The following is a 230,686-nucleotide window of genomic DNA, read 5'->3' as shown; positions in this document are numbered from 1 at the left end:
TGAGGTTTACAAACCTTTTGAAATTATTCCTGAGGTGTCTGCAAAAATTTCAGAGAAAGTTATCATTTTAGATTCCGATCAGCAACGAGATATTGAGGTTTTAGTGCAAGCAGGTCGTGATAATATTGATGGTTACGTAGAAATTGCACATCCAAATGACTGGAGCGTCTTTCCTGAAAAACAAAAAGTAAACATCGATGTTAAGGGTCAAGCCAAACGCTTAATCTTTACTGTTGTACCACCAAAAAACCAAAGTGAAGGCTTACTCACGCCTATGGTTCATATCGGCGATAAGGTTTACACCAAAGAGTTGATTGAGATGGATTACGATCATATCCCATACCAAACGGTGCTATTACCTAGCGAAAGTAAAATTGTTCGTTTAGATATTGAAAAACGCGGACAACTTATCGGTTACATTGAAGGTGCTGGAGATGTTGTGCCTGAGAGCTTAAAACAAATTGGTTACGAGGTTGCCATTTTAAAACCAGAAGATATTTCCGCAGAAAATTTAAAAAGATTTGATGCAGTAGTCGTGGGAATTAGAGCTTACAACACAGTTGAAGATCTCAAATTCAAACAACAATTATTATTCGATTACGTCGCTCAAGGCGGAAATATGATCGTACAATATAATACCAGTAGAGGTTTAAAATTCGATAATATCGCACCTTACGATTTAAAATTATCGCGTGATCGCGTGACTGATGAAAATGCAGATGTTAGACTTTTGGCGACAACTCATGAAGTTTTAAATTTCCCGAATAAAATAACAGAAAAAGATTTTGAAGGTTGGACACAAGAGCGTGGTTTGTATTTTCCTGATGAGTGGTCGAGTGAGTTTACATCAATCCTATCTATGAATGATGTGGGAGAAACGCCAAAAACCGGAAGTTTACTAGTCGCAAGACATGGAGAAGGTTATTACGTATATACTGGTTTGAGTTTCTTTAGGGAGTTTCCTGCTGGAGTTTCGGGAGCGTATCGCTTGTTTGCCAATATGTTGTCACTTGGAAAAAACGATTTGAACCAACCAGAACAAATTAAAAATTAAGCGCTCCTGCAAAATTTGAAAAAACCTTATAGATCTCTAAAACAAAATAAGTTGCCAAACATGGAAAAATACAAATGGAATAAAATGTACACATTAGTCCTTGCTGCGAATGTTGTGTACATTATTGTATTTTACTTCATCACAAAAGCCTTTTAAATGCAAATATTAGATTGGGTTGTACTTATTAGTACACTATTGATTATTGTTATCTACGGAACGTACCGCTCTCGAGGCAGCAAAAATGTACAGGACTATTTAAAAGGCGGTAATACCTCAAAATGGTGGACTATCGGTCTATCGGTCATGGCAACACAAGCCAGCGCTATTACCTTTTTATCAACACCAGGACAAGCCTTTAACGATGGGATGGGATTTGTTCAACTGTATTTTGGACTACCCATAGCGATGGTCGTGATTTGCATGGTTTTCATTCCATTGTACCATCGCCTTAAAGTATATACCGCTTACGAATTCCTTGAAAATAGATTTGATTTAAAAACAAGAACGCTTACCGCAATTCTCTTTTTAATCCAACGCGGTTTGGCTGCAGGAATAACCATTTTTGCACCAGCCATCATTTTGTCGGCAGTGTTAGGATGGAATTTATTATTTCTGAATATAATCATCGGAACTCTTGTGATAATCTATACTGTTTCTGGAGGCACAAAAGCAGTAAATGTTACTCAAAAGCACCAAATGATTTTAATTTTTACAGGATTGATTATTACGTTTTTTTTGATAATCGATAAACTCCCAGCAGATATTACATTTTCGAAAGCACTTGATATTGCTGGTGCCAGCGGAAAAATGGAAGTCTTGGATTTCTCATTTGATCTCAATAATCGCTATACCATTTGGAGTGGAATTATTGGTGGTACATTTTTGATGCTCTCGTATTTTGGAACAGATCAAAGCCAAGTACAGCGTTATCTTTCAGGTAAATCATTGAAAGAAATGCAAATTGGTATGATTTTTAATGGGCTTTTAAAAGTGCCAATGCAATTTTTTATATTACTAATAGGTGTTATGGTTTTTGTGTTTTATCAGTTTAATGAAACACCTTTAAATTTTAATCCTGCTGCAACAGAAGTTGTTCTAAGTTCTAAATATGCAGATGAGTATCAAGCCATACAGGAAAAACAGAATGATGTTTTCTTAAAAAAGAAAGATGCAATAAACGAATACTCCAATGCAAGCGGTAAAGTAAATCCTCAAATAATAGCACAATATAATACCGAAAGTGATGCCTTGAGAGCAGAAGCCAGAACTTTAATAGAAAAAGCTGGAGACTCCCAAAACATTAAAGTAGAAAGCAACGATAAAGATTATGTCTTTTTAAATTTCATTTTAAACAATTTACCGCGAGGTTTAATCGGGTTATTATTAGCAGTAATTTTGAGTGCAGCCATGTCAAGTACATCCAGCGAGTTAAATGCTCTAGCAAGTACGACCACTATGGATTTGTACAAACGTAATACTTCAGAAAAGTCTGAAACCGAGATGGTAAAAACATCAAAATGGTTTACTCTAGGCTGGGGAGTTATGGCCATTGGAGTCGCCTGTGTTGCCAATCTTGCAGAAAATTTGATTCAGCTAGTAAACATTATTGGTTCTATTTTCTACGGAAACGTGCTCGGTATTTTTCTCCTGGCATTCTTTTTTAAATTCGTAAAAGCAAACGCTGTATTTATTGCTGCGTTAATCACTCAAGTTTTAATTATTGGTTTATTTTTATTAAACCAATATGAAATCATAAATCTGCCTTTTTTATGGCTAAACTTCGTAGGTTGCTTTTTAGTTATAATTATTGCTATGCTTATTGATTTTGGGAAAATCCCAAAAAACTACAAACTCATTTTGGCTGGACTCATATCTGTATTGGTATTTTTCGGCTATTTAATTCTTAACAATACTCCTGCATGAGAACTATAAATTGGGGAATTATCGGTTTAGGTAAAATTGCGAATAAATTTGCTCAAGATTTACTTAAAGCAGAAAACGCAAAGCTTTATGCAGTAGCCTCCAGAAATCTAGAAAAAGCCATTGATTTTGCTAAGAAATATGATGTAAATCATGCTTATGGTGATTACCAAACATTAGCAGAAGACCCTAATATAGATGCAATTTATATTGCGACACCTCACTCATTTCATAATGAGCATACTATTTTATGCCTAAACCATAAAAAAGCTGTGCTCTGTGAAAAACCTTTTGCAATCAATTTAAGTGAAGTTGATGAAATGATCGCAACAGCAAAGGCAAAAAACACTTTGCTAATGGAAGCTATGTGGACTTACTTTTTGCCACATTATCAATTTGCACTTAGACAACTTAAAGACGAAACCTTTGGGAAAATCTTGAAAATCGAGGCAGATTTCGGTTTTAAGCCTGAATTTGATATGAGTTCGAGAGTATTTAAAAAATCACTTGGAGGCGGAAGTTTACTCGACATAGGCATCTACCCTATTTTTGCTGCACTATCAACTTTAGGAGAGCCTAATCATATAGAATCTAAAGCCACTTTTTTTGAAAATGATGTGGATTCTTCTTGTTTGATGATTTTTTCTTACGATAATAATGTAAAAGCCCATTTAAAAAGTACACTTCTGGAAAAAACTTCAACTGAAGCTATTTATTATTGTGAGCGTGGCACTATAAAAATAAATTCTAGATTTCACGAGCCATCCACTGTAACGCTCATTTCCGAAGAAAAAGAAGAAACAGTAGAGTTTGATCATTCAAGCATAGGTTACTATTATGAGATTGTTCATTTTAATCAGCTCATTAGGGACGGTCAAACCGAAAGTGATGTAATGACATTTGATTTTAGCAGAAAATTAATTAGTCTTTTGGATACCGTGAGACTTCAAATTGGTCTCGATTACAAATAAAAAGACCCTTTGATTTCTCAAAAGGTCTAAATATTAAGTTTTAAAATTTCCGAAGAAAATTACATTGCTCCCCATTCTTTAAGAGAGTCCATATTCATTTTAACGTAATCATCATTTTTAGCTTCTTTTGCTCCTTCTAAAGATTTCTTAGCAGCTTCAATAGCTTTTTTCTTATCTCCAGCTTTAGCATAGATCAAAGATTGTTGTCTTAATTGCCAGAAACGTGGGTTTTCAGTCATTTCCATTGCTTTCTCCATCCACATTTTAGCCTTTTCAAGATCTTTACCTTCTTGAGAATAGTAAACAGCAGATGCATAGTAATCTCCTGCAGAAGGACCACTCATAGCACTCTCAATGGCTGCCGATACTTTTTTATCTGTTGGAACTTCAATTTTTACAGCTGTGTATACATCTTCCCACATAAAACCAAGGTGAGCAGATCCACTTGTTAGATCATCAAAACCAATACTCAATGTTTCAATATCCATTGGTAACTTAACCACGTCTGCACTTACTTTTGCTGCAACCTTAGAGTCGTCCCACTCTTCTGGAGTTCCCCAATTTGATGTATCTGAATAAAATGTAATATCCCAAGTTTTTTCGTTTGGAGTTGCATAAATAGCATAAGATCCTGCTTTTAATGTGTTACCTCCAACCATAACATCGTCACTAAATGTGATTTTTGTATTGGCATTAGCTCCTAATCTCCACAATTTTCCGTAAGGTACTAAGTTCCCAAAAACCTCGCGATCTCTCATGTTTGGTCTGCTGTATTCTAAAGTCACATCTGTAAGTCCTACCTTTTGTTCTATTTTAGTAAAAGGGCTTGGTGCTGGTGTGTCAATTTGTGCGTAAGTAGTGAAAGACAATGCAAACACTGCAAATACTAGTAATAATTTTTTCATCTTAATATATTTAATGGTTAATTTTAATTTCATGTAAATTTACGAACATGAATACCTTTGTACGTTAAGAAAATCTTAAATATAAAATCAGCTAGAAATCAACAATCTAAATGAAAAAATTTTATTCTGAAATTATTGGGACATTTGCCATGGTGTTTTGTGGTTGTGGTGCCATGTCCATTGATGAAATTACGGGAGGAAGCATTACCCATGTTGGAGTTGCAATAACGTGGGGATTAATTGTAATGAGCATGATCTATGCCTTTGGAGAAATCTCTGGTGCTCATTTTAATCCCGCAGTTACTTTTGGTTTTGCTTATGCAAAGAAATTTCCGTGGAAAGACGTTCCAAAATATATAATCGCACAAGCTATTGGCGCTTTTTTAGCTTGCTTAATCTTGTGGTTCCTATTTCCGCAGAGTGAAACATTAGGAAGCACCTTACCTGCTGTGGGTTTTGAGCCTTACCGTGCATTTGTTTTGGAGCTGTTTTTGACATTTTTTCTAATGGTCGTAATCATTAATGTATCCACCGGAAGTAAAGAGATTGGAACAATGGCAGCTATTGCAGTAGGCAGTGTAATTTTACTTGAAGCTATGTTTGCAGGTCCAATGACCAAAGCCTCTATGAATCCAATACGATCCTTGGCTCCTGCTCTGGTATCTGGTAATTTACAACACTTATGGCTCTACCTTACAGCACCATTTATAGGTTCATTTTTAGCTGTCGCGAGCTGCTCGCTAGTTAGAAAGTAAAATTACTGCTAGTCATCACAGATTAGCAATACCACCTTTTTTACAACTGCATTGTATAATGTCTTGTTAAATTTGTTTAACAATTAATAGTTTTTGTTAAACATTTTGTACCTTTATTGCACAATTTAACAGTCATGGCAAAAAAGAAAAAAATTACAGAAAACGACATTATTTCATTCTACATGGATTATGTTTTAGAACATAATGAACAACCAAAAACGGTTTATGCTTTTGCTAAAGCCAATAATTTTGAAGAGCAGAAATTCTACGATTATTTTGGTTCTTTTGAAGCGGTTGAAAAACATGTCTTCACTGCTTTTTATCAAAACACAATAACTGTTTTAGAAAAAAGTGAAGATTATTTATCTTTTGACCCTCGCAACAAATTACTCAGTTTCTATTTTACGTTTTTTGAGAATCTAACCGCTAATCGCAGTTATGTAAGATATGCCTTAGAACATCATAAAAATAGTCTTAAAAGCTTGAGTTTACTTAAAGATCTAAAACATCATTTCACATCTTATATAGTTCATTTAGGTATCGACCTTATCGACATCAAACAAGAGCAATTGGATAAAATACAACAACGCGGACTCAAAGAAACCGCATGGTTACAGTTATTACTAACCATGAAGTTTTGGATTGATGATACTTCCGCAGGATTTGAAAAAACAGATATTTTTATTGAGAAATCAGTAAATACCAGTTTTGATGTACTTGATGTCGCACCAGTAAGAAGCTTAATTGACTTTGGAAAATTCATTTTCAAAGAAAAAATACAAATGAACTAAAAGCCCCTAAATGAAAACTATTGATAAAATACCAACATCAAAAATTCAACGTGCTACAAAATTGGTTTCAACAGGAGCAAAAGTTGGTGTTAATTATCTTAAATATTACGGAGATAAATTAACCAAAACCGAAATTGAGGCCAAAGGTAGATTAGATCAAAATAATGCCGAAGATATTTATGATGGACTAAAACAGCTTAAAGGAAGTGCACTAAAAGTAGCACAAATGTTGAGTATGGAAAAAAGCATTCTACCTCAAGCCTATGTTGAGAAGTTTTCTTTGGCACAGTTTTCAGTACCACCATTATCACCTCCATTGGTGATGAAAACATTTAAAAAATACTTCGGAAAATTACCAAACGAAATTTACGATACATTCAACGCAACTTCTGTAAATGCTGCAAGTATAGGACAAGTCCATATTGCAGAAAAAAATGGGAAGAAACTTGCTGTGAAAATCCAATATCCGGGAGTTGCTGAGAGTATCGCATCAGATTTAGCCATGGTAAAACCTATTGCCATGAGCATGTTTAACATCAAAGGAAAAGACTCTGATAAATATTTCAAAGAAGTTGAAGGCAAATTAATTGAAGAAACAAATTACATTTTGGAAGTTGAGCAAAGCAAAGAAATTGCTCATAAATGCGCTCATATTCCAAATCTTTTGTTTCCTCAATACTATGAAGAATTATCTTCAGAGCGTATTATAACAATGGATTATATGGAAGGTGAACACCTTTCGGAATTTGCAGCTTACAACGAAAATCAAGAATATTCTAATCAATTAGGTCAAGCACTTTGGGACTTTTACATGTTTCAAATCCATAAGATTAAAAAGGTTCATGCAGATCCGCATCCTGGCAATTTTTTAGTTTCCGAAGAAGGAAAATTAATTGCGTTAGATTTTGGGTGCATGAAAACTATTCCTGATGAGTTTTACGTGCCTTATTTTGAGTTGGCAGAAAAAGAAAACATCAATAATCGTGACTATTTTATAGAAAAATTATACCAATTAGAAATTTTAAGAAAAGATGACAGTCCTAAAGAAGTTACCTTTTTCACAGATATGTTTCATGAAATGTTAAGTTTATTTACCCAACCTTTTCATGCTGAAACATTTGATTTTTCAAATGGTGATTTCTTTGGAAAAATATCAGAACTCGGTGAACGCTATTCAAAAAGTACAGAGTTACGAAAAATGAATGCCAATCGAGGTTCTAAACATTTTATATACATCAACCGAACCTTTTTTGGATTGTATAATTTGATGTTTGATTTAAAAGCGAAAGACATTAAAATCAACAATTTCAACAACTTATAATGGTATATATTAGCAATGAAGATCTCGACACATTTGATCATTTGTACAGAATTAATTTAATAAACAGTTGTTCTGGTTACAAATCTGCTAATTTATTAGGCACTAAATCAAAAGGTGGTGTTGAGAATGTTGCGGTATTTAGTTCAGTCACACACATGGGCTCCAATCCTGCAATGTTAGGTTTTTTTTGTAGGCCAACTACGGTTACTAGAAATACATATGACAACATAAAAAATACAGGGTTCTATACTATAAATCACATTGATGAATCCATTTTGGAAGATGCACATCATACGTCTGCCAAATATGATTCACACATATCAGAGTTTGATAAAACGCAGCTCATTTCAGAATATAAAAATGATTTTTTTGCACCATTTGTTAAAAGTGCACCTCTTAAAATGGCCATGCAATTTGTTGAGCAATATCATATTAAAGCAAACGATACCATTTTAGTTATTGGTAAAATTGTTGGTATTTACATTGAAGATGAACTGTTAGAAGATGACGGGTTTGTAAACTTAGTAAAAGGAAATGTAGCCACAATAAATGGTCTTGATGGTTACGCTATACCAAAATCGAACACACGGTTTGAGTACCAAAGACCAAAATAGATTTTAATTCAAAAAAGTGAATGAAAATACTCGTAACAGGCGCAACAGGTTATATTGGCAAACGGTTAATACCGTTATTGTCTAACAGTGACCATCATGTCGTTTGTGCTGTACGAGATAAATTAAGAGCAGATAAAAGTTACGCTGAAGATCGAACAATCGATGTCGTTGAAGCTGATTTCTTAAAACCAGAAACACTTCACAACATTCCCAAAGATATTGATATCGCTTTTTATTTAATTCACTCCATGTCAAATTCTTCAAAAGACTTTGAGTCTTTGGAAGAGCGTTGCGCAATAAATTTTAAAGCCCAACTTGAGAAAACAAACGTTAAACAAGTTATCTATCTCAGCGGAATTACCAATGAAAAAAATCTCTCAAAACATTTAAAGTCCCGTAAGAATGTTGAAGATATTTTAAAATCAGATAAGTATGCCACAACCATATTTAAAGCGGGAATTATAGTTGGCTCAGGAAGTTCATCTTTTGAGATTATTCGTGATCTGGTAGAAAAATTACCATTTATGATTGCTCCAAAATGGTTAAATACAAAAACCCAACCCTTAGCTGTTAGAGATATTCTTTCTTTTCTTCACCATAGCGTTGGTAATGAAGAATTATACAATAAGACCTATGACGTTTTTGGTCCAGAAATTTTAACATACAAACAAATGCTCCTGCAATTTGCAGAAGTGCGTGGTTTAAAACGGTACATTTTAACGGTTCCTGTAATGACACCTAAACTGTCGTCATACTGGTTATATTTTGTAACCTCAACCTCCTATAAATTAGCATCTTCACTGGTGGACAGTATGGGAGTACAAATAATAGGAAAGCCAAGTAAGATCAATAAAATTCTCGATGTAAAGCCAATTTCATATAAAGAAGCAGTGGCTTTAGCTTTCGAAAAAATCGAACAGAACAGTATTGTTTCCAGCTGGAAAGATTCCATGGTAAGTAGCGGTCGTTTACGAAATCAACTTCATAAATATATAAATGTTCCAAAATACGGTTGCTTTAAAGATTACAAAGAGAGACCAGTTAAAAATTCAGAAAAAACAATTGATAAAATTTGGAGTATTGGCGGTAAAAAAGGTTGGTACTACGGAACAATACTTTGGAAAATAAGAGGCTATATCGACAAACTTTTTGGAGGTATCGGTTTACGTCGTGGGAGAACGAGTCCTACAGATTTGGATGTTGGAGATGCACTGGATTTTTGGCGAGTCATCTTTGCAGATAAACAGCAGCAAAAACTATTACTTTATGCTGAAATGCGCCTTCCTGGTGAGGCTTGGCTAGAATTTAAAATTGAGGACGGACTTCTAAAACAAACAGCAACCTTTAGACCTCGAGGTCTTTGGGGAAGATTATATTGGTACTCCGTTTTACCATTTCACGGTTTTATTTTTAGAGGTATGATTGATAAATTGGTGGATGTGTAACTTAGCCTTTAGCAAAGTTGTAAATTCTATTAATAATTGACTAATAAATCAATATCCAGCTAATAGACAAAAGCAAATAGCAAACAGCTTGATAACATGAAAAAACAACACCTCCCAACAAAAATTTGCCAAACCTGTGGCTTACCATTCACTTGGCGAAAAAAGTGGGAAAAGAATTGGGAAAACGTAAAATATTGTAGTGAAAAATGCAGGAGAAACAAAACAACATCGCATTAGTATGGTTTAGAAATGACTTGAGAGTTCAGGACAATAGAATTTTGAATGCAGCCATTTCCAACCACAAATTTGTCATAGCGCTCTACTGCTTTGATCCGAGACATTTTGAAATGTCAAAATTCGGATTTAAAAAAACAGAAAAATACAGAGCCAAATTTTTAATTGAAACAGTCGAAGATCTCAAATCAAATCTTAAAAAAAGAAACGTAGAATTATTTATTTCTTCGGAAACCCCAGAATATGCAATACAACATTTAGTGACTAAATATGAGATTAGTTCAGTTTATCTCCAAACGGAATGGACAAAAGAAGAAACAGATGTTCTTAAAGCAGTAAAAAGCAAATTACCAAAAAATATAAAATTTAATAGTGACTACGATCAATTTTTATATCATCCTGAAGATATTAAAATGTCTGTAGATGAGATTCCAAAAGTGTTTACCAACTTTAGAAAAAAAGTTGAGAAATACAGTAAGATTAGATCTTTGGTTGAGCCAATTTCCGCAGAGAAAAATGATAAGATTGTTAATAATACGCACATACCAACTCTTGAAGACTTAGGTTTCAATGATTTTGAGATACATAAAGATTCCGCTTTTCCCTTTAAAGGTGGAGAAACTGCAGCACTAAAGAGATTACATGATTATTTCTTCGAGACCAAAAAGTTAGGTGTCTATAAAAAGACAAGAAACGGATTGATAGGTGCAGATTTCAGTTCAAAGTTCTCACCTTGGTTAGCTAATGGCAGTATTTCTGTGAGAACCATTTATTGGGAAATTAAAGCGTTTGAAAAAGAACATTTTAGTAACGAATCTACCTATTGGCTCATTTTTGAGTTGATTTGGAGAGATTACTTCAAATACATCTCTTTAAAACATGGAAATTCCATTTTTAAAATTGGAGGAATTCTCGATAAAGAATATGATTGGAAGGACAGCGAAAAACAGGTTAACTCGTGGATTAATGGAGAAACCAGATCAGATTTTGTAAATGCTAACATGATTGAAATCAAAAAAACGGGATGGATGAGCAATCGTGGTCGCCAAAATGTAGCTTCCTTTTTTGCAAAGGAACTATTGCTCGATTGGCGAATTGGTGCAGCCTATTTTGAATCTATGCTCATTGATTATGATGTGCATTCCAACTACGGAAATTGGATGTATGTGGCAGGAGTTGGAAATGATCCAAGAGACCGAAAATTCAATGTAGATTCTCAAGCAGAGCGCTATGACGAAAACGGAACATACAGAAGATTATGGTTGCAGGAAACACTGTTTTAAATAAGGACTTAGAAAAACATATTTGAAAAACAAAGAAAAAATAAATTAATGAAATCGCTAAGACTCATATTAGGTGATCAACTAAATATCAAGCACTCATGGTTTAAAGAAACCAATGAAGATGTTACCTATTGCCTTTTTGAGATGCGTCAAGAAACCGACTATGTAACACATCATATACAAAAAGTCATCGGGTTTTTTGCTGCTATGAGGCAATTTGCCAAAGATTTACAAGCAGAAGGTCATAACGTGGTTTATTTTACAATCAATGATGAAAAAAATACGCAAAGCCTCACCAAAAATTTAAAAGCTTTAATTAAAGATAATGGCACTGAGCGCTTTGAGTATATGTTGCCAGACGAATATAGATTAGACCAACAGCTTAAGGAATTCTGTGAGCAGATTGAGATTGAGAGTCGTTCTATTTCCGCAGAACATTTTTACACGAAGCGTAATGATCTAAGCATCTTTTTTAAAGGCAAAAAGCAATACTTAATGGAGAGTTTTTATCGCGATATGCGAAAAAAACACGATATCCTTATGGTTGCAGATCAACCGGAAGGTGGCAAATGGAACTACGATAAAAGCAATAGAAACAAATGGAAAGGCGATGTAGAAATTCCAAACTACAAGTTGTTCAAAAATGATATTTCCGAAGTAAAAAAAGATATTAAAACTGCTGGCATTAAAACGATGGGACGTTTTGAAACCAAAACATTCCCTTATCCCATTTCACGTAGTCAGGCAATTGAGCAACTCAAGTATTTTTGTGAAGCATTGCTCATTCATTTTGGAGATTATCAAGATGCCATGCATACCGAACAGGAATATCTATTTCATTCTAGGCTATCTTTTGCAATGAATTTAAAATTGATCTCGCCCAAGGATGTTGTGACCAGTGTCATGAATTATTACCGAAAGCATGGTGATGATATCAACATTTCCCAGGTTGAAGGATTTGTGCGTCAAATCATAGGTTGGCGAGAGTATATGCGAGGGATGTATTGGGCTTTTATGCCAGAATACAAATCATTAAATGAGCTGAACAACCATAATAAACTAGCTGACTTTTTTTGGACGGGCAACACAAAAATGAATTGCCTAAAGAACGCCATAAATAATTCACTAGATAATGGCTACGCACATCACATCCAAAGACTCATGATTACCGGTAATTATGCGTTGCTCACACAAACAAATCCAGATGAAGTTGATGCTTGGTATTTGGGTATTTATGTGGATGCCATTGAGTGGGTTCAACTCACCAACACAAGAGGAATGAGCCAGTTTGCAGATGGCGGAAAAATCGCAACTAAACCGTATGTCTCCTCAGGTTCTTACATTAATAAAATGAGTAATTACTGCGGAAATTGTCACTACAACAAATCCAAGAAATTTGGAGATGATGCTTGTCCGTTTAATACCCTTTACTGGAATTTTCTGGACGATAAGCGAGAGCATTTGGGCAATAATTTTAGGATGGGAATGATGTATAGTCTACTAGACAAAATGAACCAAAACGAACTCACAAAAATAAAGGAAAAAGCACAACATATTATAGAACATCAAGATGAGTATTAATAAACCCCAAATACATATCGTTTGGCTTAAACGTGATCTTCGGTTAGAAGATAACGAGGCTATTTTTAATGCCTTGGCCACTGGCAAACCCACACTACTACTCTATACTTTTGAAACCATGCTTTTAGAAGATGAGCATTATAGCCAACGTCATTGGAATTTCATCAAAGAATCCATTAGAGATTTGAACGATCAATTGAAAGCCTATAATAGTAAGATTTTAACCGTTGAGGCAGATATAATATTGACTATAAACCAGTTGATGGAAAAGTATGCGATAAAAGACATTTTTTCACACCAGGAAACTGGTATTTTAATTACATATAACCGTGACAAATCCTTTAAGCGTTTTTGTAAAAACAACTTAATTACTTGGCACGAAAATATAAATAATGGTGTACAACGTGGATTAAAGGATAGAGACTTATGGACCGAAAAATGCAATGCTTATTTTGAGATTGAGCCACTGCCTTTTTCTCCTTCTGAAAATCAACTACTCCAAATTAAAGACGTTGAAGAACTTGAGCGATTACTTACAGTACCCTCATTAAAAACTCCAGACGATGCACCATTTCAAAAAGGTGGTAGGTCTATGGGACTAAAATATCTTAACTCCTTTTTAAACGATCGCTATGTCAATTATATGTTTCATATTTCTAAGCCAGATTTGGCAAGAAAAGGATGTAGCAGGATTTCACCTTACTTGGCTTGGGGAAACTTATCCATACGTGAAGTATATCACAAGGCCTATCATTTAAAGAAAACTTCAGAAAACAAAAAACCCTTAGAAGCTTTTATGTCCCGTTTGCGCTGGCAAGCACATTTTGTGCAAAAATTTGAAATGGAACATACCATGGAAGAGGAAAGTATCAATAAAGGCTTTCAAAAATTAAAAAAGGATATTTCCGAAATTTACCAAACAGCCTGGAAAACAGGTCAAACCGGTTATCCACTCGTAGATGCCTGTATGCGTTGTTTGAATGAAACAGGTTACTTAAATTTTAGAATGCGTGCTTTAGTGGTTTCGTTTTTTACACATAATTTATGGCAACCTTGGCAAGCTGCTTCCAAACATTTGTCGCAGATGTTTCTTGACTTTGAGCCAGGAATTCATTATCCGCAATTGCAAATGCAAGCTGGAGAAACAGGTACCAATATGTTGAGAATTTACAACCCTATTAAAAATAGTCTAGAGCACGATCCAGAGGCAATTTTTATAAAAAAATGGGTTCCAGAATTGAGAGAATTAGAAATTCCTTTTGCGCATGAACCCTATTTAATGACAGAATTGGAACAGCAGCTATATAATTTTGAATTAGGCAAGGACTACCCATATCCAATAGTAGATATGGACAAAACGCGAAAAAAAGCCAGCGATATTCTTTGGAATCTTAGAAAGAATAAAAAAGTTAGGGAAGAAAGCAAAAGAATTATAAAAAAGCATACACTTAGAGATTAAAATTTCCGAATTAAAAATCTCATTTTCAAATATTTAAATCTATTATAGATTAAGTCAATACTGATATGTTAATATTTTGTTTAAGCATAACTAAAAAATATTAAACATTTTGTAAATTTGGTTCAATAAGAAAATTCAGCATTGATTTTAGATTCTACACATCCAAACAAAGACCACAAAAAAGTCATTATTGATTTAGCAGGTAAGCCATTTTCATTTTTAGAAGCTCTAAAAATGGGAGGCGTTGGCTCTAAGCGTATGATTATTGAGAATGTAAGTCCAAATATGGAACAGTATTTAAATACTGTTGATGATGTCAATTACGCTAACATAGAAATGCGTAACAAAGGTATTTTAATCTATATCAATAAGGGATTAAAAAACTACACATGGATTATCCCTTACTACCAACTGGTCATTTATAAAACGAATGGTGCAAGTATTCATGCTCAAGGCAAATTTATCCATTTTAAATACAATAAGACATTTAAAGAAAATAAAGGTTTTTTCAATAAGCTTTTAGACATAAAGGCACGCTTTGACGAGCAATATAAATTTCAATTTTAGATTAATGGAACTAGATATTAGACAAACAGATAGAATTATAGAAATGGCTTGGGAAGATAGAACCACCTTTGAAGCCATAGAATTCCAATTTGGTCTAAGAGAACAAGATGTCATTGAGCTTATGCGCAAAGAAATGAAACCGAAAAGTTTTAAAATGTGGCGCAAACGCGTGCAAGGACGTAAAACTAAACATGAAAAATTAAGAACTTTTACCGAAGGGCGATTTAAATGCTCTCGACAAAAACAGATTACGCATAACTCAATTTCAAAACGATAACGTGCTTTGACTAAAGAGATGAGTTCTTTAGGACAGCACATTAAAAAGAAAAGTAATGAATACCGAAATTTTAAAAAACAAAATTAACGACCACGCACTAAATATGTTTTCTGCGGAAGATATTGGAGATGACCACCTATTTACAGGTTTAGAGACACCAATGAAAACAGATGCTTTTAAATTGAGTGACGACGAAAAAAAAGAGCGTATTTCTATTCTTTTTGAAGAGATTATGGACGTTATGGGACTAGATCTCACAGATGATTCATTGAAAGGTACACCTAAGCGTGTCGCTAAAATGTATATTGATGAAATCTTTTCTGGATTGAATCCTGCAAACAAACCAAAAATTGCATTGTTTGAAAATAAGTATCAATACAACCAAATGTTGGTTGAAAAAAATATAACTTTTTACTCTAACTGTGAGCACCATTTTGTACCAATTATCGGTAAAGCTCATGTAGCTTATATCTCTTCTGGCAAAGTAATAGGGCTTTCTAAACTAAATAGAATTGTACAATATTATGCCAAGCGTCCACAAGTTCAAGAACGTTTAACAAATCAAATCGCAGAAGATCTTAAAGCTATTTTAGAAACAGATGATGTTGCTGTTATTATTGACGCCAAACACCTTTGTGTCTCTTCAAGAGGTATTAAGGATGATACGTCTGCAACAGTGACAACCTATTATGGTGGTCAATTTAATACACCAGAGAAAATTTCAGAATTACACAACTATATAAATAATTAAGATATGGAATTAATAAACAGAGCCTTAGAATTTGAGAAGCGAAAAATGAAATCGCTATCTACTAGCGATCGTGTTAAAATTTCTCGAGAAGCTAAATCCCTTATTTTAGATTTAAACAAAATCTATAAGCAAAAAAAGGATGAAAAAATCATGGATATCATGAAACGCATTACAGTTATTAAGCGAAAGGTTGAAAAACGTTTAAACGGAAAGCCTTTAACAGCATAAAAACATAAATCATTATAAATTTTGAGCGTAATAGTGAGTATTATAACTAAACTGTTACGCTCTAATTTTAAAAACCAACCATAAATGAAAACATATATAGTAATTGGTGGCAGCAAAGGTATTGGAAATGCAATTGTGGACACGTTATTAGAGAACCATAAAATCATAAATCTTAGCAGAACAGCGCCAGAGCAATCTCACGAGAACTTGACGCATCACGACTGCGATATTTTAAAAGACGAATTGCCAGATATTGAATCTGCAGATGGTTTAGTTTATTGTCCCGGAAGTATCAATTTAAAACCAATAGGTCGATTTAGTTTAGACGAATTTAGAGAAGACTACGAAATCAATGTCATTGGAGCTGTTAAGGCCATTCAAAAATATTTGGGAATTATCAAAAATGGTGACGATCCATCGATTGTTTTGTTTAGTACAGTAGCTGCAAAATTAGGAATGCCCTTTCACTCAAGTATTGCAGCTGCAAAATCTGGAGTTGAAGGTTTGGTAAAATCATTGGGAGCAGAATTGGCAACCAGCTTACGTATTAATGCCATAGCGCCAACGGTAACCAATACCGATCTGGCTTCTAAATTACTTAGAAATGACAAAATGATTGAAAACATCACAGAGCGTCACCCAATGAAAAAATTCTTAGAGCCAAAGGATGTTGCAGGTATGGCATCATTTTTATTATCTGAAAAAGCGAGCTCAATTTCGGGCCAAGTTTTTGAAATGGACTGCGGAATCGTTAGTTTTAAGATATAAAATATATTATAACTAAAACCAAATACTGTTTATTTTTCACTAATGACTAAGCAATGAATCCGTTTAAAATATTTATGGCAACACTATTTTCAAAATCTAGTTCTTCGGAAAAACCAGACTATACTTCTATTTACGATATAGAAATCAATAGCCTAAATGGAAAACCATTATCACTTTCAGAATATAAAGGAAAATACATACTTTTTGTAAATGTCGCATCAAAATGTGGGTTCACACCTCAGTACAAAGATTTACAGGAACTTTATGACAAGTATGCTGATAAGCTGGTTGTTATTGGAGTACCTTGTAACCAATTTGGTGAGCAAGAACCTGGTAGTTCTAAAGATATAGAATCGTTTTGTGAAGTGAATTACGGTGTCACATTTCCTATTACCGAAAAAATAGATGTTAAAGGCTCTCAACAGCACCCATTATTTGAGTGGCTAACCCAAAAGCGAAAAAATGGAGTAAGCGATTCTAAAGTAAAATGGAATTTTCAAAAATATCTAGTTGGTCCAACAGGACAGTTCATTGATTACTATTACTCAATGACACTACCAACAAATTCTAAAATCACTAAACACATCAAATAGACATTATGTTCAATTTATTCAAAAAGACCAGTGAGGTTGAGAAACTTCAGAAAAAATACGAAAAGCTCATGAAAGAGTGGCATGCATTATCAACTACCAATAGAAGCGAAAGTGATAAAAAATATGCTGAAGCTCAAAAAATACAAGAGCAAATAGAACAGCTTCAAAAAAAATAAAATGAAGTTCTTAAAGCCATTTTTTGCTTTTCTTATCATCAATTTTGGTGCATTGGGTATTGGCAGCCTGCTCATGGCAGATGGTCCAAAAGGAGAATGGTATTTACAACTTAATAAAGCACCTTGGACGCCAGATGGCTGGGTCTTTGGCGCAGCCTGGACGCTCATTATGATTTACTTTTCAATATATATGGCGTTTTTATATGTAAAGAGACCAACCAAAAAAGTCATAACCCTCTTTACTTTACAATTTGTACTAAATGTCCTTTGGAATTTTTTATTCTTCAACCAAAAATTAATTGAGGTTGCACTGGCAAACATTGTACTGCTCACTATTGTTGTAGCAGCAATGTTATTCACATACACTAAAGACTTGAAAGTCAAATCTTTTCTTATCCTACCCTATTTGATTTGGCTTTGCATTGCCACATCACTAAACCTCTATATTTTACTCTATAATTGATATGAAAATTTACACCTTACATAAAAAACAAAACTTACCAATTTCTATTGAAACTGCTTGGGAATTTCTTTCAGATCCTAAAAATTTAAAAACTATTACGCCAGATTATATGGGATTTCATATCTTGTCTGGAGCAGATCGTCCAATGTTTGCAGGTCAAATAATTCAGTATATTGTAACTCCAGTTTTAGGAATAAAAACCAAATGGGTTACAGAAATCACACATAGTGTTGACCATAAATACTTTGTAGATGAGCAACGTTTTGGACCATATGCTCTATGGCACCACAAGCATTTTATAAAAGAAATTGATGGTGGTGTAGAAATGGAAGACATCATAGATTATAAGGTTCCCTTCGGAATTTTAGGACAACTCGTTCATCCAATCATTGTAAAACCAAAATTGGAAGAGATTTTTAATTACCGTACTAAAAAACTTGAAGAATTATTTGGGACTTATAAAAAATAGACATTAAACTTTTAAAATGAAACAACCCTTAAATATATTCTGGTTTAGACGTGATTTACGCTTAGATGATAATATAGGTTTCTTCGAAGCGCTAAGGAGCGAACATCCAGTTTTGCCCATATTCATTTTTGACTCTGAAATATTGGACCAACTCCCAGAAGATGACGCACGAGTCAATTTTATTTATGATACACTCCAAAAAATGCGCTCTAACCTTCAAGACGAACGTGATAGCAGCATCGCTATGTATCATGGCAAACCATTAGACATTTACAAAAAATTGGTCGAGGATTACGACATAAACACTGTGTTTACAAATCATGATTATGAGCCTTACGCCAGAGAACGTGATAAAGAAATCAAAAGCTTTTTAAAAGATCACGATATTGATTTTAAAACCTTTAAAGATCAAGTTATTTTTGAAAAGGACGAAGTCGTCAAAAAAGATGGAGACCCTTATGTAGTTTACACACCCTACATGAAAGTATGGAAAGAAAACTTTAAGGATTATGATTTAAAAATATATTATACCAATGATTATCTAGATAATTTGGTCAAAAATACACGTTTACCAAATTTAGATTTAGCTGAAATTGGCTTCAAAAAATCAAGTCAGCAAATTGAAGAATATACTGTAACTCCCACCCTAATACAAGAGTATGAAGACACTAGAAATTTTCCAGCAAAAGACTCGACATCAAGATTGGGTCCGCATTTGCGTTTTGGAACTGTAAGTGTTCGTAAAATGGTAAAAAAAGCCATTGCAGAAAAAAATGAAATCTTTTGGCAAGAATTGATTTGGAGGGAATTTTTTATGCAAATTCTGTGGCATTATCCTGATACAACCAAAGAATCCTTTAAATCAAAATATGACCGAATTGAATGGCGAAACAACGAAGACGAATTTAAAAAATGGTGCGAAGGTAAAACGGGATATCCATTTGTAGATGCAGGAATGCGACAGCTCAATCAAACAGGATTTATGCACAATCGCGTTCGTATGTTGGTTGGTAGTTTTCTTTGCAAACACCTATTGATTGATTGGCGTTGGGGAGAAGCTTATTTTGCTGAAAAACTCCATGATTATGAAATGTCCAGCAATGTTGGTAATTGGCAATGGGTTGCTGGCTCTGGTGTTGATGCAGCTCCTTATTTCAGGATCTTTAATCCTACAACACAAATTGATAAATTTGATAAAGACAGAACGTACATTAAAAAATTCGTTCCAGAATTTGATACTGATGATTATCCTGAAAAAATGGTAGATCACAAAGAAGCTAGAGAACGTTGTTTAAAAGTTTATAAAGAAGCTGTGAGTTAAAAGATTCGTTATAGTTTTCTAAAAACAAATGGATTATATTTTAGTAATGAGCAACTTATAAATTTTTAAATGCTCATCTTTTAAAAAAATTTTCCTAAATTTACTCCACTAAATAATTTTAGGCAATGAAAAAATTAGTCGTAACATATATTAAAAGACAGACCTCTTCTCGCAAGAGTCGGACTTTAAATGTGCTATGATTTAATAATTATTTAACCAATCAATCATAAAAAGTCCGACGTCAATGTCGGACTTTTTACATATAATGCGTTTCCAAGATCAAAAGTTTATGAATAAAATTATGCTCGCCATAAAACGCTTAATTAAAAGATTAGGATTTTAAAGTGAGCCATTTTCCGAAGAAAAAATAACCAGAATGATAAAGCTCTATAAAAATTACATAAACACCTTTAAAGGTCTCTCTCAAGAAATCTGGTGGCTTGCGCTTATAACTTTAATAAATCGTGCAGGCACTATGGTAATCCCTTTTTTATCATTGTATTTAAAAGAAGATCTTAATTTTAGTATAAGTGATGTGGGCTGGATCATGACTGCGTTTGGACTAGGGTCTGTTGCTGGCTCATGGCTTGGTGGAAAATTAACCGATAAAATTGGCTACTACAAAGTGATGGTTAGAAGTCTATTGAGTACAGGTTTTCTATTTATACTGTTACAGTTCTTAAATACGTTTGCATCCATTTGCATTGGTATTTTTTTGGTGATGCTAGTAGCAGATACCTTTAGACCAGCAATGTTTGTCGCCTTAAACGCCTATAGCAAACCAGAAAATAAAATTAGATCATTGACCTTGATTCGTTTAGCGATTAATTTAGGTTTTTCGGCAGGTCCAGCAATTGGCGGATTGATTATTACAGGTTTGAGCTATTCAGGATTGTTTTGGGTAGATGGCATTACGTGCATTATTGCAACCTTGGTAATGATTAAGGTTTTAAATCCTAAAAAAGCTAAGATCATGGACGTTATAGAAAACAAGAATCCAGATTCTGCCTATAATGATAAAGCATTTTTAGTATTTTTAGTAGCGATGACCTTGTTCGGGATTGTATTTTTACAATATTTCTCAACGGTTACGATTTACTATAAAAACATTCATTATCTCACTGAATTTGAAATTGGTCTCCTTTTGGGAGGCAACGGTTTATTGATTTTTATTTTTGAAATGCCTCTCATTAAATGGCTGGAGCGTTCTAGATATTCAAAGTTATCGCTCATTTTCTTCGGAACAGTATTAACGGGATTGAGCATTCTCATCTTAAATCTAACAGGTTGGACTGGCATTTTAATTATTGGAATGTTACTCATGACGCTTGGCGAAATGATCGCCTTTCCATTCTCAAATTCATTTGCGGTAGATCGGGCAAAAAAAGGGAATCAAGGCGAATATATGGCACTTTATTCTATATCTTTTTCAATAGGTCATATCTTTGGCCATAACGCAGGCTTGCAAATGTCAGCAACGATTGGCTACGATAATACTTGGTATATTGTAACCGCAATTGCCTTTGCAGCTGCCATAATTTTATTTATATTAAATAATTATTTAAAACTGAAAACACCAATAAATACCATAAGTCCCTTAACAAAATGATAAAATTAGATGTATTGATTATTGGAGCTGGACCAATTGGTATTGCTTGTGCTCTAGAGTGTAAAAAGCGCAATTGGGATTATGCTGTAATAGAAAAAGGAGCCCTAACAAATTCACTATTTAACTATCCGCTGAACATGACTTTTTTTTCTACTTCGGAAAAATTAGAAATCGATGATGTTCCCTTTATAAGCAATAATCCCAAACCAACAAGAAATGAAGCTTTAGAATATTACCGAAGAGTAACCACTTCAAACCAATTGAAAATTAATCTTTATGAGACTATAATTTCCGTAGAAAAAACTGAAGATCATTTTAAGGTTACGTCTAACAAAAAAGAATACAAAGCACAAAAAGTCATTATCTCCACAGGATTTTACGATATTCCTAATATGCTTAATGTGAGTGGTGAAGATTTACCGAAAGTGATGCATTACTATAAAGAAGCACATCCTTTTACATTGCAGGATGTTGCAGTGATTGGAGCAAGTAATTCATCGGTGGATGCTGCTCTTGAAATTTATCGCAAAGGCGGAAATGTAACAATGGTCATTAGAGGTGAATCTATTGGAGAACGCGTAAAATACTGGGTAAGACCAGATATTATAAACCGTATTGAAGAAGGCAGTATCAAAGCCTATTTCAATTCTGAAGTGAAGGAAATTTTAGACGATAAAATCATCATCCAAACGCCAAATGGTTCTAAAACCATTTCTAATGATTATGTTGTGGCTCTTACAGGCTATCGACCAAATTTCAAGTTTTTAGCAAAAGTAGGAGTTCAATTTTCCGAAGATGAAAAACACATACCAAATTACAATCCAGACACGATGGAAACCAATATTAAAGGTTTATATCTTGCTGGTGTGATTTGTGGCGGAATGGAAACTCATAAATGGTTTATAGAAAACTCCAGAGTTCACGCAAAAATGATTGCTCGACATATTGAAAGTCTTGAAATTTTTAAATCGTAAACTCAAAATTCAACTATTTCAAAACCGAAAACTCAATCTTAGAATCGTTAAAAACCGTATGCGTTTGATTTTGAAAATCGCTCTCTTTTGCCTTATAAATATTTGGTACGAACGTTTGCGGATTCAAATCAATCAACGGAAACCAAGTACTCTGCACTTGCACTTGTAATTTGTGCCCCTTTTTAAAGGTATGGTGCACATCTTGTAATTTGATGTTCACCTCTGTGGGCTTGTTTGGCACAAAAGGTTCTGGGTTTTCAAAGCTGTTTCTAAAACGTCCTCGCATCACTTCACTCCTCACCATTAAATGATAATTACTCATTTTTAAATGATCTTGCATACCTTCCTCCTGCTCTTCTGCATCTGCGGGATGTACATCAATAATCTTAACTACCCAATCGGCATCTGTACCAGTAGTCGCGACGTTTAATTTAGCCATAATATCACCAGCAAGCGTAAAATCTTCGTCTAAAACATCAGTCTCAAACACCAGCACATCTGGACGTCGCGCTGCAAAACGTTGATCGTCGGTCATATATTTTCTTGGTGTGAATACGGTTTTTATATCTTCGGAATATGGTACAGGGCGTTTCAAATCACTCACAAAAACTTCTTTTGTGTTTCCATTTTTTGACGTATTTAGCTCTTGGTTGGCATTTAGATACATCGTTTCTGTTGTGACGCCTTTTGGTGGCCAAGCCTCAAAACTACTCCATTCCTTTTTACCAGAATCATAAACATATGCTTCTGGCAAACCAGAGTTTTTATCACCAGTTCCTTTTAAGAAATGGTTAAAGAATTTAGTCTCAACATCACGCTGAAAATTGAGCGAAATAGAATCTCCAAAGAAATAATTACCAACGTAATTCTTCACATCTGTTCTTGCCCAACGACCGTGATCCCAAGGTCCAAAAACCATAGTGTTGTAATTTTCTGGATTATTTTTTTCTATCGTTTTATAGGTTTCAAAAGGACCGTAAAGATCTTCCGCATCAAATAAACCACCAACAATCATCGTAGCTACGCTTGGTTTTATATCCTTTAAATTTTGGATCAAACCTTTTGGTTTCCAAACAGAATCGTAGTTTGGGTGCTCAACAATTTCTTTCCAAAAGATATCGTCAATTCTATTGGATTGCGAAACCGATTGATCATCTGGTGTATCATACTGGAAATACTCGTTCAAATTACTTAAAGGTCCAGCATCCAAGAAAAATTGGTACTGATCTTGGGTCTTCATTTCTGGGAACTTGTACCAAGCAGAATCTGTTGGTTGATCTTTTGTCGTTCCAAATAAAGACACTGCTCTAAAATAACTCAGTAAAAAAGCACCATTGTGATGGAAGTCATCAAAAAAGAAGTCTCCAATACAAGCTTGAGGCGACGCTGCCTTTAAAGCGGGATGCGCATCTATTGTTGAGTATGTAGCATAAAAACCAGGATAAGAAATCCCCCAAGTACCAACATTCCCATTATTGTTCTCAACGTTATTCACCAACCATTCAATGGTATCGTATGTATCTGACGATTCGTCAATTTGAGAATCATCGGTTTTATTGGGAATATACGCTCGCATATTATCATAAACACCCTCACTCATCCAGCGTCCGCGAACATCTTGATACACCACAATATTACCTTCTTTCATTAAATGAGCATTTGGACCAATCTTAGTCTTAAACTCATTTTCGCCATAAGGTTGACAGCTATACGGTGTTCGCATCATTAAAATAGGATATTTTTGACTCGTATCCTTTGGCGAATAAATGGTGGTGTGCAACTTAATACCATCACGCATTTCTATGGTGACTTCTTTTTTTGTGTAATTATCTTTAACGTAAGTGTCTTCTACTTCTTCTTCTTCTTCGGAAATTGGCCTGTCTTTATTCGTTTTTGAACACGATGTAAATACTAGGCTTAAAATAATAATCAATCTAAAAAGATGTTTCATGTTTGGTAGTACTAAAAATTGAATGACTAAATTTACAAAAACTTATAGCTATATGATGCAATTGAAATAGATACATTTTATTTGAATGATAGCGTTTTTGTTTTCAGGTTGTAAAACACAGAACGATAATGCATTGGAGCAGCAAATTTCCGAAGAAAAAAAACGGATGTAGTTTGTTATTTATATGGAAGATGACGAAAAATAACGACTATATTTAATTATGGATTAATTACTAATCATATGGAGAACATAGAAGAATTACCATTATATATAAAAGCATTAGAGTTGCAGAAACTCGTGGAGACCATTATGGAAGTTGTTGCAGATTCTGAACTACTCTACGAAACCGATGAAGAAGGTTTGCTTATAGAACAGAGCATTAATTTTTTACTTGAAAACTCACTTATCATCCCTGTGACGCTTAAAAGTGCTTATGACGAGGATGCAGTTTACGATGTAAAAATGGAATGTGCCACTCTTATTAGAAAAGCAGGTATTGAACTTACTGTAGATGCTGATAATCTAGAAGATTTTGGCTTTAAACATGTAGAATATCTTGATATCCTACAAAATGAGATTGATGAATTTAGGGTTCTTTTTGCAGAATGGGTAAAAACTATTGACCCTAGTGATTATACCATTGATAGATGGGGACTTTTCAATCCGCCAGGAATTAATTATGACGATTATGATCCTGATGATGATGACTTCCCTTTTGGGACTAATGATCTTTTTGGTGATGACTAATCCTGAAACTATACGTCCTTAAACTTATTAAGTAACAATTATTTAAGTGGTTTTACTTCATTATGCTTTATAACGTGTGACAGCACAATTTGTGTTTTTGTCTCTCCGTAAACAATAAGTTGATCGATGAACGCCTCCAAGTGTTTTTGATTTTTAAGAACCACTTCCATTACAATATTTTCATTTCCAGTAATACGATAGCAATTGATAACCTCATCGTAAGTTTTTACTTTTTCCAAAAAAGGTTTCAACATCCCCATAAACGCTCTCACTGTAATCAAGGCTTTTAATTGATAACCTACTTCAAAAGGAGAGATGAGTGTATTGTAGCTTTGAATAATTCCTGCATCTTCCATTTTTTTTATGCGTTCTGAAACTGCTGGAGAACTGATACCTACTTGTCTGCCAATTTCCGCATTTGACAGCCTGGCGTTACGTTGAAGACATTTCAGGATATTCCAATTTAAATTATCGATATTCATTTAAAGTAAATTAAAAATATAAGTTAATAATTAAACCAAATATACATATTTACTTTAAAATTTAAAGCTAAAAATGATTAGTTGTCACTAAATTTGTTACTATTGGTTTTAGAAAATGAATTATAATATCCCATCTCACTTATCTGAACTGCCTATATATCAAAAGGCTATGGATATTCTTGTGCTTTCAAGAAACATCTCTACGTACATCAATCAAGATTTATCCTATCTTGGAACTGATGGTGAAGAAGATGCAGATATCTATTTTTCTGGAGATATTATACAGCAGTCAGAATCTTTAGTTCCTGAAATTGAGAAAGCACAGGCAGAGCGATTTTCAGAAAAAAAACATAAGCATCTAGCATCTTTAGAACGTTTGACACATCGTTTGCACTTAAACTGTAACCGTTTACAGGATTGCAATAGTAACGGAAAGGATTATTTGCCTATCCTCCAAAGTGAACTTAAAAAATTCAAGCGTTTACAACGCAGTTGGATGATGACGCTGTAAATATTAATTCCATTTTTTCTTAATAATTGCTTTGTAGCGCAATAGCTCATCCAAGACTTTTTTCCGAAGTAAAAATAATCCAATCATATTGGGAACTAGCATTGCAAATATCATGGCATCGCTAAAATCCATGACTGCGGTTAAGGTAGCTGCTGCTCCAATAACGGTAAACACACAGAACATTAATTTATAAGTGTATTCTGTTTTTTTCCCTCTTCCGAAGAGGAAACTCCACGACTGGTATCCATAATAAGACCATGAAATCATTGATGAAAATGCGAATAAAATTACTGCAACCGTAAGTACATAAGGAAACCAGGAAATTTCACTCTCCAGAGCTGTAGAGGTTAAAATTACGCCTTGCTCGAAATCTATTGCTGCACTAGTATCTACTTGGCCTGTTATTATTAAAACTAGAGCTGTCATGGTACAAACGACAACCGTATCTATAAAAGGCTCCAAAAGAGCTACCAAACCTTCACTCGCTGGAAAATTTGTCTTCACTGCACTATGCGCAATTGAAGAGCTTCCAATACCTGCTTCATTACTAAATGCTGCGCGTTTAAACCCTTGTACGAGTACGCCAATAAATCCACCACCAATACTCTGCGGACTAAAAGCTCCATCCCAAATGGCTGCAAATGCCTCAGGAATTTTCGAAAAATTCATACCAAGAATCGTTAAAACAGCCAAAAGATATACAATGACCATTAAGGGCACCACTTTATCTGTCACCTTCGCAATTTTCTTGATACCTCCAATGATTACGATACCGACAAGGATTGCCATGACGATTCCGAAGATCCAACCTTTTCCGAAGATAAAACTTTGCTCGCCACCTGTCACATATTCAAAGAGTTTAAAAGCTTGATTAACCTGAAACATATTGCCACCTCCAAAGGAGCCTCCAATACACATAATAGCAAACGCAACTGCTAAAACTTTACCCAACTTGCCAAGACCTTTCTCTTTGAGTCCTTTTTTTAGATAGTACATCGGCCCTCCGTAAATCGTTCCGTTGGCATCGATTTCACGATATTTAACTCCTAAAGTACATTCTACAAATTTTGAAGACATGCCCAAAAGACCTGCAAGTACCATCCAAAGCGTAGCGCCTGCTCCACCAATAGATAAAGCGATAGCAACTCCAGCAATATTACCCAGTCCAACAGTTGCTGAAACTGCTGCTGTTAACGCCTGAAAATGACTGACCTCACCTTCGCCATGCCCTTCAACTCTTATTGTGTCTGGATTATCACCATCTATAGTTGATACAGCATTAGAGACCGTTATTTTTCCTTGAGTCTCTAAATCATCATAATTACCTTTTACAACCTTAATGGCTGTTAAAAATTCTCTGACATTTACAAGCTTAAAATAGAAGGTAAAATAACCCGCTCCCAGAATAAGAACGATCACCACCCACGGAATGCCAACATTCTCTGTGATTGGGATTTCAGCTAACACAGCATCAACAAACCATTTGGTTGCATTGCTAAATTGTAAATTGATTTGTTCGTCTAAAGATTGATTTTGAATAAGAGTAAGCATGTTTTAAAGTTTTTGGCAAGTTGCTTAAACACCTCAATACATCATAGGTTACGCAGTGTTGGTTTTTTAATCGCACACTACTTAACCATATACTTAACCATCTATTTTCACACTCACAAAAGACATAAGATCATGTTCTTTTGCATAAGCGATCAATTGTTCTTTACCCTCGTTACCTTTGATATTGAGCATCTTTTTAATTTGGTGGATATGGGTTTGAAAACCATCAACACTAATATGCATCGCTTCAGCAATTTCGGTGTAGGATTTGTCGTGTCCAAGAAGCGCTAGATTTGCCAAAACCTCTTTTTGTCGGTCAGAGAGTTGGATATCGCTCAGTTGTTTGAGCGTTTGTAATTCAATTTTCATGCTTTTAATCGTATCCAAATGGCTTTCATTTGCCAAAGTCAAATTATCAATGGTAGTTCGTAACTTCATTTTTTCTTCGGAAAGTGTCTCAACCATTGACTGCTGGACTTCTTTTTCTGAAAGGAATTTCCAACTATACAATAAAATTGAAAAAAGCAGAATAAATAAAAACTTGAACGAAATTGAAGTGATACTTCCAGCCAACATCCAGAATTTCTGATCAATCACTTGAACAACTTGATCTTGCGGAATAATACGATGACAAACCGCAATAATAATCAATGCAAATAATGTAAATGTTGGTAAATACATAAATTTCATTTGTCTGCTTTTAAATGCTTTATTAAGTTCATAAAGCAAAGACAATGCAACAAATATGGAGATTGGAATATCGATTAACCATATAAAATTATTGCTGATTTCTGTATTATTATAAGATGTTGCAATAAATACAAAAGCGATCATACCTAATACTCCAGAAAACAACCCGATAAATTCACGAGTAGAAAACCGCTGTATCAATCTTACAATTAAACCTCTAGTTTTATTATGCTCGATAGAAGGTAGGGATAATAGAATACAAAGAGAATTAGCTAGTGATATTAAAACTCCTGTATAAATTAAAATTTTATGACTTGTTGAAAATTCTAATAATTCAGTATAAACTAAATTTAAAACAGCTCCCAATCCCCAAACAAAAATGGCAAGCCCAAACCATTTGATGCCATTTATAGCTTGAATGTTTGATCCGCGATTTTGTTCCTTTATAAAAATTCGCTGGATTACTATTGCTGAAATTAAACAGACAATCGCAGTAACGCTATATTCTATAATGGAGAGCATACTATTAGGTTTGAAATATTAAATATAGAAAAATCCCTCGATGAAAAGGGATTTTTCTAATTTGTTATTTTTTTTTAAATTTCAAAAACGAGTTTGGGATAAGCGATTCACACACTTTTCGAAAAAACGAAAAGTGGTTCTCTGCTTACATGTTTCTACGATATTGACCTCCTACTTCAAATAAAGCACTCGTAATTTCTCCTAAAGAACAGACTTTACAAACCTCCATTAAGGACTCAAAAATGTTTTCATTATTGATGGCTTTGTGCTGTAAATCGTTCAATAATTGATCTGTGTCGTTACCTTTATGAAGGTTTTCTAACGTTTTAATCTGGAGTTGTTTTTCTTCTTCAGTAGCACGAATGACTTCCGCAGGTAAAACTGTTGGAGATCCTGTACTGCTTAAAAACGTATTTACTCCTATAATGGGAAATTCGCCATTATGCTTTAACGTTTCATAATACAAACTTTCTTCTTGGATTTTACTACGTTGGTACATGGTTTCCATTGCTCCTAAAACGCCTCCTCTTTCTGTGATTCTATCAAATTCCAATAATACTGCTTCTTCAACTAAGTCGGTTAACTCTTCGATTATGAATGAGCCTTGAATTGGATTTTCATTTTTATTCAGTCCTAATTCCTTATTGATAATCAACTGGATTGCCATTGCTCGACGTACAGATTCTTCCGTAGGTGTGGTTATCGCTTCGTCATAAGCGTTGGTGTGCAATGAGTTACAATTGTCATAAATCGCATACAGCGCTTGAAGCGTGGTGCGGATGTCATTAAAGTCAATTTCCTGTGCGTGCAGACTTCGACCTGAGGTTTGAATATGATATTTCAACATTTGCGCTCTAGAGTTGGCGCCATATTTATTTTTAAGTGCTTTAGACCAGATTTTTCTCGCTACTCGACCAATTACAGCGTATTCTGGATCAATTCCGTTGGAGAAAAAGAACGAAAGGTTTGGACCAAATTTATTGATGTCCATACCACGACTTAAATAATATTCTACGTACGTGAATCCGTTAGATAGTGTGAATGCCAATTGTGAAATTGGATTTGCTCCAGCTTCAGCAATATGATATCCAGAAATAGATACTGAATAGAAATTACGTACATTATTCTCGATGAAATATTCTTGAACGTCTCCCATTAATCGTAACGCAAATTCCGTAGAAAAAATACATGTGTTTTGTGCTTGATCTTCTTTTAAAATATCTGCTTGAACAGTACCACGAACTTGGGCGATTGTTTTTATTTTTATGTCTTCATAAGTTTCCTTCGGAAGGACTTGATCTCCTGTCACTCCAAGTAACATTAAGCCTAAACCGTTATTACCTTCAGGAAGTTCTCCATTATACTTTGGTCGATCAACACCCTTATCTTTATAAATTTTGACGATTTTATCTTCTACTCCTTTTTCAAGATTGTTTTCCTTGATGTACATTTCGCATTGCTGGTCAATGGCAGCATTCATAAAAAAGCCAAGCAACATTGGAGCTGGACCGTTAATGGTCATACTCACAGAAGTCATCACATTTGCCAAATCAAAACCAGAATAGAGTTTTTTGGCATCATCCAAACAGCAAATAGATACACCTGCGTTTCCTATTTTTCCGTAGATATCTGGTCTGTGATCTGGATCATTTCCGTAGAGCGTCACACTATCAAAAGCAGTGGATAAACGCTTAGCTGGCAATCCCATACTCACATAGTGAAAACGACGGTTGGTACGCTCTGGCCCACCTTCTCCTGCAAACATTCTCGCAGGATCCTCGCCTGTTCTCTTAAAAGGATACAATCCTGCTGTGAACGGGAATTCTCCTGGTACATTTTCTTGCAACGTCCAACGTAACAAATCTCCCCAAGCTTGATATTTTGGTAACGCTACTTTAGGGATTTGTGTATGTGAAAGTGACTCTGTATGAGTTTCTATTTTTATCTCTTTATCACGAACTTTAAATGAATAAATAGGGTTTTTATATTTGTTGACTTTCTCGTCCCAACCTGTGATCACTTCCCAATTGTATGGATCTAGGTTTAGTTTGACACGATCAAATTCTGAAATAAGCAGTTTAGAAAAGTCCTTATTGTCATCCTGAACTTGTTTCAGGATCTCATCATTAATTCCTGCTTTATCCAATTCTGGCGTACTCCCAACAACAGATTCAATTGTTTTATAAATGCCATAAAGTCTTTGGGCAACCTCAACTTGTTCATTTGCGGTTTTATCATAAGCACGGTTATTTTCTGCAATTTCAGATAGGTAACGCGTTCTCGCTGGCGGAATCACAAAAATCTTCTCGCTCATCTCATCGGAAATGTGAAATGTCGAGTTCAATTCCGTCTCCGTTTTTTCTACCAACTTATCCATAATGGCTTTGTAGAGCGTGTTCATTCCTGGATCGTTAAATTGCGAGGCAATCGTGCCAAAAACCGGTAACTGATCTTGAGGAATATCCCAAAGATTATTGTTACGCATATACTGCTTTTTCACATCGCGAAGTGCATCTAATGAACCACGTTTGTCAAATTTGTTGATGGCCACTAAATCTGCAAAATCGAGCATATCGATTTTTTCGAGTTGAGTTGCAGCTCCAAATTCTGGAGTCATTACATACAGAGACACGTCGCTGTGTTCTATAATCTCGGTATCACTTTGTCCGATACCTGAGGTTTCTAATATGATGAGATCAAATTCTGCAGCTTTTAAAACCTGTACTGCTTCATTGACATATTTTGATAATGCTAAATTAGATTGTCGTGTCGCCAAACTGCGCATATACACTCGTGGCGAGTTGATGGCATTCATACGAATACGATCTCCTAAAAGTGCGCCTCCTGTTTTTCGTTTTGATGGGTCTACGGAAACGATACCGATTGTTTTTTCAGGAAAATCAATTAAAAAACGACGAACTAATTCATCTACCAAACTCGATTTTCCTGCGCCTCCAGTTCCCGTAATTCCTAGAACTGGTGTTTTAGAATCTTTATTTTTAACGTGAATTTTGTCTAAAGTTGATTTTGCGACTTCCGGGAAATTTTCCGCAGAAGAAATGACGCGAGCTATCGCTTTTGGATTTTTCTTCGGAAGGTTGTCTATTTCACCATTTAGTGAATCTCCAATGGCAAAGTCTGATTTTTCTACCAAATCATTGATCATTCCCTGAAGTCCCATTTCTCTTCCGTCGTCTGGCGAGTAGATTCTGTCAATGCCATAATCCATGAGTTCTTTGATTTCCGAAGGTAAAATTACACCACCACCTCCACCGAAGATTTTGATGTGACCTGCTCCTTTTTCTTCCAATAAATCGTGCATGTATTTGAAATACTCATTATGTCCACCTTGGTAAGATGTCAAACAAATAGCGTTCACATCTTCTTGAATTGCTGTGTTTACAACTTCTTCAACGCTGCGGTCATGCCCTAAGTGGATGACCTCAACACCTGTTGCCTGGATGATGCGACGCATGATATTTATGGAGGCATCGTGGCCATCAAACAGTGATGCTGCGGTTACGATTCTAACTTTATGTTTTGGATTGTATGGTGCGACTTGCTTCATTCGTAAAATTATGAGATTTTGTAAGTACAAATTTACGGAATATTCAAAAAACATAAGTGTTTCCAAGAAAATATCTAAAAGTTAATTGAAGGATTCGATTTGAATAAGAGACGAAAAATTAAATTATTTAATTTAGGTAGATAAAAAAAATTATTATTTAATTATTACCAAAGACAGTATCAATCAAATAAAAAGCTATCATGAAGAAAATACATATATTTGTTAAACACAAAATCCCAAAAACATGATTCGTAAAGTCTTTACATTAATTTTATTGCTTAATCTTACCGCCTGTGCAGAACTTCAAGATGTAGTCAACAACTTACCTCAAGGAGGTGGTGTTTTGAGCAATGCAGATATTGCTTCTGGCCTACGACAAGCCCTGGACCTAGGGATTGACAAACAAGTGAGTAAGCTAACACAAACTGACGGATTCTATAAAAATGAATTAGTAAAGATTTTACTACCGGCAGAACTTCAAAAAGTTGATAAAGGATTAAGAGATATTGGTCTAGGCAACTTAGCAGATGAAGGTTTAAAAGTACTAAACAGAGCTGCCGAAGACGCTGTTGGCGAAGCAACGCCCATCTTTATCAATGCAGTAAAAGACATCACGTTTGCTGATGCAAAAAATATTTTATTAGGTAGCGATGATGCAGCAACCCAGTATCTAACAACCAAAACACAAACAGAACTTTATAATAAATTTCAACCCGTTATCAATAATTCGTTCTCTAAAGTTGGTGCAGATCAAATTTGGGCAAACTTGATAAACAAGTACAATGCTATTCCTTTTACAAGTAATGTAAATCCAAATCTTACAAATTATGTAACTGCGAAAGCGCTTAAAGGTGTTTATACAATGATTTCTGTTGAAGAGAAACAAATTAGAAATCAAGTATCATCTAGAACTACAGATTTATTGAGAAAAGTTTTCGCATTACAAGATTAGATGAATAAAGCACATAAAATAGCGGTAGTTGGCCCTATTCCGCATGACACAATTATCACTCATAAAAACGAAACTATCATAAAATATGGTTGCGTTTCCCATCCTACAGTTGCACTGGCAAAATTATTGGAAGGAAATGGAGAGGTGATCCCAATTGCGCACGTCCACAAAAAAGACCACAATGCCATACTATCCTTATTTAAGGATTATCAAGCGATAAATACAAATGGTATTACTTCGGAAAAAGATCAAGGCACAGTAATAGAGCTCAACTTTATTGATCAAAATAACAGAAGAGAGACCCAAATCTCCAATATGCATCCTATTTCCGTAGAAGATGTAAAACCATTTTTGGATGTTGATTGTTTTGTTTTTGTGCCCATCACAGATTTTGAAATCGAATTAGAAACCTTAAAACATATTAAAGCTAATAGTGAAGCTCAGATAATTTTTGATGCGCATGGGCAAACAACCTATGTTTCTAATGATGGTAGACGTCTACGAAAATATTGGGAAGACAAAGATGATTGGCTCCCGTACATTGATGTTTTAAAAATGAATTTGGAAGAATCCATCTGTTCTTGGATTGATGATGACTATACCGATGAAGATTTTTATGACGATGATAATATTGGTCATTTAGATGAGTTTGCAACTTACATCCTAGAAAAAGGTGTAAACTATCTATATGTGACTTTAGATTCTAGAGGTTGTGCAATCTATAAAATGAAAAATGGCAAAATGTCTAAAACATTCGTGAAATCTGTAGCTGTAGAAAATGTTATCGATACTACTGGATGCGGTGATTCTTTTGCTGGCGGTTTGGCCTTTGGATTTGCTATACATAACGACTCAGTAAAAGCTGCTCATTTTGCAAATACTCTTGGAGCCATGAGAACTCAGGGCAAAGGTTTTGACGTTTTTAAATCGTTGGCAGAAACCGAGGCAATAATTAAAAAGAATTACTAAGTACTTTCTTAATATTTTAAACTTAACAATCCTTAATGATTTCCTAATGTTAAGATAAGATTGAATCCTCAATAAAAATAGATATTTGCACAGTTAGTTTTAAATACATCCAAGCACTTTTTGGATTTAAAAAGTTAGTTTATAAAATCGGTCTTTTTCTTAGATCGATTTTTTTTTGTGATTTATAGTATTGAATTACAATTAATTAAGTACATTTATTTGACAATTATGATTTGATGGCTTACACTAAAAAAATTATTGAAAACCAAAAAATGCTCCTCTACAAGTATAAAGCACTTATAGAGCAAGCTTATAACCTTCGTCAAACAGACTCTGCTCTTAGTGACATATCAGAATATAAAGCTATTAAACTACTTTACAAGATTAATAAACTTAAATACCTTACTCGAGATCTAACGTCACTTCAAAAAAACTAAATCTTTACAATTATTTAACTTATCGACTTAAACTAAAGGCTATTTTTTATCGTATATATTGTTTAAAAACAATTTATTATGAACTATCATTTTTGTAAAGTTGGTAAAATAAGACCAAACATAAGCAAGATATTGCATCTTGAAGATTTAGAAAATCAATATTCAAACTATATAGAGACAGCTTATAATGTTGAACAAACAGATATGAGTCTAAGTGACATTTTATTGTATGAGGCTAATAAGCTAAAACAAATCATCTTAAATTTAAAAGCATTTGATCCTAAAAAAGTTGATGGAGTTTTTCAAAATACTTAAATGCCTTTGTTAATCTTGAACCATACCAAGAAAAATACTCACCATCTACCAAAATAATTTTTGTGTCTTGAAATTTTCCTTCAAGCATATTTATGTGCTCCTTTTTAAAAGGATAAGGCTCACTAGACAACAAAATCACATCTAGGTCATCAGTACAAATAGTATCCATATTCACTTCTGGATAGCGCTCTATATGTTTAAAGTAATTCTCAAAATTATTAATTCGTAACATTTCATTTATAAATGTATTATTTGCTGCGACCATCCACGGGGATTTCCAAATAAAGTAAGCGACTTTTAACTTCGGTTTTTGTTCTATAAAATTGGTAAAGTTCTCAAACTCCTTTTGTATCGTACTATTAATATGTTTTGCTTTATTTTCTTCGGAAAACAACTCACCATACATTTTTATAAGTTCAAAGGAGTCTTCTAAATTATAGATATCACTGATATGAACAGGTGCAATTTTCTCTAATTCTAAAATCATTTCCTGTGTGTTCTCTTCCTTATTGCAAAGTATGATATCTGGCTTTAGCTCCCTTATTTTGTCAAAATGAACTTGTTTTGTTCCGCCAACAATGGTTTTATCTTTCCGAAGAAAAGAAGGATGCACACAAAATTTAGTAACACCAACTATTGAAGTTTCTAGACCTAAATCGACAAGTAGTTCGGTTTGGGAAGGCACTAAGGAAATGATACGTTTAGGTGTGCTATTGAGAACTATTGTTCTTTGAAGCTGGTCTTTGTATATCATGATGAGATGCTAAATCATACCTCGACTGCGCTCAGCACAAGAGTCTAGTATGACGGTTTATTTTAACAAAATTGATTCCATTTCACGTTGAAGTTCTTCTGCTTTTTTGGCAGCAGCTTGTGCAAAGTCATTTGAATTTGAAGCGTAAATAATCCCTCTTGAAGAATTTATTAATAACCCTACCTGGTCATTCATCCCATATTTACAAACGTCCTGAAGGTTTCCTCCTTGAGCACCAACGCCTGGAACTAACAAAAAACTATCTGGTATGATGTTCCTGATATCGGCAAGATATTCTGCTTTTGTAGCACCGACAACGTACATAAGATTTTTAGAATTTTTCCATGTTTTTGAGGTTTCCAAAACGCGTTTATACAATTCTAAACCGTCCACTTTTTTTGTCTGAAAATCAAAAGCACCTTCGTTTGATGTCAAAGCCAACAAGATGGTATGTTTATTTTCAAAAGCCAAAAAAGGCTCCACAGAATCTTTACCCATATAAGGCGCAATGGTTATACTATTAAATTCTAAATCCTCAAAAAATGCTTTAGCATACATGGTGCTCGTGTTACCAATGTCACCTCGTTTGGCATCTGCAATGGTAAAAATTTCTGGATACTTTTCATTAAGATATAAAATTGTTTTACTCAATGCTTTCCAACCTTTTAAACCATAAGCTTCATAAAACGCAGTATTTGGTTTGTATGCAACGCATAAATGGTGTGTGGCATCAATGATGGCTTTATTAAAAGCGAATATTGGATCTTCTTCTTTTAATAAGTGTTTTGGGATTTTATCTAAATCTACATCCAACCCTATACAGAGAAAGGAATTCTTTTTTTTGATTTGCTGTATTAATTGCTGTGTTGTCATTACAATAAATGTATAAATTTTATTATTTGCGGTAAAATTCCAATAAAAAAAAGCCTCAATTAAGAGGCTTAAAATTAAATTGTTTTATTTTTTTTGGCAAATGATTTCCCTTTTTTATAAATAGGGATTTTTAATCCTGCGTAAACATTTACAGCTTTGCTTTCACTTGATAACAAATTTGTGAGAGCAGAGTTAGAACCAATAAATAATGGACCAGCCCTAAAACCAATTCCTGCATTAAATCCGCTATAGTCCATAACACTTCATGGTAGATAAAAACTAAACCACTTACGTTCAAAACGAGGTGTAACAACAACTGCATTGTCAATTTTATTAGTGTTCAACTCATTTGCTTTGCGAAGTGATAGATCTGATCTTAAATTAATAAAAAACTGACTATCTAAATTATAATCGGCAGTGATGTGCAGTGCAGTAGGTAGTTTTACTTTTGTAAAATCTTCCGTAGCTATTCTTGTATAAAGGTTATTAAGTTTGTCTTCAAAATCTTCTTCAGATTCAAAAGTATTTTCATCAATGGAGTTGGTAATATCATATGTGTTTGCCTCTGCTCCTTCGTAATCGATACTTCCAATATCTGTAATGCTAACACCTAATTTTAATTTATAATTTGATCTCGATTCATCATCTAAATCACTTGGCGCTGGCCTCCATTCATATATAAAACCTATGTCTGCACCATAACCGCTGGCATCGCTTTCAAATTCAAAATCTGAATCATCCTCATTTTGACTAATTCCTTGTGAACTACCATATTCTATCAAACCTGTTGTTGTGATCGTTCCAACTTCAGGGGTAAAACCATCTGCATCATAATCTACCGAGAGATTAGTACCTTTCGCATAGGCATTACCTAGTCCTCTTAGATATTTTAAAGTGACACCACCCTTTAAGTAATGTTGCTCATTATTAATTAAAGTTCTGGCATATGCTACACCTATTTCTGCCCAGCCATGGAGCGTTGAGGTGAACTCATCTTCATTTAATGAAAAGTCGTTGGCAGAATCAAAGTCATCTTCAAAAGCATCAAATAGTTCTCCTTTTATTTCATTTATATTAAAAAATGCTCGTGCTCTAGTAATTACACCAATACTATGCTTTGGAGATAAGTTGAACATAAAAGAAGGACCCATAATATCTGCGCTAATTGCAAAATTATTGTTTTCTGCAGCATTAAATTGGTCATCCCCAATATCTGAACCTTCAAAAAGACTACCAAAATCTGTGTAGAAATAATCGTTGTTGACACTTGCATTTACAGAAGCAAGATTAACTTCTGTTCTCAATTTTGATCCTGTAAGATTTGCTGGGTTTAATGTTACACCGTGTAATCCCGAATAGTTATCTGACAAATAACCATAATAGTTTTGTGCTGATGCCATGTTGATCAAAAACAAGAACACCATAAAATTTAAAATTCTCATAATAAGTTAGGTTGGTTAGTAATTTATTTATTGGTTTATATATGCTCGTCACTTGCTTTTAACTTCTCAGTATTTTCAGCTAGCATAAGTTCGTCAAGTATTTTTTGAATGTCACCATTCATTATATTTTGTAAGTCGTAAAGTGTTAATCCAATTCTATGATCGGTTACACGACCTTGTGAATAATTGTAAGTTCTAATCTTCGCGCTTCTATCTCCAGAGCTCACCATAGAGCCTCGTTTTGCAGCGTCTTCTTCATTCTTTTTAGCTAATTCCATTTCGTATAATCTCGAACGTAATACCTTAAAAGCTTTCTCTTTATTTTTATGTTGTGATTTTTGGTCTTGACATTGTGCGACCAATCCTGTTGGCTCATGCGTTAATCTTACTGCGGAATATGTTGTATTCACAGATTGACCACCTGGACCGGAAGAACAGAAAAAATCTACACGAACATCTTTTGGATCTACTTCTATATCAAATTCTTCAGCTTCTGGAAAAACCATGCACGTTGCAGCACTTGTGTGCACTCGACCTTGAGTCTCTGTTTGTGGGACACGTTGAACGCGATGCACTCCAGCTTCAAATTTTAAAGTCCCATAAACATCATCACCTGAAACTTCAAATTGAATTTCCTTAAAACCTCCATTGGTTCCTTCGCTATAATCAACTGTATCTACTTTCCAGCCTTTGCTTTCGCAATATTTGGTGTACATTCTGTACAAATCTCCTGCAAAAATACTTGCCTCGTCTCCTCCAGTTCCCGCTCGCAATTCTACTACTGCGTTTTTGGAATCTTCAGGATCTTTCGGTATCAATAAAAAACGGATATCATCTTCTAACTTCGGAATTCCTTCTTTGGCTTCATCATATTGCATTTTTGCCATCTCAACCATTTCGGGATCACTACCATCTGAAATTATCTCTTCCGCCTCTTTTAAATTTTCTGTTAATTCAATATAAGCCTCACGTTTATCCATAAGTAAGCGCAAATCTTTATATTCTTTATTTAAGGCTACATAACGTTTTTGGTCTGTTATTATATCTGGCTGAATGATTAAATCACTCACCTCATCAAAACGCTGTTTTACTATTTGTAATTTCTCTAACATCTATTTTTTAAAAATTGTGATTCAAAAATACGATAAATTATGGATTTGTTATAGTGATTAAATTGTTAGTCTATGAAAATATTCTTTATACAATGAGCGTTATCCCTCTATGCGAAAGCAAGTTTCATCTATACTCAACTATTATAAACCCATGGCTTCATGGTCATTTATTGTTACACTAACGATAACAGTAATTCGACCAGAACTTATAGTTGTAATTTCTACAAAATTATTTTTGATTTTTGTACTTTGGTTTATGGTAAGCGACCGCAAGGTCAGGCAGCGACTGCAGTTTCACAAAATTAGAGGTGTTTCTAATTTAAGGTTCTTTTTTACAATTTTCCTTTTTGATAGTTTATTTACTACCGCTTTTATATTATTGGTCAAAGGATTTATTTAGATTAAAAATCTATAACCACACCAACTCCCAGTAATTGTTTCCATTGTACTTTTGCTCCTCTTTCTTCAAATTCATCTTCAACATCTGTAGCAACCAATGTTTTTATATTATCGTCATATCTTATATGAGACCCTAATGTAGCCTTTACATATTGATTAACTTTAAAATCAAATATGATTTCCCAATCTACATCTATATTACCAAAATTATCCAGATAATCTGTATAAAGGCTCAATTGATGTTTGACACTAATATTCTCAAATACAATAGCTTCATAGAAATTTGTAAATAAAATCCCCATCTCCACCCTTACACGCTCACCTTCACTTATCATATTTCCTTCCTCATCAAAAATCGCTGGTTCCACTCCAAAACTACCTGCATTTGATAAATCTTCATCTAGAACAAAGGTTGCCTTAAAGGTCAATGGCGAAAAATACAATGAGAATTTATCTAAATTTTTGCCATACTCTGTTCCTCCTCCCAAAAACATATATCCCGGAGCCATTAATCTCGAAATGGGATTATCTCGATTGGGATAATTATACCCATTTGAAAGTTGTGTTTTGAAATTAAAACGTCCCGAAAAGTACCAATTCGTTAAAGTATCTTCTCTATAACCTATAGTAGAAATCAACTCTAATTCGTCTTCCGTTTTTCTAAGTCTTTGCGCTTCTTGTTTGTTAACTCCGTAGCGTAACTGTGCAGAGTTTTTCCATTTATAATAACTATCATCGTAATTTAATTCTGATCGCACATTTAGCAGTGCAGAAATGGAATTACTCCCACCTGCATTCCAATTTACAAATGTAACTTCGCTAATATCTAGACCTGCTTTATTGGTTTGAATCCACTTATAGTCTGCCTTTTCTGCAGAAACAGAGTCCGTTTGAGCGTTTAAAAATTGAACTGAAAGCGCTAGTAGGAGACATGCGATCCTTATCATTTTAATAAATTTAATTTGGAAAATTATCTAATATTCAAAAGTACCGTATGGACTTTTTATGGTTAATTTTTTTTCTTCGGAAGATGTAACGCGACCAATAATCTTGGCATTAACATTAAAAGATTTTGAAATTTTAATAATCTCATCTGCAATGTCTGGAGTGACATATAACTCCATACGATGACCACAATTGAATACTTGATACATTTCTTTCCAATCGGTTTTGGATTGTTCTTGTATTAACTTGAATAACGGTGGAATTTCAAACATATTATCTTTTATAATATGAAGATTCTCTATAAAATGAAGAATTTTAGTTTGTGCTCCACCAGAACAATGGACCATGCCATGTAAGTTTTGCGAAGAAAAACGAAAAAGGATTTCTTTTATGATTGGTGCGTAGGTTCTGGTTGGTGATAACACCAATTTACCTGCGTCTAATGGTGAATTTTCTACTTTGTCTGTTAATTTAATTTGACCAGAGTAGACTAAGTCTTTAGGGACAGAGGCATCAAAACTTTCGGGATATCTGGTTGCCAATTCGTTATAAAAAACGTCATGACGTGCAGATGTGAGACCGTTACTTCCCATACCACCATTATACTCAGTTTCATACGTTGCTTGTCCAAAACTTTCTAAACCAACAATAACGTCACCACTTTTTATATTCGCATTATCTATAACATCACTGCGTTTCATACGAGCGGTTACAGTAGAATCCACAATGATGGTTCGAACTATATCGCCCACATCTGCTGTTTCGCCTCCTGTAGAATGTATGGTAACTCCAAAAGACTTGAGATCTTTAATAAGGTCTTCGGTTCCGTTTATAATTGCTGAAATGACTTCACCAGGAATCAAATTTTTATTGCGACCGATTGTCGAGGATAGCATGATATTATCTGTAGCACCAACACACAATAAATCATCAATATTCATGATTAATGCGTCTTGTGCAATACCCTTCCAAACTGAAATATCTCCAGTTTCTTTCCAATACATATAGGCCAATGCGCTTTTAGTACCTGCTCCATCTGCATGCATAATGAGGCAATAATCGTCGTTATTTGTTAAATAATCTGGAACGATTTTACAAAATGCTTTAGGGAACAGTCCTTTATCAATATGTTTTATAGCATTGTGAACATCTTCTTTTGATGCAGATACACCTCTTTGTGCATAGCGTTTACTAATATCTTGGCTCATTTGTTTATATTGAACCACAAAAATAAGAATTGTTAATTACAATTTGGGTCTATTTTATTTTGAAAACAATGAATTATAAAAACAAAAAAGACAAATAATTTTTAATTAAAATTATTTGTCTTTTTTTATGTTGACGATTGTAAAAAAAACGTCTATTATTTTTATGCGATTATCTCTTAGAATCTATTAAGATTCTACGTGAAAATTAACTTCGGTTTTTACAACGTCTTCTTGAGTTAAATTTTCATTAACTTCATTAGAGTCATCCTGTGAGAATAACAGTGTCGCAAACATAAGCGCAGCAACACTTAATAGTAATTTTTTCATTATGTCAAAAATTGATTAATAGCACTACAAATTTAATCAATTACATTAGTGATGGAGAAGGTTTAACTATATTTTCGATTAGTTGATGTATTAATGCGTTGAAATACGTTTTTGATAAGGAAATGTACGTAATTCTACGTAGATTATGGTTTTACAAAAATCGTTTTATGTGCTGTATCAGTAGTTTAGCGTGCTGTATAAGATAATTTTTGATTGTAAATATCTCAATAATTATTTATTATTAATAGTGTTTGACTGAATTATCGTTGCATCGTTTTTATTTAATTTTTTATTTCTTGAGCGAGACTTTGAAAGGAATCTTTTTCCGAAGTAAAATTGAACACCAATGGTAGCATTATAATATAGGCTATTCATGCTTTGAAGAAGTTGAGACCCCTTTTGTTCATTATAAACATAGTTTACCCCTAAGGCACCTACAATACTAACACATGAATTTACCATGAAGTCAAAACCAAGACCTCCCTGTACTTTATAATTTTTATCTTCAAAATCATTAGATATCAATAATCCTGGTCCAGCATAAAAAATTGGACTGAAATTATTTCTTGGCAGTAAAATCCATTCTAAATTTAGGTCTCCAGACAAAAAACCATTGTCTTTAAAATCATAATTTTTAATATCGAATTTTTTGATGTTACCACTTATAGCAATGCTTGGTGCTATAAATCGTTTGAATTTTAGTTCTATGAAATTTTCAAAATCTGGAGCACCAATATCATTGTTCATTAATGTACTGCCTCCTGATATAGAAATAGCGTTCTTTAATCTAATCGAACTATTCCAAAGAGAATCTGATGCAGACTTTTCTCCAATGTCCATCAATCCCTGTTGAGCAAAAGAAATTATGGAACAAAAAAATAGAAAGCTAAAAACCAATCTATTTTTAAAAATAGTCATTTTCATAATCACAATGTTTGGCTCATAAAATGAATACAAGCATTAATTACATTTGTTACAAGGGATTATCAATTAAGAGGGATAATAACTTAAAATCCTCTTTAGCTTCGTATTAACTGATAAAACTATAGCTAAAGAGAATTTTAAATTAGTAAACAAATAACTACATTCTAAAATTATATGAAAATATTCGTTTAGCTGTTTAAAATTATAGTCAAATGACCATTCTATCGATTAGAACAACTAGTTTGTAAATAAAAGTTCACGATATTTTGTTAGTGGCCATAACTCATCATCTACCAATAATTCTAACTTGTCACAGTGATAACGTATATCTTCAAATAATGGTTTCACCTTATTACAATACGCATCTGCTTTCTTGTCTAAATCTGAGATGCTATTTGCTTTTTTCCGCTCATCTGTCATTTTAGTTACATTAGAGTTGATACCTTCAATATGATTAGAAATATCTTCAATAAGAATAAGCTGTTCTTTAGCGAACTTTTTAAATGAGTCTCCATAAATCTCCTTGAGCCCTTTAACATTTTTAATCAAAATGTTTTGATAGCGAACCGCAGTTGGCACAACGTGATTTCTTGCTATATCACCTAATACTCTACCTTCTATTTGTATTCTTAAAGTATACTCCTCAATTTCAATTTCATAACGTGCTTCGGTTTCTATTTTATTCATTATACCCAAATCTTCAAAAAGAGAAATTGCTTTTTTGGATATTTTGGCTTTTAATGCTTCTGGTGTGGTTTTATTATTACTTAAACCACGCTTTTTTGCTTCCTTTTCCCAAGCTTCTCCGTAGCCATTCCCTTCAAAAAGAATCTTTTTTGACGATTTGATGTATTCTCTCAATACATTAAAAATAGCATCATCTTTTTTCATTGATTTTTTATCGATCAACTTTTCTACTTCTACTCTAAAATCGATAAGTTGTTTTGCAACTATCGCATTAAGAACAGTCATTGGATTGGCGCAATTTGCTGTCGAGCCCACAGCTCTAAATTCAAACTTATTACCTGTAAATGCGAATGGTGATGTACGGTTTCTATCGGTATTATCGAGTAACACATCTGGTATTTTACCAACAACATTCAATTTTAAATCTGTTTTTTCTTGAGGAGATAACTTACCATCTGTAACATTTTCCAATTCTTCTAGAACTTTTGTTAATTGCGCTCCAATAAATACTGAAATAATTGCAGGAGGAGCTTCATTTGCTCCCAAACGATGATCATTACTTGCCGATGCTATTGCTGCTCTCAACAATTCTTCATTTTCGTGAACCGCTTTAATTGTATTTATAAAAAATGTCAAAAACTGAAGGTTACTCATTGGCGTCTTCCCTGGACTTAATAAGTTGATACCAGTATTAGTACTTAAACTCCAATTGTTATGTTTTCCAGATCCATTAACTCCTGCAAATGGCTTTTCGTGAAACAATACTTTAAAATTGTGACGAGCAGCTATCTTATCCATCACATCCATTAATAATGAATTATGATCTACCGCTAGATTGGCTTCTTCAAATATTGGCGCTAATTCAAATTGATTTGGAGCCACTTCATTGTGCCTTGTTTTTACCGGAATACCCAATAACATGCACTCCGTTTCTAAATCGCGCATGTAAGCCATAGCACGATTGGGAATTGTACCAAAGTAATGATCATCTAACTGTTGACCTTTAGCTGGAGAATGTCCCAGTAAGGTTCTACCTGTTTGTACGATGTCTGGTCTGGACATTGCCAAACCACTGTCTATTAAAAAGTATTCCTGCTCCCAACCTAATGAGGCATTTACCTTTTTTACATTTTTATCAAAATATTTACAAACAGCTACTGCTGCAGAATCAACCGATTGCAAAGCACGCAACAATGGAGTCTTATAATCTAAAGCCTCTCCAGTATAAGCTACGAACACCGTTGGAATACATAATGTGGTTCCGTAGATAAAAGCTGGAGATGTTGGGTCCCATGCAGTATACCCTCGTGCCTCAAAAGTATTTCTTATGCCTCCATTTGGAAAACTTGATGCATCTGGCTCTTGTTGGACTAATTGTCCGCCACCAAATTTCTCAATTGCTAAACCATTACCAATAGTTTCAAAAAAGGCGTCATGTTTTTCTGCTGTTGCACCTGTTAATGGTTGAAACCAATGCGTATAATGGGTTGCACCTTTATTGATAGCCCATTCTTTCATACCTGTAGAAATATGATCTGCGACGGTTCTATCAATTTTTGACCCATTGCTTATGGCGTCCATGACGCTTTCATAAGCTTCTTTGGTTAAGTACTGTCTCATTGAAGCTTCGCTGAAAACGTTGGCTCCGAAGATTTCAGATCGCCTTACGTTTTCTTCAATATGAACAGGTTTATTTTTAAATACTCTTTTTAGTGCGTGAAATCTTAATGTTGACATATGAATTATTGTTTTATCAGTTTTATAGGGTAAATTTAATGAATTTTAAATTTTCCGAAGAATTTACCCTTAAAAAAATAGGGTATTAATAATTGTTAATAACATTTTATTTAAAATTGCCCTATTTTTTTTGACATATTCATAAAATGACTAATATTTGCATTTTAAAATATTTTAAAATTCACAACAGCACATGAGTAAATCTAAATTAGAATATATTTGGTTGGATGGCTATTTCCCAACACAAAATATGAGAAGTAAAACTAAAGTGGAAAACGACTTTAGTGGAAAATTAGAGGACTGCCCTATTTGGTCTTTTGATGGATCTTCTACAAAACAAGCTTCAGGAGGATCTTCTGATTGTTTATTAAAGCCTGTTGCAATTTATCCAGATCCAGCAAGGAGAGATGGATATTTAGTAATGACTGAAGTTTTAAATGCAGATGGTACGCCTCACATTTCTAATGGAAGAGCTACTATCGAGGATGAGGATGAAGATTTCTGGTTTGGATTTGAGCAAGAATATTTTATTATGGATAGAGCCACTCAATTACCTTTAGGGTTCCCTATTGGTGGATATCCTGCTCCTCAAGGTCTTTATTATTGCTCAGTTGGTGGAAAGAACACTCACGGACGAGGTTTAGTTGAAGAACATGCAGACCTTTGTATTGATGCTGGTTTAAATTTTGAAGGGATCAACCAAGAGGTTGCTTCTGGACAATGGGAATTTCAATTATTTGCAAAAGGCGCAAGAAAGGCTGGAGATGAAATTTGGATTGCACGCTATTTATTGGACCGTTTAACAGAACAGTACGGGTACTATATTGAATACCATCCTAAGCCACTTGGAAAAGACATGGATTGGAATGGATCTGGTATGCACGCTAATTTCTCTAACAGTGTTTTAAGAACTTGCGGAAGTAAAGAAACCTATGAAAGAATTTGTGAAGCATTTAGACCAGTCGTAAAAGAGCATATTGCTGTTTATGGAGAGTTTAACGATCAACGTTTAACAGGAGATCACGAAACCGCATCTATCAATGACTTTAGTTATGGGGTTTCAGATCGTGGTGCTTCTATTCGTATCCCGATTATCACTGTAGAGAAAGGTTGGAAAGGATGGTTAGAAGATCGTCGTCCAGCATCTAATGGTGATCCATACAAAATTGCAGGTCGTATTATCAAGACTGTAAAATCTGCTAATATTAGTTAAAATATATTTTTTAAATTGTTATTAAAGCACCTTTTCATTGATTTGAGAAGGTGCTTTTTTTCTTCGGAAAATTTATAGACTGCGCATTTCCGCAGAAAAAACGAATATCTCTAGGCTCCTTTAAAGGCCAAGAAAATAAAAGCACCATAGGCTATCACCAATATCAGCCCTTTGTATCTGGATATGTTCATTTTCTTCGGAATTAAAATCAAGGGAATCAATATTGCTGCAAAAGCTAACATCCAAAATATATCTTTATCTAAAATAGAGGCGTCCGTAACAGGGATTGTTTTTATAATAGATGTCAATCCTAAAACAGAAGCAATATTAAAAATGTTTGATCCTATTAAGTTACCAAGCGATAATGCTTTTTCCTTTTTTAAAGCTGCAATCACAGAGGCTGCCAATTCTGGAACGCTCGTCCCAATTGCAATTACAGTAGCTGCGATAACCGCATCACTTACACCCAATGTAGTCGCTAATTCCTTTGCGCCATCAACCAACCAAACCGATCCAAAATAGAGCGCAGCTGCTCCAATAAGAAGCCAAATTATAATTTTGACATTTGATACGACAGCTAAACTCTCATCAACCTCTTCTACAACAACATCTTTTTTTGCAGATCTAATGAGTACTATTAAAAAAACGATGAGACCTATAAATAACACAGCACCTTCTATGCCACTGAGTTGATTATCATTCCATAGAAAATAGTAAAGAGCTAGAGAGAATATCATCATTACTGGCCAATTCAATTTATAAAATGACTTGTCTACTGCAATGGAACTTACCAATGCGGTTATCCCCAAAACCAAACCTATATTAGCGATGTTAGAACCTATTACATTGTTTAAGGCAATTGCTGGAGACCCTGTTAATGCAGCATTTAGACTCACCAATAATTCTGGAGCAGACGTTGCAAAACTTACAACGGTCATACCTATGACCATTTTGGAAATATTCAATTTAAATGATAACGCGACGGAAGAACGCACCAAAAACTCACCTCCCACCACTAATAATAACAGTCCCAAAATGATCCAAACTATACTCATAAATCTTTTTTATTATGCTTTTTTATAAAGTTATTTATTTTATTTCACGAAGATAACATAATACCAAATAAACAATGTAAAAACATCTCAAACTTAAATTTTAGTTAAATAACTAAATAAACAGTTGTATAACTATAAAAATAGTTATATGTTTGGTTAAGGCAAATTAAAAAAACGATTTATGCAAAAACTAACCAATAAAGAAGAAGAAATCATGCACATTCTATGGAAGCTGGAAAAAGCTTTTGTTAAAGACGTTCTTGCAGAGATTGAAACCGATAAACCACATTATAACACCCTATCAACAATTATTAGAAACCTGGAAGACAAAGGTTATGTGAGCTATAATGCTTATGGTAAGACGCACCAATATTTTCCAATTGTTAGTAAAGAGGCTTACAAAAAGCGTTTTATGAATACCGCTATTGAAAACTACTTCAACAACTCTTACAAAAACGTAGTCTCCTTTTTTGCAAAAGAAGAAAAAATAAGCGTTGACGAACTCAAAGAGATTATAAAACTAATAGAAAATAAAGCCTAATTATGGACTATCTCTTAAAAGCATCGGCAGTTCTCTTTATTTTTTACGCATGCTATCAATTATTTTTGCATAAAGAGACTTTTTTTCAAGCCAATCGTTGGTTTTTATTATTGGGATTGATCATAGCTTGTGTCATTCCGTTGGTTACAATTCCTGTTTACATTGAGTACACTGTATCCAATACAAATAGTTACACCATAAGTTATGACACCTTAAATAGTCCACAAATTATTGAAGAACCATTTGATTACATGCAACTAATGATTTGGATTTATTTTAGCGGACTTCTATTTTTCTTCGGAAAATTAATCTTAGAATTTTTATCACTTCGGAAGCTTTTAAGTGCAACCAACACCAAAAACCCAGGTAAGTTTATACTCATAGAGACTACCAAAAACAATGCGCCATTTTCATTTTTTAACCGCATAGTCTATAATCCCGATCAATTCACAAAAGAAGAGCTCACTCATATTATAAACCACGAGAAAGTTCATGCACAACAATGGCATTCAATTGATACAATTGTTTCTCAAATAGCATGCGTTTTATTATGGTTCAACCCTTTTGTTTGGTTATACAAAAAAGGATTACAGCAAAATCTAGAATTTATTGCAGATGAGCGAGCACAGCACATTTCAGTATGTGAGAAAAGCTATCAAACCGTATTATTAAAAACAAGTATCCCAAAACATCAATTGGTAATCACAAATAATTTTTACACATCATTAATCAAAAAACGAATCGTTATGTTACACAAATCAAAATCCAAGAAATTGAATCAAATCAAATTCATTTTAGTGCTTCCTGCCCTTGCGCTATTTATGATGAGTTTTAATACTGAAGAGGTTTATGTTAAAATTCCTTCCGAAGACATCATCACACCTCTCCTATTGCAAACCGAAAATATTGAGCAAATATTCACGAACGACATGAGTGATGATGACTTGGTTAAAATCAAAACAAAGCTCAGCAATAAGAGGGTCACTTTTAATTACTCGGGTATTAAACGCAACAAAAACGGAGAAATTACAGCTATTAAAACCGAATTTGAGTACAATGGAAATTCTGGAACGTACAATGCCGATTCAGATAAAGCCATTGAACCATTCATTTTTAAAAGTAATGAAAGCTCATTTATAGTTGGACATTTTACAGATAGAACTCCAAAAATCTATACGACCGAAAATGGAAAAACTAAAGTACAATCTACAGGAAGCTCAAGTTCTTATATCATAGAAGAAGTTATAGAAACAGACACTCTTTATTTGAACAAAAATGCTAAAAACCAAACTTGGACAAGCAAAGATGGCACTAAAACAACTATAAATGCTTCGGAAAATGGTAAAACATATTCGTATATCACTAAGACTGATGAGCCATTATTTATTGTTGATGGAAAAATAGTTGAGAAGTCAGTTTTTGAAGATGTAGACTCAGATAATATCAAATCTATTAACGTCTTAAAAGGAAAATCTGCTTTAGAAGCCTATGGTAAAAAAGGGAATAATGGAGTTATTGTAATGGAAACAAAGTCTAAAAATCCTTGGGTTATTGGAGAAGTTTTTGAAGTGGAGACTTATGAGATTTCAGACTCAATAACGCATAAAAAATATTCTATAGATAAAAAAGACAATGTCACTTATGATTTTATTTCAAACAAACCCTTAAAAGACCAACCGTTGTATATACTCGACGAAAAAATAATTTCCCAGAAGGAGTTTCAACTTATAAACCCAAATGATATTAAAAGAATGGATATCATAAAAGATGAAAACGCCAAAAAAATATATGGAGAAAAAGGAAAAAATGGAGTTATTATTATAACTACTACATCATGGAAAGCTAATATTGAAGAGCGAGAAGCAGAATATAAAAAATCAAAAAAAGAGGGTTACGAAATCAAGGTAAGTTCGGTTGCATTTATAGATAATAATGGAGAAATGTCTGCTGAGTGGGTAATTTCCAAAACCTCTACAGATGCTTTTTTAGAACAACAAGTGAAAGCTATAAAAAAACATGGCATCGAAGCTAAATTCTCAAAAGTCAAACGTAACAAAGCTGGAGAAATCACAAGTATAAAAATCTCTTTAGATGATAATGATGGTAGAACTTCTTCTGCCAGTTGGAAAGAAAAAGAACAAGCCATTCCTGATATTGTGATGGGGAAATCTAAAGATAATTCTCTTTTTGTGAGAGCTATTGGAAATTAAATTTTCAACTCTTTGATTTAAATATAAAACCCTTCAAATTTTAATTTCTGAAGGGTTTCATATTTTCTGTTTAATCGGTATTATATTTAATTGACCACAAGTTTTTTTGTTGTTTTCTTACCTTCCGAAGAAATAGTTAAAAGATATATTCCGCTTGGGAGGTTTAAATTTATGGAACTTTCAACACTATAATCAACCGATTTCAATAGCTTCCCCTCTATTGAGAACACTTGCAAATCTGCATTAGTATTTAATCCCTTAATCGTGATTTTGTTTGTTGTTGGGTTTGGATACACCCAAACTTGATTTTGATTAAATTGCGCAACGCTCAATTCTTGATCCCAAATATCACCAACATTGGTTCCCCAAATATATTCTACCAAATCTGGCTGGTCAATAAATGGGTTTCTATTAAACTGCCACGTGTAAACGACATTATTTCGGTTCATTTCAAAATCATCTGGAGGATCGTTTCTATGCCAATCCAACAACGTTGCCAAATCTCCCAATTCTCCTGGTCCGTTTTCTGGATAACCATTTACAACTGCGAGACCGTTGTATCTAATTTCCATATATAATACGCTTCTTGCTACGTCACCATAAAAACTTCCAGCCGTTCCAGTTGGCCCATTATAACCTCCTAAAGCTGGATCGCCATAATGTTTGTTATTACGAGTGCTATTTTCTATGGCATCTGCACTGCGTAGTGCGTGAGCATCTGAATTGCCATGACGAAGTGAATCTGCTTTTGTGGTCCAGAAAATATCTCTACCATCTGCAACCTCATCTTCTTCGATATCAAAAAATCCACCTCGAGATCTTGGGTAAGTGTGCTCTCTATTCCATTTTTCAAAATTATTAGATCCTGTTTGCACATCTAATTTGGCACGACCAATTTCAGTATACAACAACCAAACTTCATTACTGTTTAATGGGTTTTGATCTGCCTCGACCAAAATATCCAAAACATCGGCATAGGTTTGTGCTCTCACAATTGTTGGATCTGCAATAATATCCTGCAACGCTTGGCGCAAATCATCATCTGCCAATCCATCAAGTGAATTATAGTAGCCATTTGGTTGAGTGCTGGTAACATTTCCGAAGGTAGGATTAAGAGGTGTACCAAAATTTGCCATTGTAAAATCGTTGTCCACAATTCTAATTCTCAAATTATTGTTTAGTGCAAGATATTCCGCAGGTAAACTTTCAAAACGTATTCTTGCGACCTCATCACCTTCATCTTCCGCATCATCTATTAAAGTAATCGTCGTAGTTGCTGTAGTTTGGTTGATTGGGATTGTTATTGACGTGTTGCCAGTAAAATCTGATGTATCAAAACCGTTATTGTCTAATAAAATATTAAAATTTAGTGCTTCGGAAACAGGCATTTCCGAAGTAAACGTGATATCAAAAGAGTCAAATTCGTCATATTGATCTTGTGCGATTGAGATGGCAATCCCATTGAGCACTACTCCACTGCCATCATTGAGCTGTCTTGGCGTTGGTGTAGTTGATGTGTACGTTACGTTGCCATCCATATCAACAAATCTTTGAATGGAATTTGGGTTATTTCCCGGTCCTTCGTTAATTTGCTGAATATCTGTAAATCTTGGATCCTGACTAAATATAGCGATCATATCCTCGTCATCTGCATCTGACGTATCGTACAGCAAAACATCAACTAGATTTTCTATGGTTGCCACAGTTTCTTCTGGGAAATCAAAATCATCACCTTCATAAATTGCCACAGCATCAGGTCCATTTTGAATCACATTTTCTGCAATTAAAAATTGAGGCACAGGGCTTACACCATTACTCCCAATGAGCAATAAACCATTTATATCTGTAACATACCCATCAAGATCTACTGTAAAATAACTTGAATTGTTTCCAGATGCAGATCCATTAAAGAACACCACGACATAACCATCTAAAGGAAAGTTTGGAGTATCTGATAGGATTTCTAAAAACTCCATGTTTTCTGCTCCCGGAGAATCACAATCCAATTCATTGATTACGATTTGTCCAAAAGAAAATTGGGTGAGATATAGTGCTATACTAAAGAGTACTATTTTTTTCATAAACTTTTTTTACAAATGTAATAATAACAGAATGCTCTAATTAATTATGGTCGAAAAATTGATCAATTTTAACAGTATATGCTTATCGTTTGAAATGGTTTTCTATTCTGAAATTTCAAAAAATGACAAATAGAAAAAAGACAAAACCTTAAAATTTTATTGTTTTTTGAACGCGAAGCCCCTTGGTAAAAAAAATAGCACATAAAAACACCCTAGAATTATTACAATCATAAACAATAATTTTAGTTTTAGTTATAAAATGAAACTCCTACAAAGTCGGTCACATCATTACTGAAATCGAATCTATTAAATAAGTTATAGATTTATATTCAAATTCATAGATTTCATTAAAAACGTTTGGTGAATAGATATTCAAGGTTATATATTGAAAACTCAATCAATAAAATACAATCAATTATTAACCTTTAAAACCAAAAATCATGGCAACACTTGTAAAACTAATAATCGATATCATATTCTCGGTTTATTAAAATTCAGCAAAAAACATGACTGTAGAACTTAGTCTAGAATAAGTTTTACATCATTTTAAAAATTAAGTTCTTACACAAAAAAATACTAATTTTACACTACAGTTAGTTTAACAAAACTTTGGTGTATGAAAAAAAAATTATTTAAGGTACTAGCCAAACTGAATAAATTAATTTTACCAAGTTATTCTAAAAAGCAATTAGACCTTAGCAAAGCCAATAAACTACAGTTGGCTATTATTGGGTGGCGGGTTTATGTGACTTCAAGAGCTCTGGATTAGAATGCTATCCCATCATTATTTCTTAATCTCTTAAACTAAAAATTTCTCAACTTCACATTCTACAGATAACATTGTTGATTTTATGACAATTTTAAGACCTATCATTTTATAAACTATTTTTATGATAGTATATTTAACATCACTTAAAATGTAAAACAATGAAAACTTTATATGAAGCAACCACTACTGCGGTAGGTGGAAGAAAAGGAAATGTTAAATCTGAAGATGGCCCAATAGACTTTAATTTATCTGTACCAAAATCTATGGGTGGAGATGGTGGAGATGGTGCAAATCCTGAACAATTTTTTGGAGCTGCTTACGCTGCTTGTTTTGGAGGAGCTATCCAATCTGTTGCTAAAAACGAAGGTATCGAGATCAACGATGAAGAATTAAGCGTCACAGCAACTATAGGTTTTTGTAAGGATGACGATGGCTTTTTTTTAGAAGCTACTTTAGACTGCTATATTCCTGGTGTAGATTTAGAAACTGGTGAAGATCTAGTTGAGAAAGCACATGAAGCTTGCCCCTTTAGTAAAGCTACACGAGATAATATTACGGTAACCTTAAATTTATTATTGGACGAGTAAAAATTCGTTTTATTATAAATCTTAAATTATAGAAACTCGCCAATTGGCGAGTTTCTTTTTTTGTTTTTCACTATTAATTTGCCACATAAAGAAATTTTAAAAATTTTGAATAAAGACACAAAATGAGCTCTCAAAAAAATATAATTAAATAAGTATTTTTAAAGTTAAAGATTCTATTTTTATAGTTTAAAATATTATTATGAAAAACAAAATACTTCTTGTGCTGCTTTTTATACTGTTATGTAGTCATGACATGTATCTGAAAATGGAAACATACTTTTTAAAGCCTAACCAGGATGCGATTATAAACTTGTATAATGGCACATTTGAAAAAAGTGAAAATGTCATAGACAGAGACCGCATGTTAGATGTTAGTCTCATTGGCAGTGGTGAGCGTATTTCATTAGATGAAGATCATTGGTCAGAAAAAGATAGCATCACCATACTCAATTTTAAAACTGGAAATGAAGGCACCTGGGTTGCAGGAGTTTCTACAAAACCAAGAGAAATAGCAATGGAGGCTGATGCCTTTAACAATTACTTAGAACATGATGGTGTTTTGGACATGCTAGAGTCAAGGCGTGAAAATAACACCATAGACCAAAATACGGTTGAAAGATATTCAAAGCACGTGAAGGCTATATTTCAAGTAGGTGACAAAAAATCTAAAGACTGGAGCACTGTATTAGGCTATCCTATAGAGTTTGTTCCTAAAAGCAATCCCTATGATGCAAAAACTGGAGATTCTATCCAAGTACTATTGTTAAGAGATGGAGCGCCTTTAAGCAACCAATTGATCTATGCTAATTTTAAACCAACTTCACATGGTCATACTCATGATCACCAAGAAGCGCATTCACATGTAGATGAGCAAGCACATACCCATGGTGATGAATCACATTCACACGCTAATAACAATACCCAGGCACACTCACACACACATGAGCAACAGCAAGAATCACATTCACATGAAGATGATGCTGAAGCGCATTCACATTCGCATGGCAATGAAAATTCTTCTCATACACACGGTAATTCTTCCGAAGAAAAAAAGAATAATACTTCTTTAGAAGAAACTGAGGCTCACGTTCATACTTCTGGAACAAAACTAAGAACAGATAATAACGGAATTATAAATGTAAAACTCACCGCAGATGGAATATGGTATTTGCGCACTATTCACCTTATAGAAAATAATGAATCTGGCCTTACGCACGAATCTAATTGGGCAACTCTCACTTTTGAGGTACAACACGGTCATGATAGTGATGGACATACCCATAGTAAAGATACTCATACTCATGAAGAATCAAACATCCCAAATTATGTTTATTGGATCGGTAGTATTTTGGTTATAGGTTTACTGTTTTTTATGTTTAACCGCAAAAAATAAATTTTGAATATTAAATATTTTAGATTCATTTTTATTTGTACTCTCCTGTTGCCCATGACCTTAATGGCACATGGTGTTAGCGATGGTGACCAGGAAATTTTAAATAATGGAGGTTTGTTCTCATACATTTATGTTGGTGCAAAACATATGCTTACTGGTTATGACCATTTGCTTTTTTTAACTGGAGTTATTTTTTATTTAACTGGCTTAAAAGATATTGCAAAATTCATTAGTGTATTTACAATAGGCCATTGCATTACATTGATTTTCGCTACCTATATTGGAATTAAAGTAAATGAACACCTAATAGATGCCATTATTGCACTAAGCGTCCTTTATAAAGGCTTTGAAAATTTAGGAGGTTTTCGAAAATTAAAAATGAAGTCACCTAATTTATTGATGATGGTTTTTGTTTTTGGATTGATTCATGGTTTAGGTCTCTCAACTAGGTTGCAGTCATTTAAATTAGGATCTGATCAATTTTTTGCAAAAATCATTAGCTTTAACATTGGCGTAGAATTAGGACAAATACTGGCTTTAATCCCAATTATTTTCTTGATTAATAAATGGAGAAAACAAAATAGCTTTGAAGCGTTTTATAAATCTGTTAATAGCTATTTAATTTTAGCAGGAGTCATTCTTTTTATCTATCAAATAAACGCCTATTATGGAGGTAATTATTTTATATGAAATTAAATCGTTATTAAACAGATCATAAAAATTATGATAAAAAAACTCACCAATAGGTGAGTTCTTTTTAATATATCTATTCTTTAAACTGTTATACTGGAAAATAAAGTATAAATGAAGCGCCCTTACCTTTTTCACTTTCAACATCAATAAAACCACCATGGAGATCCATAATACGTTTACAAATCGCTAAGCCTATACCTGTACCAGAGTAATCACTAGATGAATTAAGTCTTTTAAAGGGCTTAAATATGTAGTCCTTTTTATCAATATCCAAGCCTATCCCGTTATCTTTAAATTCTATTTTTTTAAATTCCTTTTTAGCTTTTGCCTTAAACCTTTTTGGTACTAATTTTCCGTTTACCAGAGAGGTACTAATTTCTATAACTGGTTCGTTATTATTAAATTTGACCGAATTCTTGATTAAGTTAGAAAACAGTTGGTACATTCTAATCGGCACGCCTTTAATAGTACCTAAGTCGTCCTTATTGATGACAACATTTTGTTCTTCAATCATAATACTCAAATCTGAAAATACCTGATCAAAAATTTCGTCAAGATTTACTTTTTCTGATTTATTAGCATCTCCTTCTACTTTAGAATATTCTAAGATATTATCAATCAAACTCGTCATTCTTTCTGCGGAATGCTCTATTCTAGAGGCATATTTTGATACCGTTTCTCTATCGGTATCTTCCGAAATTATTAATGAATTGAAAGTTCTTATTTTTCGCAGAGGCTCTTTTAGATCATGGCTTGCCATGTAGGCAAATTCCTCTAAATTCATATTTAATTTTAAAAGCTCTTCATTTGCGTTTGTTATGTCCTTGGTACGTTCAAGTACGTTTTTCTCTAGTTCATTAGAAAACTTTTTCTGTTCATCAATATTGGTAAAGGATCCTATAAACCCGTTAAATTCTCCCTCTTCATCAAACATTGGTATTCCTTTGTTAAGATGCCATGAATAAGTCCCATCTTTGGCTAGTGCTCTAAATTCAGAAGTAAAAGTTATTAGTTTTTCGTGGGCTTTCATATACGCTTCTTCGGCTGTTTTTTTGTCGTCCTCATGTAAATATTTTAGCCAACCTCTACCCAGGTTATCTTGTAATGTGCTGCCAGTATAATTAAACCAGTTTTTATTTATAAATACACACTGTCCTTTTTTATCTGTTATCCAAATATTTATAGGTGCATCATTGGCAATTGCCCTAAAACGGTTTTCGCTTTCTTTAACTTTCTCTAAAAGCTCCTTATCACTAGTAATATCTATGGCAGTTGCAAACTCCTTTAAAGGTTTTTTGTTCTCATCAAATAAAATTTGACCTGTCACCCTTATATATCTTATCCCCTTTTTTAATTTCATTCTTACTTCATGATACACCAATCCTGTTTTTAGAGCTTTTTTCATACTCTTTTTACGGATTTTCAAATCATCTGGATGCATTTTATCCAAAAGCATTTGCTTTGTTATTGTTCTCTTAGGTTCAATTTCTAAGAAATCATATAATGAATTATCAGCATAAAATACATCTTCTTCAAAATTAAACTCAAAAACCATTAGGTTTGATGCTCTAATTGCAGTTTCTAAAATTACTTGATTTTGTCTTAAAGAAGTAATCTCTTGCGCCAAATACAAAATTCTATCCTCGTCAAGATATGGCATCTTAAAACGTACAGCTTTTATATCATAAAACTTATTATTGTATTGCACTTCAATTTGTGCAGAACCATTGATCAAGGTGTCTTGACAAAGTTTCTCAATACGTCTTGCTTCTCTTTTTGATGAATTTAAGTCTGGCCAATATTGACCAATCATATTGTTTGTTTCTAAAATTTCAACTCCCTGACCTCCAATATATTCAACTTTAAAATCTTTATCGAGTATACCTACCGCTCCATCGGGTATATTTTCTGCAATTGTTTTATAGATCAACTCGTTACGCTGGCTTAACTCCTTTTCTTCTTTAAGTTCTTCCTCCTTCTCTATTAGCAAATCATTTGCAAGTTTCAACTCTTGATTTGCAATATTTAGTTCCTCATTGGCAGACTGCAATTCTTCATTACTGGTTTCTAACTCTTCATTACTTGATTTTAGCTCTTCATTTGAAGATTGTAATTCTTCGTTAATGGTTTGTAATTCTTCGTTTGTTGCTTCTAGTTCTTCTGTGAAAATTTGAAGGTGTTCCTTCGTAGATGTTAACTCATCTTCTAATTCCTTGATGCGTAGGTTAACAAAATCTGATGTCTCTAATTTTTTCTGAAGTTCTAAATGTCCTTCACTGGGTTCAATTTTTTCAAAAATCACCATGAAATATTGAACCTCGCTTATCCTGTAAACCAAGGGTGTGATTTTTACACGTACGTAATGTAATTGATCATACAGTTCAAATTTAATGACGTGGCTCGTGTGGGTTACGTTTGTTTTTTTTACTTGAGCGAGTACTGCTTTTACAACAGTTACCAGCTCTGGATTAACCATCTTATGTATGCTCACGTTCATGGCACCTTGGCTAATCTCTAAGTACAATCTAAGACTACCATGTACTTCTTTAATCTCCCCATTCTCATTTATAATCACAAAGGGATTATCATATTTATAATATAAGGTTTCCTTGGCGACATCTACAATACTCATATTTCGAATATTGTTCTTTTTTTCTTCTTTTTTCTGTTGTTGATTTCTAGTTCTAAGACGTGAGAATTTGAGCTGATAATTTAATGATGTATCTGCTTTTCTAAATAATTTACCCTTTCCTATTTCAGTAAATAAATCTGCAGCTACACTTACACTTTCAGATTTACCTAAAAACAATATTCCGTTAGATCGAAGAGAATAATGAAAGATTTGAAAGGTCTGCTTTTGTAAGTTATTATTAAAATAAATCAATAAATTTCTGCAAACCACCAAATCTAATTTTACAAAAGGAGGATCTGTTGTGATATCATGCCTTGTGAATAAAAGATGCTGTTTTATTTCTTTCTTGACTTCAAAATGCAGTTCATCTTTTTTCTCAAAGTATTTTGCAGTAATCTCTTTAGGTACATTTGCCAATAGATCTTTGTTATAGATTCCTTTTCTTCCGAAGTTAATAGCACGCTCATCTATATCTGACGCAAATATTTGAATATGGTATTGGTTAACCTTTGCTCCCAGTAACTCGTATAACAAAATCGCTATGGAATAAGGTTCTTCTCCTGTAGCACAACCCACACTCCATATTCTAATAGAATCTCCAGGCTCCTTATCTTTTAGGATTTTGAAGAGCTGTTTTCTTAGGTAATCAAAAGCCTCTAAATCTCTAAAAAACTCTGTGACACCTATCAATACTGAATCAAAAAGATTATCTAACTCTCTTGGGTTTGCTTTTATTAGCTCATAATATTCTACCATGGTACCCAACTGTAGCGATGTGATTCTATGGTTTATTCGCCTCATAATTGTTGTAGGCTTGTACATAGAGAAATCTGTACCAGAGCGCTTTTCCAAAAGCTCAAAAATGGCATCAATAGATCCTTTTTTTGGCAAACTAGAGGCTATGGCTTTTGTATTTGTAATAAACTGCACGATGTCATCGTACATTTGTTCTGCTGGTACGATTAAAATTACATGACCAGTATTGATTGATGCAGATGGCATATCTCTATGCTCTGCAGTCTCTGGTAATTGGGCAATTGTAAAACCTCCCAATTCTCTTATCGCAGTTATTCCCTCTGCTCCATCTTTACCAAAACCAGACAATACAATACCTATAGCTTTTTTACCTTTATCTTTTGATAACGATTTAAAAAAATTATCAATGGATGGTGTAAAGGAGTGTTCTGATGTTAAATCTTCTAAAACAAATTTACTATTGTGAATTCTAATTTGCTTGTTTTGTGGTGTGACGTATACATTACCTTTAACAAGCTCCATATTATTTTCTGCGGAAACCACGGGCCATTTGCAGCGTTTATCTAGAATTGGTGCTAATTGGCTTTTATAATCTGGACTTAAATGCATGACAATAACGATACAAAGATCTGGAGTTATACCATTGAAATTCTTCAAAAACTTACTTAAAGCATCTAATCCTCCTGCAGATGCACCAACACCTACAACATACAACTCTGTGTCATTAATAACCTCTAACTTTTTGCTCATGACTTAATCATTTATTTGTAACACCGACTTCATTTTTTTAATATGAGCAGATACTTCTTCAATTTTATTTGTGTATGACTTCACTAATTGTTTCATCTTCTTGCTTTCAAAATCATTGAGCATAGTTTGCATCAATGTACGCTTTTCTTCCAATGTTCTAATAGATAACCAAAGCGCCTCTTCTAATGCAGAATCTTGACTTCTCAATAAAGCTTCTTGAGTAAATGCATGACCAACGTGGCAACGATAGCGCACTTGTTTTGCGTCTTTTATTTGCCAAAGCGGACCGCCACAGCTAGCACAGCTTATTGGTACTTGTTCACCCAATTCTTCTTGAAGCTCAATTTGACTTTTTATTCGCATAGCGATATCGTTTTCCTTAACGATACTTAATGGGATTTCTTTTTTTATGGGTAATTCTTCATTGTGAATAGATATGATCACATCAGCCATATCTTCAAGATTGACAATATAGTCCACATCTATCGTTTGATTTGCGAAAGATGGCATACTACTAAACTCTGCTGTCTCTGGATTTTCAATAATGGTTAGCCCTCCACATCTTTGAATTGCGCTTAAACCACTTGTTCCATCATTAAGCCTTCCTGTTAAAAGCACTCCAACACATTTGTTTTTAAATGCTACTGCTGCCGATCGAAACAGAACATCTATAGAAGGTCTAAATAAATTTTCTCGAGGTCCTTTAGAGAGAAGAACTCTATCTTGGTGAATAAATAAATGGTAATTTGGTTTTGCTATGATTACCATATTTGATCTAATTTTCATTTTGTGCTCTGCAGTAACAACATCCAGTTCAGTAAATTTACCTAGTGTTTCTGCATAAGAGCTTGAAGAATCAAATGCACTATGAAGTACTATCATATACGCTGCGTCTAGACCTAGAGGTATTTTGGAAACAATTTGTTTGATTGCCCTATAACCTCCAGCAGATGCACCAATTACAAAAAGTCTAAAATTTTCGCCCATGTAATACAATATTTGCTTTGAGATTATAAAATAAGTGATTAAGCGTCAATAAAATTAGCAATTTAAGATTAAATCCTAATCAAATTCATTCTATAGTCTAAACAGAAAATTTTCTTTATTTAATATTGAATTCTGGTATTGCCAATCTAAAGTAAGTATTCTCTTTAGTGAAGTTTTCAAATTATTAAAATTTGATGGCTTGTTTAAATAAATATTCGCTCCTTCTAAGAAGGTTTTTTCAATATCTTTTTCTGATGAGGATGTAGAATATATTACCACGGTCATATCTTTGAGACCTGGATCTTTTTTTATTTCCATTAAACATTCAATACCATCCTTATTAGGCATATTTAAATCTAGAAACAAAATATCTGGAAGTATTTCTTTATCATCCCTTAGGTAAGAAATGAGATCTGTTCCATTTTTGCACATCGATAAATCTATATCTTTTGAAATTTGGTTTATAGCCAACTCGAACAAAGCTCTATCGTCTGGGTCATCATCTGCTAAAACAATTCTCAAATCTTTATAAGGCATATATTATATTTATTTTTTTAAGTTTAATTTAGTTTTCAAATCCATAAAACCAGATGGGCTAAACCCTGTCGTTTTTTTGAATTGTTTTGATAGATGCGAAACACTGCTGTAATTCAATTTATAAGAAATTTCAGTAAGACTCAAATTACCTTCTAACAATAATTCTTTAACGAAATCGATTTTTTTCAGAATTAAGAACTTTTCTATTGAAATATTGGCATGTTCTGAAAACATTTTAGCTAAGTAGCTATAAGTATAGGGTAGCCTGTTCTCGATATATGAAGATACCTTGAAATCATCTTCAAAATTCTCAATACGAACGATTTCTGTAAGAATTTCTTTTACCTGTTGTACAATTACCAATTGTTGATCACTGATGACCTGAATATGATTTGAATTTAATGCTTCAAAAATAGATTTTTTTTGAGAATCGTTTAATCTTTGAAGTATTTCAATTTCCCCAATTGTATGAAGCTTATACTTTATATTTAGATCACTTAACGTTTTTATAAGCAAACTGTTACAAATTTTAGGCACGTCAAATTTTACTTGTATTCTCATAATCTATACTCAACTTAACCAAATCATTTCAAACTAAACGAATACTTTAGTGCCATTAATTGTATTAACCTCTATCTAATGACTCATGAGCAATACATTAACAAAGATAGTTTTTTGTGTGAATTTATATACAACATATATTCAATTAATATTTTATATCAAATTATTCACTTTCACAATCATACTATCTACAACTTTAAAATTATATAATTATAAATCAAAATTGTATAATATAAAGATAACAAATTTAATCTAATTTTGAATTGTAACTATTTACATATCAGCTCCATGTCTAAATTTATGACTTTATCAGTGTTAGCATACCTCATAGGTTGGTGGAGTTGTATCATTCTTTTTGAAAACTTCTATATTGTTAATTTACTTTTTCTCTTGACAGGGCTATTGATTTTACTTATTAGTAAAATGATTTTCAAAATTGTAGTAAGTCGCAATTGACTTCATTTAATTAATTTCATAAAAATTTCTTCTTTAAATTTTATCTTAAATACTTAAGGTTGCACAAATATTCTTTTGATAAAAAAACCTTGAGCTCTTATTTAAATTATAAACTATAATAAACAATTTTCGATTGCATTAAATTATTACGTATATGCTTCAACATATATTTTAATTTATGTCTATTTTTAAATAAAAATTGTTTTATAAATTATCAAATAATTCAAGCAAAGAACTAATTGAGAGTGAAATAGGAATTTCTTTTAAACATCCAAATCTTTATGAGCCCAAACAAATAATTAATGGACTTGATGAAGAGGTTTTACCAATAATTACTTCTCAAAACCAAAACCAAATACAATTTGGTATTTGGGGTATTTTGCCAGAAAACTACAGTGATGATTGGATAAATTATCAAAAGTTAAATAATACTTTAAATGTTACTTTAGATAATTTAAATAATCAAGTAGTTGATTATAGCAAATCAAGAAAATGCGTTATCATAATAAAAGGCTTTTTCTCGAGTTTCATTAAAGATGGCCAAATATATCCTTATTATGTTTATCACGAATCCCAAAAACCTTTTTTGATTGGTGGCATATATAATATATTATCAGATGGATTTATCACCTGCTCCCCTGTATTGACAAAAGCTGGTCCCAGTTTTAAAAAAATTCATAATATTAGCAATACCATGCCAATAATTATTGATAAAAATCAAATAGAAACTTGGCTGGAAACATCGCTTAATATTAAAAATAAAAAGAATATTTCATTAAGTAATGACAAACTATATGCACACTCCATTTCTAGACAATTTTATGAAACAGAATTAATATTTGATTCAATTTTAGAACCTCAAAACTATAATGGTTTAGAAAACAATTTAGTGTTTGATAATTCGTATATTATAACTTAGCGCAATAGACATCTTTCCTTTTCCCCCATTTTAACTTATACATTTTCAACTTTATAGCGTCGCATTATACAACTCTTTAATCAAATTGTATAATACAACCGCCTTCAAAACCATTATATTTATATAAAAAAAATTGAATGAATATAACCAAGCAAAGTACATTTTTTAGAACGCCTTTAAATGCTAAAGTAGGTAAGACAAGATCCATTAAAACTCAAGTGAAAGTATCTAATACTACTCAAGAAAAGAGCGATTTTAAATTCTAAAAAACTCAACTTAAAAATACTCAACAAAAAAACTCAAGATAATCTTATATTAAAAACAGAGATTATATAAAACTTATAATACATATGATCAATATAACTCTAAATACTCATCAATTACTTGATAGTTTTAAAAAGATTTCTCAAGAACTTGATGCAAACATAAACCAAACATCAGATTGTTCCAATCTCTCCTTTTCAAATAAATTTGGAAAAGGATCCATAAAAGCTATTAAATCATCAAACTTCACAACTTATTTTGAATTCGATGTTAATTTTAATGAAGATGTATACCTTAATAAAGTTGTTCATCATGATGCTCTGTATTCTACATATTGCAGTAAGGGTAGCATATTATGCAAAGACGACTATTTTAAAGAGAGAATCTTAAAAGAATACACATCAAGCCTATATTCATTAGAAAAAGAAAATATTATCGAAATAGGCTTCGCTAAAAACACACACTATAGATTTTCTATTATTGAAATAGATCAAAATATGAATAACTCGTTATACACTAAAGTTGTTGATATTTTCTCTAACTCAAAAAATGATAGTAATTTCTTACACTTAAGTTCCTGTAATTTAAAAATCGCTCATTACATAGATCAAATAAATCAATTACAAGAATGTAATTTGGTTAATTTCTTACTGTTGGAAAGCTTAGTAAATAAAATTCTGGCAACAAATATTAAGTATTTGTTAGAGGACATTAATCTAAAAGGAACTAATACAAGTAACTTAAGTAATAATGATTTAAATAAAATTAAAGAAGTAGCAAATTCCATTAGACTTAATCCAGGAGAAAGATATACAATTTCAACCTTATGTCGAGAAACAACGTTATCTCCCTCAAAATTACAAGAAGGATTTAAGCTTTTTAATAAGACAACCGTAAATGAATATATCAGAAATGTACGTTTGCTAAAGGCAGAAAAATTAATAATAAACGAAGATTTGACAATTTCCGAAATAGCTTATACCGTAGGAATAAATAGCAGAAGCTATTTCTCTAAAATTTTTAAAGAAAAATTTAATTTCTCCCCTAAAACATATCAGGAAAGATTTTCAAAATATACTAATATTTCAGATCAACTTAAGGAAGATTTTCAAACGCAATACTAGTTATTTAGTGTCTAAAATAATTGATATCTAATTTTTTTTAGCTTACAATTTCAGTGGCAATTAAAATACAAGCTGTTTTACTGATCTCAAAACCCATTAATTTTTTGAACAATTTTGTTTGTGTTTCTTTTATAAAGAATTATATTTGCACCCACAAAATGGCCTCGTGGCGCAACTGAATAGCGCACTTGATTACGGCTCAAGAGGTTACTGGTTTGAATCCAGTCGAGGTCACTAATAAACATAAAAAAACCGGAAACAAAACGTTGATTAAATTCAATTTTGTTTCTGGTTTTTTATTTCCAACGCACAACTCGCGTTTATGCAATGCTGTAACTTCCAAATTGGCTTTGTTGAAATTTGTTAAAATTCCAAAATTCTAAATCCTTACTTTTGAGGTATGATAGAAAAAGAACTTCTCAAACAAATTGAATATCTGTTTGATGATTTTATTATTAAAAATATTGAAGAAATCGGCATAGTAAAATCATTCAAGCCTAACGATATAATTATTGATATAGGTCAAGACTTAACTCATATACCTCTGCTTTTAAAAGGCAATATAAAAGTATTAAGAGTTGATAATGATGACCATGAACTACTTCTATACGTTCTAGAGAGTGGTGACACCTGCTCAATGTCACTTACCTGTTGCATGTCAAAGTCGATTAGTAAAATAAGAGCAGTTTCAGATAATGATTCCGAAGTAATAATGATTCCAAACGAGAAAATGACAGAGTGGTTTCATACCAATTCAAGTTGGCGCAACTTTATACTTCAAAGCTATCAAATTCGTTTTAATGAAATGTTAGAAACCATAGACACTCTAGCTTTCATGAAGATGGACGAACGTCTTCTCAAATATTTGATCGACACAGTTAAATTGAATGCCTCAAAAATCATAACTACAACCCACCAAGAAATTGCAGAAGATCTCAACACGTCAAGAGTCGTAATTTCGAGACTATTAAAACAGTTGGAAAACGACAATAAAATAAAACTAAGTAGAAATAAAATTGAAGTTATAGACTTTTAAGTAACATTTATCACACAGTACCTTTTTTTCAATCTTAACTTTGCATCAAAATAAAATACATGGACTATATTTTACAACCTTGGCCTTGGTATATTTCAGGACCTTTAATTGCCATTATCATGTTTACTCTTATTTACTTCGGAAAAACATTTGGTATGTCATCCAACCTTCGCACCTTCTGCTCAATTGCAGGAGCTGGAAAAAAAGTAAAATTTTTTGATTTTGACTGGAAATCCCAACGTTGGAATCTTATCGTAGTTGCTGGAGCTATAATAGGAGGATTCATTGCGCACTTTTATTTATCAGTCCCAACAAATATCGACTTGAACCCAGAAACCGTTGATACGCTCAGTTCGCTCGGTTTTGAAAACGCAGGAAAATCATTGCTTCCTCCAGAACTTTACAGCTGGGAAGCATTATTGAGTATTAAAGGACTTTCCGTTTTAATTATAGGCGGTTTTTTAGTTGGCTTTGGTACGCGTTACGCTGGAGGTTGTACCTCTGGCCACGCTATTACAGGCTTAAGTAGTTTACAACTCCCATCACTAATCGCTGTGATTGGGTTTTTTATTGGTGGCTTAATAATGATTCATTTACTATTCCCTTTAATTTTTGGTTAATATGATAAAGTATATAAAATTTTTATTCGTCGGAATTTTTTTCGGAATCGTACTCGTAAAGTCCGAAGCAGTCTCATGGTATCGCATCTACGAAATGTTCAAATTTGAATCTTTCCATATGTATGGTATTATAGGCACAGCAGTAATCACAGGAATCATTTTGCTTCTAATAAGCAAAAAATTTAAAAACATAAATGGAGGCTTAATGACTGTTCCAAGAAAAGATCAAGGTTTTATACGATACATAATTGGCGGTACCATATTTGGCTTAGGTTGGGCATTGTCAGGAGCATGTCCTGGACCAATGTATATATTAGTTGGCACAGGAGCTTTTACTATCTTGATCGTTATTTTAGCTGCCATTTTAGGGACTTACATCTATGGATTATTTAAAGATAAATTACCTCACTAATGAACACAGTTGAAATATTAGGATACATTGGAGCACTGTTTGTCGGTTTGGTTTTAGGCTTAATAGGTGGTGGTGGTTCCATTTTAACAGTTCCAATCTTAGTTTACATTATAGGTTTAAATCCAATTATTGCTACAGGCTACTCCTTATTTGTAGTAGGTGTTACAGCTGTAATTGGAGCTTTTCAGAATTTTAGAAAAGGATTGATTGATTTTAAAACTGCAATAATCTTTGCTACTCCAGCTTTAATTGCAGTCTATCTTACGCGCCTTTACTTAGTCCCAAGAATTCCTAAAGTAATTTTTACTGTCAATGATTTTGAAGTCACTAACACAATATTTATAATGATGCTTTTTGCTATTATTATGCTCTTGGCAAGTTTCTCAATGATTATCACTAAAAAAAACAAAGGAGAAGTTTTAGAAACCCAAGACGTTGTTTACAATTATCCATTAATTGCCATAGAAGGTATTATAGTAGGTATTTTAACAGGTTTAGTTGGTGCTGGCGGAGGCTTTTTAATAATTCCAGCATTAGTACTTTTAGCTAAATTACCAATGAAACAAGCTATAGGGACATCACTTTTAATTGTTGCTGTAAAATCCCTAATTGGTTTTTTGGGAGACTTACAAAATATAGACATCGATTGGCCATTCCTTCTAAAATTTACGTTTGTATCAATTATAGGGATCATTTTAGGCGTTTACTTTTCTAAATTTATAAGTGGCAAAAAATTAAAAAAAGGATTTGGGTACTTCACCTTAATAATGGCATTTTATATAATTTACAAAGAACTCTTAAGTTAAATGTAACAAAAATCACAAATCAAAATTTTAATAATCTGTATCTTTATAGTATTAAAATTATGGTCAACATAAATTAAAAAAATTAAAATCATGTCTATTATAATTGAACAAATATATACAAATTGCCTCGCTCAAGGCGCTTATTACATAGAGTCTAACGGAGAAGTTGCTATTATTGACCCGCTTCGTGAAACTCAAGCATACATCGATAAAGCAAAAAAGAGCAATGCTCAGATAAAATACATTTTTGAAACTCATTTTCATGCAGATTTTGTTTCGGGACACGTTGATTTAGCTAAAAAAACCGGAGCTACAATTGTTTATGGTCCAGGTGCAGAAACAAATTATGAAATTCATTCTGCAAAAGATAATGAAGAGTTCAAAATTGGGAATCTTACAATTAAAGCGTTGCACACTCCAGGTCATACTTTAGAATCTACAACCTATCTTTTAATGGATGAAAATGGTAAAAATCACGCTATCTTTTCTGGTGACACCTTATTTTTAGGTGATGTTGGCAGACCCGATTTGGCAATAAAATCTGATTTAACCAAAGAAGATTTAGCAGCAATGCTCTTTGATTCTCTTCGGAATAAAATAATGACACTTGCCGATGATGTCATCGTATATCCTGCTCATGGTGCAGGTTCTGCCTGCGGAAAAAATCTTAGCAAAGAAACCGTTGGCACAATTGGAGACCAAAAGAAAACAAATTACGCATTAAGAGAAGACATGACAAAAGAAGAGTTTATTACAGAAGTACTTGATGGTATGGCTCCACCTCCACAGTATTTTGAAAAAAATGCAATGCTCAATAAAACAGGTTATGAAAATTTTGAAACGGTTTTAAAAACTGGAAACATAGCTTTGTCCCCTAATGATTTTGAAGATCTGGCTAATCATGAAAACGCATTGGTCCTTGATGTAAGAACTCAAAGTGACTACATTAAAAGCCATATCCCAAACTCCATATTTATAGGTCTAAATGGCTCATTTGCACCATGGGTTGGTGCATTGATAACAGACATCAACCAACCTATTTTGTTAGTTGTTCCCGAAGGAAAAAGTCAAGAAGCGGTGACACGCTTATCTCGTGTGGGTTATGACAACACTTTAGGGTATTTAGAAGGTGGTATTGAGACTTGGATTTCCGAAGGAAAAGAAATCGATACATTAAAATCTATATCTGCAGAGACTTTTGCTGAAAGAGCAAAACAAGGAAGTGTCAACATTTTGGATGTTAGAAAAGATGGAGAGTTTCAAAGTATGCATCTCGAGGACGCCCAACATTTTGCTTTAGATTATATAAACGAGCAAATGAGTGAGGTTTCTAAAGATAAAACCTACCATATTCACTGTGCTGGTGGCTATAGAAGTGTTATTGCAGCATCCATATTAAAAGCTAGAGGGTTTCATAATCTAGTGGATATTGCTGGTGGTTTTGGAGCAATTAAAGATACTGATTTACCGATGACAGATTTTGTTTGTCCGTCCACCTTATAAATCAAATTTTAAACAATCTCAGCACTTAATCCTGCTTCTAAAAGCATAGAACATCTTGGCTCTAGCTCTTTGTACTCACCAGTCTTAACTGTACACTGTCCTTTGTAGTGAACTAAAATTGAGCACTGCTCTGCTTGTTCTGGCGTGTGTTCACATGCATAGATTAAAGTGTTTATGACATGATCAAATGTATTAACATCATCATTATATAGAACGATCTCATTGAGAGGTTGTTCTAACGTATCAACCAGGTGTTCTTCTTGTATTTTTTCTTTTGTACTCATTATTTTGTTCATAGCGCTTTATTTAATGAGGTTGGTTTTTTTAAAGTATAAATTTAATTAATTCTCATCACATAAAAAAGACTTCTGTACATAGAACAGAAGTCTTTTTAGATTATTGTTATACAAATAATATTTAATTACAAGGTCCTATTAAGCTCCAACCTCCACTTACACGTTCGTAAAGGTTTCCAAAATAAGTCACACGAGCACCAATATTATAGCTTACTCCACTTTGCCACTCTGATACGCCATCACATGGCCCAGAACTACTCTGTAGATACATAAATTCTAAAGCTATAACATCATTATTATTAAAATTGCCATCTTCACTTGTAGTGAAACAAGCTTGCATTACAGAGGTTAAATCCCTACCAGAAGGCGTTCCCGGTATTTGAACTGCACCATTTGATCCTGCACCTTCATTACCTTGGCTAGAAGCAGGACAACTTAAACGGTCAAACCAGTCGGAATGACGAAAACCAACAGAATGTCCAATCTCGTGAGTAATCACATGCTCATTGACACCTGTAGAAAACTGCTCAATATTATAAATTTGAACAAACTTATTGGGTAAGCCAGAACTTGAAGGAAAACCAGCTACACCACCTTGACTGTTTGGTGTATTAACCGAGTTATCATATACAACCATATCTGCAGCTTGATAATTTGATCCAAACGTAAGATTAAATTGTAAGGTTGTATTTAAAGCATTGTAATTGTTAACAGCTCGTTGTAAAGCAGTTTGCGCTTTACTTGAAAGAGATTGGCTACTATTAGCCACATAACCTATAATATCTATGGTTTGGTTATTTCCAGTTACCAAATTAAAGGTTCTATACTGGCGATTTAAACCAGAACCATCACCAATTAAAGTATTTAATTCATCCAAGGTAAAGGTAATATCACTACCTATATAGATTCGTTCTTCTACCGTTCCATCTGGTAAATGAAAGTCTCCAATAGACACCAAACCGACGTCAATATCTAAAGTGTGGATGGCATTTAATAATTCAGTATCTGTAACGATTGTTCTCCCTTCCAAATGATTCACATTAATGATCGATACATCATCTAAATTAGAAATATCCTCAGCACCATTGTCTTTTTCACAAGACTGAACAGAAAATAAAAGGCATAGACCACCTAAGGTCAAAAATTTTAAGTTTTTCATTTTTGAGTAAATTAAGTTAATAAATATTAAGCGAGTAGGTAGGGGAAGTTTAAATGGAACTAGTTATTTTTCTTACAACTGTTTTACCTTAAACCGTGATAATTATCATTTCAAAGATAAGTGTTTTCAAAATAAAAAAATTACGGTTTTCCCGTAATTTGAGTAGTATTTTTGTTTTTGATGTTAAAATTTTACGTAATTCATCGAAGTTAGTATTAAAATGTAAATAATTATTACTTCTGAAATTTTAAAGCCACCCAATTATTTCGCTCTAAGGTCTCCACTTTAACTAAACCCAATTTGTTACATTCTTCTTCAATGACCGGAATATCTTCGTTATAAAATCCGCTGAGAAACAGCGTTCCATTTGTGTTTAAGCATTTAGCATAGGTTTGCATATCGCTTAATAGAATATTTCGGTTGATATTTGCTATAATGATATCATAATGTCTTCCTGCCAATAAAGACGCATCTCCTTCTTCTACGGAAATGTGCTCGCAATGATTACGCTCAACATTTTCAAGACTATTGAGATAACACCAATTATCATAATCAATAGCATCTAACGGTTTTGCTCCTTTCATTTCAGCAAGAATTGCCAAGACTCCTGTACCACAACCCATATCTAAAACCGATTTATCTTTAAAATCATTTTTCAAAATATGCTGGATCATCATATGCGTGGTTTCGTGATGGCCTGTGCCAAAACTCATTTTTGGTTCTATGATAATATCGAATTCAGTGTCCGGTTTTTCATGAAATGGGGCACGAACCGAACATTTGTCATCTACAATGATAGGATTAAAATTTTTCTCCCATTCTTCATTCCAGTTGGTTTGTTCAATCTCTTCCGAAGAAAATGAAATCTCAAACTCATTAGATTTTAGGATCTGAATATCCTCAAGAATAGAATCGTAATATTCATCTTTTTGAATATAGGCAGTAACCCCTTCATCTGTTTCTACAAAACTCTCAAAACCTGCATAACCTAATTCGGCGATTAAAATTTCTACTGCTGGTTGTAAAGGTTTTACTTTGAAATAATACCCTAAATAGATGGTGTTTGACATGATGTTTGTTTAGAATACAAAGTTACATGTAAAAAATGAAATTAATGTTTGATAATTTTCAAAACTGACGTTTTTTGATTGTCTGCTCTAACCTCAACCAAGTACATGCCTTTAGAAACATTAAAAGGCAAATCAATGGTTTGTATACTACTATAATTCTTAAAGAAAACTTTTTGACCCAGAATATCAAGTATTGTAATATCTATATTACTGAAGATTTTGCCCAAATCTAAATAAAGGCTATTTACAACTGGATTGGGATATGCTTTAATTTGATTTTCTAAATTATTTTCAAAAACACTTAACGTGTTAGGTTCATTGACATCAAAAACGAACACAGCACCAGAAGAACCTAAATCATTTTCTTCATTTTCATCTTCCCCATCTTGATAAGCACCAGCCAGAGCAAAGTCACCACTTATAGCAACAGCATAACCGAAATACTCACTTGTTTGGTTGAACATATCATAAACAAAGGCGGTTTCTTCCCAAGTTCCTGATTGCTTTTCAAAAATATAGGCGCCACCATCGTCACCTGGACTACCAATATCTCTATAACGAGCGCCTATAATTATGCGGTTTCCATCAATATCGAGATCAAAACCAAATTGATCACCGTTGTCACTATTTGATGCGGTGAGTTTTTGAACTTGATTCCAAATGTCATTTTCGTCCTTTTCAAAAACATATGCAGCTCCAGTAAAATTATTATCCTGATTAGAGCCTACAACAATACTGTTTCCATCTATTGCAAGGGACCAGCCAAAATAAGCACCTTGAGTTCTGTCTGATGCGACTATTTTCTGTATTTCATTCCACACGCCAGAAGTATTTCGTTCAAAAATATAAGCACTACCAGCACTTGGCATTGTATTGACTTCATTTTCATCTTCATCTTCCTGCATGGCTCCAATAACTGCATAATTACCATCAATACTTAAACCGTTATATCCAAAATAATCGAATGTACTTCTTTCGGATGCCACTATTTTTTGGACTTCAATCCATTCTCCTGCATTATTACGTTCAAAAACATAGGCAGCACCTGCATTCTGGACAAAATTCTCTCCTGCTACATCATAGTTTTCCTGATCTACACCCACAATTGCAAAATTACTACTAATAGCTACACATCTTCCAAACTGTCTTGTTGTTTCCCTATGTGAAGCAATCAATTTTTGAACAAAAACCCAATTGTCATTTGTGTCTTTTTCATAAATATAGGCTGCACCTGCTGCGCTAATAAAATTACTATTTGATGCATCATAATCTTGAGCTCTTGCACCAATAATTAGAAAATTCCCATTTATATCTACACTAAAACCAAATATGTCATTTGCCCTTTTATCTGGAGCAGTTAATTTTTGATGCTCTATCCAGTTTCCATTGTTAGCTTTTTTATAGACATAAGCTGATCCCGTATTTAATGAAGTTACATCATCCCATTCTGCTCCTATCAATGCATAGTCTCCGCTCATCGCCACAGCATATCCAAAATGATCTCCCAATTCTCTATCGCCTGGTACAATTTTTTGGATTTGCCCCCAACCTTGGGCATTTAACATAATCGACAATAATAGTAAAACACCTGTAAGTAAAATTCGCTTCATAACTTTATAGTTTATTGATTTTTAGCAAGCTAAAACTAACTGTTATGTAAAATAATAACGTCCTATTTTATGTGATTATGAAAAAATGAGACTAATTGATGTGTCGTTGTTTAAATTGAGAAGGTGTTTCTCCCGTAATTTTTTTAAATGAGGTGTTAAAAGCTGATTTAGAATTAAATCCTGCTTCAAGACCAATAGCAACTAAGGTGTAGTTTGAAAAATCCTTATCTTTTAAATAAGACTTTGCTTCCTCTACCCTCAAAGTATTAATGTAGTCCTTGAAACTTATCTCTAATTCAGTGTTGATAATTTTTGAAAGGTGTCCTTGACTCAACTCTAATGTATCAGCGGTTTTTTCTAAAGTTAATGAGGAGTCTAAAAAACGTTTTTCGTTTTCGAGATATTGTTTTAACCGCTCAATAATAATGTGCTTTGTTTTTGACTCTGAAATTGGAGCTCTTTTTACACTTTTTTTCTGTCTTATTTGTTTTCGTTCTTCAACAATACCGTATTTATAAATACCTATGTGACCCAACCAATAAATAATAATGGTCAAAAGAATCCAAACGGGGTAATAAGAAATATCATCAAAAAGCGTCATATCTGTTACGACCAAATAAACATTTAATAGGGTTAGCACCAAAAAAAGTAACATTGTTATTTTTAACCAATTTAAGTCTAATCGGATATAGTGTCGCTGAAATTCAAAATGCGTTTTCTGATAGATTTTTATCTTAAAGAATAAAATAACCAATATGCAAATACCTAATAATCCTGTGACTAATTCTGCATAATAAGCAGAATAATATCTTAAAACACCAGTTAATTGTTCTAGAAATTCTGACTTTGAATTTATCCTAACTAAAACTTTATAGACTGTACTAATTAAAAAATGAAGGCCGAAAAGCGATAAAAGCCATTTCGATTTTTTACTGTTTTTATTCTCAGGAAATAAAAAACTCAAAACATAAAAATACAACAATGCAGGGACTAATTCTGCCCAAGGAAAGTAGTAGTATTTAAAAAAGGTATCATAATCGATTAAACCAATGTCTACAAAATAATACTGTAGATTATTAAATGAATATGTCACTATTATTGTTGCTAAAAAATAGACGCTTTTGTGATTATATTTTTCAGACAAAAAAACAACAGCACCAAATATGAGACCTTGAATAACGCCTGCTAAAATGATGCTGTTATATATATTATAATTCAAATACTTCTATTTTAGAGAAGTAAAAGATAAGCAATTTTTAAAACGCGTTTACAATCGCATAGAAATCCTCTGCTTTTAAGGATGCTCCACCAATGAGTCCGCCATCAACGTCTGGCTTTCCAAAAATCTCTTTGGCGTTGTTTGGCTTTACACTGCCTCCATAAAGAATGGATACAGAGTTTGCGACATCGTCACCATATTTTGTAGCTAATGTTTTTCTAATAAATGCGTGCATATTCTGTGCTTGCTCAGGACTCGCAGTTTCGCCAGTACCAATTGCCCAAACGGGCTCGTAAGCCAGAATGATATGTTTAAATGCCGAAGCGTCTAAATGAAAAAGCGCATTTTTAATTTGTGATTCTACTATGTTTTCTTCGTTTCCAGCTTTACGATCTTGTAATTCTTCTCCAAAACAGAAAATAATTCTCATGTCGTTTGCTAGAGCTGCATCTACTTTTTTAGCAAGAGAATCATCGGTTTCGTTATAATATGCACGACGTTCACTATGACCTAAAATTACGGTTTTAATGCCAATACTTTTTAACATACTTGCGTTCACTTCTCCTGTATATGCTCCGTTTTCTGCAAAATGCATGTTTTGTGCAACAACCTCAATTTCACCTTCTTCTCTTGTTGCTTGAAACGCAGGCCAAAGGTTGGTGTATGATGGTGCAATCATGACTTCTGCATTTGAAGTTTTTGATTGTTTCTTTAATTCTGAAATTAATGTTTGGGTTTGAGCCAAATCGTTATTCATTTTCCAGTTTCCTGCAACTATATGTTTTCTCATTGTATTGGTATTATATGTTTCCGAAGAAATTAATTTATTTTAAATGTTCTTTTATTTTTGGGTCACTTGCTTTTATTGCCCTAAATAATTTGATATTGCTTTCACTATCAATTACCATGTATCTTGGTACCCAGTCCAATCCTACAAAATCACTAAAAACGCTGTCCCAACCTTTTGGCATAAAGAAATGCTCTCCTGTGATATCATATTTTTTTATTCCGTTCTTCCAGCTTTTCTGGCTTTTATCCATTGATAAAAATACATATTTAATATCTGTAAATTCGTTTTGTAACGCTTTTACATCTGGAAATCCAACAATACAATCTCTACACCAACTTGCCCAGACATCTATTAAAACGGTTTGCCCTTTATAGGTCTCTAAGATAGATTTCAAGCTGACTTTTTCACCGTCAAGATTTACAAAATTCTCTTGTAATGCAATTGTTGAAAATTGTTTTGGTTCCTTTTGCGCTTCACAATTTGTGATGCAAAAAGCTAAAAATGCTAGGTATATTATTTTTTTCATTGTTACTTTATTTTCCTGCTTAGTTTCTAACGATTACTTATATTCTTTCTGCCTTCTCACAAATGTGTTACTCTAATTTCACTTTTGGATCTAACCACCCGTAAATAACATCGACAAAGATATTAATGATAATAAACAAAACTGCAATTACCAATACAGATCCCATAATCACTGGTAAATCTAATGTATTTAAAGCATTCACTATTTCTTTACCAAGACCGTTCCATCCAAAAATATACTCTACAAATACTGCGCCTGCCAGCATGGATGCGAACCAACCTGATATTGCTGTAACTACAGGATTCAAAGCATTTTTTACTGCGTGTTTTTTTATAATCTGAAATTCGCTGAGCCCTTTTGCTCTCGCGGTTCTAATATAATCTTGGTTAAATACTTCTAAGAGTGAATTTCGCATCAACTGAATGACTACTGCTAAGGGACGAATCCCTAAAACAATTGCTGGTAATATGAGGTTTTTCCACTTGATATGTGATTTCTCACCAAAGTCATCAAGTTCGTACAAACTTCCGGTCATTTCTAAATTGGTGTATTTGTGCAATACAAATCCAAAAAACCACGCAAATAATATGGCACTGAAAAAAGACGGTACGCTCATGCCCAAAGTACTAAAAATTTGGATGGTTTTATCTACCCATTGGTCTTTGTAGAGTGCAGATATGATTCCGAAGATAATACCTAAAACTATTGCGATTACGATTGCAGATACTGCTAAAACTGCTGTGTTTGGTAAGGTTTCTCCAATAACCTGTGATACTTTTTTACCTTGTTTGGCAAAGGATTCTCTTAGATATGGGAATTTAATAACGGTAGTTGATTTTCCGAAGGTAAACAGATGTGTTGCTGTATATTTGCCCTCACTCAAGAATGTATAATCTGTTGGGTTTGTAGAATGAAATGAGATTGGAGATAAGTCATTTAGATAATATAAATATTGTGTGCCAATTGGTTTATCAAACCCATATTTGGCCTTGACTGCTGCAATTTGCTCGCTGTCTTCATTTTGACCTAACATCATTTGTGCAGGATCACCTCCCAAAACATTAAAAAGTAGAAAAATAACTGTGACCACACCAAAAAGTGTAAGTAACGCGTAAAAGGTTTTATTTAGGATGTATTTTATCAGGTGCTATTTATTATTAATTTCTCTCTATTAATTCCCTCCAGATGAAGGAAGTAACTGAGCTCGTGACTTAAACTTCTTTGACTGATCACTCAAATTCAAGATCTTCAAGATCGTTCCAATGCACTTTTTGTGTTACTGTACCTTTTCGTAAAACAACAACTCCTGGATTTGCTCTCACTATTGTTTTTAATACTTTTTCGTCACATAGATAAAAATCAAAATCCAAATTATAGGTTTTTCTAACTTCTTTTTTCTTGGCCTCACCAGATGCTGTTAAACCAATTACAGTATAACCTTTCCTTTGTGCTTCGTCTGCCATGGCTTTTAGTTTTTGCATGCCATCAACTTCTGCTTTTTCTAAACTGTAGGATACAATCATAACCAATTTTTCTACTTCTAGAAATTGCTGGGTCAAATCTTCATCATCAGACTCTATTGAGAAATCCTGAATTTTAGGCACATCACCTTCTTCAACGACTTTTGTGTCTACACCAATGATTTTGTCATATTCCTTTGGTCCGCGACCTCTATCGGTCAAAGTTTTTTCTTCTCCATTAATAGTATAAGTCCACGTATAATCTGTGATAGCTTTTTGAGCATCTGCTGGTAATTTCATGTTTTCCTGCAGGTTGTCCCCTACTTTATATGCTCTAAAATCAAAAGTTGGCAAATGCATCAAAACATGGTACCCAAACCATAAACATACTATAAAACTTAATAATGCAGTTAGCGTAAGACCGAATCTACTCAACAACGGTTTTATATGTCTCTGACCAATAAACAGTATAATGATCATGACAAGTAGTGCGACATCTTTCCAGAAGGACTGCCAAGGCGATAATTTTAAGAAATCACCAAAACATCCACAATCTTTAACTTTTTCAAAATATGCTGCGTAAAACGTTAAAAATGTAAAGAATACAATCATAGCCAATAAACTCCACATCGTAAATTTTGGTTTATAGCCTATTAGTAAAAAGACACCTAAAACGACTTCAAACACCACTACAAAAACTGCAATTCCCAAAGCGTAAGGCGTTAAAGAAGGAATATCTAAAACGTCATAACTAAAATATTCTTGAAGTTTGTAAGAGAATCCTAAAGGGTCATTCAATTTTATAAATCCTGAAAAAACAAATAATCCTCCAACCAGGATTCTACAAATGTTAACTAGTGCTTTCATGTGTTTTTCTGTCTTTCCTGCAAAAGCAGGAATCTAATTAGTTATTATTTTTTTTGGACTCCTGCATTATCAGGAATGACAAATTACTTATTATTGAGATGGATTAAGGCAAAAACTGCATAATTAATCATATCCTGATAATTAGCATCAATCCCTTCGCTTACGATTGTTTTTCCTGCGTTGTCTTCAATTTGCTTAACACGTAATAATTTCTGTAAAATCAAATCGGTTAAACTACTCACGCGCATATCTCTCCAGGCTTCACCATAATCATGGTTTTTATCCATCATTAATTTTTTAGTAACCTTAATTTTCTCATCGTATAGAGATGTAGCTTCTTCCAAAGACAAATCTGGTTGCTCAACGACGCCCTTATCTAACTGCACCAAAGCCATGGTACAATAATTTATTATACCAATAAATTCACTAACCTCTCCTTCATCAACTTTGCGTTCACTATTTTGTTGCAGACCTCTAATACGTTGAGCTTTTATAAAAATTTGATCGGTTAAAGATGGTAATCTTAAAATTCTCCATGCGCTTCCGTAGTCTTTCATTTTATTTATAAAAAGACTTCTGCAGGTTGAAATTACTGCATCATATTGTTTTGAAGTATCTTGCATTTAAAACATTTAATTTTCCGTAAATTTCGCTTAAATAGTTCAGAGTTCAAAGTTGAATGTTCCAAATTCAAAATTTTTATGAGTTTATAACACCTTTGAATCTTCATTTCTAAATTATTCTCAGATTTATGACCATCAATTGCAAAGGCACACTTATAGATTTATCAATGCCCAAAATAATGGGTATCCTCAACGTCACACCAGACTCTTTTTATGATGGTGGACATTATCAAAACAAAATGGCAATTGTAAGTCAAGTAAAAACAATGACAGACCAAGGTGCGACTTTTATTGATGTTGGTGGCTATAGTTCTAGGCCTGATGCAGATGATGTTTCGGTAGATGAAGAGTTGCATCGTGTAATCCCGATAATTGAATTGATTTTAAATGAATATCCCGACACGCTCATTTCCATAGATACTTTTAGAAGCGAGGTTGCAAAACAAGCTGTTGCTAATGGCGCTTGCATGGTCAACGATATTTCTGCAGGTCTTTTGGATGATAACATGCTTGAAACCGTTGCTGCACTTCACGTGCCCTACATTATGATGCACATGAGAGGAAATCCTAAAACGATGCAAAACCTAACGGATTACGATAATCTGGTGAAAGATATTTTGTTTTATTTTCCTGAACGTATCACTAAAGCCAGGCAATTAGGAATTGTCGATTTAATTATAGATCCTGGTTTTGGATTCGCAAAAACAATCGAGCAAAATTATGAGCTACTCAACAAATTAGAACTTTTGAAAATGACCGATTTACCAATTCTTGCAGGACTCTCAAGAAAATCCATGATTTACAAAACCTTGAATTTTTCTGCGGAAGATGCACTAAACGGAACCACTGTTCTCAATACCATCGCCTTGCAAAAGGGTGCTAATATTTTGAGGGTTCACGATGTAAAGGAGGCTATGGAATGTATTAGATTAACTCAAAAATTAAAATAATTCAGAAAAAAAAATGAGTTTATTTATTAACCATATTTTGTTAAATTTACACAAACACTAACCATTGGATAAATTCAAATTTTGGGATTTTGGTATTATAGACTTCATCGACGTTTTTCTCGTCGCTATACTTCTCTATTATATCTACAAACTGGTTAAGGGCACAGTAGCTGTCAATATTTTTATTGGTATCATCATTATATATCTTGTTTGGAGAGTCACCGATTTTCTAGACATGTTTATGCTCCATCGTATTTTTGATGGCTTTATAAAAGTTGGGATCATTGCCCTAATTGTTGTTTTTCAACCAGAAATACGAAAATTTCTATTAATGGTTGGCTCCACAAATTTGAGTGGGAGCGGTAAGTTTTTTAAGAAAATGAAATTTCTAAAAACCGAATCGGAAACCGAAACAGATATCAATGCCATAGTTAATGCATGTGAGAAAATGGGACAATCTAGAACTGGTGCACTTATCGTAATAGAACGCAACAACAATCTCGACTTTTTGATCAATACTGGTGACGCAATGAATATAAAAGTCACACAACCCATCATTGAAAGTATCTTTTTTAAAAACAGTCCTTTACACGATGGTGCAGTTATTATAGAAAACAATACGGTTAAAGCAACGCGTGTCATACTTCCTGTTAGCAATGAACAAAACATACCACAGCGTTTTGGACTTCGTCATCGTGCAGCTGTTGGTATAACTGAGAAAACAGATGCCCTTGCTCTCGCTGTTAGTGAAGAAACCGGACAAATATCATATCTAAAAAACGGTGAATTTGTCATCTTTGAAGATATAAATGAACTTACAGCTTTACTTTATACAGATTTGACCTAAGATGAACTGTAAAAACTGTAATACAATTTTAGACCATCAAATTAATTATTGCTCTTTTTGTGGAGCTAAAGTTGTAAGAAAACGGTTGACCTTAAAAAGTATATGGCAAGATGTAAGTCTACAATTCTTAAATATCGATAATACTTTTTTAAAAACATTCATTCATCTTTGTACACAACCCGAAACTGTAATATGTGGATTTATTGATGGCATAAGAAAAAAATACATCAATGTCATACAGTATTTTGCAATAGCATTGACACTTGTTGGGATTCAAGTATTTTTAATGAATACTTTTTTTAGTGAAGATCTGGAACATACATTTGATTTTTTAACTTCTCTAGAAAAAGCTACCAAAACGAATGGTAACGCATTAACCAATAATCCGTTTTCTAGTTTTGAAGAAGTTAACAGGTATCAGAGTTTGATTTATATATTAACCGTGCCTGTGTATACCGTGGCTACCTGGTTAGCATACAAAATAATTAAACCGTCAAAGAATTATAACTTTACAGAGCATTTGGTTTTAAACTTGTACTATAATGCTCAAATTATAATCGTTACCGCTATCCTTAGTATTTTCTTCTTATGTTTTGGATTTAATTACTTATTGATCTCTGGTTTTGTTTCTATACTATTATTTATATATCTGTTTTACGTACTCAAAAGAGTTTTTGACGTATCTTTTTTAGAAGCTTTTGCTCACTTCGTCTTAGTTATGGTTCTTTTTAGTTTTCTATTAGTACTTTTAGGTCTCTTAGTTGTGATAATTGGCTTCCTGTATGCTGTAATGTTTAAAGATCAAATTTCTGTAACTATCTAATGAACTGTAAAAACTGTAATTACGAACTACCAACTAACAGTGACTACTGCAATGCTTGTGGTGGAAAAGTGATAAGAAACCGACTGACTTTTAAAAATCTTTTTGAACATTTTACCGAGACCTTTTTTAACTATGACAATAAATTGTTGCGCACTTTTATTGACATGTTCAAAAAACCAGAGGTCGTTATCGATACCTACGTACAAGGGGTGAGAAAACGTTATGTAAATCCTGTTAGTTTCTTCGGAATCATTTTAACCATAAACGGGTTAAACATATTTTTAATAAGCAAATTTTTCAAAAAATACCTTGACGCTTCGCAAATGATGGGAGATACTGCTTCTGCTGAAAACGAAGCTACCAGAAAAATGTTGGCTTTGTCATCAGATTTTTCTTTAGAATATGGCTCGCTCTTATTTTCGCTACTTATACCACTCGCTGCATTGGTTGGCTTGATCGTTTTTTACAATAAGAGGTATAATTATACCGAGCATGTGATACTTTATCTCTACAGTATGTCTATGTATTCGATACTTTCAGTGATTTTTGGACTTCTTGTTTTATTGATTGTACCAAATAGCTATATGTCTTTCGCTATTGTGATGTACGTTTTTATTTTTGTTTACCACTGCTATATTTTTAAGCGCTTGTTCAGCTTAAGCATGAAGCAACTTATCTTGAAAATATTACTGTTTCTGGTTGTATTCTTCATCTTTTACATTGGTATCTCAATACTTGTAACCATACTACTTTTAATTACTGGAGCTATAAATTTAGAAGATTTTGTTCCGAAGAAAAATTAAACTGCCTCAGCCTTTAAAAATTGTACCTCGTACAAATTACGATAGATTCCGTTTTCAACTTTAAGCAGTTCGTGATGGGTTCCTTTCTCTACGATTTGACCTGCATCCATCACAATAATTTGGTCTGCTTGTTGTACGGTTGCCAAACGATGGGCAATAACGATTGAGGTTCTACCTTCTGTAATTTTATCTGTAGCGTCTTGTATCAACTGTTCAGAATATGAATCTACAGAAGATGTTGCTTCGTCCAATACCAAAATACTAGGATTGGTCACATAGGCTCTCAAAAAAGATATTAATTGACGTTGACCAGAAGATAACATCGATCCACGCTCTTTTACATTATAATGGTAACCGTTGGGAAGACTTGAAATAAACTCATGAATCCCGATATCTTTTGCTGCTTGTATGACATCTTCTTCGGAAATGTTCTCATCCTTAAGTGTAATATTATTTAAAATAGTATCTGCAAATAAAAATACATCTTGCAAAACAACTGCAATTTGCGACCTAAGCGATTTTAAAGTCATTTGTTTAATGTCTGTACCATCAATGCAAATTGTACCTGCGCTAATATCATAGAAGCGATTAAGCAAATTAATAATAGTCGATTTTCCTGCTCCTGTAGATCCTACAATTGCTATGGTTTGACCCGCTTTGACCTCTAATGAGACACCTTTTAAAACTTCTTCGTCCTGTATATATGAAAATCTCACGTTTTTGAATGCAATATCACCTTTAAATTCCGTAGCAATCAAAGTTCCTGAATCATCAATTTGGGATGTTGTATCCAAAACCTTAAACACGCGATCTGCAGCAACCATTCCCATTTGAAGCGTATTAAATTTATTTGCTATCTGGTTTAAGGGCCTAAAGAGCATTGGCACAAACATTATGAAAGCAAAAAGCTCACCTTCACTAGCTGTACCGTTCATAACGACGCTTATACCTCCAACCCAAATAATGGTTCCCAAGGTTATTGAGGATAATAAATCTGCAATTGGAAAAAACACAGAGTTGTACCACACCGTTTTTAACCAACCTTTTTTGTGACGCTCGTTTATTTGTTTGAATTTCTTATACTCTGTATCTTCTCGGGTAAATAATTGTAGAATTTTCATTCCCGTCACCCGTTCCTGAACAAAGGAATTTAAATTTGATACTTCGTTACGCACTTCCTCAAAAGCACGTTTCATATATTTTTGGAATATTTTAGTGGCAAACAAAACAATTGGCATTGTTACAAAAGCAATCAAACTTAGCTTCCAATTCATGTAAAACATGACTCCTCCAACGACCAGCATTTTTAGAACATCACTAAAAATCATAAAAAGTCCATCGCCAAAGATATCAGCTATACGCTCCATGTCTGTGACTGTTCTGGTAATTAGGACACCAACTGAAGAATTATCGTAATACTTCATTTTAAATCCCATGACGTGCTTGTAAAGTTTTACTCTTATATCTTTTACTACAGATTGTCCAAGCCAACTAGCATAATAAATAAATAACAATTGACTAACTACTTCAAGAAACAATAAAACAAGCATTACAATAATGTAAAACAAGAAGCCATCATATTGCTTTAAAGCCACATGTTTATCTATTGCCTGTTGGAGAATATAAGGTCTCAAAGCACCAAAAACAGCAAGGCCTAAAACACAAATTAAAGATATAACAAAAACTTTTTTGTATGGTTTTATATATTGCAACAAACGCTTAAATAAGGTTAAATCAAATACCTTTTTCTTTTGGTTTTCCATTTAATATTTTACTTTTTTTATCTGATTTGGGTAATCCACATTTACAAGATAAAGACCATGGGCAGGTACTGAAAATCCAGCCTCGCTCCTATTCTTAGATTCTATGATATTATGAAGATGTTCTAACTCCATTTTACCTAAGCCAATATTAACAAGCGTTCCCACGATAGCTCTAACCATATTTCGTAAAAAACGATCTGCCTTTATTGTAAATATCAACTCATCATTCTCAACACTCCAATCTGCTTTCATAAGTTTACAATGATACGTTTTTACATCTGTATTTACTTTAGAAAAACATTGAAAATCGTTATACTGCAATAGGATCCCACAGGCTTTGTTCATCAAATTTACGTCCAATCGTTTTTGCAATGTAAAGGCAAAATCATAATTAAATACATTTTTATGAGTGGAGATCCTGTAATTATAGGTTCTACTTACTGCACTAAATCTTGCGTGCACATCATCTTCAACTTCAAAAATAAATGTGATCGCAATATCTTTTGGGAGAAATGAATTTAATTTAAAAACCAGGTTTTCTGGCAATTTCCCATCAAAATCAAAGTGTGCGAACATTTGTGAGGCATGCACACCAGTATCTGTTCTACCCGCTCCAACTATAGAGATGTCCTGTTTTAATAAAGTAGATAAAGCGTTTTCCAAAACTTCTTGTACAGTAATCGCATCTGGTTGATTTTGCCATCCATGGTAAGCTTTTCCGTTGTATGATAATTCGATAAAAAAACGCAATAGAAATGGTATTTTTGTAAAAGCACAAAGATAATTAGTTTTGAACGTTATCGTTGCAGATTAACATAATTAAAAGTTTTTCTTCGGAAAGGTGCTCTTAAAAAAAACCGTTATTAATTTTTAAATTTTTTCCGGTTCTTCGGAAATTGAACATGACCAAAATACTCCTACTTTCAGACACTCACAGTTATATAGATGATGACATATTAAAATACGTTAAAAAAGCCGATGAAGTTTGGCATGCTGGAGATATTGGAACTCTCGAAGTTACAGATGCCATAAAAAACCTAAAACCACTTCGTGCAGTTTATGGTAATATTGATGACGCAAAAGTTAGACTCGAATTTCCAGAGAATAATAGATTTGTTTGCGAGGATGTTTCGGTATTTATGACGCATATTGGAGGTTACCCACCAAAATACAATATGAGAACTCGGGATTTGATTAAGGAGAATCCGCCAAGACTATTCATTTGCGGTCACTCGCACATCTTAAAAGTAATACCAGACAAACGTTATAATCTTATCCACATGAATCCTGGTGCGGTTGGCAAGCATGGATTTCACAAAGTGAGAACGATGCTTCGCTTTACAATTGATGGTCCAAAAATTGAAAACCTTGAAGTTATAGAATTTCCGAAGCGATATTAGTTGTGTTTTATGTTTTTCCGAAGAAAATCCCTTTTATGATTTCTAATGGAAGAATACGATAAAATTGATGCACCAAACCCAATAAATATTGCCCATAATACTGAAATAGACTCAAACTGATAAAGCGATAAGCTAAGAGCTAAACCTGCAAGTAGTGAGATTGCTAAATGTTGAAAACTATATTTTGAAAGATCCCTTTTCATAAATTTTTACGATTATTCATTAAGTAAATGTAGCGTATTTTACGATTGGTTTTCTATATATTTTTATATTCAAAAAAGATTTAGGTATACTATTCTTCCGAAGAAAAAAGAAAAAGAAAAAGAAAAAAAAACTTAAAGCAACTTTTTTATATCCTATTATTTCAATAAAAAAACCCAAGATCTTCACCCTGGGTTTACGCACTAAAAAAATTAAGATAATAGGTTTTTATCGTAATCGATCAACAGATTTTACGAGATCTTCATCCTTTTTTATGGCCTTGTTAGCTAAAACCAACAACACGATAGATAAAATAGGTATGAATATTCCAACACCTTTCTCTGAAATGTTACTTTCTCCAGGTGGCATTAGTAATTGATACACAAAAAATCCTAATAAAATAAAGTTTAATATGATGTTAAGTCGTCCCAAAACGAATTGGAACTTCCTATTGTTATAATTAAAAATAGAGATTAAAGATAATAAAGCAGAACCAAAAAATAAGCCTAAATACAAATATTCGTCTGTTGCATAAACTGGTACGTCTTCACTGTTTGTCCATAAGTGAAATACAAATATCAATCCTGCAGAGACTGCTGCAGATAGTAATAGGTATATGGTTTGTATGCGTTGTATCATTTATAATTATCTATAACCAGGCACAAAATTAATAGTTTCTTTTTAAAAGAAGTATTAAATTATTAAAAATAAAATTGTATTATTGCATTAACGTTCTGTTACAATCAGAGTAACAGATTTTTAAATCTTCAGATTTTTTTCAAATTTTTCCCATTGATCAATTTTCATAATAGTGAAAAGTGAGAACTAAATCCATTTCAAAGAATAAAATTAATTAGTATACATAATAGATGTTCGAAATTTCCGAATTAAAAGCAAAAAAGCTTCCTGAACTTCAGGATATAGCTCAAAAATTAAATGTACCAAAATACCGTACTTTAAAAAAACTAGATCTAGTTTACCAAATACTGGATTTCCAGGCAGCAAATCCAGAAGTGGTCAAAAAAGAAGTTGCAAAAGACGCTCCAAAAGAAGCTCCAAAAGAGCAGACAAAGAAGCCTGCACCTCAAAGAAAGCCAAGAGCTCGTGTTGAAAAGAAAAAAGACGACAACTCTTCACAACAAAAAATTGAGCTGGATGATAAAACAGATAATAATAAGTCTGATAATACTAACAACAGCAAGAATAATACTGATAAAAGCGATAACAAATCGCCTAAGTCAAACTCTAACGACAAAAAAGATTCTAGAGCTAAAACTCCAAGAAACAATAACCAGAGCAACGATAAGCGTTCTAACAATTCTAATGACAATAAACCAAATCCACGTCAAAAGAATAACGATAACAAAAAACAAAATAACCCACGCTCTAAAGAGACTAACGGGAACCAACACAAGAATAATGGTAACAAAGACACACGTAACCGTTATAGAGAACCAGATTTTGAGTTTGATGCAATTATTGAGAGTGAAGGTGTTTTAGACATCATGCAGGATGGATATGGGTTTTTACGCTCATCTGATTATAATTACCTATCCTCTCCAGATGATATATATGTTTCTCAATCACAAATTCGTTTATTTGGTTTAAAAACCGGAGACACTGTACTTGGCCATGTGAGACCTCCTAAAGAGGGCGAAAAATATTTCCCTTTAATTAAAGTGAGCAAAATAAATGGTCAAAAGCCAGAAGTCGTAAGAGATAGAGTTTCTTTTGAACACTTAACACCTTTATTTCCGCAGGAAAAATTCAATATTGCAGAAAAACAAAGTACGATTTCAACGCGAATTATGGATTTGTTTTCTCCTATTGGAAAAGGACAACGTGGTATGATCGTTTCCCAACCAAAGACCGGTAAGACGATGTTATTAAAGGATGTGGCAAATGCGATTGCAGCTAACCACCCTGAAGTATATCAAATGATCTTATTAATTGATGAACGTCCAGAAGAGGTTACAGACATGCAACGTAACGTTCGTGGAGAAGTCATTGCTTCTACGTTTGACAAAGAAGCACATGAGCACGTTAAAATTGCTAATATTGTTTTAGAAAAAGCAAAACGTCTTGTAGAATGTGGACATGATGTAGTCATCTTATTAGATTCTATTACGCGACTGGCGAGAGCATATAATACCGTTCAGCCTGCTTCTGGTAAAATATTAAGTGGTGGTGTTGATGCTAATGCCCTTCACAAGCCAAAACGTTTTTTTGGAGCTGCACGTAATATTGAAAATGGAGGTTCATTGACAATTATAGCTACCGCACTTACAGAGACTGGATCAAAAATGGACGAAGTGATCTTTGAGGAATTCAAAGGAACAGGTAATATGGAACTTCAATTGGATCGTAAAATCTCTAACCGTAGAATTTTTCCTGCTATCGACCTTACCTCTTCAAGCACACGTCGTGATGATATACTGCTTGACGAAACAACAATACAAAGAATGTGGGTAATGCGTAAGTATCTTGCAGATATGAATCCTGTAGAAGCTATGGAGTTTATTAACGATAGATTTAAGCAAACAAGAAATAACGAAGAGTTTTTAGTCTCAATGAATGGATAGATTAATTCTTTCTTGAAATATAAAAAGCTCTCAATATATATTGAGAGCTTTTTTTTGTTTAGTATTTTCTTTTCTTCTGAAAGCAATAAAAAAGCTCTTCATTTATGAAGAGCTTCTTTATAATAATTTTAAGAATCTATTTAGCTTAACGTAGCAACATGCTTAGCTAAACTTGATTTTAAATTAGCAGCCTTATTATCATGAATGATATTATTCTTAGCTAATTTATCAATCATAGAAAAAACTGAAGGCAAAAACTCGCTTGCTTCTTTTGATTTTTCCATATCACGTAGTCTCTTGATAGCACCACGAGTTGTTTTGTGTTGGTATCTGTTACGTAAACGTTTAGATTCGTTACTTCTTATTCTTTTTAAAGCTGACTTATGATTTGCCATTGTTTTGTTTTCTTATTAAAAAATTGTAGCCCGTAGGGGAATCGAACCCCTCTTACATGGATGAAAACCATGCGTCCTAGCCGATAGACGAACGGGCCATTTGATTAAATTCATTAGTAATTTAATAATTTAAACTACTTTTCAAATGAACACACAATTACTCATTGCGGATGCAAAAATACAACTATTTTTAAATGTTGCAAGACCTTGATAAACTTTTTTGAAAAAAAATTAATATGCCTTGGCAAACAACACTCTATTTGAAGATGGATTTCCAGTAAACACGCACTTTCCAGCTTCCTTTTTAACATTCATAGGAATACATCTAATTGTCGCTTTTGTTATTTCCTTTATTTTTTGTTCTGTTTCTGCTGTACCATCCCAATGTGCAGAAATAAATCCGGTTTTGGTTTCTAAAATGGTTTTAAATATTTCAAAATCATCAACTTCGGTAATATGATTATTTCTAAAACTTAGCGCTTTCTCAAATAATTCTTTTTGAATTGTTTTTAAAAGGCCATCTATAGTTTTGGTCAAATCTGCCATATCAACAACTTCTTTACTCAAAGTATCACGTCTTGCTAATTCTACAGTTTGATTTTCAAGATCTCTTTGTCCAATAGCTATCCTTAGGGGCACACCTTGCAATTCATGTTGTGCAAATTTTGCTCCAGGCCTATGTGTTGTTCTAGCATCCAACTTACAACTTATGCCCAATGCTTTTAAATCTTTAATTATTGAATTAGCTTTTTCTGTTATTAGTTCAAGTTGATCGTCAGTTTTGTAAATAGGCACAATCACAACTTGAGAAGGTGCTAAATTTGGCGGTAATACTAATCCTTTATCATCACTATGAGTCATAATCAAAGCTCCCATTAATCTTGTCGATACACCCCAAGAGGTTGCCCAAACATAATCGAGTTTACCTTCGTTATTCGTAAATTTTACATCAAAAGCTTTGGCAAAATTTTGCCCTAAAAAATGAGATGTACCAGCTTGTAATGCTTTACCATCTTGCATTAAGGCCTCAATACAGTAGGTTTCTATAGCTCCAGCAAATCTTTCGCTTTCTGTTTTCACGCCTTTAATTACTGGAATTGCCATAAAATTTTCGGCAAATTCAGCATAAACATCGTTCATTTGCTCTGCTTCAACTAGAGCTTCTGCTTTAGTTGCATGAGCGGTATGACCTTCTTGCCATAAAAATTCCGCAGTACGCAAAAATAACCTTGTTCTCATTTCCCAACGCACTACATTAGCCCATTGGTTAATTAAAATTGGTAAATCTCTATAACTTTGGATCCAACCTTTGTATGTGTTCCAAATTATAGCTTCGCTTGTTGGTCTTACAACAAGTTCTTCTTCTAATTTAGCTTCTGGATCTACACGAAGTTTACCTGGATTATCTGGATCGTTCTGTAATCTATAATGAGTAACAACTGCACATTCCTTTGCAAAGCCTTCAGCATTTTTTTCTTCAGCTTCAAACAAACTTTTAGGGACAAAAAGTGGAAAGTAGGCATTCTGGTGACCAGTTTCTTTGAACATTCTATCTAATTCAGCTTGCATTTTTTCCCAGATTGCATAACCGTAAGGTTTTATGACCATACACCCTCTAACAGCGGAATTCTCTGCTAAATCGGCTTTTACGACTAGTTCATTATACCATTTTGAATAGTCTTCAGCTCTACTTGTAAGATTTTTACTCATTTTCAGTGTTTTGGCACAAAATTTGTGATTATGTTAAATAAAAAAATAGTTCAACAAAACTAACTATTTTTGTAATGTTCAACAATAAAAATCAATAGATATGCAATTAATCAATTACATACAGAAAAAATTTCCATTTTTTGTTGCACTAAGCTTTACGTTCTTGTTAGCTTCTTGTGGTTCATACCAATATGTTGGCTATGATAATGATGGTATTTACAGCGATAATCAAGAAGTTGTCGTTTATGAAGAAGCAAGAACAATTCCTGTAGAAGACCAAAGCGTTTATAAAGATTATTTTACTCAAAAATCTTTACAATACAGTGATATTCCGCAGGACGGAACCGCTATTTTTACAGATATAGACTCTTATGAAGGAGATTATTCCGATGATAACATTAATCAAGATGCTCAAACTGGTAACGCTGGTTGGGGTCAATCTAATGAGAATGTAGTCATAAATGTTTACGATAACGGATGGAATAATCCTTATTGGGGATTTGGTTATGGTTATGGATGGAATAGACCTTGGGGCTTTAACAATTTTGGATGGAATAATCCTTACGGATATAATTGGGGATGGAATAATTTTGGCTGGAATACTGGCTTTGGTTACGGATGGAACAATTGGGGCTGGAACGCAGGTTTTGGTTATGGTTGGAATAATAATTTTTGGTGCCCACCATATTATAGAAATAATTTTTATGGAGGAGGCAACATTGCTTACAATTATGGAAGAAGAGGTTCTAACACATCTAATTTAAATAGAAATGGTAATTATAATAGACGTGGTTCTAATTCAAATGTATCTAGAAGATCTTCAACATCATTTAGAAATAATACCTCTTTTAGATCAAGAAGTTCTAATTCTTCAATAAGACCTAGATCGTCTACACCAAGAAATTCTAATTCTTCGGTAAGACCTAGATCATCTAACCCTAGGAGTACAAATTCTTCGGTAAGACCAAGAAGAAGTAATCCTAGATCTACACCAAGAGCATCTTCACCTAGAAGAAGTAATAGTTCTCCATCTGTAAGAAGTTCTGGAGGAGGTTCAAGTAGATCTTCTGGATCTTCTCGTTCATCTGGTAGAGGTGGTTCTGGAAGAAGAGGTTAATACATAATTATTAAGTTCACAAATTTTAAAATTTCAATATGAAAAAATTAACTATACTAGTCATAGGTGTACTATCTATGTCTAATATTATGGCTCAGGATATATCTGATGCTTTAAGATATTCGCAAGAAGAAATACAAGGTTCTGCTCGTTTTAGAGCCTTGAGTGGAGCTTTTGGAGCTCTGGGTGGAGACATGTCTGCTGTAAGTGTAAATCCAGCAGGCTCTGCTGTATTCACAAGAAGTCATGCTTCCATTTCACTCTCCAGTCTCAACGTAGATAATGAAATATCTTTTTTTAATGGTAGAAGCAATTCTTCAGATTCAAAGATAGATTTACACCAAGCAGGAGCAGCATTTGTTTTCCAAAGTACTGATGAGAGTTCTTCTTGGAAAAAATTCGTACTAAGTGTTGCTTATGATAAAACTGGAAACTTTGATGACCAATGGTTTGCTTCTGGAACTAATACAAACTCAATTGATAGTTATTTCCTAGAGTATGCTCAAGGTAGACGACTCGATCAAATCTCGGCTTTTCCCGATGAAACCTTATCAGATGCTTATGCAGAAATAGGATCATTCTATGGCTTCGGAAATCAACAAGCCTTCTTAGGTTATGAATCTTTCATATTAGAACCAGGTGCTAATACAGACGAGAACACATTATATACTTCTAACATTGCATCAGGCACATTCAATCAACGATATGATTATGTTGCTACTGGTTATAATGGGAAATTTAGTTTTAACGCAGCTACACAATATGGAGATAAATTATATTTAGGTGTGAATTTAAATACACACTTTATTAATTATGAAAGATTTACATATTTAAACGAATCTAATTCCAATGAAGGATCATTAGTAACAAAGGTTGGCTTCGAAAATAATCTTCTGACAACAGGAAACGGATTCTCCTTTCAATTAGGTGCAATTTTAAAGGTCACAAATGAGTTAAGAGCTGGTTTCACTTATAATTCACCAACATGGTACACAATCACCGAGGAAACATCTCAAAGTATCTCAACATTGGCCTCAGATGAAGACGGATCTTTCAATGTTGATATTTTCCCAAACACAATTAATATTTTTCCTAACTATAATTTACAATCTCCAGGAAAAGTTACAGGAAGTTTAGCATACGTGTTTGGAGAGCAAGGATTAATAAGTTTCGATTATTCTAGAAAAGACTACACCAAAACAAAATTCAAACCAACGTCAGATGCTTTTTTCGCTTCGCAAAATGATATTATGAATGAACTATTCAAAACTTCAAACAGCTATAGATTTGGCGGTGAGTACAAAATCAAACAATTTAGCTTAAGAGGCGGTTATAGATTTGAAGAAAGCCCTTATGAAGATGATTCATTCTATGGAGACCTAACTGGTTATTCTTTAGGTATAGGTTATAATTTCGGAAATACGAAACTCGACCTAACTTATGATACTGCAGAAAGAACTGTTAACAATCAATTATACTCCGTAGGTCTAACTCAAGCAGCAACACTTGACACTAATAATTCTAATATAACGTTAACATTAGGATTTAACTTATAATATTTTTTTATACTGAAATGTGCCAGACTAAAACTCTGGCATTTTTTTTATCATAACGTCTTATTTCTTGTTTTTGAAAAAAATCTCAAATTATAATTCAAAAAATAAAGTTGCATTCTTTAAAGCTCACTTAGTTTGTAATATATTCTTAGCTACACCTCAAATACATTCATTTATCAATTTCAAGTTAAAATATTAAAGCTTCCATTTATAATATAATCTAACCTGAAATGACCAAGTCGATTTAAATTCTTCTTATTAATCATTACATTATTGCTCATTAGATCCAAGCATAATAAGATTTTAAGTAAAACAACGATAGAATTTATTTTACATCATATGGTTATAAACTCCAAAACGAATTATCCAAAACATTATAAACAAAAAGGCTACAATTAAATTGTAGCCTTTTAAATATTAATTTTAAGTTTATTTTTACCTCTTGAGGGTAAAATGGGCTTTAAATTCTTTACGTTCACCGGTGCTCGGCTCGTTGTACTCCACCACGAACCAATAGTCGCTGGTCGGCATCTGGTTACCGTTATAGGTACCGTTCCAACCTGCTCCCGTCGGGCTGAGCTGCTTGAGCAACTTTCCGTATCTGTCAAATATATAAATTTTTGCGCTTGGTTGGCTATTTATCGCACTAATGTTCCATGTATCGTTGTAACCGTCACCGTTAGGCGTGAAGAACTTAGGGTAGTCCATCACGATCACCTCGTCACTGGCCTCACCGCAACCGTTCCTGTCCCTTGCGGTCACAATGTGCTCTCCAAGGGATACGTCCACGAACGTACTCTGGTCCTGCCATGGGCCACCGTCCAGGCTGTACTCGTACTCTCCCGGTCCATCCACCGTGACCTCTATCACGTGGCTGTCCGCAAAGGCATCCGTCACCACGACCGCTGTCACCGTCGGCGGTGCGCTCTCGATCACTTCTGTTATATCGCTGCCAACGCACATCGTTTCCGCTGAGCTTGTCGCATCGGTAACGTTTACAGTGTAGGTCCCTCCTTCGCTAGGCATATAACTGCCTTGGGTCGCTCCTGCTATCGGTGCTCCGTTGAACAACCACTCAAAGGTATAGGTTGGCGTGCTCAGACCTGTGTCTAATAATAATGGGTTTAAAACCTCTGTACCGTTAAGGTCAACACATAAAATATAACTCTCCTGCAAGTCAAATACCGGTAACGGGTTCACTTGTAGCGTCAACGATGCGACTTCATAACAGATCGAAGTATCCATTCCCGCTGCATCCGGTGTGTCATTGTCCACCCTTGCCCAGATGACCTGTGGATTGACAATGTTCTCGTAAAGGAACGGTAATGGGCTCACCCCTAGCTCAGCATCCGTCTCACTTGCATAATAGCTCACGGTATAGTTTGCTGGGTCCTGACCGTCCAGGATCTCACCGTTCTGCACGGTAAGGTCGAACTGTGCACTGTTGTTGGTCGGGTCGTTGTCCGCGTCCATCTCATCGTCACAGATCTCGTACAGTATCGCCTCCATATCGCTGTTGGCCTCCGCTGCCTCCTGTACCTCTATGTTGAAGCTTGGTGTGCTTATCGAGCATCCGGTATCGTTGTTGGTGATCGCCACGAAGATCTGCTGTGGGTTGGTGACGTTCGTATATGGGCTCACAAGGGCGTTCATTAGATCGTCCGCATCCTCTTGGCTCACGTGATAGGTCACCGTGAACAGTGATGGGTCCTGACCGTTGAGCACCTCGCCATCCTTCATCGTAAGGTCAAAGTCGTAGAAACCGTCGTTGTTGAGCTCACAGGCGATAAAATCGGTGACAGCTACCACGTCCGGCAATGGGTTGACGATGATCGTAAAGTCGACTACCGTGTAGCACTGCGTGATGTCATTGGTCACCCTTACGTAAATGACCTGTGGTGTAACGGTGTTCGTGTACATCGTTGGGTCCGCTATGGCGCCGATGCCATCCTCGGCGTCCTCTAGGCTCTCATGGTAGGTAGGCGTGACCCCGGTCTCGCCATTAAGTATCAACAGCTCGTCAGTGGTCAGGTCGAACACTTCTTCCATGTCCCCTGGGTTGGTATCGTCACAGAGTACCAGGTCAGGGATGGTCTCGGTAGGTGTTGGGTTTGGCAGCACCCTTATGGTGAGCGTCACCTGGTCCGTACATCCGGTATCCGTATCGGTGACCACCACATAAAGGGTCTGTGGGTTGGCTGGTGCTGTGCCAACTGCTGTATTGGTATAGGCTTCTGCGTCAACTGCGTTTTCCTGTGTATCGGCATCGGCCTGCGTCTCATAGTAGCTTACGCTCCAGCTAGCCTCGCCACCTGTGATCTCGTTGTCCTTTACCGTAAGGTCGAACACAGTGACCTCATCGTCGATCTCATCGTCGCATAACTGTAATGGTGCCGGCTGTACCGCCACAGGTGGCAGCTCTACCCTGATCTCAAACTGTCCCGTATCCACGCAGCCATTGGTGCTGCTCAACAACCTTACGTAGATGGTCTGTGGGTTACTGGTATTGGTATAGTTGCCAACATTGGCTATCGGGCTTGCTCCCGACTGTGCGTTTGCCAGCGTGACGTGGTAGGTCAACGTGACATCGGTCTGTGTACCCAGAATTTCATCGTTCTTGGTGGTCAGGTCGAACTGTGCGATCCCGTCCGCATTGGTATCACAGATCACATAGTCGTCTATGGTGATCGGTACCTCTGGGGATTCCAGCACACGGATCGTCAACGTTTCCGAAGCATTGTAGCAACCGGTCTCCGTATTGGTGAGCCTGATGTAGATGGTCTGCTGGTCGATCACGATGTTCGTGTAAGGGCTTGACAGTGGGTTGTCCCCCATGTTGGCGTCCTCAAGTGTCTCGTGGTAGGTCACCGCGGTGTCCAGCTCTCCCCCTATGATCTCCAGGGTGCGCTCTTCCAGGTCGAAGCTCGCGAAGCCATCGTTGTCGCTGTCGCATTCCTCAAGGTCCGTTGGCGCCGTAGGTGATGGGATCGGGTTGACCCTTAATAATATTGTCGCCGTGGTGCTTACCGAGCATCCCGTGACGTCGTCGGTCGCCACCACGAAGATCGTCTGTGGGTTCTCGATGTTCGTATATGGGCTGGTGACCGGGTCGGTCTGCGTGTCCGCGTCCAGCTGTGTCTCGTAATAGGTGAGGCTGATGCCTGTCTGCCCGTCCAGGATCTCGTCGCTGGCGTCCTCTAGGGTAAACACTTCAATCTCGTCGCCAGGGTTGTTGTCGTCACAGAGCTCCAATGGTGCCGGTTGTACCAGTACCGGTAGTGCATTGACGATCAGTTCCAAGGTGGTGAGCTTATAGCAGCCCGTTGTGCTGTCCTCAACGCGTACCCAAAGGATCTGGTTGAACGCTATGGTATTGGTATAGTTGGCCGGGTTTATTATTGGATTAACTGGTTCCATTGCACTGGCTTCCGAAGTATAGAAACTTACCGTATATAGCGTTGGGTCTGCCAGGTTCTGGAGGATCTCGTCCTCCTTACTGGTCAGGTCAAACTGTGCGATGCCATCAGCGGACAGGTCGTCACAGACCTCAAGTGCGGTCGGTGCCGCGCCCAGTTGCGGTGTCGGGTTGACCACGAGCACGAGCTCAACGATCGTGGCGCAGTCGGTCGCTATTGTTGCGCTCTCCACACGGACGTACACCGTCTGCATGTTCTCCACGATGTTGTTATATGGGCTATCCAATGGATTGACACCGTTGTTGGCATCTGCCATGGTCTCGTGGTAGGTCACCGTTAGGCTAGGGTCGCCTCCGGTCACCTCGTTGGTCTTGCTCTCTAGATCGAAGACACCGAATCCGTCACTGTCCGGATCGCAGTACTCCAAGGGCAGTGGCGTGTTCGCGATAGGAGCCTGCTCAACCACTAGCTCGAGAGTAGTGGTGTCGTAACAGCCTGTGTTGATGTCCTGGACCCTTACATATACTATCTGTCCGTTGGACGTATTTGTGTACGGGATCGGTAACGGATCTACGTTGTCATCTGCATCCTCCTGGGTAAGGTGGTAGCTTACGGAGTAGTCCGAATCGTTGTTCGTGATCTCAGTGTTCTTTATCGTAAGGTCGATGCTCGTGATCCCATCAGGCGTACCGTCGTCGCAAACTTCTAAGGCGGTGGGTGCAACAATTATTGGTTGAGAATATGATGTTACTGATTGTGTTGACGTTGTTGGACAGGTTCCGTTATCTGTTGTATAATCAACACTATAGACAGCATCAAATGGACCTCCTGAAATTGTTCCACTTGCAGCATCTATAATTGCACCGTTTCCTGGATCTGGATTGAAAGTAAAAGTACCTCCTGCTAAACCAGTAACTGTTGCTGTTGCTCCATCACAAGTTGGGGTAAGAATGAAACTGGAATTATCTTCTTCAAAAACAGTTACAGTTTGTGTTACTGAGTCTGGGCAGTTTCCAGATGTTGTGTATGTTACCGAATAAGTAATTCCTGATCCACCGTTTGTAATCTCTCCAGTTGTTGGATCAATTAACGCTCCATCTGATGGAACTGGATTAAAGGTAAAAACACCTCCAATATTTCCAGTGATGTTAACTGTAGCTCCCGAACAATTAGGTGTAAATGTGAACGATGCGTCTTCCGAAGGAAAAACTGTTACCGTTGCGCTTGTTGTTTCTTGGCATGGGCCAGATGTGGTATACTCTACGGTATAAGTTTCACCAGAAACTCCTGATAATAAGCCTGTATTAACGTCTATTGTTGCTCCATCTGTTGGAATTGGATTAAAAGCAAAAGTCCCTCCCGTATCTCCTGTAATAACAGCGGTTGCTCCTTGACAAGTTGACGTTAATGTAAAGCTAGCGTCTTCAAACGGTAAAACTGTTACAGTTTCATTACTTGTTGACGGACAAGCTCCTGTTACGGTATATGTTACTCCATATGTTGCTCCTTGAGTACCATTTGTTATTGTCCCAGTAACTGGATCAATTAAAGCGCCATCTGTTGGGATAGGATCAAATGTAAATATACCTCCATTATCTCCTGTTACTGTAGTTGTTGCTCCATCACAGGTTGGGGTCAAATCAAAGGTCGCATCATTTGATGGCAATACCGTTACTGTTTGCGTTAAACCTGGACTACATGCACTTGCAAATTCATAAAGTATTGTATATGTTGTATTAGAAACTCCTCCTGTCACAGTTCCTGTTGCTGGATCTATTATAGCTCCATCTGTTGGCTGCGGGTCTTCAAATGAAAAAACACCTCCAGCATCTCCCGTAACTGTAGCTATACCTCCATCACAAGTTGGTGTCATTGTGAATGATGTATCGAAAACTTGTCCAACAGTTATTGTTTCAGTATCATCTATAACTACAGTACAAAGGTTTCCTGGCAACGTATATTCTACACCATCAATCCATAATTGACCAGAATCTCTTGTAAATGTTAATGTATTTGTTGATGCACCTGTTGTAAATGTAATTTGTTCTAAAACATCTTCTACACCTGCATTATATGTTAAATTAGCTACACCATCTGAAATTACCATATTACCTGTAACGTTATTTCTTGCCAAACTGATAGTGATATCTGTTCCAACTGGTACGTTATCTTCTAATGTTAAAGTTAACAAAGTTTCTGCAGAAGTAATTCTTGCACAGTTTGTACCATCAGCTACCGTGCCTACAGGATCTATTGGACCAGTTGCATTATCTGGATTAAAACCTCCAATTGCAGTTTGAGCATTACCCACAACATCTGGCGTACCAATAGATGCATCTATTAGATTAAAGATTTGATCAACTGTTGGAGCTGTTACGGTAATTGTCGCATTACCTGTACCATCCAAGACCTCAGTTAAGACTGTACCTCCATTTAATGTATAAGTAATAGTTGCATTTGGTGTTCCCGTTACTTGAAATACAGCATCTTCACCATCACATATTGTAGCTGTAACTGGCGCACTATCTGCTGTTATATCCTCAGCCATATTAATGCAAACTACCTCAGTATATTCACAACCAAAATCGTCTGTCACTCTATAAGTGTAGCAGTGTTCTCCAGCTGTTAATGGTGCTACTGTAATTGTAGAGCCCGTTATATTTGTAATTGAAGGATCTGTATCCCAACCCTCTGAAGTAATAACAGGCGTAAATGACAATTCTGGTGGCTGAATATTTGGATCAAATGTTAATCCCCAAGAAAATATATAACCATTATCGATACTTAAGTTATCAACAATTTCTATACACCAATCACCATTTAAGGGACTTCCCAAAAGCGCATTAAAAGATTCCACTGGTAAATATGTACCAGGTTCCCATGAGTTATTAGGTGGATTTGTTCCCGCAGTTATTGTGTTTGCATTTTGCAATAACGTTGATGCGGACATAGAAAAACAGTAGTCTGCGCCTACTCCAGGCGTATTTGAGGTATCATCATTTGCACCACCAAAATATGTTCCTCCTCCCGCTTGGGTAAATAAATCAGCCTCTTGGCCATTAGGAGAAACAATTCTTATATCTAAATCTCCAGAATAAGAATGTTCCATATTGACACAAATGTCAATTAACTGATTAACATCTGTCAGCACTTGATCTGATTCAAAACAATCTACTGTAATACATGTTGTATATACAGCACCAGAGCCATCTGGTAAAAAAGTAGTTCCACTTACAGGTGGCGTACAATCGTTTGCGAAAAGTGTTGGAGTAACCACACCGTCAATCGTTGTTGTTTCTCCAAAACACAAATCATTATTTGCAGCTCCCGTTCCTGAAAAACTAGGTTCTGTTGCCACTTGAATCACTTGGTTTATTAAATTGGTATTAGAACACCCTAAAGGATCTGAGTCTGTATTGGCATCCCTAATATTTAAATTTACGATGTAAACGCCTGGTGTATCATAAGAAAATGTAGCTGTTTGACCTGCAACAGTATTACCATCTCCTAAATCCCATTCGTAAGTAGCACCTGCACCATCAAACTCAAAGTCTCCACTACCGTTTAAAGTAATTTCCTCATTAGGACATACTCTAATATAACCATCTCCATTTGGAGCAGGTGTTGCGGAGTCCAATTGTGACACAATCGTTTGACAAGGTGTAAAACAAGAAACAGTTGCCGCCCAACCAGTAGTTGTACCAGCAGCGTCTGATGTAAATTGAATCGTTAAACAACCAGAACCGTTATCCTCTGTAGCTGTAACACTTCCTGGGCCTGCAGCTCCATCAAAAGTACCAAATGCTGGAGAAGCCACACTATCACCATTATAAATGGTCATGACATCTGCTCCCAATTGTGTACTAAATACGGTAAAATCTAATGTAACCAATTGGCCTGGTAAATCTGGACATATAGTTAATACCAAATCCTCATTACTGGAATATGCACCTCCAGCTCCTCCAGAATCATAAAATGTTCCTGAGCAGCCTGTAACAGTACCATTTTGCATGATAATATCCTGTGCGAATGTATGAAATGAAATGAATGTAAAAATTATGAGGAATGCCTTTTTCATAGCTTATAGTGTAAATGGATAATTAATCTTTTTTATTTATGCTGAGATTTGATAATAATAAAGTAATTAGTATTATCAACTCGGTACATATGGGTCCCATAAGAATAGTAATTAAACAAATACTTTAATGGGTTGAAATTTTGAGGGTTAAAATTCGTATCTCTTTGTAAGTTAGAAACGTAATAATCCATTAATGGTACCTCAGACAATAATGTACAAGGTTTTTGGTCTCTAACATTTGGGACGTTTTTAATCTCAACTCTATTACGCAGAATATTTTTTACATCCTTTAACCTTTGAGGCTTATCAAGAATATTGTCGTTCGCAGTTTCACCATAAACTTCAGTTATCAAATCCATCTCACTATTTGTTAATGGTGCATCGACATTTGAGTTATAGTTTACAAAATTTTGTTTTCTGGATTGCGAAAACGTTGAAATTGACACTAATAACGTTAGCATCATAATTAAGGGAAACAGTGATTTTGAATTCATTAGTAGTTATTTTTTTTGAGAAGCGGAATTTAAGAAAATTTTAGTAAATAAACTGTTAAATCGGATATCATGTAAAGACATATCGATTATAGGTATAGAACATCTTAAATTAAAAAACTCCTACCCTACATTCATATTTTTTTTATTGCTTATCTTTGCATTTCCTTTTTAGGAAAGAATTGTAATTTTTAAAAAAAAGTAATACTCTTTACTTCGGAATTTAACAAATGAAAATAGAAAAAGACATTCAAAATCATGATGCCATTGGTGATAACCATGTAGGATCATCTTTTGAAACCCCTTTGCGAAATGATGCCTTCAAATTAACATCACCAGAAAAAATAGATATCATTAAAGATGACGTAAGACATATTATGGAAACGTTAGGTCTTGATTTAACCGATGATAGCCTAAAGGGAACTCCTAATAGAGTTGCCAAAATGTTCGTGAATGAAATTTTTGGAGGACTCGATCCTGCTAAAAAACCTAGCGCATCCACCTTTGAGAATAAATATAAATATGGTGAAATGCTCGTAGAGAAAAACATTACCGTTTATTCTACTTGTGAGCACCACTTACTCCCTATTGTTGGTAAAGCACATGTTGCCTATATATCAAATGGTACTGTTGTGGGACTCTCCAAAATGAATCGAATCGTAGATTATTTTGCAAAACGCCCACAAGTACAAGAGCGTTTGACTATTCAAATCGTTAAAGAACTTCAAGATGTTCTCAATACTCAAGATGTTGCTTGCGTTATTGACGCAAAACATTTATGTGTTAATTCAAGAGGCATTAGAGATGTAGATAGCAGCACAGTAACTTCAGAGTTTGGTGGGCAATTTAAAAATAAGGAAACCAAACGTGAGTTTTTAGATTATATCAATTTAGATACTACTTTTTAAGGATTCCAATTTCCGAAGAAGAAATAAAATGTTAGCTTTGACTGCATGAGCACATTTCAGAATAGAAAAAGACCTTTAAAAACCTAGCACTATGCACTTGTACGAGGAGCAAACTATCCAAATTTACAATACCCTTAGCGGAAAAAAAGACACTTTTGAACCTATAGAAAAAGGATATGTAGGCATGTACGTTTGTGGCCCTACAGTATATAGCAATGTACATTTGGGGAATGTGAGAACATTTATGTCATTTGATATGGTGTTTCGTTACTTAAAGCATTTAGGCTATAAAGTGCGGTATGTTAGAAATATTACAGATGCAGGACATTTAGAAAATGACGCAGATGTTGGTGAAGATAAAATTACCAAAAAAGCACGTTTAGAGCAGATTGAACCAATGGAAGTCGTGCAGCGCTACACCGTAGATTTTCACAACACGTTAAACACGTTTAATTTTTTACCGCCAAGTATTGAACCAACTGCTACTGGACATATCATCGAGCAAATTGAACTTATTAAAACCATTATAGATAATGGTTTTGGGTATGTGGTCAATGGATCGGTCTATTTTGATGTTCATAAATTTAATGAAACGAATAACTACGGAATTTTAAGCAAGCGCAAACTCGAAGACCTCATCCACAACACGAGAGCTTTAGATGGGCAGAGTGATAAAAAGAATCCGCAGGATTTTGCACTTTGGAAACGTGCCGAACCGCAACACATCATGCGTTGGCCCTCACCTTGGAGTGATGGTTTCCCAGGTTGGCATTTAGAATGTACTGCAATGAGCACCAAATATTTAGGCGACAATTTTGATATTCATGGTGGCGGAATGGATTTAAAATTCCCGCACCACGAATGTGAAATCGCACAAAGTGAAGCTGCAAAAGGCTTCGCTCCCGTAAATTATTGGATGCACGCCAATATGTTGCAAATGAACGGACAACGTATGTCTAAATCCACTGGTAATATTATCAATCCTGCGGAATTGATTTCCGGTAAAAACGATATCATGTCTAAAGGATTTAGCCCGAGCGTTATTCGATTTTTTAATGCTCAATCCTCTTACCGAAGCGTTTTAGATTTAACCGATGATGGTTTATTGGCGAGTGAAAAAGGGTTTCATAGATTAATGGATGCTGTTCATCTTCTTGACGAACTACATGCTGGTGTAAATTCGACCTATGATATTAAAGCATGGCGTCAAAACTGTTATCATGCGATGAATGACGATTTTAATTCCCCTATTTTAATAGCGCACCTCTTTGAAGCTGCTAAATGGGTCAACCAGATAAAAACTGGCGATGCCTCTTTATCTTCGGAAGATCTAGAACTCCTTAAAAAAACCATGACAGACTTCACATATGATGTTTTAGGGTTAGAAAATTCTGCTAAATCAAATACAGGAACGGAAAAACTTTCTGGTGCTGTGGAGCTTTTAATCCAACTGCGTCAAGAAGCACGTGCCAATAAGGATTTTGCGATGTCAGACAAAATACGTGATGAACTGGCTGCAAAAGGTATTCAATTAAATGATGGTAAGGATGGGACAACGTTTTCTACAAATTAATCATGAAGCGTTTTTTAGTAGCTCCCTTTTTATTCTTGATTAAAGTCTATCAAACCTTGATTTCACCATTAACGCCTGCAAGTTGCAGATTTCAACCTACATGTTCCCAGTACACTAAAGAAGCTTTAGAAAAACATGGATTATGGAAAGGCGGAAGATTGTCCATAATCAGAATTTTTAGTTGTCATCCCTGGGGAAGATCGGGATATGATCCAGTACCTGAGAAGGATGACAACTAAAAATTTGCATGCGCGCCAGCTCGCCTGATCGCTAAAAATGTACACTGTACATTTTCTTTTTCGCTCCAGCGCCTTGAGGAAGATCTGGATACGACCCTGTTCCAGAAAAAGAAGATTAAAACTATCTTAACAACATCTCTAGTTTATTCAATAATAGTATCTTTATCCCTTCAAAATTAAATAGTATGATTGCTCTTGATATGGTTTGGGATCCTTCAAAAGGATTAGATTTAGGATTTTTTACATTACATTATTACAGTGTGATGTGGATTCTTGCCTTTATTATTGGATTGCAAATCATGAAACGCATTTACAAAAACGAGGGTCAAGGAGAAGCGTCTTTAGATTCACTTTTTATTTATGCTGTTATTGGGATTATGCTGGGAGCACGATTGGGTCATGTTATTTTTTACCAACCAGAATTAATCAGAGAAGACTTTTTCAGCATTTTTCTCCCTTTTAAATTTAAAGGCGGATTTGAATTTACAGGTTTTCAAGGTTTGGCCAGTCATGGTGCTGCCATCGCCATGATTATCTCCATGTACATATACAATAAAAAAGTATTACACAAAACGGTACTTTGGATTCTCGATCGCGTAGTAATACCAGTAGCCTCTGGAGCAGTATTTGTGAGATTGGGTAATTTTATAAATTCGGAAATTATTGGTAAGCCAACTGGAAGTGATTTTGGAGTCGTATTTAAAGATTTAGGTGAGAATTTCCCAAGACATCCTGCTCAACTTTACGAAGCGGGAAGTTATATTTTTGTGTTTTTGGCATTATGGTATTTCTACTGGAAAACTAAAAAGAGCGAGCAACAAGGGTTCCTATTTGGATTATTTTTGGTCATGCTTTGGTCTATTAGGTTTTTCGTGGAATTCGTCAAAGAACCTCAAGGCGACGAATATTTCACACTATTTGGTCTAAACACAGGTCAAATGCTAAGTATTCCGTTTGTACTTATCGGTTTATATTTCATGTTTATTTACAAGCCAAAAACGAAATTGAGCTAGAAATGAAACATGCTGCTTTAAGGATTATGATTTGTTTTTTCTTCGGAAGCGTTGCCCTGCAACTCTCGTCATGTAAGGAAGAGCGCAAATCTTCCGAAGTAAAAAAAGTGGAAATCACGTTTAAAAAGGAGGGTGAACTTCAACTTAAAAAAGCGACTACAGATTCTTTATTGGTATCTCTGGATATCGAGATTGCAGATGATGAGTATGCTACCCAAACTGGTTTGATGTACCGCTCAAGTATGAAAAATACGCAAGGCATGCTATTTATTTTTCCAGATACCGATTTTCGCGCATTTTACATGAAGAACACTGAAATCCCTTTGGATATTATTTTTATTGCTGAAGACAAAACCATTGTTAGCATTCAAAAAAATGCGCAACCTATGAACGAAACGTCTCTACCATCTGAAGCTCCCGCAAAATATGTTCTCGAAGTTAATGCTGGTTTGAGTGACAAATGGACTCTACAAAAGGGCGATTTAATTGAATTTAAATCTATAGATTAATTCTCAAATAAAGCATTACTTAAGCGCTTATCTAAATTAAAGCTTAATCCCACTCTGTGAGAACTTACGTTGTTAAGATTTCCGTTATTAAAAGGGATTCCGTAGCCATAAGTAAGATTTGCCCAACCATTTAAACTTATGCCAATTTCTGGAAGAAGTCTAAATTCTGAATTTCCATTCTGAAAATAATTCACTGCAGATAGTCGTATTGAAAATACCGTCACCGAAATTTCATATCCAATTTTTGGCGCTATTGTATGATCTTTACCATCTCTCAAATTGGTTTCAAACCCTAATCTCAATCCTTCAAAACCTATAATTGGAATCTTATCATTTATGGCTGTCACTTCACCAACAGATATGTTAAACTCTAAAAATGTTTCATGCTGAACAATTATTCCTGGTGAGAATAATACATCTTTAAATTTGGTTCTATATTTTTCAGGTTCTGGTTTTTCTCCACTTTGCGCATTCGAAAATGATAATACCAAAACCGAAAGAATTGTAAGTACTATTTTAAGCATGCTAGAAATCTTTACATCTGTAAGATATAAAAATCTTATTGTTATTACTGTTGAACTAAATTTCAAAAACAATAAAATTTCCGAAGAATAAAAGCATAAAAAAACCATTTCCGAAGAAATGGTTTTTATAAAATATGTGAATGGGAATTATTTAATCTCCTCTTCTTTTTTTAAAGGATCAACCCCTTTATTCTTTAACGTATCATACATTAAAGGTGTTGCTATAAATACTGAAGAGTATGTACCAACTACGACACCAACTATCAATGCAAATAATAAACCTCTAAGAGATTCTGCACCAAAAATGAACATTGCCAATAACACCACTAATGTTGTTAATGATGTATTTAAGGTTCTACTCAACGTGCTGTTTATGGCTGCGTTAATGTTTTTTCCACCTTTGAATCCGCCACGTTCTGCAAGTTCCTCTCTAATTCTATCAAATACAACAACGGTATCATTAAGCGAGTAACCAATTACGGTAAGGATTGCTGCGATGAAAGCTTGATCGATTTCCATACTAAATGGCATGAACTTATAAAGTAATGAGAAAATACCCAATACTATAATCACATCATGAAACACTGCTGCTACTGCACCAATTGAGAATTGCCATTTCTTGAAACGGAACAATATATACAAGAACACCACCAATAGCGAGCCTAAGACCGCAAAAAGGGATTCTCTTTTAATATCATCTGCAATTGTTGGACTTACTTTACTGGAAAGCACGATACCTACGTCATCTCTTCCTTCGGAAAAATCTTTGAATGTCTCTCCTGCAGGCAAATAAGATTGCAATCCGTTAAACAACTTAGTTTTTACTTCTTCGTCTGCTTCAACTGAATTTTCATCTACCTTATATTTGGTAGAAATTTTAAGTTGGTTTGGACTACCAATTGTCTTCACCTCAACACTATTGAATACTGAAGTTAAATCTGCAGCAACCTCCTCTGAATTAACTGCTTCCGTAAAACGTACTTGGTATGTTCTACCTCCAACAAAATCAATACCTTGATCTAGTTTATTAGTGAACAAAGAACCTAAACTCACTAATATTAAAATACCAGAAATGATATAAGCAACCTTACGTTTGCTAATAAAGTTAATATTGTTATTCTGGAATAAGTTCTTAGTTATAGATGTAGAGAAATCTAGTTTTTTACCGCTGTTTACATACCAGTCTACTAATAAACGAGTAATAAAAATTGCAGTAAATAAAGAGGTTAGAATACCAATTAATAACGTTGTTGCAAAACCTTTTATAGGTCCTGTTCCAAAAACGAATAATATCAAGGCAGTTAAACCAGTTGTAATATTTGCATCTAAGATTGAAGATAATGCATTTGCAAAACCATCTTTAACCGCTTCTTTTTGCGATTTTCCTTTACCGAGTTCTTCCCTGATCCTCTCAAATATAAGTACGTTCGCATCTACCGACATACCAATGGTTAAAACAATACCAGCTAAACCAGGTAATGTCAATACTGCTCCTAATCCTGATAATACACCGAAAATCAATAAAATGTTTAACAACAAAGCAATATCTGCGAAGACACCTGCTTTACCGTAGTACATAACCATCCAAAGCAATACTAAAGCCAATGCAATTAAAAATGATTTAGAACCACTTTCAATAGCTTCTTGTCCCAATGAAGGTCCAACTTGGTCTGCCTGGATAATTTCAGCTCTTGCAGGTAATTTACCAGCTCTTAAAACGTTAGCTAAATCTTCTGCTTCCTTTACTGTAAAGTTTCCAGAGATTTCAGTATTTCCACCAGAAATTGCTCCACTAGAAGCTGTTGGTGCAGAATATACAATATCATCTAAAACGATTGCAATTTTAGTCCCTTGAGCATTTGCTCTTCCGGTCATTTCTTCCCAAACTTTAGATCCTTTTGCATTCATCTGCATAGACACAGATGGCTTATTTGTTTGCGTATAAGATTGACGAGCATCTGTAACAACACCTCCACTTAATTCTGGTTCGTCATCTCTATTTCCTTTTAATGCATAAACATCAACAGTTTCTAAACCAGTTTCTTCATCTATTACAGGTAAACCAAAAGCAAATTTTGTGTAACGTGCCTCTGCTGGTAAGTTTGCACGTACTTCTGGCATATTTAAGTAAGATGCTAACTTTTCTTTATCCTCTAATTTAATAGCGAAAATACCTTGGCTTCTTACTGGAGCTACTAAATCTCCAATTGGGTTCACAGCAGCTACATCTGTAGAATCTGTTGTTGTATCTCCCAATAAATCATCAACTGTAGAATCGGTATCACCTGTAGCAGTAGAATCTTGAACCTCTGTAGCTTCTTGCGCTTCGTTAACACCAAGTTTGTTTCTTAATGTTTCGTTTGTTAATGCAAAGAAATTACCTAATGATTGTCCATTATCAACATCCCAAAATTGTAATTGTGCGGTTGTTGTAATTAATTCTGTTGCACGCTTAATATCCTTAACACCTGGTAGTTCTACCAATACACGTCCAGAGTTTCCTAAACGCTGAATATTTGGAGACGTGACACCAAACTGGTCAATACGCTTACGCAATACCTCAAAAGCAGACACGATAGACTCATCCACTTTTTCTTCTAATTTACTTCTTACTTCTGAATCTGAATAGTTGATATCTATAATCCCATCCATATCTTTATTAGCAAAAATATCTGGAGATGCTAATTTTTGGTCACCCTTAACTTGTTCCCAAGCTGTAAAAAATGATTCAAGATATGATTCTTGTGCATCTTTCTGGATTTCCTCAGCATCAATAAGCGCTTTGTTAAACGCTGGATCTTTACTGTTGTTTGATAATCCTACCAATATATCCCTTACAGAAATTTGAAGAATTACATTAAGCCCACCTTTAAGGTCAAGACCAAGGTTCATTGCCTTTTCCTTTACTTCTTTACCTGTAAAAGTTGCAATTCCTATATCGTAAGCCTCTACGTTAGCTATAGAGTCTAAATAACGAACTTCAGCCTCATTTACAGCATCTGGTTCATCGAACTTACTTTCTGCATACGTTTCTGCAGCGTTGTCAATTTGGTTGTTTTTGAAGGTAAATGATAATTGGTAAATACTCACCAATCCAAATAACACTGCAAATAACTTTACTAATCCTTTGTTTTGCATTATTTAAATATTTAAGTCAAATTTTAATTCCGTTTCTGTTTTAAAACGACCGCGCAAATATATAATTTACACGTAACCTGACAATTGTTTTTTTTATGTAATATGAAATTTTAAAATGAATAGATAAACAGTGATTTGATACCTATTTCTTCGGAAATGTGCTGAATCTAAACCTGTCATACAACTGACAGCTAACGATTCTTTAAACTGTAGGTCCCGCGCGAACTTCAGGGATTTTATAAGACGTATCATCTATTGCAATAGCAACAGATTTATGTAATTTGTAAGCAACCTTCTCGATACATTCTTTAGTATCAATTTGTATGTTTTCTGTAGCTCCAAATACATGCGGATTAAAGAAACGGTCGTACTCTGCTTTGGTTTCTAATGCCAGTTTACCATCCAGCTCAGAAAGGTCATTACCTTGCTGAATTTCATAAACATCAACATCATAAGTGATTATTTTTTCTTCGGAAGGTGGCTTTGATGATTTGTTTTCGTTAGAAACATAATCCAGATCACAAGCAGTAGATAAGAGTATTTTGATGCTCTCAACATCAGAATTGCTAAAGTATGTTAAACGTAATTGACCATCTTTAAGTGATTGAACTTCAACAGTACTAATACCAGCGATCTCCAACTGTTCCTTAACATTCTCAATTGCATTTTTGGTATCTTGGATCGAGACATTTTCCGAAGAAAACTGAAGTACAATCTCCTGATTAGGCGAAGCTGTTTGCTGTTTGCTCGCAAAGCCACCTAATAAGGTTAGTGTAATTATGAGAATACTAATGTACCATCTCGATTTCATGCGCCAAATATATAAAAAATAAAGAAAGCAGGTTTACAGTTCGTCGTTTATCCCAAGAGCGTTAACGAATTTGTATTGTGGTGGTGTGTTTCCGTAGAAAACTTAAAGTATAATTTTGAATAAATTAAAAAAGGCTACCATTATTATGATAGCCTTTAATGTATTTAAAAATGCGTTGTGATTACAATTCTAATAAATCGTTAGTTTTTTTAACACCTTCTGCACTTTCTTTCATATGTGATTTCTCTGCATCGTTCAATTTTATGTCCACAATAGACTCAATACCGTTACGTCCTAAAACCACTGGCACTCCAATACAAAGGTCATTTAGCCCGTACTCACCTTCTAAAAGTGTAGAACATGGGAAAATTTTCTTTTGGTCACAAGCAATCGCCTGAACCAATCCACTTACCGCAGCTCCAGGAGCATACCAAGCAGAAGTACCTAATAATTTGGTTAATGTTGCACCACCAACTTTGGTATCTTCCAAGACTTGATTCAATCTATCTTCGGAAATAAACTCAGATACTGGCACAGAGTTTCTAGTAGCTAAACGTGTTAATGGCACCATACCAGTATCACTATGTCCACCAATTACCATACCGTCAACATCACTAATAGGTGCTCCTAAAGCTTCTGCCAATCTGTACTTAAAACGTGCAGAATCCAATGCTCCACCCATACCAATAATTTTACCTTTTGGTAAATTGGTTGTTTTGTGCACTAAATAGGTCATTGTATCCATTGGGTTACTAACAACAATAATAATAGTATTTGGAGAGTGATCAATCAAACTGGATGATACTGTTTTTACAATACCTGCATTAATACCGATCAATTCTTCACGAGTCATCCCTGGCTTACGTGGAATCCCAGAAGTAATGACACAAATATCACTATCTGCAGTTTTAGAATAATCATTAGTAACACCTGTAATTTTGGTATCAAAACCGTTTAGTGATGCTGTTTGCATTAAATCCATTGCTTTACCTTCTGCAAAACCTTCTTTGATGTCCAACAAAACGACTTCACTTGCAAAATCCTTGATTGCAATGTATTCTGCGCAACTTGCGCCAACTGCTCCTGCTCCAACTACTGTAACCTTCATATATTTTATTTTTAAATTGTGTTGATTATTAAGAACGTAAAATTACAAATTTTAACAGTGTTAACGAAAAAAGCATAAGAGAAAATCTTATGCTTTTAGAATAATTTATGATTTAAGATCTTGATTTAGAAAGAGAAGTTGATCCCCAAAGTGGCACTATCAAATTCTGCAATTGTATAATCTGCATTTAAGCCAAAAAAACCAACTTTTAAATTAGCACCCAAAGTCCCTCTTATTCCAGAAATGTCATGCTTTACCGAGAACGGGTCATTTATTTCTTCTGAAAACAAGAACCCATCGGTTACCCTATACGTTCCCAAAAGATCTGTTGTTGAACTTCCTGTGATATAACCCAAACCTGCATAAAAATTGATGATCTTTAATTTTGTGCCTACTATTAATTGAAGCAAAACCGTATTCATATCGGTCTCTACACGTTGGTTTTCGCCATCTACAAATTCTGCATCCGTAAAATCGTAGCTTCCATCCAAATGTGTGTATGCTACAAGTCCCGAAACTGCTATTGGCAACACTTTATCTGCAGGTAACCAACTCGTAAATTCTTGTTGTAAACCAATTCCATATAAGCCTAATTTTGCATCCTCTGTTTCTATCTTCGGAATAAATCTACCAATAAGTTGAGTTCCTTTAAAAGGCGAAAAGCTAGCTTGCAAAAATCCAGTCGGTATTAGATTGACACCTTCTGAACCAATTCCAGTTGGCAATACGAGTTCTGTTTCCTGACTTCCAAAAAGCGGATCGTCATAGGTAATAATGACTCTCACATCAGGATCATTATTTCCTAAAGCAGTAGCCACCATTTTTGAGCCACTACCATCCTCAAACCTAATGTTCTCATAATCTGCAGCATTCATTTGAAATGATTTTTTATCATCATTTATAAATCCTACATTACCAATTACAGACAGTTGGAAATTAAATCTCTTTGGTGATTTCGCGTTATTGAACCAGCCATTATTGATACCATAGGCTAAACCTTCCGAAGCTGGAGCCATATAATCCTGAGTAAAACGTTGCGCGTCAGAAACACCTGCTGCCAGTAAATCGTTTACGTTTTCTTGAGCTCTTACAGATACTATAACAAGACATGCTACAATGGTAATAACTATTTTTTTCATAGGTTAAGATATTTTATTTGGATTGTAAATGTATTGAAACTTAATATATAACGCTTTAATTCCTATTTTCTGATATTTTAGATTTCTGACTTTTCTTCTGAAGAAAAAAAGCAACTACATATAATACGTAGTTGCTTTTGCTTTAGTTTCTTTTCGCCAATTATAGCGAACTATTTTTAAATGATATTATGCATCAATATTTGCATAAATTGCATTTTTCTCGATAAACTCTCTACGAGGCGGTACTTCATCACCCATTAACATTGAGAAAATACGATCTGCTTCTACCCCATTATCAATTTGAACTTGTCGTAATGTTCTGAATTCTGGATTCATGGTTGTATCCCATAATTGCTCAGCATTCATTTCACCAAGACCTTTATAACGCTGGATCTTGCTATTTTCTCCAAATTCATTCATGATTCTTGAACGCTCTTCATCACTCCAAGCATATTGCTTTTTAGCACCTTTTTTAACTAAATACAAAGGTGGCGTTGCGATGTAAATGTGACCGTTTTCTATCAATTCTTTCATATATCTAAAGAAGAATGTCAAAATTAGGGTTTCAATGTGACTACCATCAATATCGGCATCACACATAATCACTACTTTATGGTATCGTAATTTTGTTAAATTAAGTTCTTTACTATCTTCTTCTGTACCAATGGTTACACCGAGTGCTGTAAAAATATTTTTGATTTCTTCGTTTTCAAAAACACGATGTGACATGGCTTTCTCCACGTTTAAAATCTTACCACGTAATGGGAGAATGGCTTGAAAAGCTCTATCACGACCTTGTTTTGCTGTTCCTCCTGCTGAATCTCCCTCAACAAGAAACACTTCGCATTTTGTAGGATCTTGCTCAGAACAGTCACTTAATTTACCAGGCAAACCACCAATACTCATAACCGTTTTACGTTGCACCATATCACGGGCTTTTTGTGCAGCGTGACGTGCTTGTGCAGCCAAGATTACTTTTTGGACAATTGTTTTTGCATCTTCTGGATGCTCCTCGAGATAATCGGTCAACATTTCAGATACTGCCTGACTTACAGATGCAGATACTTCTCTGTTACCTAGTTTTGTTTTTGTTTGTCCTTCAAACTGTGGCTCTTGAACCTTTACCGAAATAATGGCTGTCAAACCTTCACGAAAATCATCGCCTTGAATATCAAATTTTAATTTATCCAACATTCCAGAAGAATCTGCATATTTTTTAAGCGTATGCGTCAAACCTCTTCTAAAACCAGATAAGTGCGTTCCACCTTCGTGCGTATTGATGTTATTTACATAGGAATGTAAATTTTCTGCATAGGATGTATTATAGATCATGGCAACCTCAACAGGTACGCCATTTTTCTCTCCTTCAAAAGCAATAACTTCCTTTATTAAAGGTTCACGGTTTCCATCTAAAAACTTGATAAATTCTTTAAGACCTTCTTCAGAGTGAAATGTTTCTCCCTCAAATTCTCCATCCTCTTTTTTATAACGTTTATCAATAAGGTGAATGGTTATTCCTTTATTTAAATAAGCAAGTTCTCGTAAACGAGATGCCAACGTATCATAACTATACTCTAAAGTTTGGGTAAAGATCGTTGGATCTGGCTTGAATGTAACAATGGTTCCTCGTTTGTCTGTCGTACCCACCTTTTTTACCGGATACATTGCTTTACCGCGTTCATATTCTTGTTCCCAAACCTCTCCTTTTCTATACACGGTAGCTTTTAAGTGTTCAGATAAAGCGTTAACACAACTTACACCGACACCGTGTAATCCTCCAGAAACCTTATAAGAGTCTTTATCAAATTTACCACCAGCACCAATCTTAGTCATTACAACTTCTAATGCAGAGACTCCTTCTTTTTTGTGTAAATCTACAGGTATACCACGACCGTCATCTTCCGTAGTAATTGAATTATCCTCATTTATAATTACTGTAATATTATCACAATGACCAGCTAACGCCTCATCTATTGAGTTATCAACAACCTCATAAACCAAATGGTGTAAACCACGTGTACCAACATCACCAATATACATCGATGGACGCATGCGTACGTGCTCCATTCCCTCTAGGGCCTGAATACTATCGGCCGAATAATTATCCTTATTAAACTCTTCTCTTTTCTCGCTCATAAATTTGTCTATTTTGAAATATGTAGTTTTAGTTAGTATAAAATTTCAAGATTATACTTCACAAAAAAAGATGCGCGTAGCATCTCTTCGAGTACAAACAAAGATAAGAAAACTTGGAGCATTTTGAAAGCATTTCATCGATTGACTCCAATAATTATCAACATTTGTTAATTTCTAAAAACGGTCTTAAAAGCTCTAAAAACACCCTTAAAATAGATTTTGTTGTTTTTTAACATCTTCGGAAATGTGCTAAATCAATCAAATTCGTTATACGTAAGATTTTGAAGTCTTCATTTTTTCTAAATTCGGAAAAATACGTCTTAAATTGGAAGATAAATCTGAACATGATCAAATTTCCGAAGAAAACAAAAAGACCAATGTCTCCATTGGTCTTTTTTTCTATTTAATCAAATTTTGAATATCATTTATGCTTTTGCATAAGCCTTATCGTGAACGTTTGAGATTGCTCTTCCTGAGGGTTCGTTCATGTTTTTAAATGCCTCATCCCATTCTAAAGCTGTTGCTGTACTGCAAGCCACACTTGCTTCTTGAGGCACACTCCTTGCTGCTGCATCACTAGGAAAATGCCCCTCAAATATTGAACGGTAGTAAAACTCTTCTTTGTTTTGCGGAGTTTGGATTGGAAAACGGAATTTTGCATTTTCCATTTGCTCATCAGTCACTTCTTTATTAACGACCTCTTTTAAAGTATCAATCCAACTGTAACCTACTCCATCACTAAATTGCTCTTTTTGTCTCCAAGCGACACTTTCTGGTAACATGTCTTCAAATGCCTTACGAATTACCCATTTCTCCATACGCTCTCCATTGATCATTTTATCCTGAGGATTGATTCTCATGGCAACGTCCATAAATTCTTTATCTAAAAATGGCACACGTCCTTCAATTCCCCAAGCAGCTAAACTTTTATTTGCTCTTAAACAATCGTACATATGCAGTTTATCCAGTTTACGAACGGTTTCTTCATGAAATTCACGTGCATTTGGCGCTTTATGAAAGTATAGGTAGCCACCAAAAATCTCGTCTGCTCCTTCTCCAGACAATACCATTTTAATCCCCATAGATTTAATCACTCGAGCCATTAGATACATTGGCGTTGATGATCTTATCGTAGTAATATCATAGGTCTCTATGTTATAGATAACATCTTTTATCGCATCTAAACCTTCTTGAATTGTAAATTTTATTTCGTGGTGAACAGTGCCAATATGGTCTGCAACCTTTTGAGCTGCTGCCAAATCTGGAGACCCTTCCAATCCTACGGAAAATGAATGTAACTGCGGATACCAAGCATCAGACTTATCATCGCTCTCAATACGCTTTTGCGCATATTTTTTGGCAATTGCAGAGGTTACCGAAGAATCCAATCCGCCTGAAAGGAGTACACCGTATGGCACATCACTCATCAATTGTCTATGAACTGCTGCTTCTAAAGCTCTTTTCACCTCGGCGATACTTGTTTCGTTATCTTTTACAGCGTCATAATCTGTCCAATCGCGAACGTACCATTTTACGAATTTTCCATCTTTGCTTGACATATAATGACCTGGAGGAAATAATTCAATTTTTGTACAAACACCTTCTAGCGCTTTTAATTCCGAAGCGACATAAAAAGTACCGTTTTGGTCCCAACCGATATATAATGGAATAATTCCCATGTGGTCGCGAGCAATGAAGTATTCATCTTTTTCGGTATCGTAAATTGCAAATCCAAAGATCCCGTTCATTTCATCAACGAAATCTGCTCCCTTTTCTTGGTACAAGGCTAAAATGACTTCGCAATCACTTTCAGTCTGAAACTTATAATCTGGAAATTGTTTACGTAATGCTCTATGGTTATAAATTTCTCCGTTTGCTGCTAATATGAGTTTCTTATCAGGACTAAAAAGTGGCTGCTTACCAGATGCTGGGTCAACGATAGCCAAACGCTCATGCGCCAATATTGCTTTTTCATCGCTATAAATACCGCTCCAGTCTGGACCTCTATGTCGAATACTTTTAGCCATTTCAAGAATTTGAGGTCTTAAATCATCTGATTTTTGTTTTAGTTCAAACGCACATACAATTCCGCACATAATCTATATATTTTAATTTTTTAATTTTACTTTGATAGGACAAATATGAGTTTAGAATTACATATATAAAACATAAAAACAATTAATGGTTACAAATTAAAACTAAAAAACCTAATTTTATATCATACTGAAATAGTAATCCTTTATAAATTTACAGATTATTTAAATACTGTAAACTTTAACAACAGTTTACGACTTTAGACATTGTAAAATAGACCAGTGAGGTTTATCTTTAAACAATTCATTAAAACTAAAACAAAACATGAAAACAAAATCAATTATTTCAACTATTGCAATGGCTTTTATACTATTTATTTCAATACAAGTAAAAGCACAAGAGTTTGCACCAATGGATAAAAGCCCAATGGATGCAGCGTCTTTTCCAACTAGTTACAAAGATGCAAATAAGCTAATCAAAGTTGTTTATAGCAGACCTCAATTAAATGGTCGCTCCTTAGAAAAATTAGCACCAAATGGTGATGTTTGGAGAACTGGAGCTAATGAAGCTGCAGAATTAACGCTTTACACAACTATGGCTTTAGGAGATAGTAAAATTGCTCCTGGAACGTATACATTATATGTTATTCCTGGAGAAAAAGAATGGACAGCAATCGTAAGTAAAGATTTAAATGTTTGGGGAAGTTATTTTTACAAGCAAGAAAATGATGTTGCCAGACTAGCTGTGCCAGTGACAGAGGGTGAAGAATCTTTAGAAGCATTTAGTATCACGTTTACAGAAGCCAAAGATGGAGTTCACATGCATTTAGGATGGGATAAAACTAGAGTTGCTATTCCTTTTACAAAATAGAGTTTTTTTTAAAACTGACATTATAAATCTGGCTATTAAATTAGTCAGATTTTTTTTTACCTAAGATGAATTACCCTTGTAAAATTGTGAGATTGTGAGGATGTGTGGAATTGTGATCGATGCTGAAATAATTATTAAAATTTTCATCAATAATTCAAAATTAGCTGACAATATAAATATTAAGATTATTGAAATAATACTTATACTATAAACTACCGATGAATTCCTTATATAAGAGAAGATATTATAATTTGAATCATTTCTCCTCAAAGAGTTTATCTGACTATATATTGAAGGTAAACTATGCCAAAAAACAAAGTAAAATGTAAAGGCAGCTAATAAACTAGTTGAATAAAAAAGCAAAAATAAGGTTGCCATTTGAAAATAAATCTCTAACATTTTTTTAAACTCAATTGCTTTTATTGCATTTAAAGAGAACAAATAACTACTCGTCAAAAGTATTAACAAAGCAGCCATTGCTTTAAAAATTTCTTGATCAAATAATTCAAGTTGAAAAAAGTTAAAAATTTTTTTGACTTCATTAAAATCGTTTAAAAATAGTGCAATAAAAATCAGACACCCCAAACTAGTATATAGTGCATAGCTTAAAAAATTATTTTTCAATTTCAAAAAATATAATTGTTGCTCCCCAAAATGAAACGCGCTAAATATTATGAAACTCAGTAAAGCTAAAGCTGGCTTGTATATAAATACCAAAACCAAAATTAAAGAAATGATCAAATAGGCAAACACTCTTTTGGACAATTTTAGCTTTGAAATAATATGACTTTTGGATTGCAAATACAAATCATTTGAGCCATGTATCAAGCCCATCGTCAATATTAGTAAAATACATATTTTATTTAGAAAAAGATTGCTATCAGATAAATTTGAAAAAAATCCTATTATTATAACAAGATAAGTTATGAAATAGATGGAAATGTTCAAGGTTTTCGAATTGCTCATCTTTAGTTATATTTTTGAGAAACCACGTTGCAGATATTTTGACAAGATAGGATCATCCTTTAAATAATATTGCAATTCTAAGTAGCATAGATTCTTCAATTCAGAAGTTGATAAATGTTTCACAACCACCTTTTGGTTAATTTCGATGGCATCGAACTTATTATAGCTATACGATTTATGGATTATAAATAACTGGAATAGATAATCTAATACATCTTTAGCTGTACCAGGATCATTCAACGCAGGAGACATTGCCTTAACAGCAATTTCAACCAAATGTCGAAATCCAACATCAGGTACTTCTAAAGCAACATCTTTTTCAATAGCAAAACAATTTCTTATTTTGGAAACTTCTTTATTAGAAAGTTCTCCGCTGCTTTTGAATAATACATCTTCCCTAGAAACAAATTGACCTTGGATCGCTTCAACACTAATATAGAAATCTAACTTATTTATTAATTTTAATAATTTTGCAATATCTAATCCTTGTAGATTCCCTGCTTTATCTGCAGGATATGAGATGATCGTTTCTATTGAAGTATTTGCACATTGGGAACCTTTATAAAAACTATCTCTTTTCACCATATTTTTTTCAGTATTATCAAAAACCTGTCGAATAATGTGATTAATATGTATACTTTGGGAAACACTATGAATAAAATAAATAAAAAGAAATACCGAGATAATCGAGAAAACAATTGCTAAAATTGGACCCATTTCAGGATACCCTATTCCAGACGAAACTGTAGATATTGATAACACCATTGAAAAAACTATAGTTCCTGAAGTAAAGCCTAAAATAATCTGATGATGTTTTTCAGATAATAAAAGAGGAACAAGACGTGGCGAATAATTGTTGATATTTCTATTAAGAACATTCATTACCATAGTATAACTGAAAATCGTCAATGTAAAAATACCTCCTATAACATAAGCAAAAACGAATTGTGCATCTTCTTTATCTGCAACTTGAAGATGTTCAAAATTTTCAATTGAATATGCTTTAAATACAATCAATAAAATCGCCAACAAAAGAAAGCATAGCGCGAGTATAATTGGTACTAACGCTATGCTCTTTAAAATTTTTTTTATAACAGCGAACATGAATTATTGTGGTTCCATGCCTAATGCCTTTCTAGCTGGAATAAATCCAGAACTCGCAGATTGCCTAATTGCGATATATGTTATCATCAAGCCATATATGACTTTAGATGAAATATCAGCAACTGTAAACAAAAGCTGTCTTAAAACTACACCATCTGCGTTATTCATAAAAGCGGGTACCATATATGCAATAGGATACAATGTCCATGCAAACATCATTAACCAAAATACCTTCATAATAGTCTTGTCAGTACCATGAGTTAAAGTTGATTTTTGCTCAGCTATCGATTTTCCAACAATAAAATTCAAACCAATAAAAAACAACGTACTAATTGCTCCCCAAATGTAAAGATTACCTAAATCAGAAACCTCATAAAGCTGGCCTATGTAACCAGTAATAATCATACCCCAAGCCAGTAACACTAAACTAATAGCCTTTTTAACTATTTGTGCTTTATTATAGTTAAGCACTATAAGCAATTGAGTTAATAAACATGGTATGGTAATCATCCAATTTACATATCTATAACCATTGTTAAAAGTTATATCCTGCAACTTATATACACCATTTTCCAATGCAAAAGCATCAGTCCACATACCTGCTTGACTTACTAAAATTAAACCAGCAGATACCATTACAATACAAGATAGCGCAGTTGCTATTCGATATTTAGGTGCAACTAACTGCGATATTACCAAAAAGAAAACTAACGCAGCTAAATGTGCGCCAACACCCATAGTTAATAAATGGTCAACAGTTTCAAATTGACCAATGGTGTAATCAAAAAGATTTTCAATATTTTTCATAGATTTTTTAGTTAATAAATTAATTTTAAATCGCTATTAAACGATTCTTGAAGGTTTGGCATTTCTTTCAAATTTACCCAACCAAAAATCAAAGATTTAACTCTATCAACTAAAAATATAACACAATGTTTAATAACAGTTTAAAATTCTATGTGTCATCCATAAGATACTGTAATCTAGATATGTTACACATACAAGTAATTTATTAAACCATCTTCCATAAAGCAGTTATTATAGACCAAAAACCTGAGTGTTATCAATAAAAGGTTCTTTTAATTTAAAATTTTATGTGAGTTGAATAATGAACTTAAGGAATATTCAAATACTTATGCGTTTGCAAAGACACTTTCCATTTTGGATTTGCCATAACATAATCTACAATTTGCGGTACCACCTTATCACGCTTGCTCCACTCGGGTTGTAAATATAAAATACAGTCTTTATTTACCTTAGCTGCCTGTTCTTCAGCAAATCTAAAGTCATCTTTATTGTATATGATGCATTTGAGCTCGTGAGCTTTCTCATATACTTCTTCTGTTGGCAACTTCATTTTTTTTGGGGATAAGCAAATCCAATCCCAGATACCGGTTAAGGGATAAGCCCCAGATGTCTCTATGTGTATTTGAAGTCCTTTGGCCTTTAATTGCGCTGTCAAAGGTCCCATATCCCAAGTAAGAGGCTCTCCTCCAGTAACAACTATTGTGTTACTATATTTTGCTGCGTTTTCAACAATTTTATCTGTAGCTGTTGGAGGATGTAGTTCTGCCAACCAGCTTTCTTTTACATCACACCAATGGCAGCCTACATCACAACCGCCTATTCTAACAAAATAGGCAGCAGTTCCTTTATGGAATCCTTCACCTTGTATGGTATAAAATTCTTCCATCAAAGGCAATAACAATCCTTTATCTATAAGCTCTTGTCGTTCTGTTCTTGTCATAGCGTGCAAAGATAGTTCAAAAGTAATAAGTTAAAAGTAATTAGTGATAAGATTTACTTTGCAGCAATAACATCAATTTCAATATGCGCTCCAACCGCTAAACCTGAAGCTGCAAAAGTAGTTCTTGCGGGTTTCTTCGGAAAATAGCCTTTGTAAATTTCATTGAAAGTTCCAAAATCATTGATATCTTTTAAAATCACCGTGCATTTTACAACCTTGTCCAAAGATGAATCGTGATGCTCCAAAACCGCTTTTATATTTTCTATACATTGCTTGGTTTCTGCTTCTATCCCACCTTCAACTAGCGTTCTCGATTTGTGGTTCATGCCTACTTGCCCTGAAAGAAATAAAAATCCGTTGGCCTCAACTACATCGCTAAAAGGTGCTTCTGCTTTTTTTGGTTCGTGGGATTTGTGGAAGACGATTTCCACAGAACGATCCACACACGATACGTTTCCGAAGAAAAAAATACAGATAAAAATGAGTGAGATTTTTTTCATATTGGTACATTTTATACTTGTTTAAAATTACACTATTTTTATGCAAATTTTCAATTATGAGTAGAACCGACGATTTTTTAAAAGAAATCACAGAAGGAAACACAAACAAAGGCGAATACATCACATTGGGCTCTGCAATGCTGGACGGTGAAACGTTAACCAATGCCTTTGTAAACGTGCCTTTAAAAACCATGAACAGACATGGTTTAATTGCTGGTGCTACTGGAACTGGGAAAACAAAAACGCTGCAAGTCTTAGCGGAGAATCTGAGCGAAAAAGGAATTCCCGTTTTATTAATGGACATTAAGGGTGATTTAAGTGGATTGGCAAAACCAAGTCCTGGTCACGCAAAGATTGATGAGCGTCACGAAAAAATTGGATTGCCTTTTGAGCCAAAGTCGTTTCCTGTTGAAGTGATGACATTGTCTGAACAAGACGGTGTGAGACTTCGTGCGACCGTTAGTGAGTTTGGACCTGTTTTGTTATCTCGAATTCTAGATTTAACAGAAACCCAGTCTGGAGTTGTTGCAGTTATTTTCAAATACTGTGATGACAATAAGCTACCACTACTCGATTTAAAGGATTTCAAAAAAATATTACAATACGCTACCCAAGAAGGCAAAGATGAATTTAGCGATGCCTACGGAAGAATCTCAACCGCATCTACAGGAGCAATACTTAGAAAAGTTGTAGAAATCGAGCAGCAAGGTGGCGAACGTTTTTTTGGAGAAACGTCCTTTGAAGTTGACGATTTGCTAAGAGTTGATAATGAAGGAAGAGGCTATATCAATATTATTAGATTAACCGATATACAAGATAAGCCCAAATTATTCTCGACATTTATGTTGAGTCTTTTGGCTGAAATATATTCTACGTTTCCTGAACAAGGCGATAGCGGTAGACCTGAACTTATACTATTTATTGATGAGGCACATTTGATTTTTAATGAAGCGTCTAAAGCCTTGCTAAATCAAATTGAAAGTATCGTGAAATTGATTCGTAGTAAAGGCGTTGGTCTTTATTTTGTAACCCAAAATCCAACCGATGTACCAGAAGCTGTTTTGGGTCAATTAGGCTTAAAAGTACAGCACGCCCTAAGAGCTTTTACCGCAAAAGACAGAAAAGCCATAAAACTAACTGCACAAAATTATCCTGATACTGCATTTTACGATACTGCAGATGTTTTGACGTCTTTAGGTATTGGAGAAGCGTTAGTTTCTGCATTAGACGAGAAAGGGAAACCTACACCATTGGCTGCAACAATGATGCGAGCTCCAATGAGCAGAATGGATGTTTTGACAGATTCTGAATTAGGCGAACTATTGGGCAAATCAAAACTGGCAAAGAAATACAATGAAGAAATAGATCGCGAGAGCGCCTACGAGATGCTCAATAAAAAAATTGAAATTGCTGAAGCAGAAGAAGCTAAGGAAAAAGCAAGAAAAGAAAAAGAGGCTCTAGAAAAAGCAGAAAACAAACAGCGTGAATCAAGATCAAGAAGCAATAGCACAAGACAAAATCCACTTATTAAAGTGTTAACAAGCCCAACCGTAATACGAAGCGTTCTTGGTATATTAACAAAAATGCTCAAATAAAAATTTAAACTATTTTAAACCTTTATGAAAAACCTTTTATTAATTCTCATTGTCACACTAACAGTAGCAAGTTGTTCTTCGGAAAAAAAACAAAATCCATTTTTGATAACTAAACAAAATGTTGGACTTTTGACAGATTCTACTCAAATTAAGGATTTGGATCTAGCCTTTCCAAATGATTCTATAGTAAAACCGTCTGTAAGAGGTGATGAGTTCTCAGGTCAAAACACTGATATTGATATTTTCTCTAATGATGGAAAACAATTATTGAGTCTCACTCCTCAACAAGCATTAGACTCTACATCTGTAATTGAAAGTATTAGAGTTTATAGTGAAAAATATAAAACCGAAAAAAGCATTTCTACGTTAAGTACATTTAAGGATATCAAGGATGCTTACAAAATTTCAAGTATCAATAATCTTATCAACTCTGTTGTGATTTCTGTTAATGACATAAATGCATCGTTTACTATTGACAAGAAAGAATTACCTGCTAATTTGAGATTTGACATGACGCTTAATATTGAAGCAGTTCAAATACCAGATAATGCTAAAATAAAATATTTTATTGTGCATTGGTAAATTACAGATGGGAACAAATTCTAAAAATAACAGTTAAGAAAAGTGGCAATATTCCGTTTTAATCTAAAAGAACAAAATATAATTCCAGTATAACCTATGAATCCCTTTATTTCTAAAATACTGGTTAACATTGCGCAAAAGCGTCTTGAGGCAAACAAGTCTTCAAAACCGATAACAAAATCAGAAATCAATCCACTTGTTAAGAAACTTGAAGTTGAGTTGGCCCATACTATTAAGGAGTATGCTTTTATTGTTATAGGTGTTTTTGCTGCTGGTTTTGGATTAAAAGGATTCTTGCTTCCCAATCAATTTATAGATGGTGGCGCAACAGGTATTTCTCTATTAGTCCAAAACATAACTAAATTACCTCTTGGCATTTTATTGATTTTGGTGAACCTTCCTTTTCTTTTATTGGCCACTAAAACAATCAATAAAACCTTTGCACTAAGAAGCATTATTGCTATCGCTTTTTTAGCTCTAGTTGTTCATTATGTTGATTATCCAGTGGTTACTGAAGACAAATTACTAATTGCCATCTTTGGAGGTTTTTTTCTAGGTCTGGGAATTGGAATGGCAATTAGAGGAGGCAGTGTTATTGATGGCACAGAAATACTTGCCATTTATTTAAGTAGAAAATTAAGCATTAGTATTGGAGATGTACTCTTACTTATTAATGTCATTATCTTTTCTTTTGGTGCCTATATACTATCCGTAGAAATTGCGCTTTATGCAATTTTAACGTATTTATCTGCTGCCAAAACTGTAGATTTTGTGGTTGATGGTGTTGAAGAATATATTGGTGTGACCATTATATCAGATTTTCATGACGATATTAGAAAAGTACTTACCGAGAAACTAGAACGTGCATGCACAATATATCCTGCAAGAGGAGGTTATAAAAATGATAATACACATTATGATAAGTCTGTAATATATATAATCATCACCCGTTTAGAATTAGCAAAATTAAATACTGAAATTGATAAAATAGACAAACAAGCCTTTATCATAATGAATGTCGTTAAAGACCTAAGAGGTGGAACAATAAAAAGAAAGCCCCTAAAATAATTTATAAAATTGAAAAACGTGAGCAAAAAAAAATATCAAGTACAAACAAATCCTTTTGTCGTTCCCACCACTGATGGTAAACTTATAGAAGAACATTTTGGAAATGCTACAGATAAAAATTCAAAAATAAGTATAGCACATATGATTGCACCTGCTGGCTGGAGCGAACCTTTCCAAACACCAGAGTTTGATGAATATACCTACATTATAAAAGGCAAAAAACAATTCATCATCGAAGATGAAACAATCATTTTAGAAGCTGGCCAATCCATAAAAATCGAAAAAAACACAAGAGTTCAATATTCTAACCCATTTACTGTGGCGTGTGAATATTTAGCAATTTGCACACCAGCATTTTCTATGGATCTTGTAAACAGAGAAGAGTAGATGAAACAAATTCTAGTCAAAACAATAGGATCAATCATTAATTTAACAAGCTATATTTCTCCCAGATTTGCAGGGAAACTCGCTTTAAATCTATTCTCAAAACCTCGTAGAATAAAATTAAAAGAAATTGAAAGGGACTTTCTAGATACTGCATTCATAGAAGATATTAATTACGAAGGCATCAATATAATGACCTATAGGTGGTTAGGTAAAAAAGAAACCGTGTTATTAGCGCATGGCTGGGAAAGTAATAGTTTTAGATGGAGAGATCTTATCACAAAACTTAAAGAACTAGATTATAATATTGTCGCATTGGATGCTCCAGCTCACGGTAATTCTAGCGGAAAGATGTTTAACGCCATCTTATATTCAGAATGTATAAACATCGTAGCAAAAAAATTTAAGGCCAATATTGTTATTGGGCATTCGGTTGGCGGAATGTCTACCGCTTTTTTTCAGAAGAAATATCAACTCCCAACAGTGAATAAGCTCGTTTTATTGGGAGCTCCTTCAAATTTTTTGGGCGTATTTGAAAGGTATGTAAATATGATGTCATATAATGATCGTGTAGCAAATGCAATGAATTCACTATTGTTTGAACGCTTTAACAAAAAACCAGAGTTTTTTAATGCAGCTCGGTTTTTAGAAAACTCAGATATTGAAGGGTTATTGATTCATGATAAAAGAGATAAAATTATCCCATATAGCGATGCTGAGGATTTTAAAAACTTTTACAAAACGTCTAAACTTATTACTACGGAAGGTTTTGGTCACGGATTAAGATCTGAAGAAGTAAACAACCACATCGTAGATTTTATTACTACTTAGTTTTGTAATTTTGTCAAATGACAGAAAACTTAAAACGAATCAACAAATTTCTCAGTGAAGTTGGCTACTGTTCCCGCAGAGAGGCAGATAAACTCATTGAGGCAGGACGCGTAACTATAAATGGTGAAATTCCAGAAATGGGAACTAAAATCACTCCAACCGATGAAGTTCATGTTGACGGTAAACTCATTGAAAACACCAAACAAGATTTTGTGTATTTAGCTTTTAACAAGCCTGTAGGCATTGTTTGTACCACAGATACTCGTGTAGAAAAAGATAATATCATTGACTTTATAAATTATCCAAAACGCATTTTCCCAATTGGCAGATTAGATAAACCGAGTGAAGGACTCATACTTTTAACAGATGATGGAGATATTGTAAATAAAATACTTCGTGCCAGCAATAACCACGAAAAAGAATATATCGTTACGGTAGATAAGCAAATTTCCCAAACTTTTATTAAGCATATGTCTGAAGGTATTTATTTAGAAGATCTTGATAGAACAACCAAAAAATGCGAAGTCAAGCGTTTGGATTCTAACACCTTCAGCATAATACTTACTCAAGGTTTAAACCGTCAAATTAGACGCATGTGCGAGTATTTAAATTACGAAGTACAAACCTTAAAACGTGTTCGTATTATGAATATCTCTCTCGATGTTCCGGTTGGAGAATATAGAGAACTAACAAAAGAAGAATTTAGAGAACTTAATGCTTTATTGGCCTCATCGACCAAAATCTATCAAGAACAAAAACGAAAATAAGTGTGTTTAAAACCAAGTAATAATTGCAATTTAAATTATTTAATAACACATAATTTTTCATATTTTAGCTTTCTAACTATATAATAATTAATCATGATTAAAATTTTAGCATTGATATTGACCATTGGCGGAATGATCTCATTAGTTTTGGGGGTTTTAGGAATTTTTGGAAACAACCTAGTAGCCTTAAGCCCTTGGGCATTAGCGATTTTGGGAGGTATTTTCTTTATATCAGGAGTTTCGATGCTTAAATATAGAAAAGACAAACCAGCAGAATAATCTTTTATGTCAAACCAAGTTTCTCCATTTCATATTGCGATTCCTGTCCATAATTTAGACGATTGCAGAGCATTTTATAGAGATGTTCTCAATTGTGAAGAAGGACGAAGCAGCGACCATTGGGTAGATTTCAACTTTTTTGGACATCAACTTGTGATTCATTACAAACCACAATCACAAGAAGATCTTCATACCAATCCTGTTGACGGAAAATCTGTTCCGGTACCGCATTATGGTGTTGTTTTAAATTGGAGCGATTTTCATGACTTTGCAGATCACCTTAGACTAAAAAAAGTAAATTTCATCATCGAACCTTACGTGAGATTTGAAGGTCAAACCGGAGAACAAGTGACCATGTTTTTTCTGGATCCAGCAGGAAATGCTCTAGAATTTAAAGCATTTAAGGATCAAACCCAGTTATTTGCCAAGTGATTTCTTCTTTTCTTCGGAAATGTAAAATGGCAAATAAATGAGAAGAAATAAGGGAATTATAATTAATTGCCCGACAATGATATAATAAGGCCATTCTCCAAAATAATCTAATAATGTGGCAGATTTAGGTTTCTCAATTAAATAAAAATAATTGGCTTTTAAAACGTAATTGATTCCAATCATCAAAAGAACGTATACCTGTAAAGCTAAAAAAGATTTAAAAACACTCCTCAATTTGGGCTTTAGCTTAAACACAAAAATGTTATAGAAAATAACTATAAGCAAACCTAAGTGAACAATCCAATATCTAAAGTAATCCAGACTTGGGAAACCTTCGGAAATATCTGGAGTGATGACACCTTGTAACGTTCCTGCAATAATCCAAAATACTAGAATCTCAAACATCCAGTAGCGTCGGTAATGGGTGTAGATTGGAATTAAAATACCTAAGAGACTACATAAATATAATGGTAAATCTGTTCTAAAATCATAATCGGTAGTGATCATCATATAGATATGAAATGATATGACAACAACTGAAATGAAAATAGCTAAGTAATGAATGGCCTGCTGCTGCCTTTCCGAAGAAATAGTTGTAGCAAACTTGATTAGACATATCGCAAAAACTACTGCAAAACCTATAGGGAGTAGATGTTCCCAACTTAATATAGAAACACGATCTAATGTAGCAATTGATGTAATCATGCTACAATATAAAATTAATTAAGCAACAGATTATTAGCCAGCCTTAATTGTTCACAAAATTACATACGTTGCTCTCTGGCAAGAAGTGTGTTTTTTAACAACATTGCAATCGTCATTGGACCAACTCCTCCTGGAACTGGTGTTATGTAACTTGCCTTTTTGCTCACATTTTCAAAATCAACGTCACCGGTAATAACATATCCCTTTGGAGAGTCTTCATCTGGCACTCTGGTGATCCCAACATCTACAATCACAACGCCATCTTTTACCATTTCGGCTTTTAAAAAGTTTGGAACTCCAAGTGCAGAAATAATAATATCTGCTTGTGAGGTAATTTGAGTGATGTTTTTTGTATGACTATGTGTAAGCGTGACCGTAGAATTTCCAGGAAACCCTTTACGTCCCATAAGAATACTCATTGGTCGTCCAACAATATGACTTCTACCTATTACGACCGTATGCTTTCCTTTGGTTTCAACTCCATAACGATCCATAAGTTCTAAAATACCAAATGGTGTTGCTGGAATAAATGTACTCATGTCTAAAGCCATTTTTCCGAAGTTTTCTGGATGAAATCCATCAACATCCTTGCTTGGATCTACTGCCATTAGTACCTTTTGAGTGTTGATTTGAGGAGGCAGTGGCAATTGAATGATAAAACCATCGATATCATCATTTTGGTTTAGTTCTTCAATTTTATCCAACAATTCTATTTCGCTCGTTGTGTTTGACATACGCACCATTGTAGATTCAAACCCAACACGTTCACATGCACGAACTTTGCTACCAACGTATGTTAAACTAGCACCATCATTTCCAACAATAACCGCAGCTAAATGAGGTACTTTCTCACCTTTAGCTTTCATCTTATCGACTTGCTTTTTGATTTCGTCCTTTATGTCGTTGCTAACTTTTTTTCCGTCTAGAATTGTCATGTTTATGTTCTTCAGTCTACAGTTCTCAATCTGTAGTATTTAATATTTATATAATAATTAGTTAATAAGGTCAAGTGCATAGCGCCAACTGAAAGTTGTCACTATATTACTTCATACCTTTCATAGCCTGCATCATCGCTTTACCTTTTCCACCTTGCATCATTTTCATCATCTTGCTCATCTGGTTAAATTGCTTCAATAGCTGATTTACTTCCTGGACCGAAGTTCCAGATCCTTTACCAATTCTCTTCTTTCTGCTTGCGTTAATAACAGATGGATTTGATCTTTCATCTGGAGTCATTGAATGAATTATTGCCTCAATTCCTTTAAATGCATCATCATCAATATCTACATCTTTCATCATTTTTCCCGCTCCAGGAATCATACCGATAAGATCTTTCATGTTACCCATTTTCTTGATCTGCTGTATTTGCTTCAAGAAATCATCAAACCCAAATTGGTTCTTGGCAATTTTCTTCTGAATCTTACGAGCTTCCTCCTCATCATACTGCTCTTGCGCTCTTTCAACTAAAGATACAACATCACCCATTCCAAGAATACGATCTGCCATACGTGAAGGATAGAAGACATCAATAGCTTCCATCTTTTCACCTGTACCAATAAATTTAATTGGTTTATTGACTACAGATTTAATGGAAATTGCTGCTCCACCTCGTGTATCACCATCTAATTTAGTAAGAATAACACCGTCAAAATTTAAGATATCATTGAAGGCTTTTGCAGTATTCACTGCATCTTGACCTGTCATGGAATCCACAACAAACAATGTCTCTTGAGGTTGTATCGCTTTATGGATATTAGATATTTCGTCCATCATCGCTTGGTCTACTGCCAAACGACCTGCGGTATCAATAATAACAACATTATGTCCGTTTGCTTTTGCATGTGCAATACCTGCCTGAGCAATGGCAACTGGATCATTGTTTCCTTTATCGCTATACACATCGATTTTTAATTGATCTCCAACAACATGCAATTGATCAATTGCAGCTGGACGATATACATCACAGGCTACCAATAAAGGTTTCTTTGTTTTTTTATTTTTTAAGTAATTGGCTAATTTACCAGAAAAGGTTGTTTTACCAGAACCTTGTAAACCAGACATTAAAATCACACTTGGGTTTCCAGAAAGGTTTATTCCTTCTGCATCTCCACCCATTAATTCTGTCAACTCGTCCTTTACAAGTTTTACCATTAATTGGCCTGGTTGTAAACTAGTCAATACATTTTGACCTAAGGCTTTTTCCTTAACCCTATTGGTAAATTCTTTCGCGATTTTAAAGTTAACATCGGCATCTAAAAGCGCTCTTCTTACTTCTTTTAAGGTTTCTGCAACATTAACTTCTGTAATACTACCGTGTCCTTTTAAGACGTGTAGCGCTTTATCTAACTTTTCACTTAAATTATTAAACATAATCTTCTATAAATTTAAAGATGCAAATTTAGCGATTTGTGTTGTATTTATAAAGTTAAAATAAGAATTTAAGGTATAAATAGAGAAAAGGATTGCTATGACCAACAATCCTTTTTAACCAACTAAAAACTAAAAACTAACAGTTAATTATAATTAACAATTATTAATATTTTTAATAAAACAGTTAAATACCTAAAACTCCTACCCTTAAAAAAAATTAAAGTTCAAAATAGTATTCAAGTTTGATTTCAAATTCATTTTCCTAACTTAGCCACAACCAAAAATAAAAATGTCTAAACCGCTTACAGACCATATTTGTGAAGAACGATTGTTCTCCTCAATTTTTAGGAAATACTCCAAAGATCTTCATGATTTTCTATATTATAAATTCGGAAGTCAATTAAACCCGCAAGATAAAATGCAGGAAGCTTTCGTAAAATTGTGGGAGAATTGTGCTAAAGTTTCTCAGAATAAAGCCAAAAGCTTTTTATTTACTACTGCAAACAATCTCATGCTCAATGAGTATGCACACCAAAAGGTGGTATTAAAGCATCGCAAGATTATACCAAAAAACAGCACTAATATTAATCCAGAATTTCTACTTCAAGAAAAAGAATACAAAGCCAAATTAGAAAAAGCAATCGCTGGACTAACCGAAGCACAACGTGTTGCTTTTTTAATGAACAGAGTTGAAGGAAAACGATTTAAGGAAATTGCAGAATTACTTGATATCTCTACAAAAGCAGTAGAAAAACGTATTTACGGTGCATTAAAAAAATTGAGAAAAGATATTGATGAACTTTAATACTGAAATTGAAAATTAAATAAGGGTAGGGATTTTTAAAATCCAACTGTTATATGGTTGAATAGAATATAATGAATAAAGAAGACCTCATACAAAAATGGTTAGACCATAACCTAAATCCTACAGAACTTGAAGCTTTTAAAAAGCTTGAAGACTACCCTAGTTTGATAAAATTAGACCAGGAACTTGCTGGATTTCAATCATATAAAATGGATGAAGACAAGGTTTTTGATCAGGTTTTAAAATCTATTGAATCTAAAAAACGTAGCTCTGGAAAATTAATTTCAGTTTTATCAAAAATCGCTGCTATTCTCATGATTGGTTTTGGGATTTATTTCTACACCACCACACTTGACACAACGACCAGTACTATTGTTTCGCAGCAAAAAACTATGGTATTGCCAGATGCTTCCGAAGTAAAATTAAACGCCATGTCAACACTTTCGTTTAATGAATTTAATTGGAATGACAGTCGTGATATCAATTTAAATGGTGAAGCATTTTTTAAGGTTGCCAAAGGAAAAACATTTAACGTAATAACCCATTTAGGAACTGTTACCGTTCTTGGTACTCAATTTAATGTAAAGCAACGACATGACTATTTTGAAGTAACTTGTTACGAAGGTAAAGTTGCTGTAAATACAAAGACAACGGAAACCACGCTACTACCTGGAGATTCGTTTTTAATTATTGATGGGAAATTTATTTCTACGGAAAAAGAAACGTCACCAAACCCATCTTGGCTAGATCACAAGAGTACTTTTAGGAGTATACCTTATAAACATGTCATTAAAGAATTTGAAAGACAATATAAAGTTGATATCAAATTCAAAAATATTGACGATTCTCAAAATTTTACTGGAAGTTTTACGCATAATGATATTGAAATTGCCCTAAAATCCATTACTTTACCTTTACAATTAAAGTATAGTAAAACGGGTAATATCATTAGACTAGAACGTGAATAGAAAAGGTGTATTCTATCTTTTTATAATTTGTTTATTTTTGAATTTAAATTGTGTTTTTGCGCAATCAAATTTAAAAAACAAACTTCCGCTTTCAGAAATTCTCACACAGTTACAACTTAGGTTCTCTGTCAATTTCACCTATTTAGACCAAACTATTGAAGACAAATCTGCACTTCAGCCTGATGAGAATTTAACTCTAGAAGAAAGTTTAGAGTTCTTAAAATCTGAAACCAACTTGGATTTCATTTTATTAACGAATAATAGTGTTGTAATCTCAAAACGCAGCAACCCATTTAGTAATTTTATAACGCAAAAATTAGAAGAAGTGGTTATCACTAATTTCTTGACAAAAGGAATTTCAAAAAAGAGTGATGGTAAAATAAATATTAAAACTGAAGATTTTGGCATTCTTCCAGGTCTTTTAGAACCAGACGTTTTACAAAGTATCCAAGCGTTACCGGGAGTAATGAGTGTTGATGAACTTGTATCAAATATCAATGTTCGTGGTGGCACGCACGATCAAAACCTGATTCTCTGGGACGGAATAAAAATGTATCAATCGGGACATTTTTTCGGTTTGGTTTCTGCCTTCAATCCTTATCTTACTAAAGAAGTCAATGTTTCAAAAAATGGTACGAGCGTTAAATTTGGGGATGGTGTCTCTAGTGTAATTGACATGCAACTCTCCAATAGTTTAGACCAAGACTTTAAAGCTGGTATTGGTTTTGACCTTATTCATACAGATGGTTTTGCAAAAGTCCCCTTAGATGACAAAGCGGAAATCCAAATATCTGCGAGACGTTCTGTTTCCGATTTGATTTTCACGCCAACCTACGACCAGTATTTGCAACGTGTGTTTCAGGATAGTGATTTTTCTAATGTACAAGAGGAAAATTCCGAAGTGATATCAAATAACGAGCGTTTTTACTTTTATGATATTGCTACCAAATTTCTGTACGATATTACAGACCAAGATCAATTTAGATTCAATTTTTTGACCATAAACAATAGACTAACATATGACCAACGAGCTAATGATGACATTGAAACACCTTTACAAAACGAGTTAGAGCAAAATAATTTTGCCACAGGTTTTGAGTATTTAAAATACTGGAACAGTAAACTCACCACAACCGCTCAGTTTTATTACACTAGCTACGATTTACAAGCCACCAATTATAATATTGCTAATGACCAGCGTATAGATCAAGACAATCAAGTTAACGATTTGGGTATAAAAATTAATGCCACAAACCATATTGACAATAATTTAAAAATCCATGGAGGTTATCAATTTAGTGAAGTCATTATAAGTAATGCTGAAAGCACAGATAACCCAAACACAGAGCAGTTTATTAAAGAGGTTGTACGCACACATTCTATTTATGGTGAAGCCGAATTTACCTCAGCCAACAAAAACACCTATGCTAGAATTGGATTGAGAACTAATTTTATTGAAAAATTTTCCGAGTTTTTTACAGAGCCAAGACTATCGTTAAGCCATAAATTAGATAACGATTTTAGGTTAGAGTTTTTAGCAGAATTGAAAAGTCAAACCACCTCACAGATTATTGACCTTCAAAACGATTTTTTAGGGATTGAAAAGCGACGATGGATTTTATCCAATAACGACAACATCCCAATTATAAAAAGTGTCCAAGCAGCAGCAGGCATTCACTATAACAAGAATAAATTGTTAATTAGTATTGAGGCGTTTATAAAGGATGTTGAGGGCATAACATCACAGAGCCAAGGGTTTCAAAATCAATATCAATTTGTAGAAGCTATCGGTAAATTTCAAGTTAAGGGCATAGATTTTTTAATCAATAAGCAATTTAGTGATTTTAGTACCTGGGTGAGTTATTCGTTTAGTAAAAATGATTATGTCTTTGATGATTTTAATGACGGTAACCCGTTTCCTAATAATATAGATGTTACCCACGCTGTTACATTTGCGGGAACCTATGATGTTGATAATTTAAATCTTGCATTAGGTTTTAATTGGCATTCTGGAAAACCTCAAACTATACCTTTAGAAATACAGGATCTTACAAATACGCAAATAGAATATGGCTCACCAAATCAAAATTCTTTGAGCGATTATTTTAGAACAGATCTTTCAGCAACCTATAAACTAAAATTCAGCAATAAAATAAATGCTTCAATCGGTGCATCCATTTGGAATTTGCTTGACAAAAAAAATATCATCAATACCTATTATATACAAAATAACGAAGGCGAGATTGTCACAGTAAATAATTTTGCGCTTGGCATAACACCAAATGTTAGTTTTAGATTGCAATTTTAAATTCAAGAATACTATTCTTATAGTATCTTTAGTGTAATAAATCTAAAGCATATCATCATGATTCAATTGAATATTATCACCAAAAATGAAGACCAAGCCAATAGAATTACCGATTTACTTCATGAGCATGGGCTTGTAGTCAATGAATACATATTAAAAGAAGTTGTAGGTCGACTTCCTAACCAAGAAGGCAAATTAACAAACGTAGATGAAGTGTTAATTGTTGGCGTGACCAAAGCTCTATTATTCAACACAATCAATAAACTAATTAGAGTTCACTATCCAAAAGACACACCCATTATTTACGCAGTACCCATAGTATATATGGACGAAATTCAAACACAGGATGTCATTAGTGAGACTGCAAAAATTTAAAATTACACGTACATAACTAAAAGGACTAATATTTTCTATTGGAGAATTTCAAAAAAAAATTCTTATTTCTTCGGAATTTAAAAATCAATTAGTTACAGATTTTAAATATCAATTACTATTACAGAGAAACTTTAACTTAAACCTAAGTTAACTTTTAAAGAACATTCTTGAAGAAAGTCTAAAAATAAAATGTATTCATTTAGGCTTGATGAGCTAAGTTACTGTCTATAATAAACAGTTTTAAATGTCTATTTTGATTAATTCTAATTATTCACGTTGACTTAACACCTTAACATTACATTAAAGATATCTTAATCCAAACACCTTTTTAAGATAACAGTCTTTGCAATGTTCGATTCTAAATTTGCGTCAAACAGATTAACCAAATAATCACAAAAAATATGACAACTTTTAGAACACTTTTTTTTAAGATTTTAATGCTTTCCTTTTTAGGGATTTTTGCTACTGCTTGCGAAGCAGAAGATGGTCGTGATGGCACAGACGGTATTGATGGCGTCGATGGTCAAGATGGCGAGGACGGTGAAGACGGAAATGATTTTGTGCCAGAGGCAACAATGTTCTCAAACAAATCTTCATTTGAGCCTTTAGTAGCGATTGCACCACAATTTAATTTTGTTAATGCCTATTCAATTATTAGTACTCCAGATGTTATAGATGGTAATTTTCAATTAGCTGGATCTGCAGATGGTGCAGGATTTTTAAAAGATGGCGATGAGTACATTTATGTTGTTAACTGTGAAGACAGTTATGCAGTTTCAAGAATACGTTTAGATGAGAATTTAATGCCTATTGCTGGTGACTATTTGTTAAATTCTGGTGTTGCAGATTTTGCAAGACAGTGTTCAGGAACAATGTTTGAGGCAGAGATACATGGTGGATCTCAAGACATATTCTTATCTGCTTCAGAAAGTATAAATTACGATGTAAAAGGTATAGACCCAAGAGTTGCAACTCCTACTCCAACAGCAGATTTTGGTCTAGATGCGTTGGGAGAATTTTCATGGGAAAACGCAACACCTTTACCTCAAGGCGCATATGCTGGCAGTACAGTAATAATTGGTGGTGATGATGATTCCAGCGGATCTGAAGGCCAAGTTTCAATGTACTATTCACAAAGTGGTGATGCAGATTTAACAGGAGGAAGCATTTATGTATTACGTTTTAAGCAAGTTTCTAATGGCACTGGCGGGACAGCAGATGTAGTACCAAATACGGTTTATAATGAAAGTTCCTTAGATTTTCAAGCGTCTTATGACGTAGAATTTGTTGAAATCCCTAACGGAAGTTCTTTAACAAAAAATGAAATGGAAACTGCTTGTACAAACGTATTCGCTTCTCAATTTATGAGAGTTGAAGATGTAGATTACCAAAAAGGTAGTGATGCAAATGGTAGAAACGTATATTTTGCAGTTACAGGTCGTGGTCCAGGACAAGGGACTTATAATGATTGGGGAACTGTTTATAAGTTAGAGCTAGATGCTAGTAATCCTTTAGAAGGAACATTAACTCAAATCATAAGCGGTAATACAGACACCAATAATATGGACGGTAATATGTCTCAACTACAAAGTCCAGATAATATTTGTGTGACAGAAAACTTTGTTTACATCCAAGAAGATCCAAATTCTTTTAGCAGAGGTCATGCTGCACAGATTTACCAATCTGATTTGAATGGCAATAATCCACAAAAGGTTCTAGAGTTAATAGTTCGTCAAGATCTAGCTGAAGATTTTAGTACTGGTCTAAGCGGTGAATTTGGTTCATTAGTAGATATATCAGACAAGGTAGGCGTTCCCAATACATTTATCTTAGCATTACAACCTCACTATTGGAGAAGTAGCAGTTTTAGTGGATTAGATGGTCATATCAATTCAACTTATGAAGATGATCAAGCATCACAAATTGTAATACTAAAAGGACTTCCTAGATAAGTAGTTCACAAATATAAATTCAAAAAACGGAATCGAAACCTCAAGTTTTGATTCCGTTTGTTATTATTCAATTTCATTAAAAATATTCTTTTAAAACGCCAATCATATGCATTTACGTTGTCTCTTATTTTCATTTTTAGTTCTCTGCATATTTTCTTGTAAAAATGAGGAAAAAGCTATGGTAAGTATTCCAAAATCCAATTGGGAATTTGCCCACAATTTTTATTTAGAGCATTTAAATACCTCTATCACATATTTAGACAGTTTAAAGACAGAAGGTGTTAAAGGCAACAAATCAAAATATTATTTTGCAAAAACCAGAGAGCATTTTAAAATGGCAGAGCCTTATGCGTCTTACCTAAATCCAGAAGTTGGGCATCGCGTTAATGGACCTGCGCTTCCAGTTTATAAAGACGATAACGGTAAAGTCCTAAAACCGGTAGGACTCCAAAAATTAGAAGAGAGTATTTACGAACAAGAAACATCTCAAGAAGATTTTGACAATGAAATCTATGTCACTAACGGACTTTTAAATAATCTTAAAAAAAACATAGAAAAACGTGAGCTTAATGCACAGCGCTTTTTTATAGCAACACATCAACAATTATTTAGAATTGTAAGTTTGGCAATCTCTGGTTTTGATACACCTGTAAGTCATTTAGGCTTAGAAGAAACTGCTATTTCCTTAGAAAGTTTGAAAATGGTTTATAACAATAGTATTTCACATATTATTGAAGATACATCACCTCAACTTCACAAAGAATTCATAAACAATATTACAAATGCAATAGGTTTTATAAAAGAAAATGAAGATTTCAATACGTTTGACCGCTTTACATTTACCCGAGACTTCATGAATCCAATCACAAGAAATTGGGTCAATATTCGTAAAACCAGTGAGCTTTGGGAACCTGTAAATACCCAACCTTTTAATTATGATGCGCCAACATTTTTTGAGAACAACTCCTTTAATCTCAATTATTTCACACCAAACATCAATAAAAACCCAACAGAAAAACAGATAGCTCTTGGAGAAAAGTTGTTTTTTGATAAAAACCTTTCTGCAAACGGTACGATGGCTTGCGCTACTTGCCATGTCCCGGAGAAAGCCTATGCAAATGGTTTGGTGGTTAATATGGATAACAGTAATCACGAATTAAAACGCAATACACCTACTCTTATAAATGTAGCTTTTCAGCAGAGTTTCTTTTGGGACGGTCGTTCTCAAACGATTCTCGACCAAGTATCTTCGGTATTTACCAACAATAAGGAATTCAATACAAATGTACATGAGTTTTCAGAAGAGCTTTTAAAGGACTCAACGTATATAAATCAATTTAAGGATGCCTTCGGAAAAAACTCAAACAGCAACAAAGACGCTATTAGAGCAATTTCATCTTACATTTCAACATTAAACGCATTCAATTCTAAATTTGACCGCAATATAAGAGGTGAAGAAGACACATTTACTTCCGAAGAAAAATTAGGTTTTAATCTTTTTATGGGTAAAGCCCTTTGTGCAACTTGTCATTTTATGCCACTAACAAGCGGTACAGTACCTCCTTTTTTCAGTGAACATGAAAAAGAGGTCATTGGTGTTCCAGAAACCACGAGCAACAAACAACTTGACGACGATTTAGGATATTACTGGAAATTTGATGAAGCACTACATTATGGAATGTTCAAAACCCCAACGGTGAGAAACGCTGCGTTAACCGCACCTTACATGCACAATGGTGTTTACCAAACCTTAGAGCAAGTTATGGAATTTTACAACCTTGGAGGTGGTGGAGGCATGGGATTTGATCTAAAGCACCAAACACTTCCGTTTGATGAGCTAAACCTAACTATTGGCGAGCAGCAAGCCATTATAGCCTATCTAAAAACATTATCTGATACGCAAATTGAACGAACTTACTAAAACGTAAACCCTATTCTAATTCCGCCCCATTTCGCGGTATCTCCCGTACTAAATTCTTTGGTGATGGTAGATCTCGTATATTCAAAAAAAAGTGTTTTGGTCTGAATAACTACACCATAATTAAACTGAAACGTGAAACGCTCAACATCACTCGAAGCAATCGTATAAGGACTTTGCCTATTTAACAAACCACCTTGTAGCGTCGCATCATAACCCACAACACTAACTACAGGTTGTGCATAGGTATAGATTTGAAAATTTTTATTTTTTTCTTCCGAAGAAAATGAATTATGGAACCGTCCTAAAACCAAATTTGACCCAACCGAAAGATTCGTAAACAAAGTACCAATGTTTAGATTAGATTGTGCCTGTAACGTTAAGAGGTTATCAACTTCTAAAATTTGCTTTTCAATACCAACGTTATAATTTAAAACAAGATCATTTTTAATTTGATGTCTCCAGCCTCTTGGCGTTTTATTACCAGTGGCTTTATGAATTCCCACTTGCATTTCCTCTCCAAAAGCACCTGGACCAATCAACCCTAAATTTAATGAAGAGTGTACTCTCAGTCTTTTTTCAGAATTAATAGCAGTTAAAGAGCTTTTGAGCATTATTGCTGCAGCAAAGGGCCTATCTCCAAATTGAATTTCTGGGAGCTCGTAATCATCTGGTGTAAAACCAATATGCTCAATTGCCAAACCGTATTTATATTTAAAATTTTCTGGTTTTAGCAATATAGGGTTTAAAGGATTTTTCTCAAATAAAGGAGAACCAAACTCTAGGCTATAACCTTGTGTATAATTTTTATCACTGGCAGCAAAATAATCATTATCATAATTAAACCTAAAATAGCTTTCGCTCTCAATAGCTCTAAATGAGATGAGATTATCTATTTTTTGTGCATTTGATAAATTAAATATCAAGAAGAAGAAAATTAAAATTCTGGATGTTTTGCTCATATGGATATTTACGTAAAATTGCTGTTTAGTGTTTTTTAATTTTATGGTTACTTACGATTATTAAACAAGAAAGCCACCTTTCGGTGGCTTTCTAAAAAATTTAGTTAGGACTAACTCCCTATTCTAAAATTAATTTATGGGTAACAGCGTTGTTTTCCGAAGTTATACTTAAAATATAAAGTCCAGAAGCCATACCATTAATATCAATTGTATTTAAACCTGATGTTAAAGTTGTTTCCTTAACAAGTTGACCTGTTATAGAAATTACTTTTAAATTAAGTTCATTTGAAATTGAATTTCCAATCTCAATATTGAACTCACCTTTTGTAGGGTTAGGATATACAGTTAATACAGATGATAAATTAAAATCATTTACAGACAGTGTAACTTGAGACTCGTAAGCTCCAATATCACGTGCTGAACCAAATACTGCTTGACCAATTTGATCTGTAAAAGTATCTGCAGGATCACCAGCGTCAAACGCAGGAGAACCACTTAACAATTGATGTGTTAATGTTGTACCACCATTGTCTTGCAATGGGCCAACAACTGGATCTACACCTTCAATATCATTAGCCTCTGCAGTAAAAACATTTAAATCATCACTACCTATTAAGTTATAGTCATTAGATGTTAATAAACCTGAAACATCTGTTCCTGAACCAGCTGTATTTAATGCTACAATAGTATTTTTTAAAGATACATTGTTTACTGCATCAATACCACCACCAATAGCAGATGTATTTTGTACTACAGTTACAGCATTCAAGTCTAAACTCGCACCGTTATTTGTTAATCCACCACCAGAAACTGTTGCTGAATTACCAGAAATTGTACTTGTCATTACTGTTGTGATAGAACCTGTGTTATTGTAGATCCCTCCACCTTCAGCAGCAGTATTATTATCAATAGTAGAATTTGAAACCATCATAGTTGTTCCATCTTGGTTCCATAACCCACCACCTTCATTTGCAGCAGCATTACCTGTAATTGTACTTGTAGAAATTGTAATTGTTCCAGCTGTACCAGTAACGTGGAATCCACCACCATTACCTGGCGCAGCAGTACCTGCAGTTCCATTAACATCATTATTTGACATTACTGAATTCATAAACGTTAATGTACCGTCAATTAATTCAATTGCTCCACCAGCTCTATTTGCTGAATTAGAATCAAAAGAAGAATCTGTAATTGTAACATCTCCAGCTGTACTTAATAGTCCACCTCCAGATGCAGATGCACCAGTTGAAAGGTTATTTGAAACCACTGTTCCGTTTGTTACATTTAAAGTACCACCATTGTTGAAGATTCCAGCACCACCTTGATTAGCTGCACTACCTAATGCAGTATTGCTATCAATGATAACACCATCTACTAACATTACTCCAGTACCATTCCATAATCCTGCTCCTTCACGACCAGCTGAGTTACCATTAACGGTTCCTCCTGTAATTGTAAAGTCTTGCATACCTGAAATATGTAATCCACCACCATTTCCTGGGGCTGCTACTGCTGGCGCCACACCTGCATTGTTATTATCTAATGCTGTGTTAGTTAATGAAGCTGTTCCAGTTCCTGCTACAACTTCAATTCCTCCACCTGCTCTGTTAGCTCTGTTTCCTGTAATAAATGAATCAGCAGCACTAAAGCTTGCATCTGCATCTACTAAAATTCCACCTCCAGAACCTGAAGCTCCGTCTGCAATATTATTAGAAACTGTTGCTCCATTAATAAGGTTTACCGTACCGTTTGTTAAAGCGTAGATTCCTCCACCACCTTCTGAAGCTGTTGCTCCGCTAGCGGTATTTCCATCTATTGTTGCCCCATCAACAGTCAATATTCCTGATCCATTCCATAATCCACCACCTTCTGATGCAGCGGTATTCATATTTACTGTTCCACCGGTTACTGATACAGCACTGTTTCCACTCACGTGTAATCCACCACCATTTCCTGGTGCTCCTGTTCCTGTAACAACTCCTGCATCGTTAGAATCTAAATTCACATTGGTAAGCGTTACCGCTCCTCCGCCATTGGTTTCAATTCCACCACCTGCGCGGTTTGCTTGATTATCCATAATAGAGATTCCATCTGCAGTTAGTGAACCAACTGAATTTAGAATACCTCCACCTGTAGATTGTGCTCCATCTGCAACGTTATTTGTAATTGCTGTTGAGCCAGACAAGTTTAGTGTTCCGCCTTCGTTGTAGATTCCTCCACCTCCAGCAGCACCTGCTGTCATATCATCACTACCTGAAGCTGTGTTTCCATCAACTGTGTGATCTACTATTGTCATAACTCCAGAGCCATTCCATAATCCACCACCTTCGTTTGCAGCAGTGTTCATATTTGTTGTTCCTCCGGTAATATTAACAGCACTATTTCCACTAATGTGAAGTCCACCACCATTTCCTGGTGCGCCTGCTCCTGTCACAACTCCAGTATCGTTTGAATCTAAATTCACGTCAGTAAGCGTTACCGCTCCTCCTCCGTTTGCTTCAATTCCACCACCTGCGCGGTTAGACGTATTATCCATTATCGTAATTCCATTTGCAGTTAATGTACCTGCTGCATTTAAAATTCCACCACCTGTAGATTGTGCTCCATCTGCGATATTATTTGTAATTGCAGTTGATCCTGATAAATCGAGTGTTCCACCTTCATTAAAGATTCCTCCACCACCTGCAGCTCCCGGAACCATATCGTCATTACCAGACGCAGTGTTACCATTAACAGTGTGATCAATTAAAGTCATAACTCCTGAACCGTTCCATAATCCACCACCTTCGTTAGAAGCGATGTTTGAACTTGTAGTTCCTCCAGTTATTGTTGCATTTCCTGGTCCAGTGATGTGTAAACCACCACCATTTCCTGGTGCTGAACCTGTAATGTTATTGTTTAAAGTAACATTTGTTAAAGTCAACGTGCCAGCAGCCATCGTAGAATTATCTTCAATTCCACCACCTGCTCTATTTGCTGTATTACCAGTAATTGAAGAGTTTGAAACAGTCACAGACCCACCAGCTACATTTTGAATTCCACCACCAGAACCAGATGTTCCATCAGCGTCATTATTAGTAACTAAAGTTCCATTTTGGACTATAAGCGTTCCTCCATTATTGAAGATTCCTCCACCACCATCATCTGCTGCTGGACCACTTGCTGTGTTAGCATTTACAGTCACATTATCAATAGTCATTACTCCCGTTCCATTCCATAATCCTCCACCCTCGCGAGCAGCAATATTATTATCGAATGTTCCACCAGTAATATTTGAATTCGCAGCTCCTGAAATATGAAGTCCACCACCGTTTCCTGGTGCAGAACCTGTTGTATTATTTTCAACTGTAGCGTTTGTAATATTTAAAGTTCCTTCAATAGCCTCAATTCCTCCACCAGCACGATTAGATGTGTTGTTAGAAATTTCCGAAGCATCAATTGTAACAACTCCTGCGGTTGAGAAAATCCCTCCTCCAGAACCAGCGGTTCCTGTTGCAATATTGTTGGTAATTGAGGTACCACCTTGAACATTCAAGGTACCTCCATTATTGAAAATCCCAGCTCCACCATCATCTGCTGCTGGACCTTGTGCCTCGTTACTATCAATCATAGTTCCGTTTACAGTCATTGTACCTAAACCATTCCATAAACCACCACCTTCTCTTGTAGCAATATTACTGTTTACAGTACCACCAAGGATATTAGCATCTGCTGCTCCACTTATATGAAGTCCACCACCATTTCCTGGTGCAGAACCTGTTGTATTAAAGTCTAATGTAGTATTTACTAATGCTAAATTACCTTCGATAAGTTCGATTCCTCCACCTGCACGGTTTGAAGAGTTATAAGCTACCCATGATGTATTTATAGTTACATTTCCATCGATACTTAATATACCTCCACCAGAACCAGAAGCTCCAGAAGCTGTATTGTTAGTTATAGTACCTGAATTTTGTACAATTAGTGTTCCTCCATTATTGTAGATTCCACCACCACCAGTATCTGCATCTGGGCCTTGAGCATCATTTCCATCTACTAGCGTATTATCAACTGTCATTGACCCTAAATTATTCCATAGACCTCCACCTTCAGAAGCTGCTAAATTTAAAGTAACTGTACTATTATTGATTATTGCATTGGTTGTACCAGAAAGGTGAATTGCTCCACCATTTCCTGGGTTTGGAGTAATTGCATTGCCTAAGCCAATATCAACTCCAGCAGCATTTGCTGTTAAAGTAACACCATCTAAAGTTAGTGTTCCATTTGAATTATCTTCAATTGCACCACCTGCTCTACTTGCATAATTTCCAGAAATTGTTAATCCAGAAGCAAGGTTTAAGACTCCACCGGTGTTATTGAAGATTGCTCCTCCACGTCCTCCAACTTCTGAAGCATCTGCGATGTTTCCTGTTAAGGTTGTTGCTGCATCCACGTTTAATGTACCTCCATTATTGAAAAGTCCACCTCCACCTGTAGCATTACCGTTGGCAATGTTACCTGTGATCTCTGTTCCGTTTACTGACATTGAACCAACACTGTTCCATAATCCACCGCCTTCAAAAGCTATGTTATCTGTGACTGAACCATTGTTGTAAATAACATCACCTGCTCCAGAGATATGGAGTCCGCCACCATTTCCTGGTGCTGGTCCATTTACTACGTTTCCAGTTAATGTTACATCATTGAATGTATATGTTTCACCTGCTGCTGAATTGATTTCAATTCCTCCACCTGCTCTATTTGCTGTATTGTTCTCTATTGTTAATCCATCAACATTTAATGTTCCTGGAGTTAATGTGAAGATTCCACCACCAGAACCTAATGTTCCTGATGCTATATTGTTTGTTATTGTTGTTCCTGGCAAAACGATTAATGAACCTCCATTGTTGAAGATTCCTCCTCCACCGTCATCTGCTCCTGCACCTTGCGCATCGTTTCCATCGATGGTTGTTCCGTCTACTGTCATTGTTCCAACACTATTCCAAAGTGCTCCACCTTCACGCGCAGCTAAATTGTCATTCATTGTACCTCCAGTGATTGTTGCTGTTGCATTTCCACTAATGTGTAATGCACCTCCGTTTCCTGGAGCTGCAACAGCTGGTGCTACACCAGCATTATTTTCACTAATATTAAAATTTCCGAAGATATCAATAGAACCATCTATTATTTCAATAGCTCCACCTGCTCTATTTGCTGTATTGAAACTGATAACTGCATCTGAAACCGTTACAGCTCCATCTGTGCTAAATATCGCTCCACCAGAACCAGATGTCCCGTTTGCAACGTTATTTGACATTGCTGTTGCATTACCAACAATAAGTGTTCCTCCATTGTTGAAAATTGCTCCACCACCATCTGTTGCGTCATTTCCTGATGCGATGTTACCGTCCATAATTGTTAGACTAACATCCATGGTTCCTAAATTATTCCATAATCCTCCACCTTCTTGAGCAGCTAGATTATTTGAAATCTGAGAAAACCCAGAAACTGTAGCATTTGTAGTACCAGATAAGTGAACACCTCCACCATTTCCTGGATTTGGAGTAATTGTGTTACCTAAACCAATATCTACACCAGCAGAATTAGCTGTTATATTTATACCGTCTAATATTAATGTGTTTCCTGAATTATCTTCAATTGCACCACCAGCTCTACTTGCATAGTTTCCAGAAATTGTTAATCCGGTTGCTAAATTTAGAGTTCCACCAGTGTTATTAAAGATTGCTCCTCCGCGTCCTCCAACGTCTGAAGCATTTGCGATGTTTCCGGTTAAGGTTGTTGCTGCATCTACATTTAATGTACCTCCATTGTTGAAAAGTCCACCTCCACCTGTAGCATTACCGTTGGCAATGTTACCTGTGATTTCTGTTCCGTTTACTGACATTGAACCAACACTATTCCATAAACCACCACCTTCAAAGGCTGTGTTATCTGTAACTGCTCCACTATTGTAAACAACATTTCCTGCTCCAGAGATATGGAGTCCTCCACCATTTCCTGGTGCTGGTCCATTTACAACGTTTCCAGTTAATGTTAAATTATTGAATGTATACGTTTCACCTGCTGCTGAATTGATTTCAATTCCTCCACCTGCTCTATTTGCTGCATTGTTCTCTATTGTTAATCCATCAACATTTAATGTTCCTGGAGTATTGTTGAAAATACCTCCACCAGAACCTAAAGTTCCTGTAGCTGAATTATTTGATATGGTTGTTCCATTCTGAACTATAAGAGTACCTCCATTATTGAAGATTCCTCCACCACCATCATCTGCACCAGCTCCTTGAGCTTCATTACCATCAATAGTAGTATTAGAAATTGTCATTGTTGAAGATCCGTTCCAAAGTGCTCCACCTTCCAGAGCAGCTATGTTACCTCCAAAATTTGAATCTGAAATCAATGCACTTGCATTTCCTGTTAAGTGGATAGCTCCTCCATTTCCTGGAGCGCCATTTGCAATGTTATTTCCAAAATCACAATTTGAAACTGTTAGTGCTCCTCCTGCTGACATTTCAATAGCACCACCTGCACGATTGGCTTGGTTGCCTTGGAAAAAACCTCCTGTTGGAGAACCATCAATTGTCACATCTGTATTATCAACAACAAAAATAGCTCCACCAGAAGCAGATCCAATAATTGCTGTATTTCCATTAAAGTTTGTATCAGTAATGCTTAAATTTCCTCCTATTGAGAAAATTCCACCACCACCAGTGGTTCCGCCAGTTGCAACGTTGTCGTCAAAACTTACGCTGTTAACTGTCATAAGACCTGAACCATTCCAAAGACCACCACCTTCTGTAGCAGCATTATTTTGTACTAGACCACCATTAAAAGTGGTTTCTGCTGGACCTGAAATATGAAGTCCTCCTCCATTTCCTGGGTTCGCATCTGCTATAAAGTTTCCTGTTAAAACCACATCGTTAAATGTGAATGATTCTCCTGATACAGTATTTAGTTCTATACCTCCTCCAGCTCTGTTTGCTGAATTCCCTGAAAGTGTTGTACCATCTATGTCAAGTGTTCCTGGTGTTAAATTAAAAATACCTCCTCCAGAACCTGAAGTTCCTGAAGCGGTATTGTCTTCGATTAATGTTCCGTTTTGAACAATTAGTGTACCTCCATTATTGAAGATTCCACCACCACCATTGGTACCTGCATCACCTTGAGCATCATTATTATTAATGTCCATTGCGTCAACAGTCATTGTTCCGAAGCCATTCCATAAAGCTCCACCTTCTTGTGCAGCAATATTTCCGCTTGCAGTACCTCCATTAATAGTTACAGAACCATTACTTGAAACGTGAATTCCTCCACCATTTCCTGGGGCTGCTGTTGCTGGAGCAACACCTGCGTTATTATTTAATAACGAAACATTATTTAAAGTTGTTGTTACGGTTGCGCCTCCTGCTGTCTTATCTTCTATTCCTCCACCTGCTCTATTAGCTGTATTAGATGATATTTCAGAATTATTGACTACAAGGATACCTCCTACGTCATTAAAAATTCCTCCACCAGATCCTGCAGGCATTCCCGTAGCGTTAGCCACATTGTTTGTAATAACACAATCATTAATAGTTACAGTGGCACCCGTCATATAAATACCACCACCATCTGGAGCAACTCCATTTGTAATTGTTAAGTCATTTAAAGTTACATTACCAGAAGTAATATTAAAAACTCTACCATTTGAATTAGCATCAATCGTAATTGTTGATATAGGAGTACCCGAAATTGTAATGTCATTAGAAATGACCAATTCACTATTTAAAGTGACTGTTGTAACAGCAGCTAGAAATGTAACTGTGCCTCCTGGGCCAGCGTCTGCGATTTCGTTTCGCAGAGTTCCATCTGTTCCATCATCTGCACCGCTTGTAACGACTTGTGCAAATGAGTGTGTTGAAAAAAGTAATGTCATCGCGAACGCAACAACAAGTGTAATTTTGTTTCTCATTTTGATTAGTGTTTTGATTAAAGGTTAATTAGCCTTTTTGGGGAAAGACACAAACACTTACGAGAAATGACTTATCGAGGTTTTAAAAAATCACCTATTTAACATATTTTTAACAAGTTAGAAAACAATACAACTTATAAGTTATACAAAAATCAACTTATATATAACTTACATACGTTCTGGAACCGCAATACCCAATAACCCAAAGCTAGATTTGATAACCTGGGATACTATATTTGAAAGTTGAATGCGAAAGATTTTTTCACTATCAGAATCTGCGCCCAAAATGGAAACATTTTGGTAAAAAGAATTGAACTCCTTAACCAATTCATAAGTGTAGTTTGCAATTAACGCAGGACTATAATTATTTGCTGCATTTTGAATGACCTCAGGGAATAGCTCCAATTGCTTTAAAAGTTCCTTTTCTTTTTCATGAAGATGCACATCGCTTACGCTTAATATTATATTTGTATCCAAATCGGTTTTTCTAAGTATGGATTGAATACGAGCATAAGTATATTGAATGAAAGGTCCTGTATTACCTTGAAAATCTATAGACTCTTTAGGATCAAATAAAATTCTTTTACGAGGATCTACTTTGAGGATAAAATATTTAAGAGCACCCAAGCCAATGGTTTTGTAGAGATCTTGTTTCTCTTCGGAAGAATAGCCATCCAATTTCCCTAATTCTTCGGAAATTTCGCCAGCAGTCTGCGCCATTTCATCAACCAGATCATCTGCATCTACAACTGTCCCTTCTCTACTTTTCATTTTTCCGGAAGGTAAATCTACCATTCCATAACTTAAATGGTAAAGGTTATCTGCCCATTCAAAACCGAGTTTTTTGATAATTAAGAATAAAACTTGAAAATGATATTCCTGCTCATTACCAACCGTATACACCATACCACCAACATCTGGAAAATCCTTAACACGCTGGATTGCGGTACCAATATCCTGAGTCATATAAACAGCAGTACCATCACTACGCAGTACGATTTTTTCATCCAAACCATCTTCGGTGAGATCACACCATACAGAACCATCTTCTTTTTTGAAAAATACGCCTGTTTTTAAACCTTCCTCAACAAACTCTTTTCCCAATAAATAAGTTTGGCTTTCATAATATAATTTATCAAAATCAACACCTATACTTTTATAGGTAGCATCAAAACCTTCGTACACCCAACCGTTCATCTTTTCCCAAAGGGCCACGGTTTCTAAATCTCCTGCTTCCCAGTTACGAAGCATTTGCTGGGCTTCTAAGAGAATTGGAGCCTCTTTTTTAGCTTCTTCTTCAGTTTTTCCTTCGGAAATTCCATGTTGAATCTCCTTTTTATATTCTTGATCAAACTTTACATAGTAATTCCCAACAAGCTTATCACCTTTTAAACCTGACGATTTTGGAGTTTCTTCATTTCCGAAGCGCTTCCAAGCCAACATACTTTTACAGATATGAATTCCTCTATCGTTAATGATCTGGGTCTTATATACTTTCTTGCCTGATGCTTTTAAAATTTCTGAAACACTATAACCTAAAATCACATTTCTAACATGACCAAGATGTAAAGGTTTATTAGTGTTAGGCGATGAATACTCTACCATTACCGCTTTTCCTTTTGAATTTGGAGAGGCAAATCCGAAATTGGTTTGATCCTTTATTCCATTGAAAAAGTTGATGTAATACGCGTCGCTAATTTCAAGATTTAAAAATCCTTTTACAACATTATACGCTTTGACCTCTTCTACATTATCAACCAAATATTGACCTATTTTTTCGCCAATTTGAACTGGATTTCCCTTAATGATCCTCAACATTGGAAACACAACCACAGTAATATCACCAGCAAATTCTTTACGAGTTGCTTGAAATTCTACCGATTGCAATTCTGCATCAAAAACAGATGTTACAGCCTGCTTTACATTGATTGATAATGTTTCCTGAAGATTCATTTTGGTTTGTATTTTAAGTCTGCAAAGATATACTTTTTATTAAAATTTTAGGATATATTAATTCGTTTATTCCTTATTTTACAGGCTGAAAACGCCATACTTTTTAAGCGAACCCAATTTAAAAATTTAATGAACTACAAATAATGAAACATTTTTATAGCATGCTTTTTTTCGCAATAATCATTTATAGTTGTAGTGAAAATAGTACTACGGATAATTCTGAACTTGTATCTCCAATATTTTACAAAGGCATGGACTTATCTTTTCAATCTGAATTGGAAGACTATAATGTCACATATAATGATCAGAATGGTAATCTTATAGGTTTATTAGATTTTGTGACAGCAAAGGGCGCAAACTTAATCCGTCTAAAATTATGGCATACACCTCAAAATGGAGAAAATGGATTAAATGATGTAAAGGCTTATGCACAACGCATTAAAAGTTACAATGCAAATTTTCTCTTAGACTTTCATTATAGTGACTTTTGGGCAGATCCTGGTACTCAAACACCTCCTGTTGCTTGGCAAAATATGACAAATGAAGAAATAAGAGTAGCAATTTACGAGTACACAAAAGATGTGCTAACACAACTTAAAAACCAAAATACGCTTCCAAAAATTATTCAGATAGGAAATGAAACTGATAGTGGTTTTCTATGGAATTATGGAAAAGTATGGGACGAATTTTCAAATAACTGGAGTAATTATGCCATTTTAGTCAAAGAAGCAATACGAGCTGTGAGAGAAATTGACACAGAAGATGACATTAAGATAATGTTGCACCATTCTAGTGTTGAAAATTCAATATTCTTTTTTGAAGAACTTGAATCTTTCACTATTGATTATGATATAATTGGTTTGAGTTATTACCCACAATTTCAAACCAAAGATTTAAATGTAGTTGCGAACAAATTAAATATATTAGCAACAACTTTTGAAAAAGATATTTTACTAGTAGAAGTAGCCTATCCATTTTCATTAGGATTTGATGATAGTCAAGGTAATTTTATTGGTTCTTTAGATCAAACTATCCCTGAGTTTTCTCCAACTCCACAAGGTCAAAAGGCATATATGGAATGGCTAATTACTACCCTTAAAAGTATACCTAATAATCGTGGAATTGGATTTTGTTACTGGGCTCCAGATTGGGTTGCATTTCCTAATAATAGCAACAGTATTTCTGGTGGAAGTGCTTGGGAAAATCAATGTCTTTTTGACTTTAACCATAATGCTTTACCTGCTTTAGATGTTTACAATCTTAATTAATTGTGATTCAGTTAATTGTACCAATACCTTATGAGTCAATGCATTTCGTCGATAAAAGTGTTGTTTTTCCATGATTTTTACCGTTTATCTATTCATCGATGTTTTTATAAATTCTAGAATTCACTTTAACTAATTTATAGGTATTAAAACCTAAATATTAGGGTTTAACAACCTTTTTGCACATTTTTGAATTGCTATTAATCAAAGTCCCAAACGTTGATGACCCATAATAATCAATCTTTATTGAGATTGACATTATTATTTCAGCACTCTAACTACCCAGTTTCGTGTAAAAATAATTTTGCAATTATTGATACTACTATTAAGCTATGAGACAGTTAATTACATTAACTGTTTTATTTACATCGCTTTTTTGTTTTTCACAAACAAATGAGATCGATAGTCTTACTGTGGAATTAGCTTACCAAAAACAAGATTCAGCAAAAGTTGAAACTTCTCTTAGTTTAATTAAAGCACTTTACGATGCTAAAAGCTACAAAAAGGCGCTTACCTATATTGACAATACAGAACGCTTATCTAAATTACTAAACCATACAAAAGGTATTGCTGATGTCAACTATTACAAAGCATTAATATATGCTCAAAACGATGATTACTATAATGCAATTGATGGTTATAATAGGTCAAGAAACTATTACAGTGAATTAGGTGATACATTAGGAATTGCCAAGGTGAATAACAGTATTGGTCTAATTGAAATTAGACGTGGTAATTATGCTTTAGGCTTACAAAGTTCGTTATCTGCAATACAGACTTTTGAAACAAGAGATCTCAAAAATGAATTAAGCTCTGCATACAATAACCTGGCAGAAGCTTACTGCAACACTAATCAAATAGATAAATCTCTAGAGTTTAATATTAAAGCATTAGCTGTAAGAGAACAATTAAAAGATAGCATTGGAATAAAAACTTCCATGAGAAACATAGCAAACCTATATTCTAACAGAAAAGAGCATAGAAAAGCTATTGAGTACTATGAAAAAGTTTTGGCGCTTCTCAATAACGATACAGATCAAACCTTTCGCGGTGAAATATTACCAAGAATTGGTGAAGAATATTTACGTTTTAAAGATTACAGAACATCCACAGATTATTTGTTTGAAGGCTTAGAATTTAATAGAAAAATCAATAATGAAAATGGTGTTTTAAGAGCGCTTAATACAATTGGCGAATTAAATATTCAACTCAAAAATTTAAAATCTGCAGCAATTAGATTAGATGAAGCACTTAGGATTGCTGAAAAAATCAATAATAAACCAGAACTTCTTAAAAATTATAAATTACATAAAGAGTTAGACTCTATCAATGGTAAGTTCCAAAATGCGTTTTACTGGCAAGGGAAATATTTTGCACTAAAGAGCGAGCTTGACAAGGACAATCAGCCCATGATTCCTGTAATCACAAATCCTATTGAAGTAGAACCAATAGAAGAAAATAAAGACTTGAATACAATAGGATTACAAGAACAAGATGCTACTGAGTTCAAAAAACTAAAAGCCATTTCCTATGTTCTTGGCGCTGCTTTTTTAATCGTATCAACCATACTTCTATTAATTTATCTTAAACGCAAAAACACATTAAAATTTAACAGAGAACTTCAAGATAAGAACACCAAAATACAGCATCAAAACGAAGAATTTGCAATTCAAACTAAACATCTTGAGGACGTAAACAATGTAAAAGATAGATTGTTCTCAATCGTTTCGCATGATTTAAAAGATTCTATTTCTTCTATAAAAGGCTTTATAGATTTACTAAAAGAAGATGGCATTTCCAGAGAGGAATTCTACGATTTAGTGCCAGAACTCAGCGAAAATGCAGATAGTGCTTCACAATTACTTTACAACTTACTCAACTGGTCTAAATCGCAAATGCAAAATCTGGAGCCAAAGGCAGAAATTTTCAATATTCAGGATGTATTTAAGAATAAAATCAATTTGGTGGAGCAAAAAGTAGAGCAAAAACGAATTGTACTCATTGATGAATCCCGAAGAGATTTTATTTATGCAGATAGAAGCATGATTGAAATCGTAATTCAAAATCTAATTACAAACGCTGTTAAGTTCACTAGAGTGGGCGACTCCATAACGGTTTCAAACTCCGACCTCAATGGTAAAAGTTTAATTTGTGTTGAAGATACTGGAGTAGGCATTTCAAGAGAAAATGTAGATAAGCTTTTTGAAAATGGAACCTACTCTACAAGAGGCACAAATAACGAAAAAGGAACTGGATTAGGCCTAACTATCTGTAAAGAGTTGGTAGAGCTTAACAATGGTAGAATTTGGGTAGAAAGCACACCAGGAATCGGTACTAAATTCTATGTTGAGCTACCTAAAATTGAGCCTAGAAATTAAATCTCTACTAAAAATCTTGTTTACGCTCTAGGCAAGAAAACCTCAGCCATCATACATCGCGCGCTTCCACCTCCACAGGTTTCTATCGTTTCCAAACTACTCGAAACTATAGGACAAAATTTCTCAATTTGAGCGATTTGTTTTGGATTAAGACTATCATGCGCAGCTTTACTCATTATCAAATAACGCTTATTATCAGACCCTTTGACCTGTAACATGTTACCAGCAAAATGATGCATTTGTTCTTCGGAAATTTCAATAATTTCCTTACCATCTACCTTAAGATTTTTAATCACGCTTTTGCGCTCTTTCTTGTCATCAATAGAATCTAAACAAATCACCGAAAACTGCTCTGCCAAACACATCATCACATTAGTATGGTATATTGGTAAACGCTTACCTTCAACATTTTGATAGGCAGTAAATACTATTGGTGTATACTCAAAATCTTCACAAAACTCAATAAACAAATCTTCGTCTGCTCTTGGTGACAATGCACAATACGCTTTCGCATTAATGCGATCTAACAACAAGCTTCCAGTACCTTCCAAAAATAGACCTTCATCTTCAGCACTTGTGTAATCTATGATATTTTCTATCAAAAACCCTTCTTTTTCCAAGCGCATAAACACTTCGTCACGTCTTTCTTTTCTGCGGTTTTCAGCAAACATGGGGTAAATACCAACATCGCCATTTTCATGAAAACTCACCCAATTGTTGGGGAAAATAGAATCTGGAGTATCAAAAGACACATCATCATTTTCTACAATTACATTAACACCAAAAGATCTCAACTTATCCACAAAATCATCAAATTCTTTTTGTGCCTTTTTGTTGATCTCTGCGTTTTTGATATTGATATCTTCTTGAAAATAATTATTGACCGCTGTTTGTTCGTTCATTCTGAAATTCACAGGGCGAATCATTAAAATCGTATTTGTTGTTTGTGACATTTATTAAAATTAAGGAACTGCTAAATTAGATAAAATTAGCAAAGAAATTAGACAAGACTTTTATTATTAAATTCATGGAGCAACCAATCTAAAGCAGATTGTCTTTCTTTAAACAACCTAATATTAGAATTATTGTTCTTATTAAGATCCATGATTATTTGAGTTGCCATTTCTGCACTTTGACTGTAAACTACAAATGCGCGAAAAGCAATCTCTTTTAACTTGCCCATTTCTAACTGTGCTTCAAATGTGTATGAGTAAGCGTGCTCATTATTTACCAGCAGTAAAAAAGGAGGCTCAAGATTCGTTCTAAATAAATTTTGGTAGGTTTCAACCATTGATTTATCAAGTATGACACCATCATTAATGATGACTTCTGCAATGCTGGAATTAATCAAATTGATTTTTCCGAAGGGTAAAATAAAAACATTCATTAGGGTAATTAATTTTAGAGGGATAAACCAAATTTAATTTAACTTTATAGTTATATTAAACCATGTCTATAAAGAAATTAACACCTTATGAACAATTTTAAGCAATACTTTAAAAGTCAGTTTTTTATAATAGCCCTACTTTTTCTTTTAATTGTAACATGGAGTTCTTGTTCTTCGGAAAACAAAAAAAATGATCAGGATTTTACAACGGTTTTTGAAAAATCTGATGGTTTAAAGACAGCAACCTACCAAGAAACTATTACATTTTATGAAGCATTGGCAGACACATATCCTCAAATTAATATTCAGGCAATTGGCGAAACAGATTCGGGGAAACCATTGCATATTGTTAGCTTAAATTCTGAAGCAAATTTTAATTTTTCCGAAGTAAAAAAAACCAAGCGCCTCATACTCATCAACAATGGCATTCATCCTGGAGAGCCTGATGGTATCGATGCCACAATGATGCTCTTTAGGGATATTGTTCAAGGTAAAGTAGATATGCCAAAAACTACGGTTTTAGTAGCGATTCCCATTTATAATATTGGAGGAAGCCTCAACCGAAACTCCACAACCAGAACCAATCAAAACGGACCAGAAGAATACGGTTTTAGAGGCAACGCCAGAAATTTTGATCTTAATAGGGATTTTATAAAATGTGACACAAAAAACGCAAGGACCTTTGCAAAAATCTATCACCTATTAGAGCCAGATGTCTTTATAGATAACCACGTGAGCAATGGTGCAGATTATCAATATACATTAACGCATTTGTTTACCCAACACAATAAATTAGGTGGAGAACTTGGCGAATTTCTTCATACCAAAATGATGCCTGAGTTAGAGCACAAACTCTCTGAAAAAAATTGGGAAATAACACCATACGTCAACGTTTTTAACAGCACTCCAGAGAAAGGATTTTCTCAATTTATGGATTCTCCTCGATATTCAACAGGATATACAACTCTTTTTAACTCACTTGGTATGATGGTAGAAACCCACATGCTAAAACCTTACAAACAAAGGGTCGAAGGCACATATGATCTCATGAAAAGTATGATTGAAATTACCGAAAATGAAGGTGAGACCATTTCATCATTACGCAAAAATGCATTAGATATTCTTCGGAAGAAAAAAACATATCCTTTACAATGGGCAATTGATACTACAAGAAGTTCAACATTACAATTTAAAGGGTATGAAGGTGCTAGGATTGATAGTGATTTAACTGGAGCAAAAAGATTACAATATGACACTACCAAACCGTTTACAAAACCAGTAGAGTATAGAAATTACATGACCTCAACTTTGGAGGTAAATATCCCAAGCGCTTATGTAATCCCTCAAGGTTGGTGGACTGTTATAGACTTATTAAAACTGAATAATGTCGAGATGAGACCTTTTGAAAACGACACTGTTATTTCCGTTCAGTCGTACAAAATTAAAGATTACGAAACTCGAAAAAGCCCCTATGAAGGTCACTACTCCCATTATAATGTAGAATTAACTATTTCCGAAGAAAAAGTAAACTTTATGAAAGGTGATTTTATAATTTACACAAACCAAAATGCATTTAGGTATTTACTGGAAACCTTAGAGCCTCAAGCTCCAGATTCTTTCTTTAGCTGGAATTTTTTCGATACTATTTTACAACAAAAAGAAGGGTTTTCTCCTTACGTTTGGGAAGATAAAGCCAAAGAATTATTAGCAGACAATCCACAATTGCAAGATGAGTTTAACGCTAAAAAAACCTCTGACACAGATTTTGCCAATAATTGGTATGCACAATTAGATTGGCTCCATAAAAAAAGCAGCAATTACGAAAAAGCACACCTACAATACCCTATCTATAAACTATTTACAAACTGAATTTTTATTTTTTTTATTTGTAAAAAATCTATAAAATTTATATAAATTTGTTTAAAATTAGATCGCTTATATAGCGTAACATATGAATAAATACATTGTTGTCAATCAACCAGAAAAATGGAATTTTTTGATTGAGAATATTAAAGTTATATCTTCACAGGAATATCTCACGAATCCTAAATTTTCACAATTAAAAAAGGCAAGAATTTTTAATCTTTGTAAAGATTACTCATACCAATCTAAAGGATATTATGTATCGCTGTTGGCAGAGGCCAGAGATCATTTGCCAATACCTACGGTGAAAAATATAGTAGATTTAAGAGCTTTAAAACTGGTACGTATTGTCTCAGATGAGTTTGACGATGTCATACAGCAAAGTTTAAAAAACATCAAATCCAGAGAGTTCACATTGAGCATTTATTTTGGACAGAATGTAGCTCAAAAATATAAGGAGATGAGCAGTTTGTTTTATAAACATTTTCAGGTTCCTTTTTTGAGAGTCACTTTTAATCACAACACAAAATGGGTTGTACAGAGTATTCGAGCAATTTCAGAATCCGAAATTCCAAAAGAACATTTTGATACCGTTCAAACGTTTGCAAACCAGTATTTTGGCAAAAAACGTTACGATACTCCTAAGTTAGCTAATTATGATTTTGATCTTGCTATTCTAGTAAATCCCAATGACCCAGCGCCTCCAAGCAACGCAAAGGCTCTAAAAAAATTCTTGGATGTTGCTGAGAAAATGAATATTTATGCTGAAATTATAGAACCCAAAGATCTTTCTAGATTATCCTCTTTTGACGCCTTATTTATTCGCCAGAGTACCGAAGTCAATAATGAAACTTATGCCTTTGCAAGAAAAGCGCAGCAAGAGGGAATTGCTATAGTTGATTACCCTGATGCTATATTAAAATGCTGCAATAAAGTATATATGGCTGAAGCTTTAAATAACGCCAATATTGCGACGCCAAAAACTATTATTATACATAAAGACAACAAGAATAGTGTTTTAAAAACAATTGGCCTGCCTTGCGTTTTAAAAGCACCAGATTCTACATTTTCCTTTGGTGTCAAAAAAGCAAAAACAGAGGCAGAATATGAGAGTTTAGTCACAGATATGCTAAAGGAATCAGACCTTATTATTGCACAGGAATTCTGTCCTTCAGATTATGATTGGAGAATTGGCATTATTGATGACCAGCCATTTTTTGCCTGCAAATATTACATGGCAAAAGGCCATTGGCAAATCTATAATTGGAAAGCAAAGAAAAAGGATGACCAAGATGGTAATGCAGATTGTTTGCCATTAGAAGAAGTGCCAAAAATTGTTTTGAATATGGCTGTAAAAAGTGCAAAATTAATAGGCAAAGGCCTATTTGGAATAGATATTAAAGTCATAAATGATCAACCAATGGTTATAGAAATTAATGATAATCCAAATATTGATTTTGGTGTCGAGGATAGGTATTATGGAGATAAAATCTACACTACAATCTTGTCTGCCTTAAAAACTAGATTAGAATTATCATGAGTAAACGTTACCACCTTTTTGAAGTTTTTGGGATAGAGCTAGAATATATGTTAGTTAATAATTCTAACTTTAAAGTGAGTCCAACTGTAGATAAATTATTATCATTAAAAAATGGAGAATTAACCTCAGATATCGACAATGGAGACATTGCCTGGAGCAACGAACTAGTAGCTCACGTAGTAGAACTAAAAACCAATGGGCCAACAGAAGATTTAGAGAAACTTTCTGAAAAATTTCATGAAAACATCATTGAAATCAATCATTTGTTAAAGCAAATTGACGCGCAATTATTACCAACAGCATCCCATCCTTTAATGAACCCTTTAACAGATACCCAATTATGGAAACACAGTTACAGTGAGGTTTATGAACTTTACAATAGAATTTTTGACTGTAAGGGGCACGGTTGGAGCAATGTACAAAGCACCCATATAAACCTCCCTTTTTACGATGACGAAGAATTTGAAAAACTCCACGCAGCCATCAGGATTTTACTCCCACTTATCCCAGGATTATGTGCCAGCTCACCAATTTTGGAAGGCAAAACAACCGCTTTTTTAGATTCGAGATTGGAATATTATAAAATCAATCAAAAGGAAATCCCAGAAATGACAGGTACCGTAATTCCAGAACAGGTTTTTAGCAAATCGGAATATCAAAACATCATTTTTGAACCCATAAAAAAAGCCATTAAGCCCTTTGATACCAATAAAATATTAGATCATCACTTTTTAAACTCGCGAGGAGCAATTGCTCGTTTTGATAGAAATGCTATTGAGATTCGCCTCGTAGATGTTCAGGAATGTGCTAAAGCAGATATCGCTATTTGCATTTTTATCATTGAGGTTTTAAAAGCTTTAGTTAATGAGGAATTTTGTGATTTAAAGAGTCAAAAACAATGGAAAAAAGAAGATCTTTTTGAGATTTTGAACGATGGCATCAAATATGGAGAGCTTTCAAAAGTTGAAAATTTAAAGTATTTATCTCTCTTCGGAATTAAGGAAAAGGCAACAATGCAAGATATCTGGACACATGTCTTCAATAATGTAAAAGATTCAATTTCTTCGGAAAATCAAAAAATCATCGCGTTCATTTTAAATAACGGAACACTATCCTCTAGAATTCTAAAGGCGATTGACGAAGATTTTTCCGAAGAAAATATTAAAAAAACATATTCCCAACTTGCTGAATGTCTCCAGAATAATGAATTGTTCAAACCGTGAAACTCGTCATCAGTTGTGAACATGGCGGAAATGAAATTCCGAAGCAATATGAAAATGCATTCAAAAATAATCAAGCGGTTTTAGATACTCACAAGGGTTTTGACTTAGGAGCGTTAGATCTTTTTCATTATTTAAAACCACTTTCAGAATATTCAAAATCGAGCAAAATTAGTAGGTTACTTATTGAACTTAATCGTTCGCTTCATAACAAAGATTTATTTTCGAAATTCACTCAACCGCTATCGCAGAGCGAAAAACAAGTCATAATAAAAAATCAATATTTCCCTTATAGAAATGAAATTGAATCTCAAATATCAAAATTAATTTTTAACGGAACTACTGTTTTACATATCTCAATACATTCCTTCACACCAATTTTAAATGGTATAGAACGGGATTGTGATATTGGAATACTTTATGACTCCAAAAAACAAATTGAGAAAAATTTAGCTAAACAGTTAAAGTCTAAAATCAACTCTATAAATCCTGTTTATAATGTGAGATTTAATTATCCTTATTTAGGTAAAGCAGATGGTTTTACTACGTATTTAAGAACTAAATTTAAAGAGAATTATATTGGAATAGAAATAGAAATCAACCAATCATTTTCAAAAGAAAAAAGGATGGATACTGATGTTAAGAAAACAGTTTTTTCCGCAGTAAAAGAATTGATTACACCAAAATCTTAATATTGGCATAACTATTTTCTAAAGCCTTTTTACTCTCTTCTGGAGACAGCCATTCTACTTTTGTAATGCCCTCATTTTCTTCTGGAAATAGTTTTCCATCAAAACTGGTTTTCATCTCAAACCAATAGGTCACTTTTATTTTATGCTTACCGTTTCGTTTAAAAATATGATATGTCGTGTCCAAAGGTTTTACGATTTCAAGTCCTTTTACACCTGTCTCCTCTTCTACTTCACGCAGTGCAGTTTCTTCAATGGTCTCCTTTTTTTCGGCTTTTCCTTTTGGCAAATCCCATTTATCATTACGATAAATAAATAAAATCTCACCTTTACTATTATAGACCTTTCCTCCTCCAGCTATGACATTTGGTAATAATTTTAAAAACTTTTTGATGAGTTTATCTTCTTTTTTACCAACAAGTCTTACTTCTTTTAATTTTGAAGAATTGAGTTTTTTGATAACCTTACCAATGTTTACTTGCTTGAGTAGGTAATTTTTAAATCCTTCCTCTTTTTCAACTTTGGTTGTCAAAACAATGGGTTTATCGTTTACGAAAATCTGGTGCATGGAATTGATATAGGAAATTAAAAAGTAAAAATATCATTTTTATAGAGATCATCACGAATTTAAAATTAATTTATTTAAATTCTGAAATATTTATTATCAAAAAGTGTAATTTTACAACATGATTTTTGACAAAGAAACCGCCAAACAGACCGCAGAAGTTTTATTACAAATCAACGCTATTAAACTTCAACCAAACGAGCCCTTTACTTGGGCCTCTGGATGGAAATCGCCAATTTATTGTGACAATAGAATTGTGCTCTCATTTCCACCAATTAGAAATTACATTCGTGAAACCATGGCTAAGCATATCGAGTCGCACTACGGAAAAGTAGATGTCATCGCTGGCGTTGCAACTGGTGCTATTGGCATTGGAATGTTAGTTGCTGAATATTTAGGCTTGCCTTTTATATATGTAAGACCTGAAGCAAAATCTCACGGAAGACAAAATCAAATTGAAGGATTTATAGAATCTGGACAAAACGTCGTTGTTGTTGAAGATTTAATAAGTACCGGAAAGAGTAGTCTAAATGCTGTTAAAGCACTTAAGGAAGCTCACGTCAATGTTAAGGGAATGGTAGCCATATTTTCTTACGGATTTGAAGTTGCAAAAAATAACTTCGAAACTGAAAACATAGAACTTCACACATTAAGCAACTACGAAAACCTTTTAGAACAAGCTCTTGAGACAAAATATATTACCAGTAAAGAGCAAGCTGTTTTAGTAAGCTGGAATGCCAATCCAAGTGAATGGAACGCTATTTGATTATAGCACTAAAAAAATTAATACACCTTTATGAAATTACAATCACCAAAAACAACTATAGACAAATCTGCCCAAGAAACCTTTAACTTCCTATCTGATGTTAAAAACTTCGAAAAATTAATGCCAGAAAATATCAGCAAATTTGAAGTTTTAGAAGAAGATAAGTTTTTATTTGCTTTAAAAGGTATGCCCGAAATTATACTTAAAAAGAAAGAAACTGTACCTCCTAATAAAATTGTTTTGGGTGCTGCAGGTGGCAAATTAGATTTTTCCCTTACTGCTCATATCATAGAAGTAGCTCCAACACAAAGTCAAGTAGAATTAGTTTTTGAAGGCGAATTTAACGCTATGATGGCAATGATGATCAAAGGACCTATAAATAAGTTTATTGAAACATTGGTAACCAACATGCCAGCTCAAGTCTAATAGAGAAGGCGTATTTGCTTTAGATCAAACGCCTTGATTTTTTCATCTTCTACAAGTATTTTAAGGTGACCAGTATTTGAAATGCCTTTTATGTAACCCGTAAATAAATGACCTTCAATATCTTCAAATGTTGAAGGTTTATCTTTTCTAAATAATTCGTTCTCGTATATTTTTTTTAGATCAGTAAACTTGTTGGTTTTTAACATTTCAATATAAACCTTAAATTTCGTAATGATTTGTTTAACAATCTCCTCCTTGCTATAAGTTCTACCAGATAATATTTTCATAGACGTTGCGTTTGGTAACTCATCAAAAAATTGTTGATTGATATTAAGTCCAAAACCTATAATACTTGCCTGTAGATTATTGTTTTTAATGACATTTTCAATTAAAATTCCAGAAATTTTCTTCTGCTCTGCCAAAATGTCGTTAGGCCATTTTACTTTTATATTTTTAATTTGATGGTCTTTCAATACCTGTGAAATGGATAATGAAATAGCCATACTGATGCCAAAACTATGTTCTATGTTCAAAAAGGAAACATCAACAAAAACACTAGCCATAAGGTTTTTACCGCTTTGAGAACTCCACTTTGTTCCCATTTGCCCTCGACCATTGGTTTGTTTTTCTGCCAATACCACCGTATAATCAACCAATGCCTCCTTACTACTCAATTGTCTTAAAAACGTATTGGTAGAATCGATGGCATTAAGTTTGATTATGTGCATATGAATATGTTAAAAAAAATTATAAATTTCTTATGATTAATAACTATCTATAAGAAGCAAAAAAATAATAACTTTGCACAAAATTAAATCAATTTAATGGCGAAAAAAAATACGAGTCCAGATCAACTAATAAGTACAGTTATTGCTGGTATTGAAGATGTAAAAGGAAAAAAAATTACAATTTTAGATTTAAGAGAAATTGAAAATACAGTTTGCGATTACTTTATTATTTGTGAAGGTACTTCTAACACGCAAGTAAATGCTATCGTCAATTCTATCCAAAAGAAAGTAAGTAAAGAGCATAAAGATAATCCTTGGCACGTAGAGGGCAGTGATAATGCCGAATGGGTACTAATCGATTATGTGAATGTTGTGGTACACGTTTTCCAAAAACACATTAGAGAATATTATGATATTGAAAGTCTTTGGGGAGACGCAATAACTACCGAAATAGAAACAAGTTACTAAATAAAAAACCGCATTTGTGGTAACATATACATGGCAAAAGAAAATAAAAATTTAAATAAGAAACCAAAGTTCAATTCTTGGTGGATTTATGGATTTGTAATAGCAGCATTTTTGGGCATTCAACTCTTCTCAGGAGGTTTGGGAGGTAGTGAAGGCAAAAAAATCAATCCTTCAGAGTTCTTTGACTATATGGAGCAAGGTGATGTTAGCAAAGTTGACATCATAAATAACCGTGAAGCTCGTGTGTATTTAACAAAAGAAGCGCAAGAAAAAGAGATTCATAAAAAATCGAAGCCTACAAGTATCTTACCGCAGGTTACACCATTGCCAAACTACACGTTTGAGTTTGGAGATTTAAAATTGTTTCAAGAACAAATCAATGAAGTAAAGAAAGAAAATCCTAGCGTTACTGTTCCCGTAGCATTTAAAACAGAGGAGAATTACTTCGGAAATATCTTGTTCTCACTTCTACCTTTCATTTTAATAATAGGTGTCTGGATCTTCATCATGAGACGTATGTCTGGTGGTGCTGGCGGAGGAGCTGGCGGACAGATTTTCAATATAGGAAAATCGAAAGCTAAGTTATTTGACGAAAAAACAGATGTAAAAACATCATTTAAAGATGTAGCAGGTCTGGAAGGAGCAAAAGAAGAAGTGCAGGAAATTGTTGATTTCTTAAAAAACCCTGAAAAATACACATCACTTGGTGGTAAAATTCCGAAGGGAGCATTATTAGTTGGACAGCCAGGAACAGGTAAAACCTTATTGGCAAAAGCGGTTGCTGGAGAAGCAAAAGTACCGTTCTTTTCATTATCTGGTTCAGACTTCGTAGAGATGTTTGTTGGTGTTGGAGCATCTCGTGTAAGAGATTTGTTTAAGCAAGCCAAAGAAAAGTCACCAGCAATTATATTTATTGATGAGATTGACGCTATTGGTAGAGCACGTGGTAAAAGTAACTTTTCTGGTTCTAATGATGAACGAGAAAACACACTCAATCAACTATTAACAGAAATGGATGGTTTTGGTACTAATACAAACGTCATCGTTTTAGCTGCAACCAATAGAGCAGATGTTTTAGATAAAGCCTTAATGCGTGCAGGTCGTTTTGACAGACAAATTTTTGTCGATCTACCAGATGTTAGAGAACGTAAAGAAATATTTGAAGTTCACCTAAGACCAATAAAACAAGCAGAGAAATTAGATATTGATTTTCTTGCAAAGCAAACACCAGGTTTCTCTGGAGCAGATATTGCAAATGTTTGTAATGAAGCTGCTTTAATCGCTGCCAGAAATGGTAAAAAAGCTGTAGATAAGCAAGATTTCTTAGATGCTGTTGATAGAATTGTTGGAGGATTAGAGAAAAAGAATAAAATTGTAACCGTAGATGAGAAAAAAGCAATTGCTTATCATGAAGCTGGTCACGCAACAGTGAGTTGGATGTTAGAACATGCTGCTCCATTAGTAAAAGTAACTATTGTGCCACGTGGACAATCTCTAGGAGCTGCATGGTATTTACCAGAAGAGCGCTTAATTGTTCGTCCAGAACAAATGCTGGATGAAATGTGTGCTGCTTTAGGAGGACGTGCTGCGGAAAAAGTGATTTTCAATAAAATATCAACTGGTGCATTAAGTGATTTAGAAAAAGTGACTAAGCAGGCAAGAGCTATGGTGACTATTTACGGACTTAGCGAAAAAGTTGGAAACTTGACGTATTATGATTCTTCAGGTCAAGAAACTGGATTTACAAAACCATACAGCGAAAGAACTGCTGAACTTATTGATAAAGAAATTTCTGATATTATTGAAAAACAATATCAACGAGCTATCGCTTTGTTAGAAAATAATAAAGACAAATTAACAGAACTTGCTAAAGTATTACTTGAAAAAGAAGTCATCTTTAAAGACAATCTCGAGAAAATATTTGGGGAGCGTCCTTTTCAAAAGCAAATTGAAGAACGTTTATTAGAGTCTAAAAAAAAGGAAGAAGAATAAATATTTCTTAACCCATTATCTTATAAAAAACTTAAATTGACCTCCATTAATTTAAGTTTTTTTATATTTGAGAAATACATTATATCAACGAGGTTAATAGCTATCCCTATACATGAGTCTATTTCGTAAAATCTTCGGTTTAAAGACCACAAACGAAGACAACATAAGAAGCGAAGAGAGAGGCAAATACATGCCTGAAATAAAGCTACCTGTTGATGAACAATTCACGATAAATTTTAAGGCAAATGGTGGTAAATTCCTTTATTGTGAAAACATGCAGGAAGTACAAGACAGCTTAAATTCTATTTTAAGAGAAAATAATTGGAATGATGACAAAGTCCTTCTATTCGATGATCGACTAAACGATTTGTTCAAGGATTTTCATTTTGATAAAACAAAGCGTATTTCAGAAAGTAGTTTTTTCTTCTCTACTTGCGAGTATTTAATTTCAGACGATGGATCACTTCTTATTTCCTCCAACCAAATTGCAGAAAAAAAATTGAAGGAGCTACCAGATAATTTTGTTATCTATGCAACTACGAGTCAATTTGTTCAAAATATAGGTGAAGGTTTGAGAGGGATTAAAGGTAAAAATCGTGACAAAATACCAACTAATATTACTACAATCAAACATTTTAAAACTATAGAAGACAAAGACTTCCTAACTTATGGGAGCAGTTCAAAAAACTTATATTTATTGCTCTTAGAAGATTTATAGATGAAAGAAACCAGTACACGAGCAATTTCAGGATTATTATACATCTCTCTTCTCATTGTGTCCCTTTTTTGGCAAGATGCGGTTGTTGTTCTTTTTTTTATTTTTGGTCTTATTTGTATGGCAGAATTTAAAAAACTTATTCAATTAAAGAGCTTTTGGCCATATGTTATATTTACTGTTCTTTATTTCGGTTTTGCCTATTGGAAGTTATTTGCAGAAGAATCTAAGGGGTTCAATGAAGCCTCACAGATTTTATTGGTGATCACCGTTTTTGTTCAGTTGATTCTCATTAAAGATTTATTTTCAGAAAAAACCATTCCGTTATTCAGTTCAAAACGATTTATAATTACGACATTTTATTTATCAAGTGGATTTATTTTTTTAGTTTGCATTGCAAATTTCAATGAAACCTTTACACCTCTACTCCTGCTTGGTTCGTTTATATTGGTTTGGGTTAATGACACGTTTGCATATTTAGTTGGGAAAAACTTTGGTAAGCAAAAATTGTTTCCAAGTATTTCCCCAAAAAAAACCGTAGAGGGCTTTCTTGGCGGATTATTTTTTGCCTGTATAGTTAGTTATTTTATTTGGTATTTTACGAACACGCTTACGTTTACAAGTTGGTTGGTTTTAGGTATAGTCGTAAGTGTTTTTGGTACTATTGGAGATCTAATTGAATCCAAATTTAAAAGACAGGCTAAGGTAAAAGATAGTGGAGTTATCATGCCAGGACATGGAGGCTTACTAGATCGCTTAGATAGTGTTATCTTTGCTGCACCATTTATATTTTTATTTTTAAGAATTATCACCTATGTTTCATAAAGAAGGCTATAAAATCATATTACTTACACTAGTCATCGTGATTGGTTCAATACTTATAATCGATAGATTTGTTGATCTTTCATGGTTACGATTATTGTTAATGTTGGCAATGCTCATATTATTAGTATTGATTTTGCAGTTCTTTAGAAATCCAAAAAGATTAACTACGCTTGAAAATCACACAGCAGTTTCTCCTGTAGATGGAAAAGTTGTCGTTATAGAAGAAGTTTTTGAGAAAGAGATCTTTAATGATAAACGCATACAGGTTTCTGTATTTATGTCACCTTTAAATGTGCATGTAACGCGTTATCCTATAAGCGGAAATGTGACGTACACAAAATATCATCCAGGAAAGTACTTGGTTGCTTGGCACCCAAAAGCGAGCGAAGAAAATGAACGTACAACTGTAGTTGTTGAAAATAATAACTTCGGAAAAGTGCTGTACAGACAAATCGCTGGCGCATTAGCAAAACGTATAGTAAACTATGCGAAAATTAATGAGGAAGCTATCCAAGGATCAGATTCTGGTTTTATAAAGTTCGGATCTCGTGTAGACTTGTTCTTACCATTAGATGCCGATATTAAAGTAGAACTAAACCAAAAAGTTAGAGGAGGTGAAACTATCATTGCCGAAAAACTATGACTTCCGAAGAGTTAGAAATAGAGTTCAATGAAGCGGTAGAGCGTATCAATGCGCACAATGAACCCTTTCCAGCAGATATGCTCTTACGTTTGTACGCTTATTATAAAAAAGCAAGTAATAACTATGATCGCCCAAGTAGTGGCAAACCCATTATTAATGCATTCAAAACAAATGCGTTGTTTCAAATTCAAGATGTAAGCCAGGACGAAGCAAAGCAAATTTATATTGATCTGGTCAATAATTATTTTCTATACCGAAAATAGAACATCCCAAACTCCAAATCATGAAAAGAACTGCAATTTTAATATGCGCTTTATTATTAATTCAAACTATTAAGTCCCAAACCTTTAATCAATTTTATGCAGATGTTGTTGCAACTACTTCAGAGGCTAATGTTCTAAACGATTTGATTGAATTTGAAAACTTCGGAATAAAAACTGTAGGTTCTACAGCATTACAAAATACGGAAGGTTGGATCACAAATCGCTATGAAGATCTTGGTTATACAGATGTAGTTTTACAGCCCTTTACCTATTCCGCAGGAACAAGTAATAATATTATTGTTACCAAAACTGGCACAATTTATCCAAACACGTTTTTAATCATCGATGCGCATTATGACACTATAAACGGTCCAGGAACGAATGACAATGGCACAGGAACTGTTTTACTCTTAGAACTCGCCAGACTTTTAAAAAATGTAGAAACCGAATATTCTATTAAATTTATTCACTTTTCTGGAGAAGAAGATGGTTTGATTGGGAGTAATTACTATGTAAATAACACAGTTATCCCACAAAATCTGGATATAAAACTTGTTTTCAATATTGATGAAGTTGGTGGTGTAAACGGTATCACTAATGATACTGTCGTTTGTGAACGTGATTTAACAAATCCTTCTTCAAACAATGCTGCATCCAACGAAGCGACAAATAGTTTGGCTATTTTGATAGAGTTATATTCAAATTTAAATACTGAAATATCAAATGCATTTGCATCAGATTATGTGCCTTTTGAAAATAACGGAGAAATCATCACTGGTTTATATGAAAGTAATGTGTCGCCAGTAAATCATACCGCAAATGACAATCTTGCAAATATGGATGTTACCTATGCTTATGAAGTTATTAAGGGTTCACTTGGAGCTGCAATGGAATTTGCTGTTGCTTATGAAACACTGAGTACTGAAGAGCAAACTTATTTTGATGATTTAATTACGATATCACCAAATCCTAGTCATAATTTTATTAATATCAATTTTAATCAACCACTGGAGGATCCTGTCAACTTTAAACTTATAGATTTACTTGGTCAAAATGTTTACGAAGACGCTTTAACACAGACATCTCAAACTATTAATGTGGACAATATTTCATCCTCTAAATATTTTGCAGTTTTTACAATAGCCAGTAAACGTATTGTAAAAACGGTTATCATAGATTAAAATTCGATTTCCCTATACTGTGTATTTTAGAAAAGTTTAAGTTTTGGGTTTCTAAATAAAAAAACTAAATTCGTTAAGCTATGAATGTTTAAAATTGAGGAAATTTCTATTTTATTATATAGCTTTTTAAAATAAGCAACTACAACAATCAAAACCATATAAGATGAAATCCATTTTTCAAATCTTGTCTATTTTAATTTTCGTTATTTTATTAAATTCTTGCGAAAACCGAAATCCGAATCTCAATGACTCTGGGCGCGATGAATTAAAATCACTTGAACTGGATCATAAATTTGATAAGAATTTAATGTCTTATAATGACACCATTTACATTCCTATTTATTCAAACATTTATGTAGATAAGCAAAACCAAAAACGGTTGTTAGCTGCAACGTTAAGTATTAGAAATACAAGTTATGCAGATTCTTTATTCATCACTAAAATTGACTATTTCAATACAGAAGGTACTTTGGTAAAAAACTTTATTAAAAATCCAATTAGTCTGCCTCCAATGGCAACTATAAATTATGTCATTGAAAAAGAAGATGATACAGGTGGTGCAGGTGCAAATTTTATTGTAATGCTGAGCGGTAAAAATGAGTATGCAAAACCTATAATTCAAGCCATTATGATTGGAGAAAATGGTGAAAACAAAGGGTTTGCATTTTCAACAGATGGTTATTCAATAAAAAGTTCAAAACCTACAAATCACAAAGAAGAGCCATTAATAGAAAAATCTAAAGACTAATCTCTTACTAAAGGCAACGTACTGCAGCGCAATAAGCCCTCTTGTTTAGCAATCTCAGCGTAAGGCACTTCCTCTACCGTAAAGCCTTGTTCTCTAAGCCAAGTGTTTAAACGTGTAAAATTTTCTTCGGAAATGATAACGTTCTCAGATATAGAGAATACGTTGCTGTTCATATTGTACATTTCATCTTTTGAGATGATAAAGCAGTTTTCTTTTCCGAAGAAATTGAGCAACCATTCATACTCATCTTCCTCTAAAAATCCTTCTTTGTGCAAAATAGCTTTATTTGCACCAATGGGCTGAAAACAGCAATCAAGATGCAACGCATTATCTTTAGGATTGACCTGTGATTTACGCAAATTAAAGCTCTTCACTGTTTTATGCGGAAATTGTTCTACGATATAATTTACGCCTTGCATATTTGTTCGAGCAACTATATAATCTGCATAATCATCTTCTCGATAGGTACCAATAAAAATATGATCGTTCCAAACTAACACGTCGCCTCCCTCAATATGGACTTCTTCTGGCGGACGGATTACTTTCTCTGGATTCATTTGGTCAATCACGTATTGTATAGCATCTAATTCTTCTTCACGATCTGGAAGAATGTTCGCTTTCACAAAAACATCATCTATGACAAAACCGATATCTCTACTAAAAATCTGGTTACAGTTCTCTATAATCTCTGGCCTATATACTTTAACATCGTATTTTTTAAAAACATCTGCTACCGCTTCCATTTCTCTAACCATATCCTTTTCTACGGGATATGTTCCCGCTTTGATATGTTCTAAAGATTTAGGATCGTAAGCGTCCTCCATTTTAGGTGTAGGACCATTACTCTTAGCTGTACCGAGAATAACTTCTCGCAAACGAGAGGTCTCGTTTTTTACGTGTAGTTTTATCATAGTCACAAATATAAAAAAAGCTCCATAATTAAATATGAAGCTTTTAATATTGTATTCAACAATTTTATCTTTTGCTCATTTCTTTAAAAGGTCTATGAGTCTCGCCTATGTAAATTTGTCTAGGTCTACCAATTGGTTCTTTACGTAAACGCATTTCTCTCCATTGTGAAATCCAACCTGGTAAACGCCCTAAAGCAAACATTACCGTGAACATTTCGGTTGGTATATCCATACCTCTATAGATTATTCCTGAATAGAAATCTACGTTTGGATATAATTTTCTATCAACAAAATATTGATCTTCCAATGCTTCTTTTTCTAAACCTTTTGCGATATCTAAAATTGGATCTTCAACTCCTAAATCGCCTAAAACTTCATCTGCAGCTTTTTTAATAATTTTTGCTCGAGGATCAAAGTTTTTATAGACACGGTGTCCAAAGCCCATCAAACGGAAAGGATCATCCTTATCCTTAGCTTTAGCCATATATTTTTTGGTATCTCCACCATCTTCTTTAATACCTTCTAGCATTTCAAGAACTGCTTGATTTGCTCCACCATGAAGTGGTCCCCAAAGTGCAGAGATTCCTGCAGATAATGATGCAAATAATCCAGCGTGAGACGAACCTACTATTCTAACCGTAGATGTAGAACAGTTTTGTTCATGATCTGCATGTAAGATTAATAGTTTATCTAATGCATTAACTAAAATTGGGTTTTGTTTGTAATCTTCGTTTGGCTGCTTAAACATCATTTGCAATAAATTCTCTACATAGCCTAGAGAAGAATTTCCATAATCAAATGGTAATCCTTTTTTCTTACGCATTGTCCAAGCCACTAAGATTGGAAATTTTCCAAGAATCTTAACGATAGCTTTGTACATGTCTTCTTCAGAATCTACATTGACAGAAGAAGGATTAAAAGCAGTTAAAGCACTAGTCAATGAAGCCAGAACTCCCATTGGATGTGCCGATTTTGGAAAAGCATCTAATATTTTCTTAATGTCATCATCAACTACAGAGTTCTTTTTGATATCTGCATGAAATTTATCGTGCTGCTCCTTATTTGGTAATTCTCCAAAAATCAAAAGGTAAGCGACTTCAAGAAAATCTGCTTTTTCAGCTAGCTCCTCGATAGAATAACCTCTATATCTTAAAATTCCTTTTTCACCATCAAGAAAAGTAATAGCACTTTCACAAGATCCCGTGTTTTTATAACCTGGATCTATAGTTACAACACCATCAGTAACACTTCTCAATGTTTTGATGTCTATTGCAACTTCATTTTCAGTTCCTGTAACTAAAGGAAACTCGTGTTTTTTACCATGTATTTCTAATGTAGCTTTATCTGACATTTATTCTAAGATTTTATTAAAGTTTAATTTTTTCTGCGGAATGTAAATTTACAAAATATCTAAGGATATACGAAGTAGATTTATAATGCTTTTAACAATTTAGGTATTCAAAAAATTGATATTTATATTCTCCGGAAAATTGAAATTTATACATCATATCACAATCATCACATTTTATTATAGTTTTAATGCTATAATAGTATTTTTGTGCTTCTAAAAATTTTACCATGTACAGGCTGCTATTGCTAATCATATTTATAAACCTTACTTGTCACTCCCAAGTTGTTAACGTAGAAACATTGCGAAAAACATCAGATTCTGCAAAATGGACTGGATCTGTAAGTCTCGATGTTTCACTAATAAAAAACAAGAATGATATTTTCAGGATTGCAAATAAAGCACATGTACAATATAACGATAAGACCAATCTCTGGCTTTTTGTCAATGATTTAAACTTTCAGAAGATTGAAAATAACGATTTGGTAAATCGTGGTACACAACATTTGCGTTACAATAGAAAATTGACAGATCTCGTAAAATGGGAGGCGTTCGCACAAGCGCAATATGATGCTGTTTCACAAATTGATTTTAGAGGTTTGCTGGGTACTGGCCCTCGTTTTAAACTGTTTAAAAATGACAACTATCGTTTCTATTTGGGTACTTTAATTATGTATGAATACGAAAAAGCGTCAAATGTTATTAGCGATAGAACACAAAACGATGTACGAGGAAGTGCCTATTTATCATTTAGTTTATATCCTACGGAAACGATAAGTATCATTAGCACCAGCTATTACCAGCCCAAATTGGACGTATTTAATGATTATCGTCTCTCCAGCAATACCTCTCTATTATTTGAGGTTTTCAAGAATCTTGCATTTAAGACGACCTTTAATTATTTCTACGATGCAGTTCCTGTGAGTTCTGAAATTCCGAAGACACAATTTGAATTGACCAATGGCTTGATTTATAGTTTTTGATTAGACAAAAAAAACCTACACGAATTAACGTATAGGTTTTTAATTTTTTTTTCTTCGGAAAAACTTACTTTATTTTAAAAGCATTCATTCCAGGAAAATAAGCTACTGTATCTAATTCTTCTTCGATACGTAATAACTGATTGTATTTTGCCATACGATCACTACGAGACGCAGAACCAGTTTTAATTTGACCAGTATTTAAAGCCACAGCTAAATCTGCAATGGTATTATCCTCTGTCTCACCAGAACGATGTGACATTACAGATGTATAACCTGCATTATGCGCCATATTTACTGCGGAAATCGTCTCTGTTAAAGTACCAATCTGGTTCACCTTAATTAGAATTGAGTTTGCTATTCCGTTTTTAATTCCGCGAGATAAGCGCTCTACATTGGTTACGAATAAATCGTCTCCAACAAGTTGCACTTTATCACCAATCTTTTTGGTTAAATACTCCCAACCTTCCCAGTCATTTTCATCCATACCATCTTCAATAGAAATAATTGGATATTTCTCTGAAAGTTCAGCAAGATAATCTGCCTGTTCTTTACTTGTTCTTACTTTACCGTTACTACCTTCAAACTTTGTGTAATCGTATGCTCCATCTACGTAAAACTCTGCTGCAGCACAATCTAAAGCGATCATGACATCATCACCTAATTTATAACCTGCATTATCTACAGCTTTTTTGATCGTATCCAAAGCATCTTCTGTTCCGCCTTCTAGGTTTGGAGCAAAACCACCTTCATCACCAACAGCAGTGCTTAAACCTCTATCGTGTAACACTTTTTTAAGATTATGGAAGATCTCTGTTCCCATTTGCATCGCATGCGTAAAGTTTTTTGCTTTTACTGGCATGACCATAAATTCTTGAAACGCAATTGGCGCATCACTATGGGAACCACCATTAATGATATTCATCATTGGCACTGGTAATGTGTTTGCGCTAACTCCTCCAACATACCTATACAATGGCATACCCAACTCTGCAGCAGCTGCTTTAGCTGTCGCTAGTGAAACACCTAAAATAGCATTGGCTCCTAATTTTGATTTGTTTTTTGTGCCATCAAGGTCAATCATTAATTGATCTATTCTATTTTGATCAAACACAGACTCACCAAGCAATTCTTGAGCTATAATTGAATTCACATTATCCACAGCTTTAGTTACGCCTTTTCCCATATAGGCATTTCCACCATCTCTTAATTCTACAGCTTCATGTTCTCCTGTTGAAGCTCCAGAAGGCACTGCTGCTCTTCCCATAACTCCATTTTCTGTAACGACATCTACTTCTACTGTAGGATTTCCTCTTGAATCTAAAATTTGTCTTGCATGAATATTAATTATAATGCTCATTATATTGAATTTAAATTAGTTTTATGTTAAGTTCAAATTTACAAAATAGTTAGTCTATTTATAATCTAAGCGAAGTAGAATTACATTTTATCTTAACTATAATGTTTTCGTAAAAGAGAAAAAGCAACGAATTTTAGATTTCGTTGCTTTTTCATCATTATTTTTTTTGCATATTCTGGATAAACTGATCAAATAAATAGTTTGAATCGTTTGGTCCTGGACCTGCTTCTGGGTGATATTGAACCGAAAAACAATTTTTATTTGTCATTTTTATTCCTGCTACAGTTTGGTCATTAAGGTGGATGTGGGTAATTGCAATATCCGGATGGTTTTCGGTTTCTTCTCTATTAATGGCAAATCCATGGTTTTGTGATGTGATTTCCCCTTTTGTGGTTACCAAATTTTTAACTGGATGGTTTATCCCTCTATGACCGTGGTGCATTTTGTATGTTGAAATACCGTTTGCCAGGGCAATAACTTGATGCCCCAAACAAATACCAAACAATGGTAAATCTCTCTTTATGATTTCCTTTGCGATAGACTGAGCTTCAACCAATGGTTCTGGATCGCCAGGACCGTTAGATAAAAAATAACCATTTGGTTTGAAAGATTCTAAATCTTCAAATGTTGAGTTGTAAGGAAATACTTTAATATAAGCATCACGTTTTGCAAGATTGCGAAGTATATTCTTTTTGATACCAATATCCAATGCAGCGATTTTATAGGTTGCGTTCTCATTTCCGAAGTAATAAGGTTCTTTTGTGGACACCTGAGAGGCTAACTCCAAACCTTCCATACTTGGCACTTCGGACAATTGTTTTTTCAAACCCTCTATGTTATCGACATCTGTAGAAATTACTGCATTCATTGCTCCGTAATCTCTTATGTGACTAACTAAAGCTCTTGTATCTACATTTGATATTGCCAATAGATTGTTATCTTTCAAGAACTCCTCTAGCGATTTATCTCCCGCTGGTCGAGAATAATTGAAACTAAAATTTCTACAAATTAGACCAGCAATTTTAATGTTGTCAGATTCTACTTCTTCTGCCAATGTACCATAATTACCAATGTGTGCATTGGTGGTTACCATTAATTGACCATAATAAGATGGATCTGTGAAAATTTCCTGGTATCCTGTTGTACCTGTATTAAAACAAACTTCACCAAAGGCAGTTCCTTCCTTGCCAATTGATTTACCGTGAAAAATTGTTCCGTCTGCGAGTAAGATTAGGGCTTTTTTACGTTTTTGGTATTTCATAGTTTTTGAATGAGATCCCTGTATTTACAGGAACAAGGTTTTACAAAATTGATAAAAAAAAAGGATAATCTAAAATAGATTATCCTTTATATATTAAATGCTTATTAACACTCGATAATCGAGGTTTACATAGCAAACAAACTAGTTTAATTTTACTATCTATATTGATATCAAATTTTGCTAGCTTATTTATTAGCATTTTTATTCTTCTTCGTTAGTTGCTTTAGTCTCTACTGGAGTAGCAGCTGGCTTAGAGCCTCCTCGACGACTTCTTCTAGTTGTCTTCTTCTCTACTTTACCTGCATTATAGATTTCATTATAATCTACTAACTCTATCATTGCCATATCAGCATTATCACCAAGTCTATTACCTAATTTAATGATTCTGGTATAACCACCTGGACGGTCACCTATTTTGGGAGCTACGTCTCTGAACAACTCAGCAACAACGTCTTTTTGTCTTAACTTAGCCATAACGATACGTCTATTGTGAGTTGTATCAGATTTTGACTTTGTAATCATTGGCTCAACAAATTGTTTTAAAGCTTTTGCTTTAGCCACTGTTGTGTTGATGCGTTTGTGCTCGATTAACGAACATGCCATGTTAGCTAACATTGCCTTTCTATGGGCAGTTTGTCTTCCTAAATGGTTAAATTTCTTTCCGTGTCTCATGACTTTTTATTTATCATCTTGCTTCCAAACTCAATGATTGAGGAGCAAAATATGATTATTGTAAATTAAAATTAATCTTTATCTAATTTGTATTTTGCTAAGTCCATTCCGAAGTTAAGACCTTTAACATTTACAAGCTCTTCAAGCTCTGTTAAAGATTTCTTACCAAAGTTACGGAACTTCATTAAATCATTTTTATTGAAAGATACTAAGTCTCCCAAGGTATCTACTTCTGCAGCTTTTAAACAATTTAGAGCACGTACAGAAAGATCCATATCAACTAATTTAGTTTTCAATAGTTGTCTCATGTGAAGTGATTCTTCATCATAAGTTTCGGTTTGTGCGATTTCATCAGCCTCTAAAGTGATACGCTCATCTGAGAATAACATGAAGTGGTGAATTAATATTTTAGCTGCTTCTGTTAAGGCATCTTTTGGTGCAATTGAACCATCTGTAATGATTTCAAAAACCAATTTCTCAAAATCGGTCTTTTGCTCAACACGCCAGTTTTCAATGCTATATTTTACGTTTTTTATTGGAGTATATATTGAATCTGTAAAGATTGTTCCTATTGGTGCTGAAGCTTTTTTATTTTCTTCCGCAGGAACATAACCTCTACCTTTTTCAATAGTAATTTCCATATTGATATTTACTTTAGGATCTAAGTTACAAATGACTAAATCTTTGTTTAATACTTGAAAACCTGAAATAAACTTTTGAAAATCACCTGCTTTAATTTGATTTTGACCAGAGATTGAAATTGAAACAGACTCGTTATCAACTTCATCAATTTGACGCTTGAAGTTTACTTGTTTAAGATTTAAGATTATTTCTGTAACATCTTCAACTACACCCGCTATTGTTGAGAATTCGTGATCTACTCCTTCTACTCTAATCGATGTGATTGCAAAACCTTCTAGTGAAGATAATAAAACTCTTCTTAAAGCATTACCTACTGTTAATCCATAACCTGGTTCTAAAGGTCTAAATTCGAATTTTCCTTCAAATTCAGTTGAATCAATCATGATTACCTTGTCAGGTTTCTGAAAATTTAAAATTGCCATATTTTTCTTCTTTTTAATTGTTATTTAGTTGCGCGATTTATAAGTATGAAGAAGACTAATAAATCCTTTGGCTAAATACCAATGTGATTATTTATTATTTAGAATATAATTCGACGATGTATTGCTCGTTGATATTTTCTGGAATTTGAATTCTTTCTGGAACAGAAACATAAGTTCCTTGTTTTGTATCATTGTTCCAAGTAATCCATTCATATACATTGCTAGAATTAGCTAATGAACTTTGAATAGCTTCTAGTGATTTAGATTTTTCTCTTACAGCTACAACATCACCAGCTTTTAATTGGTAAGATGGAATGTTGACTATTTCACCATTTACAGTAATATGTCTGTGAGATACTAATTGTCTCGCTCCACTTCTTGAAGGAGATAATCCCATTCTAAAGGCAACGTTATCTAAACGAGACTCACAAAGTTGAAGTAGAACTTCACCAGTAATGCCCTGAGCAGCAGTTGCTTTTTTAAACATGTTTCTGAATTGCTTTTCTAATATACCGTAAGTATACTTAGCTTTTTGCTTTTCCATTAATTGGATAGCATATTCAGATTTTTTTCCACGACGCTTGTTTGCACCATGTTGACCTGGAGGATAGTTTCTTTTCTCGAAAGCTTTATCATCTCCAAAAATAGCTTCACCGAATTTTCGGGCTATTTTAGTTTTAGGACCAGTATATCTTGCCATTTTTAAATTTGTTTTTAAGAGTGTTTGTGAATTAAGGTCTTAATCTTATCCTTCGACAAACGTTGATCTCTTGTTGATACTTGTTTGTTATTTTTCAGTTTGCAAATTTACATATAAAAAATGAATATCAACCATTAAAAAACGGTTGATATTCATTCTTAAAAAGATATAAATTATACTCTTCTTCTTTTTGGAGGTCTACATCCATTATGTGGTAATGGAGTAACATCGATAATCTCTGTTACTTCGATACCAGCGTTATGAATAGATCTAATAGCAGATTCTCTACCATTCCCTGGACCTTTAACGTAAACTTTTACTTTCTTTAAACCAGCTTCTTTTGCTACTCCTGCACAATCTTCAGCAGCTAATTGAGCAGCATATGGTGTGTTCTTTTTAGAACCTCTAAATCCCATTTTACCAGCAGATGACCATGAAATAACGTCACCTTTTTTGTTTGTTAAAGAAATAATGATGTTGTTAAAGGATGCAGCTACATGAGCTTCTCCAACAGCATCAACTATTACTTTACGTTTTTTTGTACTTGACTTTGCCATATTTAAAATTTATAGTTGTTAGTTGTTTTAGTTTTTAGAATCCTAAACATTTCTATTTCGAACAGATTCCTCTAACATTTTAACTAATGACTAATGTCTAATTGTTATTTAGTTGCTTTTTTCTTGTTAGCAACAGTTTTTCTTCTACCTTTTCTAGTTCTAGAGTTGTTTTTAGTTCTTTGACCTCTTAATGGAAGTCCAGCTCTATGACGAATACCTCTGTAACAACCAATATCCATTAATCGCTTAATGTTCAATTGTGTTTCTGATCGTAATTCACCTTCAATAGTATAAGTTCCAACAGCGTCACGGATTGCTCCAATTTGCTCATCTGTCCAATCTTGTACTTTGATGTTTTCGTCAACTTTAGCGCTAGCTAAAATTTCTTGTGCTCTACTTCTACCTACTCCGTAGATATAAGTTAAAGAGATAACTCCTCTTTTCTGTTTTGGTATGTCTACACCTGCAATTCTTGCCATAATTACCCTTGTCTTTGTTTGAATCTAGGATTCTTTTTGTTAATGACGTAAAGTCTACCTTTTCTGCGGACTAATTTACAGTCTGCACTTCTTTTTTTAATTGATGCTCTAACTTTCATCTTGTCTTAGTTATTATTTACTATTGTAAGATGGAACCTTACGGTTTCATCGTATTAGTATCTATAAGTTATGCGAGCCTTAGTTAAATCATAAGGACTCATTTCTAATTTTACTTTATCTCCAGGTAATAATTTTATATAATGCATACGCATTTTACCTGAAATGTGTGCAGTCACAATGTGACCATTTTCTAGTTCAACTCGGAACATAGCATTTGACAATGCTTCTATAATTGATCCGTCTTGCTCTATTGCTGATTGTTTTGCCATATTTTATATTATAGTGTTTATCTTTTGAATAAGCAAATACCTTGCCTAAAATTTTTCCGAAGATAATCCTCTAAATTTATTATTACATTTAAGCTACTGCTTTTCTGTTTTTGCCAGTCTTCATCAAGCCATCATAATGTTTATTCAACAGGTATGAATTCACTTGTTGCATCGTGTCTATTGCAACTCCAACCATAATTAGTAGTGATGTACCACCAAAGAATAATGCCCAACCACCTTGAACACCCATAACTTTTACGATAATTGCTGGGAACACAGCTATTAAAGCCAAAAATATAGATCCTGGTAATGTAATTTGAGACATTATTTTATCTAAATATTCTGAAGTTTCAGTTCCTGGTCTTATACCTGGAATAAAACCTCCACTTCTTTTTAAATCATCTGCCATTTTGTTCGTAGGAACAGTAATAGCTGTGTAGAAATATGTAAATACAATAATCAACACTGCAAACAATACGTTATACCATAACCCAAAAGGATCATTAAACTGTGCTTGCATCCACTGACCAACTTCACTAGAAGAACCTAAAGATTTTCCAACTAAACTTGGTACAAACATAATTGCTTGAGCAAATATAATTGGCATTACACCAGATGCGTTAAGCTTTAATGGTAAAAATTGTCTATTACCTCCAAATACATTTTTTTCATAACCACCAGAAGCGGTACGTCTTGCATATTGAACAGCAATTTTGCGAACAGCCATTACTAACATGATACACGCTAAAATGATTACAAACCAAACTACCAGTTCAATCAAAATCATCATAAGACCACCATTTCCTCCACCATCTAAACGAGATGCTGCGTTTTGGATAAACGATTGGGGTAAAGTTGCAATAATACCAACCATAATCAATAGTGATATACCGTTACCAATACCTTTATCTGTTATTTTCTCTCCTAACCACATTGCAAAGATACAACCTGTTACTAATATGATTACTGAAGATATATAGAACTGAGGTCCTGTGCCTAATAAAAATGCTGTAGATGGTATACCAAATGCAGGCTGTAAACTAGCTAAGTAACCTGGTGCTTGAAATAAACAAATAATAATTGTCAACCAACGTGTGATTTGTGTTATTTTCTTTTGTCCGCTAGCTCCTTCTTTTTGTAATTTCTGTAAATAAGGAATAGCAATTCCCATCAATTGAACAACAATAGATGCAGAAATATAAGGCATGATGCCCAATGCAAAAACTGAGGCATTTGCGAAGGCTCCACCAGTAAACATATTAAGGATTCCTAATATACCTCCATCAGTACCATCAGCTAAACCTCCAAGTTGACTTGCATCAATACCTGGTAAAACAACTTGAGCACCAAAACGGTACACTAAAAGCAAACCAAGTGTAAGAATGATTCTGTCTTTTAGCTCAGTTATTTTCCAAACATTTTTTAATGTATCTATAAATTTCATACTAAAGTGTTCTTATAAAGTTACCGCTTCTCCACCTGCAGCTTCAATTGCAGCTTTTGCTGAAGCAGTAAATTTATGAGCTGTTACTGTTAATTTTGATTTTAATTCACCACGACCAAGAATTTTAACTAAATCATTCTTCCCTGCCAAACCTAAATCAACTATAGTTTGAAAATCAACTGCATCTTTTACTTTCTTGTTCTCTACTAACTCTTGTAATTTATCTAAGTTTATACCTTGATATTCTACTCGGTTAATATTTGTAAATCCAAATTTAGGAACTCTTCTTTGAAGTGGCATTTGACCACCTTCGAAACCTAATTTCTTAGAATAACCTGAACGAGATTTTGCTCCTTTGTGACCACGTGTTGCAGTACCACCTTTTCCAGAACCTTGTCCTCTTCCTATTCTCTTACCTTGATTCTTAGTAGAACCTTCTGCTGGTTTTAAATTACTTAAGTTCATCTTATATGATTATTTTGTTTCTTCAACAGAAACTAAATGTGAAACTTTACTTACCATCCCAAGAATACTTGGAGATGAATCATGCACTTTGGTTTGACCAATTTTGTTTAAACCAAGAGACTCTAAAATTCTCTTTTGGTTCTGTGTACGATTTATTGCGCTTTTTACTTTTGTTACTTTAATCTTTGCCATCGTCCTATTGATTAACCGTTAAATACTTTTTCAAGAGATATACCTCTATCCTTTGCAATTGTTCCTGCATCTCTTAATTGCAATAGAGCATCAAAAGTTGCTTTTACAACGTTATGCGGATTAGAAGAACCTTGAGATTTTGATAATACATCATGTACACCAACTGCTTCCAAAACTGTTCTTACAGCTCCACCAGCAATTACACCTGTACCAGGAGCAGCAGGAATAATATTTACTCTCGCTCCACCATATTTACCTTTTTGTTCGTGAGGTAAAGTACCTTTAATGATAGGAATTCTTACTAGGTTTTTCTTAGCATCCTCAACAGCTTTAGCTATTGCAGTTGCCACATCCTTTGATTTTCCTAAGCCATGTCCTACAACTCCAGCTTCATCACCAACCACTACGATCGCTGAAAAACCAAAAGCTCTACCACCTTTTGTTACTTTGGTAACTCTTTGTACACCAACTAAACGATCTTTTAGATCAATTCCACTTGGTTTTACTAATTCTGCGTTTTTATATTTTTGATACATAGTGTCTTAGAATTTAAGTCCGCCTTCTCTTGCGCCTTCAGCTAATGATTTTACTCTTCCGTGATATTGGTATCCTCCTCTATCAAAAGAAATAGTATTGATACCTGCCTTTATTGCTTTCTCAGCTACTGCTTTACCCACAAGGGTTGCTTTATCTGATTTAGTTCCTTTTGATGAAGCGACATCTTTATCTCTAGAAGATGCTGCAGCTAATGTTTTACCCGTTACATCATCTACAACTTGAGCATAGATTTCTTTATTACTTCTATAAACAGCTAAACGTGGTCTTGCTTCTGTACCAGATACAACCTTACGTATTCTGCTTTTTATTCTTAGTCTCTTTTCGTTTTTTGTTAATGCCATAACTAATTTTTTAAGCTGATTTACCTGCTTTTCTTCTTAATTCTTCACCAACAAACTTAATACCTTTTCCTTTGTAAGGTTCTGGTCTTCTAAAACCGCGAATTTTTGCAGCTACTTGTCCAACTAATTGTTTATCGTGAGATGTTAATTTTATTATTGGGTTTTTACTTTTTTCTGAAATGGTCTCTACATTTACCTCTGGTGCTATATCTAAAACGATATTATGAGAGAATCCTAAAGCCAAATCTAATTTTTGACCTTGATTAGACGCTCTATAACCTACACCAACAAGTTCTAATTTTTTAGTCCATCCTTTAGATACACCTTCGATCATGTTATCCATTAAAGATCTGTACAAACCGTGTTTTGCTTTTTGCTCTTTACTATCTGATGATCTCGTTACAAGCACGTTTCCGTCCTCAACTTTGATCTCAACAGTATCATAATTTTGTGTTAATTCCCCTAATTTACCTTTTACAGTAACTACGTTGTCTTTAACATCAACTGAAACTCCTTCTGGAATTGCTACTGGATTATTTCCTATTCTTGACATGTTCTTTCTGCTTTAAATTAGTAAACGTAACACAGTACTTCTCCACCTACATTTTCTCTTTGCGCTTGCTTACCTGTAATTACACCTCTCGATGTAGATACAATTGCAATACCTAAACCATTAAGGATTCTTGGCATTTCATTAGCGCCAGCATACTTACGTAAACCTGGTGTACTGATTCGTTGGATTTTCTTGATTACCGATTCTTTAGTTTCCTTATTGTACTTCAAAGCAATCTTAATTGTTCCCTGTACAGTAGAATCGTCAAACTTATAACTTAAAATATATCCTTGATCGAATAATATCTTAGTCATCTCTTTCTTTAAATTAGATGCAGGAATTTCAACCACTCTGTGATTTGCTTTTACTGCATTTCTGATTCTTGTTAAGTAATCAGCAATTGGATCTGTATTCATTTATATTAATTTGCGGTAGTGGTTTTCAACACAATGTTGAACCTAAAACCAATTTATAATTCTTATTTTTTACCGTTTAGGTAGAGAAAAATTACCAAGATGCTTTTTTAACACCTGGAATTAAACCTTGGTTTGCCATTTGGCGAAACATAACTCTTGAAATACCAAATACTCTCATATATCCTTTTGGTCTTCCCGTCAATTTACAACGGTTGTGTTGACGAACAGGAGAAGCATTTTTTGGTAACTTCTGTAATGCTTCGTAATCTCCAGCTTCTTTTAAAGCTTTACGTTTCTCAGCATATTTTGCCACGGTTTTTGCTCTTTTTACCTCACGGGCTTTCATTGATTCTTTAGCCATATCTTAGTTCTTTTGAAAAGGTAAACCCATTTCAGTTAATAACGATTTTGCTTCTTTGTCTGTTTCAGCAGATGTAACAAATGTAATATCCATACCAGAGATTTTATTGATTTTATCAATATTAACTTCTGGAAAGATAATTTGCTCCACAATACCTAAATTGTAATTACCTCTACCATCAAAGCCTGTAGCCTTGATACCACTGAAATCTCTAACTCGGGGCAATGCTGATGTTACTAAACGATCTAAAAACTCATACATTTGCTCTCCTCTTAATGTAACTCTAACACCAATAGGCATTCCTTTACGTAATTTGAAAGAGGCAACATCTTTCTTGGATAATGTAGCAACAGCTTTTTGACCAGATATCATTGTTAATTCATCAATTGCATGATCAATTAATTTTTTATCTGCAACAGCAGCACCAACACCTTTAGAGATAACAATCTTTTTAAGTTTTGGAACTTGCATTACGTTTTTATATCCGAATTCTTCTGTAAGAGCAGAAACTACTTTGTCCTTGTACTCTTGTTTTAATCTTGGAATATAAGCCATAACTATATTACTTCATTTGATTTTGTTGAAAATCTTACTTTCTTGTCACCTTCCATTTTGTAACCTATTCTTGTTAAGTCTCCTTTAGAAGTTAACAATGATAAGTTAGAAATATGGATTGGTGCTTCTTTTTCTACAATACCACCTTGAGGATTCTGTGCACTTGGTTTAGTATGTTTCTTAACCATATTCACACCTTCTACGATGGCTTTGTTTTTATCTTTTAATACTTTCACAACTTTACCTTCGGTACCTTTATGGTCTCCAGCTATTACCTGTACAGTATCTCCTGATTTAATTTTAAACTTTGTCATTTTATTAGTCATTAAAGCACTTCTGGTGCTAATGATACAATTTTCATGAATTGTCTATCACGAAGTTCTCTAGCTACTGGTCCAAAAACACGTGTTCCTCTCATTTCTCCTGTTGGATTTAAAAGTACACATGCGTTATCATCAAATCTTATATAAGATCCATCTGGACGTCTCACTTCTTTTTTAGTACGAACAACTACTGCTGTTGAAACTGCTCCTTTTTTAATGTTTCCATTAGGAGTAGCATCTTTAACTGAGACAACTATTTTATCTCCAATAGACGCGTATCTTCTTTTTGTACCACCTAGAACACGGATAGTTAATACTTCCTTTGCTCCAGTGTTATCAGCTACTTTTAATCTTGATTCTTGTTGTACCATAATTACTTCGCTCTTTCAATTATTTCTACTAATCTCCAACATTTAGATTTACTTAAAGGTCTTGTTTCCATGATCTTTACTGTATCTCCAATGTTACAGTCGTTTGTTTCGTCGTGAGCAACATATTTCTTTGTTTTCAAAACGAATTTTCCGTACATAGGGTGTTTTACTTTTTTAACTTCAGCAACCACAATTGATTTCTGCATTTTGTTACTAGTAACAACTCCTATACGCTCTTTTCTTAAATTTCTTTTTTCCATCTTTCAGCCAGAATACAATTATTGTATTTCTCTTTTAGTTAATTCTGTTGCAATTCTTGCTACTGATCGTCTAACGGTTCGTAACTGAATTGGATTATCTAATGGAGAGATTGCATGTGCCATTTTAAGCTCTGCATAACTCTTTTTAGTTTCACTAAGTCTCTCTTGTAACTCAGTTACTGATAATTCTTTAATTTCTGATTGTTTCATGATATCAAATAAATTATGCTTCGTAATCTCTAGCGATTAAAAACTTAGTTTTCACTGGTAATTTTTGAGCTGCTAAGCGTAAAGCTTCTTTAGCTACCTCAATTGGTACTCCACCAACTTCGAAGATAATTCTTCCTGGTTTAACTACCGCTACCCAATATTCTACAGCACCTTTACCTTTACCCATACGTACTTCTAATGGTTTCTTAGTAATTGGTTTATCTGGAAATACTTTTATCCATAATTGACCTTCTCTTTTCATATAACGAGTTGCAGCGATACGTGCAGCTTCAATTTGACGAGATGTCAAAAATTCAGAATCTAAAGATTTTATTCCAAACATACCACTAGAAAGCATATGACCTCTTCCGGTATTTCCTTTCATACGTCCTTTTTGGACTTTACGAAATTTTGTTCTTTTCGGTTGTAACATTATTACTTTTCTTTAAAATTACTTTCTACGACGAGATTTATTATCTCGACCGCGTCCTCCTGTTTTACCACCTTGTTTCTTAGACAAGCCAACTAATGGAGAAAGTTCTCTTTTTCCGTATACTTCACCTTTCATGATCCACACTTTAACACCTAATCTACCATAAGTAGTATGTGCCTCAACCAAAGCATAGTCAATATCAGCTCTAAAAGTAGACAATGGAATACGTCCTTCTTTATAGTGTTCACTACGTGCCATTTCCGCACCATTTAAACGACCACTAATCTGAATTTTTATTCCTTCTGCATTCATACGCATAGCAGCAGCAATTGCCATCTTGATCGCACGTCTATATGAGATACGATTTTCAATTTGACGAGCAACACTTGATCCTACTAAAAACGCATCAAGTTCAGGTCTCTTTATTTCAAAGATATTTAACTGAACTTCTTTTCCAGTAATTTTCTTAAGCTCTTCTTTTAACTTGTCTACCTCTTGACCACCTTTACCGATAATAATACCAGGTCTTGCAGTAGTGATAGTAACGGTTACAAGTTTAAGCGTGCGCTCAATAATAACTCTAGATACACTTGCTTTAGATAAACGAGCATGGATGTACTTTCTGATTTTATCATCCTCAGCAAGTTTGTCACCATAATCATTTCCACCATACCAGTTAGATTCCCATCCTCTGATAATTCCTAAACGATTTCCGATTGGATTTGTCTTTTGTCCCATATCTCTACTTAAGCTTGTGTGTTATTTTTAGCTCCAATCACAACTGTAACGTGATTAGATCTTTTTCTTATTCTATGTGCACGACCTTGAGGCGCTGGACGTAATCTCTTTAACATAGATCCTCCATCAACTCTAATCTCTTGAACAAATAAATCTGCTTCTTCTAGATCTGCATCTTCATTTTTAGCTTGCCAGTTCGCAATTGCTGATAACAACAACTTCTCTAAACGACGAGATGCTTCCTTTGAGCTAAATCTTAAGATTTGTAATGCTTTTTCAGCTTCCTTACCTCTTACCAAATCTGCAACTAAACGCATTTTTCTTGGCGAAGTAGGACAGTTATTAAGTTTTGCAAATGCAACTTTTTTTCTGTCTTCTTTAATAGCGTCTGCCATTTGTTTTTTACGACTTCCCATAGCTACTATTTTTTACCTTTATTTTTTGCACCTGCATGACCTCTAAAAGATCTTGTTGGTGAAAATTCTCCTAATTTATGACCTACCATATTTTCAGTTACATAAACTGGTACAAATTGACGACCATTGTGAACAGCTATTGTTTGCCCAACAAAATCTGGCGAAATCATAGAGGCTCTAGACCACGTTTTGATTACCGTCTTTTTGTTTGAAGCCACATTCTCTTCAACTCTTTTACTCAATTTATAATGGATGTAAGGTCCTTTTTTTAATGAACGTGCCATATTATCTCAATTATTTCTTTCTACGTTCTACAATATACTTATTACTCGACTTAGTTTTAGAACGTGTTCTATAACCTTTAGCTGGAATACCATTTCTTGATCTTGGGTGCCCTCCTGAAGATTTACCTTCACCACCACCCATTGGGTGATCGACTGGATTCATAACCACTGGTCTTACTCTAGGCCTTCTACCTAACCATCTTGTACGTCCTGCTTTACCAGAAACTGTCAATTGATGATCTGAGTTAGAAACAACTCCTATTGTTGCCATACATTCTGAAAGAATCAATCTTGTTTCTCCCGAAGGTAATTTAACTGTTGCGAACTTACCGTCTCTTGCCATTAATTGAGCAAAAGCACCAGCACTTCTTGCCATTACTGCTCCTTGTCCAGGACGTAATTCTATACAAGAAATTATTGTACCTAATGGAATCTCACTTAAAGGCATAGAATTACCAATTTCTGGCGCTACTCCTTCTCTTCCAGAAACAACATTTTGCCCAACTTGTAATCCGTTTTGCGCAATGATATAGCTTTTTTCACCATCTTGATAATTCAATAAAGCGATAAAAGCTGTTCTGTTAGGATCGTATTGAATTGACATAACTTCACCAGGAACTCCTGTTTTATTACGTTTAAAATCGATAATACGATACTTTCTTTTATGACCTCCACCAATTTGGCGCATGGTCATTTTTCCTCGATTGTTTCTACCACCAGATCTTTTGTTCGGAGCGAGCAAACTCTTCTCCGGCTTATCAGTAGTGATGGCATCGAATCCATTTACTACTCTAAATCGCTGAGCTGATGTGATTGGTTTTAATTTTCTTACCGACATTCTTGTCTAATTACATGTTAGTGTATAAATCAATTACTTCACCTTCCGCCAGTTGTACAATTGCCTTTTTAACAGCATTTGTTTTACCATGTTGAATACCAGTTTTTGTAAACTTAGTACTTCTATCTGGACGGACATTTATAGTACGAACTTTTTCAACAGAGACACCATAAGCAGCTTCAACTGCTTTTTTGATTTCTACCTTGTTCGCCTTAGTGTTCACTTGAAATGTAAAGCAATTGTTCAACTCACTATTAGTTGTTGCTTTTTCAGTGATGATAGGTTTAATTAAGATACTCATTGTCTTCTTATTTACTTAAATTCGTTTCAATTCCTTCTAAAGAACTCTCTAAAAGAACTATTTTATTTGCATTTAAAATCTTATAAGTACTTAATTCTGAATTCATTACGACTTCAGAGCCCTTAAAATTTCGTGATGACAAATATACATTATTATTTGAAGCACCCAACACAATCAAAGATTTTTTATCTTGTATCTCTAATGCTTTCAACATATTTGTAAAGTTTTTCGTCTTTGGAGCATCAAAACTGAAATCTTCCAAAACTACGATATCTTTATCATTTGCTTTCATACTTAACGCTGATTTACGTGCTAGACGCTTCAGGTTTTTGTTAAGCTTAAAGCTATAATTTCTTGGTCTTGGTCCGAACATACGTCCACCACCTTTAAATACACCAGATTTAATACTACCTGCTCTTGCAGTACCAGTACCTTTTTGTTTTTTAATCTTACGTGTACTTCCAGAAATTTCTGCTCTTTCTTTTGCCTTGTGCGTTCCTTGACGTTGATTAGCAAGATATTGCTTAACATCTAAGTAAACTGCATGGTTATTAGGCCCAATAGCGAACACATCCTTAGAAAGCTCTACCTTTCTACCTGTGTCTTTTCCGTTTAAATCTAAAACTGCTACTTTCATTACTTCTGAATAATTACATAAGAGTTTTTGTGTCCTGGAACACATCCTTTAACCACGATTAAGTTCTTTTCTGGAACTACCTTGTAGACTCTTAAATTTTCAACATTCACTCTTTCGCCACCCATTCGACCAGCCATTTTCATACCTTTAAATACTCTTGCAGGATATGAAGCAGCACCAATAGAACCTGGAGCTCTTAAACGGTTGTGTTGACCATGCGTTGCTTGACCAACTCCACCAAATCCATGACGTTTCACAACACCTTGGAAACCTTTACCTTTTGATGTTCCTGCAATATCAACAAATTCACCTTCTATAAAGTGCTCTACTGTTATGGCATCACCTAATTTGTAATCTCCTCCAAATCCTTGAAATTCCGCGACTTTTGATTTAACAGAAGTACCAGCTTTTTTGGCGTGACCAATTTCAGCTTTTGTAGCACTTTTCTCTGTCTTGTCATCGAAACCAAGTTGAAGGGCATTGTACCCGTCTACCTCTTCGGTTCTGACTTGGGTAACGATACATGGTCCAGCTTCGATTACTGTACATGGAATATTTTTTCCATTTTCATCGAAAATGCTGGTCATACCGATCTTTTTTCCTATTAACCCAGACATAATTAATTATTTTTAGTTAGCAATTCGCGACTTGCCTTTTCAGTTTATGTCGGACAAGTCGCGACTTGTCCCTATTTGTAAAATTCAAGGCCGAAAATACATTCGACCTTGAATTGTATTTTTACCGTTTTTCCCGCGACCGCATCGGTGGGACATTTAAATTTCTTAGATAACTAAGAGTTACTTACACTTTTATCTCAACTTCAACTCCACTTGGCAATTCAAGTTTCATTAAAGCGTCAATCGTCTTAGAAGATGAAGAGTAAATATCCAATAAGCGCTTATAAGAGCTTAATTGAAATTGTTCTCTTGACTTCTTATTTACGTGTGGTGAACGCAATACAGTGAAAATCTTTTTATGCGTTGGTAAAGGAATTGGACCTGTCACAACAGCACCAGTACTTTTCACTGTTTTTACAATCTTTTCAGCAGACTTATCAACTAAATTGTGATCGTAAGACTTTAATTTTATTCTAATTTTCTGACTCATTTTCTATTTAGTTTTAAGCTTCTACGCCTTTAGCTGCTTTAATTACTTCTTCTGAAATATTAGAAGGAGTTTCAGCATAATGTGAAAATTCCATTGTTGATGTTGCACGACCTGATGACAATGTTCTTAATGTAGTTACATAACCAAACATTTCTGATAATGGCACAGTTGCTTTTACAGTTTTTGCTCCAGCTCTATCTCCCATACTTGTCATTTGACCTCTTCTTCTGTTTAAGTCACCTACAATGTCACCCATGTTTTCTTCAGGAGTAATTACCTCAAGTTTCATGATTGGCTCCATAATTACCGCTTTCGCAGCTTTAGCTGAATTCTTAAATCCAAGCTTTGCAGCCAGCTCAAAAGATAATTGATCTGAATCCACATCGTGATAAGATCCATCTAATAAGGTTACCTTCATCGCATCAACTTCGTATCCTGCTAAAGGACCATTGACCATTGCCATTCTGAAACCTTTCTCTATAGAAGGGATAAATTCCTTAGGAACATTTCCACCTTTAATTTCAGAAACAAACTCTAATCCTAGTTTACCTTCTTCTGAAGGCTCTAACCTAAATACAATATCAGCAAACTTACCACGACCACCAGATTGTTTTTTATAAACTTCTCTGTGCTCTGCAGCTCTGGTTATAGATTCTTTGTACTCTACTTGAGGTTGACCTTGGTTAACTTCTACTTTAAACTCACGTCTAAGACGGTCTACAATAATATCTAGGTGAAGCTCACCCATTCCAGAAATAATAGTCTGTCCTGAAGCTTCGTCTGTTCTTGCTGTAAATGTTGGATCTTCTTCTGCTAGTTTAGATAGAGCCATACCCAATTTATCAACATCTGCTTTTGTTTTAGGTTCTACCGCAATACCGATAACTGGATCTGGAAAGTCCATAGATTCCAAAACTATAGGATGCTTTTCATCAGACATAGTATCACCAGTCTTAATGTCTTTAAATCCTACAGCTGCTCCAATATCTCCTGCTTCGATAAAATCGATTGCGTTTTGCTTATTAGAGTGCATTTGATATATACGTGAAATACGTTCTTTTTTACCTGAACGGTTGTTCAAGATATAAGAACCTGCGTCTAAACGACCAGAGTAAGCTCTAAAGAATGCTAAACGACCTACAAAAGGATCTGTTGCAATTTTAAAAGCTAACGCTGAAAAAGGTTCGTTTACACTTGGCTTACGTTTTTCTTCTTTATCTGTATCTGGATTTACACCCACAACACTTTCTCTATCCATTGGAGAAGGTAAATAACGACATACAGCATCTAATAAAAACTGTACCCCTTTATTTTTAAATGCAGAACCACAAATCATTGGTATGATTGCCATATCCATTACAGCAGCTCTAAGTGCAGCATGCACTTCATCTTCTGTAATAGAATCTTCATCCTCCATGAATTTTTCAAGAAGATTTTCATCATAACCAGCAACTTCCTCTATTAAGAGTGCTCTATATTTTTTAGCTTCAGCCTTAAGCTCTTCTGGAATTTCAATAACATCAAAAGTTGCCCCTTGAGTTTCATCATGCCATACAATAGCTCTGTTTTTTACTAAATCGATTATACCTTTAAAATCAATCTCATCACCAATGTTCAATACAATTGGAACTGCGTTTGATTTCAACATATCTTTTACCTGCTGACATACAGCAAGGAAATTAGATCCTTGACGGTCCATTTTATTAACGAAACCAATTCTTGGAACTTTATAATTATCTGCTAGTCTCCAGTTCGTTTCAGATTGTGGCTCAACACCATCAACTGCACTAAACAAGAATACTAAACCATCAAGCACACGTAATGAACGATTTACTTCAACAGTAAAATCAACGTGACCTGGAGTATCAATAATATTAAAATGATAATCTTTTGCATCTTCGGTAGGCTCAGCATTTTCTTTTGGAAAAACCCAAGTACAAGTTGTTGCAGCAGATGTAATTGTAATACCTCTTTCCTGCTCTTGCTCCATCCAGTCCATTGTTGCAGCACCATCATGTACTTCACCAATTTTATGAGAAACTCCCGTATAATAAAGAATACGCTCTGTTGTAGTGGTTTTTCCTGCATCAATATGCGCAGCAATCCCAATATTTCTTGTGTATTTTAAATCTCTTGCCATTTCTTATTAAAATCTAAAGTGAGAGAATGCCTTGTTTGCTTCTGCCATTTTGTGAGTATCAACTCTCTTCTTAACAGCTGCACCTTCTTCTTTAGCTGCAGCTAAAATTTCAGCAGCTAATTTTTGTGGCATTGATTTTTCATTTCTTTTTCTTGAGTAAGATATCAACCATTTCATAGCTGTTGATACTTTACGATCTGGACGAATCTGCATTGGGATCTGAAATGTTGCTCCACCTACTCTACGACTACGTACTTCTACGTGAGGCATAACGTTTGATAATGCATCCTTCCAAACTTCTAATGCTGTTTTTTCTTCGTCAGTCTTTTTTGAATCTACAATATCAATTGCATCGTAGAATACCTTAAAAGCGACAGACTTCTTACCGTCCCACATCATCATATTAACGAAACGAGTTACTAACTGATCGTTAAACCTTGGGTCTGGTAAAAGCGGTCTCTTTTTTGCTGCTCTTTTTCTCATGTCTTCTTCTTAAAGTTTTTAAATTACTTCTTAGGGCGTTTTGCTCCATACTTAGATCTACGTTGTGTTCTACCTGCAACACCTGCTGTGTCTAAGGCACCACGAACGATGTGATATCTAACTCCTGGCAAATCTTTTACCCTTCCACCTCTAACCAATACTATCGAGTGCTCTTGTAGATTATGTCCTTCACCACCGATGTATGCATTAACCTCGTTTCCGTTTGTTAAACGAACCCTTGCTACCTTACGCATTGCTGAGTTTGGTTTTTTAGGTGTCGTTGTATAAACACGAGTACACACACCACGTCTTTGTGGACACGAATCTAAGGCAGCCGATTTACTCTTCTTGGTTATTTTGGTCCTTCCTTTTCGTACTAATTGTGAAATTGTTGGCATATATTTCTATATAATTTATATTAAACCCTCTCTTTAGAGGGCTGCAAAGGTAGAAATAAATATGAATTATTCAAACACTAAGCAATTAATTTTGCAAAGTTTTTCAAATTAATTTTATAAGTAGATATTTTTAATGGCTATTTTGCGTTAGATTTAAATAATTGAATCCTTGATGCCAAAATTAAAACATCTTTTTACTCCCCTATTTTTTCTGTTATTTGTTTCCAAGATGACTTCCCAAAACTTATATTTAAGCTGCAAAGGTTCTTCGGAAATTGAAACAAAAACAATTGATTCTTTAGGATATCAAATTTCGTTTGAAGATTACTCATCGTTAGAAACCGAAGTTAATGATCTCAAAAACCAACTCATTAAAATTGGATATATCGAAACTGAATTACTGGAGTTTTCTAAAAAGACGGATTCTTCATATATGGCAAATTTCAGAATAAAAAATAAATATGAGAGTATCGTCATCTCACATAACAATCTGGTAGAGTTACCGATATTGAAATCTACAGGTTTTTTGAATAAAGAAAATGCATTAGTTGTGCCTATTGAAAAAGCTGAAACCACTCTACAATATATTAATACCCAAATAGCGAATAAGGGTAATCCGTTTAGCTCGATCATTTTGACAAACATCCAGAAAATAGGCAACAACCAACTTTCCGGTTCCTTGAATGTCTCTAAGGCAAAGTCTAGAACAATTGATAAATTGATTTTAAAGGGATATGAAAAGTTTCCGAAGTCATTTATAAAAAGGTATCTAAAAATAAAATCCAATCAAGTTTTTAGTTTAGAAAAAATAAAAGCAAAAACAAAGGCCTTTAACGATTTAACATTTGCAAATCAAATAAGAGATCCCGAAGTACTATTCACTCAAGATTCTACCATATTATATATGTACATCGAAAAAACCAAGAGCAACACGTTTGATGGATTTTTGGGCTTTGGCACTAATGAGGAAACAAATAAGATAGAGTTTGACGGATATTTAAATTTAAACCTCATTAACAATCTTAATTATGGAGAGTCCCTGAGGCTTTTATACAAAAGCGACGAAAGCGATCAGCAGACATTTGATCTAAAATTGAACGCGCCATATATATTTAGCTCTCCGGTTGGGCTCGATTTAAACTTGAACATTTTTAAGAGGGACACATCTTTTGTAACGGTGACACAAGCTGCAAAACTTAATTATCAAATTAACAGTAAAAACGTCATTTCTGCGGGAGTCAATGCAGTAAACTCTACAGATCTATTAGACATACCGTCTTTGCTCATTACAGACTATAGCTCTAATAAATACTTTTTAAATTACACCTTTACCAACAGACAGAATTATGAAGTGCTATTCCCAATAAATTTCTTGTTTGATATAACTGGAGGTTTTGGGAACAGATCTTATGAGGAAATTGATGAACGTCAATCAGATTTTTCACTTAATACTTTTAAGATTTTCAACCTCAATGACAAAAATAGTATCTTCGGAAGGATTAGCGGTCAATATCTAGTTTCCGAAACTTATCTAGAGAACGAGCTACCTCGATTTGGCGGTATCAATTCTATTCGTGGTTTTGAGGAAAATAGTTTGATTGCCAACCTCTACACTGTTTTAAATACCGAATATAGATACAAACTCAACAATAGCATTTACGTACACTCGGTAATTGATGCAGCCTATTTTGAAAATCAAATCACGAATCAAAAAGAGAAATTATTCGGGTACGGTTTTGGTTTTGGTTTGCTCACCAAAGCAGGGTTATTTCGCTTTAATTACACAAGCGGTAAAACTGAAAATCAAAAATTCAAATTATCAGATTCCAAAATTCATTTGAGCTTAACTACGACTTTCTAATTTTTCAAATAGTCAAAATGAATAATTCATTTTTTTAAGGAAATACATGTCATAATTATAGGTTTCTTAACTTTTTATTAAGAACTTTGGTTTAGACTAATTTAATAAACTCAAATATGAAAAAAACTCTAAGTAAATTGCTAACGCTATTACTCTTGTTAGCTGTGCAACTTACAATTGCACAAGAAAAAATTATTACAGGTACCGTTTTAGACCAGTCTTCTGTTCCACTTCCTGGAGTAAATATAATTGTAAAAGGCACATCTACAGGAACTCAAACATCTTTCGATGGTATTTACTCCATAACAGCAAGCGTAGGAGATAAATTAGTGTTCTCTTATATAGGATTTAAAACTCAAGAAATTGAAGTTGGAGAGTCAAACACCATAAATGTAACAATGCTGGAAGATGCAGATGCTCTTGATGAAGTTATAGTTACCGCAGTAGGTATAAAAAGAAAGCCTGATGAAATTACAACTGCTTATGAAAATCTAAAAGCCGAAGAAATTGTTTCGGCAAACAACCCAGATGCTGTACAATCGTTAGCTGGTAAAGTGTCTGGTTTACAGATTAACACAACCAATACTGGTGTTAACCCATCTACTACCATTTTATTAAGAGGTACGCGTTCATTATCTGGATCCAACTCTGCGCTAGTGGTTATTGACAATGTTATATCTTCAGCAACAATCCTGTCAGATTTAGATCCTGAAATTATAGAATCCATTAACGTTATAAAAGGTCCTAATGGTGCTGCTCTTTATGGCTCTCGTGGAGGAAATGGTGTTATTATTGTAACTACAAAAAAAGGTACAAAAAACCAAGGTAAACTCAACATTGCTTTATCTAGCACGCTTACCATTGAAGACATTGCTTTTTTACCTCAATTACAAGACAGATATGGTAAAGGATATTGGGGAGAAATAGATGCTTTTGACCAAGGGTCTTGGGGACCAGAATATGATGGCTCTATTCAACCTACTGGTTTGCCTTATCCAACATTTAATGATTTTACATATAGTACCTACGAATTTAAAAAAGACAATATGAAGGACTTTTTTAATAGTGGTATTACTGTACAAAATACGATTACATTGTCTGGAGGAGATAGCGAAGGGTTTTACTCCTTATCTGCAAACAGAAGAAAAACAGATGGTATCATACCAGACGATTCTTTTGATAAAGACTTTTTTGCATTGAGTGCTGGTAAAACCTTTGGTAAGTTTTCTATCTCGGGAAATGCTAGATACACTAGTGAAAATCAAAATGTTTCAAGTACCATTTTTGACAATAGCGGTAATGTTCGTTTGGGTGGTGTGTATTCACAATTAGCACAACTACCAAGTGATATCAATGTGACCGATTTTAACTCTGGCAGTAACAGTGATCACTGGACAGCCTTCGCAAATAGTCCATATTGGGTTAAGGATAATCAAAGAAGTATCTCTGAGAATACGAGATCAGATTTATCTGCAGACCTATCTTATCAATTCAATGATAATATCAGTACCATTTTAAGAAGCAATGTCGTAAGCCAAAATGGTAAAGGTTTTATTTACGCAAATGATTATGTTTCCGAATATACTGTAACCGGAGATGGAAGAGATATACAATCCTCTTTAAGTGTTCAAAGCAATTCTTCAAGAACCTTATATACAGATTTGATTACTAATTTCAATTATCAACTAACAGAGGATATTGAATTAAAATCTTTGATAGGATTCAATAGTACCGAAAGTAAAGGATTTTCTCAAACAACAGCAGGAGATATATTAACGCTTCCTGGATTATATACGGTGGAAAATATTTCTAGCGGTATTTCTGTTTCAGATTTCAGCTTTAAACAAAGACAACAAGCAGTTTTTGCCAATGTAGATTTGAGTTATAAAGATTATTTATACTTAAACCTTACAGGAAGACAAGAATGGGATTCTAGACTGCAATCTCCTGGAAGAACGATTGGAGACATTGGTTTCTTTTATTATTCCGCAGGAGCATCATTTATACCTACAAAAGCGTTTCCAGAAATCAAATCGGACATTCTACATAGAATGAAACTTTCTGGTGGGTACGTAAAGACTGCAAATATTTCTGCTTTAGGTCCTCATGATTTATTTGATACAGGTTTTAGACCTGCAGCTTTCCCATATTCAGGAGGTATAAATTCATTCATTATTCCATCCTCAACATTTGATAATGCCATTGAACCAGAATTTATTAATACTATAGAAGCTAATTTAAATTTAGAATTATTGTATCGTGGAGGAACTCCAAGAATTACACTAGATGGTAGTTATTCATTTTACACAAATGACAATCAAATATTAAGTGCTTCCGTATCATCTGCTACCAGTGTGTTTAGTGCTGGTGTAAATGTCGGTAAAACTGAAACGAATGCTTACGAAGTTGATTTAGGTTTAACCCCAATCAAAACAGATAATTTAAGATGGAACTTAAATTTTGGTTATGCGTCTCAAAAAACAATTGCTACAAAAATTACCGATGATGCAGATATTCTTGGTCAAGGTTCTCCAGGTATTTATGCCATTCAAGGTCAAGAATTCCCTTTAATTAGAGGTAGTGCTTACGAAAGAGATGACCAAGGTAGAATCGTTTTAAATGCAGATGGTTCTCCAAGAACTGCTTCTGGATTACAAGTTCTTGGTAAGACAACTCCAGATTATATTTTAAATTTTGGAACAGATATTACTTATAAGGGTTTTAGATTAAGTGCTGTTGCAGATTTTAGAACAGGACATGTATTCTACTCTAACATTTACAATAACTTAACAGGTCAAGGTCGTAGTTTTATTACTGCGGAAAATGGAAGAGGGCACTTTATTTTTCCTAACTCCACAGTTATTGGCTCTGGTGAAAAAAACACTACAGTGCTTACAGGACCATCTTATGGAGGACCTTCTCAATATGCACAATACCAATCTTTTGTTCAAAGTGGAGATTTCACGGGTATTGATGAAAACTTCGTGCTTGATGCTACTGCATTTAAACTTAGAGAAGTGGCACTAAGTTATGCTCTACCAAGTAAAGTTTTAGAAAACACATTTATTCAAGGTCTATCAATAGGCATAAGTGGCAGAAACGTGCTTGTACTTCTACCGAAAGAAAATAGAGGTTATAATGATCCAGAGATAGGAACAGGAATTGGTGGATATGCCCAAACACCACCAACCAAATTTTATTCAATGAACGTAAAACTTAATTTTTAAGAAAATGAAAACTATAAATAATATAAAATACACACTGTCATTGGCACTGCTATTTCTTACATTTTCTTGTAACGATGTACTTGTAAATGAAGATCCTAATGGAGTGGCTATAGACCAATTACCTCCAGAGGTAATTTTACCAGGCGCGTTTACCGTACCATCAGAAACCTTTTTATCAACAATGAATGGTCTAGGTAATACAATGATAGCAACATGGTCTGGCAATGCACAACAAGTTCAGGCACCATATTTTGAGGAATTCCAATATCAATTAACTACCGATTTTTACGATAATATTTGGGACAACTTAATGGCTAGAACAGGTAATTTAACTCAAATCATTACTAATGAATATCCTGATAATTATGATTATTTCAAAGGAGTTTCTAAAATATATAGAGCTTTCTATTTTCAATATTTAGTTGATTTATATGGAGATATTCCTTTTACAGATATTCACCAACGCTCAGACTTATTATTTCCCGAATATGATGACCAAGTGGATGTTTACATCTCTTTAATTGAAGATATCAATGATGCCATAGCTCAAATTCAAAATACAGATACAAGTACTGTTGTGCCTTTGGGATCTAGCGATGTCATTATGAATGGCAATATGACAAAATGGATTAAATTTGGAAATACAATAAAACTTAGAATATTGTTACGTATGTCTGATGTGGCACAAACCAATCCAGAACTTCAAACAATTTTTAATACTGAATTTGAGGCACTCAATAATGCTAGCTTTATAAATTTTGGAGAAGATGTTACCATCAACCCTGGATACTCCGATGAACTAGATCGAATGAATCCCTTCGTAGAAACATTTGGATATGATCCTGGTGCATTTGGTATCACAGGTAATCAAACATTTTCTAATTTAAGAGCTGGACCTACCACTTATTTAGTTGAATTTTTAAACGGAACTTCTAATGGCGTTTCTGATGCTAGACTTCAACGATTGTATACAACGAGATCAGGGCAAGACGATATTCAAGGAAATACTCAAGGAGGCTCAGAACAACCTTCTAGAATTGGTCCTGGTTTATTAATTTCTCCTCAACAAGATGGTTATATTATGACTGCCTCAGAATCACTTTTTCTGCAGTCGGAAGCAATTTTTAAAGGATATCTATCCTCAGGAAATGCTAAGTCTTTGTTTGAAAGCGCTATTCTATCCTCATTTGTTAGATTAGGTGTTGATACAGATGATTTCTTACCTCCGCCAGATGATGAAGATTTAGATGAAAGCACTACTCCAGAAATAGCAGCTTCAACATACATTAGCAACTCTAACAATGTAAGTGGTATTGGCTGGGACGGAACTTCAAATAAGCTTGAAGCTATCATTACCCAGAAATGGATTGATTTAGGAGGCACAAATGGTATTGAAACTTGGATAGAATATACAAGAACAGGTTTCCCTAGTAATATGCCACTTCCAGACATTACCAATAGACCAAATAGACCAATTAGATTATTATATCCAACATCAGAATATACAGGTAATTCAGCAAATGTTGGGATTTACAATCAAACTGTAGATACCGCATTTGATAATCCTATATTTTGGGATGTTAACTAAAAAAAAAAGATTATGAAAAAAATTAAATTTATTTTATTGACAATTCTAAGCGTTGGAGTTTTGGTCTCATGCAGTATAGACGATGATCCGCAACAATTAGAAGCAGATTTTGCAAATACACCATATGTGGTTGGTTTTAGTAACAGTGAAGCTTCTCCTGCCTTTCTTACAGATGGAGCAGTCAACTCATTTAGCGAAAATGTAGTACTTTTTAACGGTAATAATTTTTCAAGTAATCCCAGTATTACTGTAACTTTTGAAGTTGATCCAACTTCAACTGCAGTTTTGGGAACCGATTTTGATTTTGAAAACAACTCTCAATCAGTTACCATTGAAGAAAACAGAGAATTTGCACCGCTCGACATCAATTTCTATTCTGAAAATATAGATATCGACAACCCAAAAGTGCTCGTTCTAAATATTGTTTCGGCAGATAATAATGCTACAGTAGGTAGACAATTTCAAACATTGACAATAACCATTAACGGAATTTGTTTTTCAGATATTGGAGGCATGTACAGCGTAACAACAACTTACGGTTATCATGATTTTTTACCAGCTTTTAATCCGCACACTATGGATGTAGAAATTACAGATTTAGGCGATGGACAATATGGTCTAGTAGATATGTCTGGAGGACTTTACACAGTAGGACCTTATGTAACAGCTTACGGAACAGGACCAACAAGTTTTGATGTTGTAATAAATGAAAATTGTGGAGATATCTCTTGGACAGGTCAAACAGATGGCTATGGCGCTGTAGTTCCTCTAGAAGGAGGAGTTAACTCTGTTGATCCAGAAACAGGTGTCGTAACCATCTCATGGTTTTGTCAAGCTTATGGAGAAAATGGAGTCTCAATTTATACACCACTATAATATAAAAAGATATGAAATATATAAATAAAAAAATTAGCTACACATTGGTTATAATATTCCTATTCGGATTTTTAACTGTGTCATGTGAAGATGATGATTCAATCCCAAGAAGAGGGAAACCAAAATTAAATTTAAATACAAACGCTGTCACAGTTACCGAAGGTGAAGACGCAGTATTCGTGTTGGACGTAGAATATCCTGTTTCAGAAAAAATAGATATTAGAATTGATATTTTAGATGATGAAGGCAATCCAGTTGTGACTGCAAACCCTACAGGTGGTGACGCTACCACTGGTAATGGTTTTTATGACAGAGTAGAATTTGATGATATCGAAGTACCCTACCCAACATGGTTTGAATCAGGTTATTTTCAATATGGTTATCAAGGAGGATCAGGTTATATAGCCTCTTTCCCTCCATTTACTGAAACTATAGAATTGAATATCGAAACATTACAGGATTTTGCGCAAGAAGGTTCAAAAACTATTAATCTTAGACTTTCAGCTACATCATTGATGCAAGCAACAATAGAAGAAGATATTAGCATTACGATTACTGATTTTACAGGATCTGATTTAGTAACCAGATTAAATTGGGCTGGTGATTATTTAGAGAGTGGAGCAGACGCCTGTGATATTGATGCTGGTTTAGACCTCGATTTAGAACTTATTTTTAACGGTGAGTATATTCAAACAAGTTATAATGACTGCCCAGAAGAATTAGTTATATTGGGGTCAGATGCAGATGGAACTTACACTATTGATGCCAGTTTTTGGACTGCCAATGGCAATACATCCTCAGAGAATGCAAATGTTCCTGCTTCAATAGAATTCATGAAAGCAGGTGTATTTGTTGAGTCGGTAGATTTATCGTCACTTTTTCCCCTAAATGATGGTGGACTTAATGATGGCAATGGAGATGCAATTACCTCTTTTACCATAGAGAAAATCGGTAATACCTATACTATCTTGGATAGCAATAATACACAAATCGCACAAGGTAGATTTTTAGATTATCGTCATTCATTAGAGCAAAGAAGAGAATTGAAAAAATAAATAATTTATGCAGACTAAAAAAAAGCCACCTAAATTAGGTGGCTTTTTTAGTTTAGCCCTTTATATATCCTAAATTTTAAACTTGATTTTAGTTAAATTTTATTTCTGAAATGTAAAAATTCATATTTATATAGTAGGTTTGTTATAAATACATCGATTATAGACTATTGAAAAAGATTGAAATGATAAAAAAATTACTCTTCTTATTTACACTATTAACCTTTTGTATTAACCAAGCTCAAAACACAGTTGGAACTATTTCCATAACTGAAGATGCTTATGATGCCTACACTTTAATTAGCGTAAATACAAAAGCATTTTTGATAAATAATTGCGGTCAAGTTATCAATGAATGGAATAGCACCTATCTACCAGGAAATGCAGTTTATCTTCTCCCAAACGGAAACCTATTAAGAGCAGGAAGAGTTGATGATGGTTCCAGTAACATCAACTTTGGTGGTGCAGGTGGTATTGTAGAACTATTTGATTGGGATGGCAATCTCGTTTGGTCATATCTTTATAATAATAATGAGATGAGACAACACCACGATATCTTCCCTATGCCAAACGGAAACGTGTTAATTTTAGCAGCAACATCCATGACCTCTTCAGAAGCAGTAGAAGCTGGTAGAGACCCAAATCTATTAACTCAAAATAGATTATATAATGAACAAATTATTGAAGTAGAGCCCGTTGGCACCAATCAAGTGAACGTAGTCTGGGAGTGGAATGCAAATGATCATCTTATTCAGGATTTTGACAATACTAAATCCAATTTTGGAAACGTATCAATGTCACCTGAAAAATTGGACATCAATTTCCTCAATGGAAACAGCGGTAATGCTAACTGGCTTCATTTCAATTCCATTCAATACAATGAAAATTTAGATCAAATTGTAATCAGCTCTCGTAACTTGAGCGAGATTTATATTATTGACCATTCTACTACAACATTGGAAGCATCTGGTGATATTGGTGGTATCTACGGAAAAGGTGGGGATTTTTTATACCGTTGGGGAAATCCTCAATCTTATAAGCAAGGTACAGAACAAGACCGTAAATTATATGGGCAACATTATCCGCATATTATCGAAAGCGGTTTAGTTGACGAAGGAAAAATCATAATTTTTAATAACGGAAATGGGAGAACACCTCAATTTTCCGAAGTACAAATAATTGATCCTCCAAAAGAGTCTCCTGGATTTTACAGCTATACTACAGATACAGCTTATGGTCCCGAAACTGTTGATTACACGTATTCTGATCAATCTGAAACTCCTGCCCCATTTTTCTCAAACATCGTAAGCAGTGCTCAAAGATTACCAAACGGAAATATTTTAATCTGTGAAGGACAAAATGGAGAAGTTTTTGAAATTGACAGTAATGAAAACATTGTATGGGAATATATAAATCCTGTAAATAATATCAATGGCACAGTTAGCTCTCAAGGAAATCCGCCTCCAACAGTTGGCATTATATTTCGAGCTATTAAATACGCTCAAGATTTTCCTGCTTTTACCGGTAGAGATCTAACACCTGGCAATCCAATTGAGTTAAACGCAGATATTTCCGAATGCGAAAGCCTAAATGTTGATGATTTTGAAATTTCAGCATTTAAGATCTATCCAAACCCAACAAGAGATTTTATCACAATTTCTTCGGAAGCAACAATTGACAAAATTGAACTATATTCCATTTTAGGTGAAAAAGTATATCAATCTGGACAGAACACCGTTGTGGATCTCACATCTTTTAATACAGGAATTTATTTCGCTAAAATTTATTCTGGCGATAGAAGCATCACTAAAAAAATCATTAAAAATTAATTCAAATTCATATTACATAAAACCATTCTAATTTTAGAATGGTTTTTTTATACCTTTAACCCATGGAAAAAGAAACAACTATTTTTGGTATTAGAGCAGTCATTGAAGCCATAAAATCGGGTGAGAATATTGATAAGATTTTTTTGCAAAAAGGGTTACATGGTGAGTTGTTTACAGAGCTAGAGCAGTTGTTAAAAAAAGAACGTCTCAATATCTCTTACGTTCCAGTTGAGAAATTAAACCGTCTTTCAAAGAAAAATCATCAAGGTGTCGTTGCGCAAATAGCTCCAATAACATTCCATGAAATTGAAGAGTTAGTAATGAGTGTCATAGAATCTGGAAAAGTTCCTTTATTTCTTTTACTCGACCAATTAAGTGATGTACGTAATTTTGGAGCCATCGTTCGTACCGCAGAGTGTACGGGAGTTTCTGGGATTATTATTCAGAAAAAAGGTGGTGCTCCAGTAAATGGTGATGCTATCAAAACCAGCGCAGGTGCTATTTTCAAAATTCCCATTTGTAAGGTAGACCATATTAAAGATGCGGTTTTTCATATGCAAGCCAGTGGCATAAAAGTGATTGCAGCTACCGAAAAGACAGACAATACTGTTTACGATATTTCCTTTAAGGAACCTTGCGCTATCATTATGGGATCTGAAGGTAAAGGGATCAATCCTTCTGTAATTAAAGTGTCGGACGAGAGAGCTAAACTACCTCTCTTTGGTGAAATCGAATCATTAAACGTATCTGTAGCTTGTGGTGCATTTTTGTACGAAGCGGTGAGACAAAGACGTTAATCTTTATTTTCTTTAAAAATATAAGTAATATTGGGTTTATTTTCTTCGGAAATTTGCCCATCCTCTACTCCATTTTCTAAAACCTCATCTGGCTCTATATTTTCAATAAAGTTTCCGTTTTCGTCAAAATGCTTTAAAAACGGGTCATCATCTTCATTAAAATCTGGTTCCTGCCAAACGTAACGTTCTGGTTTTGCCACAGATTTTCTAAACACGACTGCAAATAACAATCCAGACAAAAGTCCGCCAAGATGTCCTTCCCATGACATCCCATCTTTTACAGGGAAAGCGTACCAAATCATACTTCCGTAGAGAAAAACCACAATCAATGATAAGGCGACCAGTCTATAATGTTTTGCAAAAATTCCCTTAAAAAATATAAAACTCACCAGCACGTAAACCAAGCCACTTGCGCCAATATGATTAGCTGGCCTGCCAATGACCCAAGTGAACAATCCTGAAAGTAAAATTCCGTAGAACAAAACTTTCCAAGAGATTTTTCGATAGAAATAAAAAAGAGCGACCGAGAGTATAAAAAGTGGAATACTGTTATGGTACAAATGCTCTATATCTGCATGAACAAAAGGACTTGTGACAATGCCTAAAAGACCTTCTAGTTTTTGCGGATAAACACCCAAGCGCTTAATTGACGGAAAAAACCGAACCTGCATCCAGAACACCATCCAAATGGAGAGTACAAAAAACAACGGATACGCTATAACGCCTGTTGAGTATTTAAAATGTTGTTGGTCACTCATATTAAAATCTTATTTAGCAAAATGCTCTCCATTTAACAAAACTATGAAATATTGTCACATCGCTTTTTTGTAATTTTGCATCATGAACGAACCTTTAGCAGAACGATTAAGACCTTTAAAACTTGATGACTACTTGAGCCAGACGCATTTGGTTGGTGAAAATGGTGTTTTAACACAGCAATTGCAACAAGGTGTCATAGCATCCATGATTTTTTGGGGACCACCAGGCACAGGTAAAACAACGCTTGCCAATATTGTTGCCAATGAATCTAAACGTCCTTTTTATACGTTGAGCGCGATAAACAGCGGAGTTAAGGATATTAGAGAAGTGATAGATAAGGCTAAGCAAAGTGGCGGATTATTTACCACCAAGAATCCTATTTTGTTTATTGACGAAATTCACAGATTTAGCAAATCCCAACAAGATTCCCTTTTACAAGCAGTAGAAAAAGGTTGGGTTACTTTAATTGGTGCAACAACAGAGAATCCAAGTTTTGAAGTCATACCTGCACTTCTATCCCGTTGTCAGGTTTATATTTTAAACTCATTTTCTAAAGGTGATTTAGAAAATCTTTTAAAACGTGCTCTTAAAGAGGATCGAGTTTTAAAAGACCGAGATATAATTTTAAAAGAAACCGAAGCTTTAATCAAACTATCTGGTGGTGACGCAAGGAAATTGCTCAATATTTTCGAGCTCTTGGTTACCTCTTTTGATAGTAAAGAAACCATAAAAATCACTAATGACATGGTTTCGCAACGTGTACAGAATAATATCATTAGATATGACAAAACTGGTGAACAGCATTACGATATCGTGTCTGCTTTTATAAAATCTATTCGTGGTAGCGACCCAAATGCTGCTGTTTATTATTTAGCAAGAATGATTGAAGGTGGTGAGGACGTCAAATTTATTGCGAGGCGATTATTGATTCTTGCTAGCGAGGATATTGGTAATGCCAACCCAACTGCTTTAGTTATTGCTAACAATGCATTTCAAGCAGTTTCTGTAATTGGATACCCAGAATCTCGCATCATACTTAGCCAATGCACAACGTATTTGGCAACATCTCCCAAAAGTAACGCAGCGTATGAAGCCATTGGTAAAGCGCAACAATTGGTTAAAGACACTGGCAATCTATCCATCCCATTATCTATAAGAAATGCTCCTACAAAACTTATGAAGGAACTCGGTTATGGCGATAATTACAAATATGCACATAACTTCGAAAACAATTTTGCTGCTCATGAGTTTTTGCCAGAAGAAATAAAAGGCACAAAACTTTACAATCCAGGAAACAATTCTCGAGAACAAGCGCAACGAGAATTTCTCAAAAACCGATGGAAAGAAAAATATGGGTATTAAAATTTAAGGTTAATTTGGGTTAAAGATAAATTGTCATTACTAAACTTTGAGAGAAACCAAAACCCATCTTCCTTATACACAATAGCATTTTCATCTTTAACAAGATAAATATCCTCTTTAGACGTATTTAATAAAAACATAACAACCTTAGGAGTCATATCAACCACTTGGTAACCATTTGGTTTTGGTTGTGCATAAAGGATTTCTGTTTTAGGAGTTGACTTAGGCTCCAGTTCTACAACATCCTCTATTATTTGTTTAGTCACTTTTTTTGGTTTCTTTTCAAGAATTGGCTTTTCAGACTTCTTTTCTTCGGAAATTGTCTCCATTTCTTCTTTCTTAGCTTTTAAAGCCTCCACTTCTTTCTTAAGCTCTTCAATTTCTTCTGCTTCAGAAGTTGTGCTAGACTTTGAAGCAGCAATAACAGCTTCACTAGGTTCATATTTATAATCCAAATGTCTATAGGTTTCAAAAGCTTCTCTTATTGCAGTTTGATAGGCTCTTTCATATTCCTTAATTTTGGTCTCCCCTATTTGGGAACTCATAACCACATTACCATTACAATCAACTAAATCTATTTGAAGTCTGGTAATTAAAAACCCTTTAATTTTTTTTATATCAGAAATTAAAGCCAGACATCTATTCGTACTTAAATCCTTAGGTAAATCTTCATTATCAAAAAAAGCGGTATAACCATATTTATTGAATAAAAACTTAGTTAAGGAACTGGTCTCATACTGGTCCTGTGATTTTAAAAATTCAAATTGCTTTGGTACTATAATATATTTATAATCGTTTATAGAGGCTTGTGCAGTAAGTTGTGTTTGAAAAGCAACAAAAAATAAAAAAACATATAGTAATCTATTCATCTGGATCAAATATTAAATTTATACGGAATTGTAAAGATACATTTTGTGATTTACAAATATTTGGTAAATCCTTCAAATTATTTAAAGATACTTTTTTAATTCAGCCAGATGATGCACTTGTTTAATGTGTGCGTCTGGTTTAATATTATGATAATTAAATAAAATAACATCCATGCCTACATCAATGGCTCCTAAAATATCGGCTTCGTAATTATCTCCAATCATCAAACTTTCTTCGGGTTTAGCTCTTGAGAGACTTAAGGCATGATTAAAGATAATAGGATTTGGTTTTTTTACTCCTGCAGACTCGGAATTTGTTATGGTTTTAAAATATCCGGAAATTTTAGAATTATCCATTTTACGCTGCTGTGCTTCCTCAAAACCATTGGTAATAATATGTAATTGGTATTCTTTTTGTAAATAATCCAGAATCTCAATTGTGTTTTCAAAAAGATGATTGAACGTTGTAAGATATTCAATATAATCTACAGATAATTGATTGATAATGTCATCCTCAACCTCATACTTAACTGCATCAAATGTGTCTTTTAACCGCTTGTAACGCAAATTCGCCTTATCGATTTTTTCTTCTCGATAGAGTTTCCAGTAATTTAAGTTTATGGGTTCGTAAACCGACAAGAACGCAGTTGGGTCCACATTTAAACGATGAAGCTTAAAAATTTTTTCAAACGTTAATGCTGAGTTTTTATCAAAATCCCAAAGTGTATGGTCTAAATCGAAAAAAATATGTTTAATACCTTTAATTTTCATCTACAGATTCTAATACTTGGGTAAATAATTTTCTAAAGCCTTTCCACCGTGGCTCGTTTCCGAAGGAATAATTATGAAAAACCGGAGTAAATGTACCATCTACTTTTTTAACCGATCGTATCAATCGCTCCAATTCCTGCTTTTTATCTAATTGAGATTGATGCTTTAGCAATGCATAATCAATGCAGTGAAATGAATTTATAAGCAATGGCGTTTGCGTCTCATAGTCTAGATCGTAAAACAAAAACGGAGTGCACGTACCTGCCCTAAACCCTGAATAATCGAGGTAACCCATCGTAAAATCATTTCTAATTTCCAGCTCAACCAAATTGCGATATGAAACCGGAATATTGATTTTTGAAAATGAATTACGGGTAGCTTCCAACTCATAGTTTGTGATAAACTCCATTTTTTTTCTCTCTTTTTTTAAAATGGAAATGTTTTCCAAAGAAAAATAAGACGCTTTCAATCCTACCTTGCAATAGTCTGACATGGATTTGATCAACGTGACAAACTTCTTTTTATTGACGTTAATATTTTTATCGTACGTAGAATAATCGCCTATTAAAAAGAAGACAATAAACTTAAACCTGTATTGCTTTTGCTTATTGATAATCCATTTAAAGGTATCGTATGGATCTCTTGCAAATCCAAATAAAACAAGAAAACGCTGGTACAAACGACGCAATCTCAAATTAAACAAATCGCTCATTGCACCACCTAGGGATCGCAATAAACCTTTTTGCCTAAAGTAGTATGCCATTGGCACGTCTATAATTGGCTGGATATTGTAGGTTCTCTTCGGAAATTCAAAATTCTCGAATTTTTGCTCTAAAATATGTTTTAGTCTATAAGCCCAAATATCAATAACCGGTTGCTTTAAAAAGTTTTCCTTAAAAGCCAAACTTTCAGTCGCAGTAAACCGACCATAGGTGTCTTTTACATGCGGGAGATATTCTTCATAACGACTTAACAGGTAAAACGATGCAGCAAAAATATCAAAAGGTAATGCACTTTTTTCACCCGTTGGAAAAAAGCATTTTGTACCGTTCCACTCCTGCACGTTGATATCTAAATCAGATAGGCCTTGTTCAAAAAGCAATTCGTGATTTCTAATAAATATCTCGCCACTTAAAGGTTGCTTTGTGTATGACATTTTTAAACTATCGTGCGCAATAAAATCTTCAATAGTTGTTGTAAATGATACGGGTATCCCAAGAATTCTAGTACAAATATGCTTAAAAGCGTATCTAACTCTGGGCGTGATTTTATGTGTATAAACGAGTAGCAATTTATTTTTTATGTTTAGTGTTGGGTAAAAAGCAATTATGTAAATCTAATTATTCGTTAGTTATTTTTAGAATGTCTAGAAAATTAATTTTCGTCTTCTGTCTACAATACACTTTCGTCTGCAAAACTAAAGTATGCCTTTTCTGTGATTATTAAGTGATCTAAAACCTTAATGTCTAAACTTTGGGCAGCTATTTTTAATTTTTGGGTCAGGTTTTTATCTGCTTCGCTAGGTTTTAGAGTTCCAGACGGATGATTATGAACCAAGATCAAACCCACTGCGCCAACCTCTAAAGCTGTTTTAAGCACCAATCTAATATCTACCAAAGTACCGGTAATACCTCCTTTGCTAAGTTGGTTTTTAGTGATGATCCTATTAGAATTATTGAGATAGAGAATCCAAAATTCTTCATGAGGCAACTCACCTAAAAGGGGTTGCATAATTTCAAATACTGAAGCGCTGGAAGTGATTTTATTTTTTTCAACTGCATCTTCACCTCTACGTCGTCGTCCCAACTCCATAACTGCAGCAATGGAAATAGCTTTTGCCTCTCCAATACCTTTAAATTGCATGAGTTGTTTTAAAGAAAGTTTCCCAAGTTCATTAAGATTATGATCTACACTTGCCAAGATGCGCTTACTTAGTGCTACTGCACTTTCATTTCTGCTACCAGAGCCTAAAATGATGGCTACCAGCTCTGCATCGCTCAAAGTAGATTTACCTTTGTCTCTTAGTTTTTCTCTAGGCTGATCATCTTGTGACCAATTTTTTATCGAAAACGATTCCGATTTTTCTGTCATGTCCTAAAGATATATATTGTAACTTTCTGGTGCAATTATTTGAATGAATAATGAATAATTCACACAAAAAGCAAAACCGAATACTGAATACTGAATACTGAATACTGATAAAAATGAACTATCCGCCAAGACATCATCAGGATAATGAAAGAGCCCATATTATTGAAGTCATAAAGACGTATCCTCTTGCGACGCTCGTTTCCGTAGAAAACAATCTCCCATTGATAACGCATTTACCGTTGGTCTTGGAAGATGAAAAATTGATTGGTCATATTGATATTTACAATCCGCAGGCAAAACTTTTAAAAAACAATAATGATATCACTATTTTATTTTCTGGACCAGAATGTTATATCTCGCCAAGTATTTACAGTACAACGCAATTACCAACTTGGAACTACATTAAAGTGCATCTCAAAGGACGAGTCAAAGCGATAGAGAGTAAAGCTGCCCTAAAACAATCCCTAATTAAGATGACCGAGTTTCTCGAAGCTCCAGACCATAATTACGTTTTAGAACCAGAAAACCCCAGACTGGATAGAAATCTAGATTACATTGAAATGTTTGAGATTGAAATCACATCTTGGGAAGGTAAATTTAAATTATCACAAGACAAAAAACCGACCGATATTGAACGTGCTCGAAAGGAGTTGATTCGTGCCAATCAAGAAAGTATAAAGCAATTTCTAGATACCATATTTTAAAACTAATAAGATTACTCTAATTATAAATGCTATGAAAAATTTAAAAAAAGAAGATATTAGCCAAGAGGTATTTGATCTTTACGATGATTATGCCCACAATAAATTGAACCGCAGGCAATTTGTTGAAAAACTAGGCATTTATGCTGTTGGAGGTATCACTGTAGGGTCACTGCTAAGTTTTATGTCTCCAAATTATCTGGACTCTATGTTAGTAAAACCGAATGATCCAACTTTAGATTCAGATTATATTACATACGAATCTCCCAAAGGAGGAGGTACAATTAAAGGTTTATTGTCTAAACCTAAAGATAACACCGAGAAATTACCTGGAGTTATTGTTGTTCATGAAAACAGAGGTCTAAACCCATATATTGAGGCCGTTGGTCGAAGAACCGCTAAAGAAGGATTTATAAGTTTAGCACCAGATGCCCTTTCTCCACTGGGAGGTTACCCTGGAAATGATGACGATGGTAGAGCATTACAAAAAGAGCGTGACCGAGATGAAATGCTTGAAGATTTTATTGCTGCATATCGCTATTTAAAAAACCACGAGAGCTGTAATGGTCATGTTGGTGTGGTTGGGTTTTGCTTTGGTGGCTGGATTTCTAATATGATGGCTGTTCGTTTACCAGATTTAGGTGCTGCAGTGCCTTACTACGGAAGACAGCCAGAAGCTGAAGATGCTAAAAAAATAAATGCTCCTCTTTTACTTCAATATGGAGAATTAGATACTCGTGTCAACGAAGGATGGCCAGCTTTTGAGGAAGTTTTAAAAGCTAATGACATAGAGTACCAATTTTACATTTATCCAGGAGTCAACCATGGCTTTCACAATAATACCACACCTCGTTATGATAAAGAGGCTGCCAACTTATCTTGGGAACGTACTATTGCCTTTTTTAAAAAGCATTTAGTTTAATAATATTACAACTACCTTTTTACAATTGAAAAGTCTCAATTCCTGGCGAGTTGAGACTTTTCTTATTTTATGTGTTTTAATTTGTTATTGAATAGTGTAGGAATCCAAACGTCTAATAATAACTGGTAAATCGCTGGACACAAATGACGAGGTATCATAAATTAATCCAAAACCATCTGCATAGAAAAATTTGTCCAATCCAGGAGCTTGTTCCCCATCTGGTAAAATCACATAACGTTCAGAATTAATACAATCAAAGTTTCCTGCTTCCACATTTATTATGGCTGTATCCTCGGTTAGCTCCTCTACGATGTTACCCCAATCATTTTCGCTAAGCGTTCTTATTGAGTAATCACTGTTCGTGAACTTTACATTACCATCACTACGTATAAGATCACCTTCAAATTCACGCAAATATTCAAAATGTTCTCCGTTGGGATTACATAAACTAATGCCATCTTCATTTCCTGTGGTTAATCTTCTAAACTTGAAATAGGTATTTCCGTCAATAAATTCAGTTCCTAAAATACTAACAGCATCCACTACTCCTGTATCTTCATAAATTTCTGTGTCAATATCATATCTGTAATTTTTATACACCCAAGAATTACCAACGGTTAAGGCATAAAAATTGGAGTTTTGAGTTTCTGCTGAAACAGCATCATCATTTGAACAGGAATATAAAAAGGTAAAAAAGCAAACTGTGATAAGAATACGTCTCATAATAATTAATTGATTTAAAATTGATTAATAAACGTAATTGTGTAGAATACTATGTGTTGGTTTGGTTGATTGAAGGAATAACGCACCAAAAATAGTTTTATTGCCAAGAGATTTAAATACTTGAGATGATTTAACGAAACTTGACTTTCTCAAAAAAATAGTCGAAATTCGTTTATATCATTTGATCTAATTTCAGTATAAATTAATAAAACAATTGGTAAACATTTTTAATACTTAAAACCCCTGAACACCTAATTATGAAAAAACTACTATTACTTTTAGTCTTATGCTCATTTCAAACTTACGCACAGTATTTTGAAGCTAAAATTTTGATGAACGATGGTCAAATAAAAGAAAGTATTGCAAAATTACCCTCTAACAAATTGTTGGATGGAAATATTGAATTTAAATCGAATAGCAAAGGTGAAATACAGAAATTGAGCCACGACGATGTGTCTCAAATATTGTATACTTCAAAAACCGGATCTCAATTTTTATTCGAAAACAACTATGCAGTCCATTTATATAAATCTTTTGGAAAAGAATACAAAACAACCAAAAAGAACAAACACTGGATGCTTCTTATTCATGCCAATCCCTCATTAAAGGAATATTCTCTTGCTCAAAGATATAAGCTAAACAAAAAAGGAGTAATGACATCCATAACAGATGGAAACTCGTTTTGGTCTACTATTTATTTTCTTTTAAAAAGACCCAATGAGGATGATGCATCTATTGTTAGCGGGAAAGGGTTTACAAATGGCATGGTGAGAAAGGCAATGGCAATCTATTTTGATGATAACCCTGAATTTGTAAAAAGAATAGAAGATAAAGAGTTTAAAAAGTCTAACGTAAAAGATGTAGCTGATGCATATGCAAAATATTATGAATAGCTGAAATTTAAAATACCATAATTCCCACTATTCATCAACAATAAAGTTTTATGAGCACTTGATTTTTTCCGTAGATAAAAAAAATTAGTGGCTTCATGAAAAATGCACATTACATTTTATTACTCACATATTAAATAGATTAACATTCTCCTCTACATTTAAAACCAAAGGTTTCAATTTTGTTCCCACTAATACCTAAAAAGGCTCTAAAGTAATTTCTTTTATTGAAAAAGGTATACGTTAAGGCGACGTTAAACTTCAAAAAGAAATTTGATGTGTCTTTATTAAACTGTAACTTTAGTTTAAAACAAACATATTATGACTTATAAAGAAAAAGCAAAAGATATTTACGACCAATTAGGACAAGGAAAACTATTAGATGCGTTCGATCAGTATTACGCCGAAAATGTTGTTATGACAGAACCAACTGGGACTAGAAAAGGTAAAGCCGATTGTAGAAAATATGAAGAAAAATTTTTAGAACATGTTAAAGAATTTCATGGATTGGAAGTACATCATATTGGAGCAAACGAAAATGATTCGACCTCATTTGTAGAGAGCACCATGGATGTTACCTTTAATGCTGGCAATAGAGAAAAATTACGTCAAGTTGCTGTTCAACAATGGAGTGGTGATCAAATCACACATGAACGGTTCTATTACGATAATGAAAATCTTAATAAACCAAAGATTGAGATTTAATCTTTAAAAAAACCGATTTTACAGGCTGATTACTGACTTCTAGTTTCAAAATTATCTTTATACATTTTGTGTAATTATTCTCGTTTCAAGCTTAAGGTTAAACATCTTAACGTTATGTAATAGATTTAAATAATTTAAATTGGAGTTAATCAGATATGTATTGGTTCCTAAATGACCTTATAAAAGGTCATTTTTTTGTCTAGCTTCTCAATGTTAAATTTTCATAGCGTTTGAAAGAAATCTTTAAAGAACTAGTTGAACTTTGTAAATCCAAATGTATATAGATTTTTATTTGAATGGATAACGAGGGAATATTAGAGTTAATATATAACCAAATAAAATTATCACTTATTATAACTTTCAATAGTCCTTATTGGATATTTATCTCTTAATTTTTTTTGTTCATCATAATATGCTTTACTACTCCTATACTCATCAAAAACTGTTTGTTCTTTTTCACGTAGCTCATGAATTGCTTTGAAATAAGCAGATAAAGTTATTATATAATCCTGATAACTTGTTTCATTAGAAATGATAAAATTCACAGCTCTATCTTGACCAAATTGGTTTTTAAATTTTTTAATTAAGAACTCTTTAGGTACAATCATATCATCAATCATTATTACCTTTTCTACATATACATTTAAGGTATCTTTAAATGATGCGTAATATTGTATCGCTGGAACTAATGGTGGATCAAAGGATTTATCTTTAGGTCTAAATTGAATAACATCAGGAGTTATTTTTTTACTAAAACCATTTAGTTTAAAATTTCGGGTCGAATCATCTTCATTATAGACATTATAAGTTATACTATATTGACCGCTTGTATAAAATTGTGCTTCAATTTGTTTAATATAATAAAGCTCTATATTCTTATCAACTGAAACTTTAACTTCTAGAAAATCTATTAATTCCTCTCTGTAAAAAGAATTACGAACTCTATTAATCTCTGAATGAATATTATTAATTTGAATCTCCTCATTCAATTCATTTCTTATAATTATTTTGTTTTGATCATTTTGAAGTACTTTAAATGTCACGGTTGGATAATATCTTTCATGCCTTTCTTGATAAAAGAAAGAATTAGGTAAATCAACAATTGGATTTGCCTCTAAAGCGATTTCATCAATTGCTTTATAGGTTATAACATCAATTTTACTTATACCAAACGAAAGTAAAAAAAGCAGTAAAGTGTGGATTAAAATAAACTTCCATTTTTTCTTTTTTAAGACTCGACCTAAGGTTTTAAATGATTCAAGATATAATACAATAACTAGGAGAAGAGCGACGTATTTTGGAATTGATGAAAAAGGAAAACTCATACAACACATAGAGAAAGCTCCAAATAACAATCCCAATTTACCAAACCAATAAGCAAAATTAAAATTAAGAAAGATTTGTTCATTGAGAATTCGTTTTCGCTTTGGACTTCTGCTAGACATCAAATCTTGAGGTTGGCTAAACAAAAAACTGACAGCAATTGAATTACCGAGGATAATTGATAATCCAGCAAAAAAAAGATTATAAAACCCTCTATCAGCTTCATTAATGATATTTGGATATAAAGCTAACTCAAACGACATCACTCTCATCGTTTCTCTTAAGACATAAGAAAAACTATAAATAACTAAAGCAGATAATAGACCGATGAAAATAGAAAGTATTACTTTTTTCTTAGATAAGTTTCTAAGACTTAAGTGGTCATCATAAAATAATCGATTGAATTTCATTAAAGATTGCTTGTGATAATAAGTATATGTAACTAAGTAAATGTTACAATAACACTCAAATTTACCATTATTTGAGTTTTCCACTAACAATACATAAAAACCAAGTGACTATACTTAAATTATAGTCTTTTAAAAACCTAAGATTCCTGCTTCCGCAGGAAGTCAGTCACCTCATCAAAATCCAAACCACCATAATTACCGCTACTCATCAATAACAAAGCTTTATTCTCAAAATCTTGAGAAAATAAAAAGGATCTAAAATCCTCAGGATTGGTGTAAATTATCAAATCATCACGCTCAAAGGCATTAGCAATTTGGTCGTGCGTGACCTCTTCCAGTTTTTTGATCTCTACTGCGTGAGGCGAATAAAAAACAACTGCCACATCTGCTGCATCCAAAGCACCTTTATATTCTTTCAAAAATTCCGCATTTAAACTACTGTAAGTATGTAATTCCAAACACGCAACCAAAGTTCTATTCTCGTACTGTTCTTTTACTGCTTTTGTAGTGGCTTCAACCTTACTTGGTGAATGTGCAAAATCTTTATAGGCCACACTTTTTTTGGTTTCCGCGATTTTCTCCAAACGTTTGCTGGCACCTTTAAATGTTGAGATTGCTTCGTAAAAATCATCTTCGTCAATTCCCATATGCTGACAAATCCATTTGGCGCCAGCTAGATTATTGAGGTTATGTTTTCCGAAGATTTCAATAGGTAAATCACCTTCTGGTGTTGCGAGTAAAGTTTGTCCGTTTTCAACTCGATATTCCGGAGTTTGATACGCAATTTTTCTTATCGCATTAGCACTAGCTTCCACAACGCGCATGACTTCAGCATCTTCTTCATTGTAATTTATACTACCGCCAACCACGATACTATCGACAAAAATCGAAAATTGCTGCACGTAATTCTCATACGTCGGGAATACATTAATATGGTCCCAAGCAATCCCACTCAAAAGTGCGATATTAGGTTTGTACAAATGGAATTTTGGTCGTCTATCAATGGGAGAACTCAAATATTCATCACCTTCCAGCACTATAAAATCATTTTCTTCGGAAAGTTTAACCATCACATCAAAGCCTTCCAATTGGGCTCCAACCATATAATCTACATCACGATCATGATAATGCATCACGTGCAAAATCATAGAGGTGATTGTCGTTTTACCATGACTTCCGCCAATGACTACACGTGTTTTATGTTTGGATTGTTCATAAAGAAATTCTGGATAGCTATAGATTTTAAGATTGAGTTCTTGTGCCTTTAGTAGCTCAGGATTATCAGCTTTGGCATGCATTCCCAAAACAATGGCATCTAAATTTGATGTAATTTTTTCTGGAAACCAACCAAATGCTTCTGGCAATAAACCTTTGGCATCCAATCTCGATTTTGACGGTTCAAAAATAGTGTCGTCACTTCCAGTGACGTGAGATCCTTTATTGTGAAGTGCCAAAGCGAGGTTGTGCATAGCGCTTCCGCCAATAGCTATAAAATGTACGTTCATAAAACAAATATCTTGTTAGAAAACCCAAAATCCAAATCTGTAGAGAAAGATTTTCTGCTAATTTAAAATTTCCGAAGAAAAAATAAGACAAAAGAATAAAACTATAAGCTCTGTATAGCGGACTTCTCTTCTTTAAAAACCTCAATTTTTGGCAAATCTGCAATCGCTTTATTGATCCATTTTAGAGCGTCTTCTTTTTCTTTTTTAAATTTATAAATTTGAGCCAACCTATAATATGCCCAAGCTTTTGGGACACCATCTTTTGCTGTATAATTTTCGATATAGATGAGCAAGCACTTTTCGCCTTTTTCAAGCTCGATATTATACTCTGCACAAACCTTGCCTATTTGATAATGCATAGCATTACGCTCATGCTTTTCGGCAGATGCCTCCAAATTACCAATGGCTTTAGCTGGTTGTTTTTCCTTTTCATATAAATCGGTAAGTTTATCGTAGCAATTTAAAGAGCCACCAACTTCAATCGCGAGTTTGTAAAATTTCTCGGCTAACTCTGGTTCGTCATCATACTCGTAAATATAACCTTTAGCGAGATAGCCATCTACTTTAGAAAGGGCTTCCAACTCATTCGCATATTTAAAAGATTTACTCTTACTACCTCCAACAATACCAGGTAATTGCATATACAATTCTACCAAAGCCCAACGTGCATCGATGTGTTTTGGGTCTAATTCGGCAGCTTTTAAAAAGGCATCCTTGACATCTCCAATAATACCAAGAGCCTTTAATTTATTGATGCTCAATGCTTTCATACCAAGAGCTCCACCATACTTATAATGAAAATTGGCATTTCTTGGTTTGGCTTCTACCAATTTTTTATATTGAACAATAGCCTCATCCCATTTTTTTTGATGACCATAAGCGTCGCCAAAAAGTTCAATGGCCTCAATGTCGTCTTGATTGGTTTTAACGTATTCTGAAAGTAATAATTCTGCCTTTTTAAACTCTTTTTTATCAATATGCTTTTTGGCATCATTTAAAGATGCTTGGCTAAAAGCCAAAAAGGGAACTAAAAGAAAAAATATAAAATGCTTCATATAACTACTTACGCAAAAAGGATACCAAAAGAGGTTACGCATTAAAATTGGTATTATTTTTGATTTCAATACGCAAAGATAAAGACTTTACTCCTAAAATTATTAACTTCACTCAACCAAACGAAACGATTACTCATTTGTTGTTTTCTTCGGAAGGATAAAGGATTAATTTTCCTAAAAATATGAATTTATGAAACCATTTATAACGCTACTCATGCTTATTTTCTTTGCTAATTTCTCAAATGCCCAAACGCCTAATTTCGATGCACTTTGGGAAAAAGTTGAAAACCAAGAAAGTGACGGATTGCCAAAATCTGCTCTTGAGGTGGTTGAGCAAATTTCAGTAAAAGCAAAAAAAGAAGCCAATGCACCACAGCAAATAAAGGCGTTGATCTACAAAAGCAAGTATGCCTTAACACTGGAGGAAGATGCGCAGCTAAGCATCATCAATAATTTTAAAACTGAAATTTCCAATGCTCAAACTCCAGTAAAAAATGTATTAGAGAATATGCTCGCTACCTTGTATTGGCAGTATTTTCAGCAGCATCGTTATCAGTTTTACAATCGCACCAATACATCACAAAAAGTAGATACCGAGGATTTTAGAACATGGGATCTACAAACGCTTTTTGATGAAATTCACTTACATTATCAAAATTCCTTAAAAAACGGACTCTTACTCCAACAAACCTCTATTGAAGATTATAATGCAATTATAACCGAACAAAAGGGATCTCAAACGTTTAGACCAACTCTTTTTGATTTGTTGAGCCATAATGCACTTTCGTTTTACACCACTCAAGAAAGTAGCATCACAAAACCAGCTTATAAATTTGAAATTGATGATTCGCAATTAATTTCACCAGCAAAAGAGTTTGCTTCGTTGACATTAACCTCTAAAGATTCCACATCTTTAGATTTAAACGCGTTGAAAATTTATCAGGATTTGATAAAATTCCACTTAAAGGACAACACACCATTTGCGTTGGTAGATGTTGATATTGCAAGATTAAAATTAGTGTCACAATATGCCATTTTTGATCATAAGGAAAACTTACTTTTAGAAACATTAAAGGCTTCAAGTGAAAAATGGAAATCCCACGAAGTATCTGCATTATATGATTTTGAAATTGCCAGTATCTACAATCAGCAAGGGAATAAATATGATACTAAATCCAACCCAGACGTACGTTGGAAAATAAAGGAGGCATTAGAACTCTGTAATGCTGTTATACAAAAATACCCAAATAGCGTTGGTGCTCAAAAATGTAAAAGTCTAAAAAGTAAGATTCTCGATGATGCTATAAATTTAACTTCGGAAACCATCATACCCAATAACCAGTTTTCTAAATTTTTAGTCAGTTATAAAAACCTTACAGAATTAGATTTCAGCATCTATAATGTTGGAATAACCGATATCAATAACTTCGAAAACATCTACAGAGAAGAAGAAAAACTAAATTTTATAAACAAGCGTGACGTTACCACTCAATGGACTGCAACGCTAAAAGATGAAAAGGATTACCAAACACATTCTACAGAAATTGTTGTACCAAAACTAGAAAACGGTCATTATATTATTCTTGCAAAAACCAAGAATGATAGCAAGACATTTGCTGTTCAAACGCTTCAGGTGACCGACTTTGCTGTAGTTGACAAATCTGTAAACACTCAAATTATTTATCAAATTATTGATAGAACTAACGGATCTCCACAGTCTAATGTTTCCGTAGAAATGAGATATAAAACCGATTATAACAGTGGTTCAAAACTAAAAAAAGTCATGACAGACTCTCAAGGTTTTATCATTCTAGACAAAAATAATCAACGCTATATGGATCTTAGTCTTGCCTTGAGTAAGGATAACAAAACTGGTTATTTTAATGGTTATTATGCCTATAATTATGGTAGAAATAATGACAATAAAACCAATTTTAAGCCATTTCTATTCACAGATAGAAGTATTTATAGACCAGGACAAACGTTATTTTTCAAAGGTATTGCTACAACAACAACCGATAACAAAACTGAATTGTACACCAATCAAGCAGCAAAAGTCACTCTAAAAAATGTTAATGGCGAAGTCGTAAAAGAACTTAATTTAAAAACCAACGATTACGGTTCTGTTCATGGAGAATTTATCATTCCAAACTCAGGCTTGACCGGTAATTTCACTATTGAAATGTTCTGCGGAACTTACGGTTATGCTAACATGTCTGTTGAGGAATATAAGCGTCCAAAATTTGAAACTACATTTCAACCTGTAACCAAAACGTTTAAGGTCAACGATTCGGTTACAGTAAAGGGTAATGCATTAGCTTTTGCAGGTAGTAATATTACCGATGCAAAAGTGGTGTATCGCGTAACCAGGAAAGTACAATATCCACGTTGGTACTATTGGTACAGACCTTATTTCAATAGCGAACCACAAGAAATTACCAATGGCGAAACGACCACAAATGATAAAGGGGAATTTGAAATCAGTTTTATTGCACAACCCGATGAAAGTGTTGATAAAAGTACACTGCCTATTTTTCAATATGAAATTACCGCAGATGTAACAGATGTAAATGGAGAAACACGAAGTGAAACTACTATCGTCAACGTAGGTTACCATGTACTATTGGCTACAATCATGGTTAGCGATCAATTGGACAAAACAAGTAAAGACCATAAAATTACAATTGACACCAAAAATCTAAACGGAGAATTTATTGCTGCGGAAGGTTCCCTAAAAATCTACAAGCTCAAAGCGCCAAATCGTGTGTTACGTTCAAGACCTTGGCAAGCGCCAGATTATCAACTGATTTCTCAAGAAGAATTTATTGAGAAATTCCCACATGAAGCTTACAAGGATGAAGCCAATCCTGCAAATTGGGATAAAGGCGAACTGGTTTTTGAAACAACTTTTGATACCGGAACTTCAAAAGAAATTGCGCTCAATACCATTAAAAAATGGGAATCTGGACAATATAGTATTGAACTGGAAAGCAAAGATCGCTTTGGGCAACTTGTAAAAGCAGAAGCAAGAACAACGCTATTTAGCGAAGATGATTCCAAAATTACAGATAATGAATTGTTTAGCATCACTACTAACAAAACCACATATAAAGCTGGAGAAAATGTACAGGTTACTATTGCTTCCGCAGCAAAAAATGTAACTGCAACCATTAGCGTTGAGAAAGACTATAAAATTATCAAGACGTTTATTGTGCCCTTAAATGATAAAAAGCAAACACTTGCCATTCCCGTAAATGAAGAAGATCTTGGTGGTTTTTCCATACAATATAGTTTCGCAGCATTTAATAGTTTTAGAGGTGGGAATTTGATCATTTCTGTGCCATATCCTAAAACAAATTTAGAGATTGAGACCGTAACATTTAGAGATAAATTACAACCAGGAACCGATGAAACTTGGAGTTTTAAAATCAAAGGACCAAAAGGTGAAAAGGTTTCTGCGGAAATTTTAACAAGCATGTACGATGCGTCTTTAGACCAATTTAAATCGCATAGCTGGGATTTTAATCCTATCGATCTTCCAACCTATCGTTCTTTTGATGGTGTTTCAGCTAATCAATGTTTTGGCACAAATGCGTTTAGGGTTTATAATGAAAGTAGCAGTTCGAATTACAATCCGCAATATTATGATCAACTGAATTGGTTTGGATTTTATTTTGGAAGTCGTTATGAAAATAAACTTTATCGCTCTAGTTCTGTCATGTCTGTGGAATCAGATTCTATGGTTGTGATGGAAGAAACGGAAGTAAATGAAGCTCCGGTTGCTGGTTATGGAAAGATAAGTAATTCTGTTGATGACTTATTAAAGGGTCAAGCTGCAGGTTTAAATGTTTCAACAGGAAGTGGACAACCAGGTGGTAATTCCGAAATAGTAAAGAGAGAAGAAAAACAAAACTTCGATAATATTAAAATCCGTAAGAATTTAAATGAGACTGCTTTCTTTTTTCCGCAGTTACAAACCGATGCAGAAGGCAATGTGAGTTTCAGTTTTACAACGCCTGAGGCATTGACCAAATGGAAATTACAACTGCTGGCTCACACAAAAACCTTAGAAAGTGCAATCCATACTCTAGAAACCGTAACCCAAAAAGAATTGATGGTCATCCCAAATGCGCCACGTTTTTTAAGAGAAGGTGATCGCATTAATATAAGTGCAAAAATTTCTAATTTAACCGATAAAAAATTGTTTGGTAGTGCAAAAATCATTTTAACAGATGCAGTTTCAGGAGAAGATATTTCCGAAGCATTAATTATGGAGCCCAAGTCCTACCAAACGATGAGCCAGAAATATAATCCAGAACCTCAATTTTCGGTAGACGCAAAAGGGAATACACAAGTTAACTGGACCTTAAATATTCCTTATAATGTAGATGCTGTACAATATAAAATCCTCGCAAAAGCTGGCGATTTTAGTGATGGTGAGCAAAATGCGTTACCTGTTTTAAGCAATCGCACGTTAGTGACCGAGACGTTGCCAATGTGGATTAAAAGTAACGAGACAAAAACGTTTACATTAGATAAGTTGGCAACAACAAAGTCTACCACTTTAAAACACCACAAACTTACTTTAGAAATGACCTCAAATCCTGCATGGTATGCTGTGCAAGCTTTGCCTTATTTGATGGAATATCCTTATGATTGCAACGAGCAAACCTTTAGTCGCTATTACGCAAATGCGTTGGCGAGTCATATTGCGAATAGCAACCCGAGAATTCAGGAAGTGTTTAATCAATGGAGAAATACAGATGCGTTGTTATCTAATTTAGAGAAGAACCAAGAATTGAAATCTATTCTAATTCAAGAAACACCATGGTTGCGAGATGCGCAAAGCGAAACCGAACAGAAAAAACGCATCGCCCTACTCTTCGATCTGAATAAAATGAACAATGAATTATCATCTGCGTTGGGCAAACTCAAAAATAACCAAATGAGCAATGGTGCTTGGCCTTGGTTTAAGGGTGGACGACCAAACCGTTTTATCACACAACATATTATTACTGGTTTTGGACATTTAGATAAACTTAATGTTGTTAAAAACGATGGCGAAGCAGCAATGATTGAAAAAGCAATTGCTTATTTGGATGCTGAATTTGTTCAAGAGTACAAAGACATTCGAAAATATGATAAAGATGTCGATTTAAGTAGGGATCATCTTAGCTACACGCAACTGCACTATTTGTATATGCGCAGCTTTTTCCCTGAAATGAAGAAATCTAAAGAAGTACAAGAGATTACCGATTATTACCAGACACAAATTCAAAAATACTGGTTGAGCAGATCACTTTACGCCAAAGGGTTAATGGCATTGGTTGTAGATAGAATGAACGATAAAACCATGTCTGCTAAGATTTTAAAATCGTTGCGTGAAACAAGTATTACTTCGGAAGAATTAGGCATGTATTGGAAATCAAACACCAGTTCATGGCACTGGTACCAAGCTCCAATTGAAACACATGCGTTGATGATTGAAGCTTTTGCTGAAATTGAAAATGATACAGCAACAATAGATAATTTGAAAATTTGGTTACTCAAAAACAAACAAACCAATAAATGGTCTACCACAAAAGCCACTACCGAAGCTGTGTACGCACTTTTATTACAAGGCAGCGATTGGTTAAGTGTTACCGAAATGGTAGATGTCGTTCTAGGCGGTCAACAAATAGAACCTTCAAAATTAGAAGATGTTAAGGTTGAAGCAGGAACGGGTTACTATAAAACAAGTTGGAGTACTTCGGAAATTAAACCAGAGATGGCAACCGTTAAACTCACAAAAAAAGGTGATGGCATTGCTTGGGGAGCATTATACTGGCAATATTTTGAGGATCTGGATAAAATAACTTCCGCAGAGACACCTTTAAAACTTAGTAAAAAGCTCTTTAAAAAGACCAATACAGAGACTGGAGAACAAATCACAGAGATTACAAACAATCCCGTTACCAATATGAGTAATTTAAAAGTTGGCGATTTAGTTCGTGTTCGTATTGAATTAAGATGTGATCGTGATATGGAATTCATTCATATGAAAGATATGCTAGCTGCAGGACTGGAGCCTATAAATGTACTATCGCAATACAAATATCAAGATGGCTTGGGTTATTATGAAAGCACAAAAGATGCCTCAACTAACTTCTTTTTTGATTTTTTACCAAAAGGTGTTTACGTTTTTGAATATGATTTAAGAATTAATAATGCTGGAGATATGAGCAATGGGATTACGACCATTCAAAGTATGTATGCACCAGAGTTTAGTAGTCATAGTGAAGGTGTTAAGATCTCAGTAAACAAGTAACTAAAATAGAATTTTATATAAACCGATAAAGAAATTTCTTATAAGAAATTTCTTTATCGGTTTTACTTTTCTATTTTTACGCACCTTAAAAAACTAACTAAATGAAAAAAATTGTATCTATTGTGCTACTTTTTGTAGCTACATTCACTTTTGCGCAAGACATCTCTATTACTAAAAGCGAGATTTTTAAAGACAAAAAGAAAAACTCTTATCTTACATTAACCTTAGAAGCAGATGATGGTGGCATTATCACTATAAGACAATACCACGGTGGTTTTGGATTTAAACTTAGAGGCTACTACATCCAATATTTTGATGCCAATCTAAAGCTCCTCAAAGAATTGGATTATGAGGTGAAGAACAAAAGCATTAAAAATGCTTTTTTAAAAGATGGCCAGCTACACCTTATTGAGGTTGAAGAAGAAAAGAAAGAAGATAGAATTGCTATAAATGTGTCTTCTACAGATTTAAACACGCTTGACTTTAAAACAAAAAACCTGCTAACGTTTAATGAAGATAACATTAAAAAATATTTTGGCCTATCACTATTTCCTATTTGGTTTGATAACGGTTGGAGCCAAGCAGATGGTGACCATATGGGAGAAGTCGTAATGTCTGCAAACGAAAAGTTTTTTGCCATAAATTTCGATTTTAAAAACAAAGAGAAAGAAACCCATAAGGTATTTGTATTTAATGATAACTTTGAAATGGTCTATGAGAAACTGATTCAAAAAGATATCAAGGATAAATTATTTATCTATAGTGGATTTGAAGTAGATGGTAAAGATGGAACGATTTATTTTTTAGGAAAAGTCTATGAGAATGGAAAACGTAAATCTAAAAAAGATGGCAAGGTCAACTATCATTTTGAGCTCAACAAATTAAATGAACAAGGCGAACAAACGATAAGCTTTAAAAGTGACGATAATTATATAGAATCATTATCATTGGTTTTAAATGAAGAACGATTGGCGTGTGTTGGTTTCTTCGGAAAAAGAGAAACCTATAAACTAAATGGCGTTTGTATTTACGATCTCAACCCTGAAACTTTAGCGACCAATTTTAGTAAATTCAATGAATTTTCCGCAGAATTTATGACCGATAAATATGGAAACAGAGAAGGTAAAAAAGAACGCAAGAAAAAGAAAGGCATCAACAATATAGATTTTAAAGGTGTCTATCTCATGGCTAACAATGACATTTTAATTAATGCGGAAGAATTTTTCATAACAACCCATACTACAATGGGAGCAAACGGATCTATGACCACTACAACCATTTATCACTATAATGATATTATGGCCATGAGACTTGATGCTAACGGAAATTTAAAATGGGCAAGAAACATTAATAAGGCGCAAACAGGAACTGTGAATAGCTCATTCACAACATTACCAGTTGATGAGTCTACTTACTTTTTTATTAACTGCTCAGATAATGTGAAAAAATTAAGTGCAGATAGAATTGCATTTAAACAAACCTCATCAAAGAGATCAAATCTATATGCTATCTCGATTGATGGTGACGGTAATTTTGATTACAAAAAATTAATAGATGATAAAGATTCTAAGGTATATTATAAAGTGAACGATGGCATTATCAATATGAATAATAATACTGTTTTCTTGCTTGGTGAACGTAAGAGAAATGGCCAAATTTTAAAATTAAAGGTCAATTAAAACAAATAAAAAAGGCTTCAAAATTTGAAGCCTTTTTTCATATAATATGCTATAAACTATTTACTTGGAGGTGTCGTTGGGCGAACCTCAATTTTACTTGGTAACGTTCTTGGGTTCATTTTTAATAAATCAACTACCAACTCCCCTAAATCTTCAATCTGAATTTTCCAAGCACCTTTATCACTTGGTTCATTACCATTAAAATGGGTCGATACAGAACCTGGCATTATCGTACTAACTTTAATACCATGTTCTCGTAAATCCAACATAACCGCTTGCGTAAATCCTGTAACTCCAAACTTACTTGCATTATAAGCAGAACCTCCAGCAAAAAAGTTTGTTCCAGCTAAACTCGATATGGTAATATAATACCCTTTAGATTTTTTGAGTTCATCAACACTGGCTTTTATAGAATTAAACACTCCTGTTAGATTCGTGTCAATTACATCGTTCCATTGGTCTGATGTTAAGTCTTCAATACTTCCAAAATGCCCCAAACCTGCATTGGCAATTACGATGTCTAATTGCCCAAATGTATCTATAGCTTGTTTCACAGCAGCAGCTTGGCTTTCTAGATATCTTACATCTGCCTCTACACCTATTATTTGGCCTTTAGAGTTTGTTTTTTCTGCAAGCTCTTTGGCTGCTTTATTAGCGGAATCTTCGTTACGACTTGTAATTACAACTTTAATACCTTGATTTAGCAATGCTTCTGCAACACCATATCCAATGCCTTTTGTGCCTCCTGTTATTAGAGCTACTTTATCTTTTAATGTATCCATGTTTTGTTTTTTTTTTGGTTTCAAATCAAAGTTACAAAACAAAGAAACCAATAAGAGATTTAAAATGTTAGAGAAATTATAAACTTTAAAATATTCTATACCAATTTAATCTTTAAGTAAAGATATTTTAAGTTTAATAATACATTCTTTTTTCTATTTTTATCAAGAACAAAAAAACTATAACATTATGAAAAAAATTACTTTATTTATTTTTACTTCACTCTTAACTTCACTCTTATCGATCTCATTGTATTCTCAAGAGCCAATTTTTGAGCCAACTATGAATATAACGGTATACTTATCAGTAAATTCTCCTGCTAACGAAACAGTAGAAAACGCTATTGATGGGGTCATAAATACTAAGTATTTAGATTTTGAGGAACAAGACGGAACTGGATTTACTGTAGATTTGGGAGACACGTCTGAAATAGCTCAATCCATTGACATAACTACCGCAAACGATTTTGAATTAAGGGATCCTACTATGGTTGAAATTTCTGGATCTTTAGATGGAACAAGTTTTACGCCAATAACAACAATTAGCATTCCTTGCATTACCGAAAGATTTTTTACCAGAAGCTTTGATTTTACAAATACAATCGCTTATTCATTTTATAGAATTAATTTTATTCAAGAATGCGATGATATAGAAGGAATCATTCAAATAGCCGAAGTTCAATTGTTTGACGCTCCTCAATTAAGTATTGATGACTTTAAAATAAATCAAGGAGTTGATATCATTCCAAACCCAAGTAATGGAATATTTAATATAAATTCTCAACAAAACATATTAATTACCAATGTATCTATTTATGATTTAACTGGTAAAAATGTACTAAACATTAAAAATAATTCAGAAATAAACGCTTCAAATTTATCAAAAGGTATGTATTTGGTGAAAATTTCAACAGCAACTGGAAGTGTTTTAAAAAAATTAATTATCAATTAATTTTCAAAGCCTAAAGAGCAATAGTTTTAACACAAATATCAAATATCAAATATCAAAAAGAAGAGATTTATAATAGTCTCTTCTTTTTTTTTACGTGTTTTTACTCATGTGAATATTCACATTAATTTTTTCAAACCATCTTTAGATTTCAGAGATATCTTATTTCGTTTCTGGCGGAAAGCCCTTTAGCACTTTTTCTACTAAAGCTACAAAATTAGCTTCACGCTTTTCGGGAGAAGCATTTGGTTTATAATTGGATTCTGAAATGGCTTGCCAAAACAATTGGTTATTGCTTTCATCGACAAAATCGAACACAATCTCTCTACCTAACTGACTTTGTCCTAATGGAAGCCCAATGGAAATTCCGCCACCAGCATTACGACCTCCACCACCAACGCCAACTCCAACATTGTTATTTCTTGCTTGCTGAAATTCCGCACTTTTAATATCGACTAAAAAATCTGGAGTTTGGGACAGAGCGTAACCTTTACTCTGCATCGCATCATCAAAAGCTTTGAATAAGCGTTTTGAATCCAATTCGCTCATCCCTGTATTGACATCACTAAAATAATTATAGGTTTTGTATTGGGTAAAGTCTCGTGTTTTCTCGTAATCGTAATTAACCCTAATCGAAGAACAGGAGGTTAATAAGATTACAGCTAAAAGTACATATAGATTTTTCATTGCTTTTTTATTTTAAATGTAGCAAAAATTATTCCATAATAACTGGTTTTTCTTGAGAAGTGCGTTAAGGATGGAGTCATTGTGGAGCTCCTCGCAGAGAGCGACTGACGAGAGCCTGACCCTTTGGAGTTTTTCTACGGAAAAGGGTAACGTCCACCTCGACACGCCAGTGAAACAACACTTTAATCATTCAGCATCTTCCAAAGCTTGTCCTTCAACTCTGTAATCCCTTTTTGTGCTACGGAAGAAATAAACATGTATTTAATTGGAAGCTCCTTATCCAGTTGAGCTTTCATTTCTGTTTGCAGTTCCTCATCGAGCATATCACTTTTTGAGATAGCGATCATGCGCTCTTTATCCAACATTTCTGGGTTGTAACGCTTAAGTTCATCCAGTAAAATATCATATTGTTTTCTAATATCCTTAGCATCTGCAGGAATAAGAAAAAGCAAGATGGAATTACGCTCAATGTGACGCAAAAAGTAGTGACCAAGGCCTTTACCTTCTGCAGCACCTTCAATAATCCCTGGAATATCTGCCATAACAAAGGTCTGGAAATCACGATACTCAACAATACCTAAATTTGGTTTTAGAGTTGTAAACTCGTAATCGGCAATTTTAGGTTTTGCAGAGGTAATTACAGATAGCAATGTCGATTTTCCTGCATTAGGAAAACCAACTAAGCCTACATCTGCAAGAATTTTGAGTTCGAGCGTTACTCGCTTTTCTTCGAGATCTTCACCAGGTTGTGCGTAACGTGGTGTTTGATTTCGGGAATTTTTAAAATGCCAGTTTCCCAATCCGCCACGTCCACCTTGTGCAACGATATGTTCTTCACCTTCTTCGGTAATTTCAAAAAGTGTTTCTTCGGTTTCTGTATCTTTAATTACAGTTCCTAATGGCACATCTAAATAGACATCTTCACCATCTGCTCCTGTACTTCTACTTTTACTTCCGTGACCTCCATGACCTGCTCGTGCGTGACGTTTGAATTTTAAATGCAGGAGCGTCCAAAGGTTAGAATTTCCGCGGATAATAATATGACCTCCACGTCCACCATCTCCTCCATCTGGACCACCTTTTTCTATGTACTTTTCACGATGTAAGTGTGCAGAACCTTGACCTCCCTTACCAGAAGATACTTGCATTTTTACGTAGTCAACAAAATTTCCTTCGGTCATATTTATTTCCCACGAAAGTGGGAATCTTGTTAATTGAAATTCAATATATACTGAATTTCATATGTTAATTAAAAATCATGAGATTCACAAGTTAGTGGGAACTAAAGTTTATCAATTACCTTATTCAAACGCTCAGTAATACCTTCAATACTGCCAACACCATCAACTCCAAAATATTTATCTTGAGCTTGATAGTAATCTTTTAATATTGCTGTTTTTTTATAGTATTCTGTTATTCTATTTCTAATAATAGTTTCATCTGCATCATCTTTTCTTCCACTGGTTTTTCCTCGCTCTAAAAGACGTCCAACTAAAACCTCATCATCGACCTCTAATGCGATCATTGCATTTATTTGAGAATCTTTTTGTTCCATTAACTGGTCTAATGCTTCTGCTTGTGCGTTTGTTCTTGGAAAACCGTCAAATATAAATCCATTGGCACCTGCATTTTTCTCAACTTCTGCATTTAACATGTCAATCGTTACTTGATCTGGCACTAATTCTCCCTTATCCATATAAGATTTTGCTAACATTCCTAAAGCAGTTTCATTTTTTATATTAAAACGAAATACATCTCCTGTTGAAATATGTACGAGATTATATTTTTCCTTTAAGAAATTGGCTTGTGTTCCCTTCCCTGCTCCTGGAGGTCCAAATAGGACTAAATTAGTCATGTGTTGTGTGTTTTTTAATTGATAAATTGCTGGTAAATCCCTTCCTAATCCATCGTAGTCTAATCCATAACCAACAATGAACTTATCAGGAATC

Annotated in this window: 216 protein-coding genes and 2 tRNA genes (2 of these 218 only partly in view); 106 read left to right on the top strand and 112 right to left on the bottom strand. The window is 34.3% G+C overall.

Annotated features, from left to right (window positions below; translation table 11 throughout):
• The 3 genes from GQ40_RS02970 to GQ40_RS02960 all read left to right on the top strand — a co-directional run.
• Positions 1–1,054, top strand: partial view of a PIG-L family deacetylase gene (locus GQ40_RS02970; protein ID WP_047545612.1) — the end only. The gene continues 1,472 nt to the left of window position 1, outside the view; only the last 1,054 of its 2,526 coding nucleotides appear in the window; its start codon lies off the left edge, out of view; the stop codon is at positions 1,052–1,054.
• A 156-nt stretch (positions 1,055–1,210) separates the two neighbouring features.
• Positions 1,211–2,977: a sodium:solute symporter gene (locus GQ40_RS02965; protein ID WP_047545610.1), complete on the top strand. Its 1,767-nt coding sequence runs from the start codon at positions 1,211–1,213 to the stop codon at positions 2,975–2,977.
• Positions 2,974–3,945, top strand: coding sequence for a Gfo/Idh/MocA family protein (locus GQ40_RS02960; protein WP_047545607.1), 972 nt, complete (start codon positions 2,974–2,976; stop codon positions 3,943–3,945). The genes GQ40_RS02965 and GQ40_RS02960 overlap by 4 nt, the downstream gene beginning before the upstream one ends.
• Positions 3,946–4,004: 59 nt before the next feature.
• On the opposite strand, the gene GQ40_RS02955 is transcribed toward GQ40_RS02960, so the two are convergent.
• A complete protein-coding gene (locus GQ40_RS02955) occupies positions 4,005–4,850 on the bottom strand; it encodes a DUF2911 domain-containing protein (protein ID WP_047551342.1) in 846 nt (281 codons plus the stop codon).
• A 110-nt stretch (positions 4,851–4,960) separates the two neighbouring features.
• Between GQ40_RS02955 and GQ40_RS02950 the strand changes: the two genes are divergently transcribed.
• The 21 genes from GQ40_RS02950 (at position 4,961) to GQ40_RS02855 (ending at position 22,529) form a co-directional block, all read left to right on the top strand.
• A complete protein-coding gene (locus tag GQ40_RS02950; RefSeq protein ID WP_047545605.1) occupies positions 4,961–5,605 on the top strand; it encodes an MIP/aquaporin family protein in 645 nt (214 codons plus the stop codon).
• Positions 5,606–5,739: 134 nt separating this feature from the next.
• A complete protein-coding gene (locus GQ40_RS02945) occupies positions 5,740–6,396 on the top strand; it encodes a TetR family transcriptional regulator C-terminal domain-containing protein (RefSeq protein ID WP_047545603.1) in 657 nt (218 codons plus the stop codon).
• A gap of 10 nt (positions 6,397–6,406) precedes the next feature.
• Complete coding sequence (locus tag GQ40_RS02940) at positions 6,407–7,717, top strand: ABC1 kinase family protein (RefSeq protein ID WP_047545602.1); 1,311 nt, start codon at positions 6,407–6,409, stop codon at positions 7,715–7,717.
• Positions 7,717–8,331, top strand: coding sequence for a flavin reductase family protein (locus GQ40_RS02935; RefSeq protein ID WP_047545601.1), 615 nt, complete (start codon positions 7,717–7,719; stop codon positions 8,329–8,331). Before GQ40_RS02940 ends, GQ40_RS02935 begins: the two co-directional genes overlap by 1 nt.
• Positions 8,332–8,351: 20 nt before the next feature.
• On the top strand, positions 8,352–9,776 hold the full coding sequence (locus GQ40_RS02930; protein ID WP_047545600.1) for an SDR family oxidoreductase: 1,425 nt from the start codon (positions 8,352–8,354) through the stop codon (positions 9,774–9,776).
• A gap of 96 nt (positions 9,777–9,872) precedes the next feature.
• Positions 9,873–10,013 carry a DUF2256 domain-containing protein gene (locus GQ40_RS17385; protein WP_081990164.1) on the top strand — a complete coding sequence of 47 codons (141 nt, stop codon included), beginning with the start codon at positions 9,873–9,875 and terminating at the stop codon, positions 10,011–10,013.
• Complete coding sequence (locus GQ40_RS02925) at positions 9,983–11,293, top strand: DASH family cryptochrome (protein WP_047545598.1); 1,311 nt, start codon at positions 9,983–9,985, stop codon at positions 11,291–11,293. Before GQ40_RS17385 ends, GQ40_RS02925 begins: the two co-directional genes overlap by 31 nt.
• Positions 11,294–11,341: 48 nt before the next feature.
• A complete protein-coding gene (locus GQ40_RS02920; RefSeq protein ID WP_047545597.1) occupies positions 11,342–12,874 on the top strand; it encodes a cryptochrome/photolyase family protein in 1,533 nt (510 codons plus the stop codon).
• Complete coding sequence (locus tag GQ40_RS02915; protein WP_047545596.1) at positions 12,864–14,333, top strand: cryptochrome/deoxyribodipyrimidine photo-lyase family protein; 1,470 nt, start codon at positions 12,864–12,866, stop codon at positions 14,331–14,333. The genes GQ40_RS02920 and GQ40_RS02915 overlap by 11 nt, the downstream gene beginning before the upstream one ends.
• 141 nt (positions 14,334–14,474) lie before the next feature.
• Positions 14,475–14,900, top strand: a complete 426-nt coding sequence (locus tag GQ40_RS02910) for a hypothetical protein (RefSeq protein WP_047545595.1) — start codon at positions 14,475–14,477, stop codon at positions 14,898–14,900.
• A 4-nt stretch (positions 14,901–14,904) separates the two neighbouring features.
• Entirely contained in the window at positions 14,905–15,177 is a 273-nt protein-coding gene (locus GQ40_RS02905) for a TIGR03643 family protein (RefSeq protein WP_047545594.1), read from the top strand.
• A gap of 55 nt (positions 15,178–15,232) precedes the next feature.
• Positions 15,233–15,928, top strand: a complete 696-nt coding sequence (gene folE, locus GQ40_RS02900) for a GTP cyclohydrolase I FolE (RefSeq protein WP_047545593.1) — start codon at positions 15,233–15,235, stop codon at positions 15,926–15,928.
• Between the two features lie 3 nt (positions 15,929–15,931).
• Entirely contained in the window at positions 15,932–16,156 is a 225-nt protein-coding gene (locus GQ40_RS02895; protein ID WP_047545591.1) for a hypothetical protein, read from the top strand.
• A gap of 84 nt (positions 16,157–16,240) precedes the next feature.
• Positions 16,241–16,924 carry an SDR family NAD(P)-dependent oxidoreductase gene (locus GQ40_RS02890; protein WP_047545590.1) on the top strand — a complete coding sequence of 228 codons (684 nt, stop codon included), beginning with the start codon at positions 16,241–16,243 and terminating at the stop codon, positions 16,922–16,924.
• 74 nt (positions 16,925–16,998) lie between these two features.
• Entirely contained in the window at positions 16,999–17,517 is a 519-nt protein-coding gene (locus GQ40_RS02885; RefSeq protein WP_052184319.1) for a glutathione peroxidase, read from the top strand.
• A gap of 5 nt (positions 17,518–17,522) precedes the next feature.
• Positions 17,523–17,693 carry a Lacal_2735 family protein gene (locus GQ40_RS17540; RefSeq protein WP_047545588.1) on the top strand — a complete coding sequence of 57 codons (171 nt, stop codon included), beginning with the start codon at positions 17,523–17,525 and terminating at the stop codon, positions 17,691–17,693.
• A gap of 1 nt (position 17,694) precedes the next feature.
• Entirely contained in the window at positions 17,695–18,156 is a 462-nt protein-coding gene (locus GQ40_RS02875) for a TspO/MBR family protein (protein ID WP_047545587.1), read from the top strand.
• Position 18,157: 1 nt separating this feature from the next.
• The gene (locus GQ40_RS02870) at positions 18,158–18,625 is read left to right on the top strand and encodes an SRPBCC family protein (protein ID WP_047545586.1); all 468 of its coding nucleotides are present in this window, start codon (positions 18,158–18,160) and stop codon (positions 18,623–18,625) included.
• Between the two features lie 16 nt (positions 18,626–18,641).
• Positions 18,642–19,946 (top strand): cryptochrome/photolyase family protein, encoded by a 1,305-nt coding sequence (locus GQ40_RS02865; RefSeq protein WP_047545585.1) that lies wholly within the window; start codon positions 18,642–18,644, stop codon positions 19,944–19,946.
• A 376-nt stretch (positions 19,947–20,322) separates the two neighbouring features.
• On the top strand, positions 20,323–21,555 hold the full coding sequence (locus GQ40_RS02860; protein WP_052184126.1) for an MFS transporter: 1,233 nt from the start codon (positions 20,323–20,325) through the stop codon (positions 21,553–21,555).
• On the top strand, positions 21,552–22,529 hold the full coding sequence (locus tag GQ40_RS02855) for a YpdA family putative bacillithiol disulfide reductase (RefSeq protein WP_047545584.1): 978 nt from the start codon (positions 21,552–21,554) through the stop codon (positions 22,527–22,529). Before GQ40_RS02860 ends, GQ40_RS02855 begins: the two co-directional genes overlap by 4 nt.
• Before the next feature lie 13 nt (positions 22,530–22,542).
• Here GQ40_RS02855 and GQ40_RS02850 read toward each other — a convergent pair whose 3' ends face one another.
• Positions 22,543–24,480 carry a CocE/NonD family hydrolase gene (locus GQ40_RS02850; RefSeq protein WP_047545583.1) on the bottom strand — a complete coding sequence of 646 codons (1,938 nt, stop codon included), beginning with the start codon at positions 24,478–24,480 and terminating at the stop codon, positions 22,543–22,545.
• Positions 24,481–24,720: 240 nt separating this feature from the next.
• Here GQ40_RS02850 and GQ40_RS02845 point away from each other — a divergent pair, with 240 nt between their 5' ends.
• The gene (locus GQ40_RS02845; protein WP_047545579.1) at positions 24,721–25,227 is read left to right on the top strand and encodes a hypothetical protein; all 507 of its coding nucleotides are present in this window, start codon (positions 24,721–24,723) and stop codon (positions 25,225–25,227) included.
• Between the two features lie 38 nt (positions 25,228–25,265).
• Here GQ40_RS02845 and GQ40_RS02840 read toward each other — a convergent pair whose 3' ends face one another.
• The gene (locus GQ40_RS02840; protein WP_047545576.1) at positions 25,266–25,709 is read right to left on the bottom strand and encodes an Lrp/AsnC family transcriptional regulator; all 444 of its coding nucleotides are present in this window, start codon (positions 25,707–25,709) and stop codon (positions 25,266–25,268) included.
• 115 nt (positions 25,710–25,824) lie between these two features.
• Between GQ40_RS02840 and GQ40_RS02835 the strand changes: the two genes are divergently transcribed.
• The gene (locus GQ40_RS02835; RefSeq protein WP_047545573.1) at positions 25,825–26,220 is read left to right on the top strand and encodes a hypothetical protein; all 396 of its coding nucleotides are present in this window, start codon (positions 25,825–25,827) and stop codon (positions 26,218–26,220) included.
• A 3-nt stretch (positions 26,221–26,223) separates the two neighbouring features.
• On the opposite strand, the gene GQ40_RS02830 is transcribed toward GQ40_RS02835, so the two are convergent.
• The 3 genes from GQ40_RS02830 to GQ40_RS02820 form a co-directional block, all read right to left on the bottom strand.
• Positions 26,224–27,771, bottom strand: a complete 1,548-nt coding sequence (locus tag GQ40_RS02830) for an alanine/glycine:cation symporter family protein (RefSeq protein WP_047545572.1) — start codon at positions 27,769–27,771, stop codon at positions 26,224–26,226.
• 93 nt (positions 27,772–27,864) lie between these two features.
• Entirely contained in the window at positions 27,865–28,983 is a 1,119-nt protein-coding gene (locus GQ40_RS02825) for a helix-turn-helix transcriptional regulator (RefSeq protein ID WP_047545571.1), read from the bottom strand.
• Positions 28,984–29,128: 145 nt separating this feature from the next.
• Entirely contained in the window at positions 29,129–32,551 is a 3,423-nt protein-coding gene (locus GQ40_RS02820) for a methylmalonyl-CoA mutase family protein (protein WP_047545569.1), read from the bottom strand.
• 244 nt (positions 32,552–32,795) lie between these two features.
• On the opposite strand from GQ40_RS02820, the gene GQ40_RS02815 reads away from it, so the two are divergent.
• The 4 genes from GQ40_RS02815 (at position 32,796) to GQ40_RS02800 (ending at position 35,224) form a co-directional block, all read left to right on the top strand.
• Positions 32,796–33,503 carry a DUF4197 domain-containing protein gene (locus GQ40_RS02815; protein WP_047545567.1) on the top strand — a complete coding sequence of 236 codons (708 nt, stop codon included), beginning with the start codon at positions 32,796–32,798 and terminating at the stop codon, positions 33,501–33,503.
• Positions 33,504–34,472 (top strand): carbohydrate kinase family protein, encoded by a 969-nt coding sequence (locus tag GQ40_RS02810; RefSeq protein WP_047545565.1) that lies wholly within the window; start codon positions 33,504–33,506, stop codon positions 34,470–34,472.
• Positions 34,473–34,708: 236 nt separating this feature from the next.
• On the top strand, positions 34,709–34,909 hold the full coding sequence (locus tag GQ40_RS02805; protein ID WP_047545563.1) for a Lacal_2735 family protein: 201 nt from the start codon (positions 34,709–34,711) through the stop codon (positions 34,907–34,909).
• Between the two features lie 78 nt (positions 34,910–34,987).
• Positions 34,988–35,224: a Lacal_2735 family protein gene (locus GQ40_RS02800; protein ID WP_047545560.1), complete on the top strand. Its 237-nt coding sequence runs from the start codon at positions 34,988–34,990 to the stop codon at positions 35,222–35,224.
• Here GQ40_RS02800 and GQ40_RS02795 read toward each other — a convergent pair.
• From GQ40_RS02795 to GQ40_RS02755, 10 genes are all read right to left on the bottom strand, one after another.
• Complete coding sequence (locus GQ40_RS02795; protein ID WP_047545558.1) at positions 35,190–35,978, bottom strand: ABC transporter substrate-binding protein; 789 nt, start codon at positions 35,976–35,978, stop codon at positions 35,190–35,192. The two genes, GQ40_RS02800 and GQ40_RS02795, sit on opposite strands and share 35 nt — an antisense overlap.
• Before the next feature lie 57 nt (positions 35,979–36,035).
• On the bottom strand, positions 36,036–36,851 hold the full coding sequence (gene pyrF / locus GQ40_RS02790) for an orotidine-5'-phosphate decarboxylase (RefSeq protein ID WP_047545557.1): 816 nt from the start codon (positions 36,849–36,851) through the stop codon (positions 36,036–36,038).
• 74 nt (positions 36,852–36,925) lie between these two features.
• Positions 36,926–37,108, bottom strand: coding sequence for a hypothetical protein (locus GQ40_RS17005; protein ID WP_052184125.1), 183 nt, complete (start codon positions 37,106–37,108; stop codon positions 36,926–36,928).
• Between the two features lie 6 nt (positions 37,109–37,114).
• The gene (locus GQ40_RS02785) at positions 37,115–38,293 is read right to left on the bottom strand and encodes a DUF5723 family protein (RefSeq protein WP_156115505.1); all 1,179 of its coding nucleotides are present in this window, start codon (positions 38,291–38,293) and stop codon (positions 37,115–37,117) included.
• A 35-nt stretch (positions 38,294–38,328) separates the two neighbouring features.
• Positions 38,329–39,405 (bottom strand): peptide chain release factor 1, encoded by a 1,077-nt coding sequence (gene prfA / locus GQ40_RS02780; RefSeq protein WP_047545555.1) that lies wholly within the window; start codon positions 39,403–39,405, stop codon positions 38,329–38,331.
• 401 nt (positions 39,406–39,806) lie between these two features.
• Positions 39,807–40,751 (bottom strand): DUF3078 domain-containing protein, encoded by a 945-nt coding sequence (locus GQ40_RS02770; protein ID WP_047545550.1) that lies wholly within the window; start codon positions 40,749–40,751, stop codon positions 39,807–39,809.
• Between the two features lie 27 nt (positions 40,752–40,778).
• Complete coding sequence (locus GQ40_RS02765) at positions 40,779–41,957, bottom strand: AIR synthase related protein (RefSeq protein ID WP_047545548.1); 1,179 nt, start codon at positions 41,955–41,957, stop codon at positions 40,779–40,781.
• Between the two features lie 186 nt (positions 41,958–42,143).
• Positions 42,144–42,284, bottom strand: coding sequence for a hypothetical protein (locus GQ40_RS17535; protein ID WP_156115504.1), 141 nt, complete (start codon positions 42,282–42,284; stop codon positions 42,144–42,146).
• A 231-nt stretch (positions 42,285–42,515) separates the two neighbouring features.
• Positions 42,516–43,124: a hypothetical protein gene (locus GQ40_RS02760; RefSeq protein WP_156115503.1), complete on the bottom strand. Its 609-nt coding sequence runs from the start codon at positions 43,122–43,124 to the stop codon at positions 42,516–42,518.
• Between the two features lie 321 nt (positions 43,125–43,445).
• A complete protein-coding gene (locus GQ40_RS02755; RefSeq protein ID WP_047545544.1) occupies positions 43,446–45,632 on the bottom strand; it encodes a glutamine synthetase III in 2,187 nt (728 codons plus the stop codon).
• Between the two features lie 193 nt (positions 45,633–45,825).
• Between GQ40_RS02755 and GQ40_RS02750 the strand changes: the two genes are divergently transcribed.
• Positions 45,826–46,845 (top strand): glutamine synthetase beta-grasp domain-containing protein, encoded by a 1,020-nt coding sequence (locus GQ40_RS02750; RefSeq protein ID WP_047545542.1) that lies wholly within the window; start codon positions 45,826–45,828, stop codon positions 46,843–46,845.
• 110 nt (positions 46,846–46,955) lie between these two features.
• Here the strand turns inward: GQ40_RS02750 and GQ40_RS02745 are convergent, their stop codons facing one another.
• Positions 46,956–47,900 carry a calcium/sodium antiporter gene (locus GQ40_RS02745; protein ID WP_047545540.1) on the bottom strand — a complete coding sequence of 315 codons (945 nt, stop codon included), beginning with the start codon at positions 47,898–47,900 and terminating at the stop codon, positions 46,956–46,958.
• A gap of 181 nt (positions 47,901–48,081) precedes the next feature.
• Here GQ40_RS02745 and GQ40_RS02740 point away from each other — a divergent pair, with 181 nt between their 5' ends.
• A complete protein-coding gene (locus tag GQ40_RS02740) occupies positions 48,082–48,441 on the top strand; it encodes a BlaI/MecI/CopY family transcriptional regulator (protein ID WP_047545538.1) in 360 nt (119 codons plus the stop codon).
• 2 nt (positions 48,442–48,443) lie between these two features.
• Complete coding sequence (locus tag GQ40_RS17000) at positions 48,444–50,651, top strand: M56 family metallopeptidase (protein ID WP_052184123.1); 2,208 nt, start codon at positions 48,444–48,446, stop codon at positions 50,649–50,651.
• 86 nt (positions 50,652–50,737) lie between these two features.
• Here GQ40_RS17000 and GQ40_RS02730 read toward each other — a convergent pair whose 3' ends face one another.
• On the bottom strand, positions 50,738–52,732 hold the full coding sequence (locus GQ40_RS02730) for an endonuclease (protein WP_047545536.1): 1,995 nt from the start codon (positions 52,730–52,732) through the stop codon (positions 50,738–50,740).
• A 616-nt stretch (positions 52,733–53,348) separates the two neighbouring features.
• On the opposite strand from GQ40_RS02730, the gene GQ40_RS02725 reads away from it, so the two are divergent.
• The 4 genes from GQ40_RS02725 (at position 53,349) to GQ40_RS02710 (ending at position 56,171) form a co-directional block, all read left to right on the top strand.
• Complete coding sequence (locus GQ40_RS02725; protein WP_047545534.1) at positions 53,349–53,501, top strand: hypothetical protein; 153 nt, start codon at positions 53,349–53,351, stop codon at positions 53,499–53,501.
• 158 nt (positions 53,502–53,659) lie between these two features.
• Entirely contained in the window at positions 53,660–54,088 is a 429-nt protein-coding gene (locus tag GQ40_RS02720) for an organic hydroperoxide resistance protein (protein WP_047545532.1), read from the top strand.
• Between the two features lie 199 nt (positions 54,089–54,287).
• On the top strand, positions 54,288–55,481 hold the full coding sequence (locus tag GQ40_RS02715) for a DUF4198 domain-containing protein (RefSeq protein ID WP_047545530.1): 1,194 nt from the start codon (positions 54,288–54,290) through the stop codon (positions 55,479–55,481).
• 3 nt (positions 55,482–55,484) lie between these two features.
• Positions 55,485–56,171, top strand: a complete 687-nt coding sequence (locus tag GQ40_RS02710; RefSeq protein ID WP_231565535.1) for a HupE/UreJ family protein — start codon at positions 55,485–55,487, stop codon at positions 56,169–56,171.
• Positions 56,172–56,262: 91 nt separating this feature from the next.
• On the opposite strand, the gene GQ40_RS02705 is transcribed toward GQ40_RS02710, so the two are convergent.
• The 4 genes from GQ40_RS02705 to GQ40_RS02690 form a co-directional block, all read right to left on the bottom strand.
• Positions 56,263–60,312 carry a CheR family methyltransferase gene (locus GQ40_RS02705; RefSeq protein ID WP_047545528.1) on the bottom strand — a complete coding sequence of 1,350 codons (4,050 nt, stop codon included), beginning with the start codon at positions 60,310–60,312 and terminating at the stop codon, positions 56,263–56,265.
• Positions 60,313–60,315: 3 nt separating this feature from the next.
• Positions 60,316–61,299, bottom strand: a complete 984-nt coding sequence (locus GQ40_RS02700) for a chemotaxis protein CheB (RefSeq protein ID WP_047545525.1) — start codon at positions 61,297–61,299, stop codon at positions 60,316–60,318.
• Positions 61,300–61,389: 90 nt separating this feature from the next.
• Positions 61,390–61,836 (bottom strand): response regulator, encoded by a 447-nt coding sequence (locus GQ40_RS02695; RefSeq protein WP_047545523.1) that lies wholly within the window; start codon positions 61,834–61,836, stop codon positions 61,390–61,392.
• A gap of 9 nt (positions 61,837–61,845) precedes the next feature.
• Positions 61,846–62,397, bottom strand: coding sequence for a helix-turn-helix domain-containing protein (locus GQ40_RS02690; RefSeq protein WP_047545522.1), 552 nt, complete (start codon positions 62,395–62,397; stop codon positions 61,846–61,848).
• 655 nt (positions 62,398–63,052) lie between these two features.
• On the opposite strand from GQ40_RS02690, the gene GQ40_RS02685 reads away from it, so the two are divergent.
• The 9 genes from GQ40_RS02685 (at position 63,053) to GQ40_RS02650 (ending at position 69,537) form a co-directional block, all read left to right on the top strand.
• Positions 63,053–63,772 (top strand): SOS response-associated peptidase family protein, encoded by a 720-nt coding sequence (locus tag GQ40_RS02685; protein WP_047545520.1) that lies wholly within the window; start codon positions 63,053–63,055, stop codon positions 63,770–63,772.
• Between the two features lie 137 nt (positions 63,773–63,909).
• The gene (locus GQ40_RS17855; protein ID WP_262501129.1) at positions 63,910–64,038 is read left to right on the top strand and encodes a hypothetical protein; all 129 of its coding nucleotides are present in this window, start codon (positions 63,910–63,912) and stop codon (positions 64,036–64,038) included.
• Positions 64,039–64,122: 84 nt separating this feature from the next.
• Entirely contained in the window at positions 64,123–65,160 is a 1,038-nt protein-coding gene (locus tag GQ40_RS02680; protein ID WP_047545518.1) for a helix-turn-helix domain-containing protein, read from the top strand.
• Between the two features lie 160 nt (positions 65,161–65,320).
• A tRNA-Arg gene (locus GQ40_RS02675) sits at positions 65,321–65,394 on the top strand.
• A 166-nt stretch (positions 65,395–65,560) separates the two neighbouring features.
• A complete protein-coding gene (locus tag GQ40_RS02670) occupies positions 65,561–66,196 on the top strand; it encodes a Crp/Fnr family transcriptional regulator (RefSeq protein WP_047545516.1) in 636 nt (211 codons plus the stop codon).
• Positions 66,197–66,255: 59 nt separating this feature from the next.
• Complete coding sequence (locus tag GQ40_RS02665) at positions 66,256–66,816, top strand: YeeE/YedE family protein (protein ID WP_047545514.1); 561 nt, start codon at positions 66,256–66,258, stop codon at positions 66,814–66,816.
• 4 nt (positions 66,817–66,820) lie between these two features.
• Complete coding sequence (locus GQ40_RS02660) at positions 66,821–67,228, top strand: DUF6691 family protein (protein ID WP_047551330.1); 408 nt, start codon at positions 66,821–66,823, stop codon at positions 67,226–67,228.
• On the top strand, positions 67,228–68,034 hold the full coding sequence (locus GQ40_RS02655) for a sulfite exporter TauE/SafE family protein (protein WP_047545512.1): 807 nt from the start codon (positions 67,228–67,230) through the stop codon (positions 68,032–68,034). The genes GQ40_RS02660 and GQ40_RS02655 overlap by 1 nt, the downstream gene beginning before the upstream one ends.
• A gap of 96 nt (positions 68,035–68,130) precedes the next feature.
• The gene (locus GQ40_RS02650) at positions 68,131–69,537 is read left to right on the top strand and encodes an MBL fold metallo-hydrolase (protein ID WP_047551327.1); all 1,407 of its coding nucleotides are present in this window, start codon (positions 68,131–68,133) and stop codon (positions 69,535–69,537) included.
• 8 nt (positions 69,538–69,545) lie between these two features.
• On the opposite strand, the gene GQ40_RS02645 is transcribed toward GQ40_RS02650, so the two are convergent.
• The 10 genes from GQ40_RS02645 to GQ40_RS02600 all read right to left on the bottom strand — a co-directional run bounded on the left by GQ40_RS02645 (position 69,546) and on the right by GQ40_RS02600 (position 79,157).
• On the bottom strand, positions 69,546–69,821 hold the full coding sequence (locus tag GQ40_RS02645) for an ATP-dependent Clp protease adaptor ClpS (protein WP_047551324.1): 276 nt from the start codon (positions 69,819–69,821) through the stop codon (positions 69,546–69,548).
• A 133-nt stretch (positions 69,822–69,954) separates the two neighbouring features.
• Positions 69,955–70,992 (bottom strand): M57 family metalloprotease, encoded by a 1,038-nt coding sequence (locus GQ40_RS02640; protein WP_047545510.1) that lies wholly within the window; start codon positions 70,990–70,992, stop codon positions 69,955–69,957.
• A 233-nt stretch (positions 70,993–71,225) separates the two neighbouring features.
• The gene (prmA, locus tag GQ40_RS02635) at positions 71,226–72,062 is read right to left on the bottom strand and encodes a 50S ribosomal protein L11 methyltransferase (protein ID WP_047545508.1); all 837 of its coding nucleotides are present in this window, start codon (positions 72,060–72,062) and stop codon (positions 71,226–71,228) included.
• Positions 72,063–72,103: 41 nt separating this feature from the next.
• Positions 72,104–73,672: a T9SS type A sorting domain-containing protein gene (locus GQ40_RS02630; RefSeq protein WP_047545506.1), complete on the bottom strand. Its 1,569-nt coding sequence runs from the start codon at positions 73,670–73,672 to the stop codon at positions 72,104–72,106.
• A gap of 91 nt (positions 73,673–73,763) precedes the next feature.
• Positions 73,764–74,891 carry a helix-turn-helix domain-containing protein gene (locus GQ40_RS02625; RefSeq protein WP_047545503.1) on the bottom strand — a complete coding sequence of 376 codons (1,128 nt, stop codon included), beginning with the start codon at positions 74,889–74,891 and terminating at the stop codon, positions 73,764–73,766.
• A 37-nt stretch (positions 74,892–74,928) separates the two neighbouring features.
• Positions 74,929–75,681, bottom strand: coding sequence for a triose-phosphate isomerase (gene tpiA / locus GQ40_RS02620; protein WP_047545501.1), 753 nt, complete (start codon positions 75,679–75,681; stop codon positions 74,929–74,931).
• A gap of 34 nt (positions 75,682–75,715) precedes the next feature.
• Positions 75,716–76,207, bottom strand: a complete 492-nt coding sequence (locus GQ40_RS02615; RefSeq protein ID WP_047545499.1) for a TlpA family protein disulfide reductase — start codon at positions 76,205–76,207, stop codon at positions 75,716–75,718.
• A 67-nt stretch (positions 76,208–76,274) separates the two neighbouring features.
• Complete coding sequence (locus GQ40_RS02610) at positions 76,275–77,351, bottom strand: ABC transporter permease (protein WP_047545497.1); 1,077 nt, start codon at positions 77,349–77,351, stop codon at positions 76,275–76,277.
• Positions 77,352–77,436: 85 nt separating this feature from the next.
• Entirely contained in the window at positions 77,437–78,534 is a 1,098-nt protein-coding gene (locus tag GQ40_RS02605; RefSeq protein WP_047545495.1) for a BT_3928 family protein, read from the bottom strand.
• Positions 78,535–78,617: 83 nt separating this feature from the next.
• On the bottom strand, positions 78,618–79,157 hold the full coding sequence (locus GQ40_RS02600) for a DUF1599 domain-containing protein (protein ID WP_047545493.1): 540 nt from the start codon (positions 79,155–79,157) through the stop codon (positions 78,618–78,620).
• Positions 79,158–79,285: 128 nt separating this feature from the next.
• On the opposite strand from GQ40_RS02600, the gene folP reads away from it, so the two are divergent.
• The 4 genes from folP (at position 79,286) to GQ40_RS02580 (ending at position 82,580) form a co-directional block, all read left to right on the top strand.
• Positions 79,286–80,107: a dihydropteroate synthase gene (folP, locus tag GQ40_RS02595; RefSeq protein ID WP_047545490.1), complete on the top strand. Its 822-nt coding sequence runs from the start codon at positions 79,286–79,288 to the stop codon at positions 80,105–80,107.
• Positions 80,108–80,171: 64 nt separating this feature from the next.
• Complete coding sequence (cdaA, locus tag GQ40_RS02590) at positions 80,172–80,954, top strand: diadenylate cyclase CdaA (protein WP_047545488.1); 783 nt, start codon at positions 80,172–80,174, stop codon at positions 80,952–80,954.
• Position 80,955: 1 nt separating this feature from the next.
• Complete coding sequence (locus tag GQ40_RS02585) at positions 80,956–81,777, top strand: DUF3667 domain-containing protein (RefSeq protein WP_047545486.1); 822 nt, start codon at positions 80,956–80,958, stop codon at positions 81,775–81,777.
• Positions 81,777–82,580, top strand: a complete 804-nt coding sequence (locus tag GQ40_RS02580; RefSeq protein ID WP_047545484.1) for a DUF3667 domain-containing protein — start codon at positions 81,777–81,779, stop codon at positions 82,578–82,580. The genes GQ40_RS02585 and GQ40_RS02580 overlap by 1 nt, the downstream gene beginning before the upstream one ends.
• Here GQ40_RS02580 and GQ40_RS02575 read toward each other — a convergent pair.
• Both GQ40_RS02575 and truA read right to left on the bottom strand, forming a co-directional pair.
• A complete protein-coding gene (locus GQ40_RS02575) occupies positions 82,577–84,343 on the bottom strand; it encodes an ABC transporter ATP-binding protein (RefSeq protein ID WP_047545481.1) in 1,767 nt (588 codons plus the stop codon). The genes GQ40_RS02580 and GQ40_RS02575 overlap by 4 nt on opposite strands.
• Entirely contained in the window at positions 84,344–85,093 is a 750-nt protein-coding gene (gene truA / locus GQ40_RS02570; protein WP_047545479.1) for a tRNA pseudouridine(38-40) synthase TruA, read from the bottom strand. It abuts the gene before it with no gap.
• Positions 85,094–85,245: 152 nt separating this feature from the next.
• Between truA and GQ40_RS02565 the strand changes: the two genes are divergently transcribed.
• Complete coding sequence (locus GQ40_RS02565) at positions 85,246–85,743, top strand: metallophosphoesterase family protein (RefSeq protein WP_047545477.1); 498 nt, start codon at positions 85,246–85,248, stop codon at positions 85,741–85,743.
• Here GQ40_RS02565 and GQ40_RS17530 read toward each other — a convergent pair.
• Entirely contained in the window at positions 85,740–85,946 is a 207-nt protein-coding gene (locus GQ40_RS17530) for a hypothetical protein (RefSeq protein WP_156115502.1), read from the bottom strand. The two genes, GQ40_RS02565 and GQ40_RS17530, sit on opposite strands and share 4 nt — an antisense overlap.
• Before the next feature lie 226 nt (positions 85,947–86,172).
• Positions 86,173–86,583 carry a DUF4293 domain-containing protein gene (locus tag GQ40_RS02560; RefSeq protein WP_047545475.1) on the bottom strand — a complete coding sequence of 137 codons (411 nt, stop codon included), beginning with the start codon at positions 86,581–86,583 and terminating at the stop codon, positions 86,173–86,175.
• A gap of 230 nt (positions 86,584–86,813) precedes the next feature.
• Here GQ40_RS02560 and rho point away from each other — a divergent pair, with 230 nt between their 5' ends.
• Positions 86,814–88,526 carry a transcription termination factor Rho gene (gene rho / locus GQ40_RS02555; RefSeq protein WP_047545474.1) on the top strand — a complete coding sequence of 571 codons (1,713 nt, stop codon included), beginning with the start codon at positions 86,814–86,816 and terminating at the stop codon, positions 88,524–88,526.
• 140 nt (positions 88,527–88,666) lie between these two features.
• Here rho and rpsT read toward each other — a convergent pair whose 3' ends face one another.
• The 3 genes from rpsT to proS form a co-directional block, all read right to left on the bottom strand.
• On the bottom strand, positions 88,667–88,921 hold the full coding sequence (gene rpsT, locus GQ40_RS02550) for a 30S ribosomal protein S20 (protein WP_047545472.1): 255 nt from the start codon (positions 88,919–88,921) through the stop codon (positions 88,667–88,669).
• 26 nt (positions 88,922–88,947) lie between these two features.
• Positions 88,948–89,019 (bottom strand) — tRNA-Glu (locus GQ40_RS02545).
• Positions 89,020–89,152: 133 nt separating this feature from the next.
• Positions 89,153–90,631 carry a proline--tRNA ligase gene (gene proS, locus GQ40_RS02540; RefSeq protein ID WP_047545470.1) on the bottom strand — a complete coding sequence of 493 codons (1,479 nt, stop codon included), beginning with the start codon at positions 90,629–90,631 and terminating at the stop codon, positions 89,153–89,155.
• A 100-nt stretch (positions 90,632–90,731) separates the two neighbouring features.
• Here proS and GQ40_RS16995 point away from each other — a divergent pair, with 100 nt between their 5' ends.
• Both GQ40_RS16995 and GQ40_RS02530 read left to right on the top strand, forming a co-directional pair.
• Positions 90,732–91,748, top strand: a complete 1,017-nt coding sequence (locus GQ40_RS16995; RefSeq protein WP_052184121.1) for a hypothetical protein — start codon at positions 90,732–90,734, stop codon at positions 91,746–91,748.
• A gap of 38 nt (positions 91,749–91,786) precedes the next feature.
• Positions 91,787–93,304: an OmpP1/FadL family transporter gene (locus GQ40_RS02530; RefSeq protein WP_047545468.1), complete on the top strand. Its 1,518-nt coding sequence runs from the start codon at positions 91,787–91,789 to the stop codon at positions 93,302–93,304.
• Between the two features lie 435 nt (positions 93,305–93,739).
• On the opposite strand, the gene GQ40_RS02525 is transcribed toward GQ40_RS02530, so the two are convergent.
• The gene (locus tag GQ40_RS02525; RefSeq protein ID WP_047545466.1) at positions 93,740–100,798 is read right to left on the bottom strand and encodes a T9SS type B sorting domain-containing protein; all 7,059 of its coding nucleotides are present in this window, start codon (positions 100,796–100,798) and stop codon (positions 93,740–93,742) included.
• Between the two features lie 32 nt (positions 100,799–100,830).
• Positions 100,831–101,292 (bottom strand): hypothetical protein, encoded by a 462-nt coding sequence (locus tag GQ40_RS02520; protein ID WP_047545464.1) that lies wholly within the window; start codon positions 101,290–101,292, stop codon positions 100,831–100,833.
• 227 nt (positions 101,293–101,519) lie between these two features.
• On the opposite strand from GQ40_RS02520, the gene folE (GQ40_RS02515) reads away from it, so the two are divergent.
• The 5 genes from folE (GQ40_RS02515) (at position 101,520) to GQ40_RS02500 (ending at position 105,531) form a co-directional block, all read left to right on the top strand.
• Complete coding sequence (folE, locus tag GQ40_RS02515; protein ID WP_047545462.1) at positions 101,520–102,197, top strand: GTP cyclohydrolase I FolE; 678 nt, start codon at positions 101,520–101,522, stop codon at positions 102,195–102,197.
• A gap of 91 nt (positions 102,198–102,288) precedes the next feature.
• Positions 102,289–103,770 (top strand): cysteine--tRNA ligase, encoded by a 1,482-nt coding sequence (gene cysS, locus GQ40_RS02510; RefSeq protein WP_047545460.1) that lies wholly within the window; start codon positions 102,289–102,291, stop codon positions 103,768–103,770.
• Positions 103,771–103,772: 2 nt separating this feature from the next.
• Positions 103,773–104,009: a membrane protein insertion efficiency factor YidD gene (gene yidD, locus GQ40_RS17380; RefSeq protein WP_081990163.1), complete on the top strand. Its 237-nt coding sequence runs from the start codon at positions 103,773–103,775 to the stop codon at positions 104,007–104,009.
• Positions 104,010–104,194: 185 nt separating this feature from the next.
• Positions 104,195–105,022 (top strand): prolipoprotein diacylglyceryl transferase, encoded by an 828-nt coding sequence (gene lgt, locus GQ40_RS02505; protein WP_047545458.1) that lies wholly within the window; start codon positions 104,195–104,197, stop codon positions 105,020–105,022.
• A 2-nt stretch (positions 105,023–105,024) separates the two neighbouring features.
• Positions 105,025–105,531 carry a DUF192 domain-containing protein gene (locus GQ40_RS02500; protein WP_047545455.1) on the top strand — a complete coding sequence of 169 codons (507 nt, stop codon included), beginning with the start codon at positions 105,025–105,027 and terminating at the stop codon, positions 105,529–105,531.
• On the opposite strand, the gene GQ40_RS02495 is transcribed toward GQ40_RS02500, so the two are convergent.
• From GQ40_RS02495 to asnB, 7 genes are all read right to left on the bottom strand, one after another.
• A complete protein-coding gene (locus tag GQ40_RS02495) occupies positions 105,528–106,055 on the bottom strand; it encodes a hypothetical protein (protein ID WP_156115501.1) in 528 nt (175 codons plus the stop codon). The two genes, GQ40_RS02500 and GQ40_RS02495, sit on opposite strands and share 4 nt — an antisense overlap.
• A 147-nt stretch (positions 106,056–106,202) precedes the next feature.
• Positions 106,203–109,193, bottom strand: a complete 2,991-nt coding sequence (secDF, locus tag GQ40_RS02490) for a protein translocase subunit SecDF (protein ID WP_047545450.1) — start codon at positions 109,191–109,193, stop codon at positions 106,203–106,205.
• Positions 109,194–109,395: 202 nt separating this feature from the next.
• Entirely contained in the window at positions 109,396–110,004 is a 609-nt protein-coding gene (locus tag GQ40_RS02485; protein ID WP_047545448.1) for a hypothetical protein, read from the bottom strand.
• 181 nt (positions 110,005–110,185) lie between these two features.
• Entirely contained in the window at positions 110,186–111,112 is a 927-nt protein-coding gene (mdh, locus tag GQ40_RS02480) for a malate dehydrogenase (RefSeq protein ID WP_047545447.1), read from the bottom strand.
• Positions 111,113–111,237: 125 nt separating this feature from the next.
• Positions 111,238–112,251, bottom strand: a complete 1,014-nt coding sequence (locus GQ40_RS02475; protein WP_047545445.1) for a DUF6588 family protein — start codon at positions 112,249–112,251, stop codon at positions 111,238–111,240.
• 186 nt (positions 112,252–112,437) lie between these two features.
• Positions 112,438–114,387, bottom strand: coding sequence for a DNA topoisomerase (ATP-hydrolyzing) subunit B (gene gyrB / locus GQ40_RS02470; RefSeq protein WP_047545443.1), 1,950 nt, complete (start codon positions 114,385–114,387; stop codon positions 112,438–112,440).
• A 425-nt stretch (positions 114,388–114,812) separates the two neighbouring features.
• The gene (gene asnB, locus GQ40_RS02465) at positions 114,813–116,483 is read right to left on the bottom strand and encodes an asparagine synthase B (RefSeq protein WP_047545441.1); all 1,671 of its coding nucleotides are present in this window, start codon (positions 116,481–116,483) and stop codon (positions 114,813–114,815) included.
• Positions 116,484–116,745: 262 nt separating this feature from the next.
• On the opposite strand from asnB, the gene GQ40_RS02460 reads away from it, so the two are divergent.
• On the top strand, positions 116,746–117,291 hold the full coding sequence (locus GQ40_RS02460) for a DUF2911 domain-containing protein (RefSeq protein WP_047545439.1): 546 nt from the start codon (positions 116,746–116,748) through the stop codon (positions 117,289–117,291).
• Between the two features lie 60 nt (positions 117,292–117,351).
• Here the strand turns inward: GQ40_RS02460 and GQ40_RS02455 are convergent, their stop codons facing one another.
• The 5 genes from GQ40_RS02455 to GQ40_RS02435 all read right to left on the bottom strand — a co-directional run bounded on the left by GQ40_RS02455 (position 117,352) and on the right by GQ40_RS02435 (position 121,608).
• Positions 117,352–118,239: a Brp/Blh family beta-carotene 15,15'-dioxygenase gene (locus tag GQ40_RS02455; RefSeq protein ID WP_231565534.1), complete on the bottom strand. Its 888-nt coding sequence runs from the start codon at positions 118,237–118,239 to the stop codon at positions 117,352–117,354.
• 24 nt (positions 118,240–118,263) lie between these two features.
• On the bottom strand, positions 118,264–119,361 hold the full coding sequence (locus GQ40_RS02450; protein WP_081990161.1) for a DUF2254 family protein: 1,098 nt from the start codon (positions 119,359–119,361) through the stop codon (positions 118,264–118,266).
• 3 nt (positions 119,362–119,364) lie between these two features.
• Positions 119,365–120,168: a bacteriorhodopsin gene (locus GQ40_RS02445; RefSeq protein WP_052184120.1), complete on the bottom strand. Its 804-nt coding sequence runs from the start codon at positions 120,166–120,168 to the stop codon at positions 119,365–119,367.
• Between the two features lie 307 nt (positions 120,169–120,475).
• A complete protein-coding gene (locus tag GQ40_RS02440) occupies positions 120,476–121,108 on the bottom strand; it encodes a 7-carboxy-7-deazaguanine synthase QueE (protein ID WP_047545434.1) in 633 nt (210 codons plus the stop codon).
• A gap of 53 nt (positions 121,109–121,161) precedes the next feature.
• On the bottom strand, positions 121,162–121,608 hold the full coding sequence (locus GQ40_RS02435) for a RidA family protein (RefSeq protein WP_047545433.1): 447 nt from the start codon (positions 121,606–121,608) through the stop codon (positions 121,162–121,164).
• A 56-nt stretch (positions 121,609–121,664) separates the two neighbouring features.
• Here GQ40_RS02435 and GQ40_RS02430 point away from each other — a divergent pair, with 56 nt between their 5' ends.
• The 8 genes from GQ40_RS02430 to GQ40_RS02395 all read left to right on the top strand — a co-directional run bounded on the left by GQ40_RS02430 (position 121,665) and on the right by GQ40_RS02395 (position 127,546).
• Positions 121,665–123,203, top strand: coding sequence for a helicase HerA-like domain-containing protein (locus GQ40_RS02430; protein WP_047545432.1), 1,539 nt, complete (start codon positions 121,665–121,667; stop codon positions 123,201–123,203).
• A gap of 24 nt (positions 123,204–123,227) precedes the next feature.
• Positions 123,228–123,785 (top strand): hypothetical protein, encoded by a 558-nt coding sequence (locus GQ40_RS02425; protein ID WP_047545428.1) that lies wholly within the window; start codon positions 123,228–123,230, stop codon positions 123,783–123,785.
• 96 nt (positions 123,786–123,881) lie between these two features.
• Positions 123,882–124,853: a YitT family protein gene (locus tag GQ40_RS02420; RefSeq protein ID WP_047545426.1), complete on the top strand. Its 972-nt coding sequence runs from the start codon at positions 123,882–123,884 to the stop codon at positions 124,851–124,853.
• 18 nt (positions 124,854–124,871) lie between these two features.
• Positions 124,872–125,240, top strand: a complete 369-nt coding sequence (locus GQ40_RS02415) for a cupin domain-containing protein (protein WP_047551312.1) — start codon at positions 124,872–124,874, stop codon at positions 125,238–125,240.
• Complete coding sequence (locus GQ40_RS02410) at positions 125,241–126,068, top strand: alpha/beta fold hydrolase (protein WP_047545424.1); 828 nt, start codon at positions 125,241–125,243, stop codon at positions 126,066–126,068.
• Between the two features lie 17 nt (positions 126,069–126,085).
• Complete coding sequence (locus tag GQ40_RS02405; RefSeq protein WP_047545422.1) at positions 126,086–126,835, top strand: pseudouridine synthase; 750 nt, start codon at positions 126,086–126,088, stop codon at positions 126,833–126,835.
• A gap of 93 nt (positions 126,836–126,928) precedes the next feature.
• Positions 126,929–127,114, top strand: coding sequence for a hypothetical protein (locus GQ40_RS02400; RefSeq protein WP_047545420.1), 186 nt, complete (start codon positions 126,929–126,931; stop codon positions 127,112–127,114).
• A 6-nt stretch (positions 127,115–127,120) separates the two neighbouring features.
• Complete coding sequence (locus GQ40_RS02395; RefSeq protein WP_047545418.1) at positions 127,121–127,546, top strand: VOC family protein; 426 nt, start codon at positions 127,121–127,123, stop codon at positions 127,544–127,546.
• Here GQ40_RS02395 and GQ40_RS02390 read toward each other — a convergent pair.
• The 3 genes from GQ40_RS02390 to ffh all read right to left on the bottom strand — a co-directional run bounded on the left by GQ40_RS02390 (position 127,532) and on the right by ffh (position 130,621).
• Positions 127,532–128,251 carry a TIGR02206 family membrane protein gene (locus tag GQ40_RS02390; RefSeq protein ID WP_052184119.1) on the bottom strand — a complete coding sequence of 240 codons (720 nt, stop codon included), beginning with the start codon at positions 128,249–128,251 and terminating at the stop codon, positions 127,532–127,534. The two genes, GQ40_RS02395 and GQ40_RS02390, sit on opposite strands and share 15 nt — an antisense overlap.
• A 59-nt stretch (positions 128,252–128,310) precedes the next feature.
• Positions 128,311–129,186 carry a bifunctional 5,10-methylenetetrahydrofolate dehydrogenase/5,10-methenyltetrahydrofolate cyclohydrolase gene (locus GQ40_RS02385; protein WP_047545415.1) on the bottom strand — a complete coding sequence of 292 codons (876 nt, stop codon included), beginning with the start codon at positions 129,184–129,186 and terminating at the stop codon, positions 128,311–128,313.
• A 106-nt stretch (positions 129,187–129,292) separates the two neighbouring features.
• A complete protein-coding gene (gene ffh / locus GQ40_RS02380; RefSeq protein WP_047545413.1) occupies positions 129,293–130,621 on the bottom strand; it encodes a signal recognition particle protein in 1,329 nt (442 codons plus the stop codon).
• A gap of 289 nt (positions 130,622–130,910) precedes the next feature.
• Here ffh and GQ40_RS02375 point away from each other — a divergent pair, with 289 nt between their 5' ends.
• The 6 genes from GQ40_RS02375 to GQ40_RS02350 all read left to right on the top strand — a co-directional run bounded on the left by GQ40_RS02375 (position 130,911) and on the right by GQ40_RS02350 (position 138,950).
• Positions 130,911–131,426, top strand: a complete 516-nt coding sequence (locus GQ40_RS02375; protein WP_197052646.1) for an RNA polymerase sigma factor — start codon at positions 130,911–130,913, stop codon at positions 131,424–131,426.
• A 71-nt stretch (positions 131,427–131,497) separates the two neighbouring features.
• On the top strand, positions 131,498–132,394 hold the full coding sequence (locus GQ40_RS02370) for a FecR family protein (protein ID WP_047545410.1): 897 nt from the start codon (positions 131,498–131,500) through the stop codon (positions 132,392–132,394).
• 37 nt (positions 132,395–132,431) lie between these two features.
• Positions 132,432–134,702 (top strand): TonB-dependent receptor plug domain-containing protein, encoded by a 2,271-nt coding sequence (locus GQ40_RS02365; protein WP_052184118.1) that lies wholly within the window; start codon positions 132,432–132,434, stop codon positions 134,700–134,702.
• A 57-nt stretch (positions 134,703–134,759) separates the two neighbouring features.
• On the top strand, positions 134,760–135,077 hold the full coding sequence (locus GQ40_RS02360) for a divalent cation tolerance protein CutA (RefSeq protein WP_047545408.1): 318 nt from the start codon (positions 134,760–134,762) through the stop codon (positions 135,075–135,077).
• A 401-nt stretch (positions 135,078–135,478) separates the two neighbouring features.
• Entirely contained in the window at positions 135,479–137,029 is a 1,551-nt protein-coding gene (locus tag GQ40_RS02355) for a hypothetical protein (protein WP_047545407.1), read from the top strand.
• Positions 137,030–137,207: 178 nt separating this feature from the next.
• Entirely contained in the window at positions 137,208–138,950 is a 1,743-nt protein-coding gene (locus tag GQ40_RS02350; RefSeq protein WP_231565533.1) for a cytochrome-c peroxidase, read from the top strand.
• Here GQ40_RS02350 and GQ40_RS02345 read toward each other — a convergent pair.
• From GQ40_RS02345 to argS, 3 genes are all read right to left on the bottom strand, one after another.
• Positions 138,947–139,909, bottom strand: a complete 963-nt coding sequence (locus GQ40_RS02345; protein WP_047545403.1) for a lipid A deacylase LpxR family protein — start codon at positions 139,907–139,909, stop codon at positions 138,947–138,949. The two genes, GQ40_RS02350 and GQ40_RS02345, sit on opposite strands and share 4 nt — an antisense overlap.
• Positions 139,910–140,027: 118 nt before the next feature.
• Positions 140,028–147,860, bottom strand: coding sequence for a T9SS type A sorting domain-containing protein (locus tag GQ40_RS17680; protein ID WP_052184117.1), 7,833 nt, complete (start codon positions 147,858–147,860; stop codon positions 140,028–140,030).
• A 168-nt stretch (positions 147,861–148,028) separates the two neighbouring features.
• Positions 148,029–149,813: an arginine--tRNA ligase gene (gene argS / locus GQ40_RS02335; protein WP_047545401.1), complete on the bottom strand. Its 1,785-nt coding sequence runs from the start codon at positions 149,811–149,813 to the stop codon at positions 148,029–148,031.
• 143 nt (positions 149,814–149,956) lie between these two features.
• On the opposite strand from argS, the gene GQ40_RS02330 reads away from it, so the two are divergent.
• Both GQ40_RS02330 and GQ40_RS02325 read left to right on the top strand, forming a co-directional pair.
• A complete protein-coding gene (locus GQ40_RS02330; protein WP_047545399.1) occupies positions 149,957–151,081 on the top strand; it encodes an arabinogalactan endo-beta-1,4-galactanase in 1,125 nt (374 codons plus the stop codon).
• A 329-nt stretch (positions 151,082–151,410) separates the two neighbouring features.
• Positions 151,411–153,456, top strand: a complete 2,046-nt coding sequence (locus tag GQ40_RS02325) for an ATP-binding protein (RefSeq protein WP_047545397.1) — start codon at positions 151,411–151,413, stop codon at positions 153,454–153,456.
• Positions 153,457–153,476: 20 nt separating this feature from the next.
• Here GQ40_RS02325 and ctlX read toward each other — a convergent pair whose 3' ends face one another.
• Together ctlX and GQ40_RS16990 are read right to left on the bottom strand one after the other, a co-directional pair.
• Positions 153,477–154,409 carry a citrulline utilization hydrolase CtlX gene (gene ctlX, locus GQ40_RS02320; RefSeq protein WP_047545395.1) on the bottom strand — a complete coding sequence of 311 codons (933 nt, stop codon included), beginning with the start codon at positions 154,407–154,409 and terminating at the stop codon, positions 153,477–153,479.
• Between the two features lie 47 nt (positions 154,410–154,456).
• Positions 154,457–154,843 carry a hypothetical protein gene (locus GQ40_RS16990; RefSeq protein ID WP_052184115.1) on the bottom strand — a complete coding sequence of 129 codons (387 nt, stop codon included), beginning with the start codon at positions 154,841–154,843 and terminating at the stop codon, positions 154,457–154,459.
• An 87-nt stretch (positions 154,844–154,930) separates the two neighbouring features.
• Here GQ40_RS16990 and GQ40_RS02310 point away from each other — a divergent pair, with 87 nt between their 5' ends.
• From GQ40_RS02310 to GQ40_RS02295, 4 genes are all read left to right on the top strand, one after another.
• Positions 154,931–156,712 (top strand): M14 family metallopeptidase, encoded by a 1,782-nt coding sequence (locus tag GQ40_RS02310; RefSeq protein ID WP_052184114.1) that lies wholly within the window; start codon positions 154,931–154,933, stop codon positions 156,710–156,712.
• A gap of 82 nt (positions 156,713–156,794) precedes the next feature.
• On the top strand, positions 156,795–158,246 hold the full coding sequence (locus GQ40_RS02305) for a RimK family protein (RefSeq protein ID WP_047545393.1): 1,452 nt from the start codon (positions 156,795–156,797) through the stop codon (positions 158,244–158,246).
• Complete coding sequence (locus GQ40_RS02300; protein ID WP_047545391.1) at positions 158,243–159,469, top strand: glutamate-cysteine ligase family protein; 1,227 nt, start codon at positions 158,243–158,245, stop codon at positions 159,467–159,469. The genes GQ40_RS02305 and GQ40_RS02300 overlap by 4 nt, the downstream gene beginning before the upstream one ends.
• The gene (locus GQ40_RS02295) at positions 159,466–160,158 is read left to right on the top strand and encodes an N-formylglutamate amidohydrolase (protein WP_047545389.1); all 693 of its coding nucleotides are present in this window, start codon (positions 159,466–159,468) and stop codon (positions 160,156–160,158) included. The genes GQ40_RS02300 and GQ40_RS02295 overlap by 4 nt, the downstream gene beginning before the upstream one ends.
• Here GQ40_RS02295 and GQ40_RS02290 read toward each other — a convergent pair.
• A complete protein-coding gene (locus tag GQ40_RS02290) occupies positions 160,142–160,723 on the bottom strand; it encodes an NUDIX hydrolase (protein ID WP_047545387.1) in 582 nt (193 codons plus the stop codon). The genes GQ40_RS02295 and GQ40_RS02290 overlap by 17 nt on opposite strands.
• A gap of 118 nt (positions 160,724–160,841) precedes the next feature.
• Here GQ40_RS02290 and pyrE point away from each other — a divergent pair, with 118 nt between their 5' ends.
• Together pyrE and GQ40_RS02280 are read left to right on the top strand one after the other, a co-directional pair.
• Entirely contained in the window at positions 160,842–161,486 is a 645-nt protein-coding gene (gene pyrE / locus GQ40_RS02285) for an orotate phosphoribosyltransferase (protein WP_047545385.1), read from the top strand.
• Positions 161,487–161,516: 30 nt separating this feature from the next.
• Positions 161,517–161,912: an SRPBCC family protein gene (locus GQ40_RS02280; protein WP_047545384.1), complete on the top strand. Its 396-nt coding sequence runs from the start codon at positions 161,517–161,519 to the stop codon at positions 161,910–161,912.
• Here GQ40_RS02280 and GQ40_RS02275 read toward each other — a convergent pair.
• Complete coding sequence (locus GQ40_RS02275; RefSeq protein WP_047545380.1) at positions 161,909–162,640, bottom strand: biotin--[acetyl-CoA-carboxylase] ligase; 732 nt, start codon at positions 162,638–162,640, stop codon at positions 161,909–161,911. The genes GQ40_RS02280 and GQ40_RS02275 overlap by 4 nt on opposite strands.
• A 96-nt stretch (positions 162,641–162,736) precedes the next feature.
• Between GQ40_RS02275 and rsfS the strand changes: the two genes are divergently transcribed.
• The 8 genes from rsfS (at position 162,737) to GQ40_RS02235 (ending at position 169,475) form a co-directional block, all read left to right on the top strand.
• Positions 162,737–163,108 (top strand): ribosome silencing factor, encoded by a 372-nt coding sequence (rsfS, locus tag GQ40_RS02270; RefSeq protein ID WP_047545378.1) that lies wholly within the window; start codon positions 162,737–162,739, stop codon positions 163,106–163,108.
• A 30-nt stretch (positions 163,109–163,138) separates the two neighbouring features.
• The gene (gene ftsH, locus GQ40_RS02265) at positions 163,139–165,100 is read left to right on the top strand and encodes an ATP-dependent zinc metalloprotease FtsH (RefSeq protein WP_047545376.1); all 1,962 of its coding nucleotides are present in this window, start codon (positions 163,139–163,141) and stop codon (positions 165,098–165,100) included.
• A gap of 112 nt (positions 165,101–165,212) precedes the next feature.
• Positions 165,213–165,818 carry an LUD domain-containing protein gene (locus tag GQ40_RS02260; RefSeq protein WP_047545374.1) on the top strand — a complete coding sequence of 202 codons (606 nt, stop codon included), beginning with the start codon at positions 165,213–165,215 and terminating at the stop codon, positions 165,816–165,818.
• Positions 165,819–166,640, top strand: a complete 822-nt coding sequence (locus GQ40_RS02255) for a phosphatidate cytidylyltransferase (protein ID WP_047545371.1) — start codon at positions 165,819–165,821, stop codon at positions 166,638–166,640. It abuts the gene before it with no gap.
• Positions 166,630–167,283 (top strand): phosphatidylserine decarboxylase family protein, encoded by a 654-nt coding sequence (locus GQ40_RS02250; protein WP_047545369.1) that lies wholly within the window; start codon positions 166,630–166,632, stop codon positions 167,281–167,283. Before GQ40_RS02255 ends, GQ40_RS02250 begins: the two co-directional genes overlap by 11 nt.
• Entirely contained in the window at positions 167,280–167,546 is a 267-nt protein-coding gene (locus tag GQ40_RS02245) for an acyl-CoA-binding protein (RefSeq protein ID WP_047545368.1), read from the top strand. The genes GQ40_RS02250 and GQ40_RS02245 overlap by 4 nt, the downstream gene beginning before the upstream one ends.
• Positions 167,547–167,566: 20 nt before the next feature.
• Positions 167,567–168,727 carry a M28 family peptidase gene (locus GQ40_RS02240; protein WP_047545366.1) on the top strand — a complete coding sequence of 387 codons (1,161 nt, stop codon included), beginning with the start codon at positions 167,567–167,569 and terminating at the stop codon, positions 168,725–168,727.
• A gap of 163 nt (positions 168,728–168,890) precedes the next feature.
• Entirely contained in the window at positions 168,891–169,475 is a 585-nt protein-coding gene (locus GQ40_RS02235; RefSeq protein WP_052184113.1) for a DUF3124 domain-containing protein, read from the top strand.
• Here GQ40_RS02235 and GQ40_RS02230 read toward each other — a convergent pair.
• On the bottom strand, positions 169,472–170,386 hold the full coding sequence (locus GQ40_RS02230) for a dimethylarginine dimethylaminohydrolase family protein (protein ID WP_047545363.1): 915 nt from the start codon (positions 170,384–170,386) through the stop codon (positions 169,472–169,474). The genes GQ40_RS02235 and GQ40_RS02230 overlap by 4 nt on opposite strands.
• A 64-nt stretch (positions 170,387–170,450) precedes the next feature.
• The gene (locus GQ40_RS02225) at positions 170,451–171,737 is read right to left on the bottom strand and encodes a citrate synthase (RefSeq protein WP_047545362.1); all 1,287 of its coding nucleotides are present in this window, start codon (positions 171,735–171,737) and stop codon (positions 170,451–170,453) included.
• A 299-nt stretch (positions 171,738–172,036) separates the two neighbouring features.
• Here GQ40_RS02225 and GQ40_RS02220 point away from each other — a divergent pair, with 299 nt between their 5' ends.
• Positions 172,037–172,717: a DUF481 domain-containing protein gene (locus GQ40_RS02220; protein WP_197052645.1), complete on the top strand. Its 681-nt coding sequence runs from the start codon at positions 172,037–172,039 to the stop codon at positions 172,715–172,717.
• A 64-nt stretch (positions 172,718–172,781) separates the two neighbouring features.
• Here the strand turns inward: GQ40_RS02220 and eno are convergent, their stop codons facing one another.
• The 34 genes from eno to rpsL form a co-directional block, all read right to left on the bottom strand.
• Positions 172,782–174,074, bottom strand: a complete 1,293-nt coding sequence (eno, locus tag GQ40_RS02215; RefSeq protein WP_047545359.1) for a phosphopyruvate hydratase — start codon at positions 174,072–174,074, stop codon at positions 172,782–172,784.
• A gap of 157 nt (positions 174,075–174,231) precedes the next feature.
• A complete protein-coding gene (carA, locus tag GQ40_RS02210; protein WP_047545357.1) occupies positions 174,232–175,335 on the bottom strand; it encodes a glutamine-hydrolyzing carbamoyl-phosphate synthase small subunit in 1,104 nt (367 codons plus the stop codon).
• 201 nt (positions 175,336–175,536) lie between these two features.
• Positions 175,537–176,007 (bottom strand): 50S ribosomal protein L17, encoded by a 471-nt coding sequence (gene rplQ / locus GQ40_RS02205; RefSeq protein ID WP_047545355.1) that lies wholly within the window; start codon positions 176,005–176,007, stop codon positions 175,537–175,539.
• Positions 176,008–176,078: 71 nt separating this feature from the next.
• Entirely contained in the window at positions 176,079–177,071 is a 993-nt protein-coding gene (locus tag GQ40_RS02200) for a DNA-directed RNA polymerase subunit alpha (RefSeq protein ID WP_047545353.1), read from the bottom strand.
• Between the two features lie 94 nt (positions 177,072–177,165).
• A complete protein-coding gene (gene rpsD / locus GQ40_RS02195) occupies positions 177,166–177,771 on the bottom strand; it encodes a 30S ribosomal protein S4 (protein ID WP_047545351.1) in 606 nt (201 codons plus the stop codon).
• 173 nt (positions 177,772–177,944) lie between these two features.
• Entirely contained in the window at positions 177,945–178,328 is a 384-nt protein-coding gene (gene rpsK / locus GQ40_RS02190) for a 30S ribosomal protein S11 (protein WP_047545349.1), read from the bottom strand.
• Between the two features lie 104 nt (positions 178,329–178,432).
• Positions 178,433–178,807: a 30S ribosomal protein S13 gene (rpsM, locus tag GQ40_RS02185; RefSeq protein ID WP_047545347.1), complete on the bottom strand. Its 375-nt coding sequence runs from the start codon at positions 178,805–178,807 to the stop codon at positions 178,433–178,435.
• Between the two features lie 2 nt (positions 178,808–178,809).
• A complete protein-coding gene (gene ykgO, locus GQ40_RS17370; RefSeq protein ID WP_081990159.1) occupies positions 178,810–178,926 on the bottom strand; it encodes a type B 50S ribosomal protein L36 in 117 nt (38 codons plus the stop codon).
• A gap of 54 nt (positions 178,927–178,980) precedes the next feature.
• Complete coding sequence (gene infA / locus GQ40_RS02180; protein WP_047545345.1) at positions 178,981–179,196, bottom strand: translation initiation factor IF-1; 216 nt, start codon at positions 179,194–179,196, stop codon at positions 178,981–178,983.
• Between the two features lie 88 nt (positions 179,197–179,284).
• Positions 179,285–180,640 (bottom strand): preprotein translocase subunit SecY, encoded by a 1,356-nt coding sequence (secY, locus tag GQ40_RS02175; protein ID WP_047545344.1) that lies wholly within the window; start codon positions 180,638–180,640, stop codon positions 179,285–179,287.
• Positions 180,641–180,652: 12 nt separating this feature from the next.
• The gene (rplO, locus tag GQ40_RS02170; protein ID WP_047545343.1) at positions 180,653–181,105 is read right to left on the bottom strand and encodes a 50S ribosomal protein L15; all 453 of its coding nucleotides are present in this window, start codon (positions 181,103–181,105) and stop codon (positions 180,653–180,655) included.
• A gap of 9 nt (positions 181,106–181,114) precedes the next feature.
• On the bottom strand, positions 181,115–181,297 hold the full coding sequence (gene rpmD / locus GQ40_RS02165) for a 50S ribosomal protein L30 (RefSeq protein WP_047545341.1): 183 nt from the start codon (positions 181,295–181,297) through the stop codon (positions 181,115–181,117).
• 11 nt (positions 181,298–181,308) lie between these two features.
• Positions 181,309–181,833: a 30S ribosomal protein S5 gene (gene rpsE, locus GQ40_RS02160; protein WP_047545339.1), complete on the bottom strand. Its 525-nt coding sequence runs from the start codon at positions 181,831–181,833 to the stop codon at positions 181,309–181,311.
• Positions 181,834–181,839: 6 nt separating this feature from the next.
• Complete coding sequence (gene rplR, locus GQ40_RS02155; RefSeq protein ID WP_047545337.1) at positions 181,840–182,196, bottom strand: 50S ribosomal protein L18; 357 nt, start codon at positions 182,194–182,196, stop codon at positions 181,840–181,842.
• 10 nt (positions 182,197–182,206) lie between these two features.
• On the bottom strand, positions 182,207–182,749 hold the full coding sequence (gene rplF / locus GQ40_RS02150) for a 50S ribosomal protein L6 (protein WP_047545335.1): 543 nt from the start codon (positions 182,747–182,749) through the stop codon (positions 182,207–182,209).
• Positions 182,750–182,766: 17 nt separating this feature from the next.
• Positions 182,767–183,165 (bottom strand): 30S ribosomal protein S8, encoded by a 399-nt coding sequence (rpsH, locus tag GQ40_RS02145; protein WP_047545333.1) that lies wholly within the window; start codon positions 183,163–183,165, stop codon positions 182,767–182,769.
• Between the two features lie 91 nt (positions 183,166–183,256).
• The gene (rpsN, locus tag GQ40_RS02140; RefSeq protein ID WP_047545331.1) at positions 183,257–183,526 is read right to left on the bottom strand and encodes a 30S ribosomal protein S14; all 270 of its coding nucleotides are present in this window, start codon (positions 183,524–183,526) and stop codon (positions 183,257–183,259) included.
• A 3-nt stretch (positions 183,527–183,529) separates the two neighbouring features.
• Positions 183,530–184,081, bottom strand: a complete 552-nt coding sequence (gene rplE, locus GQ40_RS02135) for a 50S ribosomal protein L5 (protein ID WP_047545329.1) — start codon at positions 184,079–184,081, stop codon at positions 183,530–183,532.
• A gap of 2 nt (positions 184,082–184,083) precedes the next feature.
• Positions 184,084–184,395: a 50S ribosomal protein L24 gene (gene rplX, locus GQ40_RS02130; protein ID WP_047551293.1), complete on the bottom strand. Its 312-nt coding sequence runs from the start codon at positions 184,393–184,395 to the stop codon at positions 184,084–184,086.
• Between the two features lie 11 nt (positions 184,396–184,406).
• Positions 184,407–184,775 (bottom strand): 50S ribosomal protein L14, encoded by a 369-nt coding sequence (gene rplN, locus GQ40_RS02125; RefSeq protein WP_028871112.1) that lies wholly within the window; start codon positions 184,773–184,775, stop codon positions 184,407–184,409.
• Between the two features lie 2 nt (positions 184,776–184,777).
• Positions 184,778–185,035: a 30S ribosomal protein S17 gene (rpsQ, locus tag GQ40_RS02120; RefSeq protein WP_006988541.1), complete on the bottom strand. Its 258-nt coding sequence runs from the start codon at positions 185,033–185,035 to the stop codon at positions 184,778–184,780.
• Positions 185,036–185,053: 18 nt separating this feature from the next.
• Positions 185,054–185,245 (bottom strand): 50S ribosomal protein L29, encoded by a 192-nt coding sequence (rpmC, locus tag GQ40_RS02115; protein ID WP_047545321.1) that lies wholly within the window; start codon positions 185,243–185,245, stop codon positions 185,054–185,056.
• A gap of 13 nt (positions 185,246–185,258) precedes the next feature.
• Positions 185,259–185,678, bottom strand: coding sequence for a 50S ribosomal protein L16 (gene rplP / locus GQ40_RS02110; RefSeq protein ID WP_047545319.1), 420 nt, complete (start codon positions 185,676–185,678; stop codon positions 185,259–185,261).
• An 18-nt stretch (positions 185,679–185,696) separates the two neighbouring features.
• Entirely contained in the window at positions 185,697–186,416 is a 720-nt protein-coding gene (gene rpsC / locus GQ40_RS02105; protein WP_047545317.1) for a 30S ribosomal protein S3, read from the bottom strand.
• A gap of 8 nt (positions 186,417–186,424) precedes the next feature.
• Positions 186,425–186,832 (bottom strand): 50S ribosomal protein L22, encoded by a 408-nt coding sequence (rplV, locus tag GQ40_RS02100; RefSeq protein ID WP_047545315.1) that lies wholly within the window; start codon positions 186,830–186,832, stop codon positions 186,425–186,427.
• Between the two features lie 5 nt (positions 186,833–186,837).
• Positions 186,838–187,116, bottom strand: coding sequence for a 30S ribosomal protein S19 (gene rpsS / locus GQ40_RS02095; RefSeq protein WP_047545314.1), 279 nt, complete (start codon positions 187,114–187,116; stop codon positions 186,838–186,840).
• Between the two features lie 10 nt (positions 187,117–187,126).
• Positions 187,127–187,954 (bottom strand): 50S ribosomal protein L2, encoded by an 828-nt coding sequence (gene rplB / locus GQ40_RS02090; protein WP_047545312.1) that lies wholly within the window; start codon positions 187,952–187,954, stop codon positions 187,127–187,129.
• A 10-nt stretch (positions 187,955–187,964) separates the two neighbouring features.
• The gene (rplW, locus tag GQ40_RS02085) at positions 187,965–188,255 is read right to left on the bottom strand and encodes a 50S ribosomal protein L23 (protein WP_040278745.1); all 291 of its coding nucleotides are present in this window, start codon (positions 188,253–188,255) and stop codon (positions 187,965–187,967) included.
• A gap of 7 nt (positions 188,256–188,262) precedes the next feature.
• Positions 188,263–188,892, bottom strand: coding sequence for a 50S ribosomal protein L4 (gene rplD / locus GQ40_RS02080; protein WP_047545306.1), 630 nt, complete (start codon positions 188,890–188,892; stop codon positions 188,263–188,265).
• A complete protein-coding gene (rplC, locus tag GQ40_RS02075) occupies positions 188,892–189,509 on the bottom strand; it encodes a 50S ribosomal protein L3 (RefSeq protein ID WP_047545304.1) in 618 nt (205 codons plus the stop codon). The genes rplD and rplC overlap by 1 nt, the downstream gene beginning before the upstream one ends.
• A 184-nt stretch (positions 189,510–189,693) precedes the next feature.
• The gene (gene rpsJ / locus GQ40_RS02070; protein WP_010181931.1) at positions 189,694–189,999 is read right to left on the bottom strand and encodes a 30S ribosomal protein S10; all 306 of its coding nucleotides are present in this window, start codon (positions 189,997–189,999) and stop codon (positions 189,694–189,696) included.
• A 13-nt stretch (positions 190,000–190,012) separates the two neighbouring features.
• Positions 190,013–192,139: an elongation factor G gene (gene fusA / locus GQ40_RS02065; RefSeq protein WP_047545299.1), complete on the bottom strand. Its 2,127-nt coding sequence runs from the start codon at positions 192,137–192,139 to the stop codon at positions 190,013–190,015.
• Between the two features lie 6 nt (positions 192,140–192,145).
• On the bottom strand, positions 192,146–192,622 hold the full coding sequence (gene rpsG / locus GQ40_RS02060) for a 30S ribosomal protein S7 (protein ID WP_047545297.1): 477 nt from the start codon (positions 192,620–192,622) through the stop codon (positions 192,146–192,148).
• Between the two features lie 23 nt (positions 192,623–192,645).
• Entirely contained in the window at positions 192,646–193,020 is a 375-nt protein-coding gene (gene rpsL / locus GQ40_RS02055; RefSeq protein WP_047545295.1) for a 30S ribosomal protein S12, read from the bottom strand.
• A 229-nt stretch (positions 193,021–193,249) separates the two neighbouring features.
• Between rpsL and GQ40_RS02050 the strand changes: the two genes are divergently transcribed.
• From GQ40_RS02050 to rlmB, 7 genes are all read left to right on the top strand, one after another.
• Positions 193,250–194,881: a surface antigen (D15) gene (locus tag GQ40_RS02050; protein WP_047551288.1), complete on the top strand. Its 1,632-nt coding sequence runs from the start codon at positions 193,250–193,252 to the stop codon at positions 194,879–194,881.
• Between the two features lie 116 nt (positions 194,882–194,997).
• Complete coding sequence (locus GQ40_RS02045) at positions 194,998–198,108, top strand: SusC/RagA family TonB-linked outer membrane protein (protein ID WP_047545294.1); 3,111 nt, start codon at positions 194,998–195,000, stop codon at positions 198,106–198,108.
• 4 nt (positions 198,109–198,112) lie between these two features.
• On the top strand, positions 198,113–199,696 hold the full coding sequence (locus tag GQ40_RS02040) for a SusD/RagB family nutrient-binding outer membrane lipoprotein (RefSeq protein WP_047545292.1): 1,584 nt from the start codon (positions 198,113–198,115) through the stop codon (positions 199,694–199,696).
• Positions 199,697–199,708: 12 nt separating this feature from the next.
• Entirely contained in the window at positions 199,709–200,572 is an 864-nt protein-coding gene (locus GQ40_RS02035) for a hypothetical protein (RefSeq protein ID WP_047545291.1), read from the top strand.
• 11 nt (positions 200,573–200,583) lie between these two features.
• Positions 200,584–201,627 (top strand): hypothetical protein, encoded by a 1,044-nt coding sequence (locus tag GQ40_RS02030; protein WP_047545289.1) that lies wholly within the window; start codon positions 200,584–200,586, stop codon positions 201,625–201,627.
• Between the two features lie 182 nt (positions 201,628–201,809).
• Positions 201,810–203,453 (top strand): aryl-sulfate sulfotransferase, encoded by a 1,644-nt coding sequence (locus GQ40_RS02025; protein WP_047551284.1) that lies wholly within the window; start codon positions 201,810–201,812, stop codon positions 203,451–203,453.
• A gap of 62 nt (positions 203,454–203,515) precedes the next feature.
• A complete protein-coding gene (rlmB, locus tag GQ40_RS02020) occupies positions 203,516–204,250 on the top strand; it encodes a 23S rRNA (guanosine(2251)-2'-O)-methyltransferase RlmB (RefSeq protein WP_047545287.1) in 735 nt (244 codons plus the stop codon).
• On the opposite strand, the gene GQ40_RS02015 is transcribed toward rlmB, so the two are convergent.
• The gene (locus GQ40_RS02015; protein WP_047545286.1) at positions 204,247–205,008 is read right to left on the bottom strand and encodes a rhomboid family intramembrane serine protease; all 762 of its coding nucleotides are present in this window, start codon (positions 205,006–205,008) and stop codon (positions 204,247–204,249) included. The genes rlmB and GQ40_RS02015 overlap by 4 nt on opposite strands.
• Positions 205,009–205,090: 82 nt before the next feature.
• Here GQ40_RS02015 and GQ40_RS02010 point away from each other — a divergent pair, with 82 nt between their 5' ends.
• Positions 205,091–206,371 (top strand): replication-associated recombination protein A, encoded by a 1,281-nt coding sequence (locus GQ40_RS02010; protein ID WP_047545284.1) that lies wholly within the window; start codon positions 205,091–205,093, stop codon positions 206,369–206,371.
• On the opposite strand, the gene GQ40_RS02005 is transcribed toward GQ40_RS02010, so the two are convergent.
• From GQ40_RS02005 to radC, 4 genes are all read right to left on the bottom strand, one after another.
• Complete coding sequence (locus GQ40_RS02005; protein WP_047545282.1) at positions 206,368–207,240, bottom strand: hypothetical protein; 873 nt, start codon at positions 207,238–207,240, stop codon at positions 206,368–206,370. The two genes, GQ40_RS02010 and GQ40_RS02005, sit on opposite strands and share 4 nt — an antisense overlap.
• 81 nt (positions 207,241–207,321) lie before the next feature.
• Positions 207,322–208,011, bottom strand: coding sequence for a YjjG family noncanonical pyrimidine nucleotidase (locus GQ40_RS02000; RefSeq protein WP_047545281.1), 690 nt, complete (start codon positions 208,009–208,011; stop codon positions 207,322–207,324).
• Positions 208,001–209,167, bottom strand: a complete 1,167-nt coding sequence (locus GQ40_RS01995; protein WP_231565532.1) for a polysaccharide deacetylase family protein — start codon at positions 209,165–209,167, stop codon at positions 208,001–208,003. The genes GQ40_RS02000 and GQ40_RS01995 overlap by 11 nt, the downstream gene beginning before the upstream one ends.
• A gap of 236 nt (positions 209,168–209,403) precedes the next feature.
• Complete coding sequence (gene radC, locus GQ40_RS01990; RefSeq protein ID WP_047545279.1) at positions 209,404–210,102, bottom strand: RadC family protein; 699 nt, start codon at positions 210,100–210,102, stop codon at positions 209,404–209,406.
• Between the two features lie 113 nt (positions 210,103–210,215).
• Here radC and GQ40_RS01985 point away from each other — a divergent pair, with 113 nt between their 5' ends.
• The gene (locus tag GQ40_RS01985; RefSeq protein WP_047545278.1) at positions 210,216–210,806 is read left to right on the top strand and encodes an FMN-binding negative transcriptional regulator; all 591 of its coding nucleotides are present in this window, start codon (positions 210,216–210,218) and stop codon (positions 210,804–210,806) included.
• 31 nt (positions 210,807–210,837) lie between these two features.
• On the top strand, positions 210,838–211,725 hold the full coding sequence (locus GQ40_RS01980) for a dienelactone hydrolase family protein (protein WP_047545276.1): 888 nt from the start codon (positions 210,838–210,840) through the stop codon (positions 211,723–211,725).
• 84 nt (positions 211,726–211,809) lie between these two features.
• Here GQ40_RS01980 and GQ40_RS01975 read toward each other — a convergent pair whose 3' ends face one another.
• Entirely contained in the window at positions 211,810–212,448 is a 639-nt protein-coding gene (locus GQ40_RS01975) for a hypothetical protein (RefSeq protein WP_047545274.1), read from the bottom strand.
• A gap of 257 nt (positions 212,449–212,705) precedes the next feature.
• On the opposite strand from GQ40_RS01975, the gene GQ40_RS01970 reads away from it, so the two are divergent.
• The gene (locus GQ40_RS01970; protein WP_047545272.1) at positions 212,706–213,341 is read left to right on the top strand and encodes a hypothetical protein; all 636 of its coding nucleotides are present in this window, start codon (positions 212,706–212,708) and stop codon (positions 213,339–213,341) included.
• Between the two features lie 318 nt (positions 213,342–213,659).
• Positions 213,660–214,043 carry a nuclear transport factor 2 family protein gene (locus GQ40_RS01965; protein ID WP_052184112.1) on the top strand — a complete coding sequence of 128 codons (384 nt, stop codon included), beginning with the start codon at positions 213,660–213,662 and terminating at the stop codon, positions 214,041–214,043.
• A 344-nt stretch (positions 214,044–214,387) separates the two neighbouring features.
• On the opposite strand, the gene GQ40_RS01960 is transcribed toward GQ40_RS01965, so the two are convergent.
• The 3 genes from GQ40_RS01960 to GQ40_RS01950 all read right to left on the bottom strand — a co-directional run bounded on the left by GQ40_RS01960 (position 214,388) and on the right by GQ40_RS01950 (position 218,336).
• On the bottom strand, positions 214,388–215,776 hold the full coding sequence (locus GQ40_RS01960) for a hypothetical protein (RefSeq protein WP_156115500.1): 1,389 nt from the start codon (positions 215,774–215,776) through the stop codon (positions 214,388–214,390).
• 137 nt (positions 215,777–215,913) lie between these two features.
• Positions 215,914–217,281, bottom strand: a complete 1,368-nt coding sequence (locus GQ40_RS01955; protein WP_047545268.1) for a UDP-N-acetylmuramate--L-alanine ligase — start codon at positions 217,279–217,281, stop codon at positions 215,914–215,916.
• Positions 217,282–217,382: 101 nt separating this feature from the next.
• Positions 217,383–218,336 (bottom strand): tetratricopeptide repeat protein, encoded by a 954-nt coding sequence (locus GQ40_RS01950; RefSeq protein WP_047545266.1) that lies wholly within the window; start codon positions 218,334–218,336, stop codon positions 217,383–217,385.
• A gap of 190 nt (positions 218,337–218,526) precedes the next feature.
• Here GQ40_RS01950 and GQ40_RS01945 point away from each other — a divergent pair, with 190 nt between their 5' ends.
• Together GQ40_RS01945 and GQ40_RS01940 are read left to right on the top strand one after the other, a co-directional pair.
• Positions 218,527–224,643, top strand: coding sequence for an alpha-2-macroglobulin family protein (locus tag GQ40_RS01945; protein ID WP_047545263.1), 6,117 nt, complete (start codon positions 218,527–218,529; stop codon positions 224,641–224,643).
• A 101-nt stretch (positions 224,644–224,744) separates the two neighbouring features.
• A complete protein-coding gene (locus tag GQ40_RS01940) occupies positions 224,745–226,322 on the top strand; it encodes a hypothetical protein (protein ID WP_047545261.1) in 1,578 nt (525 codons plus the stop codon).
• Between the two features lie 56 nt (positions 226,323–226,378).
• Here the strand turns inward: GQ40_RS01940 and GQ40_RS01935 are convergent, their stop codons facing one another.
• Positions 226,379–227,104, bottom strand: a complete 726-nt coding sequence (locus GQ40_RS01935) for an SDR family oxidoreductase (protein ID WP_047551278.1) — start codon at positions 227,102–227,104, stop codon at positions 226,379–226,381.
• A gap of 187 nt (positions 227,105–227,291) precedes the next feature.
• Between GQ40_RS01935 and GQ40_RS01930 the strand changes: the two genes are divergently transcribed.
• Positions 227,292–228,053, top strand: a complete 762-nt coding sequence (locus GQ40_RS01930) for a T9SS type A sorting domain-containing protein (protein ID WP_047545259.1) — start codon at positions 227,292–227,294, stop codon at positions 228,051–228,053.
• 159 nt (positions 228,054–228,212) lie between these two features.
• Here GQ40_RS01930 and GQ40_RS01925 read toward each other — a convergent pair whose 3' ends face one another.
• The 3 genes from GQ40_RS01925 to GQ40_RS17365 all read right to left on the bottom strand — a co-directional run.
• On the bottom strand, positions 228,213–228,737 hold the full coding sequence (locus tag GQ40_RS01925; RefSeq protein ID WP_047545257.1) for a DUF4136 domain-containing protein: 525 nt from the start codon (positions 228,735–228,737) through the stop codon (positions 228,213–228,215).
• Positions 228,738–228,919: 182 nt separating this feature from the next.
• Positions 228,920–229,918 carry a GTPase ObgE gene (gene obgE, locus GQ40_RS01920; protein ID WP_047545255.1) on the bottom strand — a complete coding sequence of 333 codons (999 nt, stop codon included), beginning with the start codon at positions 229,916–229,918 and terminating at the stop codon, positions 228,920–228,922.
• A 101-nt stretch (positions 229,919–230,019) separates the two neighbouring features.
• Positions 230,020–230,686, bottom strand: partial view of an adenylate kinase gene (locus GQ40_RS17365; RefSeq protein ID WP_081990158.1) — the 3' portion only. It continues 443 nt past the right edge of the window; 667 of the gene's 1,110 nt are visible here — the last part of the coding sequence; its start codon lies off the right edge, out of view; the stop codon is at positions 230,020–230,022.

This window comes from Psychroserpens sp. Hel_I_66 (assembly GCF_000799465.1).
Classification (GTDB): Bacteria; Bacteroidota; Bacteroidia; order Flavobacteriales; family Flavobacteriaceae; genus Psychroserpens.
Note: the sequence above shows the minus strand (reverse complement) of the source record. Positions and strands in the feature narration are given on the sequence as shown.

What these genes read in the sequence shown, in the direction of transcription:
- GQ40_RS02965 (WP_047545610.1), top strand. Translation starts at nt 1,211, where the DNA reads ATGCAAATATTAGATTGGGTTGTACTTATTAGTACACTATTGATTATT.
- GQ40_RS02960 (WP_047545607.1), top strand. Translation starts at nt 2,974, where the DNA reads ATGAGAACTATAAATTGGGGAATTATCGGTTTAGGTAAAATTGCGAAT.
- GQ40_RS02955 (WP_047551342.1), bottom strand. Translation starts at nt 4,850, where the DNA reads ATGAAAAAATTATTACTAGTATTTGCAGTGTTTGCATTGTCTTTCACT.
- GQ40_RS02950 (WP_047545605.1), top strand. Translation starts at nt 4,961, where the DNA reads ATGAAAAAATTTTATTCTGAAATTATTGGGACATTTGCCATGGTGTTT.
- GQ40_RS02945 (WP_047545603.1), top strand. Translation starts at nt 5,740, where the DNA reads ATGGCAAAAAAGAAAAAAATTACAGAAAACGACATTATTTCATTCTAC.
- GQ40_RS02940 (WP_047545602.1), top strand. Translation starts at nt 6,407, where the DNA reads ATGAAAACTATTGATAAAATACCAACATCAAAAATTCAACGTGCTACA.
- GQ40_RS02935 (WP_047545601.1), top strand. Translation starts at nt 7,717, where the DNA reads ATGGTATATATTAGCAATGAAGATCTCGACACATTTGATCATTTGTAC.
- GQ40_RS02930 (WP_047545600.1), top strand. Translation starts at nt 8,352, where the DNA reads ATGAAAATACTCGTAACAGGCGCAACAGGTTATATTGGCAAACGGTTA.
- GQ40_RS17385 (WP_081990164.1), top strand. Translation starts at nt 9,873, where the DNA reads ATGAAAAAACAACACCTCCCAACAAAAATTTGCCAAACCTGTGGCTTA.
- GQ40_RS02925 (WP_047545598.1), top strand. Translation starts at nt 9,983, where the DNA reads ATGCAGGAGAAACAAAACAACATCGCATTAGTATGGTTTAGAAATGAC.
- GQ40_RS02920 (WP_047545597.1), top strand. Translation starts at nt 11,342, where the DNA reads ATGAAATCGCTAAGACTCATATTAGGTGATCAACTAAATATCAAGCAC.
- GQ40_RS02915 (WP_047545596.1), top strand. Translation starts at nt 12,864, where the DNA reads ATGAGTATTAATAAACCCCAAATACATATCGTTTGGCTTAAACGTGAT.
- GQ40_RS02905 (WP_047545594.1), top strand. Translation starts at nt 14,905, where the DNA reads ATGGAACTAGATATTAGACAAACAGATAGAATTATAGAAATGGCTTGG.
- folE (WP_047545593.1), top strand. Translation starts at nt 15,233, where the DNA reads ATGAATACCGAAATTTTAAAAAACAAAATTAACGACCACGCACTAAAT.
- GQ40_RS02895 (WP_047545591.1), top strand. Translation starts at nt 15,932, where the DNA reads ATGGAATTAATAAACAGAGCCTTAGAATTTGAGAAGCGAAAAATGAAA.
- GQ40_RS02890 (WP_047545590.1), top strand. Translation starts at nt 16,241, where the DNA reads ATGAAAACATATATAGTAATTGGTGGCAGCAAAGGTATTGGAAATGCA.
- GQ40_RS02885 (WP_052184319.1), top strand. Translation starts at nt 16,999, where the DNA reads ATGGCAACACTATTTTCAAAATCTAGTTCTTCGGAAAAACCAGACTAT.
- GQ40_RS17540 (WP_047545588.1), top strand. Translation starts at nt 17,523, where the DNA reads ATGTTCAATTTATTCAAAAAGACCAGTGAGGTTGAGAAACTTCAGAAA.
- GQ40_RS02875 (WP_047545587.1), top strand. Translation starts at nt 17,695, where the DNA reads ATGAAGTTCTTAAAGCCATTTTTTGCTTTTCTTATCATCAATTTTGGT.
- GQ40_RS02870 (WP_047545586.1), top strand. Translation starts at nt 18,158, where the DNA reads ATGAAAATTTACACCTTACATAAAAAACAAAACTTACCAATTTCTATT.
- GQ40_RS02865 (WP_047545585.1), top strand. Translation starts at nt 18,642, where the DNA reads ATGAAACAACCCTTAAATATATTCTGGTTTAGACGTGATTTACGCTTA.
- GQ40_RS02860 (WP_052184126.1), top strand. Translation starts at nt 20,323, where the DNA reads ATGATAAAGCTCTATAAAAATTACATAAACACCTTTAAAGGTCTCTCT.
- GQ40_RS02855 (WP_047545584.1), top strand. Translation starts at nt 21,552, where the DNA reads ATGATAAAATTAGATGTATTGATTATTGGAGCTGGACCAATTGGTATT.
- GQ40_RS02850 (WP_047545583.1), bottom strand. Translation starts at nt 24,480, where the DNA reads ATGAAACATCTTTTTAGATTGATTATTATTTTAAGCCTAGTATTTACA.
- GQ40_RS02845 (WP_047545579.1), top strand. Translation starts at nt 24,721, where the DNA reads ATGGAGAACATAGAAGAATTACCATTATATATAAAAGCATTAGAGTTG.
- GQ40_RS02840 (WP_047545576.1), bottom strand. Translation starts at nt 25,709, where the DNA reads ATGAATATCGATAATTTAAATTGGAATATCCTGAAATGTCTTCAACGT.
- GQ40_RS02835 (WP_047545573.1), top strand. Translation starts at nt 25,825, where the DNA reads ATGAATTATAATATCCCATCTCACTTATCTGAACTGCCTATATATCAA.
- GQ40_RS02830 (WP_047545572.1), bottom strand. Translation starts at nt 27,771, where the DNA reads ATGCTTACTCTTATTCAAAATCAATCTTTAGACGAACAAATCAATTTA.
- GQ40_RS02825 (WP_047545571.1), bottom strand. Translation starts at nt 28,983, where the DNA reads ATGCTCTCCATTATAGAATATAGCGTTACTGCGATTGTCTGTTTAATT.
- GQ40_RS02820 (WP_047545569.1), bottom strand. Translation starts at nt 32,551, where the DNA reads ATGAAGCAAGTCGCACCATACAATCCAAAACATAAAGTTAGAATCGTA.
- GQ40_RS02815 (WP_047545567.1), top strand. Translation starts at nt 32,796, where the DNA reads ATGATTCGTAAAGTCTTTACATTAATTTTATTGCTTAATCTTACCGCC.
- GQ40_RS02810 (WP_047545565.1), top strand. Translation starts at nt 33,504, where the DNA reads ATGAATAAAGCACATAAAATAGCGGTAGTTGGCCCTATTCCGCATGAC.
- GQ40_RS02805 (WP_047545563.1), top strand. Translation starts at nt 34,709, where the DNA reads ATGGCTTACACTAAAAAAATTATTGAAAACCAAAAAATGCTCCTCTAC.
- GQ40_RS02800 (WP_047545560.1), top strand. Translation starts at nt 34,988, where the DNA reads ATGAACTATCATTTTTGTAAAGTTGGTAAAATAAGACCAAACATAAGC.
- GQ40_RS02795 (WP_047545558.1), bottom strand. Translation starts at nt 35,978, where the DNA reads ATGATATACAAAGACCAGCTTCAAAGAACAATAGTTCTCAATAGCACA.
- pyrF (WP_047545557.1), bottom strand. Translation starts at nt 36,851, where the DNA reads ATGACAACACAGCAATTAATACAGCAAATCAAAAAAAAGAATTCCTTT.
- GQ40_RS17005 (WP_052184125.1), bottom strand. Translation starts at nt 37,108, where the DNA reads ATGGACTATAGCGGATTTAATGCAGGAATTGGTTTTAGGGCTGGTCCA.
- GQ40_RS02785 (WP_156115505.1), bottom strand. Translation starts at nt 38,293, where the DNA reads ATGAGAATTTTAAATTTTATGGTGTTCTTGTTTTTGATCAACATGGCA.
- prfA (WP_047545555.1), bottom strand. Translation starts at nt 39,405, where the DNA reads ATGTTAGAGAAATTACAAATAGTAAAACAGCGTTTTGATGAGGTGAGT.
- GQ40_RS02770 (WP_047545550.1), bottom strand. Translation starts at nt 40,751, where the DNA reads ATGATAAGGATCGCATGTCTCCTACTAGCGCTTTCAGTTCAATTTTTA.
- GQ40_RS02765 (WP_047545548.1), bottom strand. Translation starts at nt 41,957, where the DNA reads ATGAGCCAAGATATTAGTAAACGCTATGCACAAAGAGGTGTATCTGCA.
- GQ40_RS17535 (WP_156115504.1), bottom strand. Translation starts at nt 42,284, where the DNA reads ATGAAAAAATTACTATTAAGTGTTGCTGCGCTTATGTTTGCGACACTG.
- GQ40_RS02760 (WP_156115503.1), bottom strand. Translation starts at nt 43,124, where the DNA reads ATGGACATTGGAGAAAAGTCTGCATCAGATTCTCTTTGGAATAGTTCG.
- GQ40_RS02755 (WP_047545544.1), bottom strand. Translation starts at nt 45,632, where the DNA reads ATGTCAACATTAAGATTTCACGCACTAAAAAGAGTATTTAAAAATAAA.
- GQ40_RS02750 (WP_047545542.1), top strand. Translation starts at nt 45,826, where the DNA reads ATGAGTAAATCTAAATTAGAATATATTTGGTTGGATGGCTATTTCCCA.
- GQ40_RS02745 (WP_047545540.1), bottom strand. Translation starts at nt 47,900, where the DNA reads ATGAGTATAGTTTGGATCATTTTGGGACTGTTATTATTAGTGGTGGGA.
- GQ40_RS02740 (WP_047545538.1), top strand. Translation starts at nt 48,082, where the DNA reads ATGCAAAAACTAACCAATAAAGAAGAAGAAATCATGCACATTCTATGG.
- GQ40_RS17000 (WP_052184123.1), top strand. Translation starts at nt 48,444, where the DNA reads ATGGACTATCTCTTAAAAGCATCGGCAGTTCTCTTTATTTTTTACGCA.
- GQ40_RS02730 (WP_047545536.1), bottom strand. Translation starts at nt 52,732, where the DNA reads ATGAAAAAAATAGTACTCTTTAGTATAGCACTATATCTCACCCAATTT.
- GQ40_RS02725 (WP_047545534.1), top strand. Translation starts at nt 53,349, where the DNA reads ATGAAAAAAAAATTATTTAAGGTACTAGCCAAACTGAATAAATTAATT.
- GQ40_RS02720 (WP_047545532.1), top strand. Translation starts at nt 53,660, where the DNA reads ATGAAAACTTTATATGAAGCAACCACTACTGCGGTAGGTGGAAGAAAA.
- GQ40_RS02715 (WP_047545530.1), top strand. Translation starts at nt 54,288, where the DNA reads ATGAAAAACAAAATACTTCTTGTGCTGCTTTTTATACTGTTATGTAGT.
- GQ40_RS02705 (WP_047545528.1), bottom strand. Translation starts at nt 60,312, where the DNA reads ATGAGCAAAAAGTTAGAGGTTATTAATGACACAGAGTTGTATGTTGTA.
- GQ40_RS02700 (WP_047545525.1), bottom strand. Translation starts at nt 61,299, where the DNA reads ATGGGCGAAAATTTTAGACTTTTTGTAATTGGTGCATCTGCTGGAGGT.
- GQ40_RS02695 (WP_047545523.1), bottom strand. Translation starts at nt 61,836, where the DNA reads ATGCCTTATAAAGATTTGAGAATTGTTTTAGCAGATGATGACCCAGAC.
- GQ40_RS02690 (WP_047545522.1), bottom strand. Translation starts at nt 62,397, where the DNA reads ATGAGAATACAAGTAAAATTTGACGTGCCTAAAATTTGTAACAGTTTG.
- GQ40_RS17855 (WP_262501129.1), top strand. Translation starts at nt 63,910, where the DNA reads ATGAATATAACCAAGCAAAGTACATTTTTTAGAACGCCTTTAAATGCT.
- GQ40_RS02680 (WP_047545518.1), top strand. Translation starts at nt 64,123, where the DNA reads ATGATCAATATAACTCTAAATACTCATCAATTACTTGATAGTTTTAAA.
- GQ40_RS02670 (WP_047545516.1), top strand. Translation starts at nt 65,561, where the DNA reads ATGATAGAAAAAGAACTTCTCAAACAAATTGAATATCTGTTTGATGAT.
- GQ40_RS02665 (WP_047545514.1), top strand. Translation starts at nt 66,256, where the DNA reads ATGGACTATATTTTACAACCTTGGCCTTGGTATATTTCAGGACCTTTA.
- GQ40_RS02655 (WP_047545512.1), top strand. Translation starts at nt 67,228, where the DNA reads ATGAACACAGTTGAAATATTAGGATACATTGGAGCACTGTTTGTCGGT.
- GQ40_RS02645 (WP_047551324.1), bottom strand. Translation starts at nt 69,821, where the DNA reads ATGAGTACAAAAGAAAAAATACAAGAAGAACACCTGGTTGATACGTTA.
- GQ40_RS02640 (WP_047545510.1), bottom strand. Translation starts at nt 70,992, where the DNA reads ATGAAAAACTTAAAATTTTTGACCTTAGGTGGTCTATGCCTTTTATTT.
- prmA (WP_047545508.1), bottom strand. Translation starts at nt 72,062, where the DNA reads ATGTCAAACACCATCTATTTAGGGTATTATTTCAAAGTAAAACCTTTA.
- GQ40_RS02630 (WP_047545506.1), bottom strand. Translation starts at nt 73,672, where the DNA reads ATGAAGCGAATTTTACTTACAGGTGTTTTACTATTATTGTCGATTATG.
- tpiA (WP_047545501.1), bottom strand. Translation starts at nt 75,681, where the DNA reads ATGAGAAAACATATAGTTGCAGGAAACTGGAAAATGAATAACGATTTG.
- GQ40_RS02615 (WP_047545499.1), bottom strand. Translation starts at nt 76,207, where the DNA reads ATGAAAAAAATAATATACCTAGCATTTTTAGCTTTTTGCATCACAAAT.
- GQ40_RS02605 (WP_047545495.1), bottom strand. Translation starts at nt 78,534, where the DNA reads ATGAAAGCACTAGTTAACATTTGTAGAATCCTGGTTGGAGGATTATTT.
- GQ40_RS02600 (WP_047545493.1), bottom strand. Translation starts at nt 79,157, where the DNA reads ATGCAAGATACTTCAAAACAATATGATGCAGTAATTTCAACCTGCAGA.
- folP (WP_047545490.1), top strand. Translation starts at nt 79,286, where the DNA reads ATGACCATCAATTGCAAAGGCACACTTATAGATTTATCAATGCCCAAA.
- GQ40_RS02585 (WP_047545486.1), top strand. Translation starts at nt 80,956, where the DNA reads ATGAACTGTAAAAACTGTAATACAATTTTAGACCATCAAATTAATTAT.
- GQ40_RS02580 (WP_047545484.1), top strand. Translation starts at nt 81,777, where the DNA reads ATGAACTGTAAAAACTGTAATTACGAACTACCAACTAACAGTGACTAC.
- GQ40_RS02575 (WP_047545481.1), bottom strand. Translation starts at nt 84,343, where the DNA reads ATGGAAAACCAAAAGAAAAAGGTATTTGATTTAACCTTATTTAAGCGT.
- GQ40_RS02565 (WP_047545477.1), top strand. Translation starts at nt 85,246, where the DNA reads ATGACCAAAATACTCCTACTTTCAGACACTCACAGTTATATAGATGAT.
- GQ40_RS17530 (WP_156115502.1), bottom strand. Translation starts at nt 85,946, where the DNA reads ATGAAAAGGGATCTTTCAAAATATAGTTTTCAACATTTAGCAATCTCA.
- GQ40_RS02560 (WP_047545475.1), bottom strand. Translation starts at nt 86,583, where the DNA reads ATGATACAACGCATACAAACCATATACCTATTACTATCTGCAGCAGTC.
- rho (WP_047545474.1), top strand. Translation starts at nt 86,814, where the DNA reads ATGTTCGAAATTTCCGAATTAAAAGCAAAAAAGCTTCCTGAACTTCAG.
- rpsT (WP_047545472.1), bottom strand. Translation starts at nt 88,921, where the DNA reads ATGGCAAATCATAAGTCAGCTTTAAAAAGAATAAGAAGTAACGAATCT.
- proS (WP_047545470.1), bottom strand. Translation starts at nt 90,631, where the DNA reads ATGAGTAAAAATCTTACAAGTAGAGCTGAAGACTATTCAAAATGGTAT.
- GQ40_RS16995 (WP_052184121.1), top strand. Translation starts at nt 90,732, where the DNA reads ATGCAATTAATCAATTACATACAGAAAAAATTTCCATTTTTTGTTGCA.
- GQ40_RS02530 (WP_047545468.1), top strand. Translation starts at nt 91,787, where the DNA reads ATGAAAAAATTAACTATACTAGTCATAGGTGTACTATCTATGTCTAAT.
- GQ40_RS02525 (WP_047545466.1), bottom strand. Translation starts at nt 100,798, where the DNA reads ATGAAAAAGGCATTCCTCATAATTTTTACATTCATTTCATTTCATACA.
- GQ40_RS02520 (WP_047545464.1), bottom strand. Translation starts at nt 101,292, where the DNA reads ATGAATTCAAAATCACTGTTTCCCTTAATTATGATGCTAACGTTATTA.
- folE (WP_047545462.1), top strand. Translation starts at nt 101,520, where the DNA reads ATGAAAATAGAAAAAGACATTCAAAATCATGATGCCATTGGTGATAAC.
- cysS (WP_047545460.1), top strand. Translation starts at nt 102,289, where the DNA reads ATGCACTTGTACGAGGAGCAAACTATCCAAATTTACAATACCCTTAGC.
- yidD (WP_081990163.1), top strand. Translation starts at nt 103,773, where the DNA reads ATGAAGCGTTTTTTAGTAGCTCCCTTTTTATTCTTGATTAAAGTCTAT.
- lgt (WP_047545458.1), top strand. Translation starts at nt 104,195, where the DNA reads ATGATTGCTCTTGATATGGTTTGGGATCCTTCAAAAGGATTAGATTTA.
- GQ40_RS02500 (WP_047545455.1), top strand. Translation starts at nt 105,025, where the DNA reads ATGAAACATGCTGCTTTAAGGATTATGATTTGTTTTTTCTTCGGAAGC.
- GQ40_RS02495 (WP_156115501.1), bottom strand. Translation starts at nt 106,055, where the DNA reads ATGCTTAAAATAGTACTTACAATTCTTTCGGTTTTGGTATTATCATTT.
- secDF (WP_047545450.1), bottom strand. Translation starts at nt 109,193, where the DNA reads ATGCAAAACAAAGGATTAGTAAAGTTATTTGCAGTGTTATTTGGATTG.
- GQ40_RS02485 (WP_047545448.1), bottom strand. Translation starts at nt 110,004, where the DNA reads ATGAAATCGAGATGGTACATTAGTATTCTCATAATTACACTAACCTTA.
- mdh (WP_047545447.1), bottom strand. Translation starts at nt 111,112, where the DNA reads ATGAAGGTTACAGTAGTTGGAGCAGGAGCAGTTGGCGCAAGTTGCGCA.
- GQ40_RS02475 (WP_047545445.1), bottom strand. Translation starts at nt 112,251, where the DNA reads ATGAAAAAAATAGTTATTACCATTGTAGCATGTCTTGTTATAGTATCT.
- gyrB (WP_047545443.1), bottom strand. Translation starts at nt 114,387, where the DNA reads ATGAGCGAGAAAAGAGAAGAGTTTAATAAGGATAATTATTCGGCCGAT.
- asnB (WP_047545441.1), bottom strand. Translation starts at nt 116,483, where the DNA reads ATGTGCGGAATTGTATGTGCGTTTGAACTAAAACAAAAATCAGATGAT.
- GQ40_RS02460 (WP_047545439.1), top strand. Translation starts at nt 116,746, where the DNA reads ATGAAAACAAAATCAATTATTTCAACTATTGCAATGGCTTTTATACTA.
- GQ40_RS02450 (WP_081990161.1), bottom strand. Translation starts at nt 119,361, where the DNA reads ATGTTCGCTGTTATAAAAAAAATTTTAAAGAGCATAGCGTTAGTACCA.
- GQ40_RS02445 (WP_052184120.1), bottom strand. Translation starts at nt 120,168, where the DNA reads ATGAAAAATATTGAAAATCTTTTTGATTACACCATTGGTCAATTTGAA.
- GQ40_RS02440 (WP_047545434.1), bottom strand. Translation starts at nt 121,108, where the DNA reads ATGACAAGAACAGAACGACAAGAGCTTATAGATAAAGGATTGTTATTG.
- GQ40_RS02435 (WP_047545433.1), bottom strand. Translation starts at nt 121,608, where the DNA reads ATGAAAAAAATCTCACTCATTTTTATCTGTATTTTTTTCTTCGGAAAC.
- GQ40_RS02430 (WP_047545432.1), top strand. Translation starts at nt 121,665, where the DNA reads ATGAGTAGAACCGACGATTTTTTAAAAGAAATCACAGAAGGAAACACA.
- GQ40_RS02425 (WP_047545428.1), top strand. Translation starts at nt 123,228, where the DNA reads ATGAAAAACCTTTTATTAATTCTCATTGTCACACTAACAGTAGCAAGT.
- GQ40_RS02420 (WP_047545426.1), top strand. Translation starts at nt 123,882, where the DNA reads ATGAATCCCTTTATTTCTAAAATACTGGTTAACATTGCGCAAAAGCGT.
- GQ40_RS02410 (WP_047545424.1), top strand. Translation starts at nt 125,241, where the DNA reads ATGAAACAAATTCTAGTCAAAACAATAGGATCAATCATTAATTTAACA.
- GQ40_RS02405 (WP_047545422.1), top strand. Translation starts at nt 126,086, where the DNA reads ATGACAGAAAACTTAAAACGAATCAACAAATTTCTCAGTGAAGTTGGC.
- GQ40_RS02400 (WP_047545420.1), top strand. Translation starts at nt 126,929, where the DNA reads ATGATTAAAATTTTAGCATTGATATTGACCATTGGCGGAATGATCTCA.
- GQ40_RS02395 (WP_047545418.1), top strand. Translation starts at nt 127,121, where the DNA reads ATGTCAAACCAAGTTTCTCCATTTCATATTGCGATTCCTGTCCATAAT.
- GQ40_RS02390 (WP_052184119.1), bottom strand. Translation starts at nt 128,251, where the DNA reads ATGATTACATCAATTGCTACATTAGATCGTGTTTCTATATTAAGTTGG.
- GQ40_RS02385 (WP_047545415.1), bottom strand. Translation starts at nt 129,186, where the DNA reads ATGACAATTCTAGACGGAAAAAAAGTTAGCAACGACATAAAGGACGAA.
- ffh (WP_047545413.1), bottom strand. Translation starts at nt 130,621, where the DNA reads ATGTTTAATAATTTAAGTGAAAAGTTAGATAAAGCGCTACACGTCTTA.
- GQ40_RS02375 (WP_197052646.1), top strand. Translation starts at nt 130,911, where the DNA reads ATGTCTAAACCGCTTACAGACCATATTTGTGAAGAACGATTGTTCTCC.
- GQ40_RS02370 (WP_047545410.1), top strand. Translation starts at nt 131,498, where the DNA reads ATGAATAAAGAAGACCTCATACAAAAATGGTTAGACCATAACCTAAAT.
- GQ40_RS02360 (WP_047545408.1), top strand. Translation starts at nt 134,760, where the DNA reads ATGATTCAATTGAATATTATCACCAAAAATGAAGACCAAGCCAATAGA.
- GQ40_RS02355 (WP_047545407.1), top strand. Translation starts at nt 135,479, where the DNA reads ATGACAACTTTTAGAACACTTTTTTTTAAGATTTTAATGCTTTCCTTT.
- GQ40_RS02350 (WP_231565533.1), top strand. Translation starts at nt 137,208, where the DNA reads ATGGTAAGTATTCCAAAATCCAATTGGGAATTTGCCCACAATTTTTAT.
- GQ40_RS02345 (WP_047545403.1), bottom strand. Translation starts at nt 139,909, where the DNA reads ATGAGCAAAACATCCAGAATTTTAATTTTCTTCTTCTTGATATTTAAT.
- GQ40_RS17680 (WP_052184117.1), bottom strand. Translation starts at nt 147,860, where the DNA reads ATGAGAAACAAAATTACACTTGTTGTTGCGTTCGCGATGACATTACTT.
- argS (WP_047545401.1), bottom strand. Translation starts at nt 149,813, where the DNA reads ATGAATCTTCAGGAAACATTATCAATCAATGTAAAGCAGGCTGTAACA.
- GQ40_RS02330 (WP_047545399.1), top strand. Translation starts at nt 149,957, where the DNA reads ATGAAACATTTTTATAGCATGCTTTTTTTCGCAATAATCATTTATAGT.
- GQ40_RS02325 (WP_047545397.1), top strand. Translation starts at nt 151,411, where the DNA reads ATGAGACAGTTAATTACATTAACTGTTTTATTTACATCGCTTTTTTGT.
- ctlX (WP_047545395.1), bottom strand. Translation starts at nt 154,409, where the DNA reads ATGTCACAAACAACAAATACGATTTTAATGATTCGCCCTGTGAATTTC.
- GQ40_RS16990 (WP_052184115.1), bottom strand. Translation starts at nt 154,843, where the DNA reads ATGAATGTTTTTATTTTACCCTTCGGAAAAATCAATTTGATTAATTCC.
- GQ40_RS02310 (WP_052184114.1), top strand. Translation starts at nt 154,931, where the DNA reads ATGAACAATTTTAAGCAATACTTTAAAAGTCAGTTTTTTATAATAGCC.
- GQ40_RS02305 (WP_047545393.1), top strand. Translation starts at nt 156,795, where the DNA reads ATGAATAAATACATTGTTGTCAATCAACCAGAAAAATGGAATTTTTTG.
- GQ40_RS02300 (WP_047545391.1), top strand. Translation starts at nt 158,243, where the DNA reads ATGAGTAAACGTTACCACCTTTTTGAAGTTTTTGGGATAGAGCTAGAA.
- GQ40_RS02290 (WP_047545387.1), bottom strand. Translation starts at nt 160,723, where the DNA reads ATGCACCAGATTTTCGTAAACGATAAACCCATTGTTTTGACAACCAAA.
- pyrE (WP_047545385.1), top strand. Translation starts at nt 160,842, where the DNA reads ATGATTTTTGACAAAGAAACCGCCAAACAGACCGCAGAAGTTTTATTA.
- GQ40_RS02280 (WP_047545384.1), top strand. Translation starts at nt 161,517, where the DNA reads ATGAAATTACAATCACCAAAAACAACTATAGACAAATCTGCCCAAGAA.
- GQ40_RS02275 (WP_047545380.1), bottom strand. Translation starts at nt 162,640, where the DNA reads ATGCACATAATCAAACTTAATGCCATCGATTCTACCAATACGTTTTTA.
- rsfS (WP_047545378.1), top strand. Translation starts at nt 162,737, where the DNA reads ATGGCGAAAAAAAATACGAGTCCAGATCAACTAATAAGTACAGTTATT.
- ftsH (WP_047545376.1), top strand. Translation starts at nt 163,139, where the DNA reads ATGGCAAAAGAAAATAAAAATTTAAATAAGAAACCAAAGTTCAATTCT.
- GQ40_RS02260 (WP_047545374.1), top strand. Translation starts at nt 165,213, where the DNA reads ATGAGTCTATTTCGTAAAATCTTCGGTTTAAAGACCACAAACGAAGAC.
- GQ40_RS02255 (WP_047545371.1), top strand. Translation starts at nt 165,819, where the DNA reads ATGAAAGAAACCAGTACACGAGCAATTTCAGGATTATTATACATCTCT.
- GQ40_RS02250 (WP_047545369.1), top strand. Translation starts at nt 166,630, where the DNA reads ATGTTTCATAAAGAAGGCTATAAAATCATATTACTTACACTAGTCATC.
- GQ40_RS02245 (WP_047545368.1), top strand. Translation starts at nt 167,280, where the DNA reads ATGACTTCCGAAGAGTTAGAAATAGAGTTCAATGAAGCGGTAGAGCGT.
- GQ40_RS02240 (WP_047545366.1), top strand. Translation starts at nt 167,567, where the DNA reads ATGAAAAGAACTGCAATTTTAATATGCGCTTTATTATTAATTCAAACT.
- GQ40_RS02235 (WP_052184113.1), top strand. Translation starts at nt 168,891, where the DNA reads ATGAAATCCATTTTTCAAATCTTGTCTATTTTAATTTTCGTTATTTTA.
- GQ40_RS02230 (WP_047545363.1), bottom strand. Translation starts at nt 170,386, where the DNA reads ATGATAAAACTACACGTAAAAAACGAGACCTCTCGTTTGCGAGAAGTT.
- GQ40_RS02225 (WP_047545362.1), bottom strand. Translation starts at nt 171,737, where the DNA reads ATGTCAGATAAAGCTACATTAGAAATACATGGTAAAAAACACGAGTTT.
- eno (WP_047545359.1), bottom strand. Translation starts at nt 174,074, where the DNA reads ATGAGCATTATAATTAATATTCATGCAAGACAAATTTTAGATTCAAGA.
- carA (WP_047545357.1), bottom strand. Translation starts at nt 175,335, where the DNA reads ATGAAATACCAAAAACGTAAAAAAGCCCTAATCTTACTCGCAGACGGA.
- rplQ (WP_047545355.1), bottom strand. Translation starts at nt 176,007, where the DNA reads ATGAGACACGGAAAGAAATTTAACCATTTAGGAAGACAAACTGCCCAT.
- GQ40_RS02200 (WP_047545353.1), bottom strand. Translation starts at nt 177,071, where the DNA reads ATGGCAATTTTAAATTTTCAGAAACCTGACAAGGTAATCATGATTGAT.
- rpsD (WP_047545351.1), bottom strand. Translation starts at nt 177,771, where the DNA reads ATGGCAAGATATACTGGTCCTAAAACTAAAATAGCCCGAAAATTCGGT.
- rpsK (WP_047545349.1), bottom strand. Translation starts at nt 178,328, where the DNA reads ATGGCAAAGTCAAGTACAAAAAAACGTAAAGTAATAGTTGATGCTGTT.
- rpsM (WP_047545347.1), bottom strand. Translation starts at nt 178,807, where the DNA reads ATGGCAAGAATTGCAGGTGTAGACATACCAAAACAGAAAAGAGGAGTT.
- ykgO (WP_081990159.1), bottom strand. Translation starts at nt 178,926, where the DNA reads ATGAAAGTTAGAGCATCAATTAAAAAAAGAAGTGCAGACTGTAAATTA.
- infA (WP_047545345.1), bottom strand. Translation starts at nt 179,196, where the DNA reads ATGGCAAAACAATCAGCAATAGAGCAAGACGGATCAATTATAGAAGCA.
- secY (WP_047545344.1), bottom strand. Translation starts at nt 180,640, where the DNA reads ATGAAATTTATAGATACATTAAAAAATGTTTGGAAAATAACTGAGCTA.
- rplO (WP_047545343.1), bottom strand. Translation starts at nt 181,105, where the DNA reads ATGAACTTAAGTAATTTAAAACCAGCAGAAGGTTCTACTAAGAATCAA.
- rpmD (WP_047545341.1), bottom strand. Translation starts at nt 181,297, where the DNA reads ATGGCAAAGATTAAAGTAACAAAAGTAAAAAGCGCAATAAATCGTACA.
- rpsE (WP_047545339.1), bottom strand. Translation starts at nt 181,833, where the DNA reads ATGTATCAAAAATATAAAAACGCAGAATTAGTAAAACCAAGTGGAATT.
- rplR (WP_047545337.1), bottom strand. Translation starts at nt 182,196, where the DNA reads ATGGCATTAACAAAAAACGAAAAGAGACTAAGAATAAAAAGCAGAATA.
- rplF (WP_047545335.1), bottom strand. Translation starts at nt 182,749, where the DNA reads ATGTCAAGAATAGGAAATAATCCAGTAGCAATTCCAGAAGGAGTTTCA.
- rpsH (WP_047545333.1), bottom strand. Translation starts at nt 183,165, where the DNA reads ATGAATACAGATCCAATTGCTGATTACTTAACAAGAATCAGAAATGCA.
- rpsN (WP_047545331.1), bottom strand. Translation starts at nt 183,526, where the DNA reads ATGGCTAAAGAATCAATGAAAGCCCGTGAGGTAAAAAGAGCAAAAACC.
- rplE (WP_047545329.1), bottom strand. Translation starts at nt 184,081, where the DNA reads ATGGCTTATATTCCAAGATTAAAACAAGAGTACAAGGACAAAGTAGTT.
- rplX (WP_047551293.1), bottom strand. Translation starts at nt 184,395, where the DNA reads ATGACAAAGTTTAAAATTAAATCAGGAGATACTGTACAGGTAATAGCT.
- rplN (WP_028871112.1), bottom strand. Translation starts at nt 184,775, where the DNA reads ATGGTACAACAAGAATCAAGATTAAAAGTAGCTGATAACACTGGAGCA.
- rpsQ (WP_006988541.1), bottom strand. Translation starts at nt 185,035, where the DNA reads ATGGAAAAAAGAAATTTAAGAAAAGAGCGTATAGGAGTTGTTACTAGT.
- rpmC (WP_047545321.1), bottom strand. Translation starts at nt 185,245, where the DNA reads ATGAAACAATCAGAAATTAAAGAATTATCAGTAACTGAGTTACAAGAG.
- rplP (WP_047545319.1), bottom strand. Translation starts at nt 185,678, where the DNA reads ATGTTACAACCGAAAAGAACAAAATTTCGTAAAGTCCAAAAAGGACGT.
- rpsC (WP_047545317.1), bottom strand. Translation starts at nt 186,416, where the DNA reads ATGGGACAAAAGACAAATCCAATCGGAAATCGTTTAGGAATTATCAGA.
- rplV (WP_047545315.1), bottom strand. Translation starts at nt 186,832, where the DNA reads ATGGGAAGTCGTAAAAAACAAATGGCAGACGCTATTAAAGAAGACAGA.
- rpsS (WP_047545314.1), bottom strand. Translation starts at nt 187,116, where the DNA reads ATGGCACGTTCATTAAAAAAAGGACCTTACATCCATTATAAATTGAGT.
- rplB (WP_047545312.1), bottom strand. Translation starts at nt 187,954, where the DNA reads ATGTCGGTAAGAAAATTAAAACCAATCACATCAGCTCAGCGATTTAGA.
- rplW (WP_040278745.1), bottom strand. Translation starts at nt 188,255, where the DNA reads ATGAGTATCTTAATTAAACCTATCATCACTGAAAAAGCAACAACTAAT.
- rplD (WP_047545306.1), bottom strand. Translation starts at nt 188,892, where the DNA reads ATGAAAGTAGCAGTTTTAGATTTAAACGGAAAAGACACAGGTAGAAAG.
- rplC (WP_047545304.1), bottom strand. Translation starts at nt 189,509, where the DNA reads ATGTCTGGGTTAATAGGAAAAAAGATCGGTATGACCAGCATTTTCGAT.
- rpsJ (WP_010181931.1), bottom strand. Translation starts at nt 189,999, where the DNA reads ATGAGTCAGAAAATTAGAATAAAATTAAAGTCTTACGATCACAATTTA.
- fusA (WP_047545299.1), bottom strand. Translation starts at nt 192,139, where the DNA reads ATGGCAAGAGATTTAAAATACACAAGAAATATTGGGATTGCTGCGCAT.
- rpsG (WP_047545297.1), bottom strand. Translation starts at nt 192,622, where the DNA reads ATGAGAAAAAGAGCAGCAAAAAAGAGACCGCTTTTACCAGACCCAAGG.
- rpsL (WP_047545295.1), bottom strand. Translation starts at nt 193,020, where the DNA reads ATGCCAACAATTTCACAATTAGTACGAAAAGGAAGGACCAAAATAACC.
- GQ40_RS02050 (WP_047551288.1), top strand. Translation starts at nt 193,250, where the DNA reads ATGACTTCCCAAAACTTATATTTAAGCTGCAAAGGTTCTTCGGAAATT.
- GQ40_RS02045 (WP_047545294.1), top strand. Translation starts at nt 194,998, where the DNA reads ATGAAAAAAACTCTAAGTAAATTGCTAACGCTATTACTCTTGTTAGCT.
- GQ40_RS02040 (WP_047545292.1), top strand. Translation starts at nt 198,113, where the DNA reads ATGAAAACTATAAATAATATAAAATACACACTGTCATTGGCACTGCTA.
- GQ40_RS02035 (WP_047545291.1), top strand. Translation starts at nt 199,709, where the DNA reads ATGAAAAAAATTAAATTTATTTTATTGACAATTCTAAGCGTTGGAGTT.
- GQ40_RS02030 (WP_047545289.1), top strand. Translation starts at nt 200,584, where the DNA reads ATGAAATATATAAATAAAAAAATTAGCTACACATTGGTTATAATATTC.
- GQ40_RS02025 (WP_047551284.1), top strand. Translation starts at nt 201,810, where the DNA reads ATGATAAAAAAATTACTCTTCTTATTTACACTATTAACCTTTTGTATT.
- rlmB (WP_047545287.1), top strand. Translation starts at nt 203,516, where the DNA reads ATGGAAAAAGAAACAACTATTTTTGGTATTAGAGCAGTCATTGAAGCC.
- GQ40_RS02015 (WP_047545286.1), bottom strand. Translation starts at nt 205,008, where the DNA reads ATGAGTGACCAACAACATTTTAAATACTCAACAGGCGTTATAGCGTAT.
- GQ40_RS02010 (WP_047545284.1), top strand. Translation starts at nt 205,091, where the DNA reads ATGAACGAACCTTTAGCAGAACGATTAAGACCTTTAAAACTTGATGAC.
- GQ40_RS02005 (WP_047545282.1), bottom strand. Translation starts at nt 207,240, where the DNA reads ATGAATAGATTACTATATGTTTTTTTATTTTTTGTTGCTTTTCAAACA.
- GQ40_RS02000 (WP_047545281.1), bottom strand. Translation starts at nt 208,011, where the DNA reads ATGAAAATTAAAGGTATTAAACATATTTTTTTCGATTTAGACCATACA.
- GQ40_RS01995 (WP_231565532.1), bottom strand. Translation starts at nt 209,167, where the DNA reads ATGTCATACACAAAGCAACCTTTAAGTGGCGAGATATTTATTAGAAAT.
- radC (WP_047545279.1), bottom strand. Translation starts at nt 210,102, where the DNA reads ATGACAGAAAAATCGGAATCGTTTTCGATAAAAAATTGGTCACAAGAT.
- GQ40_RS01985 (WP_047545278.1), top strand. Translation starts at nt 210,216, where the DNA reads ATGAACTATCCGCCAAGACATCATCAGGATAATGAAAGAGCCCATATT.
- GQ40_RS01980 (WP_047545276.1), top strand. Translation starts at nt 210,838, where the DNA reads ATGAAAAATTTAAAAAAAGAAGATATTAGCCAAGAGGTATTTGATCTT.
- GQ40_RS01975 (WP_047545274.1), bottom strand. Translation starts at nt 212,448, where the DNA reads ATGAGACGTATTCTTATCACAGTTTGCTTTTTTACCTTTTTATATTCC.
- GQ40_RS01970 (WP_047545272.1), top strand. Translation starts at nt 212,706, where the DNA reads ATGAAAAAACTACTATTACTTTTAGTCTTATGCTCATTTCAAACTTAC.
- GQ40_RS01965 (WP_052184112.1), top strand. Translation starts at nt 213,660, where the DNA reads ATGACTTATAAAGAAAAAGCAAAAGATATTTACGACCAATTAGGACAA.
- GQ40_RS01960 (WP_156115500.1), bottom strand. Translation starts at nt 215,776, where the DNA reads ATGAAATTCAATCGATTATTTTATGATGACCACTTAAGTCTTAGAAAC.
- GQ40_RS01955 (WP_047545268.1), bottom strand. Translation starts at nt 217,281, where the DNA reads ATGAACGTACATTTTATAGCTATTGGCGGAAGCGCTATGCACAACCTC.
- GQ40_RS01950 (WP_047545266.1), bottom strand. Translation starts at nt 218,336, where the DNA reads ATGAAGCATTTTATATTTTTTCTTTTAGTTCCCTTTTTGGCTTTTAGC.
- GQ40_RS01945 (WP_047545263.1), top strand. Translation starts at nt 218,527, where the DNA reads ATGAAACCATTTATAACGCTACTCATGCTTATTTTCTTTGCTAATTTC.
- GQ40_RS01940 (WP_047545261.1), top strand. Translation starts at nt 224,745, where the DNA reads ATGAAAAAAATTGTATCTATTGTGCTACTTTTTGTAGCTACATTCACT.
- GQ40_RS01935 (WP_047551278.1), bottom strand. Translation starts at nt 227,104, where the DNA reads ATGGATACATTAAAAGATAAAGTAGCTCTAATAACAGGAGGCACAAAA.
- GQ40_RS01930 (WP_047545259.1), top strand. Translation starts at nt 227,292, where the DNA reads ATGAAAAAAATTACTTTATTTATTTTTACTTCACTCTTAACTTCACTC.
- GQ40_RS01925 (WP_047545257.1), bottom strand. Translation starts at nt 228,737, where the DNA reads ATGAAAAATCTATATGTACTTTTAGCTGTAATCTTATTAACCTCCTGT.
- obgE (WP_047545255.1), bottom strand. Translation starts at nt 229,918, where the DNA reads ATGACCGAAGGAAATTTTGTTGACTACGTAAAAATGCAAGTATCTTCT.